Origin of the sequence: Shewanella psychropiezotolerans, from assembly GCF_007197555.1 — a bacterium.
Classification (GTDB): Bacteria; Pseudomonadota; Gammaproteobacteria; order Enterobacterales; family Shewanellaceae; genus Shewanella; species Shewanella psychropiezotolerans.
This window is the reverse complement of sequence record NZ_CP041614.1, coordinates 4,145,952-4,376,637: the sequence shown is the minus strand read 5'-3', so window position 1 is coordinate 4,376,637 and position 230,686 is coordinate 4,145,952. Positions and strand designations below refer to the sequence as shown.

163 protein-coding genes, 3 tRNA genes, 1 other RNA gene and 6 pseudogenes (2 of these 173 only partly in view) are annotated in these 230,686 nt (G+C 45.3%); 84 read left to right on the top strand and 89 right to left on the bottom strand.

What is annotated here, in order from left to right:
- The 3 genes from FM037_RS19250 to FM037_RS19240 all read right to left on the bottom strand — a co-directional run.
- Positions 1–435, bottom strand: the beginning of a protein-coding gene (locus tag FM037_RS19250) for a metal ABC transporter permease (protein ID WP_144047313.1). Its footprint begins 519 nt before the window's first position; 435 of the gene's 954 nt are visible here — the first part of the coding sequence; the start codon lies at positions 433–435; its stop codon lies off the left edge, out of view.
- A 63-nt stretch (positions 436–498) separates the two neighbouring features.
- Entirely contained in the window at positions 499–1,362 is an 864-nt protein-coding gene (locus FM037_RS19245) for a manganese/iron ABC transporter ATP-binding protein (RefSeq protein ID WP_144047312.1), read from the bottom strand.
- A 210-nt stretch (positions 1,363–1,572) separates the two neighbouring features.
- On the bottom strand, positions 1,573–2,466 hold the full coding sequence (locus FM037_RS19240) for a metal ABC transporter substrate-binding protein (protein WP_144047311.1): 894 nt from the start codon (positions 2,464–2,466) through the stop codon (positions 1,573–1,575).
- A 234-nt stretch (positions 2,467–2,700) separates the two neighbouring features.
- On the opposite strand from FM037_RS19240, the gene FM037_RS19235 reads away from it, so the two are divergent.
- Positions 2,701–2,916 carry a ParD-like family protein gene (locus FM037_RS19235; RefSeq protein ID WP_144047310.1) on the top strand — a complete coding sequence of 72 codons (216 nt, stop codon included), beginning with the start codon at positions 2,701–2,703 and terminating at the stop codon, positions 2,914–2,916.
- Positions 2,913–3,686: a type I methionyl aminopeptidase gene (map, locus tag FM037_RS19230; protein WP_144047309.1), complete on the top strand. Its 774-nt coding sequence runs from the start codon at positions 2,913–2,915 to the stop codon at positions 3,684–3,686. Before FM037_RS19235 ends, map begins: the two co-directional genes overlap by 4 nt.
- A gap of 31 nt (positions 3,687–3,717) precedes the next feature.
- Here map and panP read toward each other — a convergent pair whose 3' ends face one another.
- From panP to FM037_RS19210, 4 genes are all read right to left on the bottom strand, one after another.
- On the bottom strand, positions 3,718–5,376 hold the full coding sequence (panP, locus tag FM037_RS19225) for a pyridoxal-dependent aspartate 1-decarboxylase PanP (RefSeq protein ID WP_407695608.1): 1,659 nt from the start codon (positions 5,374–5,376) through the stop codon (positions 3,718–3,720).
- A 223-nt stretch (positions 5,377–5,599) separates the two neighbouring features.
- A complete protein-coding gene (locus FM037_RS19220) occupies positions 5,600–6,781 on the bottom strand; it encodes a glycerate kinase (RefSeq protein WP_144047308.1) in 1,182 nt (393 codons plus the stop codon).
- Positions 6,782–6,876: 95 nt separating this feature from the next.
- Positions 6,877–8,235, bottom strand: coding sequence for a GntP family permease (locus FM037_RS19215; protein ID WP_144047307.1), 1,359 nt, complete (start codon positions 8,233–8,235; stop codon positions 6,877–6,879).
- 266 nt (positions 8,236–8,501) lie between these two features.
- Positions 8,502–9,401, bottom strand: coding sequence for a LysR family transcriptional regulator (locus FM037_RS19210; RefSeq protein WP_144047306.1), 900 nt, complete (start codon positions 9,399–9,401; stop codon positions 8,502–8,504).
- 160 nt (positions 9,402–9,561) lie between these two features.
- On the opposite strand from FM037_RS19210, the gene FM037_RS19205 reads away from it, so the two are divergent.
- From FM037_RS19205 to FM037_RS19195, 3 genes are all read left to right on the top strand, one after another.
- Positions 9,562–10,107: a carboxymuconolactone decarboxylase family protein gene (locus FM037_RS19205; RefSeq protein ID WP_144047305.1), complete on the top strand. Its 546-nt coding sequence runs from the start codon at positions 9,562–9,564 to the stop codon at positions 10,105–10,107.
- Positions 10,108–10,307: 200 nt separating this feature from the next.
- The gene (locus tag FM037_RS19200) at positions 10,308–11,969 is read left to right on the top strand and encodes a 2Fe-2S iron-sulfur cluster-binding protein (RefSeq protein WP_144047304.1); all 1,662 of its coding nucleotides are present in this window, start codon (positions 10,308–10,310) and stop codon (positions 11,967–11,969) included.
- Positions 11,970–12,010: 41 nt separating this feature from the next.
- Positions 12,011–12,493, top strand: a complete 483-nt coding sequence (locus tag FM037_RS19195; protein ID WP_185976856.1) for a nuclear transport factor 2 family protein — start codon at positions 12,011–12,013, stop codon at positions 12,491–12,493.
- Positions 12,494–12,600: 107 nt separating this feature from the next.
- On the opposite strand, the gene FM037_RS19190 is transcribed toward FM037_RS19195, so the two are convergent.
- The 5 genes from FM037_RS19190 to FM037_RS19170 form a co-directional block, all read right to left on the bottom strand.
- Positions 12,601–13,824, bottom strand: a complete 1,224-nt coding sequence (locus FM037_RS19190) for a glycosyltransferase (protein ID WP_144049048.1) — start codon at positions 13,822–13,824, stop codon at positions 12,601–12,603.
- 585 nt (positions 13,825–14,409) lie between these two features.
- On the bottom strand, positions 14,410–15,441 hold the full coding sequence (locus FM037_RS19185; RefSeq protein WP_144049047.1) for a transposase: 1,032 nt from the start codon (positions 15,439–15,441) through the stop codon (positions 14,410–14,412).
- Positions 15,442–15,613: 172 nt separating this feature from the next.
- Positions 15,614–16,021, bottom strand: a complete 408-nt coding sequence (locus tag FM037_RS19180) for a hypothetical protein (protein ID WP_144047303.1) — start codon at positions 16,019–16,021, stop codon at positions 15,614–15,616.
- Positions 16,018–18,324: a hypothetical protein gene (locus FM037_RS19175; protein ID WP_144047302.1), complete on the bottom strand. Its 2,307-nt coding sequence runs from the start codon at positions 18,322–18,324 to the stop codon at positions 16,018–16,020. Before FM037_RS19175 ends, FM037_RS19180 begins: the two co-directional genes overlap by 4 nt.
- Positions 18,325–19,868: 1,544 nt before the next feature.
- Positions 19,869–20,594, bottom strand: a complete 726-nt coding sequence (locus tag FM037_RS19170) for a TetR/AcrR family transcriptional regulator (RefSeq protein ID WP_144047301.1) — start codon at positions 20,592–20,594, stop codon at positions 19,869–19,871.
- A 291-nt stretch (positions 20,595–20,885) separates the two neighbouring features.
- Between FM037_RS19170 and FM037_RS19165 the strand changes: the two genes are divergently transcribed.
- Both FM037_RS19165 and FM037_RS19160 read left to right on the top strand, forming a co-directional pair.
- Complete coding sequence (locus FM037_RS19165; protein ID WP_221937431.1) at positions 20,886–22,034, top strand: efflux RND transporter periplasmic adaptor subunit; 1,149 nt, start codon at positions 20,886–20,888, stop codon at positions 22,032–22,034.
- A 2-nt stretch (positions 22,035–22,036) separates the two neighbouring features.
- Entirely contained in the window at positions 22,037–25,096 is a 3,060-nt protein-coding gene (locus FM037_RS19160) for an efflux RND transporter permease subunit (protein ID WP_144047300.1), read from the top strand.
- Between the two features lie 847 nt (positions 25,097–25,943).
- Here the strand turns inward: FM037_RS19160 and FM037_RS19155 are convergent.
- The 13 genes from FM037_RS19155 to FM037_RS19095 all read right to left on the bottom strand — a co-directional run bounded on the left by FM037_RS19155 (position 25,944) and on the right by FM037_RS19095 (position 46,305).
- Positions 25,944–27,092: a sugar diacid recognition domain-containing protein gene (locus FM037_RS19155; protein ID WP_144047299.1), complete on the bottom strand. Its 1,149-nt coding sequence runs from the start codon at positions 27,090–27,092 to the stop codon at positions 25,944–25,946.
- Between the two features lie 154 nt (positions 27,093–27,246).
- On the bottom strand, positions 27,247–28,041 hold the full coding sequence (locus tag FM037_RS19150; protein WP_144047298.1) for a hypothetical protein: 795 nt from the start codon (positions 28,039–28,041) through the stop codon (positions 27,247–27,249).
- A gap of 143 nt (positions 28,042–28,184) precedes the next feature.
- Positions 28,185–29,165, bottom strand: a complete 981-nt coding sequence (locus FM037_RS19145; protein WP_144049045.1) for a sensor domain-containing diguanylate cyclase — start codon at positions 29,163–29,165, stop codon at positions 28,185–28,187.
- Positions 29,166–29,322: 157 nt separating this feature from the next.
- Positions 29,323–29,946, bottom strand: coding sequence for a uracil-DNA glycosylase family protein (locus FM037_RS19140; protein WP_144047297.1), 624 nt, complete (start codon positions 29,944–29,946; stop codon positions 29,323–29,325).
- 587 nt (positions 29,947–30,533) lie between these two features.
- On the bottom strand, positions 30,534–32,645 hold the full coding sequence (locus FM037_RS19135) for an MtrB/PioB family decaheme-associated outer membrane protein (RefSeq protein ID WP_144047296.1): 2,112 nt from the start codon (positions 32,643–32,645) through the stop codon (positions 30,534–30,536).
- A 14-nt stretch (positions 32,646–32,659) separates the two neighbouring features.
- Positions 32,660–33,661, bottom strand: a complete 1,002-nt coding sequence (locus FM037_RS19130; protein ID WP_144047295.1) for a DmsE family decaheme c-type cytochrome — start codon at positions 33,659–33,661, stop codon at positions 32,660–32,662.
- A gap of 93 nt (positions 33,662–33,754) precedes the next feature.
- A complete protein-coding gene (locus FM037_RS19125) occupies positions 33,755–35,764 on the bottom strand; it encodes an OmcA/MtrC family decaheme c-type cytochrome (protein WP_144047294.1) in 2,010 nt (669 codons plus the stop codon).
- A gap of 432 nt (positions 35,765–36,196) precedes the next feature.
- The gene (locus tag FM037_RS19120; RefSeq protein ID WP_144047293.1) at positions 36,197–38,416 is read right to left on the bottom strand and encodes an OmcA/MtrC family decaheme c-type cytochrome; all 2,220 of its coding nucleotides are present in this window, start codon (positions 38,414–38,416) and stop codon (positions 36,197–36,199) included.
- A 508-nt stretch (positions 38,417–38,924) separates the two neighbouring features.
- Positions 38,925–40,256: an OmcA/MtrC family decaheme c-type cytochrome gene (locus FM037_RS19115; RefSeq protein ID WP_144047292.1), complete on the bottom strand. Its 1,332-nt coding sequence runs from the start codon at positions 40,254–40,256 to the stop codon at positions 38,925–38,927.
- The gene (locus FM037_RS19110; RefSeq protein WP_144047291.1) at positions 40,244–41,083 is read right to left on the bottom strand and encodes a hypothetical protein; all 840 of its coding nucleotides are present in this window, start codon (positions 41,081–41,083) and stop codon (positions 40,244–40,246) included. Before FM037_RS19110 ends, FM037_RS19115 begins: the two co-directional genes overlap by 13 nt.
- Positions 41,084–41,186: 103 nt before the next feature.
- Positions 41,187–43,112, bottom strand: a complete 1,926-nt coding sequence (locus tag FM037_RS19105) for an OmcA/MtrC family decaheme c-type cytochrome (RefSeq protein ID WP_144049044.1) — start codon at positions 43,110–43,112, stop codon at positions 41,187–41,189.
- Positions 43,113–43,202: 90 nt separating this feature from the next.
- The gene (locus tag FM037_RS19100) at positions 43,203–45,329 is read right to left on the bottom strand and encodes an MtrB/PioB family decaheme-associated outer membrane protein (protein WP_144047290.1); all 2,127 of its coding nucleotides are present in this window, start codon (positions 45,327–45,329) and stop codon (positions 43,203–43,205) included.
- A 13-nt stretch (positions 45,330–45,342) separates the two neighbouring features.
- The gene (locus tag FM037_RS19095; RefSeq protein ID WP_407695668.1) at positions 45,343–46,305 is read right to left on the bottom strand and encodes a DmsE family decaheme c-type cytochrome; all 963 of its coding nucleotides are present in this window, start codon (positions 46,303–46,305) and stop codon (positions 45,343–45,345) included.
- Positions 46,306–46,727: 422 nt separating this feature from the next.
- On the opposite strand from FM037_RS19095, the gene FM037_RS19090 reads away from it, so the two are divergent.
- From FM037_RS19090 to glnS, 3 genes are all read left to right on the top strand, one after another.
- Positions 46,728–46,997: a FeoA family protein gene (locus FM037_RS19090; RefSeq protein WP_144047288.1), complete on the top strand. Its 270-nt coding sequence runs from the start codon at positions 46,728–46,730 to the stop codon at positions 46,995–46,997.
- Complete coding sequence (feoB, locus tag FM037_RS19085) at positions 46,990–49,281, top strand: Fe(2+) transporter permease subunit FeoB (protein WP_144047287.1); 2,292 nt, start codon at positions 46,990–46,992, stop codon at positions 49,279–49,281. Before FM037_RS19090 ends, feoB begins: the two co-directional genes overlap by 8 nt.
- A 215-nt stretch (positions 49,282–49,496) precedes the next feature.
- The gene (gene glnS / locus FM037_RS19080) at positions 49,497–51,167 is read left to right on the top strand and encodes a glutamine--tRNA ligase (protein ID WP_144047286.1); all 1,671 of its coding nucleotides are present in this window, start codon (positions 49,497–49,499) and stop codon (positions 51,165–51,167) included.
- A 154-nt stretch (positions 51,168–51,321) separates the two neighbouring features.
- Here the strand turns inward: glnS and FM037_RS19075 are convergent, their stop codons facing one another.
- Entirely contained in the window at positions 51,322–51,918 is a 597-nt protein-coding gene (locus FM037_RS19075; protein WP_144047285.1) for a Yip1 family protein, read from the bottom strand.
- Positions 51,919–52,305: 387 nt separating this feature from the next.
- On the opposite strand from FM037_RS19075, the gene miaE reads away from it, so the two are divergent.
- The gene (miaE, locus tag FM037_RS19070) at positions 52,306–53,094 is read left to right on the top strand and encodes a tRNA isopentenyl-2-thiomethyl-A-37 hydroxylase MiaE (RefSeq protein ID WP_144047284.1); all 789 of its coding nucleotides are present in this window, start codon (positions 52,306–52,308) and stop codon (positions 53,092–53,094) included.
- A gap of 76 nt (positions 53,095–53,170) precedes the next feature.
- Here the strand turns inward: miaE and FM037_RS19065 are convergent, their stop codons facing one another.
- Both FM037_RS19065 and FM037_RS19060 read right to left on the bottom strand, forming a co-directional pair.
- Positions 53,171–53,905 (bottom strand): UDP-2,3-diacylglucosamine diphosphatase, encoded by a 735-nt coding sequence (locus FM037_RS19065; RefSeq protein ID WP_144047283.1) that lies wholly within the window; start codon positions 53,903–53,905, stop codon positions 53,171–53,173.
- Positions 53,906–53,914: 9 nt separating this feature from the next.
- Positions 53,915–54,409, bottom strand: a complete 495-nt coding sequence (locus FM037_RS19060) for a peptidylprolyl isomerase (protein ID WP_144047282.1) — start codon at positions 54,407–54,409, stop codon at positions 53,915–53,917.
- A 263-nt stretch (positions 54,410–54,672) separates the two neighbouring features.
- Here FM037_RS19060 and cysS point away from each other — a divergent pair, with 263 nt between their 5' ends.
- The gene (gene cysS, locus FM037_RS19055; RefSeq protein WP_144047281.1) at positions 54,673–56,052 is read left to right on the top strand and encodes a cysteine--tRNA ligase; all 1,380 of its coding nucleotides are present in this window, start codon (positions 54,673–54,675) and stop codon (positions 56,050–56,052) included.
- Between the two features lie 280 nt (positions 56,053–56,332).
- Here the strand turns inward: cysS and folD are convergent, their stop codons facing one another.
- On the bottom strand, positions 56,333–57,193 hold the full coding sequence (gene folD / locus FM037_RS19050) for a bifunctional methylenetetrahydrofolate dehydrogenase/methenyltetrahydrofolate cyclohydrolase FolD (protein WP_144047280.1): 861 nt from the start codon (positions 57,191–57,193) through the stop codon (positions 56,333–56,335).
- A gap of 411 nt (positions 57,194–57,604) precedes the next feature.
- Between folD and FM037_RS19045 the strand changes: the two genes are divergently transcribed.
- The 9 genes from FM037_RS19045 (at position 57,605) to FM037_RS19005 (ending at position 66,744) form a co-directional block, all read left to right on the top strand.
- Positions 57,605–57,681 (top strand) — tRNA-Pro (locus FM037_RS19045).
- 190 nt (positions 57,682–57,871) lie between these two features.
- Positions 57,872–57,948 (top strand) — tRNA-Arg (locus tag FM037_RS19040).
- Positions 57,949–57,956: 8 nt separating this feature from the next.
- Positions 57,957–58,032, top strand: a tRNA-His gene (locus tag FM037_RS19035).
- Positions 58,033–58,285: 253 nt separating this feature from the next.
- Complete coding sequence (gene tig, locus FM037_RS19030) at positions 58,286–59,590, top strand: trigger factor (RefSeq protein WP_144047279.1); 1,305 nt, start codon at positions 58,286–58,288, stop codon at positions 59,588–59,590.
- 90 nt (positions 59,591–59,680) lie between these two features.
- The gene (gene clpP, locus FM037_RS19025) at positions 59,681–60,292 is read left to right on the top strand and encodes an ATP-dependent Clp endopeptidase proteolytic subunit ClpP (RefSeq protein ID WP_144047278.1); all 612 of its coding nucleotides are present in this window, start codon (positions 59,681–59,683) and stop codon (positions 60,290–60,292) included.
- Positions 60,293–60,373: 81 nt separating this feature from the next.
- On the top strand, positions 60,374–61,651 hold the full coding sequence (gene clpX / locus FM037_RS19020) for an ATP-dependent protease ATP-binding subunit ClpX (protein WP_144047277.1): 1,278 nt from the start codon (positions 60,374–60,376) through the stop codon (positions 61,649–61,651).
- 149 nt (positions 61,652–61,800) lie between these two features.
- Positions 61,801–64,158, top strand: coding sequence for an endopeptidase La (gene lon / locus FM037_RS19015; RefSeq protein ID WP_144047276.1), 2,358 nt, complete (start codon positions 61,801–61,803; stop codon positions 64,156–64,158).
- Positions 64,159–64,416: 258 nt separating this feature from the next.
- Positions 64,417–64,689 carry an HU family DNA-binding protein gene (locus tag FM037_RS19010; RefSeq protein WP_013052264.1) on the top strand — a complete coding sequence of 91 codons (273 nt, stop codon included), beginning with the start codon at positions 64,417–64,419 and terminating at the stop codon, positions 64,687–64,689.
- Between the two features lie 189 nt (positions 64,690–64,878).
- On the top strand, positions 64,879–66,744 hold the full coding sequence (locus FM037_RS19005) for a SurA N-terminal domain-containing protein (RefSeq protein WP_144047275.1): 1,866 nt from the start codon (positions 64,879–64,881) through the stop codon (positions 66,742–66,744).
- A gap of 333 nt (positions 66,745–67,077) precedes the next feature.
- Here the strand turns inward: FM037_RS19005 and fabV are convergent, their stop codons facing one another.
- The 7 genes from fabV to pspF all read right to left on the bottom strand — a co-directional run bounded on the left by fabV (position 67,078) and on the right by pspF (position 74,977).
- Complete coding sequence (gene fabV / locus FM037_RS19000; protein WP_144047274.1) at positions 67,078–68,280, bottom strand: enoyl-ACP reductase FabV; 1,203 nt, start codon at positions 68,278–68,280, stop codon at positions 67,078–67,080.
- Between the two features lie 179 nt (positions 68,281–68,459).
- Positions 68,460–69,272, bottom strand: coding sequence for a peptide ABC transporter ATP-binding protein (locus FM037_RS18995; protein ID WP_144047273.1), 813 nt, complete (start codon positions 69,270–69,272; stop codon positions 68,460–68,462).
- The gene (locus tag FM037_RS18990; RefSeq protein WP_144047272.1) at positions 69,247–70,260 is read right to left on the bottom strand and encodes a peptide ABC transporter ATP-binding protein; all 1,014 of its coding nucleotides are present in this window, start codon (positions 70,258–70,260) and stop codon (positions 69,247–69,249) included. Before FM037_RS18990 ends, FM037_RS18995 begins: the two co-directional genes overlap by 26 nt.
- A gap of 15 nt (positions 70,261–70,275) precedes the next feature.
- Complete coding sequence (locus tag FM037_RS18985; RefSeq protein ID WP_144047271.1) at positions 70,276–71,166, bottom strand: ABC transporter permease subunit; 891 nt, start codon at positions 71,164–71,166, stop codon at positions 70,276–70,278.
- Complete coding sequence (locus FM037_RS18980) at positions 71,153–72,184, bottom strand: ABC transporter permease (RefSeq protein ID WP_144047270.1); 1,032 nt, start codon at positions 72,182–72,184, stop codon at positions 71,153–71,155. Before FM037_RS18980 ends, FM037_RS18985 begins: the two co-directional genes overlap by 14 nt.
- The gene (locus FM037_RS18975; protein ID WP_144047269.1) at positions 72,184–73,821 is read right to left on the bottom strand and encodes an ABC transporter substrate-binding protein; all 1,638 of its coding nucleotides are present in this window, start codon (positions 73,819–73,821) and stop codon (positions 72,184–72,186) included. Before FM037_RS18975 ends, FM037_RS18980 begins: the two co-directional genes overlap by 1 nt.
- An 85-nt stretch (positions 73,822–73,906) precedes the next feature.
- Positions 73,907–74,977, bottom strand: a complete 1,071-nt coding sequence (gene pspF, locus FM037_RS18970; RefSeq protein WP_144047268.1) for a phage shock protein operon transcriptional activator — start codon at positions 74,975–74,977, stop codon at positions 73,907–73,909.
- 177 nt (positions 74,978–75,154) lie between these two features.
- Between pspF and pspA the strand changes: the two genes are divergently transcribed.
- From pspA to FM037_RS18940, 6 genes and pseudogenes are all read left to right on the top strand, one after another.
- The gene (gene pspA, locus FM037_RS18965) at positions 75,155–75,838 is read left to right on the top strand and encodes a phage shock protein PspA (protein ID WP_144047267.1); all 684 of its coding nucleotides are present in this window, start codon (positions 75,155–75,157) and stop codon (positions 75,836–75,838) included.
- Positions 75,839–75,858: 20 nt separating this feature from the next.
- A complete protein-coding gene (gene pspB, locus FM037_RS18960) occupies positions 75,859–76,092 on the top strand; it encodes an envelope stress response membrane protein PspB (RefSeq protein ID WP_005502001.1) in 234 nt (77 codons plus the stop codon).
- A gap of 137 nt (positions 76,093–76,229) precedes the next feature.
- Entirely contained in the window at positions 76,230–76,625 is a 396-nt protein-coding gene (gene pspC, locus FM037_RS18955) for an envelope stress response membrane protein PspC (protein ID WP_144047266.1), read from the top strand.
- A 48-nt stretch (positions 76,626–76,673) separates the two neighbouring features.
- Positions 76,674–78,127 (top strand): annotated as a pseudogene (locus tag FM037_RS18950) (YcjX family protein).
- A 22-nt stretch (positions 78,128–78,149) separates the two neighbouring features.
- Positions 78,150–79,325, top strand: coding sequence for a TIGR01620 family protein (locus FM037_RS18945; protein ID WP_144047265.1), 1,176 nt, complete (start codon positions 78,150–78,152; stop codon positions 79,323–79,325).
- A gap of 129 nt (positions 79,326–79,454) precedes the next feature.
- Positions 79,455–80,633 carry a trans-sulfuration enzyme family protein gene (locus tag FM037_RS18940; protein WP_144047264.1) on the top strand — a complete coding sequence of 393 codons (1,179 nt, stop codon included), beginning with the start codon at positions 79,455–79,457 and terminating at the stop codon, positions 80,631–80,633.
- A gap of 98 nt (positions 80,634–80,731) precedes the next feature.
- On the opposite strand, the gene FM037_RS18935 is transcribed toward FM037_RS18940, so the two are convergent.
- A complete protein-coding gene (locus FM037_RS18935) occupies positions 80,732–82,102 on the bottom strand; it encodes an SLC13 family permease (RefSeq protein WP_144047263.1) in 1,371 nt (456 codons plus the stop codon).
- Between the two features lie 398 nt (positions 82,103–82,500).
- Between FM037_RS18935 and FM037_RS18930 the strand changes: the two genes are divergently transcribed.
- The 3 genes from FM037_RS18930 (at position 82,501) to FM037_RS30480 (ending at position 83,417) form a co-directional block, all read left to right on the top strand.
- On the top strand, positions 82,501–82,818 hold the full coding sequence (locus FM037_RS18930) for a ComEA family DNA-binding protein (protein WP_144047262.1): 318 nt from the start codon (positions 82,501–82,503) through the stop codon (positions 82,816–82,818).
- A 149-nt stretch (positions 82,819–82,967) separates the two neighbouring features.
- Positions 82,968–83,064, top strand: an RNA gene (ffs, locus tag FM037_RS18925) — signal recognition particle sRNA small type.
- Positions 83,065–83,315: 251 nt separating this feature from the next.
- On the top strand, positions 83,316–83,417 hold the full coding sequence (locus FM037_RS30480; RefSeq protein WP_407695667.1) for a DUF6538 domain-containing protein: 102 nt from the start codon (positions 83,316–83,318) through the stop codon (positions 83,415–83,417).
- A gap of 172 nt (positions 83,418–83,589) precedes the next feature.
- On the opposite strand, the gene FM037_RS18920 is transcribed toward FM037_RS30480, so the two are convergent.
- From FM037_RS18920 to dinG, 5 genes and pseudogenes are all read right to left on the bottom strand, one after another.
- Positions 83,590–83,859, bottom strand: coding sequence for a late competence development ComFB family protein (locus tag FM037_RS18920; RefSeq protein ID WP_144047261.1), 270 nt, complete (start codon positions 83,857–83,859; stop codon positions 83,590–83,592).
- 209 nt (positions 83,860–84,068) lie between these two features.
- Positions 84,069–84,767 carry a DUF2057 domain-containing protein gene (locus tag FM037_RS18915; RefSeq protein ID WP_144047260.1) on the bottom strand — a complete coding sequence of 233 codons (699 nt, stop codon included), beginning with the start codon at positions 84,765–84,767 and terminating at the stop codon, positions 84,069–84,071.
- 9 nt (positions 84,768–84,776) lie between these two features.
- A complete protein-coding gene (locus FM037_RS18910) occupies positions 84,777–85,451 on the bottom strand; it encodes a primosomal replication protein (RefSeq protein ID WP_144047259.1) in 675 nt (224 codons plus the stop codon).
- A 2-nt stretch (positions 85,452–85,453) separates the two neighbouring features.
- Positions 85,454–86,227, bottom strand: a complete 774-nt coding sequence (locus FM037_RS18905; protein WP_144047258.1) for a sulfite exporter TauE/SafE family protein — start codon at positions 86,225–86,227, stop codon at positions 85,454–85,456.
- 9 nt (positions 86,228–86,236) lie between these two features.
- Positions 86,237–88,308 (bottom strand): annotated as a pseudogene (dinG, locus tag FM037_RS18900) (ATP-dependent DNA helicase DinG).
- Positions 88,309–88,439: 131 nt separating this feature from the next.
- Here dinG and FM037_RS18895 point away from each other — a divergent pair.
- The 9 genes and pseudogenes from FM037_RS18895 (at position 88,440) to FM037_RS18855 (ending at position 101,979) form a co-directional block, all read left to right on the top strand.
- A pseudogene (locus FM037_RS18895) lies at positions 88,440–90,874 on the top strand (DNA polymerase II).
- 229 nt (positions 90,875–91,103) lie between these two features.
- The gene (locus FM037_RS18890) at positions 91,104–92,303 is read left to right on the top strand and encodes a porin (RefSeq protein ID WP_144047257.1); all 1,200 of its coding nucleotides are present in this window, start codon (positions 91,104–91,106) and stop codon (positions 92,301–92,303) included.
- Positions 92,304–92,924: 621 nt separating this feature from the next.
- Complete coding sequence (locus FM037_RS18885) at positions 92,925–95,744, top strand: TonB-dependent receptor domain-containing protein (RefSeq protein ID WP_185976855.1); 2,820 nt, start codon at positions 92,925–92,927, stop codon at positions 95,742–95,744.
- A gap of 1,271 nt (positions 95,745–97,015) precedes the next feature.
- Positions 97,016–97,798, top strand: a complete 783-nt coding sequence (locus FM037_RS18880; RefSeq protein WP_144047255.1) for a DUF3450 domain-containing protein — start codon at positions 97,016–97,018, stop codon at positions 97,796–97,798.
- Positions 97,798–99,153 carry a MotA/TolQ/ExbB proton channel family protein gene (locus FM037_RS18875; RefSeq protein ID WP_144047254.1) on the top strand — a complete coding sequence of 452 codons (1,356 nt, stop codon included), beginning with the start codon at positions 97,798–97,800 and terminating at the stop codon, positions 99,151–99,153. The genes FM037_RS18880 and FM037_RS18875 overlap by 1 nt, the downstream gene beginning before the upstream one ends.
- Positions 99,153–99,677 carry a MotA/TolQ/ExbB proton channel family protein gene (locus FM037_RS18870; protein WP_144047253.1) on the top strand — a complete coding sequence of 175 codons (525 nt, stop codon included), beginning with the start codon at positions 99,153–99,155 and terminating at the stop codon, positions 99,675–99,677. The genes FM037_RS18875 and FM037_RS18870 overlap by 1 nt, the downstream gene beginning before the upstream one ends.
- A 13-nt stretch (positions 99,678–99,690) precedes the next feature.
- Positions 99,691–100,095, top strand: a complete 405-nt coding sequence (locus tag FM037_RS18865; RefSeq protein WP_041419965.1) for an ExbD/TolR family protein — start codon at positions 99,691–99,693, stop codon at positions 100,093–100,095.
- A gap of 1 nt (position 100,096) precedes the next feature.
- A complete protein-coding gene (locus tag FM037_RS18860) occupies positions 100,097–100,717 on the top strand; it encodes an energy transducer TonB (RefSeq protein ID WP_144047252.1) in 621 nt (206 codons plus the stop codon).
- Between the two features lie 2 nt (positions 100,718–100,719).
- Complete coding sequence (locus FM037_RS18855; RefSeq protein WP_144047251.1) at positions 100,720–101,979, top strand: tetratricopeptide repeat protein; 1,260 nt, start codon at positions 100,720–100,722, stop codon at positions 101,977–101,979.
- Between the two features lie 102 nt (positions 101,980–102,081).
- On the opposite strand, the gene FM037_RS18850 is transcribed toward FM037_RS18855, so the two are convergent.
- A complete protein-coding gene (locus FM037_RS18850; protein ID WP_144047250.1) occupies positions 102,082–102,591 on the bottom strand; it encodes a diguanylate cyclase domain-containing protein in 510 nt (169 codons plus the stop codon).
- Between the two features lie 135 nt (positions 102,592–102,726).
- On the opposite strand from FM037_RS18850, the gene FM037_RS18845 reads away from it, so the two are divergent.
- The 6 genes from FM037_RS18845 to FM037_RS18820 all read left to right on the top strand — a co-directional run bounded on the left by FM037_RS18845 (position 102,727) and on the right by FM037_RS18820 (position 108,467).
- Complete coding sequence (locus FM037_RS18845) at positions 102,727–104,574, top strand: DUF885 domain-containing protein (protein ID WP_144047249.1); 1,848 nt, start codon at positions 102,727–102,729, stop codon at positions 104,572–104,574.
- Between the two features lie 158 nt (positions 104,575–104,732).
- Positions 104,733–105,011, top strand: a complete 279-nt coding sequence (locus FM037_RS18840; protein WP_144047248.1) for a peptidylprolyl isomerase — start codon at positions 104,733–104,735, stop codon at positions 105,009–105,011.
- A gap of 20 nt (positions 105,012–105,031) precedes the next feature.
- Positions 105,032–105,568, top strand: coding sequence for a GNAT family N-acetyltransferase (locus FM037_RS18835; RefSeq protein ID WP_144047247.1), 537 nt, complete (start codon positions 105,032–105,034; stop codon positions 105,566–105,568).
- A 63-nt stretch (positions 105,569–105,631) separates the two neighbouring features.
- On the top strand, positions 105,632–105,865 hold the full coding sequence (locus FM037_RS18830; protein WP_144047246.1) for an RNA-binding S4 domain-containing protein: 234 nt from the start codon (positions 105,632–105,634) through the stop codon (positions 105,863–105,865).
- A 34-nt stretch (positions 105,866–105,899) separates the two neighbouring features.
- The gene (locus FM037_RS18825) at positions 105,900–106,286 is read left to right on the top strand and encodes a ribonuclease E inhibitor RraB (protein WP_144047245.1); all 387 of its coding nucleotides are present in this window, start codon (positions 105,900–105,902) and stop codon (positions 106,284–106,286) included.
- A gap of 210 nt (positions 106,287–106,496) precedes the next feature.
- Positions 106,497–108,467 (top strand): NERD domain-containing protein kinase family protein, encoded by a 1,971-nt coding sequence (locus FM037_RS18820; protein WP_144047244.1) that lies wholly within the window; start codon positions 106,497–106,499, stop codon positions 108,465–108,467.
- Positions 108,468–108,566: 99 nt separating this feature from the next.
- Here the strand turns inward: FM037_RS18820 and gcvA are convergent, their stop codons facing one another.
- Positions 108,567–109,454: a transcriptional regulator GcvA gene (gene gcvA / locus FM037_RS18815; protein WP_144049042.1), complete on the bottom strand. Its 888-nt coding sequence runs from the start codon at positions 109,452–109,454 to the stop codon at positions 108,567–108,569.
- Between the two features lie 127 nt (positions 109,455–109,581).
- Here gcvA and FM037_RS18810 point away from each other — a divergent pair, with 127 nt between their 5' ends.
- On the top strand, positions 109,582–110,361 hold the full coding sequence (locus tag FM037_RS18810; protein ID WP_144047243.1) for a TSUP family transporter: 780 nt from the start codon (positions 109,582–109,584) through the stop codon (positions 110,359–110,361).
- 427 nt (positions 110,362–110,788) lie between these two features.
- Positions 110,789–110,995 carry a cold-shock protein gene (locus FM037_RS18805; RefSeq protein ID WP_144047242.1) on the top strand — a complete coding sequence of 69 codons (207 nt, stop codon included), beginning with the start codon at positions 110,789–110,791 and terminating at the stop codon, positions 110,993–110,995.
- A gap of 290 nt (positions 110,996–111,285) precedes the next feature.
- Here the strand turns inward: FM037_RS18805 and FM037_RS18800 are convergent, their stop codons facing one another.
- From FM037_RS18800 to FM037_RS18785, 4 genes are all read right to left on the bottom strand, one after another.
- Positions 111,286–112,548, bottom strand: coding sequence for a valine--pyruvate transaminase (locus tag FM037_RS18800; RefSeq protein ID WP_144047241.1), 1,263 nt, complete (start codon positions 112,546–112,548; stop codon positions 111,286–111,288).
- A 364-nt stretch (positions 112,549–112,912) separates the two neighbouring features.
- Positions 112,913–114,304, bottom strand: coding sequence for a HAMP domain-containing sensor histidine kinase (locus tag FM037_RS18795; RefSeq protein WP_144047240.1), 1,392 nt, complete (start codon positions 114,302–114,304; stop codon positions 112,913–112,915).
- A complete protein-coding gene (locus FM037_RS18790; protein WP_144047239.1) occupies positions 114,240–114,923 on the bottom strand; it encodes a winged helix-turn-helix domain-containing protein in 684 nt (227 codons plus the stop codon). The genes FM037_RS18795 and FM037_RS18790 overlap by 65 nt, the downstream gene beginning before the upstream one ends.
- A gap of 46 nt (positions 114,924–114,969) precedes the next feature.
- Positions 114,970–115,509: a PepSY domain-containing protein gene (locus FM037_RS18785; protein ID WP_144047238.1), complete on the bottom strand. Its 540-nt coding sequence runs from the start codon at positions 115,507–115,509 to the stop codon at positions 114,970–114,972.
- 291 nt (positions 115,510–115,800) lie between these two features.
- Between FM037_RS18785 and FM037_RS18780 the strand changes: the two genes are divergently transcribed.
- The 3 genes from FM037_RS18780 to FM037_RS18770 all read left to right on the top strand — a co-directional run bounded on the left by FM037_RS18780 (position 115,801) and on the right by FM037_RS18770 (position 121,641).
- A complete protein-coding gene (locus FM037_RS18780; protein WP_144047237.1) occupies positions 115,801–116,946 on the top strand; it encodes an exonuclease SbcCD subunit D in 1,146 nt (381 codons plus the stop codon).
- Positions 116,943–119,999 (top strand): SbcC/MukB-like Walker B domain-containing protein, encoded by a 3,057-nt coding sequence (locus tag FM037_RS18775; RefSeq protein WP_144047236.1) that lies wholly within the window; start codon positions 116,943–116,945, stop codon positions 119,997–119,999. Before FM037_RS18780 ends, FM037_RS18775 begins: the two co-directional genes overlap by 4 nt.
- A gap of 325 nt (positions 120,000–120,324) precedes the next feature.
- Positions 120,325–121,641 carry a peptidoglycan DD-metalloendopeptidase family protein gene (locus FM037_RS18770; protein ID WP_407695607.1) on the top strand — a complete coding sequence of 439 codons (1,317 nt, stop codon included), beginning with the start codon at positions 120,325–120,327 and terminating at the stop codon, positions 121,639–121,641.
- A gap of 91 nt (positions 121,642–121,732) precedes the next feature.
- Here the strand turns inward: FM037_RS18770 and FM037_RS18765 are convergent, their stop codons facing one another.
- The 3 genes from FM037_RS18765 to FM037_RS18755 all read right to left on the bottom strand — a co-directional run bounded on the left by FM037_RS18765 (position 121,733) and on the right by FM037_RS18755 (position 124,410).
- The gene (locus FM037_RS18765) at positions 121,733–122,242 is read right to left on the bottom strand and encodes a M48 family metallopeptidase (protein WP_144047235.1); all 510 of its coding nucleotides are present in this window, start codon (positions 122,240–122,242) and stop codon (positions 121,733–121,735) included.
- Between the two features lie 89 nt (positions 122,243–122,331).
- Positions 122,332–122,790 (bottom strand): DUF3010 family protein, encoded by a 459-nt coding sequence (locus tag FM037_RS18760; protein WP_144047234.1) that lies wholly within the window; start codon positions 122,788–122,790, stop codon positions 122,332–122,334.
- A gap of 282 nt (positions 122,791–123,072) precedes the next feature.
- Positions 123,073–124,410 carry a DEAD/DEAH box helicase gene (locus FM037_RS18755; RefSeq protein WP_144047233.1) on the bottom strand — a complete coding sequence of 446 codons (1,338 nt, stop codon included), beginning with the start codon at positions 124,408–124,410 and terminating at the stop codon, positions 123,073–123,075.
- 328 nt (positions 124,411–124,738) lie between these two features.
- On the opposite strand from FM037_RS18755, the gene FM037_RS18750 reads away from it, so the two are divergent.
- On the top strand, positions 124,739–125,836 hold the full coding sequence (locus tag FM037_RS18750) for an OmpA family protein (protein WP_144047232.1): 1,098 nt from the start codon (positions 124,739–124,741) through the stop codon (positions 125,834–125,836).
- A gap of 151 nt (positions 125,837–125,987) precedes the next feature.
- Positions 125,988–126,923 (top strand): patatin-like phospholipase RssA, encoded by a 936-nt coding sequence (gene rssA, locus FM037_RS18745; protein ID WP_144047231.1) that lies wholly within the window; start codon positions 125,988–125,990, stop codon positions 126,921–126,923.
- Between the two features lie 158 nt (positions 126,924–127,081).
- On the opposite strand, the gene FM037_RS18740 is transcribed toward rssA, so the two are convergent.
- A complete protein-coding gene (locus FM037_RS18740; protein WP_144047230.1) occupies positions 127,082–128,080 on the bottom strand; it encodes an NADP-dependent oxidoreductase in 999 nt (332 codons plus the stop codon).
- A gap of 225 nt (positions 128,081–128,305) precedes the next feature.
- Here FM037_RS18740 and FM037_RS18735 point away from each other — a divergent pair, with 225 nt between their 5' ends.
- From FM037_RS18735 to FM037_RS18705, 7 genes are all read left to right on the top strand, one after another.
- The gene (locus FM037_RS18735; protein WP_144049040.1) at positions 128,306–128,752 is read left to right on the top strand and encodes a MarR family winged helix-turn-helix transcriptional regulator; all 447 of its coding nucleotides are present in this window, start codon (positions 128,306–128,308) and stop codon (positions 128,750–128,752) included.
- A 116-nt stretch (positions 128,753–128,868) separates the two neighbouring features.
- Positions 128,869–129,615 carry a hypothetical protein gene (locus tag FM037_RS18730; protein ID WP_144047229.1) on the top strand — a complete coding sequence of 249 codons (747 nt, stop codon included), beginning with the start codon at positions 128,869–128,871 and terminating at the stop codon, positions 129,613–129,615.
- 303 nt (positions 129,616–129,918) lie between these two features.
- The gene (nrdD, locus tag FM037_RS18725; protein WP_144047228.1) at positions 129,919–132,036 is read left to right on the top strand and encodes an anaerobic ribonucleoside-triphosphate reductase; all 2,118 of its coding nucleotides are present in this window, start codon (positions 129,919–129,921) and stop codon (positions 132,034–132,036) included.
- A gap of 94 nt (positions 132,037–132,130) precedes the next feature.
- Positions 132,131–132,604, top strand: coding sequence for an anaerobic ribonucleoside-triphosphate reductase-activating protein (gene nrdG, locus FM037_RS18720; protein ID WP_144047227.1), 474 nt, complete (start codon positions 132,131–132,133; stop codon positions 132,602–132,604).
- 113 nt (positions 132,605–132,717) lie between these two features.
- Complete coding sequence (locus FM037_RS18715) at positions 132,718–133,074, top strand: YibL family ribosome-associated protein (protein ID WP_144047226.1); 357 nt, start codon at positions 132,718–132,720, stop codon at positions 133,072–133,074.
- Between the two features lie 341 nt (positions 133,075–133,415).
- Positions 133,416–134,033 carry a GTP cyclohydrolase II gene (ribA, locus tag FM037_RS18710; protein WP_144047225.1) on the top strand — a complete coding sequence of 206 codons (618 nt, stop codon included), beginning with the start codon at positions 133,416–133,418 and terminating at the stop codon, positions 134,031–134,033.
- A 76-nt stretch (positions 134,034–134,109) separates the two neighbouring features.
- Positions 134,110–134,922 (top strand): hypothetical protein, encoded by an 813-nt coding sequence (locus tag FM037_RS18705; protein WP_144047224.1) that lies wholly within the window; start codon positions 134,110–134,112, stop codon positions 134,920–134,922.
- A 27-nt stretch (positions 134,923–134,949) separates the two neighbouring features.
- Here the strand turns inward: FM037_RS18705 and FM037_RS30475 are convergent, their stop codons facing one another.
- The gene (locus FM037_RS30475; RefSeq protein ID WP_407695606.1) at positions 134,950–135,219 is read right to left on the bottom strand and encodes a LysR substrate-binding domain-containing protein; all 270 of its coding nucleotides are present in this window, start codon (positions 135,217–135,219) and stop codon (positions 134,950–134,952) included.
- Positions 135,216–135,857, bottom strand: coding sequence for a LysR family transcriptional regulator (locus tag FM037_RS18700; RefSeq protein WP_407695605.1), 642 nt, complete (start codon positions 135,855–135,857; stop codon positions 135,216–135,218). The genes FM037_RS30475 and FM037_RS18700 overlap by 4 nt, the downstream gene beginning before the upstream one ends.
- A 155-nt stretch (positions 135,858–136,012) precedes the next feature.
- On the opposite strand from FM037_RS18700, the gene FM037_RS18695 reads away from it, so the two are divergent.
- From FM037_RS18695 to FM037_RS18685, 3 genes are all read left to right on the top strand, one after another.
- Positions 136,013–136,990 (top strand): zinc-dependent alcohol dehydrogenase family protein, encoded by a 978-nt coding sequence (locus FM037_RS18695; RefSeq protein WP_144047223.1) that lies wholly within the window; start codon positions 136,013–136,015, stop codon positions 136,988–136,990.
- Between the two features lie 287 nt (positions 136,991–137,277).
- Positions 137,278–138,012 (top strand): c-type heme family protein, encoded by a 735-nt coding sequence (locus tag FM037_RS18690; protein WP_144047222.1) that lies wholly within the window; start codon positions 137,278–137,280, stop codon positions 138,010–138,012.
- Positions 138,013–138,025: 13 nt separating this feature from the next.
- Positions 138,026–139,744: a methyl-accepting chemotaxis protein gene (locus FM037_RS18685; protein ID WP_144047221.1), complete on the top strand. Its 1,719-nt coding sequence runs from the start codon at positions 138,026–138,028 to the stop codon at positions 139,742–139,744.
- Positions 139,745–139,829: 85 nt separating this feature from the next.
- Here the strand turns inward: FM037_RS18685 and FM037_RS18680 are convergent, their stop codons facing one another.
- Positions 139,830–141,359, bottom strand: a complete 1,530-nt coding sequence (locus tag FM037_RS18680) for a DUF3612 domain-containing protein (protein WP_144047220.1) — start codon at positions 141,357–141,359, stop codon at positions 139,830–139,832.
- A 205-nt stretch (positions 141,360–141,564) separates the two neighbouring features.
- Here FM037_RS18680 and FM037_RS18675 point away from each other — a divergent pair, with 205 nt between their 5' ends.
- Positions 141,565–142,080, top strand: a complete 516-nt coding sequence (locus tag FM037_RS18675) for an aldolase/citrate lyase/malate synthase family protein (RefSeq protein ID WP_144047219.1) — start codon at positions 141,565–141,567, stop codon at positions 142,078–142,080.
- A gap of 98 nt (positions 142,081–142,178) precedes the next feature.
- Here the strand turns inward: FM037_RS18675 and FM037_RS18670 are convergent, their stop codons facing one another.
- From FM037_RS18670 to FM037_RS18605, 14 genes and pseudogenes are all read right to left on the bottom strand, one after another.
- Positions 142,179–142,535, bottom strand: coding sequence for a VF530 family protein (locus tag FM037_RS18670; protein ID WP_144047218.1), 357 nt, complete (start codon positions 142,533–142,535; stop codon positions 142,179–142,181).
- Positions 142,536–142,665: 130 nt separating this feature from the next.
- On the bottom strand, positions 142,666–145,089 hold the full coding sequence (locus tag FM037_RS18665) for a S8 family serine peptidase (RefSeq protein ID WP_144047217.1): 2,424 nt from the start codon (positions 145,087–145,089) through the stop codon (positions 142,666–142,668).
- Between the two features lie 706 nt (positions 145,090–145,795).
- Positions 145,796–146,170, bottom strand: coding sequence for a rhodanese-like domain-containing protein (locus tag FM037_RS18660; protein WP_144049039.1), 375 nt, complete (start codon positions 146,168–146,170; stop codon positions 145,796–145,798).
- 255 nt (positions 146,171–146,425) lie between these two features.
- On the bottom strand, positions 146,426–147,142 hold the full coding sequence (locus FM037_RS18655; RefSeq protein ID WP_144047216.1) for an SIMPL domain-containing protein: 717 nt from the start codon (positions 147,140–147,142) through the stop codon (positions 146,426–146,428).
- A gap of 167 nt (positions 147,143–147,309) precedes the next feature.
- Positions 147,310–148,569: an OmpP1/FadL family transporter gene (locus tag FM037_RS18650; protein ID WP_144049038.1), complete on the bottom strand. Its 1,260-nt coding sequence runs from the start codon at positions 148,567–148,569 to the stop codon at positions 147,310–147,312.
- A 367-nt stretch (positions 148,570–148,936) separates the two neighbouring features.
- A complete protein-coding gene (gene putP, locus FM037_RS18645; RefSeq protein ID WP_144047215.1) occupies positions 148,937–150,388 on the bottom strand; it encodes a sodium/proline symporter PutP in 1,452 nt (483 codons plus the stop codon).
- 135 nt (positions 150,389–150,523) lie between these two features.
- Positions 150,524–151,228, bottom strand: coding sequence for a DUF3379 domain-containing protein (locus tag FM037_RS18640; protein WP_144047214.1), 705 nt, complete (start codon positions 151,226–151,228; stop codon positions 150,524–150,526).
- The gene (locus FM037_RS18635; RefSeq protein WP_144047213.1) at positions 151,221–151,784 is read right to left on the bottom strand and encodes a sigma-70 family RNA polymerase sigma factor; all 564 of its coding nucleotides are present in this window, start codon (positions 151,782–151,784) and stop codon (positions 151,221–151,223) included. Before FM037_RS18635 ends, FM037_RS18640 begins: the two co-directional genes overlap by 8 nt.
- Positions 151,785–151,890: 106 nt before the next feature.
- A pseudogene (locus FM037_RS18630) lies at positions 151,891–153,587 on the bottom strand (BatD family protein).
- The gene (locus FM037_RS18625) at positions 153,581–155,500 is read right to left on the bottom strand and encodes a vWA domain-containing protein (protein WP_144047212.1); all 1,920 of its coding nucleotides are present in this window, start codon (positions 155,498–155,500) and stop codon (positions 153,581–153,583) included. Before FM037_RS18625 ends, FM037_RS18630 begins: the two are co-directional and overlap by 7 nt.
- A gap of 2 nt (positions 155,501–155,502) precedes the next feature.
- Entirely contained in the window at positions 155,503–156,507 is a 1,005-nt protein-coding gene (locus tag FM037_RS18620; protein ID WP_144047211.1) for a vWA domain-containing protein, read from the bottom strand.
- Positions 156,501–157,025 carry a DUF4381 domain-containing protein gene (locus FM037_RS18615; protein WP_144047210.1) on the bottom strand — a complete coding sequence of 175 codons (525 nt, stop codon included), beginning with the start codon at positions 157,023–157,025 and terminating at the stop codon, positions 156,501–156,503. Before FM037_RS18615 ends, FM037_RS18620 begins: the two co-directional genes overlap by 7 nt.
- Positions 157,025–157,954 carry a DUF58 domain-containing protein gene (locus FM037_RS18610; protein ID WP_144047209.1) on the bottom strand — a complete coding sequence of 310 codons (930 nt, stop codon included), beginning with the start codon at positions 157,952–157,954 and terminating at the stop codon, positions 157,025–157,027. Before FM037_RS18610 ends, FM037_RS18615 begins: the two co-directional genes overlap by 1 nt.
- A complete protein-coding gene (locus tag FM037_RS18605; protein ID WP_144049037.1) occupies positions 157,955–158,911 on the bottom strand; it encodes an AAA family ATPase in 957 nt (318 codons plus the stop codon).
- Positions 158,912–159,330: 419 nt separating this feature from the next.
- Between FM037_RS18605 and fadI the strand changes: the two genes are divergently transcribed.
- The 3 genes from fadI (at position 159,331) to FM037_RS18590 (ending at position 163,207) form a co-directional block, all read left to right on the top strand.
- A complete protein-coding gene (gene fadI, locus FM037_RS18600) occupies positions 159,331–160,641 on the top strand; it encodes an acetyl-CoA C-acyltransferase FadI (RefSeq protein ID WP_144047208.1) in 1,311 nt (436 codons plus the stop codon).
- 5 nt (positions 160,642–160,646) lie between these two features.
- On the top strand, positions 160,647–162,773 hold the full coding sequence (gene fadJ / locus FM037_RS18595) for a fatty acid oxidation complex subunit alpha FadJ (RefSeq protein WP_144047207.1): 2,127 nt from the start codon (positions 160,647–160,649) through the stop codon (positions 162,771–162,773).
- A gap of 209 nt (positions 162,774–162,982) precedes the next feature.
- Positions 162,983–163,207: a hypothetical protein gene (locus tag FM037_RS18590; protein ID WP_144047206.1), complete on the top strand. Its 225-nt coding sequence runs from the start codon at positions 162,983–162,985 to the stop codon at positions 163,205–163,207.
- 294 nt (positions 163,208–163,501) lie between these two features.
- On the opposite strand, the gene FM037_RS18580 is transcribed toward FM037_RS18590, so the two are convergent.
- From FM037_RS18580 to FM037_RS18570, 3 genes are all read right to left on the bottom strand, one after another.
- Positions 163,502–164,188 carry a hypothetical protein gene (locus FM037_RS18580; RefSeq protein ID WP_144047205.1) on the bottom strand — a complete coding sequence of 229 codons (687 nt, stop codon included), beginning with the start codon at positions 164,186–164,188 and terminating at the stop codon, positions 163,502–163,504.
- A gap of 151 nt (positions 164,189–164,339) precedes the next feature.
- Positions 164,340–168,647: an EAL domain-containing protein gene (locus FM037_RS18575; protein WP_407695604.1), complete on the bottom strand. Its 4,308-nt coding sequence runs from the start codon at positions 168,645–168,647 to the stop codon at positions 164,340–164,342.
- Positions 168,648–169,082: 435 nt separating this feature from the next.
- A complete protein-coding gene (locus FM037_RS18570) occupies positions 169,083–171,872 on the bottom strand; it encodes an insulinase family protein (protein ID WP_144047204.1) in 2,790 nt (929 codons plus the stop codon).
- Positions 171,873–172,169: 297 nt separating this feature from the next.
- Here FM037_RS18570 and sixA point away from each other — a divergent pair, with 297 nt between their 5' ends.
- Complete coding sequence (gene sixA / locus FM037_RS18565) at positions 172,170–172,640, top strand: phosphohistidine phosphatase SixA (RefSeq protein ID WP_144047203.1); 471 nt, start codon at positions 172,170–172,172, stop codon at positions 172,638–172,640.
- A gap of 118 nt (positions 172,641–172,758) precedes the next feature.
- On the opposite strand, the gene smrB is transcribed toward sixA, so the two are convergent.
- Positions 172,759–173,289, bottom strand: a complete 531-nt coding sequence (gene smrB / locus FM037_RS18560) for an endonuclease SmrB (protein WP_144047202.1) — start codon at positions 173,287–173,289, stop codon at positions 172,759–172,761.
- A 176-nt stretch (positions 173,290–173,465) separates the two neighbouring features.
- On the opposite strand from smrB, the gene prmB reads away from it, so the two are divergent.
- From prmB to FM037_RS18525, 7 genes and pseudogenes are all read left to right on the top strand, one after another.
- Positions 173,466–174,407 carry a 50S ribosomal protein L3 N(5)-glutamine methyltransferase gene (gene prmB, locus FM037_RS18555; protein WP_144047201.1) on the top strand — a complete coding sequence of 314 codons (942 nt, stop codon included), beginning with the start codon at positions 173,466–173,468 and terminating at the stop codon, positions 174,405–174,407.
- 158 nt (positions 174,408–174,565) lie between these two features.
- Positions 174,566–175,659 (top strand): annotated as a pseudogene (gene aroC, locus FM037_RS18550) (chorismate synthase).
- Between the two features lie 135 nt (positions 175,660–175,794).
- On the top strand, positions 175,795–176,967 hold the full coding sequence (locus tag FM037_RS18545) for an MFS transporter (RefSeq protein ID WP_144047200.1): 1,173 nt from the start codon (positions 175,795–175,797) through the stop codon (positions 176,965–176,967).
- A gap of 117 nt (positions 176,968–177,084) precedes the next feature.
- Positions 177,085–178,209, top strand: a complete 1,125-nt coding sequence (locus tag FM037_RS18540; protein ID WP_144047199.1) for an ATP-NAD kinase family protein — start codon at positions 177,085–177,087, stop codon at positions 178,207–178,209.
- A 74-nt stretch (positions 178,210–178,283) separates the two neighbouring features.
- A complete protein-coding gene (locus FM037_RS18535; RefSeq protein ID WP_144047198.1) occupies positions 178,284–178,553 on the top strand; it encodes a YfcL family protein in 270 nt (89 codons plus the stop codon).
- Positions 178,550–179,101 (top strand): RNA methyltransferase, encoded by a 552-nt coding sequence (locus FM037_RS18530; protein WP_144047197.1) that lies wholly within the window; start codon positions 178,550–178,552, stop codon positions 179,099–179,101. Before FM037_RS18535 ends, FM037_RS18530 begins: the two co-directional genes overlap by 4 nt.
- A gap of 87 nt (positions 179,102–179,188) precedes the next feature.
- Complete coding sequence (locus FM037_RS18525) at positions 179,189–179,887, top strand: DUF3313 family protein (RefSeq protein ID WP_227992514.1); 699 nt, start codon at positions 179,189–179,191, stop codon at positions 179,885–179,887.
- 80 nt (positions 179,888–179,967) lie between these two features.
- Here the strand turns inward: FM037_RS18525 and mnmC are convergent.
- Positions 179,968–182,015 (bottom strand): annotated as a pseudogene (gene mnmC / locus FM037_RS30560) (FAD-dependent 5-carboxymethylaminomethyl-2-thiouridine(34) oxidoreductase MnmC).
- Between the two features lie 222 nt (positions 182,016–182,237).
- Between mnmC and fabB the strand changes: the two are divergent.
- Both fabB and FM037_RS18510 read left to right on the top strand, forming a co-directional pair.
- Positions 182,238–183,449 carry a beta-ketoacyl-ACP synthase I gene (gene fabB / locus FM037_RS18515; RefSeq protein WP_144047196.1) on the top strand — a complete coding sequence of 404 codons (1,212 nt, stop codon included), beginning with the start codon at positions 182,238–182,240 and terminating at the stop codon, positions 183,447–183,449.
- A 287-nt stretch (positions 183,450–183,736) separates the two neighbouring features.
- A complete protein-coding gene (locus tag FM037_RS18510) occupies positions 183,737–186,028 on the top strand; it encodes a peptidase U32 family protein (protein ID WP_144047195.1) in 2,292 nt (763 codons plus the stop codon).
- An 806-nt stretch (positions 186,029–186,834) separates the two neighbouring features.
- Here the strand turns inward: FM037_RS18510 and FM037_RS18505 are convergent.
- The gene (locus tag FM037_RS18505; RefSeq protein WP_229380941.1) at positions 186,835–187,836 is read right to left on the bottom strand and encodes an L-lactate MFS transporter; all 1,002 of its coding nucleotides are present in this window, start codon (positions 187,834–187,836) and stop codon (positions 186,835–186,837) included.
- A gap of 62 nt (positions 187,837–187,898) precedes the next feature.
- Positions 187,899–188,942, bottom strand: a complete 1,044-nt coding sequence (locus FM037_RS18500; RefSeq protein ID WP_144047194.1) for an alcohol dehydrogenase catalytic domain-containing protein — start codon at positions 188,940–188,942, stop codon at positions 187,899–187,901.
- A 939-nt stretch (positions 188,943–189,881) separates the two neighbouring features.
- Here FM037_RS18500 and FM037_RS18495 point away from each other — a divergent pair.
- Together FM037_RS18495 and FM037_RS18490 are read left to right on the top strand one after the other, a co-directional pair.
- Positions 189,882–191,534, top strand: coding sequence for an ATP-binding cassette domain-containing protein (locus FM037_RS18495; protein WP_144047193.1), 1,653 nt, complete (start codon positions 189,882–189,884; stop codon positions 191,532–191,534).
- Between the two features lies 1 nt (position 191,535).
- Positions 191,536–193,215, top strand: a complete 1,680-nt coding sequence (locus tag FM037_RS18490; protein WP_229381242.1) for an ABC transporter ATP-binding protein — start codon at positions 191,536–191,538, stop codon at positions 193,213–193,215.
- Between the two features lie 111 nt (positions 193,216–193,326).
- Here the strand turns inward: FM037_RS18490 and FM037_RS18485 are convergent, their stop codons facing one another.
- The 13 genes from FM037_RS18485 to FM037_RS18440 form a co-directional block, all read right to left on the bottom strand.
- Positions 193,327–194,985, bottom strand: a complete 1,659-nt coding sequence (locus tag FM037_RS18485) for a (2,3-dihydroxybenzoyl)adenylate synthase (protein ID WP_144047191.1) — start codon at positions 194,983–194,985, stop codon at positions 193,327–193,329.
- Positions 194,982–196,400: a salicylate synthase gene (locus FM037_RS18480; RefSeq protein WP_144047190.1), complete on the bottom strand. Its 1,419-nt coding sequence runs from the start codon at positions 196,398–196,400 to the stop codon at positions 194,982–194,984. Before FM037_RS18480 ends, FM037_RS18485 begins: the two co-directional genes overlap by 4 nt.
- On the bottom strand, positions 196,393–197,259 hold the full coding sequence (locus FM037_RS18475; RefSeq protein ID WP_144047189.1) for a thioesterase II family protein: 867 nt from the start codon (positions 197,257–197,259) through the stop codon (positions 196,393–196,395). Before FM037_RS18475 ends, FM037_RS18480 begins: the two co-directional genes overlap by 8 nt.
- On the bottom strand, positions 197,259–198,353 hold the full coding sequence (locus FM037_RS18470; RefSeq protein WP_144047188.1) for a Gfo/Idh/MocA family oxidoreductase: 1,095 nt from the start codon (positions 198,351–198,353) through the stop codon (positions 197,259–197,261). The genes FM037_RS18475 and FM037_RS18470 overlap by 1 nt, the downstream gene beginning before the upstream one ends.
- Complete coding sequence (locus FM037_RS28865) at positions 198,346–198,621, bottom strand: thioesterase domain-containing protein (RefSeq protein WP_221937430.1); 276 nt, start codon at positions 198,619–198,621, stop codon at positions 198,346–198,348. Before FM037_RS28865 ends, FM037_RS18470 begins: the two co-directional genes overlap by 8 nt.
- Positions 198,621–210,269 carry a non-ribosomal peptide synthetase/type I polyketide synthase gene (locus FM037_RS18465; protein ID WP_221937429.1) on the bottom strand — a complete coding sequence of 3,883 codons (11,649 nt, stop codon included), beginning with the start codon at positions 210,267–210,269 and terminating at the stop codon, positions 198,621–198,623. Before FM037_RS18465 ends, FM037_RS28865 begins: the two co-directional genes overlap by 1 nt.
- Positions 210,270–210,331: 62 nt before the next feature.
- On the bottom strand, positions 210,332–212,287 hold the full coding sequence (locus FM037_RS28860; RefSeq protein WP_407695666.1) for a condensation domain-containing protein: 1,956 nt from the start codon (positions 212,285–212,287) through the stop codon (positions 210,332–210,334).
- Positions 212,260–216,501: a non-ribosomal peptide synthetase gene (locus FM037_RS18460; RefSeq protein ID WP_221937427.1), complete on the bottom strand. Its 4,242-nt coding sequence runs from the start codon at positions 216,499–216,501 to the stop codon at positions 212,260–212,262. Before FM037_RS18460 ends, FM037_RS28860 begins: the two co-directional genes overlap by 28 nt.
- A 112-nt stretch (positions 216,502–216,613) precedes the next feature.
- A complete protein-coding gene (locus FM037_RS28855) occupies positions 216,614–217,366 on the bottom strand; it encodes an MFS transporter (protein ID WP_221937426.1) in 753 nt (250 codons plus the stop codon).
- Between the two features lie 8 nt (positions 217,367–217,374).
- Positions 217,375–217,887 carry an MFS transporter gene (locus tag FM037_RS28850; RefSeq protein WP_221937425.1) on the bottom strand — a complete coding sequence of 171 codons (513 nt, stop codon included), beginning with the start codon at positions 217,885–217,887 and terminating at the stop codon, positions 217,375–217,377.
- A 4-nt stretch (positions 217,888–217,891) separates the two neighbouring features.
- Positions 217,892–219,859: a TonB-dependent receptor gene (locus tag FM037_RS18450; RefSeq protein ID WP_144047187.1), complete on the bottom strand. Its 1,968-nt coding sequence runs from the start codon at positions 219,857–219,859 to the stop codon at positions 217,892–217,894.
- A 271-nt stretch (positions 219,860–220,130) separates the two neighbouring features.
- Complete coding sequence (locus tag FM037_RS18445; RefSeq protein ID WP_221937424.1) at positions 220,131–221,117, bottom strand: helix-turn-helix transcriptional regulator; 987 nt, start codon at positions 221,115–221,117, stop codon at positions 220,131–220,133.
- A 239-nt stretch (positions 221,118–221,356) separates the two neighbouring features.
- Positions 221,357–222,328 (bottom strand): helix-turn-helix transcriptional regulator, encoded by a 972-nt coding sequence (locus FM037_RS18440; protein ID WP_144047186.1) that lies wholly within the window; start codon positions 222,326–222,328, stop codon positions 221,357–221,359.
- Between the two features lie 523 nt (positions 222,329–222,851).
- Here FM037_RS18440 and FM037_RS18435 point away from each other — a divergent pair.
- The 6 genes from FM037_RS18435 to folC form a co-directional block, all read left to right on the top strand.
- Positions 222,852–223,541 (top strand): 4'-phosphopantetheinyl transferase family protein, encoded by a 690-nt coding sequence (locus FM037_RS18435; protein ID WP_144047185.1) that lies wholly within the window; start codon positions 222,852–222,854, stop codon positions 223,539–223,541.
- Between the two features lie 240 nt (positions 223,542–223,781).
- A complete protein-coding gene (locus FM037_RS18430) occupies positions 223,782–224,945 on the top strand; it encodes a 4-phosphoerythronate dehydrogenase (protein WP_144047184.1) in 1,164 nt (387 codons plus the stop codon).
- A gap of 2 nt (positions 224,946–224,947) precedes the next feature.
- Positions 224,948–225,964 (top strand): aspartate-semialdehyde dehydrogenase, encoded by a 1,017-nt coding sequence (locus tag FM037_RS18425; RefSeq protein WP_144047183.1) that lies wholly within the window; start codon positions 224,948–224,950, stop codon positions 225,962–225,964.
- 202 nt (positions 225,965–226,166) lie between these two features.
- Positions 226,167–229,133, top strand: a complete 2,967-nt coding sequence (locus tag FM037_RS18420) for a FimV/HubP family polar landmark protein (RefSeq protein ID WP_144047182.1) — start codon at positions 226,167–226,169, stop codon at positions 229,131–229,133.
- A 180-nt stretch (positions 229,134–229,313) separates the two neighbouring features.
- Positions 229,314–230,099 carry a tRNA pseudouridine(38-40) synthase TruA gene (truA, locus tag FM037_RS18415; protein WP_144047181.1) on the top strand — a complete coding sequence of 262 codons (786 nt, stop codon included), beginning with the start codon at positions 229,314–229,316 and terminating at the stop codon, positions 230,097–230,099.
- 338 nt (positions 230,100–230,437) lie between these two features.
- Positions 230,438–230,686 carry the 5' portion of a bifunctional tetrahydrofolate synthase/dihydrofolate synthase gene (gene folC / locus FM037_RS18410; protein ID WP_144047180.1) on the top strand. The gene runs 1,035 nt beyond the window's last position, so 249 of the gene's 1,284 nt are visible here — the first part of the coding sequence; it begins with the start codon at positions 230,438–230,440; its stop codon lies beyond the right edge, outside the window.

The following is a 230,686-nucleotide window of genomic DNA, read 5'->3' as shown; positions in this document are numbered from 1 at the left end:
AGATATACCGGAAATCAACAGGAGTTGTAGGGTATCTTCCGGGGTGATTGCCAAAATATTCCCCAGTACTATGGTTTGAATGTTCACCGAAGTGGGGGAGAGGGAGATCATAAACAGGCCGAGGCCGAAGAAGGAGGTGAAGATTAGGCCTATGATGGCATCTTCTTTAAGCTTAGAGCGTTGACTGAGAAACAGCATGGTCGTTGCCGCGAGTCCTCCGGAAAAGAAGGCGCCCAGGGCGAAGGGCAAACCTAACATATAGGCGCCAGCGACACCGGGAACGATGGAGTGTGACAGGGCGTCGCCGATAAGAGACCAGCCCTTGAGCATCAGATAGGCTGATAGGAAGGCGCATACGCCACCGACCAGGGCACTGATAAAGATGGCATTTACCATGTAGCCATATTCGAATGGCTGTAATAGAGTTTCAATCATAGGGTTCACTTTTTAAGCTGGTACTTTAATCAAGAATTCACTTCTATCGCTATTTTCCAAATACTATTCACTGCTAACAACCTGAGTCTTGCTGTCATCACCGTATAACACCACAGGCCGCTCATGATCCGTCAGTAAGGTTACCTGCCTGGCATCATCATCTTCATGGAGGTCTTTACCTCCTAATACGAAGTGACGCAGCACGCCGCCAAATGCCAGTTGCAGATTTTCCTGAGTGAATACCGATTTGGTGGGGCCTGCGGCGAGTACGGTGCGGTTGATGAGTACCGTTCTGTCACAAAACTCGGGTACACTGCCCAGGTTATGGGTCGATACTAAGATAACCTTGCCCTCGGCGCGTAGCTCACGCAGTAGTGCCATGATTTGATCTTCGGTCTTCACATCCACACCGGTGAAAGGCTCATCGAGTAAGATGACTTGCCCCTCTTGGGCCAGAGCTCTGGCAAGAAAGATACGCTTCTTCTGCCCGCCGGAAAGCTCCCCTATCTGACGCTTGCGAAACTCCCTCATATTGACCCTGTCCAGGGCGATATTCACCATCTGTTCATCATGCTTGCTAGCGATGCGAAACATGTTCATATGGCCATATCGACCCATCATGACCACATCTTCTACTAGCACAGGAAAATTCCAATCTATCTCTTCGCTCTGGGGAACATAGGCCACCAGGTTGCTCTTTAGGGCCTGTTTAACCGAAAGACCCAAGATCTCAACTTTGCCCTTAGCCAGAGTGACGAAGCCCATGATGGATTTAAATAGGGTGGACTTGCCGCTGCCATTGACGCCGACCAGGGCTGTGATTGACCCCTTAGGCAGGTCAAAGCTGGCATCATGAATTGCAGTATGACCGTTGCGGTAGGTGACTGTGATGTCGTTAACTGTGAGTCCGCTAGTGAGTGCAGTCATTAGTCGTTGGTCCTTAAGCTGCTTGTCAGCTGGCCGTTGCGATAGGGGACAGTGATGTCGTTAACTGTGAGACTCGTAATAAGTGCTGTCATTAGTCGTTTAGTCCTCTGCCTATGGTCTTTAAAGTGCTTATCTTCAGGTTGTTGCTAGAGGGGAATGTGATGTCGTTAACTGTGAGACTAGCTATAAATTCAGTTGTGAGTACTGTCATTAGTCGTTTAATCCTCTGGCTATGGTACTCAAGGTTGTCGTTAGCAGCTCGATATAGGTCGGCACTGGGCCAGAAGTGCTGCTCAGAGAGTCGACATAGAGCATGCCTCCGTATTTGGCTCCGGTTTCTCGTGCCACCTGCTGAGCGGGTTTGGCCGATACCGTGCTCTCACTGAAGATGACTGGGATTTTATGCTGCCTCATCTGATCGATAACCTTTCTCACCTGCTGAGGTGTGCCTTGGGCATCGGCATTGATGGGCCAGAGGTAGAGCTCCTTCAGATCATAGTCTCGAGTCAGGTAGCTAAACGCTCCCTCACTGGTTACCAGCCAACGTTTCTCCTCCGGCACCGCATCTAATAGCGCCTTGAATGGCGCGACTGCGGCGAGGATCTGCGCCGAATAACGTTTGGCGTTGGTGTTATAGCTTGCGGCATTGCCGCTGTCATACTTGACCAAGGCTTGGCGGATATTTTCCACATAGATCAGCGCATTGGGGGCGGACATCCAGGCGTGGGGATTAGGCTTACCGGAATAGGGGCCCTGAGAAATTCCCATAGGCTCTATGCCTTTGGTGACTATGGTGCGGGGGACTTCACTGAGATTGTAAAAAAACTTATCGAACCAGAGTTCCAGATTTAGGCCGTTATACAGGATAAGATCGGCCCCCTGTGCACGACGAATGTCGCCCGGCGTCGCCTGATAGTTATGAATTTCGGCATCTGGTTTGGTGATGGACTCGACAATAGCGGCGTCGCCTGCCACGTTTCTCGCCATGTCGGCGATAACGGTGAAGGTGGTGATGATCTTAAACTTATCACTCTGGCTGGCAAGCAGGTCTTGCGACCAGAAGGAGAGGGTGATAGCGAGCAGCAAACCAAATGTACGAAACATATTTTTTCCTTGTTATGTGCGGTTACGTGGTGGACCGACTCAATGCTAGCAGGGAATAAGTGCTTTCTCAATGCAAATGATAATTATTATCAATTAAGTCGTAAAGTGTGAAGGGGAAAGGGAAGGTGTTGATCTGGGCTATTGATATTGGTATCTGAGTCAGGGCTTGATGGGTATATACGTTTTATATATAATACATATATGTTTTATATATAAACCATATAAAGGTGCATTTTGGGACTGGTTAAAATTTCAGATGAACTCCATGAAGAGATCAGAAAGTCGAGCAATGTGATGTCGAGATCGATCAACTCCCAAGTGGAGTTTTGGATCAAGACCGGCATGCTAGCCGAGTTGAATCCGACGTTAACCTTCAATGAGATATTGCAGCAACGCCTCAGGGATGAAAACGTATCTTTAGAAGGCATTCTTCATGAAGGTAAGTCATGAGTGACATTCAGATCAAGTCAGCCGTTGAAGCTGAGTTAATGAGGCAATCGGGCAAGCTACTGGCCCGGGTGTTTAAGATGCTAGATGAGTATATTCGGGTGGGAATCACCACCATGGAGATCAACAATAAGGTCGAAGACTTCATCGTTAACGAGCTTGACGCTCGTCCCGCCAGCAAAGGTCAATACGGTTATCAATATTCGCTCAATACCTCGGTCAATGAGGTGGTCTGCCACGGCATACCTTCTGCAACTTATAGGTTGAAGAGCACCGATATCGTCAATGTCGATATCACCTTGGAAAAGCATGACTTCATTGCGGACTCGAGTAAGACTTATCTGTTACCCGATGCCAGCCCACTGGCTAAGAGATTGGTGCAGACCACCTATGAAGCCATGTGGCTGGGGATAAATGTGGTTAAACCCGGCGCCACACTGGGAGATGTAGGCCATGCCATACAGAAACATGTCGAGAAATCGGGTTACAGCGTAGTGAAGGAGTATTGCGGCCACGGTATAGGGCGTGAAATGCATGAAGAGCCACAAGTATTGCATTACGGTCGGCCAGGTTTGGGCTTAACATTGAAACCTGGAATGACTTTTACCATTGAGCCTATGATCAATCAGGGAAATGCCAAAATAAAAACCAAGAAAGATGGCTGGACCGTGGTGACCCGGGATAAGAAGCTATCGGCTCAGTGGGAACACACTATCTTAGTAACCCAAACGGGTTTCGAGGTGTTGACCTTAAGGGAAACTGAAGCCGTTTGATAAACGGCTTCTTTATGGTTTTGTCACATGGTTAAGACGAGTGAGAGGCGAGTGCTAACAGTTGCGGCAAGAATTTATTATCTTGTTTGGCTATCTCTATCTGCTCGGCTAAGACCTGCTGCAATATCTCACGGGTGGTGAGGGGATTAGCCAAAACCACACGAAAAACCACAGATTGAATATTGAGTCCGCTGCTACTTTCGGGATTAATACGGGTACGAGACACAAATGAGGTGCCTTGTTCTCGTTGACGTTTCTGGACAAACTTAGTCAGACCGTCGAGTAAGCCGTTAAATTCGATTAACTTCTCAGTGTTGCCGCTCTCTCTTGTCTCTTGCATCGCCAGCTGTACCGATTTTGGCACATAGCGATAGGTGAGCAGACAGAGCTCAGGTTCTGATACCAGTTGGAAATCTTCTTGCTGCTGGATAAGCTCGGCGAAATAACGCGCCTTCTCTAAACTGTTGTTGATTAATATCTCGTAACCATCCCGGCCAATGACTTGCAGGCAGGCATGGACCAACATGGCCATTCCCGGGCGTGAACCTTCCAGAGTTTGACTGCCTAAATCTTTAGAGCCTTTTCGTAAAATATATTCTGCATGATGCTTAATGGCGTTGGCAAAACTTGGGTCTTTGAAGATAACCATACCTGCGCCCATGGGCACATACATCTGTTTATGCGCATCGATTGTCACTGAGTCCGCACGCTCTATGCCTTTAAGCAGATGGCGATACTTGTTCGATAACAGCGATGCTCCGCCCCAAGCCGCATCAACATGGAAATGACACTTAAGCTCGCTTGCCAATGTTGCAAGCTCATCTAAGGGGTCGATATTGCCTGTCTCTGTGGTGCCCGCGACGCCGACGATGGCCATGACCTTGATGTTGTCATGCTTAAGCTGTTTCGCCATTGCGCGCATCTTATCCACATCGACCTTGTTATCACTCGATGTGGGGACTTTAATGATGTTCTCACGGCCTATGCCAAGCAAGTCTGCCGTTTTTGCTAACGAGTAGTGACCACGCTCGGAGACTAAGATGGCCAGATCATCATAGCCATAATGACGGAGACCTTTCATCAGGCCTTGAGCCGAAACCCCTTTGAAGTCACCGTCGGCCTTGAGTAACTGATTACGAGCTATCCACAAAGCTGTGATGTTGGCGACCGTGCCGCCTGAACAAAATGCCCCGAGGGAGTAGTTAGCGCTGTGCATCCAGCTTTTGTAAAACTTATCATCTTCACTGTAGATCAGGTGATGCATCATACCTAAGACCTGACGTTCCAGTGGCGTAAAGGCCTTAGAGGTCTCAATTTTTACCAGATTCTGGTTGAGGCCAACCATCATCTTAGACAGAGGCAAGACGAAGTAAGGTAGAGCCGAGGTCATGTGACCGATAAAGCTAGGCGATGACGTATGAACCGAATGCGCTACTAAGGTTTTCATCATCTCATCGGCATAGTCTGAAACAAACTGAGGCGCAGAGGGGATCTGATGCTGTTGGAAGTCTAGCTCTATCTCAGACAGAGGCTTCTCGATGGCAACCACACTTTCTTGCAGGAAGCCCATCAAGTTTTGCGATATGTTTTGCTCGATGACGCTTAATGTTGAATCAGGGGCTTCCGGTACGGTGAAGATGCGCAGTAATGCCTCTTCAGAAGCTGTGGCTCGTCTGGGTGTCATCGACATGGTTATCTCTTAGCTATCACACTATTCAACAGGAACTGCTATTTGTTGCAGTTTTCCAAAGGGGAGTCACTTTACTTTATGCGCTTTGGTGCATCAAGTGGAAAAGTTAAAACGATTCATGGGGAATGTAAAGCGGTGGCGATTGTTTGGGCTGAGTGCCATTGAGGTTATCTGAAGACGATAAAGAGAGGATAGCCTCATTTTATCGTCTTCGAGGACGGCATTACGCCTTTATCTTCATGGCATAGAGAGCTGCGATATTCTGCGACGCGGTAAATAAGTTGTGTTTAGCATTGGCAAGCACATCCTCCAGTGGCAGCGCCCTGGGAGTGATGGAGAAGATGGCAGATAGGCCATGTTCGAGTAGCATATTGGCATCATCACTGACGCAGCCTGCTATGGCGATAACAGGAATACCCTGTGAGTTGGCGACGCGCGTGACGCCCATTGGGGTCTTACCGTGCAGGGTTTGGCTGTCGAGTCTGCCTTCTCCTGTGATCACCAGATCTGCGCCTGCAATTTTTTCGTCGAGTTTTACGGTTTCCATGACGATATCTATGCCGGGTTTGAGTGTGGCGTTTAGGAATGCCATGACACCCAGCCCCATTCCGCCGGCGGCGCCTGCACCTGGTGTATTGCGCTTGTCTTCAATTTTAGTGTCATTGATCTGTTTGTTAGCAATAGTCTTGGCGATAATGTCGGCGTATCGAGTCAAGGCCGCATCCAGGCTGGTTACCATTTCGGGTGTAGCGCCTTTTTGTGGACCAAAAATTACCGACGCGCCTTTCTCACCACACAAAGGGTTATCTACGTCACAGGCGACGATAAATTCACAGCGCTGGATAAGGGGATGGAGATCTTTCATGTCTATGGTGTGAAGCTCGTTTAATGCCGAACCGCCCACACTCAGGGCTTTGCCTGACTCATCGAGCAGATGAATACCAAGTGCCTGTGCCATACCTGCGCCGCCATCGTTGGTGGCACTGCCACCTAGGCCAATTATGATGTGTTTGATGCCGCGGTTGAGCGCATCACAGATAAGCTGGCCTGTGCCATAGCTGGTGGTGATACGAGGGTCGCGTTTCTCGACTGAGACATGATGTAGGCCCGAGGCCGACGCCATCTCTATGATGGCTGTCTTACTGTCACCAATAAACTCATTTCCTAAGATCCCGTAATGAGCACTGACTCGTTTTCCCAGGGGGCCGATAACATCGAGCTCGATAATGGAACCGTTTGTCGCATCGACCATAGACTGCACAGTGCCTTCACCGCCGTCGGCAACAGGCAACTTTAGATACTCAGTGTCGGGCAGGACAGATTTAAAGCCGCGTTCGATTTCGTTGGCTACTTCCATCGCACTCAGGCTTTCTTTGAATGAATCGGGAGCGATAACTATTTTCATTGGTGGGGATCCTAAAGCAGTCAGAAGAACTGGGTACTAAAAACAATAAAATGTCAGTGGCTGCTGTGACAGCCACTGAACTCTGGGCCTGGCGTTTAAAGCAGAATGAGACTCAAGATATACACTAAGGTCATTGCGGTTATGCCTTGCACTAGCGTCGCCATAGTTTGTGCTTTATAGGCTTGCTTAACACTCATGCGGCTAAATTGAGTCACGACCCAGAAGAAGCTGTCATTGGCATGAGAAACCGTCATAGCGCCGGCTCCGATGGCCATCACAGTCAGTACTCGTCCCATTTCACTGGCAAGACCGATATCACCCAGCATAGGTGCCACTAAGGCCGATGTGGTCACTAATGCCACTGTCGATGAACCTTGGGCCGATTTAAGGGCTGCGGCGACGATAAATGGCATGAAGATGCCTATGCCTAATGCTGAAAGTGATGTCCCAAGGAAGGTGCCAATCTCTGTCGCTTTAAGCACGGCGCCGAATGCACCGCCTGCACCTGTGATTAGCAGAATGGGGGCGGCAACCACTAGACCTTGAGTGATGCGCTCGCTGAACTCTTTAATCTTTTCACTGCTTTTAAGCAGTGAAATAGACAGGAACAGACCAATCATAAGGGCGTTTACTGGCTGACCCAGGAAGGCGAGCACATCAAATAACAGACCATTGCCAAGCGGCGCTGAAGGGAAGTTAGCGACTGAGCCAAAGCAGATGAGTAAGATGGGCACGAAGATAGGGGCAAAGGCGCGAGTCGGGCTTGGCAGTGTGCCATAGGCTTCTTTTAGCGTGTCGAAGTCTTCTACATTCTTGTTAAGTTCTTCCGCACCTTCACCGTCCGGCTCAACATTGGCAAAACGGTTAGCCCACAGCGTGCCTGCAAGTGCGGCAACGGCCGCGACAAACACACCGACAAAGATGACTAAGCCGAGATTCGATTCCAGACCTAAGTTACCCGCAGCGGCAATAGGGCCGGGTGTTGGCGGCACGAACGTGTGAGTCGCATACAGACCCGTGGCTAAGGCGACACTCATGGAGACACTCGAGACCTTCATGCGATTGGCCATAGATTGTTTCAAGGAGTTAAGGATCACGAAACCTGAGTCACAAAAGACAGGAATTGAGACCAGGTAGCCGATAATCGACATGGTCAGGGTAGGAAAACGTTTCCCCAGCACCTTGATGACTACATCTGCCATGGTGATGGCCGCGCCGCTCTTCTCCAATATGGTACCGATAATAGTACCGAGTACGATAACCAGGCCAATATAGCCAAGAATACCACCGAATCCGCTAGTGATGGTCTTGGCAATATCTGCGCTGGGTAATCCGTAGGCAAATGCGGTAAGGAATGAGGCTAAAATCAGCGTTAAAAATGGATGTAGTTTGAATTTTGAGGTGGCAATAACAATGAAAAATATCACTGCCAACAAGATCATGACTTGGCTCATAGGGTGTCCCTGTTTGGGTATTATTAGCTTACTTTTTTATTTGACCCGGTTCACTCGCCGTTTTTGAAGGTCGACGGCTAAGGTATTTCAGGCTTTGGCTATTATCCTGTGCTGAGTACAATCTGACATCGTGTCTAGTGACTGATTTATCACCTTTATCGGTAATATATTTGTGCGTTTGCACAAATATATTTAGTGGTCAGATGAGGCTCAGCGATAATTTGAGCGTTTAACCACACCTATTGAGGAGAGGTAGCGTTGTTTGTTTAATTGAGCGCCGGATGTTGGCTAAGCTGTTTCGCTAACAGGTCAACTAAACTGCGCACCTTGGCCGAGCCATTGGGGCCCTCTCGATGAATGATATGCACAGGCCGGGGTTCGGGCTCGAAGCCCTCCAGTAAAATTTTAAGTTCACCCGAGGCGAGTTGCGGGGCGATTTGATATGAGAGTAAGCGGGTGATACCCAAGCCTTCGACGGCTGAAGAGATGGCGGCGTCGTTAGTGGTGACCGTCAGTCGAGGTTTGACCTTGATTGACTTGATACTCTTACCATCGGGAAAGCGCCAATCCAGACCATTATTGCCGGCCTTTGAGGCGATAACGGTATGTTGGTCTAGTTCGTCGGGATGCAGGGGAATGCCGTATTCCTGGATATATTGTGGTGATGCACAAAGCACCAGTCTGACAGAGCCTACATGCCTGGCACGCATGCTGGAATCTGGGAGTTGACCTATTCGCACCCCGACATCTATGCCTTCTTCAAGCATATTGACCACTCGGTCGAGAAAGATGGCCGAGACCTCCATTTTTGGGTGCTGCTGCAGGTATTTGACTATGGTCGGCATTACGAACAGGCTGCCGAACATCACAGGTGCCGTGATGGCAAGATGTCCCTGGGGCTCTGCATTTATTCCCGTTACCGCTTCATCGGCAGCGCTCAATTCAGCCAAGATGCGTCTGGCATCATCTAAATAGCGCAGCCCTACATCGGTCGCTCTGACATAACGAGTGGTGCGATTAAGTAGTTTTACATTCAGTTGCTCCTCCAGCCCTGCTATCGCTCGGGTGACCGCTGGTGGTGACATGTTCAGTCTTCTTGCCGCGGCAGCGAACCCTTGCTCTTCAGCTACAGCAATAAATACTCTGAGAAGATGAAATCTATCCATTGTTATTCCACTTTTTTGGTTGTTCCATTTATTGGAATTATTAAATGTAATATACGGGTATTCTTCTTTAAAGTGAAATTTGGCAATCTAGTTACCAAGCAAGCAGAGAAGGGCTTGTTACCGATAAACCAACGAGCAATTCATATAATGGAGAACGACCATGAGCCGCATTAATTTAATCGAAAACGACACAGCCACTAACGAACAAAAAGCACTTTTAGAAGCGATTCAGTCTCAGCTGGGTATGGTGCCAAATTTCTTGAAAGTGTTCGCCAATTCACCAGCCGCACTTCGTGCTTTCTTAGGTTTACACGGCATAGCTGGGGAAGGTAGCTTAACGCCGCTGACACGTGAGCGTATTGCATTAGCCTTGGCTGAACAAAACAGCTGTGAGTATTGCCTATCAGCTCACACTGCACTGGGTCGAAAAGCGGGTCTCAATGGTGATGAAATAGCGGCTAATCGCGCTGGCACCAGCCAAGATGCAAAGGCTGCTGCGGCGGTTAAATTTGCTACATCTCTCGCCGAACATAAGGGTGATGTGACCAATGCCGAGTTAACTGAAGTGCGCGCTGCGGGCTACACCGAGGCAGATATAGTCGAAATTATTACTCATGTTGGCATGAACGTGATGACCAATATTCTCGGAAAGGCGAGTCAATTAGATATCGACTTTCCAAAAATGTCACTGAACAAAGTGGCTTAATTGCTGTGAGTTGAAACGGTAAAACTTGACACTTGTGTCAGATAATTGTTTCACTTGTCTTAGAGCGCTATTCTCACCTGTCTTAGAGGGCTATTTTCAACTCTGTCAGGTGAGATACGCTGCTGTCACTCTTTAGCTGGAATATCAGCTAAAAAGTTGTAGCAGTCGGATAAGTTTATCGAGTTATTGGAGATAAAGTCATGGGTCATAAATTTGCTGAGATAGGCTTCACACTTGCCGTGAAAGAGGTCCAGGCGAGGCTTGGCAGCCGTAAAGGTTATGAGCGGATGGAAGGTGGCGAGGACTTTAATGATCACCTTGGCATTGCTGAAACAGAATTTATTCAGGCTCGTGACAGTTTCTATATGGCCAGTGTGAGTGAAACCGACTGGCCTTACATTCAACATCGAGGTGGGCCGAAGGGCTTTATGAAAGTGCTCGATGAGAAGACCATTGGCTTTGCCGATTATAATGGTAACCGCCAGTATATCAGCACAGGTAATTTCGCTAACAATGACAAGGTGTCACTGTTTTTTATGGATTATCCCAACAAGACCCGACTTAAGTTGCTAGGTAGGGTAAAGCTTGTGGATGTAAATGACTCAGAAATGCTGGGTCTGCTGCAGGATGATGATTACCGGGCCAGAGTCGAGCGTGCTTTCGTTATCCAAGTTGAAGCCTTCGATTGGAACTGCCCTAAACATATCACGCCCAGGTATAGTGAAGCTGAGGTGGAGGACATTGTAGCGGCAAGACTCGCCGAAGCTAAGCGATTAGAAGCTAAACAGCTTGAGCAACCTGAAAATAAGCCAATGGAAAAGGCCGAAAACGTTGGCAGACCGGGCCCTGCCACTTTAGGCGAGGGGCCACTGAGTCTGGTTATCAGCGGCATACGTCAATTGACACCTGAAATACGTGCCTTTGAATTTAAAGCCGCTGGTGGAGGAGAGTTGCCTTTAGTGACTGCAGGTTCTCATATTCGAGTGCCGGTTCTGCTCAATGATGGCACGCTGGTGCAGCGCTCCTATTCTATCTGCTCTAATCCCTCGCGCCGAAACTTCTATGAGATAGCGGTACTCGCTAAACGCTTAAGTAGCGAGACTGGCCAAGGTCGGGAGCATGATCTCCACAAGAGTGCATCCCATTCGATCCACCATAACTTTCAAATTGGAATGGTGATTAACTGTGATTTACCAAGCAACCACTTCGATGTGCACTCAGGGTCTGAGCCTGCAATCTTGATTGCCGGAGGGGTTGGGATCACTGTGATAAAGCCGCTGTCGCAATACTTAAAGTCGAGAGGCGTAACGCTTTCACTGCACTATTGTGGCCGAAGTATTAAGGATATGGCTTTTAGGGACCGACTAGAGCGAGAGTTTGGTGAGTCGATATCAATTTATCCCAGTGACGAAAATAGGCGAATGAATTTACGTCATGTGTTATCGAGGGCACCCAAAAATACCATCTTCTATATCTGTGGCCCACAAAAGATGCTCAGTGAGATGAAGTTTATGGCCAACGAGCAGGGTATAGATAGCGACCGGATCAGAAGCGAAGGCTTCGGTGGCAGCGGAGAAGAAACCTCTGTTGAGGATAAGGCATTCACGGTGAAGCTAGTTAAATCGAAACTGAAACTTAAGGTTGCTGCCGATGAGTCGGTTCTCGATGCCTTACTCGCTGCCGATATTGATACACCTTTTAGCTGTCAGTCTGGAAGCTGTAAACAGTGCGCGATACCTGTGATAGAGGGAAAACCTGACCATAGAGACAGTGTACTGACCGATATTGAAAAAGAGCAACTACAGTTGTTCTGCCCCTGTGTTTCCCGAGCAAAGACACAAGTGCTGACTCTGGATCTTTAATCCATTACTGGTGCAAGCAAGACATACAGTGAGAAATTGATATGAATAACATAAGTAATGACAAAAAAGCACCACTGCCGCCCTATGATCAAGCCAGTGCAGTGATTAAAGCAAGAATGGCCGAAGATGCCTGGAATGGACAGCAACCGGAAAAAATAGCGAAGGCATACAGTGAAAACTCAATTTGGCGTAATCGTGATCAATTTGTGCAGGGACGAGATGAAATTATCCAGCTGCTCACAGCCAAATGGCAGCAAGAGACTGAATATAGATTGATTAAAGAGGTATGGGCGGTGGATAGCCATCGCATTGCGGTACGTTTTGCCTATGAATATTGCGATGCTAGTGGTCAATGGTATCGAGCCTATGGTAACGAGAATTGGCAATTTGATGAAAACGGCTTGATGGAGCAGCGCCACGCCAGTATCAATGATCTGAAGATTGAAGAGATTGAACGTAAATTTTATTGGCCCATAGGACGCCGGCCAGATGAACATCCTGGGCTGACTGAACTAGGGCTTTAGGGGTCTGTGGTTTAGGAAACGGTTGTTTCAGTGCTTTATGGCTTTGTTGTGATGGAAGTTGATGAGTAGCTCTGGTAAATCAGTCTGCAGAGCTACTGGTTGAGTCATTACTTGGCATTCTTAGCCGCTATCCACTGAGACATATACTTAGTGCTCGCCATCGAGTGATGCTTAAGCATGGCGCCGGTAAAGTTATTCAGCCTATGTTGGTCAATATTTTCTATTGTATGAGCCAACTTTTTCATCCAATTCTGCCCTAACATCTCACCATCGTATCGCGCCGTTAATAGACTCGAGGCGTGGCTTTGAGCCTCTGTCCAGAGTGATTCTTGAGTGTATAAATCAACCGCAGCTTGGGCAAAGTCATCGATAATATCTGTAATGCAACCAGGCCACTGCTCATCTTGAATCATGCCTTCACTGCCAACACTTGTGGTGACGCTTGGGGTCTGCATTATCATGGCATCGAGTAGCTTACCCTTGATACCGGCACCAAAACGAATGGGTGCTAAGCAGACACGAGACTGCTCCATTACCTGATAGGCATCTTCCGCCCAACCCTTAATGATAAAGCCAGTTTTGGGGTTATTGAGTGCGGTGGCTTTCGGTGGCGGGTAGGAGCCATAGATATGTAGCTCTGCCTGGGGTAGCTGTTTTCTGATCAAGGGCCAGATTTTTTGCAGATATAGCACGGCGTCCCAGTTAGGGGCATGACGAAAGTTGCCTATGGTCATAAAGTGCTGACGCTCAGCATAGGTTTTTGTCTGAGACGGGCGCTTGTTCAAGTCCACCATAAACGGCAAGTGATGCAAGAGGCTTGGGTCAAGCTTAAACTGGTTTTGTAGCAGCTCCATCTCGAAACTTGAGATGATAAGTGAGATGTCACAGCGAAGAATCGCGGCTATTTCACGTTTTGCTATATCGCTGAACAGGTCGGCTTGAGTGAGTGCTCGCTCACTCTTAACGGCTTGATGGCGTGCATTACGCAAGCATTGTAGGTCTTCGGTATCGAGTATTTTTATGGCATCGGGGCAGTGTTTTTCCACGCGCCAGCCAAACTGCTCTTCCATCATGAAACGGTCGAACATGACGATATCTGGTTGAAAATCCATGATATAAGTATCGAAGCTATCGCAGTTCAAGCTGATATTTTTACTGGATATACCTTCTAGGCTTAGGTCTATCATGTGATCCGATGGCTGCGCCGGGGTGGCGAACTCGACCTGCCAGCCTTGTTGCCTGTAAAGCCTTAACAGCGACAACATATGTGTACCTGCCGCCGATGAGTTGGGCTCTGGCCACACATAGCCGATCACTAATACTTTCTTCATCATTTCTCACATAATAGGTACTTTAATGGGAGGGTATTGTATACCAGATGAAGGTTCAAGCTTGTCGGATAACAAGTTGGTTAAATATCTATTGTGGGTTCATTGGACTGGTTTTGTTATTTGGTTAGTTTGCTGATCACCAAAGCTTCATTGGTGTTTATTGCCTGCAGCAGGTGCTGTAAATGGATTTACGAATGTCACAATCACAAGGATGTGAATGAGTGACCTCATGTGCAAACACTTCTGCGAGTCGCCATTCAAATTTTTTGTCTGATAATAAGTTGTAAGTATCTTTTTGGGTTTCATTAGGCTGAATTAGTATTTGGTTTTATGTCGAATACCAAAACCTTATAGTTATCTATCACCTGCCGTGGGCTCTGCCAAAACGTCCTTGTTTCGGAAGCTCTCAGCCGCGTTCACACCTGAGTGTTTGTCTCTTCGATTGTAACTATACTGGCTAGTAATAAAGTTTACTCTGACCCCGGAGATCAGAGTCTAATTAAACTGACATTGATTAGAAAAAGTATCTTGGTTTATTCGAAATCCCTAATTATCACCAAGCCTTTGTAGATAATTTATATACGACTAAGGCGAGGGGTGAAGTGCATTACTGCTGGCTTTACCTTTACACCATAGCCCACAGTTATGTTGCTTTTTGAAAGCACACATAGCATCCCAACGACCACTAATACCACTGTATTGGCGGCGAAACTCTTTCGCTGAGGTAATCCAGGCATCGGGTGCAATGCCAAGTTCATTGAGTAATTTAGGCTGGCTTGAATCAATAAAACCTTTCTTATCAGGCCTAATGGCTCTGCCAGTCCAATCAATCAGTTGTAAATAATCACAGAAATGAAATGGGATGCCTGATTGAGTCGCTAGATGGGCTGCACCATCGAATTGGGCAAGTGGTTTGAGTGGCTCGCTCGAGGTTGATGCTGATTTATCATCATTAGGTTTAGTGTTTTTATCAGAGGTATTTAGCTCGGTAATACGCTCCTGAATAGATGTATAATCAGATGCTTGGAGTGTGTTAGCAATCCCAGCTCTGATAGGGTTTAAATCGACATACATCATGCATGCTAGCAGTGCTTGTTCATCGAGTAAGGCTTGGCTCTTAAAACGACCCTCCCAAAAGGCCCCTTTACATCCATCCTCACGATTGGCCCTACGCGCTATCTCTTCATTGAGGCACCTCATAAACCAAGAGATACTGGATAGACGTTCGTGCCACTCAGCCAATAACCCATCAAGTAGTAAACGCTCCCCCTCGATTAAGGTCTCTCCATTCATAAATTTAGTCGCTACATCATGCCCTTTTGTCACCTTACACCATCGACTAATAACCTGACGGTTACTCAATGACTTGGCTTTGTCGGTATCGATTTTAAGGACTAAATGATAGTGATTATTCATCACCGCATAGGCACAAACATCAATACAAAAAATAGCAGATAGAGCCTTAACTTTATCGACAATCCAGCCGCGTCTATGCTCATAGCTTTTACCTGTGAGTTCATCCTCTCCGCACAAAAAAGCCCTTCTAACACAACGATTTATTATGTGGTAAAACGGAGTCGATTCTGCATCGATAAGAATTCTTCGAGCTGAAGTCATCATCGTTATCCTGAACAAAACTAAGTTGAGGTAACTTAAAGGTTAGTAGAGGATGTGCTAAAGCACAAAAGATATGGCTGTCCCGTCTTTTTCTGCTCTTAAACAAATAAAAGTGATGATTTCAATTTTATTTGTTCAGGATTTGTTATCTGCCGATATTTAGATCTAGACGCTATTTATTATAAATATAAAAAGGCAGGAAAAGTACAAAGCCGAAAGCAGCTAAATTTCCTCCAATTGCTGATATAAAACCTAGATAAAAATAGCGACCAAATGCTCGCTTGATCGCTAGGTGCCATGCCTTAAATTCGGCTTGAGTGACATGGTGTCCGTAACGAAAAAGTAAATAAGAAAACCAAATATATACTGAATATGCAGCAAATACCCAAGACATGTTTGCATTTACACCAAAAGAAACCCTGAATTTAAGCCGATCAGGTACTCCGCTGGTTATATTGTCCATGATTAGTTGTTTCTTTTTCCTTAATTTTATTGTTAGAAACATATTTAATGGAAACAATAATATTAATCCAGTAACCGTGATCATAATCACGATATCCTCGGCGCTAGTTATATTCATATATCCCCTTCATCAAATACAATACTCTCAGCCCCTCTACCCATATAATCAGATACATCGCCACCAAAAGCCCCCCACGTAAGAGTACCTGCACTAACCAGTAAAATAGATAAGCCTCCAGTAACTGGGGCTGCCATTAGTGCGATACCGAGTGCATATCCTATATAAATATTAAGTCCTCCAGATACTGCATTTCTAACTACAGACCGCCCGCAGGCTTCATTAATAGCTCCATTCATGTCACAAGTTTGATAGATATCAGCCGCATTGCCGTATACACCTAAACCAGTGATCATCCAACCACCGGCTTTGATCTGCTTACTGAACGACATCGCTTGCTTGTAAAGCCGCGTCATGTCGATACCGCCTACTGCTTTGGCGAAGTCTTTTGAGCGATAGATTTGTCTTTTATTGATGTTTAGCAGATGGCCAATGTTTTTCGCTTGCAAGCCTTTGATGTATCCGGGCTTACCCATCTGTCCCAATAATGATTTCATCTCAGTGCGAAATGCACGTTCTCGCTTTCGCCAAGCTTTATAATCAGAATTGGAGTAGAGGGCTTGTCCCTTTAAGCCTTCAGTTTTTGAAGAGATGTAATTGGAGTAATCCGCAAACGCTTTCATTTTCTGGCTGATATGGCCACCTTGAGTGCCTGCACCGGCTATCACGGCCCCTGTGCTGGATATCATGGCGTTGAGGCTAATGTCTGTGGTTTCACCTGTGTCGGCATTGACTTGCAGGCTGCCCATGCCGCCTTCAGCTGCAGTCGCCAATACTTCGGTAACTACATCATGGTTATCAGCAAACCATTGTCGCTCATCTGCGCTCAGTGTTAGATATTGAGTCATTAGATCTTCCGCTTGCGTGATAGCGTTGCCTTCTTCCTCATGCTTTGTTTTCCAGGGTGATACCACTAATGGCATCCCTTCATGAATTTGACTGAAGCTCTTCTTCAGTTGAGGGTTGCTATACATTATATGGTCAATAATCGTTTTATCACGGCTGCCATAAACTTCATCAGCAAATTCGTATAAGTCCATTTTCTTATCTGAGAAAAACAGGTATACATCATCGATATCTAACGCAGCTTCTACCTGACCTAAGTTAAGTACCGCTACATCTTTCAGTACCGATTGCTTAGTGATGCCGATAACGCCTGGTGCTAGCTGTGGTGTCGAAGATTGGTAGTAGATATTGTCTGCTCGGCTCACCGCTTGCGGGGCTTGGGACGGCTGACCTTTTTGCTCTTCAGTTCTGGCGAGTAGCGCTTGCTGGTTGGCAGCTAAAATAGCTCCAAGGTCAAGGGTGACAGCATTAGTGTTTAGCCAAGCTGCATCGATGCCTTGGAACGTCTCAGCGGTTAACTTTTGCTTGCTGTAGTAAATATGCTGAGGGGCGGCGAGTTGGCCATTGATTTTCCAGGGCAGAAAGATACATCCTCTTAATGCAGGTATGTTTACCTCATCGGATAATGCGTTCGCTGTCGAGTGAGTGATATTAAAATATCCTTTGGCACCCTCGACGATAGCGTATTCGTGTACCAGTTGGCCTTGCTTGAAATGATAGAAGTACCCTTGAGTCGGGTAGCCCAGTCTTTCGCTCACCTGCACCGTAAGCTGCACCGGCACAAAGGACTCATAGACCTGTTGAGAGCCTAAGGGCACCATCTTTACCGGTTTAACGGATAACTGGCTGCTCTTGCCTGTGGTCAGCATGTGGAGAAGTTGTTTAGGCTCTTCAAACTTACCTAGCGCAGTGAGCAGAGAATGCTTGCCTAGCGGTTTGACCGTAGACAATGTCAGGCTAGGTTCATTCTTGGTTTTAGCCAGCATGAAATAGCCATAGTTCAAAGTGTCTAAATATTGAGGAGTACAGGCTATCTCTACATTGTACTGGCAGGAGATAGGGAGCACTTGCTCCTTCACTGTAGAAGTATCGGGCGTGTAATCTAATTGCGGTGAAGGTGATAGCGACTCACCGGGCGAACGCTCAAATGCAATACTACTTCCGGCGGCATTAAAACGTTGGGTGATGGCGGTAACAGCACAACTTGGAAAAGCCGAGCTTGCACTCACCGATGTTATCCAATCCCCTTGGGATAAGGTAAATAATGGACTTCTGGGGCTGTCACTCAATACAACTGATTCGCCAGATTCAAGCTGACTTTCAATTTGGCTTAAAGAACTACCAGTAGGCAACATCTCCTTCCAATCATCATCGCTTATCCAGGAAGTATCCGATTCGATGCAACTTGCATCAGTTAACATCAGTGTATTGATATCAACTATTTTAGTTGAGCGCATATATTCATCCATTGAATGTATGGGGGTTAACCCAAAAGTGTTCCATTACTTATTTGCTAGATTGAGTCGTAACTTTCGATAAACGAGGATAATACCACCTATCTAGCTGGTATTAAACGCTGAGCTTGCAACATTATGTAGCCACTATATTCTTGCTGGTTTTAATTTTTCGAGAAAACAAGAATACCCTTTATACCGCTAAAATAGTTATTTAGCCTTTCATAAAAAGGGGTAAACCTCTTCGATCAGCTAAATAATCACAGCTTTTTTACGGGAAAATGTTTCCACAAGGTATATGTGAGCCAGAAGGGTTGAGTAACTATGGAAGCCTAGCTAATCAGGCTTCAAAATACAGTTTAATTAATAATAAAGCTGCAATCGAAGAGAAACCTTACTTGTGAATAACCCTGTGTAGATGGGCTGCGAGCTTCCATAGATGGACTCTTTTGAAATCAAGAGCCAGCGTCTCGCAGAAGTATCTGCACATAAGGTCGTTCTTAGGCATCCTGCCTTCACGACATTGGTATATCCCTATACTGCACCGCCGCAGGTTATAAGTGACATTGAAGGTACGACCTTCAAACACACTACCCAACATACAAGACTGGATTCCGGCCCAAAAGAGCTACCGGAATAACGGTTATACAAACAACAAGAAAATGTAATCAGCCTTCATTCGAAGGCTAGCTAACCTTGGGGCAGTGGTGAGTTACAAATTCGGGCATCGAATTATCAATAAACCTAAACTGAAGAGATAGGTTGCTTGTGAAAACCTCAGTGCAGATACGGCTGAGAGCTTACAAAACAGGGATGTTTTGGTAGAGCCCACACGGATGTGTTCACGGCGTCTCGCAGAAGTAGCTGCATAAAAGCCCGCTGCAAGCGATAAGTAGCTATGAAGGTACAACCTTCAAACACACTACCCAACATACAAGACTGGATTCCGGCCCCAAATAGCTACCGGAATGACGGTTATACTAACAACAAGAAAATGCAATAAGCCTGCATTCGAAGGCTAGCTAACTTTGGGCAAAAGCAATTCACCACGGAGTACACAGAGGACACGAAGAAGAGCATAAAGAGCTAAATCGAAGAGATAAAATAACTCAGTGTAATGCGGCTGCGAGCTTCCAAAACATGGCCAAAAATGTTCCCTACATTTTCTGGCATTCCCCACATCCATGTGGGTCAGATGTTTTGGTAGAGCCCACAGGGCCAATTTTGTTCCATACAAAATTTGGCATTTCCTCCATCCCTGGAGGTCAGAAGTGCTTGCGGCGTTTCGCAGAAGTGTCTACATAACCCCCGCTGGGAAGCGTTAGATCACAATGAAGGTACAAGCTTCAATAACATATCTCAAAGTCATCTCTTCGTTTGAGATTTTTTGGCTTGTGATTACCAGTGATCAAACTCATAACTGGATATTTCTGAGTTACAATCGCAAATCTACTCGCTGTATTATTGTGAGTATCTAAAACGAACAATTAAATAATTGACTACAAAATATCGATGTAGAATCAGTCAAATTAAGAAATAATCTAAATCTATCGTAAATCATTTTTGATGAGCACTTGCTCAATTTCAGATAGCTCTTTTCGTGTCACTGGGTATTTCCAAGGGTAGCAATTTGTCATACGGATAGTCGCTCTCATTAATGGGTGATCCAATGTCAGCGGTACATTAACGTTTACCTTAGCTTCATTTATATGAGTCTCATGCGGGTGGTTAAGGATTTGAGGGGAGCCTATATTTACGGCCCAATGTAGCAGCATAAACTCTTCAATCAGAGCTTCTTTTTCTTCCTCTTCACAAAGTAATTCTTCTGAACCTACGGCCTCTCGTAACGCATCTTGAAACTGAAACCTAATTTCTGTAGACACTAAAGATAATTTAGCTAGCCATTTATCAGAGGCTTTGGCTAGCAAATCTCTACTACTTATCATCGTAAGTAGCTGATAAGAAAAAGAATAAATATACATTGATTCTTGTGACACAAGATTAATTGCCACGATCTTCGCTGGAAGTGAATAGGGTAGAGCAAGAATGAATCGAATAACATTGGATGCTTGACTATCAAGACGTACAGACAGGGCAACCAATACATCTTCTTTAGATTGGATGTGCTTATAAACTGAGCCCATTGATAAACCAGCTTTTTTAGCAATCGCCGACATCTTAAAATCGATCAACGAAGTATCGAGAATACATTGTGCAGCAGCATCTAATATTAGCTTCTCTTGTTCAGCGATAGTGTGTTTAGGGGCTGGCATAGTGAACCTTCATTCGAATAATATTCGGGTGAATGCTAATAAATCTCCCTACCTGAGTCAATCTTTATGGATAAGCTGCTATGAATACGAAAAGGTTGTCAATGAATATAATTTCAACACAAGTATGCTGTCTTAAAGTGATTGATATTTAAAGAGTAAAGTTACCTTCCTGCTCTCACCATTGCTTGAAACTTAAACCTTTCAGTTTGACAAAAAATTCCAACAATCCATAATCCGAATACTATTCGAATGTCATTCGAATGCGATTATTTAAACTTTTGTGGTGATTATATGAAAAAGAAAAGGTCTTCATTCGTAGGTTGGCTATGGGTGCTATCAAGCTTAGCCTTGATTATAGGTGGTTTAGGGTATTACAAATACAATCAAATAAAAGTCGCAATAGATATAGCGTCCTCCTTCCCTGAGCACTACGAAGTCGTCGATGCCACCTACGTAAAAGTTTCGGAGCATACACCGACTGTCAGCGTACTTGGCAGTGCGGCATCGCCACTGCAATCTAATTTATCACTGGAGCTGTCGGGGAAAGTTGCCTCTGTTGGTTTCCAAGCTGGTGGAAAGGCTAATGGAGGAGATCTATTATTTCAGGTCGATATTTCTGAAGAACGCGCGAGAATAAAATCGGCACAAGCACGCAAAAAACATGCTCAATCAGTACTTCAACGTTATCTAACTTTGCTAGAAAAAAAATCGATTAGCCAAGAGCAATATGATCAAGCTTACGCTGACCTTATCGTGATTCAATCTGAAATTGAGGTACTACAAGTCACAATCAAACAAAAGACCGTTATTGCGCCATTTGATGGGGTAATAGGACTTCATGATATCAAGTTAGGCGACTATGTCTCTGCTAACCAAGTACTTTCAACGTTTATTGGAGACAGTGACAAAGTCTGGGTAGATTTTAGCGTTCCACAATTCTACCCAGAGCTCGACATAAGCTCTCAGATACGAGCAAGAAACATTGATTCTCTTGGTACATCGCCTTTCCAGCAGGCAACAGTCATAGCAAAAGACACACAAATATCGGAGACAACTCGTAGCCTGAGATATCGCGCAGAGATTAGCCGAACCCTCGCCCCCTACACACCAAACATGCCATTGGAAGTGCTCATTCCGATAAGTGAAAACAAGACGGTATATCAAGTCCCTGTTATTTCTGTTAATCAGGATCTTTATGGCTCATATGTCATGAAGCTAATCGCACTCGACAATGAGCCCGGAGCTTACCGGGCAAAACGCGTTCCCGTACAGGTTATCTCAGAGATTAATGGATCGAAACTAATCACTGAAGGCGTACATGAAGGTGAAAAAATTGCGGCGGCTGGCGCATTCAAACTTTATGAAGGCTTGTTGGTTCGCTCAAGGGAAGGAGCTTTACCACAAGAGCCGCCACTCGTTGCAGCTATTGTTGGAGAATAACAGTGGATATCTTTGTTAAAAAGCCAGTTATAGCAATCGTCATTTCTTTGATCATTATCATTGCCGGTTTGATGGCATCACAACGACTATCGATTTCGCAGTTCCCCCAGATCGAAAGTTCGTCTCTTATCATCACCACTGAGTATGTTGGTGTCTCTGCTGATGTCGTAAAAGGTTTCGTTACAGAACCAATCGAAAGAGTTGCAATGAGTGTTCCGGGCGTCGACTACGTCGATTCATCAACAACAGCAGGACTGAGTAAGGTAACGGTATGGCTCAAGCTCAACGAAAATAGCACCAATGCGCTTGCTGAACTTAACTCACGGCTCAGCCAGATCTCTTATGAACTGCCAGATGGCGTGCAAGACCCAAGCGTTTCTGTTACCCGTGTCGACAGGCCAGGAGCCACTTTTTATCTGAATGTTTCTAGCACTACAATGGACAGAGCAGAGCTCACCGACTTTTTAGAACGCGACGTAACACCTTGGTTTGCGTCTGTGCCTGGCGTTCAAAGTGCGGATGTACTTGGTGGACGCAAGCCGGCTATGCGTGTATGGCTCGATCCTCTGAAAATGGCAAGTTTGAATATTGGTGCCGATCAAGTTCATCAGGCTTTAATCGATAACAATGTTATCGCTTCTTTAGGTCATGTAGAAAGCGCTAGCCAAAACATAAGTATCATGAGTAATGCACTGTACCAAAGTGCCGATGATTTTCGCCAAATGATCGTGAAAAAGAGTGGTGATACTTTTATTTACCTTAGCGATTTCGCTCGTATAGAGCTTGGAGAGGATCGCGGTACCGACTCTGCACGCCTAAATCTTAGTGAGTCGGTTTTTATCGGCATAGTAACGTCACCGGGTTCGAACGAAATTTCAATTGGTGATGCATTATACGAGCAACTTGTGGTCACTAATTCACGCTTACCAGAAGGAACAAGTATCACCATTGGCTATGATGGCACTCAATATATGCGAGACGCACTCAAGGAAATTTTCACCACTCTTGTCGAAACTGTGTTGCTGGTAGGCGTAGTGATTCTGTTGCTAATGGGATCATTTCGAACGGCGTTGGTGCCTTTGGTGACGATTCCTATTTCAATTTTAGGCAGTATCGCAGCGATGCTACTAGCGGGTTTCTCACTTAATTTACTGACCATTTTGGCAATCGTTTTATCTGTAGGACTGGTTGTCGATGATGCGATTGTCGTCGTAGAAAATGTCGCACGTCATATGCGAAATGGTAAAGGCCGAATTGAAGCTGCATTAATAAGCTCAAGAGAGCTGCTGCGCCCTATTTTCTCTATGACAATCACCTTGGCTTTAGTATTTGTCCCCATTGGTTTTGTCGGCGGTTTGTCTGGTGCTCTATTTAAAGAGTTCGCGTTTACGTTAGCCATTGCTGTTCTTGTTTCCGGTATAGTTGCTATTACTTTATCGCCAATCATGAGCGCCTACGTCTCTCAAGAAAAGGGGAAAGAAAGTCGCCTAACGCACAAGGTCAACCTGATATTCGATCGATTGTCAGCGCGTTATGAGAATGGACTATATCGTGTTTTCTCTCATGACCGAGCCCTATTGACTGGAGCATTTGTTCTTTCGCTTTTGATCGTTCCTTTCTATCTATTTTCACAGCAAGAGCTTGCTCCTGTTGAAGACCAAAGTTCGCTATTTGTTATTTCTGAAGCCCCTTCAGGTGGTTCTTTAGACTATAGCAATCAATTTATGCAAAAGGCGGTCAGCTCTATTGAGAAAATGGAAGGCATAGACATGGTATGGCAGACCCTTACTGAGTCAGGCGGTTTCAGTGGCATTAACTTCGTTCCATACGACCAACGCTCATACTCAACCTCAGATGTTGTACAAAATATTTATTTTTCACTCAAAGAAATCACTGGCTTGAGAATTTACCCAACGTCACCGATGCCACTGCCGACGGCTGGGCAATTTGATGTAGAAATGGTCATTCAATCGCAAGATAGTCACAGCGATATGCTTAGGTATTCATATGCACTGCTAGAGGCCGCGCAAAAAAGTGGCAAATTCATGTTTGTTGATACGGACCTGAAGCTAGATATGCCTCATGCACGACTTGAGTTTGACAGTACAAAAATGATGGACTTGGGGTTAACAACCAAAGCGGTAACAGACCAAATATCATTGATGGTGTCAGAGCAAGACGTGACACGTTTTGATAGTGATGGTAGAGCCTATCGTGTGATCCCCATGATTGAGGAGCAACAGCTAAATAGCAGTGAAACATTACTCACCCTACAAATAAAAACACCGAATGGCGATTTTGTACCCTTAAGTAGTATCGCAAACTTAGAGCAAACCGCTAGCGTACGCAGCGCGAACCGATTTAATCAACTCAACTCGTTTCGTGTTTTAGGTGGATTGGTGCCAGGGACAACACCTGATCAAGCGCTGAGTATTCTGGAACAAAAGGCAGAGGAGATATTACCGCCAGGATACCAAGTGAATTATGCGGGCAGCTCTCGTCAACTACGCCAAGAAGGAAACAGTTTATTCTCTGTGCTTGCCATCTCTTTATTCATGGTTTACATGGTTCTAGCTATACAGTTCAACAGCTTTCGTTCGCCATTAGTGGTATTACTCGGATCCGTACCTTTGGCTCTTGCTAGCGGTATGTCGTTTTCGTTTCTTGGTATGACAACGATGAATATCTACGCCCAAATCGGTTTTATTACTCTCGTGGGCTTAGTCGCTAAAAATGGAATACTAATTACAGAGTTTGCGAATGAGCTTCAACAAAAAGGGTATCGAAAATTGGACGCTGTCGTATATAGCGCAAAGTTAAGGTTACGACCTATTTTGATGACAACAGCTGCGACAGTACTTGGTCACTTTCCTTTAGTTTTAGTGACAGGACCAGGCGCAGAAGCCAGGAATAGTATTGGTATTATTTTGGTAGCAGGCATGTTTATTGGCACAATCTTTACCCTATTTGTGTTACCAGCAGTCTATTTGGCTCTAGCAGAAAATCTCAATAAATCTACAGACGCCTTGTTTGATGAGAGGCAAGCCGTGTTAACTAAGTAAACATTGAAAATGGTGAGTGTAGTAACTCACCATTTCAAGAAACAAAGGGGGCGTATCAAATAAGGTCAAATATTCTTGTAAACCACCAAGTTGTAGATACGGCTGCGAGCTTACAAAACATGGCCAAAAATGTTCCCTACATTTTCTGGCATTCCCCACATCCATGTGGGTCAGATGTTTTGGTAGAGCCCACAGGGCCAATTTTGTTCCATACAAAATTTGGCATTTCCTCCATCCCTGGAGGTCAGAAGTGCTTGCGGCGTTTCGCAGAACTTTCTCAAAACAAGAGTACATCCCCCCGCTGGGAAGCGATAGATTGCAATGAAGGGTCGACCTTCAAATACACTACCCAACAACTGCTGGTCGAAAATGTTCCAGACATCATTCGACATTTCCTCCATCCATGGAGGTCAGATTCCGGCCCAAAAGAGCTACCGGAATGACGGTTATACAAACAACAAGAAAATGTAATCAGCCTTCATTCGAAGGCTAGCTAACCTTGGGCAAAAGCAATTCACCACGAAGCACACAGAGGACACGAAGAAGAACATAAAAAGCTCAATCGAAGAGATAACTTTCTTGTAATCACCCAGTGTAGATACGGCTGAGAGCTTCCAAAACATGGCCAAAAATGTTCCCTACATTTTCTGGCATTCCCCACATCCATGTGGGTCAGATGTTTTGGCAGAGCCCACACGGCCAATTTTGTTCCATACAAAATTTGGCATTTCCTCCATCCATGGAGGTCAGATTCCGGCTCAAAAGCTCTACCGGAATGATGAGAAGGAACAAGCAAAACAAAATGAACTAAACAAAAAATGTAATCAGCCTTCATTCGAAGGCCAAATTACTGTTTACTCAATACCTGCCCCAGATATAGCTGAAGCAGGCCATCGAGTGTTTGAATATCGACGCCAGTGAGTTGTTGGATCTTATCCAGGCGATATCTTAAGGTATTTCTATGGATAAAGAGTTCATTAGCACACTGCTGTAGATCACCAAAGTGTTGCAAATAAGCGGTTAAGGTCTTACTGAGTTGACCATTCTTATCCCCGTTAACGAGCGTCTGATAGGGTGTTGTTAGTTCTTGTCCCCGCCAATCTCCCCTGAGTCCGGAGAGTAATACAAGTAGCGAGAAGTCTTCATAGAGATATTTGCTTTCATTGGGCCTAAGTTGTTGACCTAAGGCTAAGGTTTCTCGTGCTGTTATGTAGGAGCGACTGATATCGGCAGGGACTGGAAAGAAGTGTCCCAGGGCTATTTTTAATCGGATATTCAACTCTTCAGGAATGCGAGTGAGAAGCTGGTCGATACGTTGACTCTCAAGGTGTGGATCCCATTTGTTTCCATCCAAAAACGCGGGTTTTAAGATAACCAATTCAGTCATAGAGGTCATGGCGACTAAGTTACCACGTGAGGGACTTTCTAGCAGGTTGAGCACTTTTTTCAGCAGCGAGTTTGCCGAGGTTTGCTCTTCATCCCCTTGGACTTGAATTACTGCGACGACACGAGGGGCGTCTATTTCGATATTGAGCTGCAGTGCCCAGTCTTTGAGCTGAGGTGAAAACTCAGCGTCTGATTTAATCAGCTGCAGAATAAACTCTTCTTTCTGGCGATATTGCCATTGAGCCTGCTCTATGGAATTGGCTTGCTCGACGATCATCTCGGCGGTCATTTTTAATAACTCGCCATAGTTGTGCAAGGTTTCAGGTTCACCTGTGATGCCGATAACCCCGATGATCTCACCTTTATAATGCAGGGGTAAGTTAATACCGGCTTTTACCCCATGAAGATTGGCGGCGGTAGCCGAATTGATCTCTACTGTACGGTTTTGGCTTATCGCTAACAGCGCCCCTTCATGAGTCGAGCCAATACGATGGGGATCGCCAGAGCCTAAAATCACGCCGCGATTATTCATCACATTGATGTTGTGGCCAATGATCTTCATTGTGCGATCAACAATCTGTTGGGCCAGGCTAGGATCTAGAAAATACACATTGACTGTCTCGAAGGAGTTTTCATTAGCTTAAGGTATTTTGGCTGGGCTAACTATGAGATATGGCAAACTTTTATGGCGACGCTCTTGTTTGTCCAAAGGCAGTGGGGCAAACAAGAGCTGGGGATTTTATGGCTCGATGGTATAAATAACGCTATTCAGAATAGTGATTTATTTGCCAGCTAGATGTTGTTCCAGGTTTAGCGACTAATACACTGAGAGTGTCATTCGACTCTTGTGTGATAACGGCCTGTAGCAGGTAGTTACTGGTGTTGCTGTAATCCGGGCTTGTGCCAGAGGGAATAGCGAAGACATTAACTTCAGCCAGATTTTGATCATATTTAATAGGCGCAGACACTTGGTTAAAGGCCAAGTTGAGGGCAATAGCGGTTTGTGCATCAGCATTATAGATATCGATACTGCGGGGCTCTAAGGCGTTAGCGTGAAACAAGCGATAGCTGGCTTGCTCACCTTCGAGCTTGTTGATGCGGATAAGTGACACGGCTTGAGTCGTAGGTTTCTCACCTGTAGCAAGTAGGAACAGGTCTTGTTGAGTATTGCTATAACTCATGGTGCTTGTGCTGAGCAAAGACTGATTATTGAGTGCGTCTTTTACTGTGAAGCTTAGATTGGCTTGAGGTAAACCAGTCCAACCGAATTTAGATGTTCTTTGTTGCTCTAAATAATCGATATTTGAGGCTATTTCAACTTCATCTATGCCGATATGCTCATAGAAGAGATCGACTTTAGTGGCTAATTGAGTATTAGGAATAAGGTTAATGAAGTCAGCATTGAATTGATACGTGCTGCTGTTGCCTGAATTTCCATTCGTCTCTGCTGTGGAGTTTGCGCCGCCACCGCTACATGCCGTGAGCACACTGATTGATAATAGGGTGAATAACCGAGGTAAGTGAAATTGTGCCAGGCGAGAAGATACTACTGATGCCATAAACTTAAGTTCCGTCTAAACTAATCCATATGCAGTAATTTTATATGTGTTACAGGTATTACATCAAGGTATATATCTTGTTGAATCTAACATTTATGGTATTTACCGATGTAATCAATATTATGGGTCTTCTGAATCTCGAGTTAAGACTGAGATTTCTTAGCAAGTTTATTTTGGTACATGTATTCGTCGGCAATTTTTAACAATGATTCGAGATCGGTTTCTTCACCAGGTTTGAGCACGGCATAACCGAATGAGTATTCTATCTCAGTTTTTAAGGAGCAAGCCGATAAATGCTCAGCCATTCTGTGATTGAACAGTTCGACACAGTGCTCGTTTTCAGCATGAATCAATACCAGAAACTCATCGCCGCCCCACCTGGCGACTAAGTCACAGCTTCGACTGTTCACTTTCAGTGTTTTTGCGAAGACTTTTAAGATGTCATCTCCAATTTCATGGCCAAAAATGTCATTGGCTTCTTTAAAATGATCCAGGTCGAAATAAAGCAAAATAAGTTGCCGGTTGAGTCTCTGGGCTAAGTCTTGAGTGCTGAGAAGCAGGTCTTCGAAGCCACGTCGATTATAGATTTGTGTTAATGGGTCGGTATAGCTGAGTGTCAGCAGTTGATTCTCTTTATACAGATGACGAAGGTCACTATCGATCACCTCTTTAATGACTCCAAGCGCATTGATATAGGTTTCAGGGTAATCGGTGGCCTTAGTGTCTAACACACACAGGGTGCCGAAAATGCTGCCATCGGGCCAGGAGATAGGTAAGCCTAAGTAAGAGACATAGTTATCTTCGGTGTATTCTGGGTTATTGCTCCATTGGGGATCGAGCTTGGCGTCTTTAACATAGAGCTCGATCGAGTTTTTGACTACGTGATGACAATAGATATTAGTGTCTAAATCGACACTGCCTGGTTGATAATGTGTCTCTGGTTTTTGTGACGCTATGATGACTTCGATGCCCTTGAGATTAGCTTGATTGATGAAAGTAGCCGGAGCATGGAACATGTCGGCGACAGTGTTTACCAGCCGCTGCCATCTTTGCCAGTCGATCTCCTCTATCTCTAGCTCTAAAATAGATGAGTAAGGGTAAGGAGCACGTGTTGGACTTAGCATGTCACTCACAAATTGACCTCAGATCTTGTGTTATTAAAATTAAGTTTAGCTAAGGCCTAGAGGTTTTGTTGGGTGAGTGGATGTTTATTACTCATTTAAGATAATAGTATGAGGGGCCTAGTCTGTGGAGTGATTCGTTTCAAGTTAAGCATTTAGCTCAACCCTGAACTGTTAATATATCTTTCACCTTGTTTCTGAGTCTTGGAATGACCTCTGCCTCAAACTCTGGATGGCGTTTAAGCCAGATATTATTCCTCGGGCTTGGATGAGGCAGGGCGATGCTTGCTGGCCAATACTCCTGCCAGTTCATCACAGCCTGAGTCACTGACAGCTTATTTTTTCCTTGTTTACTATTCAGGTGATAGTCGATGGCATATTGGCCTAGAATGATAGTCAGCTCGATATGGGCTAACTCTTCAAACAAGGTTTGACGCCAGATCGGCGCACATAATGGCATGGGCGGTTTGTCGCCGGATTTTTTACCATTTCTGATTATGGTGCCGGGAAAACAAAATCCCATAGGTACTATGGCAAACAGGTTTGCATCGTAAAACTGTTCCTCTGTTACACCTAACCAGTCTCTGAGTCGTTTACCACTGGGGTCGTGAAAGGGCGCTCCTTTCTCGTGGGCTTTTATGCCTGGTGCTTGGCCAGCAATTAATATTTTGGCATTTTGCGAGATTTGGATGATAGGCTTTGCAGGCAAAGGCAGCTCAGCCTGACATAAGTTACAGGCTGAGATTTTTGCTTTGAGCTGCAGGAACTTATCAGATGGTTTCATTCATTATATGAGGTCATTGTTTATCGAATCATTATGACTCATCTATTGCGTGAATACTTGCAAGGTTTGTAAGCCAGTTTTTCGAGCTAGAGACAGTGACGCTAATGTCGATGTGAGACAGTTTTAAAAAATAAAAATGCCAGCGACTAATAAGATAGCAGCTGGCATTTATGTTTTAGCTAGGCCCTAGGCCCTAGGCCCTCGGAACTTCTTACAACCTATAGCTCATACTCAACATGATTAAGTGGGCTGTGGTAGGTCATAGAGTTGGCTGTTTGAGCTTCATCTATAATCTACCCGAGTTTTTACAACCTATAACTCATACTCAACATTATGAGGTGGGCTGTGGTAGGTCATAGAGTTGGCTGTTTGAGCTTCATCTATAATTTACCCGAGTTTTTACAACCTATAACTCATACTCAACATTATGAGGTGGGCTGTGGTAGGTCATAGAGTTGGCTGTTTGAGCTTCATCTATAATCTACCCGAGTTTTTACAACCTATAACTCATACTCAACATTATGAGGTGGGCTGTGGTAGGTCATAGAGTTGGCTGTTTGAGCTTCATCTATAATTTACCCGAGTTTTTACAACCTATAACTCATACTCAACATTATGAGGTGGGCAGTGTAATCGTGGCTGTTTGAACCAAAACTCACTACATTCCAGATACCGTCAGGTGCTATCTCATTGCCAGCATCATTATCTTGGTATTTCTCCATCTTATAATCTAAGCGAAGCGCCATTTTTTCGGTGGCTTGATACTGACCATAGATGTTGATGTTATGGGACTTGGCATAGTAGTCGCCGTAATCTCCGGTGACACCTTGGGTGACCTGAGTATTACTGTCTGAATTTGAATAAGTGTAATCTACGCCTAAACGTAACTTTTTCTCCATCAGGTTGTTATAACTCCAGCCTGCACCGATCACATCGACCTGATCTTCAACCACACCAAACCAGTTTGGCGTGCTGAAGTTAGTGCTACCTGATTGATCTGATTCTATGTTCTGACGGTTATAAAATGCCGTCAATGTCATATCATCGTTGATCAGGTAACTTGCACTGACATCATAACTAAGATCTCTAGATTCAGTTAAACCAATCTGGGTGTCGTTATAGTCATCCAGTGCGTATCGCGTACCTAAGTCGATAGTCAACGCCTCGGTAGGGCTGTGAGTGATACGAGCCTCAACCATGGTGCGTTTGCGATCTGCTAGGTTGTACTTACGTAGCAGGTCGTTAGACTCGTTTGAAGTCCACTCTGATGCTTGGTATTCAGAACCGTCACGCTCGCCATAGCTACCCTTGATCCACATATCCCAGTTTTCGAACTTACTCAGACGGAACTTGCTCCAGAGTGTGTGTTCGTTGGTGGTTTCTCTATCTTGATAGCTGCGGTCATCCTGGCGGTAATCATAACCCGCTTCGAGTCGCATACCGCGAGTGATGCGATAGTTGGCACTTAATTTAGCCCTTTGTGTGGTGATGTCATAGGGCGTGTTATAGGCAGCTTGCCCTGTTGTTGAGTCTATGCTTATCTGCGTCCATTCTTCAACGTTAGTCTTGTTGTCACGATCGCTATAATCATAGCTTGCCTTAATACTCACGCTGCGATTTAAGCGAGAGACTAGCTTCAAGTTCACACCTGTCATGTCGACGCGACCATCGAGGGATTCTGCTGGCATCTGGTAACCGTACCCAGAGGTGACAAACGCTTGATCTTGGGTCATTTGTCCGTAATGAACGCGGCCACTCAAGATAGTCTTATCGGCAGTGACTCGGCCCATCAATGAAACCGTATGAGCTTCATTGTCAGGATCTAATGCCATGGTGCCTTGAGTTTGCGCGCCGAACGTTGGGTTAAAGGCGTTATCAAACGTTAGCTGACTATACTGGTTTTTAAAGCTCGAACCTGAGTAGTTAAGTGCTGTGAACCAGTTGTCACCTTTAAGCTTTATACCTGCTTCTACCGTATCTGTGGTGTAATCGACGGGTTCAGCTAACATCATAGACTGGTTATAGAAACTACCAGAAGCTTGCTTAAGTCCGGTCTTATTTTCACGTTGATAATTTAGATAAGTGGTCCATAGCTCCTCACCCGGCTCAGCATCAAACGTATAGTCGAAACCAAGTCCGGCTCGTTTACGCTTAAGTGATAACTCCATAGGGTTCAGGCTGCTGTATAGCTGAGTCATATCTTGACTCGAACCTGCCGTCTGCCAGTTATCTGGCAGGGTTAGATGGTCTCCACCAACGCCCTGATAAGGTGACATGGCGCTGTCTGTTTTATAGGTGGCAATCTGACGATAGTTAAGGTTCAGGTTGTACTGACCGGATTTACCGGCATTAATATCTAAACGGCCATTTTCCATGCCGAGGTTATCGGCCTCTATGGTGGCGCGGTAACCTGATTCGCTAACATATTTCAGATCTGCATCTAGCTTAGCCGCTAACTCGTTTTCGGCTGCGAAGGCGTTGGCAGAGCGAATATCATCGCTATTGTTATAGCCCATGCCGACACCGACAGTGCCGTTAACGCCAGTTTCGACAACGCAGCGTTTACACGCCCACTTGTCGAACTTAACCTTGTCGGTATTCGCATCTTGAATACCATAGCCGCCAGCTGCCATTGCCGTGCTGACAAAGCCAGCATTAGCAAGTAGGGCGAGGGTGACTAAATTTAATTTGAATTTCATCTTCTCGACTCCGTTTAGCGCTGAAATAGCTTGCCAGATGGGTGGTTAGAACCATGGATCTGGCTATGGCAGTTCAAACAGCTGCGACCACCAGTGAATGCATTGCCACCTACGGTTGAGCCTTGATCTGTGTTGCCCATGTAGGCACTACTGGAATGACCGTCACTGGCATGACATTGCTGACAAAGCTGAGGAGCACGAGTCTTCAGCATCCCTTCGTTCACCGAACCGTGTGGATTGTGACAAGCGACACAATCTTCAGTTACGGGTGCATGCTCCCACAGTTTTGGGCCGCGCTTCTCGGCGTGACAGGAGTAACATGTCTCGTTAACCGTAGGTTTTACAAGATCTGAGTCGCTCAAAGTGCCATGTGGATTATGACAATCGCTACACACCATTTGGGCCCACTTCATCGGGTGGCTTGAGCGCTTGTTCATGTCAGCTTTTTGCTTGGTGTGACAACTAGTACAGACTTCCATCTCGGTGTTTTTAGACAAAACAGGGTCTTTATCTGTGTGTATGGAGTGACAAGAAGCACAAGCAACGTCGGCATTGTCATGGTGTCCACCATTCCAATCCATACGCTTATCATCTAAGTGACAGCTCATACAGACACTGTTTTGTTTTTCGGCTGACAGAGTCGAGTCTGGACCGAAGGCGATCATTGGCTCGTTACCGCCGCGGTTATGCTTACCAAGAGGGCCGTGACAGGCTTCACATTGAAGACCAGCCATAGGGCTCTTACTTGAATCGATTGAGCCATGGACACCTTTAAACAGATCCATCACTTTTTCAGATTTACGGTGACACATTAAGCAAGAATCGGCGCCTTTAGGGGAGTATTTACCTTCGGCAAACTTCTTATCTAATGTGGCTTCGACTTCATCGGGAGTCATCTTGGCATCCCACTTTGACGCGTGAGCGACAGAAGTCATACCGAGAGACAAGACTGCTGACACTAGCAGTACGGGGAGCACTGACAGTGAAACAGATTTTAGTGTATTAATGATTTTCATATTTGGCTTCCTAATCTGCACAAATTCGCTTGAAAGCAGGGGGAGAGGACTCCCCCTTTCAAACTCTCTATTTATCGTTAAGAGTTGAGCAAATTACATCTTCACCGAAGTGTGATCATTGATGCTTGGGTTGTGACACAAGAAACAGGTTTCAAGTTGGGCTGCATCGTTGGCGGCTTCATAGGAACCGTCGATGATGGCACCTTGACCTTCAGCGTGTGGCTTGAAGCTATCGCTATGACTATGACAAGAGCTACATGTTGCCGCGATAGGTGTGCTGTATTTGCCTGATGAGGTTGCTAACGCACCTTTCACCTTGAAAGCATCAAGGTTGAAGTCGTTATGACACTGACTACAGGTCATGCCTGAAATAATGCCGTAATCACCAGAACTATGTACTGAGTGAAGTTTCATCTCGAGTGCACCTTTGTTGCCGCCACTCATGTAAGTACCATCTGGAGTGTGACAAGCGACACAGCCATTAACACCAACAATCATCTCACCCGCTTCGTTGATGCGGCCTAGCTGCTCTGTCATCACGAAACCTGCATGGTACTCTTGATGTAGCTCCCACTCGGTGCCATGACAGCTTTCACAAGCTGCAAAGTTAACTGAATCTGTGTGACGTACACTCGGTGCTTCACCAGAAAGTGTGCCGTGGGCAAGCTCTGCTTTCATTGATGTGCTATCAACGCCTTCACCACAGGCAAGCAGATCAGTACCGTCGTTGCATAAGGTCAGGCCGATAAAGCTAAATGCTGTATCAGTATCTGCGCCGACTTCACCGTAAGGAAGGTTAGCGATTGTGGTGACAAATTTACCATCAACAATAGAGGCTGCTTCATCGAGGGTGCCATCTTTAACTAGATTAATAAGCACTTTATGCTCACCATTACCAGGGCTTGGGTTGTAGCCCATTATCGGGAAGTTAGGACCCACGTTAGTGATAGATTCCAGTTGCTCAATATTAGTCAATAATGTTGCAGCATCTATTGCGGCGCCGTCAGCACCAGTAATGGTAATGCTGAGTGTGGTATCGCTACCTGAGTCTGTGGCTATCGCAGTAAGGCTTGCTTCCATACCATATTGGTCGATAAGTGCTTTCTTCTCAACGAAGCCACCCATATGAAGCTCTTCTGTCCAACTTGCGTTATGACAAGCGATACAGTTGCTGTTGTCATTTTGCTGAGAGTGACCTTCACCGGCTTTAAAGTCGATGTTAACGTGACAACTTGTACAGGTTTCCATGGTTGGAACGCGCGTCCAGTTGCCCCATTCACTTAGCTCATTGCTACCTTCTTCAGGTGCAATGTGACAGGTTTGACACTTGTCTTGCAGCAAAGCGTGCGCTTTTTCTGCATCTTTAGTGAATTCACCAGTATCTTTGTCAGCTTTATAGCCTTTGGCTGAGTTGTGTACGTTGTGAACCAGGTGAGTGAAGGCCACTTCTGGCTTACCGCGCCCTTCGGCCCACTCTTGGGTATGACAAGATGCACAGGTTTCTGCTGAAGTGTAGCTGTGATAAATTGCTTCTCCTGCAGCATGGCAAGAAGCACAGGTTTCAGTTGAAACTATGTCTTTGGTATAAAGCGCTTGGTAGCCGTCACCTGAGAAATCTTCTGAAAGCTCGGTACGTGGTACAGAAGTTACGCCATCTTGCAGTGTCGATGCACTGGCGATAACGTTGTATCTTTGAGTTAGCTCTGAATTATAGCCTTCAACCTCAATGGTGAAGCTATAGTTGCCATTCTTGTGGTCGGTAAAGGTTTTCTCAGAACCAATTTTCTGCCACTGAGCGCTGTCACCAGCGCTGGTAGAACCTTGTGGGAGAAGCTGGGCAACGGCTTTAACTTCCAAGTCTTTTAAACCTACAACCGGAAGGTCTTCTTCGTTAGTGGCGAAGACTTCAATGGTTGGCATGCCGTCTTGGTAAGTCACCTTAGTCACATCTAAGTTGAGTACATTAACTACATCGGCAGCTGGACCGCCTGGGTTGCCGTCATCACCATTATTACCGTCACTGCCACCACAACCAGTTAAGGCTAGAGATACAGCACTTGCTGCCAATAGCAGCACAAACTTATTATTTATCACGTTCATCATTTTTTCCCTGCATAGGTTTGACATTGGCTCAAGTGCTTGGTCAGCTAAGCTAACCGATTATCATTTAGATGATTTCATTATTAGTGCTACTTAAGTCGATGCTGGAAATATAATTCCCTAGGGGAAGGCTAACGTAATAGGGGGGTGAAATCTGCAAAGCAGGTGTTAATGTGTGACCAAGATCCGCCTATTTATAAAGTGGTAGTTTAGACAGAGGGGAAACGCTATTCCAGATCAATAAATGAGCGGGTTAGTTGATAACTATTCTCAGTTAAGTTGATGTTATGTATGGTAAGTGTTTAATATTTTCTTTTTTTACTTACGCAGATAAAATAAAGGGAGGCTAAGCCTCCCTTTGGGTATAAATAATGATGGTTTAACGGCTAGAGAGCGAGTGCTAATTCATCATATTTAGTTAGTGCTTGCCGCTGATTAGTTACCGTGAAGTTCCATTAACTTCTCTGGAGAGTGACAAGTTGAACAGGTCTCTTTCGCACGATTTTGAACGTCTTCAGCGCTGATACCATCTAAGATACCGCCGTTTGTTTCGATGTGAGATTTACCAGAATCACTGAGGTATTTCTGGTGGCAGCTCATACATGAACCCGCATCAGAAGAGACCCACATGTCTTCTCCAGTCAACATGTCACCGTAGCGCCATGTACGCTCTGGAGCTCGGCCAAGTTGAATACCGTCATCAGTATGACAGGTCATACAATCGGTTTTTATTACAGTACTCGAACCAACACCTGCATACTTGAGGTAATGTCCTTCAGCTTCATGTGCTTTGTAAGCGAAACTGGTTGGCTTCTTAGCATTAGGGTACTGCTCACTCGCATTACTTTTAGTGGTCTTGTCTGATGTATGACATGTCTGGCAATTCACACCATTGTTGTAGTGATAAATCTCCTGATTGTGGCAACCTGCACACTTAGTTTGGTCGATAATGTCACGACGCGCCATAGGAGCTGTGTCTAAGTCTGCACCTGTGTCACTCCAAATAAAATGGAACGGCTCATCTTTCACTTCAACTTTGCGAACACCTTCAGTTGTACAATCTGTCATTTCCACGACAGGGCGGCCATAACCACCATTGTTGTAACAAATTTTAAGTGCAGACCAAAGCTCAAACGTTTTTCCGCTTGCATCGGCAGGAAGGTCGATACCAGCATAAGTCATCACCCATGCATTAGCTGCAGCGTCATAGATGCCTTCGCTAAGTTTCATACGACGTTTGCTATATGAAGCTTCAGAGTATGAAGGGAAGTCTTTATCGCTGTCCCAAGCCATTACAATACGAGAACCAGTATCGACAAACTCTGCAGCTAATGGCAGGCCATCAGTACCCAGCACTTGAACTGTGGTTGTGAACTTACCATCGCTATCAACACCAATTTCAGAGAATTGTACACTCATCTCTTGGGTTTCATTGTAGGCTTTCATGATATCGCCGTGAGCTTCTTTAGCACTACGTGCATAGCCTTCTTCGATATGACAAGACATACAGTTTTCGTTGCTTGGATCGTGATATGCCTTAGGCATAGTCGTGTGACAGGCAATACAAGCTTGGTTGCTTTGATTGGCTTCGAATAAGTCCGCATTAACTGGCGCATTTTCGCCTGTGACGTGACATGAGGTACAGTCAGCAGCGGGTCCCTGAGGGAACATCACTTTACCGTAATCGTGAACGCCACCACCGTATCCTATAACCTTGTAAGGTGCTGGAATATTGCCATTCTCATCAGCATCAGGTGAGTCAGGGCTATAAGTTGTTCTGCTATTTCCTTTATGGATAGCGTGGATCATATAGGTGAAGTCGACACTGTTACCACTTTCAGGATCGCCTGAAGTCGCAGTATGACAAGATACACAGTTTTCAAGATTGATTCGACGCCCACCGTGGAACTCTAGGCTATCTGGTTGGTGACAGGTGTAACAGGTTTCGATAGAAACGACTTCACGAGTTTGAATGCCGTCAGTGGTGCCAGTAGATGGCTGCCAATCATAATTTGCATTTGCAGCAAAGCTAGGTAACTCAAGTTCCAATGTGGCACGTTGAGTGTAGTCTGCGTTGTAAATGACTTCAACAGGCGTTGTGACGTTGCCAATATTTTGTTGGAAGGAATAAGTATATGTCCCATCGTTATTATCAACAAAACAGGTTTCGCAATCACTGGCTTTTTCTACATTAGCCTGGAACTGATTCGTTGGGTTAATATCTGATTCACCTTCAGGAACCCAGTCCGGGTTAGGTGATTTTTCAGCATTGATATAGGCTTGCCATTGGTAACCACGGTCGTATTCTGTGGGTACGCCATCTTTGTCGTTCATGGTTTCGGTAACATGTGCAAGCTGAGCGATACCAAAACGCAGATCGTGATCTTTAGTCAGGCCGAGAACGGCAACACCATTATCATTTTCAAGAGTGAAGTCGACGGTGACTATGCCCGCTTCGACAGCAGCATTAGTAAATATCGCATTGACACTCTTAGCCGAGTCTATATTTACGCCAATAGGACCAGGCTTGCCATCTTCACCATCACTACCGTCGCTGCCGCAACCAGCAAGTGCAAGAGAGAGTATCCCAGCACTGAGTACAGCTTTGGCTGCTGCACTTTTTTTTAGATTAAAAGAGTTGAACTTTTTCATCATGATTATTCCCTGCAATAGTTTTAATCATCACTGAGTCACTATTTAAGCGTTTGCTTTATAAGCTTTGCGATATATAAGAGTAATTCTCATTATCAACTTGTTGTTAAACAGCAACTTAGTGTGTGGAATTTATTTCCCTTGGTAAGGCTAACTAAGCAGCGAATTTTTAGCAGTTGTTTTAGCTAGTTTATGTGAACTATGTCTGACTATTTCTTTAGGGGTAGGTGAAAGGGGGGTTTTCAGCCGTTCTTAAGGATCGGATAAGCTAAACACTCGTGGAAGAGGCTAAATATTTATCAGAGGTTTAGTGTGGGTTATTTGATATTTCGTTGCTATTGGGTGGTGTTCTTAGCCTGAGATGTCAGGTATCTAAATAGTGAATGTTAGAGTATTACTTTTTAGATATAAAAAGCAGGAAGGTTTACTTCCTGCTTCAGATTGCTCAATTAAACTATTTTCGTAGCTCGTAGCTCGTAGCTCGTAGCTCGTAGCTCGTAGCTAAATGTATCTAATACTGAGTTGGATGAACCGCATCGACGCCATTAGTTTTACCTTCGGCGTGACAAGTTGCGCAGCTTTCACTGCCAGGCACATAACTCCCTCTGGTGTCGTTAGCTGCGCCGCCATTAGCCCGTATATGCGCCACTAAAGAGTCTTTTACGCCGTGACAACTGACACAGGTTGCCGCGATAGGTGAGAATTCAACAGCTCCAAGTACTGAGTCCGTTGAAGGTGTCGCGACCATAGCGCTCAAGCCATCCATCTTTAGCTGGCCCTTATCATGACAGACTGCACAGTTGCCATAATGCTCAGGGAAGGTCACAGGATCTTGAGTCGATCGCTTGCTGGCATGGTGTGCATGAATGCGGACTTTAAAGTCGATATGATCGATAATCGATTTCGAGTCAGCGCCTGAACGAGTGGGGTTATGACACATCTGACACTCACCCTCGAAGTTGCTGTAACTGCCGCTGTGTTTGAAGCCGATGCCAAACTTACCGATAAACTTCTCATCATGGCAATTGGCACAGGTGTCGTTACTGACAACCACTCTTTTGGCCATCACGCTAGTATCACCATTGAGATTGAACGCGACAAGCTCACCGGTGATCACTGCTGGGTTTATAGACTCATGGGTTCCTGTGCCGCAATTTACCCCCATTAGACTGTCTCTATCGACGCACATCTTAGTAGAGACAACACCAGTGGCTGCTTGGCTTTCATCAGGCGTTAACGAGGTTGCACTTGTATATCGATATACCCCATTACTGACCGATGTCGGAGTCATTGAGCGTAAGTCTATTTTTTGTGTTCCTGAGCCAAAGTCTATGTCATTACCAAAGCCAAAATAGAGATTGCTCAATGAGATACGGGCATCGGCATCGGGACTCATTACGGTGGTCGTTAGTGAGCTATCTTTGAATTCTACATCGAAGCTAATCATATCCGTTGCTATCGACACTGACCCTGGCACTAAGCTAGCCGAGTAGCTGTTTTTGGCATTATCTTTTGCTATCGCATCGGTCATATGATGGCCTGCACCTTCCTGGCCTTGCTCGGCATGACAGGTGCTACAAGCATAGTCGGGTTGATACTTATCATGCATTTCAGATTTTATTACTGCGGGATCGCTTGAATCGGAATGACATGAACCACAAGCGAGTGCTCTGTGATGTTTAAAGTTTGCAGCATCGGCTGGCGCCGTTTCGCCTTCGATATGGCAAGTGCGGCAATCGTATATATCGGCAGGGAAGGTGACATCTTGGTAGTCATGGACACTACCGCCATAGCCCACCATAAAATACTCGGACTTGTGGATCTTATGAATCATGTAGCCCATATCGATAGGGGCCCCGTTTCTGGATCGCCCGCGTAGCTGGTATGGCACATTTGACAATTTTCGATGGCGTAACGTTTTGAACCATGCATGATGAGCTTTGGTGCCCAGGCGTGACCATAATTATCACTGTGACAGCGCAAACAGGAGTCTTCTAAAAACTCGACCGTGCGCGTGTCCTCTGCACTGACCATCTCACCCGATGAAGGTAAAAAGTCATAATGGGTATTAACCAGCTTCTTGATGTCGCCATCGGCGCGCATCTCCATGGTGACCCTATGAGTTAGGCTAGTATCAAACGTCAGGTCTAAATCACCTACAGATTCAACTGCACTGAGGTTGAGCTGGAAGGTATAGGTATATTCACCCGCAGAAATCTTCTCGACACACTCTTGTTTACAACTTCCCTCAAGAGATGGCTGGATCTGAGGCCCTGCCATCTCTTCATATCCGGCGGGAATATTCTCGGAAACCGGTTCGACCATATTATTGATATAGTTGATCCACTGGGGTGTTTTATAACCTTTGCCGCTTTGAGGAAGCAGCTTGGCTATCCCCATGCCTAATGTGTCGACGCCTTCATAGGTATCAAAGTCTGTGATGGCGACACCATTGGCATTTTCAACACTGAAGCTGACTGTCACTACACCATCCACAATGTCGACTGCACTAATGTTAGTGACTAGCTCATTGGCTTGGCTAACTGAGAAGCCGACTTCTCCGTCTTGTCCATCTTCACCGTCTTTACCATCACTTCCACAGCCTAGTAGTAGGGCAGAGCAGGTCAGTGCGATAACGCTTAGCTTCGAACCTTTTCTTTTGATATCCATAAGTTGCGTTCCATTATCTATACATCATCTCGGGTTGAGGCACTCACTCTTTTATCTGACAGAGTTTATTGAGTGCCTCACTCTTTGTATTCATTCTGTATTGCTACTTTATTGGATGGACTGTCAGTACGTCCGCTGTAGCCCCTTGTCCATGACAGGTTGCACAGCTCTCTGTACCAGAAGTTGCATCTTCCTCGGTCCCCATAAATACAGCGCCTTGCTGAGTCATATGATTTGCGGCATTTGTACTGGAGTGACAGTCGCTACATATTGCAGCGGTAGCACTGGTGAATGTGCCATTGTCAATTGAAAGGGGTTGTACAGCGTTACTCAGCGGCAGTGCTGCAGTTAGGGTTCCTGTATCGTTACTGGTATGGCATTGAGCACAATCACCTATTTGACCTGGATAATTAAGATCTTCAAAACCTTCACGTTGTGAGCTATGTAAACCGTGAATAAGATGCTTAAAGTCTGCGGTTGCAATCGAGGGATTAACAGCACTGGCATCAGCCATCATATTATTGTTATGACATAACTGACATTGTTGCTCCAGGTCGTTACGAGAACCATGAAAATTGAGGGCTTGATCGCCATGACAGCTTCCGCAGGTAGTATTAGTGACAACAATTCGTCTGCCTTCATCCGATATAGAAGCGATTGAGAAGAATTGATGGCTGGATTTTATATTAACGCTTGAAAATTGTTCATTGGCGCAATCACCAAGCATTCCTTCTGAGCTACAAAGTTTACCTTGAATAGCTAAGGTTCCGTGGTCTGATTCGCTTCCCGATGGAACTGTTAGGTCAGTAATGTCATAAGTGTAGATACCTGCACTGCCTGACTTTGGCGGTATTTCTTGTAACTTGATTGATTTTGCCGAACGAGTGGCATAATCAAAGCTTGTTCCCCAGTTAGCTACTACGCGTAAATCAGCCACAAAGTTAAGTTTATCAGCGCTATCTGTGTAAACCTCCCCAGTGACAGGGTTAGAGAGTCTTAGTGAAAAAGTGACAGTCGTGCCTGAGAGGCTAGCAACGGTTATTTGGGCATTAAATTGTGCTAATGCCTCATCGTTACCACCATCATTATGTACACTCATGGTCCAATCGGGATTATGACAAGCCACACAATTGCTGTTATCGACTTGGGCTGGATGCCCTTCACCTGCAGGAAAGTTGATATCGGTATGACATGAACCACATGCCTCCATACCTGGCACACGGGCCCAGTTCATATTTTCAGTCAATGTTTCATCATTGGCATGACAAGTCTGACAATCTGCCAAGGAGCCTGGGAAGCCGGTTAAATGTTTACCGTGTATCATCTGCGGGAAGATATTGTCATTGCTACTCACTTTTCCTTCACTATGACAGGTCACGCAAGTTTCGACTTCGTTGTACTTACTACCGTGAAAAGCGAGATCCTTGTGACAGGTGTTACACGTCTCCATGGTGATCAAATTACGAGTGTAGGCGGCTTCACCTGAATCTTGCCAATCGAAATTTTGGTTAGTTGTTGGTAATGCTGTTCCGTCAGGTAAGCTATCTCCGCCAATCTTAATGACTATGCGTTGGGTGGCTCCTGGCAAATAGCTCATCTCATTCATGCCATCGAAAGCAGCACTGAAAGTATAGGAATACTTTCCATTCTTGTGATCGACAAACTCGCCTGTACAGCTGCTTGTGCAGCTCTCAGAGGTAAAGTATTGCCACTGACTGCTGTTTCCGGCATTGGTAAAACCTTGGGGAAGAAGCTGAGCTGCAATATACGTTGAGCTAGGTATGCCGACGATGGGCTCATCGTCTTGGTTGTTGACGCTGTAATTCACCGTGGCTACGCCATGAGTAAAAATGACTTCATTAACCTCGACGTTAAGTGAAGATATATCGGTAGCAGGAGGACCGCCGGGTTCTCCTGGGTTACCGGGCTCACCGTCATCACCACCACAAGCCGTTAACAGTAAAGCAAGGATAAGCGGTGCTGCATTTTTCATGTCAAATACACATATTAGATTTGTAATTAGTTTCATCATCTCTTCCTTGGAACATGCTCACACACTGACTTTCCCAAAAAACGTGCTATTAATAAGTCGTTTAAATCTGATGTTTATCGCTAATGTTTATAGCTGGTAGCTCAATGTCACCCCGAAGTAATGCGCATTGTAGTCATGGCTGAGATCACCAAATATCAATACATTTGGGATGGAGTCGACGCTTATCCCTTGGTTACTCCAATCGGCATCTTGGTACTGTTCAAAAATCCAGTCAAAGCGTATACCTATTGATTCACTCATTTGGTAATCGGCGAATGCATTCACATTATGGCTGGTGGAGAAGTATGCGCCGTAAGGGGTTGCCAAGCCTTGGGTGACCTCGGTATCGCTTTGGCCATCTGAATAGTTGTAGTCGACCCCCAGAGATAACTGCTTATCCAATAGGTTTTGATACAGCATCCCAAGGCCTACGATAGTGGATTGCTCATCAGCAGTTGCGTACCAGTTAGGAGCACTGAAATTGCTGCTGCCGGCTTGCTCGCTATCACGCCAGTCCTGATTGAGAAAAACGTTGAAACTGAGGTCTTCATCGATCAGGTATTGGCCAGAAATGTCATAACCGGAAGTGTCGACATCGGTTAAGCCTATCTGGGTATCGGTATAATCTTGTTGGCTTAAATGTAGATTCGCTGAGGCAGAGAAAGATGCAGAGCCAGTGTAATTTGCCGAGAGTTTATATTCCTGATGTTCTCTATCTGCAAGGTAGGTTTTTCTCAGTAATGGATTGCTGGGACTATCAGTTCTACTGACCGGCTTGTATTCACTACCGCTTCTATCTTGCGCTTTTGCTTTAAACCCAAATGACCAAGCGTGAGAAGGTCGGTAGCTCAAGCGTCCATATAGGCTGGACTCGTGTATGGTTTCTCTGTCCAAATCACTATAATTGTTATGATCATATTCATAACCCACATCGAGATAGACATTACGGCTAAATCTGTATTTAGCGGCAAGCTTGGCCTTTTGACGTGTGCGATCATATTCAGGATTTGTTGCTGCCCCGCTAAAATAACTGTCGGTGATCACCTGAGGGTAGTCATTCACTTCAGTTTTATTATCCCTGTCTTTGTAGTCGTAACTGGCACGTAAGCTTAATTCACGGGTTATGCGCCCCGAATACTTAATGGTCATCTCAATCATATCGACTTGACCATTTAAATTCGCTGAAGGTAAGTCAGGAGAAGGGCCGTTAATTGTAGCGGGTAGGAATGTTTGTTCTTGGGTGAAGCGACTGAAACCTGTGTGCATTAAAATTTGTTGGCCATTGTCGCTAAATTGCGCATTGCCCGCTATTCGGTAGGCCTTGTTATCTGGTGTCGTAGCACTTTGACCCGAATAAGCCGCACCAAAGGTTGGGCTAAATGCTGAATCCCAGCTTATTGCATCATGATCGTTATTATAGCGGCTAAGCATGGTATCTATGCCCGCAAGCCAACCATCGCCATTGAAGTAGATTTTTGCGCCTAGATTATCGATGGAGTCATCGATAGGTTGTGCCAACATGGCACTGTTTGTTAATAAGTTACCACTAAAGGCACCTTGTCCTGAGCGCTCTTGGTGCTGGTAATCCAGCTCAGCTTTATAGAAATCACCTTTATAATGTGCATCTAGGGTCAGGCTATCACGCTGGGTCATAAGCTCAGCTTGCCTGACGCTATCGATTAGCGAAATCATTTGTCCAGTAGTGGCACCAGTTTGCCAGTCTTCGGGGAGAAGCATGGCATCACTGTTAACCATATAAGGTGTCAGAGCCCTGTTAGTATCGTAATTAGCGATACCTTGATATCCGAAAGCGACTTCATATTGCCCGGGCTTGCCGGTGGTCAGCGTTGCACTGCCGTTGTCATAACCTAGCTTGTTCGCTGCAATTTCGGTGCGATAGCCTGATTCGCCTTTTAACGTCACATCGGCATCTAAGTGGCCGACGAGTCCGTCTTTGTCTGTTCCAGAAGTATTACCGAACCGAGGATCTGAGCCATCATTATAGGCAAGTCCTACGCCGATACTCCCTTGGGTGTCAGTTGAAACCTTGCAACGCTTACATTGCCACTTCTCAAGTTTTAAACTGGTACGATTAACTTGTGCTAGGCCGTACCCATCGGCTATTGCGGGGGAAAAAACACTCGTCATGGCGATGGCAACTAAGCTCATTTTTATCGTGTGTTGCGCTAGGGTATTCATAATATGTGTTTTCATTATCTATTCCCTCTTAACGCTGCAGTAGCTTACCGGATGGATGATTAGAGCCGTGTACTTGGCTATGGCAGTTCATACAGGATTGCCCCGCATTGAAGGCATTCTTCTGATTAGCGAAAACAGCGTTCGATGTGTGTCCATCAGAAGCGTGGCAACTCTGACAGAGCTGAGGTGGCTTACTGATAAGCATGGCTTCATTCACGCTGCCATGAGGGTTATGGCAATTGGCGCAGTTATCCGTGACAGGTGAATGTTCCCACAGCTTTGGACCGCGTTTCTCTGCATGACATGAATAGCAGTTTTCATTCACACTCATCTGCTTGAGGCTAGAGTCACTTAAACTTCCATGGGGGTTATGACAATCACTACACACCATCTGTTGCCATTTCAGCGGGTGAGAAGAGCGCTTATGGATGTCGGCTTTCTGTTGGGTGTGACATGAAGTACAAACTTCGACTTCTGTTTTACGATCACTGATTGGGTCGTGTCCGGTGTGGATCGAGTGACAACTGGCACAACTGACATCGGCGTTGTCGTGGTGATTACCACTCCAAGCCATACGCTTGTCATCATTATGACAGCTCATGCAGACACTATTTTGTTTTTGGGCCGGAACTGGTGAGTTAGCACCGAAGGTGATCATTGGCTCTTTGCCGCCTCGGTTGTGTTTGCCTAATGGACCATGGCAGGCTTCGCACTGCAGATCGGCCATCGGAGAGCCCTTGACGCTGGTATTACCGTGTACACCGTCAAACAGCGCCATCACCTTGGCACTCTTTCTGTGACACATTAGGCAAGTATCAGCGCCTTTTGAGGAGTATTTACCTTCGGCAAATTTTTGGTCGAGAATCGTTTCTACTTCGGCAGGGTCTTTATCATCCCAAGGAGCAGCCGCTAGATGTAAACTAAATACTGTTAATAAAAATAACAGGCAAGGTAAGGCCTTGCTTTTTGTCCAAGCAGATCCCATGTTCATCATCACACATCCTGAGCGCTATTTTGCTAATAATTGTTATATTAGTAATTATCTAATTTACTAATACATAACTATAGAGCATGTCCATTACATTTGAGTCACATTCGCGGTGATTTCGTCCGGTAAAGAGTGATGATTATGAAGGGAAAATCTAAAATGTGATCTCGATCACTGTAGGGTGCGATTAATAAGCTCAATAACTAAGTAATTGATAATTATTCGTATTAGCTTGTAGTTGGATTTATTTGATTACAATCATTTATTAGTTGGGACTTTTGTCACATAATATAGAATACAATTGAAAACTATTATCGTTCCCAATGCGAAAAGTTGATCTAGGTAAAGTTATTCTTCTTGTTCCTCCGTTAAAATTAGTTCGAGTTTAAGAATTATTGAGACCTGTTAAAAGGTATAAAAGCATAATGAAATTAAGCGATTTAAACCCTGGCGATCACGCCACGATTTCAGAGGTTGGCCAGTTGAGTTTGCCATCTGTGGTTAAACGAAAATTACTTTCCATGGGGATCACCCCAAACACGTCATTCTTCATGATCCGTAAGGCTCCGATGGGATCTGGGCTTTTGCTCGATATTCGAGGCAGTCGATTATGTATGCGTCGTGACCTTGCCGACATTATTGATGTAGAGATAGTTAGAGCAGATACAGTTAAGGCGGTACTAACGAATGGCTAAGCAGTTTCATTGTGTGACTGTCGGTAATCCTAACGCGGGTAAATCGACACTTTTTAATGCACTCACGGGTGCCAATCAACAGGTTGGTAACTGGTCTGGGGTCACAGTAGAGAAGAAAACAGGCTTATTTACCCTAAATGGTACCGATGTTTCTCTAACCGACCTTCCTGGTATCTATGATCTACTGCCTGCCGGTAAAAGCTGTGATTGCTCGTTAGATGAGCAGATAGCACAGCAGTTTCTTGCCGAGCAACAGATAGACGGTATTATCAATCTCGTCGATGCGACCAATATTGAGCGACATCTGTATCTAACGATTCAGCTGCGTGAGCTTGGCATACCTATGATTGTCGTGCTCAACAAGATAGATGCGGCCAAGAGCCACGGCATCGAAGTCGATGTTGAGCAGATGAGCAAAACCTTAGGTTGTCCGGTTGTGGGTGTTTGCTCACGGGATGAGGCCGATATCGAGAAAGTGAAGGCGCAAGTTGTGATTTTGTTCGAGGGCAAGGTGTCCGAGAAAGCCTTGATTCTCAATTATGACGCTCGAATTGAGACAGGCGTCACCAGTTTATTGTCCAGTGATACAAGCCTAAGCCGTGGCCGCGCGCTCGCCATGTTGGCCAATGGAATAGGGTGTGGTCAGTGCAAGAATGGCCAGATGCACGATGAGGTTAATGAGTGCTCTGAATCGATTTCCAGGCAGGGCCAAGATATAGAAGTTATGGTGGCCACCACACGTTTCGACTTTGTCCAAAGTGTCTATGACTCTTCTGTATCATCGGATGGCAGTGAAACCCTGAGTGACAAACTAGATAAGGTGATTCTTCACCCGGTGGCCGGCGTGCCAGTATTTCTGTTTGTTATGTATCTGATGTTCATGTTCAGTATCAATGTGGGTAGCGCGTTTATCGATTTTTTCGATATTACCGCTGGCGCTATCTTCGTCGATCACTTAGGTGCATTGATGGCGAGTCTTGGTTCGCCGGCTTGGTTAGTTACTATCATTGCTGGTGGTATTGGACAAGGTATTCAGACGGTAGCGACCTTTATTCCTGTCATCGCCGCGCTGTTTTTAGCGCTGTCAGTGCTCGAAGGCTCGGGCTATATGGCTCGTGCGGCGTTTGTTGTCGATGGCCTTATGCGTCGCATCGGTCTGCCGGGTAAAGCTTTCGTGCCTATGATAGTGGGCTTTGGCTGTTCGGTACCCGCTATCATGGCCACACGTACCTTAGGCAGTGAACGTGAGCGCATAGTAACAGGTATGATGGCGCCGTTTATGTCCTGCGGTGCACGGCTTCCTGTGTATGCGCTGTTTGCCGCCGCCTTTTTTCCTGAGTCGGGACAGAACCTGGTGTTTTTACTCTATATCATAGGAATATTAGCCGCGGTAGGGACTGGTTTACTCTTGCGCTCGACCTTGCTTCCTGGCAGCAGCAGTGCTGTGGTGATGGAGTTACCGAGTTACGAGAAACCCAAATTTAAGACGGTAATGAACCGTACAGGTAAACGCACCAAGAGTTTCATTCTTGGTGCGGGCAAGACTATCGTTATCGTGGTGACCTTGCTTAACTTCGTCAACGCCATAGGCGTAGATGGTACCTTTGGCCATGAAGATAGCTCAGAGTCCGTGCTCAGCGTTGCCAGCCAGAAAGTGACGCCATTTTTCGGCCCAATGGGAGTGGAGCAAGATAACTGGCCTGCCACTGTGGGGATTATCACCGGGATATTTGCCAAAGAAGCGGTAGTCGGGACTCTTAACAGCTTGTATAGCACAGCTGGCTCGGGTGACAAAGAGCTTGCACCGTTCTCTGAAACACTCAAACAAGCCTTGAGTACTATTCCGGAAAACTTGTTCGGTATCGCACTCGATGATCCCTTGTCGATCTCTGTGGGTGATGTGTCTTCGGTGGAAGCTGCATCGGAAGAGTTAGAGGTGGATACTTCGACCTTCACCGCGCTTCAGGCGGGTTTCTCTGGGATCACGGCAGCCTTTGCCTATTTGTTGTTTATCTTACTCTATACACCCTGTGTCGCGGCGATGGGCGCGTTAGTGGGAGAGTTTGGTGGGCGTTGGGCTGCATTTGCCGGGGTTTGGACTTTTGCCTTAGCTTACGGCACGGCGACTGTCTTCTATCAGGCGGCGACGTTCGGGGAGCACCCGCTTTCATCGAGTCTGTGGATTGGTTTCTTTATCAGTGCGCTGGCTATTTTCTATATTTGGTTGAAGGTGAAAGCCAAACGGACTGAGATGGTCACATTAGATGTAAAAGTGATCACATAACAAGCAAGTCGTAGTCGAATATAATAAAAAAGCAGCGTTTATTCGCTGCTTTTTTATTATATGGTTTTTTGTTGCTGTTTTTTGCTATCAGGCGTTGTATCTGGCACTGAGATAGTAGATTATCTTTCCAATTACATCAAAATATGCCATCCCATAAAGCTAATTGTATATACAAGCAGGCTAATGGTTGGCCAGCGTTCTCTAAGAGGAATCACATGAGCCATGTGGACAGCGAAGTTCGTCCCAGTAACTTCATTCGTAACATCATAGATGAAGACCTTGAAAGCGGTAAGCACACCAGCGTGCATACACGTTTTCCACCTGAGCCTAATGGCTTTCTTCATATTGGTCATGCTAAATCTATCTGCTTAAACTTCGGTATAGCAAAGGATTACAAGGGCCAATGTAACTTACGTTTTGATGATACCAATCCTGAAAAAGAAGATATCGATTATGTTCATTCGATTCAGGACGATGTGAAGTGGTTGGGTTTCGAGTGGTCTGGAGATATTCGCTACTCGTCTAATTACTTCGATCAGCTACACGGCTATGCTGTTGAGCTGATCACTAAGGGCTTAGCTTATGTCTGCTTCCTAAACAGTGAAGAGACTCGTGAGTATCGCGGTACATTGAAAGCACCGGGTAAGAACAGTCCTTATCGTGAGTCTTCAGCGGCTGAGAACCTTGAGTTGTTTGAGAAGATGCGTAGGGGTGAGTTCAAAGAGGGTGAATGTTCACTCAGAGCTAAGATAGATATGGCATCGTCTTTCATGTGTATGCGCGACCCTATCATCTACCGCATTCGTTTCGCTCATCACCATCAAACGGGTGATAAGTGGTGCATCTACCCTATGTACGATTTTACCCACTGTATCTCGGATGCCATCGAGAACATCAGTCACTCTTTATGTACATTAGAGTTTCAAGACAACCGTCGTCTGTACGACTGGGTACTGGATCATTTAGATGATTTTCAGGCGCCTAACAGAACTCGTCAATATGAGTTCTCCAGACTTAATCTTGAATACACCTTGATGTCTAAGCGTAAGCTAAATGACTTGGTTACCCGTGAGCTGGTACATGGCTGGGACGACCCCCGCATGCCTACTCTCGCAGGACTTCGCCGTCGTGGTTATACCGCCGCCTCTATTCGTGAGTTTTGTCTGCGCATTGGCGTGACTAAGCAAGATAATATGGTTGAAGTGGCCATGTTAGATGCCTGTATTCGTGAAGAGTTAAACGATAATGCTCCCCGCGCCATGGCGGTGATCAATCCGGTTAAGGTGATTATCGAAAACTATCCGCAAGGGCAAGTTGAGACTCTTCATGCACCCATTCATCCGAGTAAAGATGAGTTTGGTAAGCGTGAGATAACATTTGGCCGCGAGCTGTTTATCGATGCCGATGATTTTCGTGAAGAAGCCAATAAGAAGTATAAGCGTCTTGTACAAGGTAAAGAAGTGCGCCTTCGTAACGCATATGTCATTAAAGCTGAGCGCTGTGACAAGGATGCAGAAGGTAACATCACCACTATCTACTGTACCTATGATGATGAGACATTAGGTGTAAACCCATCTGATGGCCGTAAAGTGAAAGGTGTTATTCACTGGGTTGAAGCGAGCAGTGCTAAGCCTGCCGAGTTCCGTCTCTACAATCGATTATTTATCGATGCTAACCCTGCAGGGGCTGAAACAGTAGAGGATGTATTAAATCCTGATTCTCTTGTGGTGAAGCAAGGTCTAGTCGAAGCGGGTCTTGTGAATGCTGCAGCGGAAAAAGCCTATCAGTTTGAGCGTGAAGGATATTTCTGTGCAGATAGCAAAGATTCAACGCCAGACAGCTTAGTCTTCAACCTGACGGTAGCGCTGCGAGATTCTTCACAGTAGTTAGTTGATATAAAAATTGATGTATTAAAAAGGCTTTAGGGGAAACCCTAAAGCCTTTTTTGTTGTCCTAGATTCCTAGATTCCTAGATTCCTAGATTCCTAGATTCCTAGATTCCTAGATTCCTAGATTCCTAGATTCCTAGATTCCTAGATTCTATTGATACATAGGGCCAAAACCCATACTCCAGAGGATAACGCTCGATGCCATCAAGGCGACCAGCAGTACCAGGCCAGCAGTGACCACTGAGCTGGCATAGATGAAGCCTTTTTCTTCAGGAATATTCATGATAATAGGGACACCGGTATAGAGCAGATAAACTGAGTAGGCGAGTCCGAAGAAGCCGACGACCATCACAAACCAAATAGCGGGATACAATGCGGCGAGCCCCACCATAAATAATGGGGTTGCCGTGTAAGATGCGAGTTCCAGTGCTTGAGTATAGCTAGGATCTGCATCGAACGTCTTTGCCATCCAAAAAGCCAGATAAGCGAGTGCAAACACACCGGCAATGAGTCCAAAATACATGCCTCCGGACATCAATAGTGCACTTTCTTGTGTTAGAAAGAGTCGATCGCCAACACCTAAGTCCCATCCCAGTTCAGTAGCTGCGATGAAGGTACAGATCACTGGAATGAGTGCAATGAGCAATATGTGGCTCAGACTGCTCTTGAGTGCTTCATGATTCTGCTCAATTGTGTGCCATTCTTCTTTTGGATGTGTGTAGAGTCCCATTAAGTGATTCAATATCATTATAATTATCCTTGTTTAGCTTTAACTTTTGCTCGCCAAACTTCAGACGAGCCTACATGCCTATTGGTCTAATTCCCAAAGACCTTACGGCTCACGATACCCAATGCCAATCAATGCTCTCACTAATGTCTAGCTCATATTTCCAATAATTGCATGGTGTAAGTTTATTTATTGAACAAAACAGGCTCTTAGTCAAGCTGAACTTACCTCATTTGTTAATTATTTGTTTCTAAGTTTGTATTCCTGTTTGTTTGATCGAGTTCAAACTTCTGGATTAATAATTCAGGATAAGAAATAACGATTAAATTGATCCCTCTGCCTACCCGAGTCGATGCTAGAATAATGCACCCATAAAGATGACATTTATTTACTTCGAGAACAGAGTCCATGCAGCAATTGTTAGCCCCGATCCATGATTTTTTAGGATGTGAAACACCAGATGCCTGGATTGAAGTGGCTAAAAAGCCGGAAAGTCTACCTGAGTTACTTATCGATCACTGTAACTGTGAATTAAAAGCGGCGCAGACGGCCATGTTTCTTATTCGGAAATATGCAATCGATAAAGACAGTGGCAAATTGTTACTTCAATGGGCAAAACCCTATGAAGAATTTATCTATCAAAAAGACAGAGACATAGACGCCTTTTTATCTCGTGACAGTAAAAAAAATGATTTTTCCGGGGAGCTAGTCGCTAAACCCGGCTTCGATCATGGCTCCGAACTGATAAGTAAGATGGTTCGTCTTATCAAAGAGGAGTTTCATCATTTCGAGCAGGTGTTAGAGATTATGCAAGCACGAAATATCCCTTACCAGAACATGACAGCGGGTCGTTATGCCAAAGGCATGATGAAGCAAGTCAGGACACATGAGCCAGCAGCCTTAGTCGATAAGCTCATCATAGGCGCCTTTATTGAGGCTAGATCCTGTGAGCGCTTCGCAAAACTGGCGCCCTTTTTAGACGATGAACTCAACCGGTTCTATGTTTCTCTGTTACGCTCAGAAGCGAGACATTATCAAGATTACCTGGTGCTAGCGGAACTGATTCAGGCCAATGCTATGACTAAGAAGAGTGTGCCTGTGAGTGAGCGAATAGCCGTTATCCGCCAGACTGAAGCTGAGCTAATTTTATCTGTCGATCCTGAGTTTAAATTTCACTCTGGCGCACCAGTGACCTAATACCTTTTGAATCTGTTTCGAACTATTGGGGGCGGTTTTTGTAGGGGAGAGAGCCAGTAAAGACTTAACGAAGTCATTACTGGGCTTGAAAGGGCAGGCTGGTTAAGGCTAGATTATCTTTCGACACGCTAAGCACGCTGCCTTGTTCGTACCAGTCACCGACCACAATTCGAAGATTCTCAATTCCAGCCTGATTTTTACCTAAATAATGAATATCGGGTCTATGGGTATGGCCATGGATCATCTGTGTTGCGCCGCAACTATTCATTAGTTGAGTAACGGCATCTTTCTCTACATCCATGATGGTGTAGCTTTTATTCATATTACTCGCCTGACTCTTTGCACGTATCTTGGTTGCAATATTTTGGCGAGTGCGCTTAGGAAGGCGTGAATAGATCCACTTAACCACTGAGTTATTTCTGAAGCGTCTGAATCTTTGGTAGCCCTTATCGAGTGTGCATAGGCTATCGCCATGAAGGAGCACAGTAGCAATGCCATATAGATTAAGGCTATGGAGTTCTGGCAATAAGGTTATGCCAGATCGTGTTGCAAATTGATTACCAATCAGAAAATCTCGATTTCCATGGATATAATAGATAGGCAGGTTTTGTGAGATGCCATGGAGTTTATCGGCTAACTCATTAGCGAAGGGCTCGGCAATATCATCGCCTGTCCAGACTTCAAATAGGTCGCCAAGTATATAGAGCGCTTCGGCATCATCGAGTTGGGTATCGAGAAACTGATTGAAGGCGAGTGTAATATCAGGGCGATCTGCAGATAGATGCAGATCGCCTATAAAAAGTGTGCGCATTAAGCTGATTTATTCGGCAATGGTCACTTTCTCGATAATTACAGCTTCTAGAGGCACATCTTGATGCATGCCCTTGTTACCTGTGTTTACCGCTTTAATCTTGTTGACCACGTCCATGCCGGCACTGATCTTGGCAAATACGCAGTAACCCCAGCCCTGTGCTGTCTCTGATTTGAAATCCAGGAAGGTATTGTCATTGATGTTGATGAAGAACTGAGCCGTTGCCGAATGGGGATCCGATGTTCTGGCCATAGCCACAGTGCCTATCACGTTCGACAAACCATTGTTTGCTTCGTTCTGGATGGTTTCACCGCAAGGCTTCTGCTCCATATCTTCAGTGAAGCCACCACCTTGAACCATGAAACCATCGATAACGCGGTGGAATACCGTACCGTCATAGAAGCCATCTTTAGCATACTTGATAAAGTTTTCGGCAGTTAACTGTGCTTTTTCTGTCTCTAGTTCCAGGGTGATTTCACCATGGTTGGTATGAAGAGTGATCATGATTTGATTCTCACTAAATTTAGCAATAAGAAATTGTGGCAGGATTCTATCGTAATTGCCATTTCGCATAAAGAGCTAGTCGCTAATTTGCTTAAGAGAATAAAAATTTGATTGTCAGAGCGTGTGAGGATAAAACTCGTCCATATACTTGATAAAAAGCCGGGTTTCATGGTGAGAGTCACGTAAAACTGATGGAAGCAACATGGGGGCGATGTTAAACTGTCTAGCTAATTTTTATTGTTTTTTCGTTGAAGAGAGTAGCGATGTTGAAGTTATACAATAGTCTGACCCGCCAAAAAGAGGAATTCAAACCATTACAGCCAGGAAAAATTGGCATGTATGTGTGTGGGATCACCATCTATGACTTATGTCATATCGGTCACGGTCGAACTTTTGTCTCTTTCGATATGATTGTCAGGTATCTGAGATACTCAGGCTATGAGGTGAATTTTCAGCGAAACATTACCGATGTAGATGACAAGATCATCAAGCGCGCGGCTGAGAATAACGAAAGTTGTGAATCTTTGACTGAGCGTTTAATTGGTGAAATGCATCGTGATTTCGATGCGTTAAACATGAAACGCCCAGATTTTGAGCCTAGAGCCACACTACATATGCCTGAAATTATCGATATGGTTGAAAAACTTATCGAGAAGGAACATGCTTATGTATCCGATAATGGCGATGTGCTCTTTAGCGTGTCATCTTTCCCTGAATATGGCCGCCTGTCGGGGCAAAATATTGAGCAGTTGCAAGCCGGTGCTCGCGTCGAAGTCGAAGACACTAAACGCGATCCTATGGATTTTGTGTTGTGGAAGATGTCTAAACCCGGAGAACCGACCTGGGAATCTCCTTGGGGGGCCGGTCGTCCAGGATGGCATATAGAATGTTCGGCAATGAACAGTAAGCACTTAGGTCAACACTTCGATATCCATGGTGGTGGTTCAGATCTTCAGTTTCCACACCATGAGAATGAAATTGCTCAATCTTGCTGTGCCCATGACACACCTTATGTGAATTACTGGATGCACACTGGCATGGTAATGATCGACAAGGAGAAGATGTCTAAGTCATTGAACAACTTCTTCACCATACGTGATGTGCTTAAGCACTATGATGCTGCGACGATTCGCTACTTCCTGTTATCGGGTCATTACCGTAGCCAGCTTAATTATTCGGAAGATAACCTCAAGCAAGCTAAATCTGCACTCGAGCGTTTGTATACTTCACTTAAAGGTTTAGATCTTAGCGTTGAGCCTGCAGATGCCTCCGAATTTGTCGCTAAGTTTAAGGCAGCGATGGATGACGATTTTAATACGCCTGAAGCTTATTCGGTGCTGTTTGAGATGGTGCGTGAGATTAACCGTCTCAAAGGCAGTGACATCGCACAAGCGTCGGCATTGGGGGTTAAGTTAAAAGAGCTGGCCGAGGTATTAGGTCTACTGGAACAAGATGTCGATACCTTCTTCAAGGGGGAGGGCAGTGATGATGAAGTGGCTCAAATAGAGGCCTTGATCGTCGAGCGTAATCGCGCCAGAGCCGAGAAAGATTGGCCTGCTGCCGATGTGGCTCGTGATGGTTTAAATGCTTTAGGCGTTATCTTAGAAGATGGCCCTAGTGGCACCACCTGGCGTAAGAAGTGAAATTACTCTTTCCCATTAAAAAGCCTGCAGATGCAGGCTTTTTTGTGTCTGGAACACTTATGCCACGCCCCATGGATGGAAAGGTGTGGTATTTATGTCTGGAACATTTATGAAGATTTACCAAGGACGGGTATAAACCTTCGCTGTGCCTGGCCATAAATGTTCCATTCATTTATTGGCATTTCCGCTATCCGTGGCAGTCAGAACATTTATGCTTTTTAGAACCTAGAACCTAGAACCTAGAACCTAGAACCTAATAATATCCAAGCCTATAATCTATCTAGACTTTATCGTGATAAGTCTCGGCGGCATATAAAGTGTTCTCCAGCAGGCTGGCTATGGTCATTGGACCGACGCCACCGGGAACCGGGGTGATGAAAGCGGCATTTTCCGCCGCAACGTCATATTGAACATCACCCACTAAGCTGCCATCTTCAAGACGGTTAATCCCCACATCGATAACCAAGGCGCCGGGCTTGATCCAATCTCCAGGAATAAACCCCGGCTTGCCTACTGCGACCACAACCAGATCCGCTTGTCTGACTTTTTGTTCAAGATTGCGGGTGAATCTATGACAGGTGGTGGTAGTACAACCCGCGAGTAACAATTCAAGTGTCATAGGGCGACCCACTATGTTCGAGGCTCCCACTACGATAGCGTCTAAACCGAAGGTATCAACGCCAGTAGACTTAATCAGTGTCATGATCCCCATAGGTGTACATGAACGCAATACCGGAATGCGCTGAGCCAGACGGCCAACGTTATAGGGATGGAAACCATCAACATCTTTATCGGGTCTGATACGCTCGATGACCTTCGACTCTTCGATATGCTTAGGCAGAGGCAGTTGCACTAATATACCATCGATAGATGAATCGTTATTACACTCATCAATTAGCGCCAACAACTCCTCTTCAGACGTGCTGCTGTCTAAGTCATATGAGCGGGAAAGAAATCCGACCTCTTCGCAGGCGCGTCTCTTGCTGCCAACATAAACTTGAGACGCTGGATCTGCGCCGACTAAGATCACCGCTAAACCTGGAGCTCTCTGTCCTGCCTCTTTACGGGCGGTTACTTTTTCTTTTAGCTGTGTTCGAATGGATTGAGCGATCGCTTTGCCATCGATTCTTTGAGCTGTCATTGGGGTTGGATATCCTTTAATGGAGCGCGATAATGAAAACGGCGCCATTTTAACAGGACAAGGCTTGAGTGTCATTTATTAAGCTGTACAACAATCAGTTCTAAAATACGGATAATTTGAGTGGTTTTAGACCCGATAGTTTGTAAAGTAACCAAGCTCACTTTCTTTATAAAAAAACCGTTGACGCATGTCAGGCTAGGGGCTAAGATGCGCTCCGTTCTCAACGAGAAGCTAGATTGTTCTCGAGGTTAGCAGAAGATTGAATGTTTCTCCCAATTATAAACATTCTTTAAAATTTTCAAATGATAGACCTTCGGTGATTAGCGCAGCCGCTTTAGCATCCTTGTTTAGGATAAGAAGTGGAACAGAGGAACTCTGGTGTTGATTGCAGATAAAGTAAAAGTTGATTTTCGGTGATTAGCGCAGCCCGGTAGCGCATCTGGTTTGGGACCAGAGGGTCAGAGGTTCGAATCCTCTATCACCGACCAAATTTATTAAAGTAGGTTGTTAACCTTCTTGCTTTAAGGTCGAATAGGAACAGAGGCTAAGAGCTTCGAATCCTCACTCTTTATGAAAGAGAGTGGCCGACCAATTATATATTTATCTGAACACCAAGCAGATAAATGAAAGATACGTCTTTCAACGCTTATTCAGGATGTGAGAATTATCACTTTCGAAGCGCCCGTAGCTCAGTTGGATAGAGCACCCGCCTTCTAAGCGGGTGGCCGCAGGTTCGAATCCTGCCGGGCGCACCATATCAGTGGTGATTGTAGCTCAGTTGGTAGAGCCCCGGATTGTGATTCCGGTTGTCGTGGGTTCGAGCCCCATCAGTCACCCCATTTCTTTCAGAAGAAAGTAGAAAAGCGACCTTAGGTCGCTTTTTTTACGCCTGTAATTCGTGTTTTAAGGTCGACTCTGGGATAAAGCGTGGCTATAATGTCGCGTCTTGATAATTCTCAACTATGAGTGATTAGAGCCGGAATTCAGTTGTGATGGGCTTTCTAGTCAAATTTTAAGATCAAGAAACGAATACTTTAATAGTTGATCATTCGACTATTACAAAGGATGTAAGACTTATTTCGAGGTAAAACAATGCAAGTTTCTGTTGAAACAACTCAAGGCCTAGAGCGTCGCCTAACTATTTCTGTTCCTGCTGAGCAGATTGAAAAAACCGTTAATGAAGCATTAAAGAGCGAAGCAAAGCGTGCTCGTCTTCCTGGTTTCCGTCCAGGTAAGGTGCCAGTTAGTGTCATTAACAAGCGTTATGGCAAGGCTATCCGTCAAGATATCACCGGTGAAGTGATGCAGCGTAATTTCGTTGAAGCTATTGTTGCTGAGAAATTAAACCCAGCTGGCGCACCGACTTTCATACCTGGTGAGTCAGATACCGATAACTTCCAGTTTGTAGCGACTTTCGAGATCTACCCAGAAGTAGAACTAAAGGGTCTTGATGCAATCGTAGTTGAGCAACCAACTGCTGAAGTCACAGATACTGATGTTGACGCTATGATTGAAACATTGCGTAAGCAACACGCTACTTTTGAAGCTGTAGAGCGTGAAGCTGCTGATGGCGACAAGGCGATGATCAACTTCGTGGGTTCAGTTGACGGTGAAGAGTTTGAAGGCGGTAAAGCCGAAAACTTCGAACTACAACTTGGTAGCGGCCGCATGATCCCTGGCTTCGAGTCTGGTGTTGAAGGTCATAAAGCGGGTGAAGAGTTCGATATCGATGTCACTTTCCCTGAAGATTACCATGCTGAAAACTTGAAAGGTAAAGTTGCTAAGTTCATTATCACATTGAACGAAGTTCAAGCGGCTAACCTTCCTGAAGTTAACGATGAGTTTGCTAAGCTATTCGGTGTGACCGAAGGTGGTCTGGAAGCGCTTAAAGCTGAGATCAGCAAGAACATGGGTCGTGAACTTGAGCAAGCACTTAAAGCCAGTGTTAAAGAGCAAGTACTTAAAGGTCTACTTGAGCAGAATGAAATCGGCCTGCCTAAGTCGCTTATCGATGGCGAAGTTGAAGTATTGCGTAAGCAAGCGATGCAGCGTTTCGGTGATCAAGCTGCTAACATGCCTGAGCTACCTGCAGACCTATTCACTGAGCAAGCAGAACGTCGCGTAAAAGTTGGCTTACTACTTGGTGAAGTGATCAAGACTAACGAGCTTAAAGCTGAAGACGAACGTGTTCAGGCGCTTATTGCTTCTATGGCTTCAGCTTACGAAGATCCAAGTGAAGTTGTTGAATATTACAAGGCTAATCAAGAGATGATGCAGAACATGCGTAATGTCGCTCTTGAAGAGCAAGCGGTTGAAGCTTTGTTAAAAACTGCCAAAGTGACTGAAAAAGCAGTTAACTTTGAAGAATTTATGAACAAGGCTACACAACAAGGCTAAGCTTAGCTTGACTTAAATGGTGATTAACCATTTATAATGGCTCGTATGAGGTTCCTCATGCGAGCCGTTTTTATTTAGGGATTATAAATAATGCAAAATGCACCAGAATCAGTATTAAATGCACTAGTGCCTATGGTAGTTGAACAAACTGCCAAGGGTGAACGCTCGTACGATATCTATTCTCGCCTATTAAAAGAGCGTATCATCTTCCTGGTTGGTCCAGTTGAAGAGCATATGGCTAATCTTGTCGTCGCACAATTACTGTTTTTGGAGTCAGAGAGCCCTGATAAGGATATTTTCCTGTATATTAACTCTCCAGGCGGCTCTGTTACTGCCGGAATGGCGATCTACGATACTATGCAATTCATCAAGCCGGATGTCAGTACAGTCTGTATTGGACAAGCTGCTAGCATGGGGGCGTTTCTTCTTGCTGGGGGCGCTGCAGGTAAGCGTCATTGTTTGCCAAACTCCAGAGTGATGATCCATCAGCCATTGGGTGGCTTTCAGGGGCAAGCCTCTGATATCGCCATTCATGCTCAGGAGATATTGGGCATTAAGGATAAGTTAAACCAGATGCTGGCTGAGCACACGGGCCAACCACTGGAAGTGATTGAACGTGATACGGATCGTGATAACTTCATGAGTGCCAATCAAGCGGCAGAATATGGAATCGTCGATTCAGTGATGAGTAAACAGGGCTGATTTTTGTCTTTGGCTGAGCTATGCTGAGTAGTAAGGCGATAAGTAGATTTAAGTAGTGCAGACTGCGCAAGAGGTAGTGTAATGAGCGACAACAAAAGTACCGGTGACAGTGGGAAACTACTGTACTGCTCTTTTTGTGGAAAGAGTCAACATGAGGTTCGTAAACTCATCGCTGGCCCTTCAGTATATGTTTGTGATGAGTGTGTTGAGCTCTGCAACGATATTATTAGGGAAGAGATCAAAGAGATTTCACCGAAGCAAGATCAGGACAAATTACCGACACCACATGAGTTAAGAGCTCATCTGGATGATTATGTGATTGGGCAAGATAAGGCGAAGAAGGTCCTGTCTGTCGCGGTATATAACCACTATAAGCGATTAAAAAATTCGAGTCCTAAAGATGGTGTCGAACTCGGCAAGAGTAATATCTTGCTGATTGGCCCAACGGGTAGCGGTAAGACATTACTCGCCGAGACATTTGCGCGTTTTCTGGATGTGCCATTTACCATGGCCGATGCAACCACATTAACCGAGGCTGGTTATGTAGGTGAAGATGTCGAGAATATCATTCAGAAGCTGCTACAAAAATGTGATTACGACGTCGAGAAGGCGCAGCGCGGTATTGTCTACATCGATGAGATAGATAAGATCAGTCGTAAGTCTGATAACCCATCGATCACTCGCGATGTGTCCGGTGAAGGTGTTCAACAGGCACTGCTCAAGCTGATAGAAGGCACCGTTGCTTCTGTACCACCTCAGGGAGGACGTAAGCATCCTCAGCAAGAATTCTTACAGGTCGACACCTCTAAGATTCTGTTCATTTGTGGTGGCGCCTTTTCTGGTCTCGAGAAAGTTATCGAGCAGCGTAGCCATAAAGGCAGTGGTATTGGCTTTGGCGCTCAAATTAAGGGCGAAGATGATAAAGCCACTATCTCTGAGATCCTGATGCAGGTTGAGCCGGAAGATCTGGTCAAATATGGTCTGATCCCTGAGTTTATCGGCCGTCTTCCTGTTCTGTCGACATTGGCAGAGCTCGATGAAGAGGCCTTGGTGCAAATTTTGTCTGAACCTAAGAACGCCTTGACTAAACAGTTTGCAGCACTGTTTGAGATGGAAGGCGTAGAGCTTGAGTTCAGAGCTGATGCACTCAAAGCCATTGCAGCTAAGGCGATGACCCGTAAGACTGGTGCTCGTGGATTACGCTCAATCGTTGAAGGTATCTTACTCGATATCATGTATGACCTACCTTCCTCAGATGATGTTGCTAAAGTTGTGATAGATGAATCTGTCGTTAAAGGTGAATCTAGCCCTATACTCATCTATGAGAATAGTGAGCCTAAGGCTGCAGGCGCAGAGTAAGTTTCTCAGAAACAGACTCATCAGAATTGAAAGGGAGCCCATATGGCTCCTTTTTTATTCGCTCAGTTTATATATTTGTTGTTAGCCATTGAAACCAATCAATTCATCCCAATATAATCATTAGTATTATCATCAAACGGAATCGAGCTATGACACAAGAGAGTGAAGCGCGAATCGAACTACCCGTACTACCACTAAGAGATGTGGTGGTTTATCCCCATATGGTAATTCCGTTATTCGTAGGACGGGAAAAATCTATTCGTTGCCTGGAATCGGCGATGGAGCAAAACAAACAAATTATTCTGGTTGCCCAGCGCGATGCTGAGCTCGATGACCCAAGCATTGATGACATTTTTGAAGTGGGTACAGTCGCTTCAATTTTACAGTTGTTGAAGTTACCCGATGGCACAGTAAAAGTACTGGTTGAAGGTGGTAAGCGCGCGCGCATCGAGAAATATTCAGACGAGGAATCTTTCTTTGTCGCCACGGCTCAATACCTGGAATCTGAGCCAATGGTTGAGAAAGAGGAAGAGGTGTTGGTTCGTTCTGCCGTTGGCCAGTTTGAGGGCTACATCAAGCTGAATAAGAAGATCCCACCTGAGGTGTTAACGTCACTGTCGGGGATCGAAGAAGCCGCACGTCTTGCCGATACCATGGCGGCCCATATGCCACTTAAGCTCGAAGATAAGCAATCTGTGCTTGAGATGGTCGATGTTGCCGAACGTCTCGAGTATTTGATGGCCATGATGGAGTCCGAAATTGATCTGTTACAGGTTGAGAAGCGGATCCGTTCTCGAGTCAAGAAGCAGATGGAGAAGAGTCAGCGCGAGTATTACCTCAACGAGCAGATGAAGGCGATTCAAAAAGAGTTGGGGGACATCGATGAGTCTCACGATGAATTTGAAACCTTAGCCAAGAAGATTGAAGAAGCTAAGATGCCGGAGGAAGCCAAAGAGAAGGCGATCGCTGAGCTCAATAAATTGAAGATGATGTCGCCCATGTCGGCTGAAGCTACGGTTGTTCGTAGCTATGTCGATTGGATGATCTCGGTTCCTTGGCGTCAACGTTCTAAAATTAAACGTGACTTGGCCAAGGCACAAGATGTGTTAGACGCTGATCATTTTGGTTTGGAAAAAGTCAAAGAACGCATTTTAGAGTACTTGGCGGTTCAGAGCCGAGTCAAGCAGCTTAAAGGTCCAATTCTTTGTTTAGTGGGACCTCCAGGCGTGGGTAAAACCTCATTAGGACAGTCGATTGCTAGGGCAACCGGGCGCAAGTATATTCGTGTCGCCTTGGGTGGCGTACGTGATGAGGCCGAGATCCGCGGTCATCGTCGTACTTATATTGGCTCTATGCCGGGCAAAGTCATCCAGAAAATGTCTAAAGTAGGGGTTAAAAATCCGCTGTTCCTGCTCGATGAGATAGATAAGATGAGCAGCGATATGCGTGGCGATCCAGCGTCGGCTCTGTTAGAGGTGCTAGATCCTGAGCAGAATTCGACCTTTAGTGATCACTATTTAGAAGTGGATTACGATCTGTCCGATGTGATGTTCGTTGCGACCTCGAATTCGATGAATATCCCTGGCCCACTACTTGACCGTATGGAAGTCATTCGTCTATCGGGTTACACCGAAGATGAGAAACTTAATATTGCTAAGCAACACTTGTTGCCTAAGCAAATCGAACGTAACGGCCTCAAAATCAAAGAAGTGACAGTTCATGATAGTGCCATCATAGGTATCATTCGTTATTACACACGTGAAGCGGGTGTGAGATCGCTTGAACGTGAACTATCAAAAATCTGTCGTAAAGTGGTTAAGCGTATCTTGCTCGACAAGACGCTTAAGCATGTTGACGTGGATCAGGATAACCTAAAATCATTTTTGGGTGTGCAGCGTTGTGACTATGGTAAAGCAGAGTCCAATAACCAGATCGGTCAAGTGACTGGGTTGGCATGGACTGAAGTCGGTGGTGATTTGCTCACTATTGAGGCCACCTCGGTACCGGGTAAAGGTAAGCTAAGTTACACAGGCTCACTCGGTGATGTTATGCAGGAGTCAATTCAGGCTGCGATGACAGTGGTCAGAGCTCGTGCAGAACAGTTAGGCATCAATCCTGATTTCTATGAGAAACGTGATATCCATGTTCATGTGCCAGAAGGGGCAACACCGAAAGATGGGCCTTCTGCTGGTGCGGCTATGTGTACCGCATTGGTTTCTAGCCTAACGGGGAACCCTGTACGTGCCGATGTCGCCATGACAGGTGAAATCACCCTACGTGGTGAGGTATTGCCTATCGGTGGATTGAAGGAAAAGTTGCTTGCTGCCCACCGAGGTGGAACTAAAGTCGTGTTGATTCCAAAGGAAAATGAACGAGATTTGGAAGAGATCCCTGCAAACGTAGTCGCCGACTTGAAAATTTATCCGGTGCGCTGGATCGATGAAGTGTTAAAATTGGCGCTAGAGCGACCAATTGAAGGCTTCGAAGTCGTTAAAAACACGGGTTAACGCAAAAATTGCCCCTTTGTAGTAAAAAAATTGCAAAAAGGGGCTTTTTAAACTCGCTAGCTGTGGTAGCCTAGGTTGGTGGATAGCCCATTCTTCTCAAGCCCTTATGGCTACTGGTTTTGAGCTATTTCCAATTATATTTATCTTGCTTTTCCTACTGAGCTTGAGTTTTAAATTCAAGCTTGTTATAAAAGCCACCGCAGACCGCTCTAGCAAAGGATTTGGTTGCGGTGCAAAAATTACATTCAAGGGGATGACATGAACAAATCTGAACTAATCGAGAAAATCGCTTCTGGTGCTGACATTTCTAAAGCGGCTGCTGGCCGTGCATTAGATTCTTTCATCGGCGCAGTCACTGACGGCCTTAAAGATGGCGATAAGATTTCTCTTGTTGGTTTTGGTACTTTTGAAGTGCGTCAACGTGCTGAGCGTACTGGTCGCAACCCACAGACGGGTGCAGAGATCAAGATTGCTGCAGCAAACATTCCTGCATTCAAAGCAGGTAAAGCTCTAAAAGACGCTGTAAACTAAGATCCGTTTTACCACTCTTTTTAAAAGAGTTTCGTAAGATACAAGCACTGCTTTAGCGGTGCTTTTACGAATAATGAGTATGACAGGCATTCAGTAGCATAAGTTGCTAATGACCTCAAGTTTACGAAAAGGCGCATCTCAAACGTGATGCGCCTTTTTATTTTTTAATCGCAACGAGCGAGAGAACAGATGTTAGAGAAGATTCGCGAAGGCTCACAGGGCGTGATTGCAAAAAGCATTCTGGTTCTAGTAATACTTTCCTTTGCATTTACTGGTGTAAGTAGTTACTTAGGATCATCGACAGAGGCAGCAGCTGCCACTGTTAATGGTGAAGATATCAGTGAGTCAGCCTTGGAACAAGCCTACCAAAGTGAACGTGCTCGATTAGAGCAGCAACTGGGTGAAATGTTCCAAGCGCTAGCCGCAGATGATACTTATCTGGCAAGTGTAAAGCAAAGCGTGTTAGAACGTTTGGTCGCAGAAAAGTTACTCGATCAAACCGCCACTGAACTTGGTTTGCGAGTATCAGATCAGCAGATTAAGAATGCCATCATGACTGAGCCTGCATTTCAGACCGATGGTCAATTCGATAACGACCGTTATCTGGCCATTTTGCGTCAGTTAGGCTATCAGGCGAATACGTTCAGGAATATGATGCGGACCGATATGACCCGCCGTCAACTTGTTGCTTCTCTGGTCGGTTCTGAATTTGTGCTTCCTGGTGAAACCAGTTATTTGGCAGGTATTCAGGGGCAGACCCGCGATATTCGTTATCATATTGTAGATGCAAGCCCATTTGTAGCTGATGCTGAAGTGACTGATGAACAGGCGCAAGCATTTTTTGATGCGAATCTTGCACAATTCATGAGTCCTGAGACTATGAGTCTCGAATACATTGAGCTTAATGCTACTGATATGGCTAACGATGTGGCAGTGACCGATGCAGAGGCTCAAGCCTATTATGATGAGAATAAGCAGCAGTATCTAAAGGCTGAGAAACGCCTTGCTGCACATATTCTCGTTAACCTTGGCGATGATGAGTCAGCATCAAAAGCTAAGGCCGAAGCTATCTATTCCAAGCTCCAAGCTGGTGAAGATTTTGCTGAGCTTGCCAAAACTGAGTCTGAAGACACTTTCAGTGGCGAGCAGGGTGGTCAATTAGATTGGTTTGAACAAGGCGTCATGGAGCCAGCTTTCGATGATGTGCTTTATTCACTGTCAAAAGGTTCATATTCGACTGTGGTGAAGACAAGCTTTGGTTATCATATCATCAAGCTACTCGACGTCCAGCCAGGGGCCGAAGCACCTTTTGCTGATGTTAAAGATAAGATTATTGCTCAGCTGAAAGATAAGGCAGCGGTCGACACTTATTATGGTTTGCAGCAGACACTTGCCGATGTGACCTATGAAGTGCCTGATACCTTGAGTGAAGCAGCGAGTGAGCTTGGAGTTGAAGTCATGACTTCACCCGTGTTTACTCGCTCTAATGCACCGGCACCGTTCGATAACCCAGATGTGTTGAAGGCGGCTTTTTCTACCAACGTATTGCTAGATGGAATGAACAGCGATGTGATTGAGATAGACGCTAACCATGCCATGGTTATCCGCATCAAGTCTCACACTACTGCGGGTACTGTCGATTTCGCTAAGGTAAAAGCCGGTATTGTTGAGCGTTTGAAGCAGGAGCAAGCTAATGAAGTGGCTCGTGAGAAGGCTCAAACCTTAATGAGTGCTTTCCCTGACGCCGAGTCGAGCACTGAGTTTGTAACTAAGGCAAAACTTGGACGTTTCGAACAAGGTATCGATGCCTCTATCACCAGCAAAGCATTCCAGATGGCTCAACCTGCTGATTCAGCCGTTGTCGATACAGTGGCGCTTGCCAATGGTTATGCCGTTATCGTGCTAGACAAGGTTAATCTTGCTGAAGGTATCGATGACAACTTACTGGGTGCTCTTGAACAACGTCTGAGCGCACAATACAGTGAAGGTGATTACCGCGCACTGATTGCGACATTAAAAGCCAAAGGCGATGTGGTATACAGCTCTACGCAGTAATGAACGCATTGTGAGTTTACTCACTTAAATTAAAGGTCAGCATCAGCTGACCTTTTTTATGTCCGGAACACTTATGAAGATTTACCAGGGATGGGTATAAATCTTCGTTATGTCTGGAAGATTTATGCCAACCCCCATGGATGGAATAGGGCTGGTATTTATGTCTGGCCATAAATGTTCCATTCATTCATGGCAGTCAGAAAATTTATGCTTTTTAGAACCTAGAACCTATAGGCACAGCCAATTTAAGTAAAAAAAATGCATCACTTCAAAGTGATGCATTTTTTAAAGACTTAACTTATTTGGGATGACAAACACCCCATAAGTATTTGTCTAAATCTGTTCGACGTCGAAGTTAACTTCTGGATTAACATCTAGTTCATAATCCACAGACTCAATACCGAAGCCGAATAGCTTGAGGAATTCATCCTTATACTCACGGTAATCGGTAAGCTCAGCCAAGTTTTCAGTGGTGACTAATGGCCATTGTTCGCGACAATGCTGCTGGATCTCTTCTCTTAGCTCCCAGTCATCGAGACGTAAGCGGTTAGCGTCATCAACTTGTGGCGCCTCACCATCTTCACGATACAGACGCTCAGTGAACATGCGGTTGATCTGTTCCATACAGCCTTCATGTAGGCCTTCTTCGCGCATCTTTTTAAATACCATGGCGATATATAGAGGCATGACCGGAATAGCCGAGCTGGCTTGAGTGACTACGCTCTTAAGTACGGCGACATTTGCGCTACCACCTGTGATAGATAATTTCTCATCTAATGCTTTAGCCGCGCGGTCAAGATCCATTTTGGCTTTACCCAGGGCGCCATGCCAGTAGATAGGCCAAGTCAATTCTGTGCCGATATAGCTATAGGCGACGGTCTTGCAACCATCGGCCAGTACCCCAGCCTCAGATAACGCTGCTAGCCACAGCTCCCAGTCTTCACCACCCATGACTGTCACTGTGTCTTGGATCTCTTGCTCGCTGGCAGGCTCTACACTGGTCTCGATAATAAGATCTTTATTAGTGTCTACTGCGGTAGCGGTATACGTCTCGCCAATAGGCTTGAGCGCTGAGCGGATAAGCTCACCCGAATCGGGTAATTTACGCACTGGAGAGGCTAAAGAGTAGACCACCATATCGACTTGGCCCAAGTCGGCTTTAATAATGTCGATGGCTTTTTGTTTAGCTTCATGACTGAATGCATCACCATTGAGGCTCTTAGAGTACAAACCATCGGCTTTGGCAAACCTATCGAAGGCTGCAGAGTTATACCAGCCGGCAGTGCCTGACTTTCTTTCAGTCCCTGGTTTTTCGAAGAAGATACCTAGAGTGGCTGCGCCACTGCCGAAGGCGGCAGCAATACGAGAAGATAGACCATATCCACTTGAAGAGCCGATAACTAAAACTTTCTTAGGGCCGTTTTTTAAGCTTCCCTTTGCCTTAGTGATATTGATCTGTTCGAGTACATTAGCTTCACAACCAACAGGATGAGTAGTGGTGCATATAAAGCCACGTGTTTTAGGTTTGATTATCATGTTTCAGCTTCTCTTTAAAAAGTGACGATAGGATAATTAATCAAGAGCCAAATGGCACTGATTATTCCTGATTTTCTTTAAAAATGGCCAGTGGTAAGAGCAGTTTACTGGATTTAAATATCGTTTAAGACGGTTAATCTTGATGGTTAAGCATGGATGAACTGACTATACCCTATGGGTTAACCATGCTTCTTGAGTGTCCTGTTGTGTCGTTTCTGACTAAACAGAGTTAGCTCCTGGATCAGACGTTGAGTATATTCATGTTTTGGTGCATTGAATAATTCTTCTGTTGTCGCTTTCTCAACCATCTCCCCATGATGAAGCACCATCACCTTATCGCTAAAGTGACGAATGATGCTGAGGTTATGCGACACGAAAATATAAGACAATCCCATCTCTTTTTGAAGTTTTAACAGTAAGTTGAGAATTTGCGATCGGACCGAAAGGTCAAGAGCGGTGAGCGCTTCATCCGCTATGATTATTTTGGGGTCCAACATCAGCGCACGGGCAACGGCAACGCGTTGCTTCATCCCCTCTGAAATCATGTGAGGATAGAAATCCGCGTGTTCGGGTAACAGACCCACCTTTCTGAGTTTATCAACGACTTGTGCTCTACGCTGTCTGGCATCGAGTTTGGTATTAAACTTGAGTGGTTCATCGAGTAAATCCCCGATTGTCAATTTAGGATTCAGTGATGTGTTGGGGTCTTGAAAAATCATCCTGATGAGTTTACATCTCTGCTTTAGGTTTCTTTTTTCCAGCGCTTCACCTTCGAAATAAATCTCGCCACTACTGCGGACTTCGGCGCCAACGAGTATCCTTGCCAGGGTGCTCTTTCCCGAACCAGCTTCGCCAACAATCGCTAAGGTTTCACCAGTATTGAGCTCAAAGGAGACCGGAGACAAAGCTTGATTATACTCACGTTTAAACCCTTTGTAGCCTGCATAGAAACGCTTACTTAGGTTGTTAACTTGAAGCAGTGGTGTCTTCATTACATGTTTCTTCTTGGTAAGGGAAATGACAGGCAAAATAGCGATTTTTTTTATGACTTAAATTAGGACGGATCACGCATTTCTTTTCGGCGCGTGGGCACCTTGGACCGAGTCGGCAACCTATGGGAAGATGTTGCAGTGCAGGTGCTGAGCCTGGTAGTGTGCGCATGATCGATTTGTGAGCGATTTGTCCCGTGTGGTCCGGAATATTATTAAGCAGTGTTTTAGTGTATGGATGATAAGGATGGGCTAAAATTTCAGCCGTAGGGCCTGACTCCATGATTTGTCCACAATACATTACCGACAGTTGATCACACCAGATTGATAAGGTCTCGAGCTCATGACTGATCAACAGAATGGATACATCCTGTAGCTGGTTTAATTTAGTCAGCAGGCGAAAGATCTGCGCCTGTGTGTCCATCTCCATGGAATTGGTTGGCTCATCGGCTATTAATAGCCTAGGTTGGTTGGCAATAGCCATGGCTATCATCACCTTTTGACACTCGCCTTCGGATAGCTCCCAGGCATAACTGGCCATGACTTTTTGTGTGTCCTTGATGCCAACCTTATGCAGCCATTTTTTGGCGGTCTTCCTTTTATCTGCGTTGCGTCGCCAGAAAGGCAGTTTTTTATTTTCTGGCATAGCTTCAACAAGCTGAGTGCCGACACAAATAACAGGATCTAGGCTGCTGGATGGGTCTTGAAATATCATGGCCATTTCGCTTCCCATCAGGTTGCGTCGCTGCTTCGAACTCATCTCTAACAGATTGTGTCCATCCCACAACATGCGATCGGCCTTGATCGTCCAGTTATGGCCTGGAATCCCTAAGATAGCTCGAGCTAATAAGCTGCGGCCAGAACCGGACTCTCCAACTAAGCCGTGAATTTCAGCCGGGTTGATGGTTAAGCTGACTCTATCCAGTGCCTTGACGCGCCCGTGAGGGGTGTCTAGTTCAATGGTGAGGTTACGAATATCGAGTAAAGGCATAATCAGGTATCAACATTAATTATTGATCGGCGACAGTGCAGATCGTAAGCCGTCACCGACTAAGTTAATGGCTAGGACACAGCACAAGATGGCAATGCCGGGTATCGTCACAGTCCATGGGGCGGTTAACAGGTTATCCATTCCCTGGGATACCATGGCGCCCCATTCAGGGCTCGGGGCTTGTGCGCCTAAGTTTAAGAAGCCCAGCGCGGCGATATCTAAAATGGCTGCCGAGATCCCTAAGGTGGTTTGTATGATTAATGTGTCCCATATATTTGGCATGATGACATACCAGAAAATTTGAAACTGATTCGCACCATCGAGTTTTGCCGCTGTGACATACTCTTTTTGCAACTCTTCATGAATGGCTTGATGAATGGCACGGACAAACTGAGGCGTAAGCGCAATGCCCACGGCCCAAAAAACGTTTTCTAATCCCGGTCCCATCACTGCGACTACTAATATCGCCATTAGCAGAGAGGGGATTGACAACAAGGCATCGAGCAGGTGACTGAGAATACTTGATTTTAGCCCTTTCATCATGCCTGAGATTGAACCGATAATAAAACCGAGAATCAATGATGCGAGGACTATGCCTAAGGCCATACCGAAGGTTAAGTGAGCGCCATGGAGCAGGCGACTGAAAATATCGCGACCTAAATCGTCGGTACCAAGGAAGTGCTCTACTGTTCCGGCTGCATCCCAGGATGGTGCCAACAAGAGTGCGTGTGGATCTTGCTGCTCCGGAGCATAGGGGGCGATAAGCGGACCAAATAGGGCCAGCAATAAGAAACAAATCACAGTCCATAATCCAGCAAAAGCGAACGGATTATCTGAAAAAGCATGCCAGAATCTGCGCATTGGAGAGGGTATCTCATCTTCCTGATAGATCTTAATTTGCGGCATAAAGCTCTTTCCTGCTTAGGGGGTTGATTGCCGTATGAAGGACTTCAATCATGATACTTAAAAATATGATGATCAAGGCAACTGCTAACACACCGCCTTGGATTACTGTGTAATCCCTTTGATAGATGCCCGAGACTAACCAGGCTCCTACACCTGGCCATGAGAAGATGACTTCAACAACCATGGCATAGCTGGCGAATGTGCCTAACATGAGACCTAGATTTTTCAGCACAGGTATCAAGGCGTTGGGAAGGGCATGACGTAACACTATGTGACTGGTATGTAGGCCTCTGGCCTCTGCCGCCTTAATGTAGGTCTTATCCATGATGGATATGATCGCCGAGCGTGTGCTTCTCAGCACCACAGTGAATGGGAGTACGGCCAGTGTAACAGCGGGCAATATGATGTGCTGCAGGGCATCGATAAAGGCTGAGTCTGCATAGGGTGAATCTGAAACAAGCGTGTCAATCAGCACAAATCCTGTGACAGGGGCAATTTCATAGAGCAAGTTTAGCTGACCAGAGATGGGCAACCAGCCCAGTTGTACACCAAACCAGAGTGATAAGGTTAAACCCAGCCAAAAAACAGGAATAGAATATCCAGTTAAGGTGATGGTCATTATGGTGTGTTGGGTGATCTTGTTTTTACTCATCGACGCCAAAACGCCAAGGGGTATACCGAAAAGCAGTGCTAACATTGCAGCGACAATAGCCAGTTCGAATGAGGCGGGTAATACTGCCGCTAGCTCATCTGTCACTGGTTGCTGTGATGTAGCTGAAATCCCCAAATTACCCGTTAACCTTTGCTGAAGATATCCAATAAATTGGCCGAATTGGTTGCTCTCGAGTCGATAATCTTGATCGATTTGTGCGATCTGTTCGACTGTTGGCGCATGTATGCCGGTCAGCGAAAACCGTATCTCGACTGGGAAGTGGTGTGTGGCGATAAACAGCACCGCGAGTAGTACCAAGGATGTGGCCACAAACAGATTCATTCTACGTAACAGATATCGAGCCATTATCTTACCTCCTCAATAGTCATCATATCCCTATGGCGATCGGCATTAAAGGATATTCCACCAAATGGAGTGAGCTGGCTATTATCTATTCCTTTTTTCTTCAAAATAAGTCGGGTCGCATGGGCAAAGGGCAGCATAGGTAGCTCTTGTGCAAATAGAGCCTCGGCCTCTTGGTAGAGGGCTTTACGTTCTTTTTTTGAAGTGATTGATTTTGCTTTAAAGAGAATCTCATCGAATTTTGGGTTACACCAACGGGAGCGATTACTGTTCGACAGTACGGATGCGCAGCTGAGGATCGGAGTAAAGAAGTTGTCTGGATCGCTGTTATCGGCATTCCAACCTATAAGCACAGAGTCGTAGCTCCTTTGACTTAATTTCTGGTTGAATACACTCCAATCATAGCTAACGATATTGACCTTAACGCCGATGTCAGCCAGGTCCGCCTGAATGAGTTCAGCCGTTTTATGAGCGTTAGGGTTGTATATACGCGCGACGGGCATGGCCCAGATATCGATAGCGAGATTTTTTATGCCTGCTTCTCTTAAGAGTTGTCTGGCTTTCTCGGGATTATAATCTACCAGGCTTTGATTTTTCGAATATGCCCAGGACATTGGCGGGAGCATGCCCGTGGAGCCAACAGCTGTCTTCTGGTAAACCGCTCTGAGAATATTATCCCTGTCTACGGCGTGGGCTAGGGCTCTGCGTACTCTGACATCATTAAAGGGGGCTTTTTGAGTATTAAACGCCCAAAATGCGACATTAAATCCAGGCAGTGAATCTACTTCTAGTTCATCATGTTCGAAAACAACCGAGAGCTCACCAGCCTTTGGGAGGGCGGAGACACTGCAATCTCCTGTGATGAGTTTAGCCAGTCTGGTGGTACTCTTAGGAGTGATATCAAACACTAACAGTTCTGCGCTGGGTAAGCGTCGCCAATAATCCTCATTACGATGGTAGCGTATATAGTCGTTTTTGACATATTTCACCAGCTGAAAAGGTCCAGTGCCGACGGGCTCTCGGTCAATTTTTTCTGATTCACCTTTTTCAACCAAGGTATCTGCATATTCGGCCGACAAGATAACGGCAAACCCAGATGCTAAGTTGGCGAGAAAAGAGGCATCTTTATGCTTTAGATGGAAGGCGACTTCATAGTCAGACAGTTTTTCAATTGATTCGATCTGTTTATCGAAGCCTATGCTCTGAAAAAACGGGTATCCCGTCTTGGAGATATGATGAAATGGGTGGGATGAATCGATAACCCTGTTGAATGAGAACAACACATCGTCAGCATTGAAATGACGTGTCGGTGCAAATTTTGAGGTGTGATGAAAATTAACTTCTCTTCGTAATTGAAAGGTGTAAGTTAATTCATCGTCACTGAGTTGCCAATGTGTGGCTAAGGAGGGTTCTATCTGGCCGGATCTTATATCGTAATCCACTAGCCCATTGTAGATCTGCTGTGAAGTTGCATCCACCGTCGTTCCTGAAGTGACCAGTTGAGGATTGAAAGATTCAGGGTTCCCCTCGGAGCAATAGACTATCCCAGGTGGGACTAGCTTGGGGCCACAACCTGCAAGCAAAACACAGATGCAGGATATGGTAGGGTATAAAGATAGACGCTTAAGCAGCACTCTCATCGACAGATCAATTTTTCAGGGCTTTGGTGGCCATTTTAGCAGTGCTGATCGTCGATGAGCAATGAACATATGTTATTAAGGCGTATTAAGTTTTATCGAGTAAGTTGTATTTTTTTAAAATGCCGCGTAATTGGTGATAACTTAAGTTTAAAAGTTCGGCGGTTTTCTTTTGATTAAATTGACCCGCCTCTAATGCTTGTTTTAGAAGTGAGACTTCCAAACTTTCACAATGTTCTTTAAAATCAATGGGGAAGGTTATTTGGTCACAGCTGAGTTCAGCTGAGTCCGATGACACTGCATCGCTGCTCGCAACCGGAGCTTGGTTGCTAGCCAGATGTTGTCTCTCGCGTGTCTTCACTCTTGTTGTAGGGCGATAGGGGGAGGCAAAAGGGTCGACCACGATATTGGTAATAGGCGTTTCGGTGTCAGGGTTTCGATAGACGCTTCTCTCCACCACGTTTTTAAGCTCTCGTATGTTACCCGGCCAGTTATGATCCATCAGTTGTTGTATCGCTCTGGGGTTGAAGCCGGGAAATAGCTCATGCTTTAGTTGCCTTGCCATTCCTATGGCAAAGTATTCGGCTAAGGTCATGATATCTTCCTGCCTGTGACGCAGAGGAGGCAAGGTGATCACATCAAAGGCCAATCTGTCGAGTAAATCGGCTCTAAATTCACCGGCTTCGGCTAAGGTGGGAAGATCTTCGTTAGCCGCGCAGATTAACCTGACATCTGTTCGTACTGTTTTACTGCCACCTACTCGCTCAAATTCACCGTACTCTATTACGCGAAGCAATTTTTCCTGGATCAGCCCAGAAGTATTAGCGAGTTCATCGAGAAACAAGCTACCGCCATCGGCGCGCTCAAATCGACCCTCATGCTTTTTATTTGCGCCAGTAAAAGCACCGGCATCATGGCCAAAGAGCTCACTTTCGAGTAAGTTTTCACTCAGTGAAGAACAATTAAGTTTAATAAAGCTTTGATCCCAACGTGTGGACAGGAAATGGAGGCGTTCTGCAATGAGCTCCTTACCTGTACCACGTTCGCCAATAATAAGGACGGGCTTAGACAGAGGTGCGATCTGTGAAACATGCTCCAATACTTCGAGGAGCGCATTTGATTGACCGATAAGATTATCTTGCTGAAATTGATTTGCCACAGTAAGTTTTAGTCTTTAACGCTAATAGTTGGTGAAAATAATAATAAGACCCTCTGTTATTAAAAGAAAGAAAAAGTTAATATATTGGTTAAGTTACTGTATTTTATGAAATATGAAAAGTTGGCACAGAAAGTGGATTAATATCTACGAAACCAACGTTAATTTAAGGACAGCATTATGGGAATTTTCTCTCGCTTCGCAGATATCATTAATTCAAATATCTCTTCATTACTGGATAAAGCCGAAGATCCAGAAAAAATGGTTCGCTTGATTATTCAAGAGATGGAAGACACCTTAGTAGAGGTTCGTTCTACATCGGCCAAAGTATTAGCAGAGAAGAAGGAGATAATCCGTCGCATCACTAAGGTGCAGGAGCAGGTCCACGACTGGGAAGGAAAAGCCGAGCTTGCATTGTCGAAAGACCGTGAAGACCTTGCTAAAGCTGCTCTGGTTGAAAAACAGAAGGCGAGTGAGCTTGCCGATACCTTGACTCATGAACTTGTGGTTGTTGAAGAGCAGATTACTCGCTTAAAAGAGGAGGTTAACTTGCTGCAGCAGAAGCTGGCCGATGCCAAGGCTCGTCAAAAGACCATCATTATGCGTAAGCAAACAGCATCTTCACGTTTAGAAGTGAAGAAGCAACTTGATTCTAGCAAGATAGATAACGCTATGAGTAAGTTTGAGCAGTATGAGCGTCGTGTAGAGGGACTCGAGTCACAAGTCGATGCCTATGACCTGGGCAATAAGAAAAGTTTAAGTGATGAGTTTGCAGCACTGGAAGCTGAAGACTCTGTCAATGCCGAGCTTGAGGCATTAAAAGCCAAAATAAAGAGCAGCAAGGCAAAGACTAAAGCCAAATAATTACAATTCAGAGGTGAGTTATGAACATGGATATTTTAATGGCCCCAATTATTATTTTTCTGATAATCGTGGCTCCCATTTGGCTGATACTTCACTACCGCAGTAAGCGTCAGGTGAGCCAGGGACTTACTGAAGAAGAGTATTCACAGCTTAATGAGCTCATTGGCAGAGCCGATAAAATGGCTCAACGTATCGATACATTGGAAGCGATTTTAGACAGCGAATCACCACAATGGAGGGGACGCAATGAGTAACAGTGACATCAGACTTTGGGCGGTTTCAACCGGCGGGGCAGACTCTTTAAATCGGGGAGTAGCAGTAAGCTATAGTGGCAACAGACTTAGGGTGGTTACAATCGGCGAGGCAGGCCTTTTAACGCGGAGGAATTGAAATGAGTGACACTAGAGGACGTACCTTATATCGCATTCCTCAATCAGGTAAAATAGCTGGGGTTTGTTCTGGAATCGCAGACTATTTCGGCTTTGAAACCTGGCTAGTAAGAGTCGTCGCCGCTTCAATATTTCTTTTAGGTGGCTCGGGAATTGTGTTGATCATCTATGTATTACTTTGGATGATTTTAGATATTAAACCCGGGACCGACAAAAATAAAAAAGCGCATAAGGATATAGAAATAAAGAAAAAGGTTTGGCAATCGGGTGAGCCTCCGAAGATGGCTCTGCGTGATGTAAACTCTCAATTTAGAAGTTTGGAAATCAGGCTTCAAAAATTGGAACGTCATGTCACCTCGGACAGTTTCGACTTGAAACAAGAGATCAATAACCTTTAATCCTTCCAATGGGCGGCCCTGTCGCCCACATAACTTTAAGTGCAGGCTATGGGTCGTATCAACCGCTCTTTATCTAAGTTTGGCAAAACAGTCAGTAATAAAACCCAATCATTCGCCCATAGGGCTTCAGATCGAAATATCAGATTAGCAGTCACTGGACTCTCAGGTTCAGGAAAAACAGCCTTCATCACAGGCCTTGTTAATCAACTTCTTAACGCGGGTCTCTCAGGAAAGAGTAATAACCTTCCTTTATGGCAAGTCACCAGAGATGAGCGTTTGTATGGCGTAAAGCGTGCGCTTCAGCCTGACTTGACCGTGGCAAGTTTCGACTATGATTTAGGCATGAATGCCTTAAAGCAAGCCGTTCCGCAATGGCCTGCATCGACACGCAATATTAGTGAAATTAGATTAACCCTCAAATATCAACCTAGCCAAGGAATATTGGCTAAATTCACCGATAGCGCCAGCCTGTATCTGGACATTATCGACTATCCCGGAGAATGGCTACTCGACCTGCCTATGCTCAAACAAAGCTATGAGCACTGGTCCATGGCGCAGGAGCTGCGTAAGCCGATATTGGCTAAGTCACAATATTATCCGGATTTTGTTACGGCCTTGGACTCGCTGGAATTAGGGTCTAATGCCGACGAAGCAGAGTTAAAGCACATCGCCGAGTTATACCGACAGGTATTGGTAGATTGCGTGCATCAACATGGTTTTTATTATGCTCAGCCGGGTCGATTACTCCTTCCCGGTGAGTTTGCCGGCTCCCCAGTATTGGCTTTTTTTCCTTTGCTAAATACATCCGAAGATGCGCGGGAAAGTCTTGAAAACACCCATGCTAACTCGGCCTATCAAGTATTGAAAACCCGATACAAAGAGTATCAGGACAAGGTGATAAGGCCTTTCTATAAAGACTATTTTTCTACCTTTGACCGTCAGTTGCTACTGGTCGATTGTTTTACGCCGCTAAACAGAGGCAAGGAGCAGTTCGATGATATGACACAAGCGCTTAATGGCATCATGGAGAGTTTTAAATTTGGACAATCTAACCTATTAAAACGCCTGTTTTCCCCCGAATCGATAAACTGCTCTTCGCGGCGAGTAAGGTAGATCATATCACCCGGGATCAACAAGGTAATGTGTTGTCATTACTGACCCAACTGGTTAAACAGAGTCAGAGACAGGCGAAGTTTGAAGGCTGTGAGGTCGAGACCATGGCCATCAGTGCCATCAAGGCTACCCAGCACGGAATGATCAGATCGGGTAAGGGCGAAATAGAAGTCGTCAAAGGTGTCAGTTTGAATGAGAGAGAGCCAATTACCCTGTTTCCGGGGGAAGTGCCAAAATCATTGCCTGGGGCTAACTTTTGGGGCTCTCAGGGGTTTGAGTTTACCAGCTTCGCGCCACCTAATTATGCTCCTCAATCAGATGAAGCCGATTTTGAACATATACGACTAGACCACTTGCTGCAATTTTTGCTCGGTGACAAGCTTAAATAGTTGGCCGTGTTGAGAGAATCATATGAAAGATAGAGAAGCTGCCTCTTCGCAAGAGAATAAGAAAGATAGTGAAAAAGAGGCTGAGCATACGATAAAACAGAAGCAGGTATTTGAATCCAGAGCGGGTGAAGTAGCGCCAAGCTTTCGGGAAGCTGAGCGATTCGAAGAGCAAGCTCAATTTATTGAGACCCCTCATGATAAAGAGGAGGAGGTCTTGACCGATGAGGTCATAGATAATGAAGTCGCCTCCAGCTTATCCGAACGTTCTGGATTATTTGAAAATAGTTCCAAACGTACAGTCAAACCTCGATGGTCTGTGCTTGCCAAACTTATCATCATGGGACTCATCGGCCTGGTTATCACAGAGACGACTCTGGGACTGAGGGACGCTTGGTTACAGAGCCCTTGGTTATTCGGTTTGTACTCCAGTGTGACTTTATTGATCACGTTATGGGCGGGGAAACTCATATTTCGTGAATGGCGTCATTTACTCAGGCTAAAGTCGGTGGAAGAGGCGCAACAAACCGGGGATAGACTCGCTCAAAGTATGCAGCAGGGTGAAGCCGATAAATTTATCGGTAATATCATCACTAATCTACCTGAAGGCATTGACTTTAATAAGTATCATGACGCCAGCCGAGATGGGCATAATGATGCTGAAAAGTTGATTTTATTCGATGAGATCATATTGAGTGATAGAGATAAAGTGGCAAAGAAAATTGTTCGCCGCTTCGCTCAAGAGTCGGCGCTGTTATTAGCGGCAAGCCCTCTGGCAGTGCTCGATATGGCCATTATTCTCTGGCGAAATCAACGTATGATAGTCAAGATTGCCCACTGCTATGGTATTGAATTGGGTTATTGGAGCCGTATCAAGTTGATAAGAGGTGTTATCACTAACATCATCTATGCTGGCACCAGTGAAATTGTCACAGATCTTGGCACTCAATTGCTTTCAGTTGAGATGTCCGGTAAGTTGTCCGCCCGTCTTGGACAAGGACTCGGTGGCGGCCTACTGACGGCACGTCTAGGTTATCAAGCGATGGGACTGTGTAGACCACTCTCCTTTAAAGAGTCTTCCAGGCCAAGGCTTTCAGGAATACATAAAGAGTTATTGTTAGATCTTAAGGAGTTATCTTCTTCGGTATTTAATGGCAAGGTCAAAGAAAAAGTCAAATGTAATAAAGACTTTACATCTTGAACTTGATTATTTCTCATCCGCTGTTTACTCCGGATAGTGTCTGGGTACATGGTTAAATAACTATCGGTATTTACGTATAATAAAATTAACCGCCGGTGGATACTCAAGTGCAGACCTCGGAGAAATTTTATGCAAGAAAAGTGGAAGCAGGCCACGCAAGTCATACACGCTGGACGTATCAAAGACAGTTCAGGGGCACTCGTTACCCCCTTGTGCCAGAGTGCGACTTTTGTATTTGATAATGCACAACAGGGAGGTGCCAGGTTTTCCGGCGATGAAGCTGGCTATATCTATACTCGACTGGGTAATCCGACCACAGCTGAGTTAGAGCGCAAAATGGCTCGACTCGAAGGTGCCGCAGCGGCAGCGGCTACGGCCTCTGGCATGGCGGCGGTTTCTTCGGCGCTGCTGGCTAACCTTTCACAAGGCGATCATCTGGTTGCTTCCAAGGCCGTATACGGCTGTACCTTTTCACTCATGAGTACTCAGTTAAACAAGTTTGGTATCGACGTCTCATTGGTTGATTTTAAGGATCTCGATGCGATTTCTGCAGCGATAACCGATAAGACCAGAGTGCTTTTTTGTGAGACACCAGTTAATCCTCACCTTGATGTTTTTGACTTGGATGCACTGGCGTCTATTGCAAAAAAGCATGGTTTGATAAGCGTCATAGACAATACTTTTATGACTCCCTTACTACAGCAACCTCTGGCTCACGGGATCGATCTGGTTGTTCATAGTGCGACTAAGTATCTCAACGGACACGGTGATGTCATTGCCGGAATCATCTGTGGCAGTGATGAGCAGATAGAGAAGATAAAATTTGAGACCATGAAAGATTTAGGTGGAGTCTTGTCTCCCCATGATGCCTGGTTGATCTTGCGGGGGCTCAAAACCTTAGATGTTAGAATGGAACGGCATTGTGATAATGCCGACAGAGTGGTCGAATATCTGTTATCTCATCCGAAAGTACTTAAAGTGTATTACCCGGGAATCGAGGGGAGCTATGGTCAGTATCTTCTTGGTAAACAGATGCGCAGGGGTGGTGGAGTGATTGCCTTCGAGCTCAATGCAGACTTAGACAAGTCCATCGAGTTTATCAATAGTCTGCAACTATTTTCTATCGCGGTGAGTTTAGGTGATGCCGAATCTCTCATACAACATCCAGCTTCTATGACCCATGCTACCTATGAGAAAGAGCAACGGGAAGCCGCTGGCATAGGAGAAAATTTATTACGTATATCTGTGGGGCTAGAATCAGTTGAAGATCTTATTGTCGATCTGGAACAAGGCTTAGCTAACATATAACTCAATACCAATCGACATTTGTCCAATTTCATTATGGAGCCTATATAAAAAAGCCGCATCATGTCATTCATGAAGTGGCTTTTTTATAAGGATAATGCCTAGAAACTCCAGAAAGTATGAGCAACAACGTATAGGACTAACATACTGATAAAGTTGATTATCACACCCGCACGCATCATCTCTGACTGCTTGATAAAACCTGAGCCGTAAACAATGGCGTTGGGAGGAGTCGCCACTGGCAACATAAAGGCGCAAGAGGCTGCAATACCAATAAGCACAGATATCATGATAGGGGATAACCCCAGTGGTTCGGCAATTGCTGCAAATACAGGTACTAGTAATGCGGCACTGGCTGTATTACTTGCAAACTCGGTGAGCATCACTACAAAGAAGATGACAGCTAAAGTAAATAATGCCATATGTGTGTTACCGAAAATATCAGTAACCCAGTGTGCCAGAAACACACTAGTGCCAGTGGCTTTTAAAATTGCACTTAATGTTAAACCACCACCAAACAAGATCAAGACCCCCCAGTCTGTGGTTCGCTCAATCTTCTTCCATTCAACCAGACCAAGACCCGCTAACGTGACGACTGCGCCGAGTGCAACCACAGTATCAAACTGGGCAATGCCTCCAAGTGCTTGAGCGATAGGCTTACTAAATATCCAGCAGCAAACTGTGATAATAAAAACCAGGAGAGTTAATTTACCCTGAAAATTCAGCTTAGTATCAGAAGTCGGTATTTTACATATCACCGAAAGATCGGGCTTAAGGAACAGATACAAAGCAATAAGCATACTTGGTAGCATCAAGGCGACGGTGATCAAGCCAAATTCTAGCCAATCACTGAAACTTAAACCAACTTGTGCAGCGGCAATGGCATTAGGAGGACTGCCGACTAGAGTCCCTATACCGCCGATATTGGCCGAGTAAGCAATACCAAGAAGCATAAACAGATAAGTGTTCTTATGCTCTTTGAAATCAAGCTGCTGTAGAATTCCCAGTGCCAGAGGCAACATCATGGCTGCGGTTGCAGTATTGCTTATCCACATAGAGAGTAAAGCCGTTATGCCAAAAAGTAACATACAAGCAATGCTAAGTTTTCCTTTCGAGGCGGTTAGCACCTTTTGTGCTATGAGTTTATCTATTCCTTGATGGTTCAGGGCCGCTGCTAGTACAAACCCACCGAAGAAAAGGTATATGATTGGGTTAGCGAAGTTACTCATCGCCACTTTGGTTTCAAAGACGCCGAGAACAACAGCAAGAATAGGGATTAATATTGCTGTAATACTGATATGAATCGCTTCAGTTAACCACAAGATGGCAGCGAAGATCAGAATTGATAAACCAGTATTAATGCCTTCTTCGAAGGGAAGAAAGTTATACAGCATGATAAAAAGGACAATATCGGTGAATAATATGACCAGTTTTTTCTGTGGGGCACCGGCATTTTTTTTGATCTGTTCCATCTAAGTTCGACCTTCTTTCTCATTATTATATTTAGCACACACTAACCTAGACGAGGACTTCGGCATAATAATTTGAGGTGTATCTTTGTTACATTCAAGTAGAAATGATTGAGTGACAGGTATGGTGTTTTAGCCATTTGTGTGACAAGTCTTACGGCGCTCTGATCGAAAAAATATGTGATTGAATTTCAAATTTGCACTCACCTTCTTAAAAGCTTGTCAAAATGAAAATTTCCAAAACTAAAAACTGTGACACCCGTCCGGTTTAACTTCTTTTGGGTTGCCGTTAGATCTAAAAATGGCAAGAAGTGAGGGCTTGATCTACATTTAATGAGTGGCTAGGGATAAATGGATTAACGGCTGCATATTAACGGAATAATACTCAACATGGAGTTACTATGAAAAGCACACTCGTATCTGCGACACTTATGGCTGCAATTTTTTCACTCAGCGTCTACGCTGGTGAGGTTTCTAGCCAATCGAAAACGACCCATCAAAATGAAAATGCACGCCAAGTTCAACAGCTTAATGTCAATATCAACACATCTTCAATAGAGGAATTGGTTTTACTTAAGGGAATAGGTGAATCAAAAGCGAAAGCGATTGTCGAATATAGAGAGACTAACGGCAAGTTTAAGGTGATCGGTGATCTTTCAAATGTGAAGGGTATCGGGCCTAAGCTTGTTGAGAAAAATAGGGTATTTCTAAGCTTATAGCTCAGATCTATAGACTATCTGTTTATAGAAACAGCAGTCAGCAGTCAACAAGACGATAGTTGCTGTTTAGGACTTGATTGCTCGGCGGGCTTAGTAGATAATGCTCGCCGTTCTCTGAGGTATTTTACTCAAAGAAAGCAATGGTGACCTTAGGGTCCCCTCGCAATGATAACTTGTGAACTCGGCCAGGCCTGGAAGGGAGCAACCGCAGCAAGTGACTCATGTGCCGGGGTGTGGCTCTAGGGGAACCTCCAATCTCTTAGTACATCAATATCCTATACATCAATATTCTATACATCAATATTCTATACATCAATATTCTATACATCAATATTCTATACATCAATATCCTATACATCAATATCCTATACATCAATATCCTATACATCAATATCCTATACATCAATATCCTATACATCAATAACTTACGTCATAATCACCTCTGGTGGTACATTTCGTGAGAATCAGTTCAGTACAAACTCTCCTTATTTGCTCCAATCTGGTTATGGTATGCGCGTATAGTCGTACCTGAAATTCTGCGTTCTAGTATTGGCAAGCGCGAGCTGAGAAAGTCATTAGCCACCAAAGACAGATTTTAAGCTGCTCGTAAGTCACTGCAAGTATTGGTCAACTTTATAAGAAGATGCAAGGGAGCACTGCAAGTGACTCATGTGGCTAATGTACTGATGTGTGGCTCTAGGGGAACCTCCAATCTCCCCTAGTTCATCCTTTTCTATTTCAAAATACTTCTTCAGTGACTAACCATTATTTTCAGCTGTTTTTCTTATGCAAGTTAGCCTTGAGAAATGCTCTCGATTTCTCCAATGCGGTTTGGATTTCAGATCTCATTTCGGACAGCTCACTGTAATCCTCAAAAAAATAGGTATCGACCAGATGCCGTATATAGCGAACCGGGAGCTGGTTTAGAGTGACACAACAAAGATCTGCCAGGTAGTCTTCCGGTAATTCATCGAGTAATCCTTCATCGGACAAGAGTTCCATAAGAAGGACTTCGTAATAGTTTCGAATTTCTAATTGCATACAGATGCTCCGTGACAGTTAGTGTCTAATAAGAAAGATAGTTCAGTTTGCAATCATATTTATATAGCGGCAATAGAAAAGTGCAATATCTTCAAAGATAACTTTAGCGCTAATTCGGCATTAATGCCTCTCACCTCTACTAAATCCGGATACAAAAACGCCAGCAAGTTATGCTGGCGTTTGGCTTTTAAGCGAGATGGAGGCTGTATTTATAGCTGCTGAATGGCCCAACCCATAAACTCTTTACGGGTCTTATCATCGGCATGAAGCCACCAGTACTGCAACATCTGTTGGGCATGCTCGCCTTTATCGGCTTTATTCCCTGCAGCCGGAACCATTGGCATAGCATCAATTGGGGCCGGGATACTGACTGGAGCCGTCGGTGTCGAACTTGCCGAGGCTGCAATCACAGCTCCACCAGTAGCAGCAGTCGTTATCGCTGCAATGTCTTGTTTATTTCCGCCACCAAATAGGCTAGTCACGAAGGAGTCTTCGGTGAAGTCTGTTTGAAGGACCTTATAATTTACAGTCCCCTTGTCAGTGCGGGTGATCACCACCTGCGGAGATTTAGCGAAAGACTTAGGTTGTTTTACGATGTCGCCATCGGCGGGCTTCAATGTGTACTCATAGTCGCCATCAACTGCAAGGGTAACGATGAAGGGAGATGACTTGATAAAGCTTTCACTGTCACTGAAATCATCTTGAACCATATCATGGTAACGGATCGCAATCTTGTGTGTGCCCTGGCCTAATTCAAGATCTGATTTATGGCTGAATAAACTGCTTTCGACTTTCTTACCGTCGATGGCCAGATATTCAAATGACATTGGGATATTCAAATTAGCTGCCAGGGCCGAAGATGAACCCAGCAGAGCCAAGATTGCGGTGATAGACATGAGTGACTTCATTGTTGCTCCTTAACGATTAAAAGGCTTATAGTTTTGAGAGAATGGACGCTCAAACGCTTGAATGCGATCTTCTATATAGCTGATGGCTTGTCGACACTTTCCTAGTCGTCGATGAACCAACAGGATCTCATTTTGCATCTGGATTTTGTCAGCACTATGACAGTTATTCAGTTGTGATTGCAAAATGAGGATTTTCTGTTCAAATTTACTCACCCAATTGAGATGTTTGTTGAGCTCTGCATACAGTTGGTGACTATTATGCATGACTCCGGCGGCGATCCAATTGAAGCCGCTCTCATCGTGGGACTTATTTCTACGCCTCTTTGCTTGGGCGACTCGAAAAGCTCTTTGCTGCGATGCCGAATTGGCCCCTAATGAGGTGGTATTTAGCGCTCTTCTTACGGCGGTAAACCTATCTTGGATACGTTCACAGCTCAAGGCTATGGTATGGGTAGATATGTTACCTTTTATCAGCTGACCTAGCTGCTTAATACTCTTGTTTATCTGTTCTATACAGGGCGCAAGCTTAGCGCCGGATTGGATAAAGAGTTGGTCGTTAAATCTGTCGGTATCTCTAAGCAGTTTCTGCTCTCTCTTGGGCAAATTAGCATCGTGTTGAAGCACGTCCTGCTCTAGCTGCTTCAATTGGACTGATAACTGCCTTAGGAGTTCATTCGTATTCATAGTTAGACCCATGCATCCCAAGCTAACTTTGCCGCGATCAACAATACCAGAGTGATAAATGCGGGTCTGATAAACTGGACGCCGAATTTTATCGCCGTTCTTGCACCGATAAAGGAACCTAGCATCATACATAGACCCATTGAAAGACCGATAATGACATTCACTTGCCCAAGTGTGAGAAAGATCACTAAAGAGGTGAGATTACTGGTGAATGTCATTGCCCTGGCTAAGCCACAGCTGTGAAGAAGCGGCAGCTTATGGTAAGTGGTACTGGTTATAGTCCAGAATGCGCCTGTACCAGGCCCGGCGAAGCCATCATAAAATCCAAGTGGAAAGCCTTGGAGCCATTGCTTAATTTTAGACGCTGGTTGCTTAAGTGGTGTGAATGTATTGCAGCCCATGGCATTGGGTTTGAGTAGCGTGTAAATCGCAATAATCATGATCATCAGTGGTAGCAGTTTTTCTAACCAACGGCTATCGATAAGAGAGACGATGAAGGTGCCAGCTATCGCGCCGAAAAAAGTGGCTATAAAGGTGTAGTACCACAACTGAGGCGTGAATAGGTTTTGTTTATAATAGGTATAGGCAGCCGTAGAAGACCCAAAGCATGCGGCTAATTTATTGGTGCCCAGTGCCGTATGAGGATTGATGCCCAAAGCGAGAAGGGCCGGAATAGAGAGTAAACCTCCACCTCCCGCGATGGCGTCGATAAAACCTGCGAGTAAACCGATCCCGGCTAGAATGGCCCAAGTGCTGGGTTCAAACAGTAAATCCAAAAAAAAATCCTACTCAATTACGCGTCTGAAGGGGGGAGTGCATCGAGCAGTGATTTTCCATACCGTTTAGTGACTAAACGTCGATCTAAAATCGTGATACGTCCATAGTCTTGCTCGTTGCGTAGTAATCTACCACAACTCTGTATTAATTTGCGCGAAGCATCGGGGATTGTCAGCTGCATGAAGGGATTTCCGCCTTTTATCTTGATATATTCCGCGTGAGCCTGTTCGACGGGAGAGGTGGGCACCGCAAAAGGCAGTTTTGTGATGATCAAGTTAGTCAGGTAATCGCCCGGTAGATCTAATCCTTCAGAGAAGCTACCTGTACCGAATATGATACTAGGTTCATCGTTATCGCATCGTTTCTTATGGGCCGATAAAATTTCTTGTCTGGAAATAGTGCCTTGGATCAGTAAGCCTGTTTTGATCTTACTCTCGACCATATCGACGACCTTCTCCATCTGCCAATAAGATGCGAATAAGACTAAGGTGGCCATCTCACCTTCAATCAGGGCTAAGATCTGCTGGGCGAGTTCTTCGGTGAATTTTTCGTCCGTAGGCTCATTGTTCATCTGAGGCAGAAACAGGGTAGCATTCTGTTCAAAGTCGAAGGGCGAGTCCATGGCTAGAAAGCGGCTACCGTCGTTGAGTGACAGGCCAACTTGATGGGTGAAATGATTAAAATTATTTAAGGCTCGTAAAGTCGCGCTGCAAAGCACCACACCTGCGGCCTTATCCCAAAGTAGCTTTTCTAACATGAAGCCGACTTCTATGGGGGATGCACTGAACAGGTAATCTGTCTGTTTACCGGTTAATATTTCAATCCAGCGTGCCATAGGAGCCCCTTTGGGGTGATCTTCCTTCGCCATCATCTTCCACAGCTTCTGGAGATTTTCCAGCTTCTGCAACATGAAGCCCGTTTCTGTGAGCAGCTGTTCGGCTTGATGTTTTGGAATATCGCCATCTTTTATGGCTTCACTGAGCAAGGCTAACATCTTATTGAACTGCTTGAGGGCCGTAGTCGATACCGTGGCTAAGTTCTCTGCCTGGATAAGCAGCGCCTGGGGTAGCTTGCCATGCTCGAAGCGTAAACGATTCTCAGGATTGTCGAACCTGTGTGTTTGACTATCACAAAAATGAGCTATCTGAGTGAGTTGACCCGTAAGATCGGTAATATGGTCCTGCATTGCCTGCGCCGGGCCTATGATGTGGTTACTCTTTATTTGGTTTTGTAACTTGCTACAGGTCTTCTCTATTTTCTCCAGCCAGTCGACTGCGCCCCTGAGTGTGGTTTGTGCGCTGGAGAAGTCTCTGGCAACCATTGGCAGGTGGTGAGCTTCATCTATGATGTAATACACGTCTTCGGGATCGGGCAGAATGACTCCACCACCTAGTTCCAGATCGGCAAACAAGAGGCTGTGGTTAGCGATCAACACATCCCAGTTATCGATATCTTCACGTGCTTTATGGAAAGGACAATTCCTGTGGCTGGCGAGTTGTCTGTGACAGCTGTGTTTATCACAAGCTATCTGCTGCCATAGGTGGTCGGGGAGCTGTTTGACTAAGGTGTCACGCTCGCCGTTCCATTTACCTTCATGGTACTGCTTCAATAATGTCTGCAGCAGCTTTATCTGGCTGTTGTCGGGTTTGGTCTGCCACATCGCCATCTGAGTGCTGTTATCGGATCCGATTAACATCTCTAATTTAGATAGGCAAACATAGCGTTGCCGACCTTTGACTAAACCGAAGGTAAAGTTTAGCTCAGATTGCTGTAAAAAGAAGGGCAGGTCCTTGTGCAACAGCTGCTCTTGCAGGGCTACGGTCGCAGTGGCGATACAGACTTTTTTCTTACTGGCCAGTGCCAATGGAATAGAGCCTAATATGTAGGCTAATGATTTACCTATCCCTGTGCCAGCTTCGACCACGATAATTCGCCTGCTTTTATCGTATTCACCGGCTAAGGTCTTAGATATTTCGGCGACTATGTAGTTTTGCTCACGCCTTGGACGAAAGTCAGGCAAGGAGTTTGCAATACCTTTATATATGGAGCGGATCTGTGTTTTTACGTCGGCCGATAGCATAGGTATATATGGAAGAGAAATAGAGCTGTACATAATAACAGTGATTGCATAGCCTTAACTACTCTAATTTTATATTATTGAGTTAAATGTGATCCCATTTTCATCGAGTCCTTGTTTTGGATAGACAAATTATGTCAGTAAAGCCCTCTTTAGAGCTCAGTGGAACCTCATCGGTTAAGGGGCGGATTCTTTCTCGCCATACGGTGCAGCATTCGGGTATGGCTTGGCTGCATTATTATATTAAAACCACCGATGGCCCCGTTTTAGTCAAAGTTCCTCATGCTGAATATATGTGTTTCTGTGCAACATCTGCTGTGCCCAGTCTGCAAGCATTGCCGCAGTCAGCAAAACTAAGACTGGTGGATCTGCCGCTTAATAACTTTAATAGCGACCCTGTCACCGCCATTTATGCGAGCTCATCACAAGTATTCAGACAGGTGATCAGAGGCGCTGTCGATCTCGGCATTCCTCTGTTTGAAACTGATATTCGTCCAGAACACAGATACTTGATAGAGAGATACATAGCGCTGGATGTAGAGTTTATCGGTCAATTCGATCCTCAAAAGCAGGGAGGACTGGCCAGTTTTACTGCCACTCGAGCAAGAAAAAACTCTGTTGATATCCAACTTCAAGCCATATCTCTCGATTTTGAATGCAGTATGTCGGGCGAGCTTTACTCGGTCGGCCTCTACGGCAAGACATCAAATGACGAGTATAAGAAAGTGATCATGGTGGGCTCACCTTGTGAGATAAGCAGCGATACATCGGCAATATCTGATGACCAAGCTGATTATATAGAGTGGGTAGCTGATGAGAGAGGACTTATCCTCAGTTTAATTGATTGGTTTGCAGAGTATGATCCTGACATCATCATAGGTTGGGCCGTGGTGACGTTCGATCTGGCGCTTGTTTATAGAAGAGCAAAACTACATGGGATCAAGCTTGCAATCGGCAGGGGAGGCGCTGAACTGAGCTGGAAAATTCCGGATAAGTACCGTCCTGAGACTCTTTCTCTGCCCGGCAGAGTTGTGTTAGACGGCATTGATTGGTTAAAGGCGGCATTCTATCGATTCGATAGTTTCTCATTAGAGTCTGTTGCACGTGCCTTGCTCGAGGAGGGCAAAGCATTGCCCAGCGGTAAGAAGGGGGTTGAGAATCGAGGAGAGGAGATAACCGAGCTATTTCATCATAATAAAGCAGCGCTCGCCCACTATAATTTAACCGATAGCCGCTTGGTGTGGGATGTGTTCAAGAAAACCCAGTTGTTTGAGTTTGCTTTAGAGCGTTCTAGGCTGACCGGGTTAGAGCTCGGCAGAGTCGGCGCCTCGGTAGCGGCATTCAATAACTTATACTTGCCTCACCTGCACAGGGCGGGTTTCGTTGCCCCCGCAATGGCGACTAGCCAAGGATTAGAGAGTCCGGGTGGCTATGTGATGGATTCTATCCCCGGCCTTTATAAGCATATCTTAGTGCTCGACTTTAAGAGCCTTTATCCTTCCATCATCAGAACCTTCTTAATCGATCCTAAAGGACTTATCAAGGGACTGTCGGAACCTGAAGCAGATAATGTTGAGGGTTTCTTGGGAGCAAAATTTAGCCGGGATTCTCCCATATTACCAGAGCTGATTAAAACACTCTCGGAGCATAGGGAAGAGGCGAAGAGCGAAAAGAATGCGCCGCTGTCACAGGCCATAAAGATAATTATGAACTCTCTCTATGGCGTATTAGGCTCCCGTGGTTGTGTATTCCATGATGCCAGGCTTGCTAGCTCTATTACCCTAAGGGGTCATCAGATAATGAAACAGACACGAGCCTGGATTGAGGAACTTGGCTACCAGGTCATCTACGGCGATACCGATTCAACCTTTGTCTGGCTGGGGAAAGATCCGACGGATATCGATGTCGATAAGATAGGTAAGGGCTTAGTTGAAACGATTAACACTAGATGGAAACATAAGTTAGATAAAGAGATGAATTTAGCGTGTCATCTAGAGTTGGAATTTGAATGTCATTATGAGCAGTTTTTTATGCCAACTCTGAGAGGTTCTACTGAAGGGTCTAAGAAACGATACGTAGGTGCTTTTACTAATCATGAAGGAGAATTGCAGCTCGTCTTTAAAGGAATGGAGCAAGTGCGCAGTGACTGGAGTCCGCTTGCCAGACGTATACAAGAGGCACTCTATTACCGGCTATTTTCTAAAGAAGATGTGATGGCCTTCTTACAAGAGGTGGTCAATGACCTGATGCAAGGCAAGTTGGATGAAGAACTCGTCTTTAGTAAGCGCCTGCGTAGAGATATTGCCGATTATACGGCTAAGTCATCTCCTCATGTTAAGGCGGCGAAAATGATGTGCGACTTTTCAGGCTCTGAGCGTTTCTCAAAGAGGGGGACTAAAATTGAGTACCTTATGACACTCAACGGCGCCGAACCGGTTAAGTATCGTCAATCTATTATTGATTATCATTACTATTTAACAAGGCAGCTTGCCCCATCGCCGAACCTGTTCTAGGTTTGCTCGATAAACGCTTCTCGGACATCAGCTCTAAGCAGATGTCGTTAATTTAGTGAGTACTTTCTTAAGATTGTTCTGCTTTTATGTTAACAAATGGTTTATCGTCTGCTATAAAAAGGTTTTCTTGGTTAAAATGATGAAAAAACAGGTGGTTTTTGTGACTTTCGTCTTTGAGCGATAACTAATCTTTTGCTAACCTCAGCTGCAACTAGGAAGACAAAGAACAATGGAATGACAAAAAATAGAACCAAGCAGACTGAAAACATAAAGGTTAGACATCACATGAAAAGAACTTTAGTAGCATCGGCATTGGCAGCCGTCATATTTGTCCCGTCAGTATCGGCAATTGAAATCTATAAAGATGACAAAAACTCAGTAGAGATCGGCGGTTGGATGGATGCCCGCATCATCAACACTCAAGGTGCTACAGAGGTGGTAAATGGTTCATCACGTATCAACTTTGGTTTTACCCGTGACATGGATAATGACTGGAAAACATTTGTAAAACTTGAGTGGGGTGTAAACCCATTTGGTACTAGTGACATTGTTTACAGTAGCGAGAGTAACTTCGAATCTCAAAGTGGTGACTTCCTTACCAACCGTCTCGGTTATGCAGGTCTTGCACACGATAAGTATGGTTCACTCTCTATCGGTAAGCAGTGGGGCGTTTGGTACGACGTAGTCTATAACACCAACCTGGTAAACACTTGGGATGGTAATGCGTCGGGTACTTACACTTACAACAAGGCCGATGGTGCAGTAAACGGTACTGGTCGTGGTGATAACACAGTTCAATACCGTAATGCATTCGGTGATGTCAGCTTCGGCCTGCAAGTGCAGCTAAAGCAAGATAGTTTTGATCTGATTGAAGATAATTCTTTAATGTTCCCGACAGCTGATAATAGCGTCATGATCGGTAGCCCAATGGCTATTACGGGTGACTCTTTAGGTACAATTGAATACAACAATACTGTTGGTGGCTCTATCACTTATGCTGCCACAGATATGCTAACGCTTACTGCTGGTTTTAACTTAGGTGAGTTTGACGGTACTTTGGAGTCTGGTGAAGGTATCTCTGAAACAGACTACATCTATGGTGCTGGTTTGACTTGGGGCGGGTTTGAACAACCTGGTTTCTATGCGGCGATTAACATCAACAAGAACGAATTCCATGATACAGATAACATTGGTCGTTTAATGCCTGATGCTGTAGGTCTTGAATCACTGTTCAGCTACAAGTTTGATAATGGTCTTAAGCCTATCTTTGCTTATAACTACCTAAAGGCTGGCGACGCTTATGAAGCACTTTATAATGATGGCGAGTTTAAGCGTCAGTTTATTGTAGCGGGTCTTCACTATGTGTGGGATGAGCAGACAATGCTTTACATCGAAGCCCGTAAAGACATGAGTGACTTCAATGTTGCAAACCAGACTCCAGATGAGAGTGATGGCGTGGCAATCGGCATTAGATACTACATGTAATAAGCTGGCTACTTAGCTTGTTGTAAACGCCCTATACGGGCGTTTTTTTATGTGCGAAGAATACTTCATATGGGTAAATATTCTTGTGTAATTAACCAACCCATCAAATATATATGACTACTATCTCCTAGACTCTATTTTCCAGATTGAAAAACAAAAACTGACAAACCGTACATTAAAGTTTACGTAAACGAGAACTGTGGTAGAGAGCTAGAGTCGACATATACAAGTTTAATTATGTCAAAACACTCTTAATTTAATCTTGTTATGAGGGGAATGAAAAATTCAAAAGCGATATCCATGTTTTCTCGTGACTCTAATGTGCTGTTTTTAAATCGATAATTAATAATGTCGAAAGTTAATCCCTTCTTCTTGTTCATTCCTTCTCTTACCGCTGAGCATTTTACTACAACTCTTGTGAGGATTTAAATCAGCTTATAAATCTTTATTGTATACAAAATAATCAATAAACTGGAACGTCTGTGAAAGTTAGCGTGTACTTGTTGATTAAATGTTTCATGTGTGGTCTTATTTGTTTGCGAATGTATTCCAATGTAACGATTTGTGTTCATTCTAATGCATTTAAAAAATATAAAAAATAAGAGTCCAGGGAGAAACAACATGTACAAAAATAGCTTATTAGCTAATTCAGTGCGTTTCGCACTAATTAGTGGTGCTGCAGCAACAGCAGCAATTACAGCTCCAACAGCTTTTGCGGCTGATGAGTCTGCAAACGTAGAGAGAATTTCAGTAACGGGTTCACGTATCAAACGAGTAGATATTGAAGGTGCCAACCCAGTTACAGTAATTGAAAGAAGTCAGCTTGAAGATCTCGGTATCACTGATATCGGTCAGCTAATTCAAAAACTTCCAGCAATGAACGGTGGTGTGGTTACTTCGACGACAAACAATGGCGGTTCGGGGGCTGTAACTGTAAACTTACGTGGTTTGGGATCAATTAGAACTCTAGTCCTTATTAATGGTAAACGTACGGTTGATGGTGGTGACTTTCAAACTATTCCAGCATCTATGATTAAGCGTGTTGAAATTCTTAAAGATGGTGCTTCTGCTATTTACGGTGCAGATGCCGTTGCTGGTGTTGTAAACATCATTACTCGCAATGATTTCGAAGGTGTTGAAATTAGTGTTCAGCGAAAAGAGTGGACAGAAATCACTGATGGGGCCGCTAACGATTCTGTTTCATTAATCGCGGGTAAAGCTTTTGACGGTGGTAATATCGTTTTCGGTGCAGAGTACAACAAGCAAGAAGGCGCTGTACAGGGACAGTACGAAGGTGTTAAGCATTTCCAAGAGCCTCTGCACGTAGGGGATGTTGAAGATTTTGAAAAGAATGGCCTAACTGATGATAACTCTGTTTTTTGGGGGTCTTCACGTATTCCAAATGGTCGATTCTTACCTAATGGTGCTACTGGCGGACAAGTTTTTGATCCTAGTCTAGCTGGATGTAGTGGTAGTGTCCCTGCATCAACGAGTTGTTTCCGTGATGCAAATAATGATTTTTATAATTATTCTCCAGTAAACTACCTACAAACCCCGTTTGAACGCATCAACGTCTTTACTGAAGGGAATTTCGAAATCTCTGATTCTGTGAGATTTGAAAGTGCAATTCGTTTGAGTAATCGTAAATCTATTCAGCGTTTAGCTCCAATGCCTTATGATTCTCGATTTGATCCAGGTGCAAATGTGAGAGATGCTGACGGTAATGCTGCTCAAGGTATTTCAGCCGACAGTTATTACAACCCATTCGGTGTCGATGTAACAGATGTTAGACGTCGTGTTACTGAAAGTAACCGAGAGTTCTCACAAGATGTAACTAACGTTCAAGCTGTTGCAGGTTTCTCTGGTGAGTTCGCTGAGGTTTGGGAATGGAATGCCACTTATAATTGGGGCTACCGTACACGTACAGATATAGATAAAGGTCAGTTTGTTGCTGCAAACATTGCTAATGCATTAGGTGCTTCTTTTATGGACACGGATGGTGTCGTAAAGTGTGGTGAAGCTGGTGCGATTATCGAAGGTTGTACTCCAATGAACATGTTTGGGGAAGGAAATATTTCTCAAGAAGCATTGGACTATGTTGAAGCCGACCTCACAGATACATACAATACTCGTCAAGATGTATTAACTCTTAACCTTACTAATTCAGAACTGTTTGAATTACCTGCAGGTTATGTTGGAATGAGTGTAGGTTATGAATATCGTGATGAACAGTACACTTATTCACCTGACTCGGGTAAAGCGAAAGGTGCAGTTTCAGGTAACAAAGGAGCGGGTACTGAAGGCGGTTACCGTGTAAACAGTCTCTTTGGTGAGTTTGTTGTTCCTATTTTAGCTGGTGTTCCGGGTGCTGAACTCTTAGAAGCTAATGTCGGTGTTCGTTATGATAACTTTAGTTCATTTGGTGGTAATACTTCGGTACAAGGTTCACTGAAGTATATGCCGATTTCTAGTTTACTTGTTCGTGCTACAGCGGGTAATGTTTTCCGAGCTCCATCTGTAGATGAGCTGTTCAGCTCGCCAGCCGATGATTTCGACCAAGCTGTCGATCCATGTAGTACGATTAACTACGGTGGCTTAAGTGCTGATGGACAAGCACGTTGTATGGCATCTGGTGTAGCTGCTGGTGGATATGAGCAAACCGATACTCAGGTTCGTGGTCGTTCTGGTGGTAACCCAGAATTGCAACCTGAAGAAGGTGATACATTTACGGTTGGTTTGGCATGGTCTCCAGAGTTTATTGATGGTTTTAGCTTAACCGTTGATTACTGGGATATAGAGTTAACTAAAGGCATCGATGGTTTAGGTGCTCAAGCGACTATGGATCTGTGTTATGAAGAAGGAATTGATGAAGCTTGTGGTCAGATAAATCGTATGCCAAGTGGTAATATCGATACAATCAATACTACCAACCTTAACCTTGCAGACGAAAAAGCGACGGGTTTAGATACTGAGATTACTTACAGTTTTTCTACTAGTATTGGTGATTGGCGTACAAGCTTAAACTGGACGCATTTAATTGAGCGTGAGAAAACTGCATATGAAGGTGCTGATGTAATTGAATTGAATGGGCGAATCGATACTTCTACTGCAAGAGATGTTTATCCAACTGATAAAGCTAATTTCTTTCTCAATTGGGGTTTAGAAGATATTTCGATTACTTATAGTGCTGAATATATATCTTCAATTGAGTCTCCATATTTCTTCTTCGATGAACAAGACCAACATATTGAGTCGCAGTTGTATCATGATATTACGGGTTCATATATTTTCCCAACTAATACAAAGATAACTCTTGGTGTAACTAACATTACCGATGAAAAAGCTCCATATCTTGATCAAGGATTTAACGCTAGCACAATCCCTGAAACTTATAGAGTTAATGGTCGTGGTGCATTTGTAAGAATATCGCAAAAGTTTTAAATAATTAAGATATAGATTTTAATTTTGTAATGCCTATCGGTGATCACTGATAGGCATTTTTTATATTAAAATGTCTCTAGAATTACTTCAGTATCTCTTTGTCAGATGTGTAACCGATATTTTGGTTATGCACCACTAGTTAGCCATTAAACAGGCCTACAAACTATTCTCATGAACAAAAACAACAATTGAATGCAAGGTTAAAGCAAATGGTGGCGATTAATAGGCAACGTTCTCCAGTAATACATCAAAGAAGAGTTTAATCTCGGTAGTTTTTGGTTTCAAAATAAGATGCTGATTCTTCTACTTCAGGAGTACAGTAATGAGACAATATTTAAAATCGCTCTTCTAAATAGCTGAGCCTGCTAGTCGTGCAGTCATATGTATGGATAGTAAATTTGGACATAGATCTGCCATGGATGATTTTAAACCTCTCTATTTTACCACTTCCCATTCTGACCTATCTTTCTACACTGTTTAACCAGAGAATATTTTGGAGTGTAGATAAAAAGAGAGACAATATTGAGTTCGCGAAGCAGTAGACCCTAACTCTATAGAAATAGTATTGAAGACTTGATTTTTTACCGCTAAAACGCAACAGAATAGATCGCGCGTTTTTGTGAATATTTCATAGCATCACATTTGGGTTCAGTGAAAACGCTCTACATTGAAAATGATGGAATTATCACCTAATATCCTGTTCTGTCGAAATTAAGTCACTCACCAGAGAATTGTCATTGTGATCTGCGTCACGCCAAACCTTGTCGTGCGCTCGGTGTGAATCTTGGATGTAATTGAATCTACACATTAGCATTTAGCAAAGAAATGGATTGCTTTTAAAGGAGAATATATAATTAGTTTACTGGTAAAATCAGCAACTGTTGCGAGATTGTGAATAATATTGCCAACTTGTTGCTGTGTTATTGTTAATTAAAACCAAAGTCTTACAGCGTTTTTTTTGTCTTTAAGCCCTGACTCCTGTTAATCATATGATATATGACTTGTTCGAAAACCTGCCTTTTGTAGCTTTTCCCCCCTCTAATGCCTTTTTTCACTAGTTTTAGGTCGTTTCAATTGTTGACACAGGTCAACAATTTGTGAAATGATGCCAGCGGTGCTACACCTTATTCGGTGTAGAAAAATAAGATAATAATTAACAATCACAAGAGAAAGACATACTTATAAGCAGGAAATTATCGCAAATATAAGCGGAATTCCATGTTGTTAATAAGTTAAACCTTTTTAATTTTACTTCAAATTGGTTGGGAACTATGTCCAAGGTAAGCAATAAAACAAAAATCGCTACAGCGCTCGTAGGCGCACTAGCCTTAGCTGGCTCAAACTTAGTGATTGCAGATCCTCTTTCTGACGTTCAGAAGGCTGACAGCAAAATTCACGCTGAAGCAGCAACATCTCAAAAGAAAGTAGATAAGTACTTTGACCAAGCTCAGGACATGGTGTTCGAGTATGGTTCAGTTGCAGATGAGCGCGAATCACTAAAATCTTACAACGATTACGTTGCTGGTCTGGTAGCAGACCAAGAAGCAACAATGAAATTAATTCAAGATGACATCAATGGCGTTGATACACTTCGTCAAGGTGTTGTTCCTCTTATGTTTAAGATGGTTGACGCACTGGAGCAGTTTATTGCTCTGGATCTTCCTTTCAATCAAGAAACTCGTATTGAGCGCGTAAACAATCTTAAGGCACTATTGAACAGTGCAGAAGTGACACTTGCCGAGAAGTTTCGTCTGATCCTTGATGCATACAGCATCGAGCGTGAATACGGCAGTTTCGTTGCCGTTAAAACCGGTCAGCTTGAACTCAATGGTAAAGAGGTCTTGGTTGATTTCTTCAACTTAGGCCGAGTAGCCCTTTATGCACAGAGCTTAGACCAGAAGTCAGCTTGGATGTTTAACGATGAAACTAAGGCATGGGATGAGCTAGATGAAAGCTATCTTCGTGAACTGACTAAAGGCATCCGCATTGCACGTAAACAGGGTGCTCCGGATCTATTCTCGTTACCAATCCCTGCTGCGGAGGCTGCACAATAATGAAGAAGTTAATAACTACAGCAATCGTTGCTGCAACCCTGGTTTTATCTTCAGGTATTGCGAGTGCAGCAGATGCGCCTAAAACGATCGACCAGCTGCTTAAGCAGGTTCAAACAGATCGTGCTAATGCTTCGAAGACAAACAAGAAGCGTGAGCAAGAGTTCAGAAATGAACGTGGCGATAAGGCCGCTCTACTTAAACGTGAAAAGAATGCTTTAGCTACCGAGCGTCAACGCGGTAAAGATTTAAGCCAAGCTTTCTTGGATAACGAGCGCAAAATTGGCGAGTTGGAAGAGAACCTAAAAACGGCTCAAGGTGACTTGGGTGAGATGTTCGGTGTCGTTAAAGGTGATGCCGGTGATTTCTCCGGTAAACTGGTAGCGTCTAACATCAGTGCTCAATATCCTGGACGTGATGTCTTCATCGCAGAACTTGGTGCGCGTAAGCAACTGCCAAAGATCGACGAACTGGAGCGTTTCTGGGAAGAGCAGTTATTTGAAATGGCGCAGTCTGGCAAGGTTGTCAACTTCGAAGGTGCTGTTACCGATATCGACGGTAATATCCGTAATACGACCATCACACGAGTGGGTGCCTTTAACTTACTTGCCGATGGTAAATATGTTGTTTATAACGCCGACCTTGGTCTGATTCAGGAGCTATCGCAGCAACCATCCGGTTACCAAGTCAAAGCTGTGTCTAAGTTTCAGGATATCACTTCTGGTATCGCTCCTCTCTACATAGATCCTATTAAGGGTGTGTTGTTGAGCATCTTCACGCAGAAGCCGACTATTGAAGATCGTATCGAAGCGGGTGGAACTATCGGTTACATCATTATTGGCCTGCTTATTATCGGTGCCATCATCTCTATCGAGCGTATAGTCACGCTTACTCTTGTAGGCGCTAAAGTTAAAGCCCAACGCAAAAATCTGGATAACCCAGGTGACAATGCCTTAGGTCGTATTCTTAAGGCTTTCCACGACAACAAAGATGTCGATGTTGAAACGCTGGAACTTAAGCTTGATGAAGCCATTCTGAAAGAGACACCGGCACTAGAGGCTCGTATCTCGATCATTAAGGTACTCGCTGCAATCGCACCTATGATGGGTCTACTCGGTACAGTAACCGGTATGATTGCTACCTTCCAAAGCATCCAGTTGTTTGGTACTAGCGATCCTAAGCTTATGGCTGGCGGTATCTCGATGGCATTGATGACTACTGTACAGGGTCTGGTCGCTGCTCTACCTCTGATGCTTATGCACGCAATTGTTATTGCTCGCAGTAAGTCAATCGTACAGGTACTTGAAGAACAGAGTGCAGGCATGGTTGCGACTCACGCTGAGAAGAGGAACGCCTAATGTTATTCCTGATGGATATCTGGGATTCCGTCAGGGGCTTTATGGCCGCCGGAGGCGATGTTCTCTGGTTGGTCGCGGCAGTGTTGTTTGTCATGTGGGTATTGATGCTTGAACGTTACTGGTATCTCAATTGGATATCACCAAACGAACATAAGGCAATCATAACCTCATGGGATGCCCGAGAGGATTCTACCTCTTGGTATGCACACCGCATCCGTGAAGCCTGGCTTTCCCAAGCGAAACAAAATTTGAATGCACGTATGCTGTTTATTAAAACCTTAGTTGCCATCTGCCCTATGATAGGTCTTTTAGGCACAGTGACAGGTATGATTTCGGTATTCGATGTGATGGCAGTTCATGGGACGAGTAATGCTCGTATGATGGCAGCTGGTATTTCAATGGCGACCATGCCGACAATGGCGGGAATGGTAGCGGCGTTATCGGGGGTATTCTTTAGTACTCGTCTGGACGCTAAGATGAAAATCAGTTTAGAAAAGCTAAAAGACAGCATGCGTCACCACTAGAGAGAGATTGAACATGGCACGTAGAAAGCATTCCAGCGTGGAAGAGGAAGCTCAAATTGATATGACACCGATGCTAGACATCGTGTTTATCATGTTGATCTTCTTCATTGTAACAACTTCGTTTGTTAAACCTTCAGGCCTTGATTATACCAAGCCAGAAGCGTCTACAGCGACTAAGAAGCCCTCTGCTAACATCTTCATCGGTGTGAGCAAGACAGGAACCATTATGATGGAGAACCGTCTGGTCGATATCGAGCGTGTAACTGCAAACGTAGAGCGTATGCTTGCAGAGGCTCCAGAAGCGGCCGTGCTAATCCAAGCCGATAAAGATGCCAAGCATGGTCTGGTTATCAAGGTAATGGATAGTGTGAAGAAGGCGGGCGTAGATAAGATATCTGTATCGGCGGGGAAAGACTAATATGCTTAGAGGAATAGTATCATTACTACTTGGTGGTGCTGTGACTTATGCCTTATTTGTCTTCATGGCATTTTTGATAGGTGGCGGTCCAACCCGCCACGATGCTTCAACAGAATCACCTATCATCGAAATAACCATGAGCAAAGAGGATGCATCAGCACAGAAGAAACCTAGGGTTAAACCTAAGCCTCCTGCGCCACCTGAGCAGCCACCTAAGCCGGATACAACTCCGCCTGACAGTTCATCTGACATAGATACAAACATGTCATTTAACATGGGTGGTGTTGAAACTGGTGGTGCAAACACAGGCTTTAAACTGGGTAACATGATGACGCGCGATGGTGATGCTACGCCTATCGTTCGCATCGAGCCTCAGTATCCGATAGCCGCAGCACGCGATGGTAAAGAAGGCTGGGTACAGCTTAGCTTTACCATTAACGAACTCGGTGGTGTTGAAGACGTTAAAATTATTAAGGCTGAACCTAAGCGATTGTTTAACAAAGAAGCTAGGCGCGCACTTAAAAAGTGGAAATATAAGCCGAAGATTGTTGACGGTAAGGCACTTAGACAAACTGGTATGAAAGTTCAGTTGGACTTCACCTTAGACAAAGGAGGCAGATAACGATGCGTAAACTTAGTTTAAGAACGACTAGTATAGCTGCCGCTTTATTACTTTCTTTTGGTGGTAGTTTAGCACTAGTTCCGGCAGCATCGGCTGTCGAGAAGTGTCCTATCGAGAGTCGTAAGTCTAAAGCCGTTGGTCAAAGTGCAGCGAAGAAAGTGCAAAAATCTTTCAAAGCTTATACTGAAGGCGACGTTGACGGAGCCATCGCGATATTACTCGAGGCCAACCCTAAGAGTGATTTCGATAAAGCATATATTGACCGCATGTTGGGTAATTTCTACGCCGAAAAGTCTCAGATGGGTACAGCAATTAAGTATCTTAAGACTGCTGTCGATGCCGATATCTTAGGTGGCGGTGACCATGCTGCGACGCTGAGACTTTATGCCGACCTCTTGATTCAAGAGAAGAAGTTTAAAGAATCGATCACTTATTACTACAAGTGGATGGAGTTTACCTGTAAAGAGGATGCTCAAGTCTACCGTCGTATAGGTATTGGTTACTCAGAGCAGAAGAACTGGAACAAGGTTCTTGAGGCCGCTAACAAGGGACTATCACTGTCTGATAAGCCTGATAAAGGTTTGTATCAGATGAAGCTAACGGCTTACTTCAATCAGAAGAAGTATCCGGAAGCGGTAAAAGTGCTAGAAACCATGGTGCCACTTTTCCAGGATGATAAACGTCTTTGGGTTCAGTTAGCTCAGTTTTATTTGATGACTGAAAAGTACACTAAGTCGTTAGCCACTTATGATCTTGCTTATAAAAATGGTTTTCTTGAGACTGCGGGTAACATTACTCGTTTAACTCAGCTACTTGCACAGAATGGTTCGCCATACCGTGCAGCCAAAATATATGAGAAGCACATGAAGTCGGGCATGATCAAAGAGGAAGAGAAAACTCTTGGGATTTTGGCTGGTTTCTATCACAACGCGAAAGAGTTGAAAGAAGCTGCTTCATATTATGGTAAGGCTGCAGATGCGGGCAACAATGGCAAATATTATCTAAGACAGGGTCGAATCCTGTCTCTGGATGGTAAGTCTAAAGCCGCTGTTTCCGCGTTTAAGAAGTCACTCGACGCGGGCATTGATAATCCGGGTGAGGCTCAATTTGAGCTAGCACTTGCTTATTTAAACCTTAAGCAATATAAGTCTGCTTATTCGCGTGCTAAGTTAGCGGCGAAGGATAAGAAGACGGCTCGTTCAGCGAAGAGTTATATCTCTTATATCAAAGAGAAGGCACGTGTTCATAACGTAACACTGTAACTTTAACTTGATTAAATGAGTTTTTAAAAGCCCCGAAAGGGGCTTTTTTATTGCTGTGAATTCCTAGAAAACTGCAATCTTACTAGAACTTAGAACCTTCATTTACTGCATCTGCCTCAACTCAATATGTCGATGTTTTTCCATCTCTAATTCATGAGTTAAATTCTCTACGTCTTGAAAAATCAACTCTATGCTTAGGTTACGCGCCGGCGTGCAAGTATAGCCAGCGAGTTCGTAATCGATGTGACTCGTGTGTTTTTTGCCGTATTCTATATTGAAGTTTTCAATTTTCTTTTCAATTCTATGCAACACAATCTGAGTCCCAGCCTCATCAATGTTGAATAACCCTAATGCAAAGCTGTTATTGTTGAGTCTCGCTACCAGGTCTGTTGTTCTTAAGATGGCTTCTTGTACCTGTTTCATAAAGAATTCGAGCAGATGAGGTTGCTTAACTGTTTCATGTATGTGCGGGCACAGATACAATAGAGCCAGACTTTGGTGATCTCTGATATGGCGATGCCATTCGCGGTTGAAAACCTCCATAAAGTAGGTTTGATTATAGACGCCAGTTTCTGGATCTCTGAAACCTGAGTTGCGAAATGAATAGATCATAGACTGGCTCCTTTCGGTCCTACAAAGAAGAAGATTGAGATAGCTGTATAAATATAGCAGTACAAATAATTTTGTACGTTTGCAATAAGTATAGAAAATAACAAGCAATTGCACCGAATATAGGGAAAGAAACAGATGAGAAGAGCTTTTTTGGCCGTATCAATAGGGTTAGTACTGGGGATCACAGGCTGTTCAGATAATGAAAATAAAGTAAGCAAAGACGCAGGTTCAACCGCAATCAGTACCTCTTCTGAAGTCGTACAAACCAGCCAGAAAAAAGAAGCATCTGTAGAGCAGGCTTACCTGACATTGGTGGACGAATTCTTTAAGGACTATCTTAAGCTTGAGCCTATCTATGCCACATTTGTTGGGGTCAATGATTATAACGATCAGTTTGGCGGTGATCTTACCAATGAGTATTTGAAGACGCGTCATGATTTAAATACCAGTTATTTGGCAAGAGTCAAGATGATAGACAGAAGTGCTTTATCTCCTGAGCTACAGCTAAGTTATGACATGTTTACCTATGATAGAAATGTCGCTCTGGTAGATGAAACATTCCCAGCTCGTTTCATGCCAATGAATCAGTTCTACAGCACAGTTATCAGTATGGTACAACTGGGCAGTGGTGAAAGTGCTCAACCATTTAATACCGTCGAAGATTACCATAACTGGGCATCTCGTTTATCTGGGTTCATCGCCTGGACTAAGCTTGCACAAGAGCGCATGGACGAGGGAGCAAGAAGCAAGGTCGTTCTGCCTCGGGTGTTAGTCGAGCGCATTATCCCTCAGCTTAAGGCTCAGCTTGTCGATGATGCCAGTAAGAGCTTATTCTACGCGCCAATAAATAATCTGCCGCAGAGCTTTTCTGATACAGATAAAGCTGAACTCACCGCGAGTTACACTCAACTTATCAATCAAGAGTTAATCCCGGCACTAGCCTCATTAACTGAGTATTTCGAGACTAAATATCTCTCTGTTGCCCGCGCTAGCGATGGTTGGTGGGACTTACCTAACGGTAAAGTTTGGTATCAGCATCTGGCTAATTCCCACACGACTACCCTGATGCCAGTGGATGAAATCCATCAGATTGGTCTGAGTGAAGTGGCTCGTATCTTGTCTGAGATGGATAAGGTACGTGAGCAGGTTAAATTTAAGGGAGATTTGAAGGCTTTCTTCGCATCTCTGTCATCTGAGCCAGAATATTTCTTCACTGATCGCCAGGGCCTTATCGATGGTTATATGAGCCTTAAAGAGCAGATAAATGCTGAGCTACCTGAGTATTTCAATATAATGCCAAAGGCCGATTATGTGGTTAAGCCAGTGGAAAGCTTCCGTGAGCAGTCTGCGGCTGGTGCATCATATGAATCTCCAGCCGTTGATGGCTCTCGTCCTGGTGTGTTCTATATCAACACCTTTAACTTAAAAGCGCAGCCTAAGTGGGGGATGACGACCCTGTCTCTGCATGAGGCTGCCCCTGGACATCACTTCCAAATAGCCATAAAGCAAGAGTTAACTGGAGTGCCAGAGTTTCAACGTTTTGGCAATTACACTGCGTTCGAAGAGGGCTGGGCCCTGTATGCCGAATATTTAGGGGTTGAGATGGGGCTGTTCAATGACCCTTATCAGTATTTTGGTAAGCTGTCTGATGAGATGCTACGCGCTATGCGCCTAGTGGTTGATACCGGCCTTCACGCTAAAGGCTGGACACGTGAACAAGCGATTCAATACATGAAAGATAACTCGCCCATGGCTGAGTCGGACATCGTCGCCGAAGTTGAGCGCTATATGGCTATACCTGGACAGGCACTGTCCTATAAAGTGGGTCAACTCAAGATTCTTTCTCTTAGAGCTGAAGCGGAAGCTGAATTAGGCGATAAGTTCGACCTAAAAGTCTTCCATGATCAGATCTTAACCTCAGGCTCTTTGCCTATGGCGGTGATGGAGTTGAAGATCCATCATTGGATAGAAACTCAGAAGTAATTGAATACGAGATTAGTTAAACACAGTTTCATCAGCTAAAGCTTTTTAAACCCGGCTTTTATCAATATACTGGCTGGGTTTATTTTTTCTAAAATTTGTCATCGCTAAGGTATCTAGATACTGGCAGGCAAATTCATCACAACGTTAGGAGTTACACCATGGTACAAGCCACAGCAAGACATCTACTAGTTAGCAGCGAAGATAAATGTGAAGCACTTAAGCAGGAAATCTTAGCCGGTGCAGATTTTGGTGATGTGGCAAAGGCTAACTCATCTTGTCCGTCGAGTGCTCAAGGTGGTGACCTTGGTTCTTTCGGCCCAGGCATGATGGTTAAAGAGTTTGATGAAGTCGTGTTCAATGCGCCTCTGAATGAAGTTCAAGGCCCTGTTAAGACACAATTTGGTTATCACCTGCTTGAAGTGACAAGCCGCGGATAATTAGCAAAAGGTCATACTCTATGCTCGAACTCTATACCGATCGGCTCAGGCTTCGCAGTCTCAGAGCCGATGATTGGGATAATTTCTTGATGCTTCATCAAGATCCTATCATCAATCAATTTGTCAGACAGCCGGTCGTGGCGTCTGTGATTCTGGAAAAGTTCGAGCATAGGTTAGTACCCTGGCAATATGAATCCGGTGACTGGTTGACTCTGGTCATAGAGGAGATTGGAACCGATAAATTTATTGGCTATACCGGATTATATTGCGTTAATCACGATTGTGACCGCGCCGAAGTGGGTTATATGTTAGCCAACGAAGGTCAAGGTAAGGGTTATGCTACTGAGGGTCTTAAGGCGGTCATTGACTGGGCTTGCTTAAGTTTTCAGGTGCACAAGTTTATCGGCCTGTGTGCGAAACAGAATATCGCATCGGTAAAAGTGTTGGAGAAAAATGGCTTCCAACTGGAAGGCGTGCTGAGAGACAACTATAAAATCGATGATATCTGGATTGATGATTGTACTTATGGCCTATTGAGCCATGAAAGAGGCGAATAGGTATTATCCTTGTCTAAGCTCGGTGCTATAATCTCATAAGAATTTTGATTAAAGGTAATACGTGTGACAGCACAAATAGAAACCTTGGCCCTATTGCCAGGTGAAGAGTACATAGAGTTATATAAAATTTTAAAAGTCCAGGCCATGATTGGCGGGGGCGGTGAAGCTAAATTCGTTATTAGTGAAGGCAAGGTAACCGTTGACGGTGAAGTTGAGACCCGTAAGCGTAAAAAAGTCCGGGCTGGTGAAGTGGTTTCTTTCAATGGCGAGTCAGTACAGATAGTCATTGCACCTTAATTGGTGATTGAATAACAATTAAGTGGAGTAATAAATGCAATTTCCAGATGATGACAATGGCAAGATGCTCGCAGCGATGGCCGATGCGGGTATTGATCTGACCAAGCAACTTGATGTCGACTTCTTCCTTGTTTTTGATGACCAAAGAGATGCCGAGTATGCCAGTGAAGAGCTGGCAAAGTCTGAGCTTGAAGGTGAATTTGAGCTTCATCTCAACGACGAGCTTGGCCAGTGGGAGCTGATTGTTTGTATTCCCATGGTTCCTGAGTATCAAGCCATAGTCGATCGAGAAGTTGAGCTCAATACATTTGCCCAAGAGTTCGGCGGCGTGACCGATGGTTGGGGCGTGATGCAGCATCAAGAGGGCGACGATGAGTTTGCCGATGACGAGCACGAATGTAGTGACGAGTGTAAGCACTAATCAGTCTGCTACGCATCTCGATTGATGCCACTTGGTGGCGTTTTTATTGGGTTTACATCGCTAAGCGATGAGATGACAGATATTTTGTATTAAGCCACCATTTGAGTGGCTTTTTTTATGCCTCTAATTCATGATGTAGCATCAAATGGTTTACCATACTCACACCTAGATTTAACAAGTTGGGTAATAGCCACAGAAGGACCAGAGAGAATGGCAAAGCAGATAAGTTTTGGAACTCCAGTCAATGATGCCGAACGTTGGGCTTTTTCCTTGTTGGCGGATGAGCTACCCGATAATTACATATTACTCACCAATGTGGAGATCCCAACTAAATCCGGGCAAGCCATGGAAGTTGATGCGCTGGTTATCGGCGAATGGGGTGTGTATGTCGTCGATGTCAAAGGCTATATAGGACGCTTAGATGCCGGACTTCATGCCTGGTCCTTAGATGGCAGGCAGGTGGATAACAGTCTGGCCAAGGCCAACTATGTTGCCCGCGTTCTGGCGGGTAACGTCAAGCATAAGATCCCTGTTGGTGTCTATGCGCCCTGGTGTCAGGGAATGGTATTTGTGACCGGACGCAGGGGTGAGGAGATTGAGCTGGAGAAGCAACAAGGGTCTTTGAGTATCTATACGCCGCAACAGATCGTTGCCGCTCTGACCAAGGAGTGGGGGCTTACAGCGCCTCGCAGCCATCAGGTGACTGATGAGCAAAAAGAGATGGTGCTTAAAACCATAGGTCAGGTCGCCCTTGTTGAGCAACGTAATAATAAGATCCAGGATTTCACTAAGCTCAAGTGTCTGTTCATTCAAAGTGGCTTAGAGGTCTGGCAGGCAGAGTACAATCCTGGTGGGTGGACGGCTCCCTGGTTACTGAAAATTCTGATACCGACTCAGTTTGTCGATAAAGAGCAGTCAGAGGAACATGAGAGTCGTTTGCGATCTGAGTTTAAGCGTCTGCAAGCGCTCACTGGCTGTAGTGGCGTTCCCTATTGCGCACCGCTTATACAGGATGGTGAGCAGCTAGTACTTCCAATAAGGATGCCAAGAGGCTTACCATTAAACATACTTGAAGCTGAATCATTAACGACCTATCAACTGCTTGAGATCTTAAGGCGCTCAGTCTCTGGTCTGCAGCAGATCCACCGCAGAGGATATACTGTTGGTGGCTGGACAGGGAACTGTATTTTTGTATCTGATCTGGGGGATGTCGAGTTTATTGATATCAAAGATAACCTCAATAGCAGTGAAGATATTCAAGCTTATGCAGCAGGATTCCAGGCTCTAGCTGAGCAGACTAAACAACCGCGTGTATACCAATGGTATCGTTTGGCGGCTAAAGGCGGCACAGTCGATCTTGATGCCCTTAGATGTGATCTGTCGGCACTGATAGATAATGGCGTTTGCGATACCTTGCCGGAGCGAGTAGAAATCACCACTGGGGCGATAATCGATCACCACTATAAGCTGGAGCAATTTATCGCGGCAACGCCTAATAGCCAGTTCTGGCGTGCAACCCACATCCAGGGGCAATATCAGTGTGGTGTTTCAATTTATACTAAGGTAGAGGCCAAATGGCCCACCTTGAGTAACTTATATCGTAGCCTGTCTAAATTACATCACCCCCATGTCGAAAAGGTGTTGGGTTTTGGCCAGTTGCCCCTGAGTGACGAGCTCTTTATCGCACGAGCATGGGAGTATGGCGTATCTCTGGATGAGCTGCCTGAAATTCAATTGGGTCAGCCTGTGATGTGGTTTACGCAGCTGCTAAGCGGATTGCAATATATGCATCAGATGGATATTTATCATGGTGCCATTTGTCCTAAAAATATTATCTGTAACCAAGAGAAAGCTATCTTAGTCAACTTTGGCATCGGCTTAGACATTGCGACTAGTCACTACGCCAGTCGCTATGCCGACCCTAAACTCTGGGCCGCAGAAGGTGATGCTGAGAGAGATCTTTATGGTTTAGTGGCCGGCTTTATCTCCACTTTGGCACCTATGTCATTGCAGGGAGACGGAGGACGTGAGGGGATTATTCAAGCGCTTAATTCTTTCGATAAGCAGTGGTTTGGTGAGAAGACCTTCGATACCTGCATGAAGGTATTAAATTTTGAATTCGAGGCTACGCCGGGAATGAATTATCTTCAAGCCTTCGATGTGGTAGATAGTTTAGTTTAAGGGGTATTTTCACCCTCAAACATAAAAAGAGAAGCTCTATTTGGGCTTCTTTTTTATGTTTGATACTCTGTGACGCTAGGGTTTAGGAGCTAGGAGTTGCTAGTTACGGTAGGGGGCGAATATCTCTAATAACCAATCGATAAAGGCTTGGGCTTTGAGTGACAGGTTACTGGATTTTGGGGTCAACACGTAGTAGATGTAAGGACTGGTGAAACCTGTATCGAAGGGGATAACTAAACTTCCATCAGCCAGTTGCTCTTCGATAAAAAATCTTGGAATAAGTGCGACTCCCATGTCACCAGCTGCTGCCTGGCTGAGCATATAGAAATGTTCCATGCCAAACTTCTTATCTGTGGTCAAAGCCAGTCCAACCTGCTGTGACCAGTAGGGCCAAAGCTCTGGCCTGGTCGTGTGTTTAAGCAAGGTCATCTTGTTGATGTCTTCGACGGTGTTAAGTTGTTCGGCTAACAGAGGGGAACATACCAAGCAGAGATCTTCATCCATTAGCTTGATAAAGTTGGCATCTGTCGGCTCATTCTGAGCACTTCTGATGGCGATGTCACAACGGCTCTTATCGAAATCTACCGCAAAATCGCCAATGGAGAGATCCACATACAGATGAGGGTGTCGCCGCTTAAATTCCTCCATCCGGGGGATAAGCCAATTGATGGTGAGGCTAGGCAAGACGTTGATAGAGAGCGTCTGAGTTCGCATCTGTTGTGACTTTATCTCATCTGTCGCATTATTTATGGTCTGCAGCGCCGACTGCACCTGAACGAGGTAACGTTGGGCATCATCAGTGAGCAATAATTTTCTATGTTGGCGAATGAATAAGGGGACGCCTACAAATGACTCCAATCCCTTGATCTGTTTGCTGATGGCCCCATGAGTAACGAAGAGTTCGTTGGCCGCTTTGCTAAAACTCAAGTGTCTCGCGGCAGATTCAAAAGCCAGGAGTGAATTGAGTGGTGGAAGAGGTGAATGCATCATGTGCCCGCTGATTATTTGTGTGAGAATATCTCACTCTAAGTGGACGATAACTCCTTTGCACATCTTGTGCAAATATCGTCTAATAATACCATTCTACGCGTGTAAACTATTTTGAGACTTATCTATGCCATTGGAACTATCCTATGAACTTATCGCACTCCTGTTTGGCGTGGCTATGTTGGCAGGCTTTATCGACGCGATTGCGGGAGGCGGTGGTTTAATCACTATTCCAGCACTTATGTGGGCAGGTCTTCCGCCTACAGCAGCACTGGCGACCAACAAGCTGCAAGCCTGTGGTGGCAGTTTCTTTGCCAGCCTATACTTTGTGCGTAAAGGCATGGTGAAACTCGGTGAGATGAAGTTGGCTATCGCTTGTGCCTTTGTCGGTGCCGCTATTGGTACCATAGCCGTACAGATGGTCGACACAGCTTTCTTAGAGACATTATTACCCTTCTTAATTCTAGGTATAGGTGGCTACTTTCTGTTTTCAAAGAAGATCAGCGAAGAGGACAAACATCAAGTCTTTACACCTGTTATGTTTGGTTTTACAGCAGCATTCGGCGTTGGGTTATATGATGGATTCTTTGGCCCGGGAACAGGCAGTTTCTTCGCATTAGCCTTCGTGTCTCTTGCTGGTTTTGGCCTCGCCAAAGCCACAGCTCATGCCAAAGTGCTCAACTTCTCGACCAATATTGCCTCACTCATTTTTTTTGCCATCGGTGGCAAAGTATTTTGGTTGCTCGGAGGTGTCATGCTCGTTGGTCAGGCAATCGGAGCCACTCTGGGCTCCAGACTCGTCCTGACTAAGGGGACAAAAATAATCAAGCCATTGGTCGTCACTATGTCTATCGCCATGAGTGTAAAGCTACTGTCGACACAATATGATCTTTTTGCTTGGGTTTAACTGAGCTTGAGAGTGTGGATTTTGCCAAAACTTCTACCTTAATATGGTATAAAGTGTTCCTGACATTTCCCATATTTATATGGGGCAGATGATGGGACTCCCGAAAATGTGGGATCATCTTTGACCCTGCTTTGAAGCTAGCAGCATCTACATAAGTTGATCTATAAGACCATTCGACATTATCCTGTCTGACCTTTTTATCGTATAAGCTTAAAAACGACTACCGTAAAAAAGAAAACTCCTATAGCATACCCCATAATGTAGATGTGGCAGCAGCCAAGTTTACCAAGCAATTTATGCTTGGTAACCAGCGCAACGCATAAATACTAAGCTTTTATGTGTTTTGTCGTATACTTTTACATTTATATTCGAACGGTGAATTCGGATATAAACTTTTGTTTTTCACCAACAATTATGAGTAAATATAATGGCTAAAGGTACAGTTAAGTGGTTCAACGCAGATAAAGGTTTCGGCTTTATTACACCTGAAGATGGCAGCAAAGATCTGTTTGTTCATCATTCAGAAATTCAAGCTGGTGGCGGATACGCAACTTTGAGTGATGGCCAGGCTGTTGAATTCGAAGTTGGCCAAGGTCAAAAAGGTCCTTGTGCAAATAAAGTAGTTCCTGTTTAGATAGGTAGCTGCACATAAAATGCAAAGGCAGTCGGACACGTTAATGCGTGCCGACTGCTTTGGGCATTATGTGCCAATAAGTTTTTAGTGGGTGATGTCTAAATGGACAATGCATCAATTTTTATTAACATTTAAGATTCGCCACTCTTAACCTACTTTCATCTCTCAACATTTTCGCAAGTTATTTGAGGCTATGGTATTTAGCCAATTGACCAAATACCAAACCAGCTCAATGAAACAAACCTAAGAAGATATTTGACACTTGTTATCTGACAAGTAAGCACGGCAGCCTAAGAGTTTGCATAAGCCTTCTCAACTACTTCTGCGATAATCGCAATTCCTTCACGCATCTTGGCTTGATCTTGCACATAGTTCATTCGTAAGCATTGGTGGGCATGCTCCCACTTTTCCTCCGATTGTTCTTTCTGTCCAAAGAAGAAATATTCTCCCGGTACTATCAATACTCCACGAGCCTTTAATCTGGCATAGAGCTCCATAGTGGTGATAGGCAATTCATCGAACCAGAGCCAGAGGAACATGGCACCTTCTGGTTTATGAATTTTGAACCTGCTGTCTGTGATGGATTGCTGTAACAAAGACAGTGCAAACTCTGATTTTTCTTTATAAAAAGGTTTGATCACCGATTCGCTTAAACGTAATAGATCGCCTGATTCAATCATGTGCTTGGCAATGGCTGGGCCGAATCCTCCGGGGGCTAGGCTGATAATGCCATTAAGATTCGTCAGCGCCTGAGTGATCTCCTCATTGGCTATCACGATGCCGCAGCGCACGCCGGGTAAACCCAATTTGGATAAACTCATACACAGTATGGTGTTGCTGTTCCAAAATGGTGTCACTTCTTCGAAGATGATATTCGGGAAAGGGGTGCCGTAAGCGTTATCTATGATAAGAGGAATGTCATTTTTGCGTGCTAAGAGGTCTAATTTGGATATCTCAATATCGGTCAACACGTTGCCCGTGGGATTGGTGGGGCGAGACACACATATTGCTGCTACCGAGTCATCCACTTTTAGCTGCTCAAAATCCACATGATACTTAAACATGCGGTTATCTAGCATCTCGATTTCGGGGCGGTAAGAGACAAATATATCATCGTCCAGTCCGGCATCACTGTAACCTATATATTCAGGTGCCAGAGGTAAGAGTATTTTCTTGTGGCTGCCATCAACTTGCTTGCCAGCAAGCAGATTAAACAGGTAGAAGAAGGCACTTTGGCTGCCGTTGGTCAGGCTGATATTTTTCTCGCTGATATCCCAGCCATAAGTCTCCCGTAACAAGCCCGCTAAGGCTGTTAGAAAGGTATCTTTACCCTGAGGACCATCATAGTTACCTAATGCCGCTATCAACTCACCGTTTGCCAGCATCTCGCTTGCTGCTTGGTGAAAATAATCCTGCATCGCAGGAATAGTGGCAGGGTTGCCACCGCCCAACATAATGGCGCCTGGTGTGCGTAGCCCATCATTGAGATCATTCATCAACTGATTAATGCCGGAGTTACGATTAAATTTTTCACCAAACTTTGAATACTGCATGAGCCTAATACCTAAAAATCGTAATTTCTTATGAATACCTGTAGTAACAATATTCAGTAAGAAACGCACTCATTATTTCATTTTTAAGTGCCTAATTTTGCAATCCATCATGTTTTGCGAAATAAATCGCAATTTATTTGTTCAGTTTAGGCTTATGGGAATAGGGGGAAGATATGAGTTGATGTAGTGCCTTTTATGGTGAACACTAAAAGCTAGGAATTCCGTTTCCCAATACAGTGTAGATGCGGCTTTGAGAGTTCAGGGATGGGCTATCAAGCTTTGACTCATTGTGTGTTACGGCACTGTTTTCTTATCACTCGCTTATAATTGTCTCATAGATATGCTTTACCAGTAATCGTATTTTTTAGTTCGAAAATTCGACTTGTACAATTAAGCCTGGTTGGTTATCCAGTAACTCTATTTTCCCGTTATGCAGTTGTATAATGGCTTTGACTAAGGTTAAGCCTAAGCCAAAACCAGCCACACCACGGCTTTTTTCAATGCGATATAAGCGCTGAAATACTTTTTCCTTTTCGATATCACAAATACCAGGTCCATTATCGCTAACAGTAAAACCACGGGGTGTTAACTGAACGCTGATTTGTGCTTTATTTCCGGCGTACTTACTGGCGTTTTCTAGCAGATTATATATGGCTCGAAACAATAGCGTTGCATCACCTTGAATAGAGAAGGGCTCAGCGCTTTCTATACTGACAACTTGCTGTTTCTCTTCTGCAAGCGGCTCTACTAAATCCACAGCATCGATAATGACTTGCTGTAAATCAACCGTTTTAAAGTGTTTGGTGTTGCTCTCTTTCTGTTGCTGGAGCCTAGTCAATTCAAGCATTGCACTAAAGGTAAATAATATCTCGTCGAGCTTATCTAGCATAGATTCTAGCTGCTCACTGGGGTGATTCAGTTGCTGTTTAGTTAATATCTCCGATTCAATTTGCTGCCTTAAATGGCTCAGTGGCGTGCGTAAATCATGAGCAATCGCATCAGTGATCCCGGAAACCGTTTCAAAGGAGTGTTGCAATTGATTGAGCATGGTATTGATATGTAAGGCCATATGATCATATTCATCATTATGGTCCGATACTGCGACACGTGCGTTCAATTGACCTGATTCAACCCGTAAGGCGACTTGATTAAAGCTGTTAATGCGTTTTAACACCCGCATTGAGAAAACTAAGCCCGTTATTATGCCGAGCAATACGGCCAGTAATAATGCAACGGCTGAGGCACTGATAAATTGTGCTTTAAGTTCATATAATGATTCATCGTCGACAGCCACTATGAGCGTTCCAGAGGCCATAGGCTGAGCACAACCGGAAACCAGCCTGATCTCATCAAATTGGTCTAACCAAATCGGGAAACGCGATAAGCTCGGGCATTGCGATAAAGTCGTAGGGGGGGCGCTAAGTCTACCAATGAGCTGTTGCTCTATTTGATAACTCAGAATGTATTGACGTGAACTTTGAGCCTGTAGCTTAAATTGTTCAATAAACTGCTCTGTACTTAATTGCTCAGCAAGTGATGTTTGCTGAGCAATAATATTAGCCATTTGTAACCCTTGTTGGCGGTTCATTTGACCAATGCTCAATTGATACAAGACTACCAGTAAGATGGTCACCACCGATAATAACAAGCCAGTATACAAACGAGTTAAACGCCACACCGAGTGGGCGGTTTTAACGCTGCTCCACCATTCTGTAACCGACGCCACGTACTGTTTCCAGTAAAGGGGTAAGACCATCAAATTCTACCTTTTTACGCAATCTTGCCATATGAACATCAATAACATTCGTTTGTGGATCAAATTGATAGTCCCAAACTGCTTCAAACAATAACGAGCGAGATACCACCTGTCCGCTATGCTCCATCAAATAACGTAACAGCTTAAACTCTTTTGGCAGCAGGGAGATTTCAGTTGACCCTCGGAACACCTTATGAGAAAGCAGATCCATTTTTAGATCGGCAACGTGCAAAACGCTGGTTAGCTTTTCGCTGTGAGTACCTTTGCGCTGAATTAAGATCTCAATACGCACGAGCAACTCAGAAAGCGCAAAAGGTTTGATTAGGTAATCATCACCGCCTTCACGCAGCCCTCTTACACGTTCAGAGACGCTATCTAAGGCACTTAAAATAAGTACTGGTGTTTGTTTGCCTGCATTTCTTAACGTCGATAATACCGTTAAGCCATCTAATTTAGGTAGCATCCGGTCAAGCACGATTAATTGGTAGTCGCCTTCAAGCGCTAAGAATAAACCATCTTGGCCATTATCCGCTAGATCAATCTCGTAGCCCTGTTCTTTAAGGGCTTTTTGTAGGTATTGACGAGTCGTCTGGTTATCTTCAATAACAAGAATTCGCAAAAAGTTTCCCTAGGGGAGTGCTACTCCCCTATAAATGTTGACTGAATTAGCGCTTCATTACTGGAATGGCTTTGCCAGTAGTTACATCTACAATGACACGTGTAAGGCCTTGCTCGCCCATGAGTTTAAATTTGTAGAATGTAATGCCTTTTTTGTTCTCTAATTCAAACTCAAAAACATCAGCACTGTATTTAAGCTGTAATTGGGCAATGGTCGCGCCTAAGTTAAATTTTGACGCTTGTAACTCCTGTAACGCTAACAGGTCATCATTATCTAATCGACTTAAGCTATTTTTAGTTTTATGTTTTAACACCGCACCATCTGCAAGGCTTAATTCAATGTCATGCTTTTCTTTTGTTTCAAGATTGACAGCTTCAATATCATAGGTTGCTTGATTATGATGATCATCAATTTCAAATTCGACAATGTGCTTAGCGTAATCTGTACTTACCTTCTCAATCGCCTGCTCTAAAGTGAAATTAGCGCGTTGTAATGCTAGTGCGGACAGTGCATCGTCTTCACGACCCGCAAATGCTGATAGTGATGTGAAGGCCAGCGCTGCACAGATTAATTTAGTATATTTCATTTTGTTATCCTAGTGGGTTGTTGGTTGAGAACTGAATTGTACGTGTTGTCCCTTGCACCAACGTGGATGAATCATTACAAAAAGTTAATCCTTAAACTAGGTATTTATTGCATCAGAATCTAGTCATCACGGGGAGCAGTTAAATGAGCTTAACTCAAAAAAGACTAACACATCTTTAGCTGCAAAAGTGATTGTCACAGGGTTATCATGCTTGTGAAACGGCGATAGTTTTCTTACTATAGCTAAATCAAAAAACAGGTTCTCCATCTTCCTCATTTTAATCGAGAATGCATGAAATTTATCCACACTTCTGACTGGCATATTGGCAGGCAGCTACATAACCAGAATCTGCTCGAAGATCAGCGCTTCGTGTTAAATCAGATCGTTGAATTCGCCGTCGAACATGATGTCGATGCCGTGATTATTGCCGGTGACATCTATGACAGATCTATTCCACCAGCTAATGCCGTGGCGCTGCTCGATGAGGTGGTGAATCGTCTCGTTAATGAACTTAAGATACCCGTAGTCATGATCGCGGGTAATCATGATGGCCATGAACGTCTTGGCTTTGCCTCGAGACAGATGACAGATAGTGGCTTGTATATCATAGGTCCGCTGACCAAAAACGTTGCGGCGATAGAGCTTAAAGGCAAGCAGGGCAGTGCCGTTTTTTATGGCTTGCCTTACGCCGATCCTGCCACTGTGCGTCATGTGTTTGAGTGTGAAGTGACGAGTCATGAAGAGGCTATGGTTAAATTGCTTGAGCAAGTGCATATTCATGACAGCCAAGATTTACCCAAAGTGGTGATTAGCCACTGTTTCCTCGATGGCGGCAGCGAGTCTGAGTCTGAGCGTCCGCTGAGTATAGGCGGCGCGGATAGAATCTCTCCAAGTTTATTTACTCCGTTTAATTATACGGCGCTGGGTCATCTCCATGGGCCGCAGTATAAGGGGGCTGAGCATGTCAGGTATTCCGGCTCCATGCTTAAGTACTCTTTCAGTGAGCAGCATCAAAATAAATCAGTCACCTTGGTCGAGTTAGATAATCAAGGTAAAGCTAACGTAGAGCTATTGCCACTGGCTGCGATGAGGGATGTGCGCATCATCGAAGGGGAGTTGGCTGAGTTACTCGAGCAAGGAAAAACAGACGTCAATCGTGAAGATTACCTGATGGTGAGACTGTTAGATAAAACCGCCATTTTAGATGCCATGGGTAAGTTGAGAAGCGTATACCCTAATGTGCTGCACTTGGAGCGCACGGGCTTGATGGCGGATAATGGCAGAGTAGAGCTTAGCCGGGATCACATCAAGAAGGGCGAGTTGGATATGTTCAGTGATTTCTTCTCTCAGGTATCCGGAGAGCCAATGACAGAGGCACAGCAACAGGCGATGACAGCGGCAATCGATGAGTTACACAAAGTGGAGAGTGCATCATGAGGCCATTAAAACTGGTGATGTCGGCCTTTGGCCCCTTCGCGTCGACCCAGGAAACCGATTTTTCGGCGCTGGGCACCAATCCATTATTTTTGATCAACGGACCAACTGGCGCGGGTAAAACCACGCTTTTAGATGCCATCTGTTTCGCTCTATACGGTAAGACCACAGGTGATGAGCGTGAAGGCAGTCAGATGCGCTGCGACTTAGCCGTTGACAGTCTACTCACCGAGGTGACTTTTAGTTTTGCCCTGAGTGATATTCAATACCGCATCCGCCGTGTACCCGAACAGCAACGCGCCAAGAAAAATGGTGATGGTTACACGGTGCAGAAACCTGAGGCTCAGCTTTACCGTATCGATAGTGACTGTAGCGAGCATCTGTTGGTGGCGAGTAAGGTCTCTGAGGCTACCGCTGAAATTGAGCAACTCACAGGTCTGGATGCCGACCAGTTCCGTCAAGTCATGGTGCTGCCCCAGGGTAAGTTCCGCGAACTCCTGATGGCAGACTCTAAAGACAGAGAGAAGATATTCAGTCAGCTGTTTCAGACTCAAATTTATCGTAAGATTGAAGATAAACTCAAGTTTCAGGCTTCTGCAATTAAAGCTGAGGTTCGGGATCACCGCAACAGACGCGATGGGATCTTACACAATATCGAGCTTGAGTCAGATGAAGCGTTAAACGCTGAGCTTGCCGAGTTTTCACCTAAACTAACTCAAGCCGTTGAGAGTAAAGAGAAGGCGAGCCTTGTCTTTATTGATGCCAATAAGCAGTTTGAGTCTGCCAAGTTACTGACCAATGATTTCGATGCTCTGGAAAAATTGCAACAGTCAGCTGCAGTATTAGATGAGCAAAATCAGGCGATAGAGCAAGACAGAGCAAGGCTAGAAAGCGGTCAAAAGGCGCAGCAATTAAAACCAGTGTTAGATGTTTCACTGTCTCGTGAAAAAGAAGTCGCTCAAGCTCAAGATAGCCTGGCTCGAATTCAATCTGCTAAGCAGAGCAGTGAGCAGGCACTGGCCTTAAGCAAAACCAAGTTTGACTCATTGGCTGAGTTGGATGTGGAACTGCAACGAGCACAGAATGAAGCGCAAAAGTTAATTCAATTGGAGCCTCAGCTTCAAGGATTAGATGGTCTACAAAAATCGTTCAGTCAGGCAACAGGTGAACGTGATCAAGCCAAAGAAAAAGGTATTAAAGAGAAGGGAGTATTAGAAGTTCTAGCAGCTGAAAAATATGCCGCAGAGCAACGAATCTCTCAGTTAGAGCAAGGTGCTAGTGAGCAGGTTAATGCCCAGCAAGCTGTCACTGTTCAAAACGACTTGATTGAGCGTTATCTGCAGTGGCAAAAGGCGAGTATCGAATCTAGTCATACTGAACAGGCCTTGAAACAGGCAAAAGAGAAAGGTCAACAACTCAAGTCTCGTTTTAGCGAAGCGCAAACGAGCCACCGACAACTGCAGCTGATTTGGCATCGTGGGCAAGCAGCAAGTTTAGCATTGCAGCTTAGTCCTGGGCTGCCGTGTCTGGTATGTGGTAGCGTTGAACATCCCAATCCCGCTCAAAGTGAGGAGCAACTGCCAACTGAAGAGGAGCTGCAACAGGCTCAGCGAATTGAAGAATTGGCAAATGAAGCCCTTAACCAAGCTAGAGCCGATTACTCAGGCTTAAACACTCAATATCAAGTGCAGTTGAAGCAATTAGATGAACTTCAGCAAAGAATTGGCGACAGCTGTACTCAACCCATTGAAAGTTTGCAGTCACAATTGCAGGAGTTACAGCAGCAGCTTACTAAAGCCAATACTGCCGCTCAGCAATTAATTCAGCTAAGGAAGCAAATACAAAACTGGCAATCGAAGGAGAGGGATCTGCAAACGGAGCTCGATGCTGAACGAGAGCATTTTCAAAAGCTGCAGAATCTCGTATCGAGTCTTAAAGGACAAGTGGAGCAAGCATCAGCCGCTATACCTGATCAATATCGTAGCCTAGATGTACTCAAAAATGCGATTCGCCAAGCTAATGCCCATGTTACGGCGCTACACCAAAGCATAAACACCATACGCCAGTCTCATACACAAGCACTGGAGCAAGATGCGGCACAGTCTGCAGCTTTAGCCAGTGCTCTGTCGAACAGTGCTCAGGCAAGGGAGTTAAGTCATGAGGCTCATGCGGAGCTAAGTAGCCAATTATCGAGTTCAGGTTTTAGTGATAAGCAGGCATTGACCCATGCTTTGTTATCCAGTGAAGTCCTTAAAGATATAGCCGATGGAATCGCTAACTATCAGCAGGCTTGTATTGCCAATCAGACGACCCTAACTCAGTTCAGTGAGAAGCTTGACGGGCAAGTAAGGCCTCAATTAATCGATGTTGAGGAGCGGGTGGCGACGAGTCAGGCAGAGCTGCAAGCGGCTGAGCATAGTTGGCAACTCATTCAGAGCAGAGTCACACAATTGGTTCAGACTCAAAAGCAGCTAAACGACGCCGATTCTCAGGCCAAGAAACTTGAGGATGAGTATGCCGTTATCGGTACCTTATCTGAAGTGGCTAATGGACAGACAGGCAATAAGATAAGTTTACAGCGCTTCGTCTTGAGTGTGCTGCTCGATGATGTGCTGCTCGAGGCGAGTCATAGATTACAGATGATGAGCAAGGGGCGTTACCGACTGATACGTAAAGAGGAGAGGGCGAAGGGCAATAAGGCCTCAGGACTCGAGCTGGAGGTGGAAGATGCTTACACCTCTAAGGTGCGCCCCGTGGCGACCCTGAGTGGCGGAGAGAGCTTTATGGCAGCGCTTTCTATGGCGCTGGGGTTATCAGAAGTCGTACAGGCCTATGCCGGTGGGATTAAACTCGATACCCTGTTTATCGATGAGGGTTTCGGCAGCTTAGATCAAGACTCACTGGATTTAGCTATTCGTACCTTGATGGATCTGCAATCTTCTGGCCGCATGATAGGGGTTATCTCTCATGTCTCCGAGATGAAGGAGCAGATAGGCACCCGCATCGATATCATCAAAACAGCCCAAGGCAGTGAAACGGTTATCGTTCTGCCTTAAACGAGTGCTTGCTCAAAGTCAGTTAATTAATACATTGGTTCTGTTCAAATAGAGGGTTCCAATGCAAGTTAAATCACATTAAGAATAATTATTCAAAATTCTCTAGTCGATCAGTTTGTACTTTGTCTTAATTTTGGTATAAGTTATCTCGATTGTTTATCCCTATGGATGAACAAGCCAAATTTATACAAATGTAACAAAACCGTGTGTCATGCCTTGATATAACACCACTTATATCACTCACTCCAAGAATGGATGACACTTTGTTGACAGGATAGCTCCGGTTTTTTGTACTAAAACAAAATAAGTTAGATGGGGCTACAAGTTGCGAACGGGTAAATTTTCATTTCTTAAGGTTTCTTTTTTAAAGTCACCTCTATCGACTATTCAGGCACTCTTGTCTTTACAAGAGTCTAATTTTAACAAAAAAGTCATGCTGGGCGGGGGACTAATCATCGCTGCAGCCATTCTATGGCCGACGAATAACGAATCAATGCCCCAGCGCATTCCGATCGATTTAGATATCGAGACCTTGATTGCTCAGCTTAAACCTACTACTCAAACAGAAAATATCATCACAAGGCCAGGTTTTATTCATAAGATCACCAGTGGCGATACTCTGAGTGGACTCTTCATGCAGGCTAGCGTGGATCAACAAACCATGTACCGGGTATTAGAGGCCGACTTAAATGTGTTGGCATTAGATACGTTAAAGCCGGGTAACCAGATAAAATTCTGGCTCGATGACAAGGGAGAACTTGAAAAATTAGAGCTCTATTTCTCTGCGGCACATCAAGTGGTGTTTACTCGCTTCGATGACGGCAGTTTTAATGTCGATGATATCAATATCGAAGGGATCTGGCGTAATCGCAGTGTCTCTGGCGAGATCCATGGGTCTTTCTATGTTTCGGCCAAGAAGATAGGTTTGAATGCTGGAGAGATTCAACGCATCGAGTCTCTGCTAAAAGAGAAGCTCAATTTCGCTCGAGATCTTCGTGCGGGTGACCGATTCTCGGTATTGATGAACGATCAGTTTATCGATGGCACAGCAACGGGTGTCAGTGATATTTTAGGTATTACTATTCATCGTGGCCGCAGTGACATTACCGCCTTTCAAAATAGTGATGGTAATTTTTACGATGATCAGGGCCGCAGCCTGTCACGTGCATTTCAGCGTATTCCGCTGCTGAAGAACTACCGTATAAGCTCACGTTTTAATCGTCATCGCCATCACCCAGTGACAGGGCGGACGTCCCCTCATAATGGTACAGATTTCGCCACGCCAATCGGTACTAAGGTCATTGCTCCCGGTGATGGTATTGTCACTCTGGTGACTAACCATAGGTATGCCGGTAAATATGTGGTGATACAGCATGGTAATAAGTACCGAACTCGCTATCTGCACTTGTCGAAAGCCTTAGTTCATAAAGGACAACGTGTTACTCGTGGTCAGGTAATAGCTCTCTCGGGTAATACCGGGCGCATAACTGGCCCGCATCTTCATTATGAGTTTCATGTTAATGGTCGTCCAGTGAACCCAATGACAGCCAATATTCCTATGTCCAGTAAGTTGTCTAAAAAGCAGATGGATGAGTTCGAGCAACTGGTCAAGGTACGTAAGATGATGATGGGTCAGGTTTAAGCTTATTATTTGATTCACGCCTTTCAATAAGATGAATGATTAAAAATATCAGCCTATGGCTGATATTTTTTTGTCCTATGTTTGATGTCTATTAGGTATAGGGATTCTGATCGTGTTCGACTAAGGTCAGTAGCAGCCTAAGATCAAACTCCAACTGATGGTAATCTCCTTCCATATGACAACAGAGTTGATAGAAAGCCTTGTTGTGATCTTTCTCTTTCAGGTGCGCCAATTCGTGCACCACTACCATTCTTAGCAGAGATTCTGGGACACGTTTTAACCGGGATGAAATGCGAATTTCATTCTTTGCCTTAGTCTTACGGCCTTGAGCTCGGGACACAAAGGAGTGTAATCCCAATGCCTGATGACTGAGGGATATTTTATCGTCATATTGGACTTTCGACAGGGGCTGAGACTTACGCAGGTAGCGGTTCTTTATTGCTATGGTGTAATCGTATAGGGCCTTGTCGGTGCGAATATTGTGGATATCCCCATGACGGTTCAACAGCACAGACTGAAGTTTGCCATTTTCAAGTAAGCTAGCCACTTGATCTTTTATTTCTTGGCGGTAACCGTTGAGGTATTTAAGCTGATTTTCCATGAGTTAATCTGATATAGGTTGTTTTTTAAAGGCATAAAAAAGAGGGCGTTTAGCCCTCATATTTACTTAGCAGCTTAAGTCATAAAAACTTAGCTGTCTGATTGGTCATCACCCCAAACATTAAAAATATGCTGATTATGGTAAGCATATGCCGCATCAAATGCAGGCTTTTGGAATCGTTTAAGCCCCAGACCTTCGAAATCTACCTGAGGTGGGTTTCGCTTCAGGCGCTCTTTGACTGTCACTGGCGAAATCAAGATAACTGGCAAGTCGAGCAGCTGAATGGCGGCTTCGGCCTTGAAGCTAGTGGCACTACCAGCCAGTTTACCTTTCTGCTCACGTGAAATGATCACGATTTTATCGACATGGTAATCTTCCATTAGCTTCTTAAAAGTGAATTGAAAATCACGAATCGATTCGGTAGCTTCCGAATGTGAAATGATGAATGATTGCTGACGACAATCTGGTATATTAAATGTCTCACCTTCATAGCTCAGCAGGCTAATTACCGCTTCACCGCCTTTTAACTCTACGCCACAAACTCTCATGTTAACCCTTAAAAATATTCTTGATCACGCTATGTTACGTTAGCTGATAATCGTAAATTGATACTCAGCCGCCAAACGCATCTAGCGACTATTTAATACCATTCCATATAAGTATCTGCTCAGTTCAGAGACTCACGCAGTGCGGGTTTCAAAGCCCTTTATGCTACGTTTAATTTTCTCGATATAGAATAACTATTAGCCTCAAACATTCACCTTGCCTACAGTGCTTTGAATTCCCGCTGAATTATCAGATACTTACTCGGAATGGTATAACTGTTTAGTTTACTCTGGTGTTTCCTGAAGCTTTGATTTTGGCTTTCTTAGCATAGGAGCATCACCGACATCAATACCTGTGATGAAGCGCTTATCTTGCTTCTTAGGTTTAGTCTTTGCCTTACGCTTGGCCTTGTTTTCCGTGGCTTTCTTGCTTGTTGCCTTAGTTCTCTTGTTGGTTTTTGGCTTATCTTTCAAACCAGAGAATTTAGCGGCTAAACCATCGATAACCGTGAGTTTGAATGTCTTACGCAGGAATACCTGTACTTGCTTGAAGCTGAGCCAATCTTTAGGTCCGACGAAAGAGATGGCATCACCCTTAGCCCCGGCACGACCCGTACGACCAATTCTGTGGACATACTCTTCGGCAAACTTTGGCATGTCGAAGTTAATCACCAGAGAGACATTGAGAAGATCTAGCCCTCGTGATGCAATATCTGTGGTGACTAATATTTTCTGCAGGCCGCGGCTAAATTGATCCATTATCTGATTGCGGTCATTCTGCTTTAAGTTACCGCTCAGAGATGCGGTCTTATGCCCGGATGCGGCTAATTTAGTCGCCAATCTGTCGGTATCTTCACGAGTCGCGGTGAAGATGATGATCTGCTTATGAGTCTCATTGTTTAAGATACTGTCGAGCAAGGCTTCTTTATGATCTAAGTGATCCGCAAGATAGATACGTTGGGTAATATCTAGGTTTTCGATATTACCTGCACCGACATCCACATGCTCAGGAGACTTAAGTAATTCGGCGGCAATATCATTAATCTGACCATGATCTAAGGTGGCCGAAAACATCAAGGTTTGGCGACGTTTATGATCGGCGGCCTTGTTAATCGCTTTTAGCTGTTCGGCAAAACCAAGATCTAACATACGGTCGGCTTCATCTAAGATAAGCAGTTCGAGACCATTTAGATGTAAATGGTGCTGGGCGAGATGATCCGCCAAGCGACCCGGAGTCGCCACCACGAAGTGTGGGTCACGAGCGAGTAACTTTGCCTGGTCGTTAAAGTTCTCACCGCCCAATATCTTCATCGCCTTGTATTGCGTGTTGGCGACTAACAAACGAAGCTGGCCATAAACCTGGTTAGCAAGTTCTCGTGTTGGCAATAAAATCAACACTCTAGGATCTCTTTTACTCAATGCCCTAGTCGAAATTATCCTCTGCATCGCCGGTAACAAAAACGCTAAGGTTTTACCTGAGCCTGTTTTTGATGACGCCATCAGGTCTTTTCCTGACAGACCTACTGGTATAGCCTGCTGCTGGATCTCTGTAGGCGTTTCAATGCCCATATGATCGAGCGTATCTAACAGACGTTTATCCAGTGAAAAATCGGTAAATTGCAAAGGTGTACTCCAAGTTTGATTCGACTGCGTATTATAACCTGACTTTAGTTGCTGGGGCCATAAACATCACGAAATCGTGATCGGTTTGCATGCTCTTTAAGCGAAGCGAAGCGCATATCTCAAGGTAATCAATGTTTATTTTTGCTTGGCTTTTACTCATCAGATAAAAATAATGAGTGGCCAAACTGGCTTGATGATTATAATTTCTTTGTCTTTTTGATGGCTTACGCTTAAAATCTCCTAGTGTTCTCATACTCAGGTACGTATTGAGTAACGCTTTGTCCGCTGGTAGAGGGACCAGATAAAAGATTAGATAAAGGATTAGATAATGTATTCGTTGAAGCGCACTTCCTCTCTTGTTCAAATATCGGCCTTGTCACTTCTGGCAAGCAGTTCATTTTTTGTCATGGCAGACGACATGACTCAAGCTAACGAGGTTAAAAGCAACGACCCCCTAACAGTACAGGATGACAGCTTCTTCTATCTTGGTGCCAAAGGCGGCTGGGTTAATTATCAAAATGCCTGCGAAGCTCAAGCTGTCGATTGCGATGCCAACGATTCTGCCTGGGGCGGGTTTGCGGGTTATCAATTTCACCGCAATTGGGGCGTTGAAACCGGTTACAATGATTTTGGTCAAGCGTCGGCAGTTTACCCTGAGAGTGGACTGTTTAACGAGTATATAGGCACCATGAAAGGCTGGGAGTTTTCATTGAAGGGCAATCTGCCACTCACCGAAAACCTGGACCTGTTTGGCAAAGCGGGTACATTGAGATGGGATGGTAACAACACAGGCCCATTTTCATATAACAGTGACAATGGCTGGTCTCCCATGGTCGGCATCGGTTTGGAATACAAGTTCACCCCGTCTTGGGTTGCGCGTGTTGAGTATCAATATTTCGACTCGGTTGGCAGCGATCTGCTTGGGGGGAGTAATATCCACTTCACCAGTTTAGGGCTCAGCTATCGTTTCGGTCAGACTAAGTCAATGGCTAAGCCTGTGACTCAGCCTGCGCCAGTTGCAGTGGAGCAAGTTGTCATAGCACCAAGCCCAATTGTCATCGCCGCAGTGATTCAAGCGGTACATTTCGATTTCGATAGTCAAGTGCCTTTGCAGACGCATATCTTGGTTGAAGTTGCCGAGCATTTGAATCAATACCCAAGCTCGTCTGTGGTGCTTCAAGGCTACACCGATGCTGTTGGCACTTCAGACTATAACCTTAAGCTATCAAAACGACGTGCCGAGTCCGTCGCCAGTTACCTCAAAGAGCTAGGGGTGAGAGATATACAGATTAGCATCGAGGCTTTAGGTGAGACCCATCCCGAGATCGATAACATGACCGAAGCGCACAGAGCCAATAACCGCCGGGTATATATCACCATCCCGGAGATAACAGTGAGCCAGGACAGCGATGAGTCGGCTCTATGATAGCGTGTTAATTATTCTTCATGCTTGCCTATCCTATTATGGATAAGCGCGTTTAGTGTGTAATATTAGCCGATGGTGATGCATCGGCTTTTTTATATCGTTTTTGATATCAGCTTTTTTATATCCAGAAGAATTGGCTTGGAGAGAATGAATGGCAACAGTTGGAATTGCACTGGGCAGTGGTGCGGCTAAGGGGTGGGCTCATATTGGCGTGCTCAATGGACTCGCCGAGATGGGGATCTATCCCGATAAGGTGTCAGGCTGCTCAATCGGTGCGCTTGTCGGTGCTGCTTATGCCAATGAACAGCTAGAGGAACTTGAACACTGGGTGAGAAGCTTCTCCAGCTGGGACGTCTTAGGCCTGATGGATCTGACTTGGCGAAAAGGGGGGCTTATCGGAGGCGATAAGGTCTTCGATGTGATTCAGAGCCGTATCGGCGATCTACAGATAGAAGATCTCAATAAGCCCATGATCGCCGTAGCTACCGATCTCTATTCGGGCCAGGAGATTTGGTTTAGGGAAGGAGACCTTCGTCATGCCATTCGCGCTTCCTGCTCTATGCCTGGCATATTACCGCCGGTGAAAGTCGGTGAACGTTGGCTGGTGGATGGCGCCGTGGTCAATCCGGTTCCCGTATCTGTCAGCAGAGCCATGGGCGTCGATGTGGTCATCGCGGTGGATCTTAACGGTCAGCGTCGTGGTCGTATGCAGGTCTTACCTGTGGACATGACCTGTAATAAGCCATCACTTGAGGAGAGTGTCAGAGCACAGGAGCATCAAGATACTGGCTTTATGGATCTGCTTGCTCGTGGCCGGGAATATGTCAGCCACCTTAGCGAAAAATTTACCAAGGGTAGCCGCTCAGATCCTGGCATGTTGGCGGTGATGTCACAATCTATGGATATTCTCGAGCAGCGTCATAAACGCGCCAGACTCATGGGCGATCCACCGGATATCTGCCTGATCCCGGATCTCGGTGATATAGGCACCATGGAATTTCATCGTGCAGGAGAAGCCATAGCGGCGGGAGAGTTGGCGGTTAAACATGCCAGACATCAGATAGAAGCAGTACTAAGCAAGTACTAAATATGTACTTGATTAGTACTAAGAGAAAACCATTAATATGCTGGACATTAATCTCTTTTTAGGCCTTCTCTGGCCTCCAGAGATAAGTACATCCATATACAGAAAGGGCCTATTCGGGCCCTTTCAATTTATCATCTTCTCAAATAAGCGAAATGCTATCAGCTTAGTTTTACTACCATCTTACCGCGGTTCTTCCCTTCGAATAAGCCGATAAAGGCTGCGGGTGCCTGCTCGAGTCCTTGGTAGATAGTCTGCTCGGCCTTGACAGCTCCCGTCGCTAACCATTGACCCATCTGTTTGGCAAACTCAGGGTAATGATCCCAGTGTTCGAATACGATGAAGCCTTCAATTTTAAGCTTCTTGATGATGATCATGGCAAGGTTATTCGGGCCTGGAGTCGGCGTCGTATCATTGTATTGAGAGATCATGCCGCACACGGCGATTCTGCCGTGGTCATTCATGTTGTTCAGTGCGGCGGTGAGATGTTCGCCACCGACATTTTCAAAATAGACATCTATACCATGGGGGGCAGCCTGTTTCAGTGCAGTGCTAAGATCCTTTGTCGTCTTGTAGTTAATCACAGCATCGACGCCTAAGTCGCGCAGATGAGCGGCCTTCTCGTCGCTACCAACGGAAGCCACCACCTTGGCTCCCATTAATATACCGAGCTGGCACACGACGCTGCCTACTGCACCCGCTGCACCAGAAACAAATAGGGTGTCTCCCTCTTTTAAGGCGGCGATTCGGGTCAAGCCTGTCCATGCCGTCATGCCTGGCATACCTAAGACACCGAGGAAGTGAGATTCACTCATTGGGGTATTTGGGAGCCTAGTATGATCGCTGCCATCGGTGACATAATGACTACGCCAGCCGTGCATGGCACTGACTTTGCTGCCGATTGGGAACTCGGGATTGTTGGACTCTATCACTTCGCCTATCGAACCGCCTTCCAGTACCTGGCCTATCTGAAATGGTGTAATATAGCTCTCTCTATCGATCATGCGACCACGCATATAAGGGTCTACCGACATCCACAGGTTTTTAACCAGAAATTCACCGTTGGTGATAGTCGGCAACTCCACCGATGTCTGTTTGAAATTATCTGCTGTAGGCATACCCTCTGGGCGAGAGTCTAATAGGATCTGATTGGCGTTCATAAAACCTCTTTGCTTTGCGCGCTAATTAATTGTGGTAAACTCTACACTTAAACTTTTTACCGCGCAACTAGTTTGCGCGCAAATTAAAAGTTCAATGTGTAGATTCGTTAAGATATAGAGTGTAGATGCGGGTACAATGACTGCCAGCGATCTTGTAAACTTAATCAAGCAAAATGCTGAATAACGCCTAAGGTATGAATAGTGACCGATAATCTTCATTTAAAAATGAACACAAACGATACACAAGCAAGCAGTTGCCTGTCGGACAACGTCTGTTTTGCCCTGTATACCGCAGGTAATGCCCTAGTGCGTGCCTATCGTCCCTTACTGGATGAATGTGGCTTAACCTATCCACAATACCTGGTGATGCAGGCGCTCTGGTTAAATGATGGTGTCAGTTTGACTCACCTGTCTCAGGCGACACGTCTGGATTTAGGCACCTTGACGCCCATAGTCAAGCGGTTAGAGAACAAAGACTTGTTGATCCGTGCCATCGACGCCGAGGATGAGCGCAAGAAGGTCATCAGAACCACTCATGAGGGGCTCTCGTTGAAACAAGAGGCATTAGCACTCAAGCAAGTCTTGCTCGATAAAGTCACCCTCTCTGAGCCTGAAATAGAGTCTCTGAGGAAGATGTGCATGACCTTAACTCAAGACTTAAATAGGAAATAATGAGATAGATTCAGCATGTTTATGGTTTTCTCTTCATTATTTGTCATTTAATTTATTTTACGGCATGTTTCCTGCTTAATAGTTGCATATTTCTTTTTTATGTCGGTATTTTGACAATGAATCCAATCACTAGCCTTGCCAGCCAAATTAACTCAGGGACTATCGCCGGAGGTAATGCCAATTCTGCCGGGGCGAAGAGTACCAGCCTGGCCGACAGTTATGGTGTTAACAGTCATCAGACTGAAGCTGGCTCGAGCAGTGATAAGGTCAGCCTGAGTCAATCGAAAGAGGCGGCGACTGGGCTCAATAGGGATGGGATTAAAGACGAATCGGTGTCTCTGTCACCTAGGGCTGCCAGGGCACAAAAAATTGAAGCCATGGCGAAAGACTTTTTCTCTAAGGGGGACTTCTCTGCTGCCGATCTGCCAAAACTTATCCAACGCTTGCATCAAGACGGGATCTTGTCAGATACCCAGCTGAATCGTCTGTCAGAAGGCGGCTTCGACTTACCAAAAGTTCAAGGTCAGCCCGATGATTTTAAAGCATTTATTCAAGATAAGCGTGAAGAGTTAACCGCCAATGGCGACACCCAAGGTATGACAGGTGTCCTGATTAGCCTACTCGATGATGCCGAGAGCGTGCTTAATCAAATGGATAATGCACAGAGTAAAGAGGTGGGTCAGCAAGCGACTCGGGTATCGGCTCAATTGAATATTTATCTTAAGAGTGATACCCAGATGTCATCGAGCGATCGTGAGCAGTGGCAGGGGCTTAAATCTGTGATGCAGCTTGCATCCTCCATGGGAGAAAATCAACAAGCGGTCGGCATGGTAAATAGTTACCTGAGTCTCGGCAGATTTTAGTACTCTTACCATGTAAGTTTTTCAGTGTTATCCACTTTTTCGAATACTTTTGTTTCGTTTTCTCATTTGTTCTATCTGCCAGTCCATCTAGCTTGCTTCATTCCTAAGGTCAAGGCCACTCTTATCAATAAGTGGTCTTGTTGGCAGGAATAATTTCTTGTTAAAACCTATCCCCAAAATCATGATCTCGATCAATGTTCTTTCTATGACTTTGTAGCTTAATACACAGCATATTGTGTTATACGGTTAATTTAGCACTATATATGGTGTTATTTTCGACGTCACTTGAGGAGAGATTGAACAATGCCAGTGGTTATTAAGCGGGATGGTTACCGCACGCCTTTTGACGAAACAAGGATTAGAGACGCTGTGGTGGCTGCAGCGAACTCGGCAGGTATTGAAGACAAGAGTTACGCCGTGAGTGTTGCCTCCTCTGTCGCTAAATGTGTGGCAGAACATGCTGAGATAGATATTCACGAGCTACAGGACTTGGTCGAGAATCACTTGATGGAAGGCCCTTATAAGTCCCTCGCTCGCGTCTATATCGAGTATCGTCATGATAGAGATCTGCACCGTGAAACAAGCAGTCGATTGAACCAGGAGATCCGCGGTTTAGTCGATCAGACCAATGCGGCTCTGATGAATGAAAATGCCAATAAAGACGCTAAAGTGATCCCGACTCAGCGCGACTTGTTAGCGGGTATCGTGGCTAAACATTATGCTACCCGACATATTTTACCCAAAGATGTGGTTGCCGCTCATGAGTCCGGTGAGATCCATTATCACGATCTCGATTATGCGCCTTTCTTCCCCATGTTTAACTGCATGCTGATCGATCTCAGTGGCATGTTGACTAAGGGCTTCAAGATGGGTAACGCCGAGATTGAGACGCCTAAATCTATCTCTACAGCAACGGCCGTGACGGCGCAGATCATCGCCCAGGTAGCCAGTCATATCTATGGTGGTACCACGATTAATCGTATCGATGAAGTCCTGGCTCCTTTTGTTGCTAAGAGTTACGACAAGCAGTATCAGCTGGCGTTGGACTGGGGGATCACAGATGCGAAAGCCTTCGCTACCGCGCAGACTACAAAAGAGTGCCATGATGCGTTCCAGTCTCTTGAGTATGAGGTCAATACCTTACATACGGCCAATGGACAGACACCCTTTGTCACCTTTGGTTTCGGTTTAGGCACCTCCTGGGAGTCTCGCCTCATTCAGTCATCTATGATGAAGGTTCGTATTGCGGGTCTGGGTAAGAATCGTAAGACGGCAGTATTCCCTAAGCTAGTCTTTGCCATTCGCGATGGTATTAATCACAAGGCGGGTGACTGTAACTATGATATCAAGCAACTTGCGCTTAAATGCGCCACGACCCGCATGTATCCGGATATCCTCAACTATGAGCAAGTAGAGAAAGTGACCGGCTCTTTTAAGACCCCTATGGGGTGCCGCAGCTTCCTTGGGACCTATGAAGAAGATGGTGAGCTGATCCACGAAGGTCGTAATAACTTAGGTGTGGTGAGTCTGAACCTACCAAGGATTGCGCTGGAAGCCAAAGGCGATGAAGCGGAATTTTATCGCATCTTAGATCTGCGTCTCGCCATCGCCCGTAAGGCTCTGGATACCAGAATTGAGCGTTTAGAAGGCGTGAAAGCGCGTGTGGCGCCAATCCTGTATATGGAAGGGGCTTGTGGAGTCAGGCTTAGAGCCGATGATGATATCTCAAGTATCTTCAAAAATGGTCGCGCCTCGATTTCTCTGGGCTATATCGGATTACATGAGACGATCAATGCCCTCTACGGCACAGATAAGCATGTTTATGATTGTGAAACCTTGCGTCAAAAAGCCATTGAAGTCATCGAGTATATGAAAGCGGCGACCAACAAGTGGCGAGAGGAGACCAGCTATGCCTTCAGTCTCTACAGCACACCTAGTGAAAACCTCTGCAGCCGTTTCTGTAAGCTCGACACTCAGGTCTTTGGCGTGATCGAAGGAGTGACGCAGAAGGGCTATTACACCAATAGCTTTCATCTCGATGTTGAAAAGCAAGTTAATCCATACGACAAGTTGGATTTTGAGCAGCCTTACCCTGCATTAACTAATGGCGGTTTCATCTGTTACGGCGAATATCCGAATATGCAGAATAATCTCGAGGCATTGGAAGATGTGTGGGATTACAGTTATAGCCGAGTGCCATATTACGGTACCAATACGCCTATCGATGAGTGTTATGACTGTGGCTTTACTGGCGAGTTTGAATGTACCAGCAAGGGCTTCACCTGCCCTAAGTGTGGTAATCATGAACCGAGTCGGGTCTCTGTGACTCGTAGAGTCTGTGGCTACTTAGGCAGTCCCGATGCGAGGCCCTTCAACTTTGGTAAGCAAGAAGAAGTGAAGCGCCGGGTAAAGCACCTTTAATAAATCTGCTTCGCTTATTTATATGTAATAAAAAGCAAGGTGTTACAGAGTCAGTAGCGCCTTCTCTATTTACTCGGCAGGTTGGAATTGTGCTATGAACTACCATCAATATTATCCTGTAGATGTTATCAATGGCCCTGGAACGAGGGCGACTCTATTTGTCACCGGCTGTGAGCATCAATGCCGTGGCTGCTATAATCAAAGCACATGGAACCCCGATCATGGCCATCGATTTGACTTACAGATGCAGCAGCGAGTCATTAACGATCTGAAAGATAGCCGGATTAAGCGCAGAGGCTTATCACTCTCAGGTGGAGATCCTCTCTACCCTGAGAACATCTCAGAGATACTCGCCCTGGTTAAGCGAGTTAAAAGTGAGTGTCCCGGTAAAGATATTTGGTTGTGGACCGGATACAAGTTAGCAGAGTTATCCGCCGAGCAAAAGAGGGTGCTAGATTATGTCGATGTGCTGGTGGATGGCAAGTTTGAGCAGGAGAATGCAGATGTCAGTCTGGTTTTTCGTGGTAGCAGCAATCAGGTAATTCACAATCTGGTAGAAAAGCGATAACTGTATTCATTCAGTTACTGTTATAATGGCGGCCATAGGTTTCAAATCATTTAAAAAACAGCCGCGCATTGAGGCTGTTTTTGCATTTTACAGAATATTTTTAAGGCACGAGCATGAATTTAAAAGAAGAGCTTCATGGACTTAACGACAAGCTAGAACAGTTTCGTCGTAAATTAGCCGCTGCAGAAAAGCGCGGAGATAAAGGCATCATGTTGCAATTTAGACAGGAAATAAACGCAGTGAATAAGCGTATTGCCAGCGCTAAGACTCAACAGACCCGCGAGTTGAGTAAGCAAGGCGGCTCAGTAGTTAGCTTAAAATTCAAGCGTCCTCTGACGAAAGCTGAGCAGGCTGACATGGGTAAACTTAAGAAATCCGTAAAAGGGCTGGTCGTGGTTCATCCTATGACGGCACTCGGGCGTGAAATGGGTATCAAGGTGGTCACAGGCTTCGCACCAAAAGAGTTTTAATTATCTAATTTATTCCGGTTAGACGGTTATTCTTTAGTGAGCGATATCATGTTTTTCTATCGTCGTCAGGCGTATCATTCCTACCTAATGTAGGTGGAGTGCTAGTATTAGGCGTATCATTCCTATCTGAAGAGAGAGGAGTGCTAGTATTAGGTGAATCAATAGCCGATTAAAATGCTAGGGTATTTCACTTACTGGTAAAACCAGATAATATTCCTCCCTTCACTGCAAGATAGAGTGGAAGGGTGGGTTATAAAACCGTCGTTTTTAGACATAGGTCATTCTCGTTGTTTTTTCTGATTATAGTCATCTCAGGGAAAGAGAGTCTTTAAGGTTATTTCATGTCGATCAAGTATATCGCTTCTTCAAAACTCCCGACGCCTTGGGGCGTATTTGCTATGCACGGTTTTGAAGATACAGAGACTGGAAAAGAGCATGTTGCGCTGACATTGGGCGAACTGGACAGCCAGAGCCCGATCCTTGGACGTATTCATTCAGAATGCTTAACGGGTGATGCTCTATTCAGCCTACGCTGTGATTGTGGCTTTCAGCTGCAGACTGCGATGCAAAATATTGCCGATGCGGGTCAAGGTTTTCTCCTTTACCTTCGTCAAGAGGGGCGTGGCATAGGTCTGCTCAATAAGATCAGAGCTTATGAGCTACAAGATCAGGGTGCCAATACCGTCGAAGCCAATGAAAAACTGGGTTTCGCCGCCGATATGCGTAAGTACGATATGATCTTGCCCATGATGGAGAAGATTGGCGTCCAGAAAGTCAGATTAATGACTAACAATCCTCGCAAAGTAAAAGCGATGAAAGAGTTAGGCATAGAGGTCGTCGAGCGTATTCCGCTACAAGTGGGCAAGAATCGCTATAACGAGTCCTATTTGAAGACCAAGTCAACGGAACTTGGCCATCTGATGTCTGAATATCATTTTGCTGATGAAGGCAAAGAATAACGTCAGTTGTAGATTTTCCTTCATTCTGTCGCTATATTCAGAGCCATACTAATAATATAGTTTCTATATCTTATATATGGTTCTGAAATCAGTTCTTATCGCGCTAACACTGCTTGGATCTTTTTCTGTCTATGCTGAAGAAGATTTTACCCATTACGCGTTTGCAAATTATCTAGGCAGTGGTATCTATAAAACCTCAGGGCAGAATGCTACTGTGGTTAACATACCCATCAGTTTCGAACTCTATAAGAATGATACTGAATCTCTCACCCTGCGCACCCCTATATCGCTGGGCTTCTTCAATTTTAAATGGAGCGATCTTCCTGAGGCTGACCTGCCCTCCAGCGTCGGCACCATGACGATAACCCCTGGCATTGAATATCGTGTCCGTACCTCAGAGGATCATGAATTTCAAACCTATGTAGATCTTGGCTACGGTAATAATTTTACCTCAGGTACCAATGTCGCTATCTATTCAGCAGGTGTCTCCAGTTTACTGGATCTTGAATTAAGGCAGTCAGCACCAGTCTGGGTTAACCGACTGTTTTTCGCTGGCTATGCCAGCTTCGATGGGACTCAGAGTGAGACCTATTCTGCACTTCAATCTGGTATCGATATAGGGACAAATATTCATTGGCGCTGGGATTGGTTAGGCGTCGATGTCGAGCCCAGGGTGTTTGCTGCTGGTTATTGGTACTTCGATAAACTCAGGTTCGCTACGCCATTTGGTGAAGATGTTTTGGTGTCGAATAGTTTAGAAGTGGGCGCAACCTTAGCGTTTTCTAAGCCAATCCTTTGGGATTGGATGGGAATTGACCGCTTGGGTCTCAGTGTCCGGGCCGGTGATGGCGTCAAGGTATGGCGTTTGATCTTTGAGTTTCCTATCTAGGCTCTATCTTACACTTAGTTTCAGTATTTAGATTTCTGAGTCTAGCTTATCTCTGAGAAAATCCAGAAATACCCGAATTTTTGGTGAAATTAATTCCCGCTTTAGGTAGAGCGCATAGGTCGAGCTCAAAGGAGCACAGGGGCTAAATAGATCCTGTTCCAGTATTCGGACTAAGCTGCCATTTTTCAACTCATCTTTCACTGCCCACAGTGGAATTAAGGCAAAACCTGCATCGTTCAATAATAGTTGTTTCTGACCATTGACAGAATTGACCGTGAGCCCTTCAGAAATGGTCAATTTTTTAAAAGTATGGGGGGCTTAGTTTTCATAACGAACCATTCACGCCAGCCGGCATAGCCATATCTTATACAATCAAATTTATGTAAGTCGTTTGTTGATAGTGGCAGTCCATTATTGGTAATGTATTGAGGGCTCGAGCAGAGCAAGAAGTTATTATCGGTCAGTTTGCGGGCGATCAAGTTAGAGTCCGGCAGGTGACCGCTGCGTATGGCGATATCGACATTCTCCTCCACCATATCTATGACACGCTCGGTTAATTCCAGCTCAATTTTCACCTCCGGATATTGGTGTATAAACGCTGGGATCAATGGCAGCACACAACTTTCACCGAAGCCAACTGTCATGCTGACTTTCAAGTGACCCTTAGGGTTTTGCTGTAACTCATTTACCGCCCTGTGAGCCTCATCGAGCTCGGAGACGATACGCTGAGAATACTGATAATAGGTTAAGCCTGCTTCGGTTAAGCCTATATTACGGGTATTTCGATTGAGTAGGCGAATGCCAAGTTCTTTCTCCAATGCCACCAACTGGCGGGAGATGGAGGAGGGCTGAATATCGAAGATTCGACTCGCTTTCGAGATGCTGCCGGTTTCTACGACACAGTTAAAATAGTGCAACCGAGTGAATATGCTCATGAGTGTATCTCCATTTTGGTGTGATAAAGCTAGAATAGCATTATTGTCTAAAAGACAAAAATGCTTTGCTTTATGGTGCCTTGATGGTTTGTTAGGCAATAACTAAAATAGCTTCATTAACATTAACTAGCCATTCAATGATAGAGACGATAAATATGAAAGCCATGATCATAAAACAACTGGGTTCCAGCGATGTGTTCCAACTGGCCGAAAAAGCCAAGCCGGTATTGAAGTCAGGCCACATGCTGGTGGAAGTGAAAGCTTCGAGTGTGAATCCGTTAGATACTATGTTGCGCTCAAGCGACACTCCTTGGTCTGCTAATTTACCTGAAATACTCCACGGTGATGTTGCCGGTGTGGTGACTGAAGTGGCCGATGACGTGAGTCACTTCAAGGTTGGCGATGAGGTTTATGGCTGTGCGGGGGGAATTGCGGGTATCGATGGGGCATTAGCGGAATTTATGTTGGTCGATGCCGATTTAATGGCTCTTAAGCCTAAAACCTTGACCATGAGACAGGCTGCCGTGCTGCCTTTGGTGTCTATTACGGCATGGGAAGGCTTATGTCATAAACTCAAGGTAAAGCAAGGCGATAAGGTGCTGATCCATGGCGCAACGGGTGGGGTTGGCCATGTGGCAATTCAGTTAGCCAAACATCTTGGCGCCGAGGTCACCGCAACATCGACGCCGCGTAATATGAAGCTTGCCGCGAGTATAGGCGCCGATCACTTAGTCGATATCAAGGTGCAGTCTGTGTCCGACTATGTTCAACAGTACACCAAGGGCGTGGGGTTCGATGCCATATTCGATCCCGTGGCCGGTGACAATATTCAACTCAGCTTCGAAGCCGCTCGATTTAATGGTGCTGTTGCCACCACTTTACCCATCGATAATGTATTACAGGTGGCATTGAAGAGTTTGAGTTTTCACAGCGTGCTTATGCTTATCCCTATGGTCGAAGGCATTAATCGACAATCCCACGGTGAGATCTTAACTAAGATAGCCGAGTTGGTGGACTCTGGTATTATCAAACCTCTGCTCGATGAGTCTGACTTCACTATCTGGCAAGTCGCCGATGCACATGCTCGTTTAGAATCCGGCGCAGCAGTTGGAAAAATAGCATTAAGGGTGTAGTCACCACCTAGCTAGGCTGAATGTAGACAAGAATATTCATCACTTAGTCACCGATGTTTGCTATAAGAGGTAGCCCCCATATATGGTGCTACCTCTTTTTTGTTCAATCAGCCAGAGTAAATCAGTTTACTTTGGTATTTCTGTTACTTTTTAGATAAGCATGAGTCGCTCGAAAACTAATCACCTGAGTGAATGGTTACTATAATTAAAAGATGTTTAGTCAGCTGCCCTGAACAGAGTTAGGTATTTTTAACTTGTTTGGTAGCTCTTTTAACAGGACGGTCGCCATGTTCACATCACGTGTATTGGGGTCATTAATCTGTGTTCTCCTACTTTTATTTACTGACGTCGAAGTCGCAGTAGCAAACTCAAATGCCGAAATAAGCCAAGAACTCACCACGCTCTATCGCGCTGCCAGGAAAGTCATCTCAGTCAATCAACAACATATCAACGATGCTTCTATAGGTGATAAAGGGTTGTCGGGTGAATCTGTAAAAGAGCAGGCTCTGGTCAATTATGCACAGGCCAGTGGTATTCCCTTAGATACAGACCAACTCACCGATGCCCAGACTGCCATGTTGATTGCGGTCGTGGCTGTCATGGATGAAAATCAGGATTTAATCAATGAACAAGGTGTGGGATTTAAAGGTTTCTTACCCGCAATTTTTGCCCGGCAGGTGGCTAATAAGTTCAGTTCCAGTATGGCTGGAAAGATGAAAATCAAGTTAACGGCACCTAAGACTTATGTGAGAAATCGTGCTAACAGGCCTGATAAATGGGAGAACAATGTTATCGAAACCCTGTTTAAGAGTGCAGACTATATGAAGGGAGAGCCATTTTCTGAGGAATCTAAGGTCAAGGGCAAAGATGCCTTTAGATTTATCTTACCTGAATACTATGGTAAGTCATGTTTAGGCTGCCATGGCATGCCAAAAGGAGAGAGGGACATTACCGGTGGCAAGAAAGAGGGAGGTGTATTAGGTGAGTTAGGTGGAGCGATCAGCTTAATCATCTACCAGTAGAGGTAGTAGTGGTATGTTTAAAAATATGACTATATCGACCAAACTGGTTGCAGGCAGCTTTGGTTTCTCGGCTGTAATGGCATTTGCATTGATCTATGTGCTGACAACGGTTGAAAGTATCTCTTCGATTAGTGTTGAACAACAAGTGTTAGTCGAGCAGCAGATTAACGCGATTAGGCACCAGGAAGAGATGCAGCTTCTGCAGCGAGTAGAGCGTAATAAATACTTACTGGCGAGTGAGATCGATAAAGAGTTTCGGGAGCTCAGGGCCTGGCTGTTGGATCTGTCGGTTAGCTGGTTAAACGAAGCGGAAGATCAGGCAAATATCACCCAGGAACACCTTAATAGTAAGCTTGCGGAGCTGGCGACTCAAGACGGGGATTTAGCTAGGACACTCACAGATAAAACTCAGGCGTTTTATGATGTGATGCTTGAGGCTGTGGATGCTTATGTCGATGATAATCGAGTTAAAGGTAACTCATTGATTGCCGGCAGCAGACAGCAGGCTGAGGATATTGAGTTGTTGATTTTGCACTTTCAACAAGCCGCGGATAAAAACTTCGAACAGGTCAGCCTACAAGCGAAATCGGCGAGTGTGGACGTCACTCGTTCCGGAAATTTGGTGAGGGAGGCGGCTGACAGGATAGTTAACAAGACCGCTGAATTGTTCACCCTGTCACTCATATTACTTATCGTTATCATTCTATTGAGTATTATCTATACCTATGTGATGCGTAGAGAGATCTGTACCCCCATAGAACGGCTTCGCAGCACAGTTGAGTGTATCGAGAAACAGTCGGATCTGACTAGCCGCTTCGAAGTCAGGAGTATGGATGAAATTGGTGTCACAGGTGTCGCTTTCAACCGTATGATGGAGCAGTTTGGCACTATCGTGAGTAAGGTGACCGATGCTTGCCAGCAGCTCGATGCAGCGGTTTCCGATCTGGTGAATATTATGCAGGAGACCAAGCAGGGAGTCGTGCTACAGCAGCAATCTACTGAGCAAGTCGCTGCGGCAATCAATCAGATGGCCACTACGGTACAAGAAGTGGCCCAACATACCGAGCATGCAAAACAGGCAACACTTAATGCCACCGATGCAGCGAGTCATGGCCGTCAAATGGTAGAGAGTTCGGTTGAGCAAACTTTAGGCCTCTCAAAAATGATTTCAGATGCTAATCAGGCTATTGCTCGAGTTGAGAAAGATAGCAGCGTCATCGGGACTGTACTGGATGTGATTCGAGGCATATCCGAGCAGACCAACCTTCTGGCGCTCAATGCGGCGATCGAAGCGGCGAGGGCGGGTGAAGCGGGTCGAGGTTTTGCGGTTGTTGCAGATGAGGTACGTACATTGGCCCAGAGGACTCAAGATGCAACGGAAGAGATAAATAAGATTATCAGTAACCTGCAGTCGGGTACGCAACATGCGGTAAGTGTCATGTCCCAAGGTGATGACGATGCTAAATCTGTCGTTGACCAAGCAGAAAAAGCCGGTGCTGCGCTGAAGATTATCGAAGAGCAAATCACCGAAATTAATCAACTTAATGCCATGATTGATTCTTCTGCAGAGCAGCAAGCCTTGGTTGCCGCTGAGATTAATCAAAATATAGTGTCTATCAGTGATGGGTCAATTTCAACGACTCAGGCCGTAGAAAAAACCGTATCGGCCAGTGAAAACTTGTTGCAACTGTCACGACATTTAGCCAGCTTAGTCCAGCAATTTAAGGTCTAAGCCAACTCAATTCTATTAGCTTGGTTTATTACCACAAAGAGCCGCAATCGTGTCCAGCGGCTCTTTTTTTCAGCAATCCAATTACCTAGTTACACTGAGACTTACCTGCTTCATAACAAGTTGGCTGACGTGGACAAACAGCCCCTCTGGAGCAGATGAGTCTGGCTTGAGTATCTATGCCTCGCTCGACCCAGTTGATATTGAGAATTTTAGCCACACTGGTTAAGTCCTTCTTTATGGCCTTGGGGATCTCGGCTTCGCCGCCATGCTTAACGCAAGCTTGTTTTAATTCTGAGGCCATCGCATTAGCGTCTCCTCCCTGAGCTTCGATAGCGGGGTTGAGATCTATGCCGGCACAGAGTACGTGATTGTTGCCCGCCATATCTTTTACTCTTATTGACTCACAGCTGTAAATCCTAGGCTCATTGTCGACATCGAGTATCGACAGTTGTGCAGATGAGCCAGTACTGGTTTCATTGATTTTTCTAAATACAGCCCAATGCTGACAGGGGTCTTGAACTAAGCGCATATTGCCCCAGGGAAGTGGAATACCGTTGCCGCGATAGACGGCTTTTAATTTCCCTGGCGCATAGGCATCGAAATAATGCCAGTGGGGATAGGGAGAGACAACCGTCATGCGGCGCATGGCAACCGATGCGGACACCCCCACTTTTTCATGAACATTTATCTCATAGCCATGACGATCTAACATCTGCCTGAAAGGGACTTTGGGGCAAAGCAGGGCGCCGGCAAAGAAACTGGACTCAAAATCACGCCAGGCGTGGAGAATGTCCTGTGCATTGACCGTCGAAGACTGTGGTGTGCCATTGTCCATCTCGGTACTGACCTGACTTCGTCCAGTGGTGAGTACAGATTTCAATCCATCCTTGTTGTGCAATACACAGTGGCCTATGTGCACCGCCAGATCATACTTGAGTCGAGTCGGGTTCGATTTCAGGTGTTTATTGATATAGATGGTCGAAGGCGGTTCAAAAAATGAAGTCACTAGTTGAGTGGAGGTGGCCCCCATCTCATCAATAACATCTTTGGGGGCACGGTCGACCCATTTTATCTTGAGGCCCATACCCTTAGCGATATCCATGATATCTTCCTGGGCGAGTGGCAGGCGTTTCTGTCCTATCTCTTCGGCCGCACGTTCAAGATCCGGGAAGTGATTCTGATGATGTTCCTGATGGGCGCGGATCAAAAGATGAGCAAACTGTCGTCCGGTGACCCCTGTTTGTGACAACATCTCAGGTATGGCAATCTGTAATATATCTTTGGAAAACAAAAAACTTGGCTCCAGCGCCATGCCGTTTATGCCACCACGGCGGCCTTTATCTGGCGTGATAGCTTGATCTTCAGGTACATCATCTAAAAACCAATCGACCTCTTTCTGAAATACTGCCGCGATGACGGCTAACATGCCTGCACTGGGCACTCGTTTACCGCGCTCTATCATAGACAGGTATGACACTGAGGGGGCGGTTTCCGGGTCGACCCGAACACAACGAGCAGAAAGATCTTCCATGGTGAGATGGTTTCTTTTTCTTAGGTTACGAATTTTAGTACCAAGAAAATGTGATTTTCGCATTAAGCTTTTTGTTGTTCTCATTTTGTAAAATTCACACTGTATAATTTTAATTGTGAAATTGTAGTCAAAAATTAGCTAGACTACAAATCAAGCAATCGAGAAAGAATGAATATGAGTGACTCACTTGAAGTAAAAATGAAAAGCTAGGTGATAATTCAATTATAAAAATACTAGTCGTTTGTTAATAATGGAAAATAACCCGAGATTGATTTGAGAGGATAAGGCTATGGATATATCAACTATCAGCAGTGAATATGGCGAGCAAAACTTTACAAACCTTATCAATGCCGGAATTGTCAATGTGAAAACTGCAGAAGCAGTCACTGATACTGACATTATGGCTAATGCCAAACAGTTTCTGGATAACACCTTTCCATTAGCTAAAGGTTCTCATAAAGAGGTGCGTAGTTACGTGGTTTACTATCAACAGCTGTTGATGTTTTTTGCCGACGGAACCCATACGGGGCTGAAGAATTCAGGGCAATTTGTTGCGCTAAACGGCCATAAGAGTGAACCTGAAGCTATCTTGCTTAACAGTAACGGTACCCATGTGGAACTGAGTTTCGATCGCGGCGGCAAGACAGGTATTAAAGACCAGGCCCACATAGATGATGTCAGGCTGGAAGGCCATGAATATTGGATTAGCTTACTCAATATTGAAGAGAAGCGAATCATTGAAAACTCACAAGCTTCGCAAATCTTCACGGCAAAAGATGGCAGCGAGTATCCGCTTAAAGGCTAATACCAATTGATACTATAAATATAGAAAAGCCGGACAGACGCTAAGGTCTATCCGGCTTTTTGATGTTTGATTCAAGTCGCTAGGTTTTATCCAAGCAGCTAGTTGCCCCAGATATTGGTATTGAGCTGATTGTCATCATCGCTATTGTTATCAGAGTTAGCATTTGACCTGTTACTCGCCTCTCGTAGGCTCTTATCACTGGCCTGATAGTGATCATCTCTTGGCTTTCTTGCCGGTAAAGGTAATTTATTCATCTTCAAATAAAGATATTCAACCTTCTCTCTTGCCCAGAGGGTCTTACGCAGGAAGCGCAAGCTGGATTTAATACTTGGATCATGATTAAAGCAACGAACATCGATGCGAGCGCCTAGCTCTTCCCAGCCATAATGTTCGACTAAGTCGGTGAGTAGGTCTTCTAGCTTGATACCATGTAGTGGATTGTTTACTTGGGTCATGAGTTCATTAGATTAATTGATATTGAGTTAATTATATCAGTTAACCAGCAAGATTGAACAGGGGAGGTTTTAGCATAGGAGGAAAAGAGGGCGCATGCGCCCTCAACAAAATGTATAAAGCTGAATAGGTTTACTGGAAAGTAAGCTCCCAATTGTTGATGGTGCCAGTATCACGTCGAGCACTGTCTACCGCTTTTAGTGTCCAGTCACCTGCAGATTCAACACCTGTCATATCGACGGTGTAGCTTTGGACTATGTTGTTTGTGCTGCCGCCAGCGTTATCATGCAAGATAGCAAATTGACCCGATGGGCTATGCAGCTCGACTTGTAGATCACCAATATAAGTGTGGCTGATATTCACTTTCACTGTCACGGTTCCAGAGTCACCGGTTCGAGTGGCAGATATCGGGCTAGTAACGCCGACTGAGCTGTTATCAGGAATGGAGTAACCGTTAGTGTTGGTGTAGGTTGCCGGGCCACCTGTATTTCCGCCACCGCCAGTAGATTCCGTGAAATTAGCGACTAAGCTGACTCCGCTAAAGGCAGTGTAACCTTGAACCATCACGTAGTAAGTGCCGGCTTGCGCATTACTGATAGGACAAGACTCACTGTTGCCGCCTTCCCATGAGCGACAATCATAGCTGCCAGTGGTTGGCGCCGCTGCGTACTGCACATACATATCCGCATCGCCACTGCCGCCACTCATGGTAAAGCTCAAATCAGTTGCGTTAGCCGGGACATCGACAGAGAAATGAAGCTCGTCATTCTTAGCGCCTGCCAAGCTGTTTTTCGCTACACCGTTTTCAAGCACAAACTCTCCTGGACCTGTGCCCGGATCGGTAGGGCCATCACAAGAGGCATCGAGATAAGCCTTAGCGGCTACCGCATCGATAAGACCATAACCTGTTTGATTATCACGTCCAGCAGTACCAAGATCTTCCGCCGTTGCATTTAATGCTGAGCGGATTTGCATGGCGCTACACTCTGTATGATGACTCCATACTAATGTTGCCACACCCGATACATGAGGGGTCGCCATCGAGGTGCCGTTGTAGTATTCGTAATCTTCGTTTGCCGTGTTAGCGACAGTGATCGTTGAGCCTAACCGTGCTTGTAAGGCCTGACCCGTTGCGCGATCGACTGAGACAGAAACCAGTGGAGCTTCGTTGTTGGTATCGACGAGGAAGGGATTTTGTAGGCCCGGAAGTTCGGTATTACCATAGACGATAACTGCACTTGCTCCTGCCGAGTTACAGGCTTTAACTGCATCTATCTCGGGGTAGCTAGCGCCCTGATTACCGACGCGCTCAACTAAACAAACCTTAGCGTTCATATCGTCACAGTTAAAACTGCTACCAGAAACCGAACACTCTGCTAATTCTCCGGTGACACTGTCATTAACTGGAGTTCCAATATGGTCGGTGCCAGACTTTACATAACGATTATGTGGGACGATACCATTATCGAAGTAGGACTGGCCGTCGATGGTTATGTCGGCTAAACGTCCTTCACCCAATGTCACTGTCGATAGAATCGCTTCACCTGGACCTGAGATCTCAACCTGATTAGTGTATTGGGAAAATGCAGCATGATCTTTGTTGTTATCAACGGCTGCCACAGACATTACCGCATCGTAAGAAGCCGGATAGCTGTGAGTACTATCACCAGCGTTACCTGCCGCGGCAATTAATAGCACGCCATTATTCGCGTGAGCCGTCATGGCGTTCTTTTCTGTGGTGCTGGAATTGCCACCACCCAGAGACATAGTGACTACGTTAGCGCCGTTACTGACGCAAGTATCTATGGCCGAAACTAGAGATGAAGAGTACCCCCAACCAGCTTCGTTAAATACCTTGATCACATGAATGTTGGCTGTTTGGTTTGGCATCACACCAACAACCCCTGAGTTGTTGGCGATGGCTGCAATGGTGCCTGCCACATGAGTACCGTGAGCATTATTGTTACCTGGATCGAACCAGTTTCCAGTACCTGAATTATTGGTGCCCGTGACATTATTGCCACTCAAGTCACCATGGTCGCGATCGTAACCCGAATCGATAATACAGATGGTGCGATTACCAGCCATGGAGTCACTCAAGCTGGTAGCGCCCACATAGGTTTGACCCCATGGAGTTGTTTCACTCAGCAGGTGTCTGGGCATGTCTTCTTCAACATAATCAACATCTGAACGAAGACGAAGGGATTGAATACTCTTTGAGTCGAGTTTGGCTGTATAGCTATTACTGCGACCAATGCGCTTCATCTCTCTTGCAGAAACACTATTGAGTGCTCTGTGATGAGAGAAGACTTCGTTAGTTCTTGGCACATAGCTCATCACACTCATTTCATCAGACGCTGATTGGAAACTTGAAGCGGCTTGAGCATTTTTAAATTTTACAATATAGCGCTTAGGCAGCGGAGATGTTTGTTCAAAACCTGTAGCACTCGATTGAAGCCCCGGGGTAAAGGTCGGCGCAGCTTGCACATTAGCTGAAATGGCGATTGCCAAGGCAGATAAGCTGAGTGCAACAGATGTTGTTTTGCTTATTGTCATAGTTGTCTTCCATGTTAATTAGAATTAATCATTATTATTAGGTCTATTTTTAGTGGAAACTAAAATAAACTGGTTACTCGTCAGTGAATGTAACTGCATGTAATTGAATTGTAAAATTAACGTTAACGCTTTGGTGTTATTTTGCTGGAGGGGTAATTAAATCTTTACTGCATAGTTATTGCGTTTAAAACGCATTAATTCGCGGGTTTGGTAGGTAATTGTGAGTTGGTATGCGGATAGTGATGAAATCAATACATTTAGAATTCAATATCCTAAATGATTTTCATTGTGGTTTTTTAATGTTTTATTCTTGTAAGGTATTGAAAATATAGGTTAATAGCATTAGTTGATATTGGTTATAATATATTCTTAAAAGTAATATTGATGAGTGGGAACAACGCCAATTACTAAGGTTTGTCATAGGGTTAAGGTAAACTTTTGCCAAATTGAAGCTAATGCTGAGCCTCTAAAGCTTTAACTTTATCTAGCATGAGAAAGGGGGATTTGGACGAGTAATACCAATCGGTATTAAGAAGTGCTAAATACTCGCTGAGTGACCATACCTTTATACTGATTGGTATAAAGGTGCATAAAAAGTATGAATCTGAGGAGTCAGTGATCTAGACCAGGTGTATTATTAAGGTGTCGATAACTCTTCACAAGGTTTAGTGAGTTATCGACAAATCATGCTGAGCTAGTTGCTTAATTATTGTTTGTCATCTTGCTTAAACTGATTCAAAGTTTCAAAACCACCGCCATTATAGCTCTGAGTGAAACCTTCCGAGACTAAGGTATCGAAAGCGATACCGCTGCGTCGGCCACTGCGACAATAGAGTACAATTTGAGCGTCTTTGGCGATGTCGAGCATTTTTATTTCAGCGGCTATCTCTTCGAAAGGGATATTGATCGCGTTATCTAAATGTCCCGCCGCGAACTCCTCTGCCGTTCTGACATCGATCACTGTGGCCCCCGCATCTATCTTATCCCATGCGACTCTCGGGTCTTTATCAGCCGCCAAGGCGAATTGACTCATCAAGAGGCTAAGTAACGCGAAAATGACCATAAAGCTGTAATTTTGCATACTTCTATGGGCGATATTTATCTGATTCTTCACTTTATTTTCCTTATATTTATGAATGAATATGACGAGTTAGTTTAGATGCTTTTAATCTCTATACTTTTAACTTATAAACATTGGGCGCTTGCTAATGCATTAAGCAGAGCAAGCGTCGGCAACAATCTAAGGTTTCACTATTCAGTATAACGTTCGGAAGGCATAGGGTAAATGTGTACCCAAGTATCCTTACACAGGGGGAATCAATGCTACTTAAGCTAACTAATCTTTGAGATAATAAGTTAAGGTTGAGACGACTCTCACACGCTTGATATAAGGGGTATTGCTGTCCCTATCGGATATACTAAATTGGCCCTGAGAGGCATTTTTTATCTTACCGAGTACCGAATCTGAGTCCTGGGCAAACTTATCGGCTATTTGTCTGGCATTGGTCGTAGCGGCTTGCACCATAGCGGGCTTGACAGAGTTGAGCTCTGTGAACAGAAACTCAGTCCTACTGTTGTAATCTTGATTTGAGATAGCAATGCCTTCTTTGGCCAGCTCGAGCATATTTTGTCTGCTTTCTAAGAGAAGGTCGACTCTCTGGGTATAGATAGAGATGGTCACTTTGGCCGCGTAGCGGTATTTCACATTGGGGTCCACATATCCCTGTGCCTGCCTGTCTTCGATTGAGGGCTGAGAGCTGGATATCTCATCGATGGTAAAGCCTTGTTTAAGCAAGAAAGAGATCACCTTGTCTGTCTGAGTTTGTACCGTCTGATATAAGGTTGTGAGGTCATTGTCGACTTCGGTGAAGCGGATTGGCCAAATAGCGACATTGGCTTTAACTTCCTGTTCGGCAAGCCCCTTGACGGTAACCGTTCTATCCATGGACTTCATCTCGATTAGGCTATGTCCAATGCCATAGCCCAGCAGTGCCAGACCAAAACAGAGTAAGGAGCCTAATATAAGTGCACTTATCGCGTTGTTTTTATTCATTCTAATCCAATTCCTTGAGTGGAAACCTGAATAAATAGTATAGATTTATTTTGCTATTGAAATCTAGCTAAGAAGTTTTTAATAAGCGCATATCCTGATATTTTCTTCAGGCAGCAAAAAGCCGCACTGAATGCGGCTTTTTCATGACTATCAGGGACTAAATAAATTTAGAACTTGTAGTTGTACTGCATAGAGTAGTAAGTCGCATCAGAGCGAGTGCTGGCATGAATATCACCTACAACTTCACTCATTTCTGTCAGTGACACATCTTCACCGCGGACGAAGGCTATGCCGAAGTCGAGACTGGTGTGTTTAGACAGGTTGTAAGTTGCACCTGCTGTATACCAGTTACGATTTGAGTCCGGGATTGAGATAGAGCTGACCTCGCCGACTACGCCTTGGTCATGCATGTAACCGGCACGAAGTGTCCAAGTGTCATTAAGTGTGTAAGTACCACCGACGCTGAATAACCAAGAGTCATCCCATGCGTAATGTTTAAGTTGAACATCACCTGGGTCCGAAACTGAAATCTCATCAAAATCGCCCCATGTGCTTAACTGAGCCGTGTAGTGAACGGCAAACTTGTCAGTCAGCTGATGAAAACCTGCAACCTGGAAGATATCAGGCATAGGGATATTGATCTCTTCAAAATCAACTCCACCGTAGTTCACGGTACCATCTGCACTCATTTCTGGACTGAAACGATAACTGATGCCGAAACGGTTATCAGCATTGATTTCATAAACTGCACCGACGATACCACCGAATGCGACGCCATCGGCATCAACATCAACTAGATCAACTGGTACGTATGAACCACCTTCACCTAATGGTAACTCTCCAGAACGAGTCAAGGTGCCTTGGCCATAGATAATATCGACACCAGCACCGACGCTGAAATGTTCGTTGATGCGGTAAGAGGCACTTAGATTGAAGTTAATGGTGGTGACTTCTGTTTTACCAAGTAAGTCTACAGGTGCGGGAACTTTTACACCGCCACCTACAGGAACAGGGTTCGATAACTCACTAGTATCGGTACCTGTACCGAAGTTACTGAACATAGCCACACCGTAAGCGAACTTGTCGTTTACCGGGTTAATATAGTAAAAGTTAGGGATGATCTTGGCTTCCGCCGCATCATCGACAGAACCATAGTTCAGACCTGTATCGCCATGAGTAACATCGCTAACCTGAACCTGTACATCGGCATAAGTCAGGCCCATAGAGAGTTGCTTCTCATCAAACAGCGCCATAGCTGCCGGGTTGCGAGATAGCACAGAAGCGTTATCTGCGATGACGGCGTCACCAGCGAAAGCACGGCCAATTCCGGTAGCCGATTGGCTGTTTAATTGAAAACCTGCGGCCATAGCTTGTGTACTTGCAAGCGTAACGGCGATAGCTAATAAAGTCTTGTTGAAGTTTTTCATCATTATCATCTCTGTAATTTTAGGACCGGAAATTCAAACTCAGCTTTTGTCCGCTTTTTTAAAGTTTGATGTGAGTCCACTTGTTAGACCAGTGCATCTTAGGGTTGGTTTTTCCCACCAACAACTCCGACCAGTTGCAAATGTCAGTTGCATTTTTGTTAATTAAATCATGAGTTTTGAGGTTATTGATGTGTGTGTATTTTAACCGTGAGCTGGAGCGCCTATCATGAGGCGTATCAAGGCTTTTACTGGGTTTGAATTTACGTTGCGGGCTTGTGAAAAATAGGGTTGAAAATAAATAAAAAAAATAGCGTACACGTGTACGCTATTTTGGGTTTTTGAGGGGCTAACGTCTTATTTTTAGTGCTTATAGTTTTGAAGTAAATACTCTAAACTGCTCTTTTACCTTATCGGAAGGGGCAGATATTTTACTCACAATCACACCTGATAGCGTTGCTAAAATGAAGCCTGGTAAGATTTCATAGATATCGAAGATGCCACCAGAAAGCTGTTTCCAGATCACAACTGTGAATGCACCGACTATGATAGTCGCCACCGCACCATTTCGACTGTAAGCACTCCAGAAGAGCGAGAGTAACACCACAGGACCAAATGCCGCGCCAAACCCTGCCCATGCATAACTCACTAGTCCAAGAACGCTGCTTTCTGGGTTGAGTGCAACGATACCGGCGATAATGGCAATCGCGAGTACGCCGATACGGCCCACTAACATCAGTTCTTTGCTGCTGGCTTCTGGGCGTAGCCACTTCTTATAGAAATCTTCGGTGATGACACTAGAGCAGACCAAGAGCTGTGAATCTATGGTGCTCATGATGGCCGATAAAATCGCGGCGATAAGCAGACCGCCGATCCATGGGTTAAATGCTGCATGTGCCAGGTGGATGAAAACGGTCTCAGGATTGGCCAATGGATCGTTGGCGAAGTACAGGCTACCGGCTATGCCCGTTGCTAATGCACCTATGAGGGCGATAACCATCCAGCTCATGGCGATACGACGCGATAGCGGAATATCATTGGCACTCTTGATGGCCATGAATCGAGACAGGATATGTGGTTGACCGAAATAACCTAAGCCCCATGCGAGAAGTGAGATTAAGCCGATGACAGTGGTGCCTTCATTGAACATGGAAAGCATGGCCGGGTCGATACTGTCTAGACCATTTTGGGTTTCAGGCTGACTGAAGATAGCCACCGGGACGATTAATAGGGCAACCAACATCAAACAACCCTGGAAGAAGTCGGTCCAACTGACGGCAAAGAATCCACCGACAAAGGTGTATGCGACAATAATGGTCGAGCCGATAATCAAGGCTAAGGTGTAATCTAGGCCGAAGACTTTTTCAAACAGTATCGCACCGCCTACCATGCCAGACGAAGCATAGAAGGTGAAGAAGACTAGAATAGTGACCGCTGAAACCAGCTTGAGTAAGCCTTTGCTGTCTTCGAAGCGTTTCTCGAAGAAGTCGGGTAGAGTGAGGGCGTTATCGGTAAATTCCGTGTATATACGAAGACGCTTGGCCACGAAGAGCCAGTTTAACCAGGCGCCAAAGACCAGACCTATACCAATCCAAGCTTCGCCTAATCCACCCAAATAAACTGCACCGGGTAATCCTAGTAATAGCCAGCCTGACATATCAGATGCACCAACACTCAATGCGGTGACGGCCGGGCCCATGCTTCTGCCACCTAAGATATAATCGTCAACTGAGTCTGTCGCTTTATAGGCCCATAGGCCGATCCCCATCATTAGGGCGAGATAGCCGATGAAGGTAACTAATATCGGTAATTCAATATCCATGCTTATGCCATTATTATTTATTTTAAAATGTGGGCGACATGCTAGCAGATGTTAGATGCGAAGCTCAATATTGATTGGAAATGTGAAGCTGGTAGGTCCTGTGGTGACCCGGTGTCACCACAGGTTGTTACGAGTTTAGATGAATATTTGTTGAATCTCTTCCTCTACGTAACTTATGTCTGCATCATTTTCACTAACGAGTAACATGTAGGCGTTGTCGGTTGTGAAACCTCTTCCCTTGTACTTGTCATCGGCAAAGGCTTGTTCGAGCACCATACGCTCCTCAATGGGGACGATAAAGAGGGTAACCTTGCTATGCTCTCCCTGCATAACCAGATGTAGGCTCTTCACGCCTTGAAAGTCACAAAAAGTGCTGTAATAGACTTTACCGGGTTGTTGAGTGAACTTGGCATTGCCTATTGTACCCATAGAAGCCAGCTGAAAATTAACATCCTTAAAGCTGACATTTTGATCTACGCTCAGTGCTTTAGTCTCATGATACACATGGGCGAGGGCATGTTGCCCTAGATCGACGGGAGCCATCCTTAATAGGGTGAAACTGATCCCTGCGATAAAAGCGATTGATGCGACAAGCGCCAACGTAAACCCGGACTTACGTCTCTGTCTCTGATGCTGATGCAGCTGTTGATTAAGCAGCAATTTGGCCACTAAATCTTCCGGTACATCAATTTTTAAGGCTCGCTCAAGTTTTTTATCGAGCTTCTTTAATTCATTGACGAAAGCTGCACGTTCAGGGGCAACTTGCATCGCCGCTAAAAAATCATCGTCCTGACAGTTTGGCTCTCCATAGGCTTGACGTCTAAACTTCAGCTCATCCATTGGATTGACCTCTTACTTGTGGTTGTTCTATTAAATCTTTTAACTGGTTTCTGGCACGAAACAGTCGAGTCATTACGGTATTACGGTTGAGATCTAATATTTTTGCAATCTCTTCGCCGCTAAAGCCACCAATAACTTGTAAAATTAAAGGTTCACGGTATTCGATCTCTAATTTTGAGATCTGTCTGCGGATCAGATGCTGCTCTGCATTATCTTCGGTGCTCGTGGAGATATGATCTTCCAGTTGCTCTTGCTCAATATCTGAGTAATCGAACTGTTTCCTCTCGAATCGACGGGCATTCTCTCTTCTCACTATGGTGATAAGCCAGGCTTTAGCCGCTTTATCATCCTTTAATGACTCGAGTGAGCGCCAGGCTCTGAGAAAAGTCTCCTGAGTGATATCTTCCGCAATATGCTTATCCCCGCATAACCAGTAGGCGTAGCGGAATATATCTGCATGGAGTGCCCTGACAAGGCTATCGTATCGTCTTTGTTTACTTAGCATGTCAGAATTGACCGAGGAATCGGGTTTTTTATTTCGCAGGCGATTAAACATTTTTAAATTAGTGCTCGATTAACTACCACAATAGTGGCTAGCTTAACCTGCTTGAAGGGAATGGCAAGAAGTTAACTATAACTTCTTGCCAAAGGCGTTGAGAGGTCTACTTAGGATTAAGATCCACCAGTGCAGAGGTCCGCTGCTGAACCTTCTTATTTTTCGATGATTTCACCGCTTCGATGATCATCTGATAATTCACTGGAGTTTGTTCCTTACTGAAGGCGCTGATCTGCAGCTGCGAAATGACCTGGTTCAGCTCGAGAGATAATCCGGCAATATCGGCAAGGCTCATGGAGCGAGAATGTTGCTTACTGTAATGAGTTTGAAGCGCCGTCAATACTTTTCCGGCGTTTTCCTCTTTACAGGCAGCTTCCAACGTCGATAAGTTAGTTCCTTGCTTAGCCGTTAGGACGGGGGAGGCTTGGCGTTGAACATTCTCATTGTTGCTTACTGCATCAGGTATGTTGTGGGTCGATGCCGAGTCACCCTGGTTAGTGGTGAGTTGTTTAATCTGACTGCGACTCTTTTGCCAGAGCGCTAAGGTGGCTAACCATAAGGCGGCAAAGATTAAGCTTAACCAAGGCCAGTAGTCCGATGTATCTGTAGCAGAAGTATTAGTTATCTGAGGTAAATTGATTTCTGCTACGTCGCTGCCTATCACTGTGATGGTTCTGGCGGGGAGCATCGCTTGCTCCTGACGTTTAGTGTGAGGATTCCACCAAGGCACTGTGACGGCCGGTAAGGTGTACTCTCCGGCTTTGGTTGGCACTATGGCTAAGGTTTGGGTCAGCTGTGACACCATCTGTTTATCTCGCAAGAACGTCTTGCGTACCGGCTTCTCCGGGTAGGTTTTAAGATCTTGGGGGACTGGTATTAGGATCTCCGGTAAGCTAGTGTCATCCGTATTCGATGCCAGTAAACTGATGGTACGTGTGATAGGGTTCCCGACTTGATATTCCTGAGTCTCTTCCGGCCAGTCTTCACTTAGCGCGACCAGATCTGATACTAACCATTCACCGTGATACTCATTGGGTATAGGGTTAATAAGTAAGATAGATTTCGCGGCTCTGGCTTCCATGGGGCGGCTTTCATTGAAAGAGAACATGCCGCCTCGACGAGAGCCTTGCACTAACACATCGCCCGAAAAACCTGTGCCGTCTATGGTCAGTTCTCCGGGTTGATCGGCAATGATGCCGTATGTGCGTTCGATGACTCGGTAGCGGCGGCCATTGAAAATTTCTGTCGTATCGACATCTTCACCCAGTTGCTTGATCTGTGCACCATCTAAGTTAGGGGCACTTAACAGCCCTCGCTGAAGATCCACCGCTAAGAAGAGTTTCACTTTATAGATGATGAGTTGTCCCACATAGGCTTCTTCAGTGGATAAGCTGGTACGTATAAACAGGTTCCTCATCTGCTGGGGTTGACTGCCTGCAGCGACGACACTGAGTTCGATAGGTGTAGATTCGACTCCGTCTATGCTCAAAGAGGGGATCAAGATAGTGCCGGCATGCTTAGGTGCCAAGAGGATTTGCCAACGAGTTTGCTTTCTCGAGTCGAAATTAACAATTTGTGTGCTGCGGCTGACACTGGTGCGTCCCACAATGAAGTCTTTGAGCAGGGGGATGTATCTAGATCCCCGGTTTTGACATCATCGTCGGCACTGATGGTCAGTACTAAATATTCCTTTTCAACGGCAGGGTTTCTATCGACAGTTGTTTCCAGCTGGCTAATGGCAAAAGTGGGAATGGAAAAAACTAGCGTCATTAAGGCTAGTAATAAACGTCTGGAAACTACCATTGCTGCTGATCCTTAGAGTTAGCATTTTGTCTTGCACGTTTTTGATATTCGAGTTGCATCTTATTTCTCAGTAAAACTTGCGGGTCGTCGACCAGAGATCTTAACGCACGCTCCATCTCAGGAGGAAGTGCTTCTGGTCCTTCATGCATTTGAGCCGCTTGGGCTTTTGCCTGAGCTTCTTCCTCTGGATTTTCATCGGCTGCTTGGGCGTTTTGCGAACGAGCCTGCTGCTCTTGCTCTTCTTGACTATCATGGCTGTTGGTTTGTTTGTCCTGCTCACTGTCTTGGTTATCTTTTTGAGACGGCAGTTTGTCCGGATCGGCCTGCATGTCGGCATCGTTATTCTTACTTTTTGAGTCTTGATTTTCTGAGCTCTTTTCTTCCGAGCTTTTATCTTCCGGGCTCTGATCTCCTGAATCCTCTTTATCTGAGGCACTGTCTTGCTGTGAGTCATTGGATTGTGATTGCTGCTCTTGATCAGATTTTTGCTGCTTATCTTTGTCTGAGTCTTTGTCGGCATTGTCCTCAGACTTTTCTTGTGAGTCTGACTTGTCTTGATCTGGGCTATCTTGCTTCTGTTGCGCTAATTTTTTGGCAAGTTCTAGGTTATCCTTTGCACCAGTCAATTCCGGGTTTTGTACTAATGCCTCTTGATAACGTTTTATCGCCTCATCATATTTATTCTGCTGCATCAAGCTGTTGCCTTGATTGAACAAGCCGCTAGCGGAGTTATCCTGTTCGAACAATGACAAAGCCTCATCATACTCTCCAGCCTTATAAAGGGCGCTGGCTTGCCATTGAGGAGATGTAAAGGAATCTGATGCCTGCTGATAATCCTCTGCCTGATAGGCTTGCATTCCTTGTTGATCTTGGGTTTGCCAGAGATTGTCCCAGGTCGATGCCTGAACCGGAGTTGGGATATAGACGATAAAGAGTGCAACGACCGCAACCAATCCATGCCTGAAACTAAGCAATACAGGCAGCAGGAGTAATAGCGCGATATAGGGGCCAGCATCTTGCCAGATCTCTCCATCGAGTTCGGTTGCCTTAGTATCGCCGGTTGTCGACAACCAGTTTTGCATCTGCTCGAGATCCCGCCCATCACTTCTATAGGGAATTAATACACCATCTGCAGCCTGTGTCAGCTCATTGAGCAACGAATAGTTCGTCTTAGCGACGACTACTTGGTCGGCATTATCCCTGAGTAGCTGTCCATCTGGCAGACGAATGGGTGAGCCTTGCTCACTGCCAAAAGCCATAATGGCTAAGCGGTATTGGGTGTCTTGTAAGACGGCTTTTGCTGCACGCATCTGTTGAGTCGATACGCCGTCTGTGAGCAATAAGATGTCACCGCGTATGTGTCCTCCTTGAGCGAGTAGGTTTTTCCCTTGTTCCAACGCTGCTACTAAGTTAGAGCCTCGAACCGGCATTATATCCGGTGATAAGGTTGGCAGTAGGTTGAGTAAGGTTGCTCTATCCCGCGTCAAGGGGCTGATGGTGAAAGCATCCCCTGCATAGGCGATGAGTCCGGTTTCACCCTCTTCAAGTGCGTCGATAAGGTCGGTAGCTTTAAATTTTGCTTGTGACAATCTATTGGGGGACAGATCGCTTGCGTACATAGACAGAGACATATCCATGACGATAACTCTGCCCTGAGCCGCTTCGTATACTGGCAGAGATTGCTTAGTGAACGCGGGTCCCGACAAGGCAAGCACGGCCACGAGCCAAGCTAATCCGAGATACCATAACTTGCTGCGCTTTATCTCGTTAGTCTGGGTGACTAACAGAGAGGCTAGATGGGGAGCAATGTAACGATTCCATGTCGAGTTTTTTCGTTCAATGCGCCACAGTAATAGGATGAGGATTATCAGAGGGATGAGTGCGAAAAACCACTCAGGTCGAAGAAAATGCATGTTTATCTGTCTCCTCGACGGGCCGTTAACCATTGCACGGGTCGATTAAATAAGGGGAGTTGAGATAGTGCCATTAAGATAGTGAGCAACAAGGCGGCAGTCAATGGCAGATAAAAAAGTTCCGATTGAGGTCGATAGCTGAGTTGATCTCGGCTAATGGGCTCGAGTTTATCAATTTCTTGATAGATCTGCTCCAGATCCTGAGAACTTCTGGCCCTGAAGTACAGGCCTCCTGTGGTTTTTGCCAGGGAGCTTAGTTGTGCTTCATCGAGATCCATCGACGGGTTGACCCTCTCTGTACCGAAGATAGAACGTCTCTCCATGACATCTGCGCCGACGCCGATTGCGTAGATCTTCACTCCACGCTTAGCGGCGATAGCGGCGGCTTGATCGGGAGAGATGGAACCTGAATTATTGGAGCCATCGGTGAGAAGCACTAAAATCCGATTACTCTTGTCGACCATGTCGAAACGTTTAACCCCTAAGGCTATCGCTTCGCCTATGGCGGTTTGTTTGCCGACTAGTCCTATTTGAGCTTCCTTTAGAAATTGCGCGACAGAGCGTCTATCCTGGGTCAGGGGGGCCTGCAGATAAGCATGATCGGCGAACAGAATAAGGCCTAATTTGTCTCCCTTACGACGTTCGATAAAGTCACTGACCACATCTTGTATCATGGTAAATCGATCCACAGTTTGTCCGTTGAGCACCATGTCTTCAATCTGCATACTGCCGGAAAGATCCACTGCCATCATAAGATCGCGGCCCTTACTTGGCAGCTCGATAGCATCACCCATCCACAAGGGGCGCGCAACGGCAATCACTAACAGCACCCAGACTAGCCAGTAGGCTTTACGGGAATGTGCTTGTTGCTGAATTTGCTCAGCCCCATTTTCACCTATGCCGGGCAGATGAAGATGACCGCTGATTTCGACTTCTTGTTGCTGTTTTCTGAAAATGAGTGGCAGTGGCAGAAGTAAGAGTAACCAGGCCCATGCGAGAGTCAGCATTGTGCCTCCTTGTTGTTGGTACCGATATTCTTAGCGTCTTCTTTCAATGGTAAGGCTTGCTTGAGCCAGTCGGTGGCTAACATCTTGAGCTCTTCGGCCTCTTTTTGAGTCAGGCCTTCTCTCTGGTAGCGCCTGTCGAGCAGGGCTTTCAAACGCGGATTAACAGTGTTAACTTGCTGCGTCATCCACTGGTGCCAACTGTCGCCTTGAAGACCAGCCACCTGTTCCCTTGAGAGGTAACTCATGGCTGCGCGTTTGATTAAGCTATTTATCTGAACTGGGATATCGGCGGCATGTTTATCGCTAGATGTGTCCAATGATGCGATGGCTGATAAGACTTCGCGTTTTGGCGCCCTGTGGCGCCTTGCTTGTTTGAGTTTGAACATGAGAGCTGTGACAGCTATCAATATCAGTGCTAGAACCAGCCAGTAACCTAAGGCCATTGGCATGTTACTGATGGCCTCGGGTGTATGAATGTCTTTCAATACGGTGAGGGCGGGATTGGCTGTGGGCTGCATTATCTTAACGCTCCAAGTTGATCGTTAAGGGTCATGCCCGCATCTAATGTGCGTGTGTGAACATTTAATTTTTGCATCATTTGAGTAAACTGGGCTTGGGTCTGAAGTTGTTTTTGCAGCCAGGTATCATAGCCGGCTCGATTGAGGGTTAGCTCCTTATTGCCATCTTTTACTGGCAGCTGGAACTGTTTGGGCAGTGTTAGCTTGCCTTGTCTCAGGGGGTCTGTGATTAAGAAGGCCCCCATATCGCAATGGCGTTTTAGATCTGACAGAGGCGCAAGACAAGACTCATTGAAATTGCTGCCATCGCTGATTATCCAGATCAATGAACCAGGCTTAGCTATGCGCCTGAGCCTTTGACATGCACGGAACATATGATCAGGCTCAGCCTGATGTGTAGCCAGCCGAGCCAGTTGTTGCTTATGCACTGATTCGATGGCTGAGATGAGTTGTAAGATGCCTTTCTGGCGGCTTCTGGGCTTGAGTTCAATATGCTCATCTTCTGTGGCAATCAATGCCCCTAATCTGTCGCTGTGTAGGATTGCACTCCAGCCAAGAGTGGTGGCCAGATGTGCAGCCTGTACCGATTGCAGCAATAAGCTGGAACCAAAATAGAGGCTGTGGCTGAGATCGAGTAAAATCAGTACTGGCCGCTCGCGCTCCTCAACGAAGAGCTTAGTATGAGCCTTACCCGTACGAGCCGTAACGCGCCAATCTATGGTTCTGACATCATCACCGGGTTGGTATTGCCGTACTTCGGCAAACTCCATGCCCCGGCCCTTAATCAGACTGGCCCTGTGTCCCGAGAGACTCGCACGGGCTTTAGAGCGTTTCTCGGGAAGCGCTCTGGCGATATTTTGGCATGCTAGCAGCTCTTTTTGATTCAGGTTTACCCCGTCGGCAAAAAGAGGGAGGACAATTTCAGACACTTAAGGCACCGCGACTTGAGACAAAATATAATCGATCACTTGGTCGCTACTCACGCCTTCGGCTTGTGCCTGATAACTCAGGAGTAACCTGTGTCTCAATACATTGGGTGCCACGGCTTGAATATCTTCCGGTGAAACAAAATCGCGCTCCAGTAACCAAGCTCGTGCTCGGGCACAGCGCTCCAATGCGAGTGTGGCTCGTGGGCTGACACCATACTCAAGCCAACTGGCCAGTTCATCGCTGTAGCGTTGCGGCTGTCTGGTCGCCATCACTATGTCGACGATGTATTTCTCTAACGGCTCGGCGAGATAGAGTTCCAGTGACTCTTCGCGGGCTTCGAAAATATCTTTCTGAATGATAGGTTCTACAGTGGGAGCCGCTTGCTTCAAGGCTTCTTTACGTGACATACGCATGATCTCGAACTCAGTTTCCGCACTGGGATAATCCAGCTTGAGATGCATCAAGAAGCGATCTAGTTGTGCTTCGGGTAGCGGATAAGTCCCTTCGTTCTCTAGGGGGTTTTGCGTCGCCATGACCAGAAACAGTTCAGGTAATTTATAGCTATTCTTACCTACGGTAACTTGACCTTCCCCCATTGCTTCGAGCAGAGCCGACTGAACCTTGGCTGGGGCTCGGTTGATCTCATCGGCTAAGATAAGATTGTGAAAAATAGGGCCAGCTTCAAATTCAAATGTCGCCGTTTGAGCACGATAGATGTCAGTTCCGGTTAAATCGGCTGGTAGTAAATCCGGGGTAAACTGAATTCGATGAAAATCCCCTTCGACGCCGTCACATAGGGCCTTTACCGCCCGGGTTTTCGCCAGACCAGGAGGTCCCTCGACGAGTAAATGTCCATCTGCGATCAAGGCTATTAATAAGTTTTCGGTTAGGACAGGTTGTCCCAAAATGACCTGATTAAGGTATTCGCGTAACGCGTGAAATCGACTCAAAGGCATGATGTTACTCGGCTTGTTTTTATTCGTTAAGTTATAGACCAACGACATGGTAAAAAATTCACATAGGGTTTGGCTAGTGCCAATTTACCTTTTGTGTATATAAAGTCATATTAATTGTACGACTTAGTTATATGCTGCATTGTCGCTTTAACTACATTTAGATATTTGTAATATGCATATATAGGACAAGATAAATCAAAATAAACTTCATTAAACATTGTTAATAAAGGTTTTTTTAATATTTTTCAGCCTAAAAACCAAACAGGTGTTTAAAACTTTCCTGTAAGAAGTTAGAATCAGATCACACTTTAATGGTCTGACCTGTTATATGCAGTACAGTCGGACAGATTAAAACGCGGCAAGGAAATAATAGCGTCAAGAGCTAAATATCGGCTAGGCGTATAAGAAGAGGGCGGCAAATGAGTCACAGACAACAGGTAACGAACGCCAAGGGCGATCGTATTGCAATAGTAATGGGTTTAAGAACCCCATTTGCTAAACAAGCTACGGCGTTTCACGGTGTTTCGGCACTGGACATGGGCAAGATGGTCGTCAACGAGATGTTGTCTCGTTCGGAGCTTGATCCTAAGGAAATAGAGCAGCTCGTATATGGACAGGTTGTTCAGATGCCTGCGGCGCCTAATATTGCCCGAGAAATTGTGTTGGGTACAGGTATGAATGTGAGTACCGATGCCTATAGTGTTAGCCGTGCATGTGCTACCAGTTTTCAGTCTACGGTCAATGTTGCCGAGTCAATTATGACGGGTAATATCGATATCGGTATCGCCGGTGGTGCCGATTCATCTTCGGTTCTGCCGATTGGTGTATCGAAGAAACTGGCTCATGCGTTAGTCGATCTGAACAAGGCCCGCTCTTTCAGCCAGAAGCTGGCTATCTTCAGACGTTTAGGAATAAAAGATTTGTTCCCTGTTCCACCAGCTGTTGCCGAATTTTCTACTGGCATCTCCATGGGCCAAACCGCAGAACAGATGGCTAAGACGTATAACATTAGCCGCGCCGATCAAGATGCTTTAGCACACCGCTCTCATACGCTTGCCACTGAGACATGGAATGCGGGTCATCTTAGAGATGAGGTCATGGCGGCTCATGTTCCTCCTTATAAGCGTTTTATCGACCGTGATAATAATATTCGTGAAAACTCTAGCCTGGAATCCTATGCCAAGCTAAGACCTGCATTCGATCGTAAGCATGGTACCGTTACCGCGGCCACCAGTACGCCATTAACCGATGGTGCTTCGGCGGTGTTAATGATGAGTGAGAGCCGTGCTAAAGCACTTGGCTATGATCCCATCGGCTATATCAAGAGTTATGCTTTTAGCGCCATCGATGTGTGGGAAGACATGTTGATGGGCCCATCTTATGCGACGCCTCTGGCATTGCAACGTGCGGGTATGGAACTCGAAGATCTGACGCTTATCGAGATGCATGAGGCCTTTGCGGCTCAAACACTTGCCAATATGCAGATGTTTGCCTCGAAAAAGTTCGCCGCAGAGAAACTCGGCAGAAACCGAGCCATAGGTGAGATAGATATGAGCAAATTTAATGTGTTAGGTGGCTCACTCGCTTATGGTCATCCTTTTGCCGCAACGGGCACTCGATTAATCACCCAAGTCTGTCGTGAGCTAAAACGTCGAGGCGGTGGTACAGGACTCACCACGGCCTGTGCGGCAGGTGGTTTAGGTGCAGCAATGATAGTAGAAGTGGAGTAATTCTTATGGAAAAGACATTTAATTTAGTTCGCCGTGAAGATGGCATCGCCGTACTGACGATAGATGTACCTGGCGAAACCATGAATACCTTGCGCACCGAATTTGGCCCTGAGATCACTGAAATATTGGCGGAAATTAAAGCCGATAAAAGTATCAAGGGCCTAGTGTTAGCTTCTGGAAAGAAAGATTGTTTCGTTGCCGGTGCTGATATCTCCATGTTGGATGCTTGTACTTCTGTAGAAGACGCTAAGGCGCTGTCACAGCAAGGACATATCGTATTTAACGAACTAGAAGCCATGTCTATCCCCGTGGTTGCGGCGATAGATGGTGTGTGTCTGGGCGGCGGTCTGGAGCTGGCATTGGCGTGTCATCAAAGAGTATGTAGCCAAAATGGCAAGACCATGATGGGCGTACCTGAGGTGCAGCTAGGCCTGTTACCCGGTGGTGGTGGAACCCAGAGATTACCTAGACTCGTTGGTATTACTACGGCATTAGATATGATGCTAACGGGTAAGCAGATCCGCCCTAAGCAAGCGTTGAAGATGGGCTTGGTCGACGATGTTGTCCCCGAGTCGATACTGTTAGCTACCGCGGTTGAAATGGCGCTTAAAGGTAAACGTGCGCCTAAGAAGGTGAACAAGTCTCTGGTCAACAAGTTGCTCGAAGGCACTCCAGTTGGCCGAAATATCATCTTCGATCAAGCCGGTAAGCAAGTTCAGAAGAAGACTCAAGGTAATTACCCAGCGCCTGCAAAGATTATCGATTGCGTGCGCCAAGGCATGGCTAAGGGAAAAGCCAAAGGACTCGAAGTGGAAGCCAGCCATTTCGCCGATCTGGTCATGTCGACAGAGTCGGCCGCATTAAGAAGCATCTTCTTTGCCACGACCGAGATGAAGAAAGAGACTGGCGCCGGCGATGTTGTGCCTCGAAAAGTCAACAAGGCAATGGTACTCGGTGGCGGCCTCATGGGCGGCGGTATTGCATCTGTGACGACCACCAAAGCTAAGATCCCGGCGCGAGTCAAAGATATCAGTGAGCAAGGACTTAGCAACGCACTCTCTTATGCCTATAAGCTTCTCGATAAAGGCGTAAAGCGTCGCCATATGACGCCATCGGCTAGAGATAATATCATGTCGCTGATGACCACAACCACTGAGTACAAAGGCATTAAAGATGCTGATATCGTGGTTGAAGCCGTATTTGAAGACTTGAAGCTTAAGCATCAGATGGTAAAAGATGTCGAACGTGAGTGTGGCGAGAACACCATTTTCGCTTCAAATACCTCTTCACTGCCAATCTCACAGATTGCCGAGGCGGCTGCTCGTCCCGAAAATGTCATCGGTTTGCATTATTTTTCTCCGGTTGAGAAAATGCCGCTGGTTGAAGTTATCGCCCATAAGAAAACCTCGCCCGAGACCATAGCAACCGTGGTTGCCTTTGCCCGTAAGCAAGGTAAAACGCCAATAGTGGTACAAGACGGTGCCGGTTTCTACGTGAATCGAATTTTAGCCTTGTACATGAACGAAGCTGCACAATTGCTGCTTGAAGGTCAAAGTGTTGAACATCTAGATAAGGCACTGGTTAAGTTTGGTTTCCCTGTCGGCCCTATGACATTACTCGATGAAGTTGGTATTGATGTAGGCGCGAAGATCTCTCCTATATTGGAAGCTGAATTAGGTGAACGATTCAAGGCGCCTGCAGCGTTCGATAAGCTACTGAGTGATGACAGAAAGGGTCGTAAGAACGGTAAAGGCTTCTATCTGTACGGTGGTAAGGCCAAGAAGAAAGGTAAGCAAGTCGATGAGAGTGTTTACCAAGTCCTAGGCTTGAAACCTGGCGTGAATGCTGAAGTTTCTGAAGTCGCGCAGCGATGCGTAGTTCAGATGCTCAATGAGGCTGTACGTTGTTTGGAAGAGGGGATTATCGCATCACCTCGTGACGGTGATATTGGTGCTATCTTTGGTATTGGCTTCCCGCCATTCCTGGGTGGACCATTCCACTATATCGATACACTAGGAGCTGGCGTCTTAGTTGCTAAGTTAGAGAAATACCAAGCTAAGCACGGCAACAGATTTGCACCTTGTGATAAGTTAAGGGAGATGGCTGAGACCAATCAGCGCTTCTTCGACTGACCTAAGTTCGATCGAGTTAGGTTCGAGGTGTAGCTAGCTAAGGGTAACTTTAACCTAAATCGAACTAGATTATTTAACAATGCGGCAACATAACGCCGCATTTTTTTGTTTCTAAGGAAAATCCCCGCCTAATTTATGTTCACTTTCTATGATGTTTTTTGTACAATCCCGCGGCTTATAGGGTCAGAATAGATTGAGGTGGTAGATTAGTGCTGGTATTTACAAATGTACAAAGTGTTGTAACCCTTATTTGTGTGCTTTTTCTATCGGGTATCGTCATGGGGAACTTAGCCTTTCGAGCTGGGTTGGGCGTCAAGCGCTGGATCTTGCTGGGACTGCTGATTGGTCCTGTAGCCTATCCGTTATTTAATACCCATAAACATTATGCTTGGCGACGTTCAGTCGGTAAGTCTTCAGGATCATTAAGGTTCTAGTTTTCTGTTTCTGTTCTGCTGCGTCAGTTTCGATGAGCAAGCTGTAGTTATTAAGTATAAATCCCTAAATAACGAAGTTAAAAAAGGAGCCCTAGGCTCCTTTTCTGTACTTGCTTCACGAGTTATCTAACATATCAGCTCACGGATAATATAAGTCTACTTCCACCACACTTTGGCAGGGATAACTTCTAAATGGTTCAGTCCTTCTGGAAGCTGTACTTTGATACGGGCTGGCTTGTGAGTTAGGCCTAGTGCTTTCTTAATTGAATCAAACATAATAATTCTCCTTAGACCTTAAGCAATTTCTTGGTTGATGAACTTAACGTGTGGAGCACCGGCGAGTTCAACAGGCTTGAATTTCACGTGTGGAGCACCAGCGAGTTCGATAGGCTTGAATTTCACGTGTGGAGCACCAGCGAGTTCGATAGGCTTGAATTTCACGTGTGGAGCACCAGCGAGTTCGATAGGCTTGAATTTCACGTGTGGAGCACCAGCGAGTTCGATAGGCTTGAATTTCACGTGTGGAGCACCAGCGAGTTCGATAGGCTTGAATTTCACGTGTGGAGCACCAGCGAGTTCGATAGGCTTGAACTTAACGTGTGGAGCACCAGCGAGTTCGATAGGCTTGAATTTCACGTGTGGAGCACCAGCTAGCTCGATAGGCTTGAATTTCACGTGTGGAGCACCAGCGAGTTCGATAGGCTTGAATTTTACGTGTGGAGCACCAGCTAGCTCGATAGGCTTGAATTTCACGTGTGGAGCACCAGCGAGTTCGATAGGCTTGAATTTTACGTGTGGAGCACCAGCTAGCTCGATAGGCTTGAATTTCACGTGTGGAGCACCGGCTAGCTCGATAGGCTTGAACTTCACGTGTGGAGCACCTGTAAGAAGGAGTTGATTAGAGCCGATTGCAGGAGTTTCAAATGCCATTGTAGAAGTTGATAACACAAGGGCGATAGTCGTTGCTAATACTTTAATCATAGTCTTCTTCTCTCAAGTTTTTGTACATCAGTTAGTGAGGTACATGGTCAGTAGGTAGGCCAATTATTATTTTTTGGCACTTGAGAGAATAGTTGCAGTTGTTATGCCATCTTTATCATTTCCTTAAAAGCAATCGATTGTTTTGTTGGGTTTATATGGCTTTTTTGCCATTTTGTACTAAGTCTGGTTCGATGAACTCCTTGTGGAGTAGTTTGGTAAATTCTGCTTCTGATACAGGCTTGCTGAATATAAATCCTTGAATTTCCTCACAGTTAAGCGCTTTTAAAATACTAAGCTGTGAGGCGTCTTCTACACCTTCTCCTACAACTGAGAGCCCCATGTTGTGGGCAATAGTAATAATCGAGTCAACCATCTTAAGATCACGATCGGACTTATCGATATCGTCCACAAAGGCTTTATCTATCTTCAGCGTATGAATAGGGAAACGTTTAAGGTAGGAAAGTGAAGAGTAACCCGTACCAAAATCGTCTAATGCTAGGGTTACTCCCATCTTAGATAGCTGTTGCATCACCTTTATTGCTTTCTCTGGCTCTTTAATGACAGTCCCTTCGGTGATTTCAAGCTCTAAATTCGCTGCCGGAAGCTGAGTTAGACGTAAAATTGACTCGATACGCTGCTGCAGATCGGGTAGAGCGAACTGATATGAAGATAAATTGACTGCCACACGTCCATTGAAGATTCCTTGACTCCGCCATTTTTGTGCCGCGAAGCAGGCTTTTTTCATGACTATGTCGCCAATTTCTACGATCAGGCCATTCTCTTCGGCTAATGGAATAAATTCACTAGGTGGGATCAGTCCTTGCTCTGGGTGATTGAGCCTGACTAGCGCTTCCATACCTGCCATTTTTCCACTTTTAAGATCAATCTTAGGTTGATAGTAAACTTCAAACAGGTCTTCCTTGATACCTTGTCTGATTAGGTTTTCCACTTCCAGTTGTCTAATTGCGTTACGGTTCAGTGATTCTGAGTAGAACTGATAGCGATTGCCACCCGCTGATTTGGCGTGGTACATGGCAATATCAGCTTTACGTAGTAGGGCTTGTTCATTTTGGTCATCTTCAGGGTAGAGGACTATACCAATACTCATGCCAACTACGACCTTGTCTGAGGTCAATTCGAACGGTGTGACGAAGGCTTCGATAACACTATTAGCAATAACCGCACTTGAGCCTATATCTGGATTATCGTCGACGAGGATGGCGAATTCATCACCTCCGAGGCGATAGATACTGGTGTGGTAGGGGACTGCAGTTTCGATGCGTCTAGCGACTTTTATCAATAATTCATCACCAACCTGATGTCCTAGAGAGTCGTTAATTTTTTTGAAGTTATCAAGATCGAGCACCATGAGTGTGTGATGAGAGTCGCGTTTAACCAGGTTACCTAAGGTGACCATCAAACTTGAGCGGTTGGGAAGATTAGTCAGTAGATCGTTGTTGGTTAGCTTTCTAAGCTCTTCCTCTTGCTGTTTACGACGAGAAATATCTGAGAACACGCCTACGTAATGAGATAGTTGCCCCAGTTCATCATAGATAGCATCGACAGTGAGTTCCATCAAGAAACTAGAACCATCCCCCTTAGCGGAATCGACATCGTTACTCCATCGACCTTGTTGATGCAATATAGTACGGATCTGTTCAGAATAGCTATCGGGGTAAAGGTCGAAGTTAAATTGCTCGCCAATAAACTTATCTCTGGGTTTTAAACACAGCTCACAACAGGCTTCATTTACTTCTACAAATCTAAATTCACTGTCTAGAATAAACATGCCTTCTGAAATGTTGGCGATAGCTCGTTCAAAGAGCCTCAACTGTTCTTCGGCATGTTTAAAGTTGTTGATGTTCTTGATGGTACCCGTCATTCGAAGCGGATTATCTTTCTCATCACGTTCGACAATTTTAGCCCGATCTAAAATCCAAACCCAGTCATCGGATTTTCCTTTTACACGATAGGCTGCTTCGAAGTGATCTGACTTGCCATAGAAATGATCATTAAGCGCCGTACTGACACGCTCCTGATCCATGGGGTGAATATTACTCTCTTCGCCTGTTTCACCTGATCTCTGCCCATCCCGAGGAAATTCGAGTGATCCCCAGATATTGGAGCGGTATATCTGTCCGGTTTCAATATCCCAATCCCACATCTCATCACCGCTCCCCCATAAAGAGAGCTTTAATCGTTCTTCAGATTTAGCTATTTGATTTTGAACTTCACGACGCCTGAGTATGGCTTTGACTATTATTGCTGAGGTAATCAATGAAAGCATAAAGTAGACAAATTTAGCTTGTTTTGATAGCCACCAGGGAGGCGTAATGATGACTTTAAGCCTTTTAATGTCGCCTTTTTTACTTAAAAATCGGTCAACAGCATAAATGTTAAAAGTATATTCACCTGGAGAAAGGTTAGTGTATGTTGCTGAATTTACCCCCTTTGACTCAATCCAAGAATCTGATAATCCTTCCATCTGGTATAAAAAATCTATTTCACCAAGATGGTTGCTTGGTGACCAAAATTTAAAAGTGAAAGGGTAATCTGAATACTTCAAGGAAACTTGTTCAGAAATTGAAATTGGTTTTGATAATATACCATCACCTGGAGTTTTTACTATATTGAACACTAGGAGGTCTTCTATTTTTACTTTCGGGGTCGATGTTTCTGATATATATGAATCAATATCTTTTGGTATCAAAATACTGACACCATTTATTCCTCCAAAAATAAATTTATTCTTCCAATATAATGATGATTGAGTATTGTACTCATCTTGACTTCCAATAGTATCATCAAGGATATAAAGGCTTTCTTTATTAATATAAATTACTTCGCCCATAGATGTCGCGATTAACTTATCATTTTCAGACGAGATAGAGAATACTGCAAGATTATTACTGTATATCACTTCGTGATGATTGTTTTCCTTGTTATATACCATTAGGGATTTGGTGGTACCAAAAAAAACTTTGTTAGATGTATTTTTAACGCTGAACACTATGTCATCAGTATAAACTGGTTTTGAATTATCTTTGTTAATCTCAAAAAGTCCACCTTGGCTTGAGACGAAAACTGAATCGTTATATGAAGATATATCAAATATAGGATTCCCTATGTCTACAGGCAATCTATTAATAATAGTGTTGGTTAATGGTTGAACAACTAGTAGTAACCCGTCGGTTGTTCCTGCAAGTATCGTGTTGTTAAATTCATTGAACTTTAAAGCTGAAACAGGATGGTTTGTTAAAATCTCTCTTTCATTGCTCAGTAAATCTATTGAAAATAATCCACTTGTACTGCCTACATAAAGTTTTCTTCTGTAAGTTATGGCAGTTTTTGCGCCAGTTATACTACTATCGTACTTTTTTATATTGTTCGAGCTGTCATAAACAGAAACAATATTTGAATCAGTTGCTATAGTCAGTTTTATATTTTTTTCTTTATTTATTGACCATATGTTATTTGTATTCTCTGAGCTTTTTTTTATTATATTTAACTTTTCTCTTATTTGTATGAAACCCATATTTTGAGTTGATACAAACAAACTATTTGTTTCGGGGAAAACTAGTGGTTTGTCAAGAGTGTAATCTAAATTTGTAATTATTCCTGAGAGTGACGGAGTGAAGTTATAATCGATAGAGTAAAGTTTGTTCCCGATCATTCCGTGAAGAGTCTTTTTTAGAATGAAAATCGTATCAAATTGCATTGGGTTAACTTGGATTATTTTATTTCCTTGGACTGTGGATAATCCGAATTCGCCATTCACGATGATTGTTTTATTGTACTTTAAAATGTTTTTGGAGTTTTTCACTATTATTTTGTTTTCGATTTCATCTATAATATCTCCATTGTAGTTTCTAACCAAATATGCGTTATTGTTTTTTATTATTGTTTTTATCCCATCGAATAAGTCGCTTTCAATAATCGAGTTTATAGAGAAATTATCTTTGTTTATATTTATAATTTTCTTATTTGTACCTACAACTATATTATTTCCAATAATCATTAATGACCATATTGGAAGTTTTTTTGATATTAACTCTTTTGATATAGGTACAAATTTGTCAATAGTTCTATCTAACATCACTAAACCTTTGTCCGTCCCCACCAAAAGGTTACCTTTATTATCAATAAGTAAGCTTCTAATAAATGAGCTGGGAAGACCAGAATAGCTATCATCTGCAAAATAATGTTTGAAATCTTTGCCATCAAAACGGTTTAGACCGTTAAGTGTCCCTATCCAGACATATCCATCTTTATCTTCTACTAGTGATGTCACAGTACTTTGTGATAAACCTTCAGGAACACTGTAAGTGTCTGCATTTAGGAGTATTGAAGCTTGCTTCAGTTCTAGAGGGATTTCATTGCTTGATTCAGATGGTTGATCAATAGCTTGCGCCTGGCCGAAAAGACAGAGGGCCAGTAGGAGGATGGTGATTGTTTTCATAATCGCGTTTGGCATCATTTTTAGTTTGATTATTAGCCAGTAATGCTTAGGCAACAGGGATTTAACCTCACTTTTTCAGAAAGTGAAGACTTTGTCAAAATTTGAAGGAAAATTGTTTAGTGATAATCATTATTGATTAATGCTTGGCTGTTGTTTTATGCCTAATAACCTTCTTAGTTTAACCATAACATCTAGAGTTTCCTTCAAGTTTAGGTGATTTGACTAAAATAGGAGTGTTTTTATGACTTCTCTAATTTGTTGAATAATCCAGCATCGTTTGTGGGAGAGGCGGGAATCTCTTAGGGCTCTGAATGTGAAAGATCAATTTCTATCACAAGTCAAAGCTGAGTCGAATTACTATTATGCTATAAGTTTAGCTTAAATTTGAGCTCATAATGCTCAACCGGCTAAATTTAAGTGACTAATTTTAAGAGATTAGTAGCTGAATTTATTTGCTTGAAACTTAAAACTACGCAGATCTGTGATCATGTTGTCCGAGCTTATGCGCTCCTCATGTCTGTGATTGTCGCCTGTGGTGAACAGCACTAACCGATCACAGAGTTTGTTACGCATTTTTTGCATCATAAACTTGATCACATCGGCGCGAGTCAGCTTTTCAATCTCCTTCACGACTAGCTCTCGTTGATTAAAGTCATAATCCTTATTGCCAATGCTAGACCAATAGCGCTGGCCTCGGGTCTTAAGGTTAGCATCGTGTTCCATCACTTGGTTGACAAGTCCTTGTTTAGTTAGCTCCCACTGCTGATTAGTGATCTGCATAACCGCGTAGTTAAAGTCGGCAATAAACTCGTCAATAGCTTCTAGGAGCTGCAAAGGGCTAGATGTTGGTGACTGGATATAAAATATGATACCTGGATAGCGATTAAGTGGTAAGTAGCCAGTACCTACCATATAGCCCAGCTGTCTCTTGGTTCTGAGTTCGTGAAAGAAAGTCGAAGACATGGTGTGGTTCAATAAACTGAACAGGGCCATGGTTTCAGGATTCGATTGAGAAGCTTGATAGTAGATGATGATGCTGCTGTCTTGGTGAGACGCGGTAATTTCACGTAGAACCGTTCCCTTACCCGAAAGGTTAACCAACTCACGGTCTGATTCCCCACTGGGTGATGAGACTAGGGAGAGGATATGATCTAATCGCTTGCCTAGTGCCTTAACTTCTTCGACCAACCAATCGCCGTAGACTAATCCTTCGAGGTGGATTTTTTCATAGAATTTTCTGACGTGTTCATGTAGATCTTCTAAAGTTATCTCTTCTAACTCTTCAGCCATGCGTGATGGCTCATAACTGCGCTTTTGAAGTGTCACCGTTAAACTGGTGAAGATCTGTGAGATTGGCTTAGCTCTGGTTTGGTTATACCAATTTCTCAAAATCTGACGTTTGATTGAATTAAATCGATTCTGAGTAAAATTGCGTTCTCTGGCTTTATTGATCAATAGCGATAACAGGGCTTCTTGTTTACCGGTAAAACCTGTCAGGTGTAAGGTGATACCGCCTTGGTGAGGATAGATGTTGTAACTTAAGCCTGCCACTTCGGCTTGATAGGTATATTCAACCAGATAGTCGAGCAACATCTCAACATAGAGCCTGGTTAGTGCGGCATTTCTGGGAGACGATGCGGCATGTTCAGAATCAAGAGATAGATACATATGGCCCTTAGGGACATTAAACTCATCATCCTTGCGGTGCCAGATCCGATAACCTTCCTCTTGAGAAACGATAATAGGGGTCTTATTCTGACTCTTTTCGGGGCGAGGAATTGAGTCAGATATGATAAATGGATTCGCGGTCGGTAGCTTGAGTTCGGGTCTGATCTGAATATGACTCCAGGACTTGAGCCTCTCATCTGCAATGGGCTTTATCTGATACGGCGTGTGGTACCAGGCAGCTTGCTGCTCCGTATCTAACTCGGGTGCTATGATCTGGATGCGCATATTCGATGGTGTCATCTGTTGCAGTAAGTCTAACGTTTCGCTAACGTTAAGACTGTCCATCTTATAGTCACCATAAACCAAATCTTCCACATCATAATGGTGCATATTGATGCTGAGGTGGCTGGCCAGATCTAATGTTCGAATCTGCTCTTGATACCTAAATGCCAAATTGAGCAGATTCGCCCGCTCTTGATAGCGCCAGTCTTCTAGACCTTGGGTTTTAATGAGCTCGATATATTCAAAAGCGCAGCGAATGACCGTATCCAGGTGAGCGAGTCCTTTCTCCGTAAGCTGAATACTGATGTTGTAATCTTTAAAGTTATAGCCATTGACTCCACCACCGGCAGATAGATTGATAGCAAAACCTTGTTCTTTCAGGTAAGACAGTAGGCTGCCATTACCTTCATAACCCAGTAAATGGCTGATAAAGGTCAGTGGCTTGTGTTTATAGAAAGGATCTATCGCTGGCAAGTTGAACGTGATCGCCACTCGCTTCTGTTCCTTGAGCGGGATGATATGCAGTTGGGTTGTAAGTTGTTCTTTCTGATAAATAGGTACCGCAGGATAGTGCTTCTCGAGTTGGTGATTATTTACTTTGCTGAAATATTGCTCTGCCAGTAATTTAAGTTCATCTAGCGGTCTGGGACCAACCAGGCACAGAGTCATTATATTCGCACTGTAATGGCTGCGATAAAACTCGACGAGCTCCTCTCTCAGAATTGATTCTTCGCCGCAGAGTGTTTTCAAATTTCCCACTGAAAACTTTGAGAAAGGATGCTCAGGGTTGACCGTCTCTTTCTGTACTTGATAGGTTCGACGAATGTCATCCTTAAGCTTTAAACTAAATTCAGACTCTATGGCATGTCGCTCACGATCGACGAGCTCTTCATTAAATAAGGGCGCGATAAAAAATTGGCTGAATCTATCTAACGATTCCTCAAAAACATCGGCATTAATACTGAAGAAAAAATTGGTGTGTTCAGTGCCTGTCCATGCGTTATTGTTACCGCCATGCTGATTAATAAATGCGTGATACTCGCCTGAGTCAGGGAATTTTTCTGTGCCCAAGAAAAGCATATGCTCGAGAAAATGTGCCATGCCGGCCCGCTCAACGGGATCATCGAAGTGACCCACATTGACTACCATAGAGGCTGCGGCTTGGCTCGCTTCCATATCTTCAACCAAGAGCACGGAGAGACCATTGTCGAGTACTAAATGTTGATATCGACGGAGATCATTGGGACTTTTGATTATTTGCAAGGATTCTGACAAGTAGAAGGCTCCGTCTGATATACCAATAGGCTCATATACACAAGTTAACTATGAGGTATCATTAAAAAAATACTAGCTATTTATCGGAAATAAAAAGCGAGTAATACATATTGGTCCCCTTAACCTGCTTTAGCAAGTCTCTATAGGGGCTAAATATTATCCATTTTTAGTCTCGAATTTGAAAGATAGAGAGATCCTAAGTCTATTCGACTAATTAATAACTTAAATAGGGTTTGTGCCGATGACTTTTGCGGCTACAATTGGCATATAACGAGAAAAATGAGTAGCGAGAGTGGTATGCAGCTATTTTTAATGCGTCATGGTGAAGCGAGTTATCAAGCTCACTCAGATAGAGAACGAACCCTAACCGATACGGGGCGATATCACACCTCTGTGATGAGTAACTGGTTGGCCAAAACTGTACTTGAGTTTGATCTGGTCCTTGTCAGCCCCTATTTGAGAGCACAGCAAAGTTGGCAAGAAGTCAGTAAACATTTCCCCGAACCCAGAAAGTGGTTAGTGCTCGATGAATTGGTTCCATCGGGAACCCCTAGCACTGCTGCGGAGCTCACCTTAGCGTATGCCGAGCAATATAAAGCCGACAAAGTGTTAGTGATTGCTCACATGCCTTTGTTGGGTTACATGGTGAGTGAACTGGTTGCCGGTATCGAGCCGCCTCTTTTTGCTACTTCAGGGGTAGCCTTGATAGATAAGCATAGCGAGTGTGCAACTCTGGTATGGCAACATGCGCCCCACACCATCAGTTAAATACTCTTTGTTACATGCTATTAATTAGCTATATTTAAAAACATTAGGTCTATCTTGTAAGAAAACAGTGGTTCGCTTGACTGTTTTCTTTGTTTGAATATCATACTGCTCGCACCTTTTACCTTCTATAGGGCTCATCGCCAATATCAATAAGCACGAGTAAGGCTGCATCACCTCCCCATTCTTTGGGCGCCTTATGGAAAGCCTTCACATGTGGATGCTGGGCTAGCCACATGGGTATATTCTGTTTGAGGATACCGGTGCCGTGGCCGTGCATGACACAGCAGCAATGAGACTGTTGCTTAATACAGGCTTGAATTAATGCCGCAAGCTCAAGTTTTGCTTCCGACTGACGCATACCATGCAGATCCAAGAGTAGGTCAGGTTGATAATCTCCCCGGCGAAGTCGTTTCAGCTCGAAGCTATCAATATCATTCCGTGACCAACGCATTGGGCCCTCACTGGGCAGGTGAGGTTGATAGGTATCAGAGAAATAGCTGTCGGCATGGAGCTGTTGGGTTTTCTCCTCGATCACTTTCTTATCTTTCTGCTCAGATCTGAAGTGACGCTTATCTTGCTTAAAAGGTTTGATCCCTTTAGTCATAGATGAAAATAGATCTTGCTCATCAGAGGTGTCTTTATTCTTCATGTGTCTATTTTGTAAACCTTAAAATCGTTTGAAGCCGCTGTAGATACTAATAAACCAGTACAAAAGCTAAATCATAGAGATGATCGGCGTTATTCATACTGCTATTTTATTGAATCCGATGCCTTATGAATAGAGTTCAGTTACAATGAAACGGAATAATTATGCTGGAGTGAGTTTTGGATAAGATTTTTGTAGATGAAGCCGTAACTGAGCTACGTACCATAGGTGATATGTTGCGTTGGGGCGTGAGCCGTTTTAATGATGCCAATATTTATTATGGTCACGGAACCGATAATGCCTGGGATGAAGCCATAGCCTTAGTTTTTCATGCCCTTCACCTGCCTGAAGAGCTAGGTCAGCAAGTTATCCACTCTAATCTCACCAGCAGTGAAAAGCATAAAATCGTCGAGCTCATTATTCGTCGCGTAAGAGAACGCCTACCGGTTCCTTATTTGACTAACAAGGCTATGTTTGCCGGGCTTGAGTTTTTTGTCGATGAACGTGTGCTGGTGCCGCGCTCTCCTATTGCCGAGATGATTGCTAACCGTTTCAGCCCTTGGCTCTATAATAAGCAAGTTAATCGCGTACTTGACCTATGTACAGGCAGCGCTTGTATTGCTATCGCATGTGCCTATGAATTTGACGAGGCAGAAGTGGATGCACTCGATATCAGTGCCGATGCACTCGATGTCGCCCAAATCAATATAGAGAGTCTAGGCGTGATGGATAGGGTTTTCCCTATCGAATCAGATATATTCTCTGCGATACCTAAAGGTCCACATTACGATCTTATCGTGTCTAACCCGCCTTATGTGGACGCCGAAGATATCGGTGATATGCCCGATGAATATCAGCACGAGCCTGAGATCGGCCTGGCATCGGGACGTGACGGACTCGATCTGACTAAACGTATTCTGGCAAATGCAGCAGACTACATGACGACAGATGGTTTACTGGTTGTCGAAGTGGGTAACTCTATGGTTCACCTGATGGAGCAGTTCCCCGATGTGCCGTTCACTTGGGTGACATTCGAAAATGGCGGTGACGGTGTGTTTGTTTTGACCCGTGAGCAGCTAGTCGAAAATGAATCATTGTTTGCCATTTTCAAAGACAAGTAATAATCGCGGCTCGACAAGTCTCAATGGGCGCTGGTGATAAAAAAGGCTAATGACGCATAAGTTTTATTTAAGCTTGTCACTTGTTGCTCATTTAAGCTAATCTCGGCTTGTGTACAAATTCAGAGTATTTTTAAACTAGTCAGAGGTTAATAGAGCGGATGTCGGGAAACAGTATTGGACAAAATTTTGTCGTGACAACATTTGGTGAGAGCCATGGTGTCGCATTAGGTTGCATTATCGATGGCGTCCCCCGGGACTCGAGCTCAATGAAGCAGATATGCAACATGACCTTGACCGACGTCGTCCAGGGACTTCTCGTTATACTACTGCAAGACGTGAAGCCGATGAGGTGCGTATCTTATCTGGTGTATTCGAGGGTAAAACCACAGGCACCTCGATCGGTCTTATGATTGAAAATACTGACCAGCGTAGTAAAGACTACTCCAATATTAAAGACTTGTTCCGTCCGGGACATGCCGATTATACCTACCAGCAGAAGTACGGTTTACGTGATTATCGCGGCGGTGGACGTGCATCAGCACGGGAAACTGCCATGCGTGTGGCTGCAGGTGCCGTGGCTAAAAAATATCTGAAACAAGTTCATGGTATCGAGATCAATGGTTACTTGTCTCAGCTTGGCCCCATCAAGGCCGAAACAATAGATTTTAGTCAGATTGAGCAAAATGCCTTCTTCTTCCCCGATGCGTCAAAACTCGACGCGCTCGATGAATACATGCGAGACCTGAAGAAGAGTGGCGATTCTATCGGTGCCAAGGTATCTGTGGTTGCTACAGGTGTACCCGTTGGTTTAGGTGAGCCAGTATTCGATAGACTCGATGCCGAGATTGCCCATGCATTAATGGGGATTAACGCGGTTAAAGGTGTCGAGATTGGCGATGGTTTCGAGGTGGTAAATCAGAAAGGCTCGGAGCACAGAGATTTGATGTCCCCCGAAGGCTTTGCTTCAAACCATGCAGGCGGCATTCTAGGTGGAATTTCATCGGGTCAACCGATTATCGCTCATATTGCCATGAAGCCGACGTCGAGCATCAGCATTCCGGGTGAGAGCATCAATGCTCAAGGTGAGAAGGCTGAAGTTGTGACTAAAGGCCGCCATGATCCTTGTGTAGGCATTCGCGCCGTTCCAATTGCCGAGGCTATGCTTGCCATCGTATTGATGGATCACCTGCTTAGGCACAGGGCGCAAAATATGGATGTGCACAGCAGCACACCCCAGATAGGTATGCGTTAATTAACATTGATGTGTGCTAAATGAATTCGGGGCGCCTCTGTTGTATTCGGAGGCGCCCCTTTTGTTTTCTCATAACTACTTATTTTGTTGTTAGCAGCTTAAAATCGATAGCTGCTTTATATAAGAAGCGACATCATGGATCAAACATCTCAAGTCAGTACACAACTACGTTGGATCAGCGCCTGTTATTTCTTCTTCTTTGCCATCTTAGGCGTGATGGTGCCATATCTCGGGGTCTTCTTCGAAAACCGGGGCTTTAATCCTCAGGAGATAGGCTTTCTTCTGGCCATTTTAATGGCCACCCGCATCATAGCACCCAATATTTGGGCCATGGTGGCCGATAGAACTGGCATGCGTGCCCAGCTCGTCAAGTGGGGAGCCGCCGCCGCATCGGTAAGCTATCTGACCTTCTTCTATGATGGCAGTTTTACCTATCTTGCCATCAGTCTGTGTGTCTATACCTTCTTCTGGAATGCTATCTTGGCACAGCTCGAGGTGATTACCTTAGAAACCTTAGGCGAGAATACCTCCCGTTACGGCGCCATTCGCAGCTTTGGCAGTCTGGGTTATTTGGTTTTTGTCGTGGGAGTGGGCTTTGGTATTTCCCTCTGGGGCACTGAGATCTTGCCCTATGTTGGCATGGTGTTATTTATCGGGTTACTGCTCTGTGCGCTGCCTCTCCCCTCGGACCGAGCCGTGGTGAAGAAGAAAAGCGATACGCCTAAGCTCACCTTAGATAAAGGGATTATCTGGTTTTTAATCTCGGCAATATTACTGCAGATGAGTGCGGGGCCATTTTATGGATTCTTCGTGCTCTATCTTAAGCAAGCTGGATACACAGAAGCGGTCGCGGGGATTTATGTGGCACTGGGTGTGCTGGCCGAAATATTGATGTTTATGATAGCGCCAAAGCTATTGGGGCGCTTTGGAGTCAAACCTCTGTTAGTGGTCAGTTTAGGTTTTACCGGGATCCGTTGGTTGTTAATGGCATACTTGGTTGATAGTGTTATCTGGCTTGGCCTGAGCCAACTGCTGCATGCCTTTACTTTTGGCTTAGTCCATGCAGCCTCGATACAATTCGTTCATCGCCGCTTCGATGCGAGTCACAGAAGTAAAGGCCAAGCCTTATATGCCAGTCTCAGCTTCGGCGTCGGCGGCGCACTGGGTACTTGGCTGTGCGGCATGATCTGGGGAGACGGCACGGGGGCTTATTTAGCCTGGCTTGCCGCGGCGATTTGTGCTTTTCTCGCGATGTTGACTGCTTATTTTATACCTAAGCAGATCAATAGCAATCAGCACACAGCTTAAAATAGGGTCGCTCTAAAAGAGTCGAAGGTGAGCTTTAAGGTCTAATTTGAGTTATTTCACTCTTATATGTGACCATTTATAGAGTGCATGTTTATCAGACAGAATAAAGGACAGTAAATGGCAATTCGATTTCGTCTGGGGTTAATCATCAACCCTTTCGCAGGTCTTGGGGGCAGCGTTGCACTCAAGGGTAGTGATGGTGTGGCTGAAGAGGCGTTGGCGCGCGGGGCTAAACCTAAGGCGCATTTGCGTATGCAACAGGCACTCGAGGTGATCTTACCCTACCAAGATAAGATTGAAGTGATCACCGCCTCCGGCGACATGGGTGAAGCCTTGGCTAAAGAGATGGGTTTTGATGTCCGTGTCGTGCATCAAGTTTCCGGCAAGAGTGAAGCTAGAGATACTCAGGCTGTGGTTAAACACCTGTTAGATGAAGAGTTAGATTTGCTGCTGTTTGCCGGTGGAGATGGCACTGCGCGGGACGTGTATTCAGTGGCCGATGAAAACATGCCGGTTCTCGGTGTACCAGCTGGGGTCAAGATCCACTCCGGCGTATACGGTATTACGCCCCATGCATCAGGCATGGTGGTTAAGATGTTACTCGATGGTGAGCTAGTTAGCCTGATGAGCGCCGATGTGATGGATATCGATGAGGTGGCTTTCAGAGAAGGCACTGTCAGAGCCAAGCGCTATGGTGAAATGCTGGTACCCGCCGAGCCAAGGTATATTCAAGCGGTAAAGATGGGCGGAATAGAAATCGATGAGTTGGTGCTTAGTGATATCGCCGCCGAAGTCATAGAGAACATGGAAGATGAGCTTTATATCATGGGCTCTGGTAGTACTGTCGCCGCCGTGATGTCTGAGTTGCAGCTTGAAAATACCTTGCTGGGTGTCGATTTGGTGCAGGACAGTCAAGTTATCGGTGCAGACTTAGGCGCCAGACAGTTATTGGATATGACTAAAGATCAGCCAGTTAAGTTAGTGATCACCCTGATAGGCGGGCAAGGGCATATTCTGGGTCGAGGTAACCAACAGTTGTCCAGTGAGCTGATTAAACGTGTTGGCAAGGACAATATCATCATACTAGCGACAAAAACTAAGTTAAAAGCACTTGAAGGACGCCCCTTAATTGTGGATAGTGGCGACCCTGAATTAGACAAAGACCTGTGTGGCTATTATCGAGTCATCACAGGTTACCATGATTACGTCATGTATCAGGTTGCTAATCCCGACCTGAATTGAGCTAGTCAACACATAAAGATTAAGCTTTGCTGCCAGTGAGCGGCATGTATTGATAAAGAAAGAGCGGAGTTACCATGTTAGAGCAGTATGAAACATCATTATATGAGTGGATAGACGATATCGTAGCGAAAGGGGATGAAGATGCCCTGTTTGCCAGTGGTTACCTTCAGGGGCACTTTGCGGTGGCTATCTCTCAGTTAGAAGTAGAAACTGTGCAAGGCATCGCGGCTCTCGGTGAAAAAATGGATGTGTGTCTGGAGCTGGCTAAGAAAGAGCTGGATGATACAGATTTTGCTTTGGTTGCCTCTGCATGGCAGCAACTGAATGATAAACTTAGCGCGTGACCTTAAGTGTTGACAGCGTAGACAGAACCAGCCTGGTTAAAATTGGTTTAGTGAATCCCAAAAGCCCGACCAACGTGGGTGGTGTGATGAGAGCCGCAGGTTGTTATCAGGCCAATGAGATCTTATACACGGGTAAACGTTATGCGCTCGCCGCTAAACACAGAGGCGAGCAGTACAATACCGATACTAAGAGGGCGGGGCAACATATTCCCCTGACTGCAACTGACGATCTTTTATCGGCCCGTACAGACGGTGTAAAGCTGGTGTGCGTCGATTTAGTCGAAGGCGCAATTCCCTTGCCTGAATTTGTTCACCCCGATAAAGCCATCTATGTGTTTGGCCCGGAAGACGGCACCATAGATCAAGCCCTCATCGATGAAGCCGATGCCGTGGTTTATGTTCCTACCATAGGCTGCATGAATCTGGCGTCGTCGGTCAATGTCTTACTCTATGACCGTTTAGCCAAGACCAATATGCAGATCGCCGATGATGCGCTTATCAGGCAAAGCCGTGATAACAATAATCGGGTTAGAGTCAGACAAAAATAACATCGACCAATGTAAACTTATTCATGATATACAATCCATTAGCTATGGATTATGTTGCTGAGACCCGCATTAGCAATGGATTGTATTATGAAACGTTTAATTTCCCCCATGTTTTTTCTTATATTGGCTACAGTCGCATGCAGTACTCAGCCACTCAAACTCAGTACCGATAGTGCAGATTTCAGAGATGATGGCCTGGTTAAAGTCGAAAACTCAAAGCTCGATATGTCCTTCGTCAGGCCAAACGTCAACTGGTCACAATACACTAAGCTCTATTTTGAACCAGTCAAAGTCACAAACGACCACGCCCCTGACTATAAACCTCCCAGAATCGATCGGATTAGCGATGGGATGAATGCGAGCTATGAGCTGCGAGAGCAAGATCTGCAGAAGATGGCCGATGAATTTCATCTAATGATTCAGAAAGTATTTAATAAGGAACAGCCTTATACGCTGGTCGATATGCCTGGGGAGGGAACGCTCGTGGTAGAGGCTGCGGTTACCGACATCAGGCTCAGTGCCCCTCGTGAAGACACGCGTAGAAGTTACAGTTCAATGGGTAAAACCTATAGTCAAAACTCAGGTTCTATGGTGCTATTGGCGAGTATAAAAGACGGTAAAACCGGTGAAGTGTTGGCAAAGGCTGCAGATAGAGGCCAGGGCTTCGATCAGTGGCGACAAAATACTTCGGTGTTTAACTGGGGGGATGTCAGAACCGTGTACCGCAGTTGGGCTAACTCTCTTAAAAATGCCCTAATACAGGCTGGAGCCGAAACGCAGAAATAGCAAGAATTGCATAATACATTCGCTAAATATAAACAAAGCCAGAGGCCTTAACGCCTCTGGCTTTGTTTATGGAAACTAGACTAAAGTGCCTTACCTTTAATCAGTTTACGCATCCACATTCGATTGGGGTTAAGCAGGGCTAGTGTCGCCATATCCAGTGGTATCATCTCTCCGCAAAGTTGAGAAGCTAGAGCCTCGGCAGCGAGTGGTCCTGTGGTTATTCCCCTCGAACCTAATCCACCCAAAATAAACAGGCCATCATGAATTGGGGCTGGATTATCCTTCCAGAACTTGATACTAGCCTTAGTATGTTGATGTAGCTGGTAATTTTCTAGCATTACATGGGTATCGGGGGCGCAGCCCAGCATGGGCGCATGATCCCGAGTGACCATACGCACGCCGACTCTGGCACTGTGTCCTGTGATATCTATATCGTCGACCCACGCCTTGTTTTCAAAGCTGTGCTGCATCTTTTTAAGATTATCCAACTGCTCGTGAGGACAGTAATCAAGGTGCTCTGGGTCTTTAACATAACTGGCACCTGTGCAATGAAGCTGGTCATTGCTCGGTGTCAGGTAGCCGTGGGAGCACAGAACCGTAGTGAGCTTTGCCAACTCATTGCGGGCAGGAATATGACTGACTTGACCTCTGAATCCGGTTGCTGGCAGGAGTTTACTCTGTTCAAACTGAGTTAACCCATGGCCATTAGCGAGTACTAAGGTGCTGAAGGGACCATGCTTAACTTTATTATCTTTACCTTCTTCTTTGCTATTTTCAGAGCCTGTCTCATTTCCTGAATTAGAGTCATTCCCTGAGCCAGAGCCCTGATACAGGTACCACTGACCTTGGCTTTGCTCGATACGGGTGATGTTACAGTTAAATAAGGCTCTGATATCGGCAATTTGGCTAGCCTTATCGAAAGCGGCTTGGGTAAAGTCTGGCGGACTTATCCAGCCACCTAATGGATAAAACACACCTTCCTGGTCTATATCTATGTCGGCGAGATTGGTGGCTTCTTGTGCGGATACCCTGTGGGCTATCTCTTTTGGCCAAGCTTGAGCCGAGATGATTCGGTTGATTCTGCCGCGGCTGCGTTCATCGTGGCCAGTATGTAATACACCACACAGTTCGTTGGCTATGTTAAAGCCTTCATCGACCAGGGTGGTTAATCTTCTTCGGGTAAACAGTAAACCTTGCTGGAAATATTGACTCAAGGTGCCATTATCCGGAGTGAGCAGGGGATAAATTGCGCCTTGCTTGTTGCCTGAAGCTTGTTGGCTAAAAGCCTCATCCTGACAAAAAATCCGTACGCTTTTATTTCGCTCCGCAAGGGATAGCGCAAGATGAGTACTGGCAATACCCCCCCTATAACAGCAATTGTGCCCTCTTTTGCCGGTAACTGAGGATAGTGCTGAAACCCATTGGCCTGAGCTTGCCTTAATGCCCGTCTCTCTTGTTGGGATATCTCGTCACTTAACTGGGCCGATGCCCGGGGGAGAGCGCTCTTTTCTGGTGTTGAGTCATTTAAAAAAGAGTTTGCTAACAGAAAGCCCGCTATTTTCGCCAAGTTAGTCTGTTGCTGGCTCATGTTCGAGCTTGATAGCAAGGCGGTATTACGGCTGAGTTTTGCCATCTGCCATATTGTTCGCTCATCCAGTGAGTGTTGATCTGAGGTGTGAAGCCAAGCATGGATATAAGAGGCTGGATCTGCAGGCGCTAAGGTGTCGCTTAAACTTGAGAGTATATCACCGATATATAGGTCGATGAGGCAACGCCCTTGATTCAAAATAAGTCTCTGGCAGCCAGGTATCGCCACTAGTTTGGCATCGATAATTTGTTTAATTGCAGCTTGCTTATCTACACATGAGCCAGACTCTAAATTAGAGTCGAAGCCAGAGCGAGAGCCTAAATCGGTATGGGCCGATTCTTGACACTCTTGGTTCTGAGTTTGAAGTGCGACGAGTTGCAGATTTATGCGCTCAACGGCTGAGCAATCAGATTCGAAAATTTTCACATAAAATCGAGTATCCGGTATGGACTTTTGTTGCAATAAGATGACAGATAGCAGTTGCTGAGCATCACAAAGTCCTATTTGGCCTAATGATAATTTTTTTTTGTCTGGATACATTTCAACTATTTGCTCATGAAATGAGTCGAAATGACTACAATTACGGCTATTTACCATCTTTTCTTCACGTTCTTGGCTCAAGGAATTTACTCTGTGTCTTACTTTAGGCATTATTTTACCCGTGTTTATGGAAAGCTGACCACTTAATTGCACTAAAAGCGATATTATTGCCGCAGCAAATTTAGTACTGAAAGTACTAAATGTACTAAATGGAAAGAAATAATGAAAAGAGTCGTGATCACCGGACTTGGCGTAGTTTCAAGTATTGGTAACAATAAGCAAGAAGTCACTGAGTCACTGAAAGCTGGCCGCAGTGGTATTACCCACTCAGCTCAGTTTGAAGAAATGAAACTTCGCAGCCGTGTTTGGGGCGATATCACGTTAGATCCGAAAGAACATATCGACCGTAAAGCACTTCGCTTTATGGGTAAAGCCGCAGCCTATGCCTATGTTGCCATGGCTGAAGCCATTAAAGATGCCGGTCTAACTGAAGAGCAGTATTCAGATCCTCGTGTGGGTATCATAGCCGGTACTGGTGGAGCTTCATCAGCTAATCAGGTACAAGCCGCGGATATATTACGTGAGAAGGGCGTTAAGCGTGTAGGCCCGTATATCGTGCCGCGTATCATGTCTAGTACTGCGAGTGCGTGCCTAGCCACCCCATTTAAGATTAAAGGCATGAACTATTCAATCAGTTCTGCTTGTGCAACCAGTGCTCACTGTATTGGCCATGCCGCTGAACTTATCCAGATGGGTAAGCAAGATATGGTCTTTGCCGGTGGCTCTGAAGAAGTTGATTGGACTTTGACTATGGGCTTCGATGCCATGGGCGCACTGTCTACTAAATATAATGACACGCCTGAAAAAGCGTCTCGTACCTATGATGCTGACCGTGATGGTTTCGTTATCTCAGGTGGCGGCGGAATCGTGGTTGTCGAAGAGCTTGAGCATGCGTTAGCACGTGGCGCGAAAATCTACGCCGAAATCGTCGGTTATGGCGCTTCATCAGATGGCTATGACATGGTTGCTCCGTCAGGAGAAGGTGCAGTACGTTGTATGCAGATGGCGCTTGCCGATGTGGATACGCCTATTGATTACATCAACACCCATGGTACATCTACGCCAGTCGGTGACATGCGTGAGCTTGAAGCTCTGCGTGAAACCTTCGGTGATAGCTTGCCACCGATCGCATCGACCAAGTCACTGACGGGTCATGCACTCGGCGCTGCTGGTGCTCACGAAGCTATCTATAGCCTGATCATGATGGAACATGGTTTCATTGCGCCGAGTATCAATATTGATAACCTAGACGAGAAAGCCGAAGGTATGCCAGTCGTGACTGAATATCGTGAAGCAGAACTCAACACTGTGATGAGTAACAGCTTCGGTTTCGGTGGCACTAATGCGACCTTGGTCATGAGAAAGTATAAGTAACCTTCAATCTGAACGTTACGTAAAGTGTGAGCTACTTTATCGCTAAAGTACCAAACACCGCGAAGGGAGCTTAGGCTCCCTTTTTTGTGTCTGGCATTCTCGTAGCGATAGTTATGTCAATTTTGCATGGATAGCTATAAATTGACTTTGTATCTTGACCCAGCGGGAGCGTCCTCATATGCCTATGTTATCGCTAACAATTGCGAATAATTTACTTTAACGATATTCATTAGCAAAATATATGGGTAACATCCCCTCCATTAAATTTCTAACAACAAGTTGTAATCATGGATCCAAAGATTGAATTATTAGCACCAGGCGGAGATGTTGATGCGATTAAAGCGGCGATTATTGCTGGAGCCGACGCCGTTTATTGTGGCTTAGATACCTTCAACGCTCGTAACCGTGCTGCTAATATTTCCTTTGAGGAACTTGTTGGGATCATTCGTCTAGCACACCAGTATCAATGTCAGATATTTCTTACATTGAATATTGTTATTTTAGAGAATGAGTTTAAGTCACTGGCCAAGCTGCTAAGTAAGTTGGTTAACACCACATTAGATGGTGTGATTGTGCAAGATATCGGCATGTTCTATTTACTTAAAAAGCATTTTCCGACATTAGACATTCACGCATCAACTCAGCTAACAACCCATAATGTTGGTCAAATCTCTTTTTTAAAGAAATTAGGCGCCTCACGGGTTAATTTGTCGAGAGAGCTTAATTTACGTGAGATCGCTGTATTAACCGCTACGGGTCTTGAAAACGATATCACCACTGAAGTGTTTGTGCATGGATCCTTATGTATAGCGTTCTCAGGGTTATGCTATTCCACATCAGCCAGTGTGGGTAACTCAGGTAACCGCGGCCGCTGTAGCCAAGCTTGCCGTGAAGAGTATGAAACCACTGAGACTGGTCATAATTTTCCGCTCAATATTAAAGATAATTCGGCGTTTTTCGACCTACCAGCATTGATAGAAGCAGGTGTTCACTCGTTTAAGGTGGAAGGTCGTATAAAGGGCGCAAGTTACGTCCATACAGTCATAGACAGCTTTCGTAAGCAGATAGATGGCTTCCTAGCTACTGGAGAGCTGCTTGAAGACGGTGAGCGCCTTTATAAGGTATTTAACCGCGATCTGACCAACTCTTTTCTAAAGGGGGACTTAAATCAGTCGATGTTTATCGATAACCCCCGTGATAACTCGAAAAACCACCTTAAAGATAAGCTCACTCACAATGGTTTGAAGTCTATTTCGGTAGTACAAATTCATGATGCAGAGCAAGAGTTACAGGTAGAAAAGAGCCAAATTCAAACATCTGTCGACGATAAAATTAAACATCTCAGCATAGAAAAACTGCCACTGACATTGTCTTTTTCGGGGCAATTGGGACAGCGGTTATCAATTACCGTGAGCACTCAAGACTTTATTATTGGCCAAACCCAGTTAGAGGATAAAACCTTTACTGTGCAGTCTCCTAGTCTGCTGACGATTAGTGATGATGCCAGCATTGATGCCAGTGCAATTGAGAAGCGATTTAAGAGTTTACATAATGCAGAGTTCGACTTGCAGCAGTTCGTCACTGATGATTTAGCCGCTGGCCTTAGCATTCCCTTTAAGGAGCTGACAAGCTTAAAGAAGCAAGTGCTATTGCAACTTAACCATGAAATTCCCGTGTTACCAGCCGTTGAGTTACCTAAATTGGCGAAGTATCTAAAGCCTGAAACACAAAGACCTAAATTGTCTATCTTGATCTGTGATGAGGCTGATATCGCCCTTGCCGATGTCACCGATGCTGATATTTACTTTAAGTTACCCGATGCCTATAAGCGCGGCTGTACTAAATATGTAGATTTCTTCAAACAAAACCCGCGTCTTATCCCTTGGTTCTCATCAGTGCTAATAGGTAAAGATTTTGATGCGGCGCTGAATATTTTAGAGCAAGTCCAACCAGCGCTTATTGTCACCAATAATACCGGTATCGCCAATCGCGCCTTTGAGCTTGGAATTAAATGGATCGCGGGTCCGTTTTTAAACACAACTAACTCTTATGCATTATTGGCCATACAAGAGCAGTTTGATTGTCACGGCGCCTTTATTTCTAACGAAATCAATCAGAATCAAATTAAACATATTGCACGGCCTGCAAACTTCAAAATGCTATACAGCATCTATCATCCTATTTTGCTTATGGCGAGCAGACAGTGCTTCTTCCAGCAAAGTGTAGGTTGTGAAAAGCCACGTATCGACAATGGTTGTATGTTGTCTTGCGATAAATCTACCAGCATCACCAACCTTAAAGGTGATGAGTTTGCTATCGATAAGCAAAAAGCAGGCTATCCAAGTATTTATAATCAAGACCAATTCTTAAATACTGAGATCATTGAGGATCTAGCACACCTCTTTGATGGCTTTATGATTGATTTAACCAATATTGGTGCCGGAAATAAGCCATCTCCTGACAAGGTGCAGCTAATCCAACAGTTTGAGAGACTCCTCAGTGGCCAATCTAATGTGGTTACAAGCCTAGGTAATATGGTGCCTAAATCGACGGTATTGCAGTACCACAATGGGTTGTAACTTGTGGGGTAACAGGCTGGGAAAAGTATCTATTGTGGTTTCATTGGGCTTTATTGTTATTTAATTGGCTTTTTGAATGGTGTGACTTCTATCTAATCCATCAATTACCGTGAGTGCTGCGTAAGGATATGCGAATGTCGTGATCACATGGATGTGAATGAACGACCTTAAAGTGCAAACACTTCAGTGACATGCAGCAAGCACTGGCCATCTTCTTTAGAATAAGAATGGATGTCTTGGTTGTCGTATGACCGTCTAGTTTGAAGATCGAATAGCAGACTATATATAAATTAGGTTGTTACACTGAATCTGATATAGGGCCTTTAAACTGTCAATGCTCGTCAAGCTCTCTATTACTCCAACTACGTCTATCTTCATAGGATTTACTACAAGTGGCCATCAACCCCTGTTATCTAGGTGTGTCTACGGCCTGCTGCAGCTCAATACTCATTTGAGCGCTTCTTGGGCAGGGTATAGCAAGCTCCTAATTTAAGCCAATAAAGAAGGGGAAAGTTTAGCTATGCCCCTGTTTATTCTTTAGCAGCATAGCTGTATCTGAGGAAGTCCGTTCCTTAATTTATAGCGGCGAGATCTCTATTTTCGACAGAATTTTAATTAAGCTTCAGCTAGTTTCAGTTTATTTACAGGCTTAGTGAAGTACCCCATTGCAGTCATCGTAGTTAAAAGTACAGCAAAGGCAAAGTACGAATTGTTCGCAGACCCCGAAATACTGGCTAAGATACCTCCAAAGAAACCTGATACTCCCCATGCAGAATAAAGAATACCAAAATTAGTTCCGTATGTTTTTAAACCGTAATCATCAGCAGTAATTGGGGGAATACACCGAATAATGCACCGTAAGACATCGCACCGATTGAGATCCCAACCATTAATGGAATTGGCGTTGTAATAGTGGTGAAAAATACCATATTAGCTGCTTGCAACATGAATATTAACGCCAGCGTATGAACACGCCCAATCCTATCAAAGATTAATCCGCCAATAACACGGCCAGAAGTATTAAAGATAGCGAGTAAAATGATACCAAATGCAATTTGTTCAGATGTTAAACCGATTGACTTACTTATTCTACCGACAGAACCAATAAGCATGATTCCTGCAGAAGATGAAACCATAAACATTAACCATAATTGATAAAATTGTGGTGTTTTTAACATTTTATGCCAACTAATATTAATGTCACTTCCTAATTTAAGTGCATTATCTTCTGGTTCATCTGTAACGTAATCAATAGGTGGGTCCACAAGCATTGATGCGATGGGGACCATAAATAGTAGACCAACCCCTAATATCTTAAAGGTGTCTAAGATACCATAATGTTCAATAAGGCTAGTAGATAATGGTGCTAAATATACTGCGGCCATTGCGAAACCACCTGCAGTTAAGCCACTAACTAAACCTTTTTTATTTTTTGGCCACCACTTCATAGTGCTCGGACCAATACATGCGTAAGCGAATCCCATACCAGCACCGACCATACAACCAAAAGTGAACTGAAGTTCAGCTAAAGTAGTAGCGTAGCCAGAAGCAATAAGACCTAGACCAACAAGAGAGATGCCAAGCATTGTCACTTTTTTAGGGCCCACCTTATCTTGCCATACACCAGCAACAAGTAAACAAACAGCAAATGTGAAAACAGAGGTTTGGTATGGACCGTCAATATTTTCAGGGGCTACATTTAATACTTCAGCCAAAGGCTCACTAAAAACACCCCATACATATAGAATACCTATTGATAAATTAATCAGAAGACCAATCAATAGGATTTTAAGTGGTTTATTAATCATTTTTATTCTCAATAAAATGTAGCTATTTATGAATAGCTACATTTTATTATTTGTAAAGGCTATTAGAACTCGTTACTTATAATAACTTTGAGTGCTTTATGATCAGAAGCATGTATAAAAGTACTGTATGCTTGTTCGCATTCAGATAAGTTAAATTGATGACTAATTAGCTTCTTAGGTTTCAAGTGACCGACCCTAATTTGCTTGATTAGCATGGGGATAGTATTGGTATGAACCATGCCCGCAGTCATAGTAAAGTTACGTTTCCACATATCTTCAAGGTTAATAATTGCTGATTTTCCATGCACACCTAATACAGCTATATTTCCGCCAGGGCATACAAGTTTCTGAGACATATCCCAGGCAACTGGTATTCCAATGGCTTCAATAACCACATCAACCCCGACCCCATCTGTGACGTCTAAAATTTGTTGAACTGCAGTGCCATCTGAGTTATCGATTGCATGTGTAGCGCCTAACTCTGTCGCAACTTGGAGTCTGTGGTTGTTTGTATCGATGGCGTAAATTTCACTTGGAGAAAAGAATTTTGATGTCATTAATGCTGAAAGTCCAACAGGACCACAACCAATAATGGCAACAGAGCACCCTGGTTTCACTTGACCATCTAGAACACCAACTTCATACCCTGTTGGGAAAATATCACTTAATAACACAAGGGAATCAGTATCAATATCAAGAGGTACAAGGTGCAGACTGGTATCACCAAAAGGTACTCGAACATATTCAGCTTGGCAGCCATCAATTTCATTTCCTAATAACCAGCCGCCCTGTAAGCACTGACCGAATTTTGAAACTTGGCACATTTTGCACCTACCGCAAGATGTAATGCATGAAATTATTACGCGATCACCAGGCTTGAATCTGCTAACCAACTCTCCACATGACTCTATAATTCCGACGCCTTCATGACCCATAATTGTACCTGGGTTAAATGTCGCGACATTATTTCTCAAAATATGTAAGTCAGTGCCACAAATAGTTGTCTTTTCGACCCTTACGATAACATCAGTCTGCTTTATAATTGTTGGTTTTGGTCTTTCTTCTAGTTTGGAACTTTCTTTACCGTCGAATACGTACGCCTTCATAATTTAACCTTTAATTAATGTTGGTATGTGATCTGAATTTGTTTTTATATACGCAGTCGTGATACTAACAAAATTTATATAACAGTGCTCCCAATAATATTATTTTAACCTAATTTAGCTTCAGCTTAACTATTTTATAGGGGTCCCTATATATCAACTGTACAGTTGGGCAGGTTATCAGATGTGTAATATTATTATTTTAAATGACGAACTCATCCTGATTGACATTGTTGTGAGTTTATTTTTTGGTATGTAACAACTTATCAATCGATGGGCGAAACTCAACTTAGTTCAGTGGTGCGTCTTCTTTATTAAATTGGTTATTGCGTTTGTATTTATATGTGTCACTTAAAGTGGTTGATTTGTTCTGTCAATCCATCTGTTGGCGGTTTACTTATTATGGTTCTACGACAAAATGATTTCAGGTAAGATTTTTATATGTTTTATAATGTACGGCAGATTATTAATGCTATTTGTGGTCTATTGTTTTATTGTATTTTTAATTATTTTTATAATGATTGTGTTAAACAATTAACCATAACAGTTTATGAGTCATCCTAAGTTTAGGATATTAATTTAGGTTTTTTATGCTGTATATATGAGCGTAGTTTTAATCGGTATAGTCGACTGGCGATACCGGGGAAAGGTTTATCTGAGGTTCCTTGAACATCCTTTTACGCAGCTCGATAGCGGCTCCTCCCTCTGCATACCAAGTCTGCACACAAAGGATAATGCCATAGGAAAAGGGCTGGTATTTAACGAGTGCCACCAGATTGTAGATCTAAAATCTGGTGGCACTTAGCTGAAAGCCTATCTTTGTAACCTGAGCTCAATAAACGAGTTCGGTAAATAATGCCCGATAGCGTTACATTAATGCCTGATCTCGTTAGTTACCCGTCACCAAGAAAGCGAAAATGATTCCTATTTTGTGGAGTATTTATGTTGCTTTCAAATGATATGAGTCGCATGACAGCATTCAAGGCTATGCTGTCATGCGAGCAGCGAAGAGTACGGATCTCAATCGGGTGTGCAGTCCTGTGCAGTATGGTCGAAATGGTGCCTTGGTTATGCCTATACTTTTTTGTTCAGGCTATCTATGACCAACAATCCCCCTATGAGTATCTAGTTGTCATGGTAGGGGCCTTGATGGCCCGTTATGCTTTGTATACGTTGGCTGTGTGGTATGCCCATTTGGCTGCCTATCACATTATTCAAAAAATAAGGCAACACATGGTGCTTGCTTTGGCGAATATGAAGATAGACAAGCTGCGAAGTCTGAAAAGGGGCGATATTGAAAAACGCATTTCAGATGATTGTCAGAGTTTAGAGCCGCTCATTGCCCATCATGGCACCGATATTATCAACGGGGTCTTGATGCCACTCTTTATGACAGTGTTCCTTTTTTATATTGATTGGCGGATAGCCCTTATTGCGCTGGCACCATTGCCTTTGGCGTTGAGTGCTCAGTTTTTGATGATGCGTGGCTTCGCAACACGCCAAGAGAAATATACCCAAATTGTGTCGAATATGCACCAAGCCCAATTAGAGTTTCTTCGTAGTATTGGCGTCATGAAATTGTTTGCCGTTGATGCGAACTCTTATCTCGAGCTCAGTCGCACAATCCAGTCACACAATACGATGGTATCGAGCTATACCAAGAAAATGGTGGGGGCATGGGTAACTTTTGTGACACTGGCTCAAATATCCTTGATCTTGGTGGTACCGGTTGCCATTGCGCTGAATAATATGGGGCAACTGACGCTGGTTGACCTCATGATGGTGGTTTGTATAAGCGCAGGTATTCTTAAGCCTTGGCTGGACCTGACTCAGGTGTTTTCACAAATTCAGCAATCAATTGTCTCTATCGATCGCATAATACCTTTTTGCCATGCCAAAGAGCAGAGTGAAGTGGTTTATGACCAAGCTTTACAACAACTATCTTGCGAAAATTTGACGGTCACTCGCGGCCCGTCACGAGTATTTGAAAACGTGAACCTCTCCTTTTTTCCAGGGCAAAGAGTGCTTATTGAGGGGGACTCAGGTGCCGGGAAAAGTACACTTTTATCGACACTTTCCGGCTCGCTAACTCCAGAACATGGCGGTTGGAAAATCAATAAAGGTTTCGTCACGGATTTAGATGACGAAAGCCGAAGCCGTTATATTGCAGTGGTGGATCAAGAGGTCACATTTTTCTCAGGGACGTTGCGTGATAATTTGGCACTTGCTAAACGGGTGATTAAAGATGATGAAATATGGTCTTTATTGGATTTATTGGGTCTTAAGGACTTGGTTGCTGATCTTCCGGAACAGCTGAGTTGTGATGTTGGAGAAGCGAGTCGATGCTTCAGTGGCGGCGAAATGCAACGTTTGGCTATCTTGAGAGCGGCGTTGGCCAAAACGCCCATTCTGATCTTAGATGAAGCGACTGCACACTTAGATCAATTATCGGAACAAACGGTACTAGCCGGGCTGCGCCAATATTCCCCTAATCAGATCCAGTTGATTATTAGTCATCGCCCTCGGCAAGTTAAGCAGGTTGATGTGCGTTTGAATATTATAGGAGGCAATGTTGAGGAGGTGTCCCTTGGATAAAATGAGACAGTTATTTGTTCATAGTGGCGCGCAAACTCGCCAATTTTGGTTTGGCTTATCAGGAAAAGTAGCCACTGAAATTATGCCTCTCGCGATTTGGTTGATGCTATTTGCTTTCATACTTTCCCTCTATACCTTGTCTGTTAGTCATATGCTTCTCTTGGCTTTCTCAGTTATTGTCCTGCAGTGGGGCTTAGGTCAAAGTGCTAAGCAAAGCTTTTTGGGCGCGTATGAGATCACTCATCATCTGCGCAGCCAACTGTTAACCGATATCCGTCGTCAACCACTTGCCTGTTTAAAAGGCAAAGGCTTGGGGGAGAAGATGAAGTTGCTCACATCAGATCTGAAGCAATTTGAAGACATTTTTAGTCACATACTGGCTGATTTTGTCGCGGCTTGGGTTATTCCTATCTCCATGATGACGATGTTGTTCTGGGTTCAACCTCAGATAGCGCTGGCGATGCTAGGTGTCTTTCTCCTGGCGATTGGAGCCTTAATTATGGCGGAGAAAAAATTTAGCCACCAAGCGGATCATTATCATCATTCTAATATGGAGAGTGCCAACCAGCTGCTTGAGTATATTGATTGCTTGCCTATGTTGCGTGGGTTTGCTCAAAGCCACCAATTGGCTAAGCCATTATGCGATAAAATTGAGCAACAAAGGCATGAAGGGCTGGGTTTAGAGTGGGCCGGCGGGATGGGGGTACTCATGGCGACGCTAATCCTAGAGCTTGCGTTAGTGCTTAATCTGGCGCTCTGTCTCTGGTTTATCAATGAAGGTTTGTTAAGTCTTCCCCAATTTCTCATCGTGATCATTGCGACAGTTGCTTGTATTCGGCCATTGGCACGAATGACCGTTTACGCGGCATTACTCAGGTATATGCTCAAAGCCGCTAGCCGTTTACAGCAGCTTGCTCAAATGCCTCAACAGCAGGAGGAAGGCACTAAGCCTTGTACATTTAACCTCTCTTTGACCAATGTTGACCTAACCATAGATAATACGATGGTGCTGAAGGGCATCAATCTTGATATTGCGCAGGGTGAGCATATTACACTGGTCGGTAAAAGTGGATCTGGAAAGTCAACCTTGTTGGATTTAATCGCCGCCTTTCATATACCCAGTGAAGGCAGGCTGTCGTTGGGCAAGAAATCCTTCGATGAAATAGGGACTCGGCAGTGGTATCGCCATATCTCTTACGTGACTCAAGATGTTCAGTTGCTTGGCGGCAGCCTGCGCGATAACTTACTATTAGCCAAGCCAGAAGCTGTGGAAAAAACGCTTTTTGAGGCTATTGAGGCGGCCGGATTAAGCCCTCTTATTGCCAAATTGCCAGAGGGTATAGACACATTGATTGGGGAGAACGGCAATCAACTATCTGGTGGAGAGCGTCAAAGGTTGTCTATTGCCCGCGCCTTACTTCATGATGCACCAGTGTTGTTATTGGATGAAATTACTTCAGCACTGGATTATCGTACACAAGCACAAGTGTTGGATTCGATTGAAAAGCTATCTAAAGGTAAAACGGTGATCTCTGTGGCGCATCGGTTAGATACCATTCGAGATACAGATAGGATTTACTTTATGGAGAGTGGGCAGATCATTGGAATGGGTTATCACCATGAATTGGTGATAACCCATTCTGGTTACCGTCAATTATGGCAAGCGGGTCAGGTGGCATAACAGGACTGGATATGTGGTTATATCAAACTTAAAGCATTTAGCTTGCTGTATATATCAATAAAAAGAGCCTAGCTTGCAAGCTAGGCTCTTTTTATTACCTAGGGCTATAGATTAACGATACGTGTTGAGCATCCAAGGTTTTCCATTAGGGCCCGGTACGCTTTTTTTGTCTATTTTCCCGACCGCGGTTTTAGGAAGGGAGTGCACAAGGTGCAATTCGTCTGGCATTTTAAATGCAGCGAGATTTTTAGATTTCAGAAAATGGCGAATGTTCTGCAGCGTCAAAGGCTCGCCTTTACAGACTAAAGCTACGCCGATACGTTCGCCTAAATGAGTATCGGCAACAGGAACGACGGCAACCTGAGCGATCTCTGGGTGGCTGAGTAGATGTGCTTCAATTTCATCGGTGGCAATGCTTTCCCCCGCACGGTTAATTACATCTTTGATTCGGCCAGTGACCGTGATATATCGATCTTCATTCATGCTCACTTTGTCTCCACTTCGATAAAAACCGTCATCGGTGAATGCAACTTGATTGTGTTTCGGTGCTCGATAATAGCCGCGAAGTGTATAAGGGCCACGGGTAAGCAGTTCGCCTTCTTCGCCGATGGCGACTGGATTTCCTGCGTTATCGACGATTCGAATTTCATCCCACTTGCTGACCGGGCGACCTTGTTTGGCCGCGATGATTGCCGGTGCGTCGCCTAATCGGGTGCAAGCGATTAAGCCTTCTGCCATGCCGAAAACTTGCTGCAATACCTTAGGAAAGGCGGTTTGAATCGCTAATGCGTCGCTATAAGCCAGCTTTGAACCACCGACTTGCATCAATCTGAGACTGGACAGGTTTGCCGTCTCCCATTCGCTCGCTTCTGTCCATAACTGAGCCAATGCAGGCACGAGCGCTGTCGCTGTGATCGAGTGGTTTTCAATTAAATCGAAACAATGATCAGGCCCCGCCTGGGTCGAAAAGATCACTCGTCCCCCTTTTGATAATGCGCCTAATAGGCCAGGGCAGCCCAGTGTAAAGTTGTGTGCGGCGGGTAAAACCGCGAGGTAGATGTCGCTTGCCGTGATATCGCTAACTTCGACGCAACTTTGAATGTTGAACAGATAATCGTTGTGCGTGCGTGGGATAAGTTTGGGGAGCCCTGTGGTTCCACCGGATACCAAAAATAATGCCGGATGTTCGGGGATTACCTTTGGCGGAGTGAAGCCGGGTTGAGATGAGGGATGAAAGTCGAGATATTTACCGTGATGCTTGATGGCATAAATATGGGTCAACGAATTGTCGCTCATGCTCAGTGCGTCCGCAATTGCCAAAGACTCAGGCGACCCTGGGATACGTTCACAGATGTATCCTTTGGCCTGAGATACTGCGACAAAATGGCTTATTTCTGCGAGCCCATGAGCGGGCAGTGCCATCACGGGGACCAGTCCTGCTCGCTGAGCGGCAAAAAAGGCGATGGCAAAGTAACAGGTGTTGCTCAGTTGAATGACCACGCGATCGCCCATGATCAATCCATCTTCTTGGAAGCGCTTGGCGATCCCATCGGCTTGCTCGAGTAACTGACGGTAGGTCAGCTCACGTACTGCATCTTTAATCGCCACTTTGTCAGCATGATGTTGTGCCCCTTGGCTTAATATTGTCCAAAGGGGGGCGTTGTCCCAAATCTGGGCTTCGGTGTAGCAGCGTGCCAGAGATGGGGGGTAAGGCTCAAATCCTTGAAGTAAATCATCCACTGCACTTAAGGTATCAGACATTGAGTTCATGACTTTTCCTCGCAAAGGATGCTATCAGCGGGCACGGTATCGGTGGCAAGGTGGTGCTTTTCTTGTCCTTTTTCAAATACTAAATGATCGAGTACACAGGCCATCTTTTCACCGGTTTCTTCCCATTCTCTTTCGGGGGTTGATAAACCTATAATACCAGCGCCAGCTTGTAATAAAGAAACTGACTGGTGCTTATAGGCCGTCCTCAGTACGAGTGCTGCGTCGAAGTAACCATTGTGATCGGTCACAAGAACGCTGCCGCTGTATAAGCCCCGGGGTAAAAGTTCGAACCTGGCAATCGCATCAATGGCTTCTCGCTTTGGGATCCCCGATGCAGTAATTGAGGGAAACAGTACATTGAAGGCATCCCAGGCGGATTTCCCCTCTGACAAGTTGCCAGTGACACGAGAAGCAAGGTGCTGAACGCTGCCTCGTTCTGATACTTGCATAAACTCTGCTACGTTCACTGTCGAAGAGGGACAAATCTGCGTTAACTCCTCGACCGCGAGTTTGACTGAGGCCGCATGTTCGGCAATCTCTTTCGGATCTGTCAGCAATTCGTTTCTAAGTAGAATGGCGGCTTGCGGATCATCAGGCAATGCGCGAGTGCCCGCAAGGGGCTGGGTGCTGAGATTGCCGTGTTCATCGACTTCTAATACTGTTTCAGGAGAAAAACCAAAGGCTTCAATTTCACCGAGTTTCAACATAAATGAACGAGCAGGTGTATTTTTCCTACGCCCTTCGATGAAGCTTTTTTTCGAGTCAACATTAGCTGGAAGTATTGCGACACGGGACAAAATAACCTTGTTGTATTTGTGTTCCTTTATCTCCTCGACAGCTGAGCGCACGCTTTCCTGAAAGTGCTGTTTGACTGCCTGAGCATGAAGAATATCGTCTTGGGTCAGAGCGGTGTGGCAGTGCTCTGTGGCGGTCATGTTATTGGTACAGTCAGCAATAATACTTTGGATCTGTGGCAGTACCGTATCGTCCATTGTGCGAATGACAATGCGCTTTTTTGTGATCCGTATATCCGTTTCCGGCACAAACAATTCCAGCAGTTCGCGGCTGGTTTCTTGCTGTTGTAGGTTGTGAGCAAAGCGGCAGAACTCGAAATCTGCGCGCCCAAACAACCGCCAATCTTTTATGTTTAACGTTTGGGTTGCTTGATGAATCGTCTGGCAAATTTTTGTGGGCTTGACCCTATGCTTGTAGCCATTAAAATCAGTAATTTCACCGCTGCTACTGACGGTCAGTTGGGTTAGTTTGTTGATGCCTATGGCCCATTCATCGTGGTGTTCATAGACGAGGTAATCCTTGCAAAATGCTAAGCTAGTCAGCTCAGTTGCCAGTAATATGGGTTGGCATTGGTGTGCTAGTGTGAATGTTTTGTAGGTTTGTTCGTGGTGATTAGCCATGTTGCTCTCCGGATCTGACAGGGTTTGCGCTGTTTGTTTGCTTTGGGGTGGAGCGAACTAAGGTGGTACTTTCCGTCTGTTCGATAACATGTCGAATAAACGTCGCGGGGGATGTGGTGATATAAAAATGGTCGCCGGGAATTCCGACTACCCGGGCATGTGTGCGTAAAGCAGGGTCAAGCCATTCACGCCACTCTTGTACCTCTGAATTCCAAGCTTCTGGATCGCTTTCTCCAAACACTAACGTGCATGGGGTGTATCGCAGTTCAGGGGCGTTTTCAAGTGCACTGTAATAGCTTTCGGTGGCAAGGAAATCGGCTCTTAACATGGGAAGAAACACCGGTAAAAGTTCGGGGTGTTGTTTGAGGACAGCGCTTCCGCTGCCGATTTCAATTAATTGATCGATGAAGTCGCCATTGTGTAAGTGGCTGAGTGTTCTTCGACTTTCTAGATGTGGGGCGTGGCACCCTGATAACACCAATTGGGTGATTGGGGTGGCAGAACCATAGTGCTCCTCCAATTGCTTGCAAACTTCAAAGGCGACCTGGGCGCCCATGCTATGACCACACAGGCGGAGAGTGGCATTGGCGGGTAAGTCGCTATGGGAAATCAGGTTAATTAACGCGTTAAACAGATTGTTGGCTAAATCCGAAATGTGTTGATGTGGCCGCTCGCGCATGCGGTTATCGCGACCTGGGTAGGTTGCGAGTAAAATAAGCGTATTGTTTGGCAGTAGGTCATCTCCCAGAGATGTCCAACTTTTGAATGCGCTCAGGCTGCCTCCGGCAAAGGGGAAAATCACCCAAATATGGTCTGGCCGATTGCTACTTTTATGTAAGGTTTTGAATACTTGCTCCATTATACTTGTCCTCTTATTGGCTCAGCCAATGGCATCTTGATGCGGATAGCGGGTGATATGGCTTGCTCTTGTGGTTGTCCTGAAAGTGCCAGAATGTGTTCCCAAAGTTGCGCGACGTTTAATTGGTGCGCGAGCGTGAATCCAGCCTCACACGCTTGGCCATCTATCACCCGAGAAAATTGCTCAAGGGTAAACAGCACACCGTCCGGGCCTAGGCTCTCAAAGGTATCTTTTACCTGACTTTGGTTGTCACATAGAGTTTGAGTTGTGCGTTGGTTAAGGTAATGACCTTCAGGCTTCGAAACGATTTGGTACAAGCTGTGGCTGTCGCTTTGGTGATTATCAGCATGCAGAACCGGCGTCCAAGTCACAGGACCATAACTGTCTGCGAGTGCCAGATAGCCATTGTTCCAACCCAGCATGATGCGGTGCATGGCTAAGCTGTGCATATCTGGATCTCGAGGGTCGAGATAGTTTTGCAATTGCAATAGATAATCACCTTGAGCTGAGTGTAGGTTAATGATGTCGAATTGTTTCTGTTTACCCAGCAAGGTGGGCTGTAATTTGGTACTTTCTCCCAGAGATTGCAGTAACAGATCCAATGTGGAATACAGGAGTTGACGACTGGTGGTGAGGTTGCCGTAACTCGCATCCTTTCGTGTTTGGCTACTGAGGTGTTGTGCGCCCGCGATCAGGGTTTTTCCTGCTGCAGATGAGGCATAAAAACTGTTTATTCGATAATGAACACCGTGCTGCTGAGCAAGGGATTGATGACGGTTCAGCTCATTGACAGAGACGGGATGTTCCTGAATGACGTGGATCTTACGTTGTAAAAGGTCTTCGACTAATAGGTTGCCAGCTCCGCCGATACTCGAGGCTCTGATGACGACGCAAGCAATATCGATATCCAGAGGCAATTCGCTGACATCCTGAAACAAAGGGACGCCAAAGGCGTTTGCCAATGTCTGTGAGCGTTGGCTACCTTGGGAAATGATACCCGCCAGCGCCAAATCTGGGTGAGGCTCGATAAAAGCATTGAGATAAAGCTCGCCAAATTTAGTGCCGGCGATGACGACTTTTTTAGGTTTATTCATTTTCAAACACTTCCTTGGATCTATTCTGAATTGAGTCAGTCTGTTGTTGAGGGCCCGTCAGCAACTGAGAGATTTCTTGGGCAAGTGACGCTACATTTGGATCTTGCAGCATGGTGTAGTGGTCTCCCGGTATAAAGTGCACCCGCGGCGCGCAGCAGTCCTGCCAGCCATGACAAGCTCGATTGGCTATCTCTGGGTGTTGATAGCTCATGAAGTCCAAATGGCTGGGTTGTTCTGCGGCAAAGAGCGTCACGGATAACTGGTTCATCACCGGGGGGAATAGCTGAGCATGGCACGCAGGTTTCGGCGGTAAACATTCAACAAACTGGCAATGGTGGCAATATCTAGCAGGCCAGAAGATGTTGTCGTGTCGAATGCGGTAGCCATTGAGGAGAAGAAAACGGCATCTTGGCTGAAATCTGGCACTTCAGCTTCGGCCAGCTCTGGAAATCTGCCGACACAATCGGCATAAAAGTGCTGACGAATCGCTGAATCGTTTAATGGTGAGGCTTCATTCATGCTCGGCTTGTAGCTGTCAATGAGTAGGCAGTTGGTTACCTCATGGCCCTGCGCGCTCATCTGATGCGCCAGTTCATAGGCCACCACACCACCAAATGACCAACCAGCAAGTTGATATGGACCTTGTGGCTGAATCGTTTGGATCATACGTAAATAGTCGTGCGCCAACGTCTGAATATCAGGCTCGTGATTCGTTAGCTTGTGTTCAGGATATTGAAGCCCATATAGCGTGACATTGTTAAGTTGGCTTGCGAGGCGCTGATAGCTCAGTAAGTGTCCCCCGATAGGGTGAATAATGAACAAGGTGTTGTGGTGTTTATCGCTGCAGTGTGGAGTGAGGAGGATGGGCACTTGCTCTGCCGTCGAATCTTGAGATTCGGTCAATGTGGCGAGGCGCTCAATGGTGTCGTTTGCTTGCAGTTGTCCTGCGGTGAGTGAGACATTGAGTTGGGTGTTGATCTGATTGATGAGATGCACCGCGATCAGGGAGTTGCCGCCGAGATCGAAGAAGCTTTGATTGGCCGGAATACTCTCTACGTTCAGGCATTCAGCCCATATCTGTGCCAGCCTAAGCTCGGTGTTCGAGGAAGGCTGACGCAATAAATGGGTCTTTGGGGTAAAGTGTGGGGATGGTAGGGCGTTACGGTCAACTTTACCGTTGGCCGTCAGCGGTAGGCTATCTAGTGTGACTATCTGCGAAGGGCACATGTATTGCGGTAAGACACCTCGCACATAATCAAGCAGATACTGGTTATTATCCGCGGCATTGTTCCCATACACCACATACGCAATCAACCTGATGCCACCACTGGGGTGAGCCATCGATTTGACCATAGCATCCTGCACGCGAGTTCCCAGGTTTTCGGCTGGACACTGACGCAACACCGTTTCGACCTCTCCGAGCTCAATACGATACCCATTTACCTTGACCTGTTGATCATTTCTGCCGAGAAACTCAATGTTGCCATCGGGTTGGTAACGGCCCCAATCCCCGGTTTTGTACAAACGAATACCGCTATGTGGATGTGTGATGAAGGCAGCATCTGTTTTGTCAGTATCTTGCCAGTAGCCTGTTGCCAGCCCATCACCGCCGATGTAAAGCTCGCCGGCAACCCAGTCTGGGCAGGAGGAAAATGACTTATCCAGAATATAAAATCTTTGGTTGGATAAGGGTTTGCCATAGGGAATGCTCGTGCAGTTGGCATAGCTTTTATTGATTGGGTAGCTGATGGACCAGATTGCTGCTTCTGTCGCACCACCAAGGCTGAGCTGTTGTGCGTTTGGGGTCACCTTGAATAAACGATCGGGTAAATTGACGGGGATCCAGTCTCCGCTCATCATGATGTAGCGTAGCTGTGGCAGCTTGGATTGGTTGCGCTCCAGGCAATCAGCAAGCAACTGCACAAAGGCTGGGACACTGTTCCAAACGGTGATCCCTGCGCTTGCTGCCAATCTAACCAGGGCTTCTGGATCTTGCGCCGGTGATATTTCAGGTATGACCAACCTTGCCCCTTGGCTCAGTGTCGAGAAGATATCGAAGACCGATAAATCGAAATTAAGCGCAGAGATAGCCAGGACCTTGTCGTGGTTATTGAGACCAATTCGAGCGTTGATATCCAGCAAAGAGTTGACGACGGCTTGATGATCCATGACGACCCCTTTAGGCCTGCCCGTCGATCCTGAGGTAAAGATGACGTAAGCTATATCACTTGGATCTATCGTTGGAGCAGTAAAGCCACTGGGGGCTTTTGCATCCAGACTGGGTACCAGAGTTTGGTAGCAAGCGGAGGGCGTGGGAACATGGTGTTGGGTGATCACAGTGCAGACATCACTCAGTGCCAATAATTCCGCAATTCGCTTGCTTGGATACGACGCATCCACAGGCATATAGGCTTTACCTGCCAGCAAAATGGCAATGGCAGAGATAATTTGTTCCCAGCCCTTATGCATCACGATGGCGATCAAAGGGCGGTCGTCTTCGCTGGCTAAGATCTGCGCTGCCAACGCGTTGGATGAACGCCAAACTTGCGCGTAAGTCAGTGCGACATCACCTTGTTGGATGGCGACATCATCAGGGTAATCTGTCACCCCATTTTGGATCATGTCGCACAGTGTCTGGACGGGTTTATCTCTGCCATTGTAGGTCTTCAAAGTCAGTGCTGCTTTGGTTGCATTCGCAAACTGGCGTGATGTAACTTGCGATGTTGACATGGGTGGGGATAGGGGACTACCCCAGTTAGCTGATGGCAATGAACGTACTGTTTGTACGTAAACCTCAAACATGGCATCGAATACACCGGGTTTCAGGTGATGCTCCTGAATCGTCCATTTGATGTCGATACCACCGCACACTGAGGCGATCAGCATGCAGTCCAGATAAACGTGTGGTGTCTGTGCGCCAAAACTCCTTAATTTACCGATAGTCAGTGGCTTGTTCTGACCTATTGATACCGTGTCGTTAAACACTATTGGCATGCCTGCGCTGAAGTTTCGATTTTGGCGGTTTTTTTCTGTTAGCACCTGCTGACCATCAAAACTGGCGTGGGCTAAGTCTTCTGTCATACGCTGTTGGAGCTGATGAGCGAAAGTGCTTAAGTCCATACCTCCCGTGGCATCGACTTCCAACATTGAGGTGGTTGACAGGTTACCTATTACCGTCTCTGACTGCATAGGCTGACGATTGCTGTGAAGAATGTTGATCGAGAAGTGTTTAGTCTCACTCCATGTTTTCAACACCAGACAGAATACCGTGAGCATGGCCATGGAGGGCAGGACATTATTGGCCAACGCAGTACTTTGGATCTGAGCCCATTCTTGTTGACTAATGCGATGAGTAAGCACGCATTGAGATAAGTCTTCATCTCGGCTGTCAGCAAGCGGAAGCGTGGGGGCTTCGGGCAAGGTCGGGATCCTTTGTGACCAATAATGCTGCGCGCGTTGATAGCCCTCAGAGGCTTTGGTGTTTTCCAATTCACGGAGATACGCGGCGGCGGTCATGTGAGGGACAGGTAAAGCTGAAGATGGGTCTTCATACAGAGACTGTAATTGTTGGAATAAGATGCCTAAGCTTTTGCCGTCTGCCACCACCAGATCCACAACCAAATGCACCAGTGAGGTGTCAATGTCGGTTTGCAATATGTTGATATCGAACAGCGGCCATTGGTCGGTAGGGACACCTTGAGCCGCGATCTGGTCTCTCGCTTCGCCGATAAAGCGATCTTTTCTGGCTTTATCCATGGCGGTGAGATCGACATATTGCGGCTGATAGTAAGGCACGTCTTTGCTGATGCAGTATTTCCCGTTATCAATGACACCACGTAACTGATCGTGGCATCGGATCAGCTGATTCCACGCCAGAGTCAATCGCTCACGATCAAGGTGTTTGACCTCCAGTTCCGCGTAAAAATGAGCAATGCCGTTTCCAAGTGAAAACAGATCACTCTCTCCAAGCCAGTAAGCATGTTGTAGTGGGGTTAATGCATATTCATTATCTTGATGAGTGCTTCCATCGTGTGGCTCTGTGTCAGCCGTAGAGCCGCCTTGCTCTGGCTCAATAGAGACTGATTCTGCTGTGGTCGGGTCGATAGCAAGACAGAAATCAGCCAACACAGGATGTTCGAATATCAGCTGCAAACTTGCGTGGATGAAACCTTGCTGATTCAGCTCGACAATCATCTTAGTGGCCATCAAGCTATCACCGCCAATCTGGAAAAAATCACATTGTTGCCCAACCTCACGGTCGAGCATCTTAGACCACACTTGCGCGACTGTTACTGCCGTGCCTGAATTGGTTTTTAGCGCCAGAGTTGGGCTTTGAATGTCATGTTCAAGGATATCAGCTGTGGCGGTAAACTCAGGCTGGATCACCGAGGTGTTGTTGGCTACGACCAAGTGTTGGCGTAGCACTGAATGCTCAGTGTTGGGGTAGACCAGTTGGGGGACGAATCCGTTTTCAGACAATAATGCTAACCAAGCTGGCAAGTCGAGCATCGCGCTTTTCTGCTGCTGCCTAAAATCACTGAAGGCATTAATCCCTTCAATAAAGCCCACCGTTGCCAACTGCATTGGGCTAAATTGCTCCGTGGCTTCAATAAAGATCAAATGCCCCCCGTGAGCCAGTAACCCACGCAGTTGCCTAAGCGCTTTAGGCAAATCTGTGGCATCGTGAAGCACATTGACAGCAATAATAACCTGATAGCCTGTTTCTACTTTCACACTTGCACTGGCGGGTAGGTTGATGTCGAACAACTCATAGTGGACTTGAGAATAGGCAGATAATGTCTGTTTAGCTTCTTGTAGGAACACTAATGATATATCGGTGAACTGGTAGTGTTTGATGGTATTTGAAGCTATTCTCAGTACCTCTTGTGATGTCGAGGCGGTACCAGCCCCCACTTCCAGTACATTTATTCCTTGTCGGTATTCGCCGCCAATCGCCTTAATGGCCTCGGCTGCACTTAAGTTCAGAATGTGCAGCGAAGGGTTGGAGCGATATAGGCAATCGGTGACTTCGTTGTCTTTGAACAAAATCTCTAATGCTGATTTACTGTCATCAAGCAATGCGGGGTGAGCCTGTATGCTTTCGCTTAAATACTGCGACAAACGCTGACACCAGTTAGCCGGTGGAATTGATGCTGTCGGTGGCGGGGGGAATTGGCCGCCAAATAGGTAGCCGTGACTATCTTGGGTTAGCATGCCTTCGCGGCTGAGTTGATCAAGCCAAAGAACAATCAGTTTGTGGTGTTTAGTCGCAACATTTAACTGTGCATAAATGTGTTCGAGTGAGTAGTGTTTGCCTGCTACTGTAAATAGCTGATGGTTTTGCAGTGTGTTCCAGATCCCTACCAGCGCTTGATGTTCGATATTCATCCACGCGTCGGTGACCTCCTTGGCTGTTTCTTCGGTGATCTCCGGTAGGGTAATTGCCTGTAAAAGGGGCGAGGGCAAAAGCAGGGGCGAGGGGCTTAGAGTCGTTCTAGTTTGTGGGGCTAAAACGATTTTTTCCATCGATAACGGATTTGCAGCCACGTCTGTCAGTTGTTGGTTATAGTCGGCGAACATGGTACGCAAGACATCATGTTCCAACACGTCTTCCATGCAGTACCAATTGAAGACGAGAGCGCCGTCGACCTCCATTATTTGGTGATCGAGCCAGACTTGTGGCGTCTGGCTCAGTACGTAAACGGGATCGCCAAGCAGACTGGTCATGGCTTGTTTTATGTCCATCCCATCCATAGACATGCCAAGCATGCTGGTGAATACCACTGGGGTCAGCGGCAAAGTCGCTTCTTGTTCGCTTATTTTGCCTGAGGCCTTAAGGTGTTTAGCCAGTTCGCGGATCACTTCTACGCCATTGACCTGGCTGTGTCCCAGCCTTTTCCAAAGCTTCTCCTGTGTTTCAGACATATATTGCTTCAAGCTGGACGGCGCTGACAGCATAAAGTCCATCAGCAGCACGGAGGTAAAATCACCTATGATGCCCTCAACATCTTCATGGAATGGCTGACGGTTGAAGAAGGTCATGTTTAAGGTAAAATCTGATGACGAGGTCCATTTAGCGAGTGTGTGTGCAAAGAGGGTCAGCAGACCGGCAGACGGGGTCACTCCCCACTGCTGCCACTGGGACTTGAGCCCTTGCCACTGAGCCGAATCCAGCTTGCCTCCAAGTGTGATGAATTGGGGGCTTTCGCTATCATAATTGGGGTTCAACGGCAACCTTGGGGCTGTTGGCAGGTTTGGAATAGTCTGTTGCCAATAATCCCATGAGGCTTGCCAGTCTGCTTGTTGCCTTAGCTTTTGTTCGTGCATCACGTAATCACGAAAAGTGAGTGGCATCTCAGGTAAAGCAAGGCCTTGATATGCGGTCGTTAGATCATCCATCATGATTTTGAAACTCTGAACATCAAACTGCAGCAGGTCAAGATTCATATGAAGTCTGATTTTGGTGTCTGACATACGGGTGAATCGTAAGTCAAACAATGGCCATACATCTGCGGGGCGAACGTCGTGGCTCATTGAATGTCGGATCGCATCGAGTGCATTGCGCTGTTCATTTTCCGGTAGCGAACTGACACTGGTTTCGGGGATGGTGAAATGCGGCACGTTAGCCTGGACGATTTGTTCACCGTTGGGTGTTATCGTCATTCTTAGCATATCGTGGCGTTCAATCAGCGCATTCCACGCATTCTCAAACTTCTCGGGATCGAATTGGTTAAGATTTTTGTCCCACTCAAATACTACGTGGCAGGCGATGCCGCCGTATTTAATCCAGGACTCTCTACCAATCCAATAGGCATGCTGTATTGGCGTCAGCGGGAATGGCAGATGCTTATCTTGCTTTTCTATCTTGAACGGTAAAACAGGTACAGATCCAGCGCCGTTTCGCACCCTTTCATTGATGAGTGAAACCAAGCCAGCAACGGATAGGTCTTGGTAAGCTTCATCAGCATTGATCTTAATGCCAAATTGCTTCTGAATTGCTGTGCTCAGCTCAATAAATTGTAACGAGTCCATGCCTAATTGCAGCAGATCCTGCGCGTCGCTGACTGCGGTCGATTCAGCAATACCGAGTTGGTAGCGCACTCTATCAGTCAGCCAAAGCGGTAGGTCTGATACCTCTGATTTTGCCGTGTTATTGTTTTTTTCAGCACCAGTAGAGGGGACTATCGATGTCGTGACTTGGATTGCGGGAGCTATACTGTCAGCGAAGTAGCGGCAGAAATTTGGATGCTGGTTTTCTATGTTCATCGCTAGCGAATTTGACTGGCCATTTAAGAAGCATTGACTCAGGTGCCATAACCCTTCTTGCGCGCTTATGGTGTGCATGCCGTCTTTACTCAGCTTGTCGAGCAGTCTCTGGCTGCTTGTCATGCCAATGTTGTCCCAGGCACCCCAGCTAATGCTCATGAGACGGCTGCGGCTTGTTGCTTTCTGACTGAGGGTATAACCCTCAAGATAAGCATTGGCAACCGCATAGGTACCTTGTCCCAGTGCGCCTAAAGAGGCGGCTGAAGAAAACCCAATAAGGTACTGAGCATCTTGTGCCTCTAACCATTGATGTAATGCCGTGAATGACATGGCTTTGGTTTGAAGCAATGCCTCTGTTGCAGACTGATCCCATGTCGCCAATAAACCGTGTGCCGATGTGCCAGCGGCATGAATAGCACCGATGATCGGCAGTTCGGTCTGCCAACGGCTTAGTGTCAGTTCGAGTTGGCCTTGTTTCGACATGTCACATACCAAGGTGTCGACAGTGCAGCCCAATGTCGCCATTTGTTGGCAAAACTCTGGCCAATCTGGGTGCTCACTTCGTCCCAAAACGGCGATATTTTTGGCCCCTGAACTTGCTAGCCATTTGACGACCAAGCGTCCTATCCCGCCCATTCCACCTGTGACTAAGTGCCACCCTTGGGTGGTAAACCATTGCTGAGGGATAATGCTGTCTGATGCCTGTACTGGCAGAATCTTGGGGCCGAAATAGCGGTCTTCTCTACACGCAAGCTCAGTACAAAGGCTAAAAGGAGCTTGCTTAATGGCGCGTGAGATATGCTCGGGATGGTGGTTATCGACGTCTAGCAAGTAGATTGTCTTTGTGGGGTATTCGGCCCGTGCAACTCTCAATAGTGACATCAAGGCAAATTTTTCTGGTTGAATATGATCGCCTGAATTAACAGGCATGGTGTTTGAGGTGAGTACATAAAGCGTGTCAAAGTCACGACTCAGTACTTTGGCCATTTGCGCCGTGACATGGCTTAAGTTGCCCTGTGGCAAGGTGACCAAGCTTTGATGTGAATTCAGACGGTGCACTTCGCCTGTGGTTAACAGCGCTTGTTCAATATCAAGTGGGCTTATCGTCAGTGATTGGCTGTCTGTGTAAGGGGCGATTCGTTGCCACTGCCACTCATAGTGATTGTGCGGAGAAGGCAACAACTTAAGGGCATCAGATGAATTAAAACCTTTAGTATAGGCGTCGCCCAGCCATTGCCAGACCCCTTTTGCTGATTTGGCTCGTAGGTCATATTTTGCCTGTCCCCACATGCCAGAGGTTCGGCTGACTGCGACTTGGGTGACTTTATTGGGTGAAAACGTACTCGAAACCGATATTTCCCACTCGGCGTTGTTTTCTTGCGTAAAGGCTGGGATCTGCTGGGATATTAGAGTGAACAAGTCTTGCTGGTGGGACAGAGATGACCAGTCTTGATAGGTAAGGCCACCATTTACAGTGTGCTGAGGTCCATGTTTTCGACCTTGCGTTTCGGCTACCCCCAGGCGATTGCGCAGCAGGATATTGACTTCTTCGACGCGGTTGTGACCATGAGCAGGGATATGTTCAAGACCGCTTAATTTATCTTTTAATGTGGTTGAGGCTTGAATGAGGCATTGGATTTCAGCCATTGAAATAGGGGTTTTATTCGGTGTTTTCAGTATCTGTTCTCTTAACCATTCGGCTGCGGTGTCTGTTGGGGGAAGTGGCTTCTTGGTGCGCACAAACCGCTTACCATTGCTGCTGTAGTAGCCGTTGTCGATAAGCACATCTAGCAACGCGAGTACTATTTGACGATAACGAGGCAGGAGTCTCCCCCCTAGAATTACCGCTTTGAGCGTAAAACGATGGCTTGAAATACAAGATTTAACAAAATTTTCAATCGCGCAGCAGCGCATTAATTCGTATCCAGCTGCGGCAGACTCCGGCTCATTCATTCGAGTGAGTTCGCTGTCTTTGTTGTGGTTAACGGGATTGATTGTCTCGGCTTGGTACCAATATTTTTGTTCGTCAAAGGCGTAGAGTGGCAGATCGCACTGATGGCCAATCGTGTTGAACTGTGATGGCCAGTCGGTATCCATCCCTGCGACGTACAATGTACTGAGCACGGCAGCCTTTGATTTCTCTGCGGTCATCTTGTGTTGGTGCGTGCCTTGCCAACGAATGTCCTGTTGCCAGTGTTCTCGTTGGCTGATGGCTGTGAGGTGGGGAGTGGGGCCCATTTCTAGGAATACGGTACAGCCTTGGGAAATCGCCGACTCTACCGTGCGTCTAAATTGTACGGGTTGGCGAACATGTTGTGCCCAGTAATGGCTGGTTAGTGCGTTTTCTGATGCAAGCAGTTCTCCAGTCAGTGATGAGATCAGCGGGATAGCGCCTGCCGAAGCCGAGATGCCTGCAGCAAAGTCTGAAAAGGGGCTCAGCATATCATCCAACAATCTGGAATGAGCCGCGCATGGCACATCAAGTGTTCTGAAATTGATGCCGCTGGCGTCAAGTGCTGTTGCTGCGCGTTCTACTGCAGCAGCGCTGCCAGAAAACACCCAATGTTGGCTGCCATTGTGGGCGGCGAGATCAAGTTCATCCAAGGCAGAGATGGATTGGGTTTCTATTTCGCTGGTGAAGACCGCCAGCATGACGCCTTTTTCTTGTTGGGCACATTCATGCATTAATCGCCCGCGCTCGGCGACTAATTCAATGGCTTGCTGGTGACTGAGATAACCGCCTACGACACATGCCGCGAATTCACCGACGGAATGCCCCATGACTATATCGGGCTCGAACCCTTTGGCTTGCCAATGAGCGGCCATAGCGATTTCGAATGCCACGATAGCCAGCTGAGCATGATCGGTACGGGTAAGAAGGTGCGTTTGTTCACCAAACATGACCTCTGTTAGCGGTGCCTCCCTAACGTGTTGGCAATAAGTCTGGCTGGTCTCTATGCTGGCTTTGAATGCTGGGCAAGCAAGGTAGAGTTCATGCCCCATCCCTGGGAATTGACTCCCTTGGCCGGTGAAACACCAGGTGACTTTGGTCGACTTTTGCTTCTGACTCCAGTCCAAATTGGGCGATGTTTGTCCTGATTTGGCAAACCGGATCAGTGCTTCTGCTGCTGATGCGCTGTTGTTTACGGCCAGTCGATAAGGCAAATCCGTGGACCGCGAGGTTAACGCTGAATAGGCAACATCATCAAAGTGCGCATTGTTTTTCAACAGGCTGCTGTAACCCTTAGCTATATCTCGTAATGAGGCTTCACTATTTGCTGATATAAATAAACTCAAATCTGAGGCCGAGGTCGTCCCGTTGATCACAGGTTGCGCTCGCTTGGGGACAGATTGCACCAGCATGTGGCAGTTTGTCCCGCCGATCCCGAATGAAGAGACTGCGGCGGTTCGTGTTTCGCTATGCCAATCGATCGTCTCCTTGGCCAGCTTGAAACCAGAGTCATCGAGCTGCAAGGCGGGGTTTGTTTGGGTGATATTGAGAGATGCAGGAATTTTCCCCCGAGATACAGCGAGCACGGTTTTGATTAGAGAGGCGATGCCAGCCGCGGTGTCCAGATGACCCAAGCTACTTTTAACTGAGCCCAAATAGCAGGTTTTTACCTGAGCATTACGCTGGTAAGCCTGTTTGATTGCCGTGACCTCTATTGGATCGCCAAGCTTAGTGCCTGTGCCATGTGCCTCGATCATTTCCACATCGTCTGCTTGAATATCAGCGAGATGGATGGCCTCTAAGAGTACTCGCGTCTGACCACTTACAGATGGTGCCGTGAATCCTACTTTGTCTTGACCATCGTTGTTGATGGCACTGCCACGCAGCACGGCAAGGACGTTGTCGCCATCTTGCAAAGCGTCTTCCAATCGCTTCAACACCACACTGCCGACACCGTGTCCGCCGAATGTGCCATCGGCATTAGCATCGAATGGGCGGCATAAACCATCGGATGAAAAGATCATTCCCGGTTGATACTCGTACCCTGATATTTGCGGGAATGACACCGCAACGCCGCCAGCGATGGCCATGTTGCATTCGCCGGAACGTAAGCTTTCGCACGCTAAGTGAACGGCAACCAGAGAGCTAGAGCACGCAGTCTGAACGGTGAATGCGGGGCCTGTCAGGTTGAATTTATGCGCGACCCGAGTGGCAAGATAATCTTTGTCGTTACCTATCAGCGCCTGCAAGCCTTTAACCTGACCAACTTGCGTGACATCGAAGTCGTTAAATGATGGGTAGGTACTGGTACGGATTGAACCAAATATGCCCGTTTTGACCTTGATCCCTGTGGGTGCATGGCCAGAATGTTCCAGCGCGTGCCAAACATTTTGTAAAAACAGCCTTTGCTGTGGGTCGATAGAACGCGCTTCTTTAGGCGAATAACCGAACAATCCTGCATCAAAGTACTCAGGTTTCTCTATCACAGCACCGCTTGGCACAAAATTTTTGCGCTGATAAACATTCGGTGAGATGCCCGAGGCATTGAGCTCTTGCTCTGAAAAGTATGACTGACCTGTGATGCCATTCATCAGATTGTGCCAGAACGTTTCCACATTGGGTGCTTTTGGAAATCGACACGCCAGTCCAATTACGGCAATTGGGTCACTGTGGCCGTACATGTTTGCTAAATCTTCCATTTTGAATCCTCTGGAACTCTGCGCCGATGAATAACAACTCCCTCGGCTTATGCTGTCTGTAATTACTTCACTCGTTGACGACGGCTTATTTTTCGATTGGCTTGTCGTTGCTGCCTTGCCTGTAACGCGTGATCAGGTTGTGACGTTTTGGCCGCTCCAGACACTGCTGCAGCAAGGGACTCCGGCGAGGGATAGGCGAATAAATCCGTGACTGAAATATTCATCCCTTTTTTATGCAGTGCCCCATGTAACTGAATAAGCTGTAATGAGCTGGCCCCAGCATCGAAGAAGTTTTCTTTTTCTCCAATGGGGGTGCTTAGGATTTGGCTAAATGTTTCGCGTATTTGGTTGACGGTTGCTGGGTCGCAATGAGTTCCTCCCGCCCACATTGGACTGAATGTTGGCTGAGTCGGCTCTGGGGTAAAACGGGTTAGGCTCTTGTCTGCCACAATCAGTTGTTCCATTGGCATTTGCCAGCATTCTGGATTGGCTGCCAGCATTTTTAGTAGCTGGATATATTGTCCGAACATCTGGTCCAATAGTGGTTTCGGTAGCAGTGTTTCAACGGCATCCCAGTTCAAGCAGAGATAGCCAGATGACTCGTAGACTTGATGGTCTAACCAAACCTGTGGCGTTTGCGAAATGCCCCAAGCGGGTTTAAGCCAAGCAGAATCGGCAATAAAATCGCCGTCGGAAGTACCGAGCGCACTGGTGAAGACCACGGGCATTGACGTGTTTGCTATGTTCTGTTGACGCGCCAGTTCGCGCATGACCCAAACCGCTGAGATGTCACGGTGTTTTAAGTCTTGCGCCAGCTGCCCTTGTAGACGCTTAAGGCTAGATAACCAGCTGTTTTCCGGGTGCCAAGCGAGCAGGAGCAAAGTGGTAAAATCCCCCATTACCTGATTGATCTGCGGGTGTAACTCTTGTCTATCGAATAAGGTGAGGTTGAGGGTTAGCGATTGATTGTCACTCCATGCTGACAGCGTGGAGGCATACGCGCACATCAATATAGCCGACGGAGTGATCTGATGCCTTGCAGCCATTTCTTTGAGCGCGCGCCACTGTGTTGGTGATAATGTGTCTGCCGAACGGATGAATTTCGGCTTGCTCAATCCGGTGGGGTCCGACTGGATGGGGAGATTGGGCGCTGGCGGTAGCGTGCTCAACTGGTTTTTCCAATATGTTTGCCCCTCTTCTTGTGCGTGTTTATTTGAGTGTTCATGGTCTTTTTGGTGCTTGATATAATCCCTGAAGCTGATGTCCAACTCAGGAAGTTGTGCCAGCGGATCTTGATAGAAGGTTTCCAGCTCAGACAAGAAAATTTGCATGCTGAGTCCGTCGAGCATCATATTGTCCAAGCTGACAAACAAGCGGGCTTCATGGGCCGTATCTTTAATGGCTTCGATACTGAATAGCGGCCAGTAAGCCGGGTTTTTAACCTGATGCGAGAGTTCGTTGCGAATGTCATCGGCTTTTGCACAATCGAGATCATCAAACATATGACAACGAAGCGAGAATGAAGGCACGTCTCTCAGGACCTGTTGTTGATGGTTACGAACCACTGCTCTTAGCATGTCATGACGTTCAATCAGCTTGTCCATTGCTTGATTGAAACGGTGCACGTCGAGCCCTTGCACGCGAAACTCAATAAAAAATTGAGAGCTGGTTTCACCCAGAGCAAAACCTTTCTGGCGCCCAATCCAATAGGCTTGTTGAACCTCGGTCATTGGAAATGGCAGGTAGCGATCTTCTGGTCGTGCAATGAGCGCCTTGTTATCAAGCTGATGGCTAGGATCTGCAGGCTTTAGGGTGGCGGCAAATTCGCCCAATGTTGTCTTGGTGAATAACTCAGTCAGGTCTCCCTGAAATCCTACTTTTTGTAGCTCGCCAATGCAGCGTGTTGCCAGTAGACTATCGCCTCCTAATAGGAAGAAATCACTGTTTTTGTCCAGCGCGGCTTGATTGAATAATGACTGCCATACTTGCCCTAATACGGTCTCTTTTTCGGATAACAGTGGCTTAGCTTCGGGTGGGTTGATTGAAGAGCCTGTATTGTGTTCGCTGAGGCATTTTCGATCGACTTTTCCATTGGGGTTAGCGGTAACGCCTCCATGAAAGTAAAGCGTTTGGGGATCATATATGCGGGCAAGAGTTCACTGAGTCTAGCCATTAACTTGCTGGTATCGGGCTTCATCACTGCATTGTTGTTCTTTAATACGTATAAAGCGTGATTGCCGACAATATCCTGATGCTCGAGGCTAAATCCCGCTTGTTCAAATGAAGCTTCAAGTATGGCACCTGACAGTCGCTGTGGTTGCACTGCCTCCAGTACTTGTGCGCTTATCAAAGCGCCTTCACCGAACTCTGTCACTTCAAACACCAGCATCATGCCGCCGGGAGCAAGCAAGGTTTTAACGTCATTGAGATAGTCGATAGGATCTTGTTGGCGGTGCAGTACATTGTTCAGCAGTAGTACGTCTGCTTTGTTAGCCATTATTGCTGTTAAGGCAGAATCATGATGCCGGGCTTTAGCATGTGTCAATCGCTGAAGGCGTGAGCTGGCTTGGTGGGTCATCGACAAGGATGGATCCACAGCGTGATATTGAATTTTATCGGGTCCTAACAGGGTGGCGAATTGACTTGCCAGTAAGCCGCTGCGTGATTCGGTTTCAACCACAGTGATCGGTTTACCCAGTTTGGCAGACAGCCTGGAAACCGCGCCGATGGCCTTAGTGAACAGCACTTTCAGAGAGGGGGAGCTCATGAGTAATGATTCTGGTGATAGGGGACTGTCGAGCAGCGCATACGCTGGGGTATTGCCCGTGATTATCTGCCTAAGAAGCTGGTTTAATTTAACTAAGTTAGCCGGTGAATGGTTTAGTAACCAAGAGCTTTTGGGTACTTCTGGGGCTAACTGATAGGTCGGATAACGACCATTTACGTGTTTTTCTGCCAGATTATGTTGGCAAAGAAGTGCTAACCATTGCTCGAATAACTCAGTGTAACGTTCAATGGGGCCGTAACTCTGGAGCCATTCCTTTAGCGATTTCGGCGAGAGACTGTCGGCCATACAAGTAGACAAATGCTGGTGCAAGAAGCCTCCAACATCGGCGTCTTGCTCAGCGGTTTTTGTATCCACACCTTGTCGGAATAGCGTTTGGTAGTTATTGGGTAGAGACGGGTGGGGCTCAACAATTGAAAGTAACTCTACTCCTTCCGTTACCACGAAGCCTTCCAGTTGTTTATCTTTGCTGGCTGCCAGGCTAAGTGCAAGCGTAATACCTTGGTTAATACCGTCGAGACGGTTGAGTGCGGCATCTATTTCGCCAAGTTCTATGCGGTAACCGCCAACTTTTACCTGGTTGTCTTTACGCCCTAAAAACTCTAACGTCCCGTCTGGCCAGTAACAGCCAGTATCTCCGGTGCGATACCAACGCTGGGTCGCACCTGTCTCAGAGCAAACCCGTTCGATGAACTGTTGTGACGTTCGTTGGTTGTCGTTCCAGTAGCCTTGAGCCACTCCGGCTCCGCCAATCCATAACTCTCCTTGAACCCAGTCTGGACAGTCCCGACCCGCATCATCGACCACTCTAAATGCCTGATTTTTTAGCGGGTAGCCATAAGGCACTGAGCGCCAGTGGGGATCGGTTTCATCGACAAGGTATTCATTCGACCATATGGCGGCTTCGGTTGCCCCACCCATGGCGCTGAAGGTGCCTTCAGGTTGAAAATGACGGTACCGTTCAGGTAGTGATAGATCGATCCAATCGCCAGATAACATCACAGTCCTAAGCAGAGACGGGGAGTTGAACTTCATTCCTTCGCAGAATGTGAGAAACATATTGAAAAGGGCTGGGACTGTGTTCCATAACGTGATCTGGTGTTCCGACACTAGGTTATCCCATGCCATTGGATCGCGAAGTTGGTTTTCTTGTGGCAAGACCAATGCGCCACCAGCTGCCAGCACACCAAAAATGTCGTAGACAGAGAGGTCAAAATGCAAAGCAGAAAGCGCGAGAACCCGGTCGTTTGGGGAGACCTTGTGGCGGTCATTGATGTCCACACATGTATTGAGTGCCGACTGGTGGGAGATCATCACCCCCTTGGGTGTGCCAGTTGAGCCTGACGTATAGATTATATATGCCGTATCTTCTGGCCTGCGTAGGGGGGCTGGCAATGGCAGAGTGGGCCCTTTTGCATCCTGCCAATTGATGTGGATTGAGTCAGTCCACTCAAATTGAGTTATCGCGGTTTTACAGCGTAAGACAATGCGGATGTTGGCATTGGCGACAATGGTTTTCCTGCGGCTGATGGGTTGATTTGGGGCAATAGGAACATACACACCACCGGCGTAAAGAATGGCGAGTACTGCGACGATTTGTCCTGTGCCTTTTTCCATACTGACAGCGACATGATCGCCACTTTGCATGCTGGCCTCTACCAGTAAATGGGCCAACTTTCTGGCTTTTATGGTGAGCGCATCATAACTCAGTTGCTCGTTAGAGCTGATGATCGCAATGCGGTCCGGGTGTAAGTTTGCTTGCTCAAATATGCGGTCGTGAAGCAGCCCAGGTGGTAATTCACCCTGAAGCTGATTCAGTTTACTGCGTATGCTTTTTTGTGTTTTAGGCTGTAAATCAGGGAGCGGAACATGCCAATGTTGATTCCCCTCCAGTAGGTGTTCTATCAGTTGAACGAAAGCATGAAACATGGTCTCCATAAGACCGTCAGGGAACAACTCATCAATGCCATCCCATTGCAGAATGATCCCATCACCCTGTTTAAATGCGACAAAGTCCAGCCATACCTGAGGCGTTTGGGATATGCCCCATCCCGGCTCACCGAGAGGTTCATCGGTGTCGTCACCAAATAGGGACTTATTGAGGTTGCTGGTAAATACAATGGGCGCACCATGGGGATGAGTGCCGTTCTTCTTCAGATCGCGAAGCACCTCGACCCCGGATATCATGCGGTGCTCATAAAGTTCCGCAAACCGGTTTTGGTGAGCTTTGATGAGGTCGATAACGTTGGCGCCATTAATTTCGCTATCTAATAGCAAAATATTGGTGAAGTCTGCCAGCATGGTATTGACGTGATCATTGAATGGGTGGCAATCAAACAGTGTTAAGTTCAGCAATAGCTTGCTCTGCCCGCTCCAACGAGACATTACTGCAGAGTAAAGCGTGGCGAGCACCATGGTTGGTGTTACCAGATTGCATGACGCCAGTGCTTGAAGCTGTCGCCATTGAATATGACTTAATGGGTGTCTGCGGCGACTAAATTGTGGTTTTTTTACTTGTGTAGGTTCTTTAGCCAGAGGCAAATTTGGGGCGGCAGGTAAGGTTTCCCATTGTGATTGCCAAAAGCTGGCTGTTCGTTTTTTTTGTGTTGCAAATTCGGTGGATTCTTGGTGCAGGTAGCTGCGAAAATCGTAATCTGGCGATCGGTTTTGCAGCGGTTCACCTTTAAGTAAAGCTGATAGCTCGTTGAAGAATAGGCTAAAGCTTGATGCGTCCATCACCAAAAGATCAATGCTGACATGCACGCGGGACTTGTGCTCATGCAGCAGCGAAATATGAATGTCGATGGTTTGGCCGTTTTGCACATCCAGTACTCGGTGACTTAGTCGATCACGGATGGACTTCATTTCATATTCAGCGTCACTTTCAGACAAGGCGGTGAAATCGTGTCGCGTTACCTGATACTTGCCAATAGGCGCTTTCCAGCGTTGCATCCCGTTATCTTGGAATGCGACACTGAGCATTGGGTGGCGGTTAATCAGTGTATTAACCGAGGTTTCAAGCTGTGCGGGGTTAAGATAATTGGCGTTAAACTCTTGATACAGGTGGCAGCTGTTCCCTCCTAAAGGTTGGCTTTCGTCGCGGCCAATGTAATACGCAAGCTGTACTGGTGTCATCGGGAAGGGGCTACCATCGGTCATGATGGGATAAGGTGTTTTTTCCGGCTTGACGTTATTGGCTTTAGGGCTTGATCTTAGCTTTAACTCTACCAGGGTTTGGATCTCCGCGAGAGTCGGGTTCTCGTACATCTCTTTTAATGTGATGTTACATCCAGCACGACGAAATTGGTTTACCATGCGCATGAGAAACATCGAATCGAGTCCAATTTCAAACAGGTTGTCGGAGTCGCTGAGTGCATTGCTGGAGATGGCAAACGAGTGGTAAATCGCCTCCCTAAATTTTGATACTATTTTTTTCGAATCTGACATATCGGCATCTTATCTTGGCAAATTTTAGGTAAAAGAAACCCAGCCGTTGACGTGTGCAACAGCTTAGACTGGGTAATTAACTGGGCAGCCCATGAAATGTGGGCTTTAGAATTTACTTATTTTTTTCTTGGGCATTGAAAATGCTCATATTAAAAGATCTTTGATCGTGGGTACGAGTGGATTGATGTAATGTAAACGCAGCTAAAAAAGTGGCTATGATGGCCATGGTGTAATGGACCTTGTATCCAAAGTTGGCAATAATCCAGCCGCACAATATGGCCATTACGATTGCTACTATCATGTCCATGGACTGGAAAAAGGAGAAATCAACACCTGCTTGTTTGCCGTACGACCATTCCATCATCAGCGTATACAAGGCAACGAACTTGGCCGCAAAGATGAAGGCATTAATGACAAAAAGGACCTCCAGTCCATACGGTAAGTGGATTAACTCGCTGGAGTAAAAAAAGAATCCAGTATAAACAATCATTTCTGCTAATAAGCAGTAAGTCACCATCTTGATCGCGCTGATATGTTTAATTATCCATCCGCTGAAGGCTATCCCGATAAATCCAGTGATGGCGCCACCGCCAGCAGTGAGTAACCCCAGGTTTTCCAGATTAATGCCTCTGTCGTACAGGAAAGGCATCATCATAGATAACACGCCGCGCGTACCCAATTGGCACAGGGCTATCAGTAGTAAACCTTGTCTTATTTTGGGGTTTAAAAAAGCACTTTTAAGAGAGGGTATGTGGCCATCACTTACGCCAGATTGTGTCGTGTTTTTGCTAAACAACTTAAAAGTAGGCAATGACATGATCACCACGAGTCCCATCAGAACAAATATGGCGATTTGCCAATTCATGGTTCCTGTTAGGTAGATGAACATCCCCCTCCAAAAATGGCACCCAAATAGGCGCCTCCCACTTGCATGACGTTACCGACTCTTCTTTGTGACTTGAGCAACTGATCCACTGCCAGTCCATCGGTGCTGATGTCAGCAAAGGTCGATAGCAGGGCTAGCACTAGCACGCAGGCAAAAATTAGCGTGAGCTGGTGCAGCGCAGAAGTGAGTGCCAAGATCCCAAGTACGACAAGCATCATCACTTGAGCAAACAGGATGAGGTAACCGTGATTTTTGAGTGTGCGACCTTGCTTCCTCAGTGACTCTATATAGGGTGACCAAAGAAACTTCAATGCCCACGGCAGCATGGCGATATAGAAAAGACCGATTTGGGAGGTAGAAACACCTTCTGATCGCAGTACTGCAGGGAGGCCTTGCAGTGTGAACATACCGATCAAGCTTTGGATGGTATAAACCCCTGCCATTACGCTCAGCAGTGATGTGAGTCCTAAGCCCGGAGCATTACGGATAGTGGACTCCATCAGGTTACCACTCCATCTTCACGTTCAGACCCACTTCTCTGCCGGTGCCATAGTTGCTTAACGCAGGTCCACCCATAGAGAAGGAGTAGGTTTTGTATTCTACATCCGTTAGATTATTGCTGAACAAACGGAAGGAGAGCTTGTCGTTGAACGCGTAATTAACGGCGAAGTCCACCAAGGTGTAGCCTGACTGGGACAAGGTGTTTCGCTCGTCGAAGAACAAGCTTGAAGTGTAACGTGCGTTGGTTATCAGCGACACTTCGCCATCAAGCAGTGATTGTGGCAAGAAGTACTCAATACCAGCGATTGCTGTCGTATCAGGCGCATATGGCAGTGTGTTGCCTTGAAGACCTGCATTACCTGACTCAAATGTCGACTTTCCTTGTGTGCCCCCCAGTGTCAGCGTCAGGTCTGTGGTTGGGTAGAAAGCCAGCTCAAGCTCTAGCCCATGGCTCTTGGCCTCACCCAAGTTTTTAAGTATTTGACTGCCTGGTACACCGGTATAAAGTTGCATATCTTTGGTTTCGATCCAATAAAGTGCGCCGCTCACAACTAGAGTGTTTTCGACCAAAGAAGTACGCCAACCTAGCTCTCCATTCAGTGATTTTTCAGCATCATAGCCGTCTTTATCACCATAACTTCGAGGGACGGGGCTAAATCCTCCTGGGCGGTAACCACTGGTTAAAGAAGCGAATATTCTGGAGTCTTCATTCACTTGCCAACCAATGGCGACTTTTGGAGAAAGCATACTTTCAGATTTCTCTTCATTGTAGCCAGCAATCATCCATACTGGATTACCATCAAAGTCAGAGCTGGTAGACAAATGAGAAGCGCGCAGGCCAAAGGTCAAATCCAGAGTGTCAGTTACCCCATAAGTGGTTTGACCGAACATCGCGTAAGTATCGCTCTTGATCGTGTTTTTGGCTCCAACTCCTGTACCTACATCTAACCGACGGCTTTCAAAGTAGCCGCCGAATAATGCTGACAGTGATTCATTAAAGCGGGTGTTTACCAGTAGCTCTTGACTCAATGTGTTTTGATCTTCTTCCCAACTCCCCCCAATAAATTGACGATCGACATCTCGGTTTTGGTATGCCGTAATACTGGTGAGTGTCACGTTGCCGAGGTCATAGCCAATGTTAATTGAATAGGTGTTTACTTGGCGTTCTAACTCAGGAATATTCTGGCTAGTTTTTTTGTTATCGAATTCAGTCTGAGTGAGGTACCATTCTTCATTACTGTCCAAGTAATCAGCCGAAACAGAAAGAGTCATGCTCAGAGGAGAATCTTCCGGTATGAAGTGAAGGCGAGCAACGCCACTGAGCTCTTTGGTTTCGTTTGCTTTTTCTGTGTTGGTTGGAACATGGGTGATGTTGCCTTCATCGGTTAAAGAGCGGATAACCAAATCTGCATAAGTGGAGTCGCTGAGCTCAATTGCTGTCGAGCCATTAAGCTGATGACTCTGGTTGCTGTAAGTCACGCCTGCCGACGCTTTGGCTTGGTCGGTTGCTTTTTTAGTGATGATATTAATGATACCACCTTGTGCATTACCGCCGTACAAGGTTCCCTGTGGGCCTTTGAGTAATTCAACATGCTCAACGTTTTGTAGTTGTTGTGTGAGAAAAGCACTGTCTTGCAAAATGCCATCTACATAGATGCTAACCGTAGGAGAATAGTAGTCTGGTGAACTTATGCCACGAATAGTGGTGTTGGCGTAGGTTCTGTTACCACGAGTTTGGATCACTAAACCTGGGAATACTTTCTCGAGATCTTTAACCTCAAAGATCCCGGATTTTTCAAGTTCTTCGCCTGTTTTAACGCTAACAGAATTGTCCACGTGCCTTAATGGAACATCTTGCTTGGTGGACTTAATTATAATCACTTCATGATAGTTATCTTCTGCAAGCGTACAGTAACTTATTGTTGCCAAAGTCATTCCAAAGGCGATGGGGTTGAAGTATTTCCTGTACATCTCAAGTATATCCTTTCATTTAATAACGCTGAGCATATAGTGCAAATTTGGGAGAGTATTCGCTAACTCAATAAGGTGAAAAAAAAGCGAGAACCGACGTTTTTCCGCTCTAACTGTATGACCTTATAGATCGTAATGGTTAATAATTGGTGAGGCTTTAAAAGGTGGGTTTATGTTTATATTGGTGTGTCCAAGGTATGACTTAACCGTTTTTACTGATTGTCTGAGAATCATTAAGCGCTACACGCCAGTCAAGTTAGTGTTGACGTTATCAGTAACATGTAAAGGTAGGGCGTGCTGGTTTTTGGTTTGAAGATAGAAAACAAGAAGGTTTGCATCCTAATTCTTTTTTGAATGCGGCAGCAAAATGACCAGGGTTTGAGTAACCGACTTCCTGAGCCACATGACAGATAGGGAATGCTCCTATCGATATAAGCTCGACCGCTTTGGTCATTCTTTGTTGGATAACGTACTGATGAATCGTGGTATTGAACTCTTTTCTGAACCATTGTTTTAAAGAGGTTTCGTTGGTGCCTACCCGACGTGATAATTGGGTTATTGTGGGCGGTAACATAAACTCTTCGTCTAAGATCGCGATCGCTTTTTCTAGACCTTCACTTTTGTCAATACGGTGACTTCTGCTATTGTTTTCAATCAAATAGCGTGTAACATCGCTGATGAAGGAATAAGCAAGGTGTTGATGTATTGAAGCGTTAGACTGGCTCATTGGCTCTGACAGCTTTGAGGCGATACGACAGAATTGTGCATTGGCGGGCTTCATTAAAATAAAGGGTTCTCGGCATTCCAGTAATCGCTTGGTTTTTTCTCCAATCTGCATAATGTCGATGTATTCTAGCAACAGACTTCTTGGGATCTGCAAAGCAAAAAGATGACTTGCTTGAGGTTGATATCTGCACAGTCCAGTCCGAGTATCTGAATAACATAGCGCGATAGAATGGCTCGGGAAAATTTTGGGCGAGTTCAAGCTGTCAATCTGGTAATAAACAGCGTTGCCCAAATTGAGCATGATGGTAATAGCGTCGTACTCGGTCTTGTCTAGGGTATCCAGTTGCGTCGGTGCGTAAAAGTTCCCTTTAAATAGGCTAAGGGTGACTTCTTTGTTAAGCCTATGGCACCGTAAAGAGAATTCGCAATGGGTATGCTTGAATACCATATTTCCGTTGGTTTGAATGGACTCTTCCATTAAGTCCAAATTAAAGGGCAGTGTATAGTAAGGCATATTTTCATTTGCAGTCATTAATGGTAATGAGAAACATTACCATTTGAGTTTGTTTGAGTCTATCATTACCTAAGTGAAAACGGCTAGGTTGGTAAATAAGTGAACCTTAGCTGGAATAGGGACACCTGGTTTTTTCCTTATCTTTTTTAGTTAAATAAATGTGATTGGGCTGCGCAGATTTTATCATGGCAGGGACACACTGCCATGTGAAATATGAATGCTGCTACCAGCAATGCATCACTCAGCCGCGAGCCTAACTAAGAGAGATGGCGATTTTTTCGGTATTGAAAAGGGGGTTGTCCAAAGTGCTGTTTAAACAGTTTAGTGAAATGCGACGGGCTGGAATATCCAACGTTGAAGACAATGTCAATGATTGGATGCTCTGTGGACTCCAGTTCCTTTGCCGCTACTTCCATGCGTATTTGTTGAAGAATTTTGGAGAAGGTATTGTTGAACAATAATTTGAAGCCTCGTTTGAAGCTGGTTTCATTGGTGCCTACTGCGTTGCATAGTTGTTTGATGCTCCAGTCTTCACCTGGCGTCGATGTGATCAAACCGTGAGCTTTGCGGATTTTATTTAGCGTGTGGTTAGACAGACAAGAATATTTATCATGTTTCTTGTTGGTCATGATCATCTCTAGCTGGTTGAGTAGCTTAGATAAGCATTGGTAAGCTTGTGACACTACAAATAGGTTACCCGTTGCATCCGATGCTTTATCGGCACTTTCGCTTTTCAGTTGGTTGATGAATTGTTGAGTTTCAATGCTCGTGTCGAAAACGAATGGACGATTTTCAGTGCGTGGGTTAATGCCATTATCCTCAAATTTCTCACTCATCTGTTGATAAATCGACATCAGGTATTGACAGTCAAACCGGATGTCAGTGATCTCTACGTAGCTTTCAACTTCGCTGATGAACACATCATTGAATGTGTTAGCAGAGAATATCAGCACGCTTTTTCCTTTCTGCAACAATAGTGGTTCGTCAGTGCCTTTGCTCCATCGAATGTTGTTGCCTTTGACGACAATAAGGAGCCGGAGGACAACATTTTTCTCTTCAGAACTGGCTTGATATGACGTACAGCCACCGTAGCCGGAAAGTGTGTGTATTTGGCACCCCAAACAGCCACCAAATGATTGACATGTTGGCGTTTCCAGATTGCCGTGGTCGATGTAGTGATTCGTTATTGGGATAGAATTTGAGTGAGTTTTTGTGAAAATGTTGTTCATATTAGTTACCGTTTAAAACTTCTTGGTCAGCTAGTACGCAAATATTTCAGTGGCATGAATGGACATGCGCTGCACGGAATGATCTGTAGTGATCGCTGGTATCTCATTGCTATTCCATTGACAGAGCAAATTTCATAGCAGAAACCAGAACGCTATTCTGTTGAGCATCTCACTTTCTGTCTACTCGAATTGGTAGTAATTTAAGGGCATTATTAACTCGAATTGAGTAAAAGACTTAGTGTCAAAACGGCTACCTAAGTTCGATCCCGGTGCTGAACTTAGGCAGAACCGCTAAATATAAGTGTTGTCCTAACCATTCCCTTCTCAATTTAATCTTTTCTGTAAGTCATCACCATGGCATCGACTTCACTGAAGAGACACTTATGACGGTCTATAAAGTCTGCCAGGGTGCTATTTGTAAAGTTCATAGGAATAAATTGCTAACAAATTTAGAAAAGATAACAATGATTATCATTATCTTTTCTTGGGGGCTGTTGCTATTGGGGTCTTGGTGTAAAAAAAGATGAATATTTTGAATTGGCCTTCAAACCTTCAGCTTAGCTATCTAGGTGTGAGGTATAAACCAGAATATGAACAACTGATGCTCAACGAAGGCGTCACGCTGCCACTCTCATTAGAGCGAGCTATGCTAAAGCGTCGTTGTGAGTTTTTGGCTGGTAGGATTTGTGCCAAACGTGTACTTACAAAATTACATATTAATACATCAGAAACCATCAAAATTGGTGCTGGTCGTCAACCCCTTTGGCCAGCAGGAGTCTCAGGGTCAATTTCGCATTGCGATGGTCATGCCGTTGCAGTGGTAGCCTGGCAGGAGGAAAATGTGATGGGGGTTGGTATTGATATTGAAAATATCGTTTCCTCTGAGTTGGCTCAAAGCATACATGAACAGATTATCTCTGAAACAGAGTGGGGTTATTCAAGGCTGTTTACTGATTTTCAATTGTTTTTGACCTTGATGTTTTCTGCAAAAGAATCCATTTATAAAGCAATTTACCCATTTATTAATCAAATTCTGGATTTCAATTCTGTGAGCCTTATTAATGTAGACTTGAACAGATGCGAACTTTTTTTTACTTATAATACCTATCTTCAATCCGTGTTTGGCAGGACAGAAGCTTTGGTGGTTAGATATCAAATCAATGATGGTTGCTTGCTTACTTGGTGTAGTGTTTCCCAAAAGCATCTATTTTAAATGGGATAGGTTCATATATGTAGGGAATGTCATCATGGTACCTGAGTATCATTGGCCCCTGCGATCAGAAGTGCTTCATAAGGGGATCTTTACCTAAAAGTCAGTTCAGTATCTTACTTCTCGCTCGCTTGAAGCTAAGGCGAGAACAAAGATAAAAATGTAACCAGCTTCATTCTCAAGCTGCCCCTACCTTGTTAGAATGTGCCATTCAACGCATTCACCTCACTTTTGGAAGTTAAAATGAAGATCCTTGCCGATGAAAACATGCCTTATGTACAAGAGTTATTTGGGGATTTGGGGACGATTGAAACCGTTAATGGCAGGGAGCTGACGCCAGAGCAGGTTAAAGATGCCGATGTGCTCTTGGTACGCTCTGTGACTCAGGTCAATGGGTCCTTGTTGTCGCTTAATAATCAGCTTAAGTTTGTCGGCAGTGCCACTATAGGTACAGATCATATCGATACCGATTATCTTGCGAGCCGTGACATTCCCTTCAGTAATGCGCCAGGCTGTAATGCTACGGCAGTGGGTGAGTTTGCCTTTATCGCCATGCTGGAGCTCACTCATCGTTTCGGCGGAAAACTTAAAGATAAGACTGTGGGTATCGTGGGGGCGGGTAACACGGGGTCGGCGGTGGCCAAGTGTCTTCAGGCCTATGGCGTGACTGTTTTGCTACATGATCCGGTTATTCAAGATAGCGATCCCCGTGACTTTGTCTCATTAGATGAACTGATAGCTCGCTGTGATGTGATAAGTCTTCATGTGCCTATCACTAAGACTGGTGAGCATAAGACCTGGTATTTGTTCGATGAAGCCAGACTCAATAGCTTAAAGCAGGGTACCTGGCTGCTTAATTGTTGCCGCGGTGAGGTGATTGATAATCGCGCGCTGATTAAGGTCAAGCAAGAAAGGCCGGATATCAAGCTGGTACTCGATGTGTGGGAAGATGAGCCAAATCCTATGCATGAGCTTATTCCTCTGGTCGAGTTGGCGACGCCTCATATTGCGGGTTACAGCCTGGAAGGTAAGGCTCGCGGCACTTATATGCTGTATCAGAAGCTGATGCAGGTACTGGGCAGAGATGCTGATAAATCCATGATGGCATTATTACCGTCTCTATGGAGCGCTCAATTGGATATCGAGTCGATACCCAATGAGAAGTCCCTGCTGCAACTCGCACGTTTTATCTATGATCTTCGTGATGACGATGAATTATTTAGAAAAACCATCCTTGATGATTCATCAAAAAATGCCCAAGTTAATTCTTCTAATAACAATGGGTTTGACTTTATGAGAAAAAATCACAAGCATAGGCGTGAATTTAGTGCCTTAAGGCTAGTAAACACTGGGCATTCTGATGTAAATTGGCTGACCAATTTAGGTTTTTCAGGAATCGGACAGTAATTATGTCGCAAGAATTCAATGTTGTCGTATTAGGTGCATCGGGCGCAGTGGGTCAAACCATGATAGAGATCCTCGAAGAGCGCAATTTTCCCGTTGCGAAATTATTTCCTCTAGCCAGTAGTCGTAGCGCTGGTGGTACGGTCAGCTTTCACGGTAAACAGGTAGAAATTCTTGACGTAGACGACTTCGATTGGTCTCAGGCGCAGATAGGCTTCTTCTCTGCCGGTGGTGATGTGTCTGAAAAGTGGGCGCCTATCGCAGCTGAGAACGGCTGTGTTGTCATCGATAACACCTCTCATTTCAGATACGATAACGATGTACCTCTAGTTATCCCTGAGGTTAACCCGGAAGCGATTGCCGATTTCCGTAACCGAAATATCATCGCTAACCCAAACTGCTCGACGATTCAGATGTTGGTTGCACTTAAACCTATCTATGATGCATTCGGTATTTCACGTATCAATGTCGCCACCTATCAGTCAGTGTCGGGCTCAGGCAAAGTGGCTATCGAAGAGCTTGCTGGCCAATGCTCTAAGCTACTTCAAGGTCTTCCTGTAGAGCCTAAGGTTTATCCAAAACAGATCGCCTTCAACGTGTTACCGCAAATCGATAAGTTTATGGAAAACGGTTATACCAAGGAAGAGATGAAGATGGTCTGGGAAACTCAGAAAATCTTCGGTGATGACAATATTGTCGTCAATCCGACTGCGGTTCGGGTGCCGGTATTTTATGGTCATTCGGAAGCGATACATCTGGAGACCATTCAACCTGCCGAAGCCGAAGATGTTAAAGCTGTGTTGCGTGAGGCTCCGGGGATTGAATTATTTGAATCCAATGAAGAGTATCCTACGGCAGTAACTGAATCTGCTGGCACGGATCCTGTTTACGTGGGACGTGTACGCAAAGACATTTCTCATTCACACGGTATAAACCTTTGGGTTGTATCTGATAATATTAGAAAAGGTGCGGCACTAAACAGTGTTCAAATAGCCGAGGTGTTGATTCGCGATTATTATTAATTTCGAATGTTATAATAGGTTAAACGCCTAATTTGATGAAAAAGTCTGCAATATGCAGGCTTTTTTTGTTTTAGCAGTTGTTTTTGAATTGTGAACAGTAGCAGACCTGTGATTTCTGGTTTATAGTAATCTCAATAAATACAATTGCCTAAAGCTTCGCTGCTGGAATTGCAGCATCACTGCGCTTGAAAGGGAAGAATTGATGAACTTTCGCACTTCGTATCTTGTCGGTCTGATGGCCTCAGCTCTACTCGTTTTTTCTGTTAGTCCTCTGGTCCAAACGGCTTTTGCTGCTGAGCCGCTGAAGATCACTGGCCCCGATGGTGAGATGAGGCAAACTAATCGTCAGTATGGCCCGACTCGGTCTTCCGATACTTTCTGGAGCATAGCTCAAAAAGTTCGCCCTGATAACAGTGTCAGTATCTATCAGGTCATGGCGGCTATCTATGATGCCAACCCTCATGCTTTTTCTAACGCCAACTTTAATAGTCTAGAAAAAGGCATGATACTGCTCATTCCGTCAAAAGACTTGATGTCGGCCATTCCTAAAAGTATGGCTAAATCGCGGGCTGAAAGAGATGATAAAGGCTGGAAGAAAACGACTCAGCCTAAAGTTGTGCAAGCAGCACCAACAACACAAGCCCCAACAAGTACGCCAGCCAGACCCGTCACCTTACCTATTGTCCCAGCCGACACGAGTGTGGCTCAGAAACCTGCAGCAAACCAGGTTTTGACCGAGCTAACGGCTAAGCTCGAAGCGGCGGAAGCTAAAAACCTGCAACTCACAGATGAGCTAGGCAGGGCTCAGGATCAGTTGGATTTAGGCGATTCAGATACAGATACATTGAAGAATAAGATTGGCGAACTCGATGAACAGGTTGCCATTTTAGAAGAGCAGCTGCAAGCGAGTAAGCTGCAAGGTGCCGGGCTCAGCGAAGAAGTTAAATCTTTACAAGAGCAGGTTAATGCGCTGCAAACTGCTGAGCCTGAGGAAGATACAGCACTGTGGCGTGATCTGATGAGCAACCCTCTGATGTTAATCGCGGCTATCTCTATTCCCGCATTACTGGTATTGGTGTTTTTGTGGTTATTCTTAAGACGTCGCCGTGATGAAGGCGCTGGTACAGAAGAGGAAACTGCTAAGGAAATTGATGTTGAGGATACACCCGTGCCGAGCGCCCCTGCTGAAGCAGAAGCTACATCGGCGCCAGCAGAAGATCTTGAAGCCATGGCAGTTCATCTAGATACCGAAGATGATGACTCTATCGATTCACTCATGAACATAGATACGGCCGAGTTGCAGCCGGAAGTGGATATGAGTAGTGATGACCAGGTGGATCTGGCCTCAGATATGTTTGTTGATACAGGTGAAACTCCGAGTGAGGAAGCTGTCGAAGAGGAAGGCCAGTCTTTGGATGACCTCTGGGCCGAGGCGATGGGGGAGCAAGATGAAGAGGAAGCTAAAGCGGGTGAAGACGATTTAGATTCTCTACTAGCGGGTTTCGATGAGCCTGCTAAGGATGAAGCCCCAGATGAAGAGGCTCCAGTAGAAGAAACCCCTGTTGAAACTGACACTGTAGAAGAGAGCACTGAACTTAGCAGCTCTGATGATTCAAGCAGTGAAATCGTCTCAGCGGATGACCTGGATTCTCTGTTAGCGGGTTTCGATGAGCCTGCCGATGCAGTAAGTACTCAGGTAGAGCCAGAGAGTGAGACCGAAACCGAAATTCAGAGTGAAGTTGTCGCAGAAGATGATTTAGATTCGCTTTTAGCGGGCTTCGATGAGCCTGCCGATGCAGCAAGTACTCAGGCAGAGGCTGAAACAGAAAGTGAGACCAAAACCCAGAATGACCTTGTCGCAGAAGATGATTTAGATTCTCTATTAGCGGGGTTCGATGAAGCTGTCGATACACCGAGTGATGATGCTGCTAATCTTTCAGAAGAGATCGCTGCCGAATTAGAGCAAGATGTCACTATGACCGCCGAGGAAGATACATCCGGTGAAGAGATTGTTGAAAAAGAAAGCGCTGACAAAGAGAGCGCAGACGATTTAGATGCCTTACTGGCAGGGTTCGATGCGCCTGCAGAGGATACCAGCGGCGAGACGATTGTTGACCCCGATCTTAGCGAGGCTATTTCTGCCGAGCTCGAAGGTGAAGTGGATGCAAATCAAGATGCCAGTGCTGAAGATCTTGATGCTCTGTTGGCGGGTTTTGATGAAAAGAATGATGCACCAAGCCAAGACTCTCCGGTAGAAGACGCTTTAGTAGAGGAAAGTCCTTCTGAAATAGCTGCCGAGCCTGAGGACGATCTTAGCGAGGCTATTTCTGCCGAACTCGAAGGCGAAGTAGAGACGACTGCAGATAGTGAAGATGATCTTGATTCATTACTTGCCGAGTTCGATATTGCCGATACCGGTATTGCCGACCAGCTCGATATACCTGAAACCTTGGATGACAGCCTGCTAGAGCCTAGCGCTGAACGTGAGCCTAGCAGCGACGATGCGCTGGACTCATTGTTAGCCGACCTTGAGGCTGTCGATCCTAAAGCTGGCCAAGACCCTGTGGCAAGTAAACCTGCTGGCGGCATGTTTGCCGATCTCAAAGGCGGTAAGAAAGCCGATGATAACAGCCTAGATTGGGAGTCGAGTGCCGATGTCCAAGAGCCAATCATTGTGCCTGCGAGTAATGATGAGCTGCTAAGTCCATCATCAGATGCTAGTGACAAAATTGCAGATAGCGAAATTTCTTTGAATCTGGATGAAGAAAAGCTAACTGTCGACGAAGCACTAGCCGCTCTCGATGCTAAAGAGTTGTCTAAATCTCCTGCGGTCGCAGTACCTGAACATGACCTTACCAGCTTCCAGAAGGACAATGGTTTTATCGATATCGATCGTCTACTCAATGAGGCTGATGAAGAGGTGGTGGACACGGATCAATATAAAGAGCTAGATGTCGACATGGGAGAGCTGGACAGCCTGATGGGTAATGCTGCCATGGTGGACGTTGATGATGAAGAGAATTCAGTCAATGCCAAGTTAGATCTCGCCAGGGCCTATATAGAGATTGATGATAACGACAGCGCGAAAGCCTTGCTTAAAGAGGTGCTGCTCGATGGTAATGACAGGCAAAAAGAGGAAGCGAATGGTTTAATCACTTCCTTAGATTAAATTTGTCCCACTTCTAAAAATAACGGCGCATCAAGCGCCGTTTTTCTTATCTGTAATTCAAGTGTGTGCTAAAATCCGCGCCCAAATAGGTTAAATAACTTCTCTGGGTTTTCTTCATAACGAGCTAACCCCCATGATTGATAGCATGAGTGGCGACAGAGACAGGTTCAAAGAGGGTGTATGCGAGTAGCGTTAGGTATCGAATATGATGGCAGCAAGTATTATGGCTGGCAGCGTCAGCTCGAAGTTGACACGGTCCAGGCTCAATTAGAGCGAGCCCTGTCAAAAGTAGCCAATCAACCCATTACCGTTCACTGCGCGGGTAGAACCGACTCAGGCGTTCATGGTACGGGACAAGTGGTTCACTTCGAGACTACGGCTATTCGTAAAGAGAGTGCCTGGACCTTAGGCGTGAATGTGAACTTGCCCGATGACATCGCGGTCAAATGGGTGAAGCTGGTCGATGAAGATTTTCATGCTCGCTTCTCCGCGACGGCCAGACGTTATCGTTACATCATCTATAACTATCATTTAAGACCCGGGATCTTACGTTCGGGTGTGAGTCATTATCGCGGTCAACTCGACGAGAACAAGATGCATCATGCGGCGCAGCATTTTGTCGGTGAGCATGACTTTACCAGTTTCAGAGCGCTGCACTGTCAGTCTAAAACCCCGTTTCGACATGTCCATGAGGTCAATGTGACCCGCCAGGGCATGTACTTATGTGTGGATATCAAGGCGAATGCCTTCTTGCATCATATGGTGCGAAATATCGTAGGTTCATTGATTGAAATTGGTTTAGGTCATCAGAATGAAGACTGGATTGTCGACCTGTTAGCGCTCAAGGACAGAAGCAAGGCGGCCCCCACGGCGAAGCCGAATGGGCTCTATATGGTTGATGTGACCTATCCGGTTAAATATGAACTGCCAAAATTAGCACTCGGTCCGCTATTTATGTTGGATTGATAGCGCTGCTAGGCATCTATACCCAAACTACTTCAAAATACAGGATTCAGCATGTCGAGAAGTGACAGAGTTCAAGGCATGAAAGAGTAGTACTAGTTATTCTAATTCAATATTTCATAACGCAGAAAAATGTTGCTTCTCGCCTTGCCCTGCGGGAGCTCCCGTAGAATAACTGCACTGCGTTAGTGCTATCGACAAGGGAGTAACCATTCTCTCAATCACTGCCTTGTTCAGCTATCCTACGGGGGCTCTGAAACGAGCACCTTGAGGTAGCTTGGGTATATATCGGCACCACTGTGTGGTGAAATTTCTAATTAATTATCAAGAGCAGAATAATCATGATTAACGCTCCCGCTCAAGATGCCAGTTTAGATATCTGGTTAGATTACTTGCTCGCCATACACCCAACTGAGATAGAGATGGGGCTTGGGCGAGTATCACAAGTGGCCGATCGACTCGGGCTTAGGGATCTCGGTACCACTAAGGTGATCACTGTTGCTGGTACCAATGGCAAGGGAACCACCTGTGCCATGGTCGAACAGGTGTTACTTCTGGCAGGGGAAAGCGTCGGCGTTTATAGCTCGCCC

What these genes read in the sequence shown, in the direction of transcription:
- FM037_RS18650 (WP_144049038.1), bottom strand. Translation starts at nt 148,569, where the DNA reads ATGAAAAACTTCAACAAGACTTTATTAGCTATCGCCGTTACGCTTGCA.
- FM037_RS18535 (WP_144047198.1), top strand. Translation starts at nt 178,284, where the DNA reads ATGTTAGAGCAGTATGAAACATCATTATATGAGTGGATAGACGATATC.
- FM037_RS19010 (WP_013052264.1), top strand. Translation starts at nt 64,417, where the DNA reads ATGAACAAATCTGAACTAATCGAGAAAATCGCTTCTGGTGCTGACATT.
- FM037_RS18855 (WP_144047251.1), top strand. Translation starts at nt 100,720, where the DNA reads ATGCGTAAACTTAGTTTAAGAACGACTAGTATAGCTGCCGCTTTATTA.
- FM037_RS18870 (WP_144047253.1), top strand. Translation starts at nt 99,153, where the DNA reads ATGTTATTCCTGATGGATATCTGGGATTCCGTCAGGGGCTTTATGGCC.
- FM037_RS18975 (WP_144047269.1), bottom strand. Translation starts at nt 73,821, where the DNA reads ATGAGAGTGCTGCTTAAGCGTCTATCTTTATACCCTACCATATCCTGC.
- rssA (WP_144047231.1), top strand. Translation starts at nt 125,988, where the DNA reads ATGGCAACAGTTGGAATTGCACTGGGCAGTGGTGCGGCTAAGGGGTGG.
- putP (WP_144047215.1), bottom strand. Translation starts at nt 150,388, where the DNA reads ATGGATATTGAATTACCGATATTAGTTACCTTCATCGGCTATCTCGCC.
- FM037_RS18500 (WP_144047194.1), bottom strand. Translation starts at nt 188,942, where the DNA reads ATGAAGGCGTACGTATTCGACGGTAAAGAAAGTTCCAAACTAGAAGAA.
- FM037_RS18765 (WP_144047235.1), bottom strand. Translation starts at nt 122,242, where the DNA reads ATGGAAAATCAGCTTAAATACCTCAACGGTTACCGCCAAGAAATAAAA.
- feoB (WP_144047287.1), top strand. Translation starts at nt 46,990, where the DNA reads ATGGCTAAGCAGTTTCATTGTGTGACTGTCGGTAATCCTAACGCGGGT.
- tig (WP_144047279.1), top strand. Translation starts at nt 58,286, where the DNA reads ATGCAAGTTTCTGTTGAAACAACTCAAGGCCTAGAGCGTCGCCTAACT.
- FM037_RS18795 (WP_144047240.1), bottom strand. Translation starts at nt 114,304, where the DNA reads ATGGTCTTACCCCTTTACTGGAAACAGTACGTGGCGTCGGTTACAGAA.
- FM037_RS18475 (WP_144047189.1), bottom strand. Translation starts at nt 197,259, where the DNA reads ATGGAGCAAGTATTCAAAACCTTACATAAAAGTAGCAATCGGCCAGAC.
- fadJ (WP_144047207.1), top strand. Translation starts at nt 160,647, where the DNA reads ATGGAAAAGACATTTAATTTAGTTCGCCGTGAAGATGGCATCGCCGTA.
- truA (WP_144047181.1), top strand. Translation starts at nt 229,314, where the DNA reads ATGCGAGTAGCGTTAGGTATCGAATATGATGGCAGCAAGTATTATGGC.
- fabB (WP_144047196.1), top strand. Translation starts at nt 182,238, where the DNA reads ATGAAAAGAGTCGTGATCACCGGACTTGGCGTAGTTTCAAGTATTGGT.
- FM037_RS18740 (WP_144047230.1), bottom strand. Translation starts at nt 128,080, where the DNA reads ATGAACGCCAATCAGATCCTATTAGACTCTCGCCCAGAGGGTATGCCT.
- FM037_RS18485 (WP_144047191.1), bottom strand. Translation starts at nt 194,985, where the DNA reads ATGAACTCAATGTCTGATACCTTAAGTGCAGTGGATGATTTACTTCAA.
- FM037_RS18435 (WP_144047185.1), top strand. Translation starts at nt 222,852, where the DNA reads ATGAATATTTTGAATTGGCCTTCAAACCTTCAGCTTAGCTATCTAGGT.
- FM037_RS18850 (WP_144047250.1), bottom strand. Translation starts at nt 102,591, where the DNA reads ATGATCTATTCATTTCGCAACTCAGGTTTCAGAGATCCAGAAACTGGC.
- FM037_RS18695 (WP_144047223.1), top strand. Translation starts at nt 136,013, where the DNA reads ATGAAAGCCATGATCATAAAACAACTGGGTTCCAGCGATGTGTTCCAA.
- FM037_RS18465 (WP_221937429.1), bottom strand. Translation starts at nt 210,269, where the DNA reads ATGGAAGATTTAGCAAACATGTACGGCCACAGTGACCCAATTGCCGTA.
- gcvA (WP_144049042.1), bottom strand. Translation starts at nt 109,454, where the DNA reads ATGCATTCACCTCTTCCACCACTCAATTCACTCCTGGCTTTTGAATCT.
- ribA (WP_144047225.1), top strand. Translation starts at nt 133,416, where the DNA reads ATGTCGATCAAGTATATCGCTTCTTCAAAACTCCCGACGCCTTGGGGC.
- FM037_RS18980 (WP_144047270.1), bottom strand. Translation starts at nt 72,184, where the DNA reads ATGGCTCGATATCTGTTACGTAGAATGAATCTGTTTGTGGCCACATCC.
- FM037_RS18440 (WP_144047186.1), bottom strand. Translation starts at nt 222,328, where the DNA reads ATGAACAACATTTTCACAAAAACTCACTCAAATTCTATCCCAATAACG.
- FM037_RS18620 (WP_144047211.1), bottom strand. Translation starts at nt 156,507, where the DNA reads ATGCTGACTCTCGCATGGGCCTGGTTACTCTTACTTCTGCCACTGCCA.
- FM037_RS18660 (WP_144049039.1), bottom strand. Translation starts at nt 146,170, where the DNA reads ATGCAAAATTACAGCTTTATGGTCATTTTCGCGTTACTTAGCCTCTTG.
- FM037_RS18835 (WP_144047247.1), top strand. Translation starts at nt 105,032, where the DNA reads ATGCTCGAACTCTATACCGATCGGCTCAGGCTTCGCAGTCTCAGAGCC.
- nrdD (WP_144047228.1), top strand. Translation starts at nt 129,919, where the DNA reads ATGCCAGTGGTTATTAAGCGGGATGGTTACCGCACGCCTTTTGACGAA.
- cysS (WP_144047281.1), top strand. Translation starts at nt 54,673, where the DNA reads ATGTTGAAGTTATACAATAGTCTGACCCGCCAAAAAGAGGAATTCAAA.
- FM037_RS18865 (WP_041419965.1), top strand. Translation starts at nt 99,691, where the DNA reads ATGGCACGTAGAAAGCATTCCAGCGTGGAAGAGGAAGCTCAAATTGAT.
- FM037_RS18495 (WP_144047193.1), top strand. Translation starts at nt 189,882, where the DNA reads ATGTTGCTTTCAAATGATATGAGTCGCATGACAGCATTCAAGGCTATG.
- FM037_RS18575 (WP_407695604.1), bottom strand. Translation starts at nt 168,647, where the DNA reads ATGAAAACAATCACCATCCTCCTACTGGCCCTCTGTCTTTTCGGCCAG.
- pspA (WP_144047267.1), top strand. Translation starts at nt 75,155, where the DNA reads ATGGGAATTTTCTCTCGCTTCGCAGATATCATTAATTCAAATATCTCT.
- map (WP_144047309.1), top strand. Translation starts at nt 2,913, where the DNA reads ATGAGTGACATTCAGATCAAGTCAGCCGTTGAAGCTGAGTTAATGAGG.
- FM037_RS18470 (WP_144047188.1), bottom strand. Translation starts at nt 198,353, where the DNA reads ATGAATAAACCTAAAAAAGTCGTCATCGCCGGCACTAAATTTGGCGAG.
- FM037_RS18540 (WP_144047199.1), top strand. Translation starts at nt 177,085, where the DNA reads ATGGCAATTCGATTTCGTCTGGGGTTAATCATCAACCCTTTCGCAGGT.
- FM037_RS19060 (WP_144047282.1), bottom strand. Translation starts at nt 54,409, where the DNA reads ATGATCACTCTTCATACCAACCATGGTGAAATCACCCTGGAACTAGAG.
- clpP (WP_144047278.1), top strand. Translation starts at nt 59,681, where the DNA reads ATGCAAAATGCACCAGAATCAGTATTAAATGCACTAGTGCCTATGGTA.
- FM037_RS18685 (WP_144047221.1), top strand. Translation starts at nt 138,026, where the DNA reads ATGTTTAAAAATATGACTATATCGACCAAACTGGTTGCAGGCAGCTTT.
- FM037_RS18640 (WP_144047214.1), bottom strand. Translation starts at nt 151,228, where the DNA reads ATGGATGAGCTGAAGTTTAGACGTCAAGCCTATGGAGAGCCAAACTGT.
- FM037_RS19190 (WP_144049048.1), bottom strand. Translation starts at nt 13,824, where the DNA reads ATGAAGAAAGTATTAGTGATCGGCTATGTGTGGCCAGAGCCCAACTCA.
- glnS (WP_144047286.1), top strand. Translation starts at nt 49,497, where the DNA reads ATGAGCCATGTGGACAGCGAAGTTCGTCCCAGTAACTTCATTCGTAAC.
- clpX (WP_144047277.1), top strand. Translation starts at nt 60,374, where the DNA reads ATGAGCGACAACAAAAGTACCGGTGACAGTGGGAAACTACTGTACTGC.
- FM037_RS19105 (WP_144049044.1), bottom strand. Translation starts at nt 43,112, where the DNA reads ATGAAACTAATTACAAATCTAATATGTGTATTTGACATGAAAAATGCA.
- FM037_RS19245 (WP_144047312.1), bottom strand. Translation starts at nt 1,362, where the DNA reads ATGACTGCACTCACTAGCGGACTCACAGTTAACGACATCACAGTCACC.
- FM037_RS18930 (WP_144047262.1), top strand. Translation starts at nt 82,501, where the DNA reads ATGAAAAGCACACTCGTATCTGCGACACTTATGGCTGCAATTTTTTCA.
- FM037_RS18625 (WP_144047212.1), bottom strand. Translation starts at nt 155,500, where the DNA reads ATGCATTTTCTTCGACCTGAGTGGTTTTTCGCACTCATCCCTCTGATA.
- FM037_RS18945 (WP_144047265.1), top strand. Translation starts at nt 78,150, where the DNA reads ATGAAAGATAGAGAAGCTGCCTCTTCGCAAGAGAATAAGAAAGATAGT.
- FM037_RS19180 (WP_144047303.1), bottom strand. Translation starts at nt 16,021, where the DNA reads ATGAATATAACTAGCGCCGAGGATATCGTGATTATGATCACGGTTACT.
- FM037_RS18920 (WP_144047261.1), bottom strand. Translation starts at nt 83,859, where the DNA reads ATGCAATTAGAAATTCGAAACTATTACGAAGTCCTTCTTATGGAACTC.
- pspB (WP_005502001.1), top strand. Translation starts at nt 75,859, where the DNA reads ATGAACATGGATATTTTAATGGCCCCAATTATTATTTTTCTGATAATC.
- FM037_RS19215 (WP_144047307.1), bottom strand. Translation starts at nt 8,235, where the DNA reads ATGAGCCAAGTCATGATCTTGTTGGCAGTGATATTTTTCATTGTTATT.
- FM037_RS19115 (WP_144047292.1), bottom strand. Translation starts at nt 40,256, where the DNA reads ATGGGCTACATGATTCATAAGATCCACAAGTCCGAGTATTTTATGGTG.
- FM037_RS18655 (WP_144047216.1), bottom strand. Translation starts at nt 147,142, where the DNA reads ATGAATAAAAACAACGCGATAAGTGCACTTATATTAGGCTCCTTACTC.
- FM037_RS18825 (WP_144047245.1), top strand. Translation starts at nt 105,900, where the DNA reads ATGCAATTTCCAGATGATGACAATGGCAAGATGCTCGCAGCGATGGCC.
- FM037_RS18885 (WP_185976855.1), top strand. Translation starts at nt 92,925, where the DNA reads ATGTACAAAAATAGCTTATTAGCTAATTCAGTGCGTTTCGCACTAATT.
- FM037_RS18690 (WP_144047222.1), top strand. Translation starts at nt 137,278, where the DNA reads ATGTTCACATCACGTGTATTGGGGTCATTAATCTGTGTTCTCCTACTT.
- FM037_RS18935 (WP_144047263.1), bottom strand. Translation starts at nt 82,102, where the DNA reads ATGGAACAGATCAAAAAAAATGCCGGTGCCCCACAGAAAAAACTGGTC.
- fabV (WP_144047274.1), bottom strand. Translation starts at nt 68,280, where the DNA reads ATGATAATCAAACCTAAAACACGTGGCTTTATATGCACCACTACTCAT.
- FM037_RS18730 (WP_144047229.1), top strand. Translation starts at nt 128,869, where the DNA reads ATGAATCCAATCACTAGCCTTGCCAGCCAAATTAACTCAGGGACTATC.
- FM037_RS18445 (WP_221937424.1), bottom strand. Translation starts at nt 221,117, where the DNA reads ATGACTGCAAATGAAAATATGCCTTACTATACACTGCCCTTTAATTTG.
- FM037_RS19005 (WP_144047275.1), top strand. Translation starts at nt 64,879, where the DNA reads ATGTTAGAGAAGATTCGCGAAGGCTCACAGGGCGTGATTGCAAAAAGC.
- FM037_RS19220 (WP_144047308.1), bottom strand. Translation starts at nt 6,781, where the DNA reads ATGAAAATAGTTATCGCTCCCGATTCATTCAAAGAAAGCCTGAGTGCG.
- FM037_RS18910 (WP_144047259.1), bottom strand. Translation starts at nt 85,451, where the DNA reads ATGAATACGAATGAACTCCTAAGGCAGTTATCAGTCCAATTGAAGCAG.
- FM037_RS18675 (WP_144047219.1), top strand. Translation starts at nt 141,565, where the DNA reads ATGGATATATCAACTATCAGCAGTGAATATGGCGAGCAAAACTTTACA.
- FM037_RS18670 (WP_144047218.1), bottom strand. Translation starts at nt 142,535, where the DNA reads ATGACCCAAGTAAACAATCCACTACATGGTATCAAGCTAGAAGACCTA.
- FM037_RS19095 (WP_407695668.1), bottom strand. Translation starts at nt 46,305, where the DNA reads ATGAACATGGGATCTGCTTGGACAAAAAGCAAGGCCTTACCTTGCCTG.
- nrdG (WP_144047227.1), top strand. Translation starts at nt 132,131, where the DNA reads ATGAACTACCATCAATATTATCCTGTAGATGTTATCAATGGCCCTGGA.
- lon (WP_144047276.1), top strand. Translation starts at nt 61,801, where the DNA reads ATGACACAAGAGAGTGAAGCGCGAATCGAACTACCCGTACTACCACTA.
- FM037_RS19090 (WP_144047288.1), top strand. Translation starts at nt 46,728, where the DNA reads ATGAAATTAAGCGATTTAAACCCTGGCGATCACGCCACGATTTCAGAG.
- FM037_RS18580 (WP_144047205.1), bottom strand. Translation starts at nt 164,188, where the DNA reads ATGATTAAAGTATTAGCAACGACTATCGCCCTTGTGTTATCAACTTCT.
- FM037_RS19200 (WP_144047304.1), top strand. Translation starts at nt 10,308, where the DNA reads ATGGGTCATAAATTTGCTGAGATAGGCTTCACACTTGCCGTGAAAGAG.
- FM037_RS19075 (WP_144047285.1), bottom strand. Translation starts at nt 51,918, where the DNA reads ATGATATTGAATCACTTAATGGGACTCTACACACATCCAAAAGAAGAA.
- FM037_RS18780 (WP_144047237.1), top strand. Translation starts at nt 115,801, where the DNA reads ATGAAATTTATCCACACTTCTGACTGGCATATTGGCAGGCAGCTACAT.
- FM037_RS19135 (WP_144047296.1), bottom strand. Translation starts at nt 32,645, where the DNA reads ATGAAATTCAAATTAAATTTAGTCACCCTCGCCCTACTTGCTAATGCT.
- FM037_RS28865 (WP_221937430.1), bottom strand. Translation starts at nt 198,621, where the DNA reads ATGAACCAGTTATCCGTGACGCTCTTTGCCGCAGAACAACCCAGCCAT.
- FM037_RS18460 (WP_221937427.1), bottom strand. Translation starts at nt 216,501, where the DNA reads ATGTCAGATTCGAAAAAAATAGTATCAAAATTTAGGGAGGCGATTTAC.
- panP (WP_407695608.1), bottom strand. Translation starts at nt 5,376, where the DNA reads ATGTCGATGACACCCAGACGAGCCACAGCTTCTGAAGAGGCATTACTG.
- FM037_RS18775 (WP_144047236.1), top strand. Translation starts at nt 116,943, where the DNA reads ATGAGGCCATTAAAACTGGTGATGTCGGCCTTTGGCCCCTTCGCGTCG.
- fadI (WP_144047208.1), top strand. Translation starts at nt 159,331, where the DNA reads ATGAGTCACAGACAACAGGTAACGAACGCCAAGGGCGATCGTATTGCA.
- FM037_RS18750 (WP_144047232.1), top strand. Translation starts at nt 124,739, where the DNA reads ATGTATTCGTTGAAGCGCACTTCCTCTCTTGTTCAAATATCGGCCTTG.
- FM037_RS19165 (WP_221937431.1), top strand. Translation starts at nt 20,886, where the DNA reads ATGAAAAAGAAAAGGTCTTCATTCGTAGGTTGGCTATGGGTGCTATCA.
- FM037_RS19205 (WP_144047305.1), top strand. Translation starts at nt 9,562, where the DNA reads ATGAGCCGCATTAATTTAATCGAAAACGACACAGCCACTAACGAACAA.
- FM037_RS19195 (WP_185976856.1), top strand. Translation starts at nt 12,011, where the DNA reads ATGAATAACATAAGTAATGACAAAAAAGCACCACTGCCGCCCTATGAT.
- FM037_RS18510 (WP_144047195.1), top strand. Translation starts at nt 183,737, where the DNA reads ATGGATCCAAAGATTGAATTATTAGCACCAGGCGGAGATGTTGATGCG.
- FM037_RS19120 (WP_144047293.1), bottom strand. Translation starts at nt 38,416, where the DNA reads ATGATGAAAAAGTTCAACTCTTTTAATCTAAAAAAAAGTGCAGCAGCC.
- FM037_RS18505 (WP_229380941.1), bottom strand. Translation starts at nt 187,836, where the DNA reads ATGATTAATAAACCACTTAAAATCCTATTGATTGGTCTTCTGATTAAT.
- FM037_RS18840 (WP_144047248.1), top strand. Translation starts at nt 104,733, where the DNA reads ATGGTACAAGCCACAGCAAGACATCTACTAGTTAGCAGCGAAGATAAA.
- FM037_RS18420 (WP_144047182.1), top strand. Translation starts at nt 226,167, where the DNA reads ATGAACTTTCGCACTTCGTATCTTGTCGGTCTGATGGCCTCAGCTCTA.
- FM037_RS19210 (WP_144047306.1), bottom strand. Translation starts at nt 9,401, where the DNA reads ATGGATAGATTTCATCTTCTCAGAGTATTTATTGCTGTAGCTGAAGAG.
- FM037_RS19130 (WP_144047295.1), bottom strand. Translation starts at nt 33,661, where the DNA reads ATGAAAATCATTAATACACTAAAATCTGTTTCACTGTCAGTGCTCCCC.
- FM037_RS18995 (WP_144047273.1), bottom strand. Translation starts at nt 69,272, where the DNA reads ATGAAGACACCACTGCTTCAAGTTAACAACCTAAGTAAGCGTTTCTAT.
- FM037_RS18990 (WP_144047272.1), bottom strand. Translation starts at nt 70,260, where the DNA reads ATGCCTTTACTCGATATTCGTAACCTCACCATTGAACTAGACACCCCT.
- FM037_RS18615 (WP_144047210.1), bottom strand. Translation starts at nt 157,025, where the DNA reads ATGCAGCCCACAGCCAATCCCGCCCTCACCGTATTGAAAGACATTCAT.
- FM037_RS18820 (WP_144047244.1), top strand. Translation starts at nt 106,497, where the DNA reads ATGGCAAAGCAGATAAGTTTTGGAACTCCAGTCAATGATGCCGAACGT.
- FM037_RS18480 (WP_144047190.1), bottom strand. Translation starts at nt 196,400, where the DNA reads ATGGCTAATCACCACGAACAAACCTACAAAACATTCACACTAGCACAC.
- FM037_RS19110 (WP_144047291.1), bottom strand. Translation starts at nt 41,083, where the DNA reads ATGGATATCAAAAGAAAAGGTTCGAAGCTAAGCGTTATCGCACTGACC.
- FM037_RS18880 (WP_144047255.1), top strand. Translation starts at nt 97,016, where the DNA reads ATGTCCAAGGTAAGCAATAAAACAAAAATCGCTACAGCGCTCGTAGGC.
- FM037_RS18605 (WP_144049037.1), bottom strand. Translation starts at nt 158,911, where the DNA reads ATGCCTTTGAGTCGATTTCACGCGTTACGCGAATACCTTAATCAGGTC.
- FM037_RS18860 (WP_144047252.1), top strand. Translation starts at nt 100,097, where the DNA reads ATGCTTAGAGGAATAGTATCATTACTACTTGGTGGTGCTGTGACTTAT.
- FM037_RS19175 (WP_144047302.1), bottom strand. Translation starts at nt 18,324, where the DNA reads ATGCGCTCAACTAAAATAGTTGATATCAATACACTGATGTTAACTGAT.
- FM037_RS19125 (WP_144047294.1), bottom strand. Translation starts at nt 35,764, where the DNA reads ATGATGAACGTGATAAATAATAAGTTTGTGCTGCTATTGGCAGCAAGT.
- FM037_RS19145 (WP_144049045.1), bottom strand. Translation starts at nt 29,165, where the DNA reads ATGCTAAGTCCAACACGTGCTCCTTACCCTTACTCATCTATTTTAGAG.
- FM037_RS18890 (WP_144047257.1), top strand. Translation starts at nt 91,104, where the DNA reads ATGAAAAGAACTTTAGTAGCATCGGCATTGGCAGCCGTCATATTTGTC.
- FM037_RS19185 (WP_144049047.1), bottom strand. Translation starts at nt 15,441, where the DNA reads ATGACTTCAGCTCGAAGAATTCTTATCGATGCAGAATCGACTCCGTTT.
- FM037_RS18800 (WP_144047241.1), bottom strand. Translation starts at nt 112,548, where the DNA reads ATGCAGTATTCAAAGTTTGGTGAAAAATTTAATCGTAACTCCGGCATT.
- FM037_RS18490 (WP_229381242.1), top strand. Translation starts at nt 191,536, where the DNA reads ATGAGACAGTTATTTGTTCATAGTGGCGCGCAAACTCGCCAATTTTGG.
- FM037_RS18810 (WP_144047243.1), top strand. Translation starts at nt 109,582, where the DNA reads ATGCCATTGGAACTATCCTATGAACTTATCGCACTCCTGTTTGGCGTG.
- FM037_RS18425 (WP_144047183.1), top strand. Translation starts at nt 224,948, where the DNA reads ATGTCGCAAGAATTCAATGTTGTCGTATTAGGTGCATCGGGCGCAGTG.
- FM037_RS18845 (WP_144047249.1), top strand. Translation starts at nt 102,727, where the DNA reads ATGAGAAGAGCTTTTTTGGCCGTATCAATAGGGTTAGTACTGGGGATC.
- FM037_RS19100 (WP_144047290.1), bottom strand. Translation starts at nt 45,329, where the DNA reads ATGAAAACACATATTATGAATACCCTAGCGCAACACACGATAAAAATG.
- FM037_RS18635 (WP_144047213.1), bottom strand. Translation starts at nt 151,784, where the DNA reads ATGTTTAATCGCCTGCGAAATAAAAAACCCGATTCCTCGGTCAATTCT.
- FM037_RS18705 (WP_144047224.1), top strand. Translation starts at nt 134,110, where the DNA reads ATGGTTCTGAAATCAGTTCTTATCGCGCTAACACTGCTTGGATCTTTT.
- FM037_RS19170 (WP_144047301.1), bottom strand. Translation starts at nt 20,594, where the DNA reads ATGCCAGCCCCTAAACACACTATCGCTGAACAAGAGAAGCTAATATTA.
- FM037_RS18450 (WP_144047187.1), bottom strand. Translation starts at nt 219,859, where the DNA reads ATGTACAGGAAATACTTCAACCCCATCGCCTTTGGAATGACTTTGGCA.
- FM037_RS18915 (WP_144047260.1), bottom strand. Translation starts at nt 84,767, where the DNA reads ATGAAGTCACTCATGTCTATCACCGCAATCTTGGCTCTGCTGGGTTCA.
- FM037_RS18875 (WP_144047254.1), top strand. Translation starts at nt 97,798, where the DNA reads ATGAAGAAGTTAATAACTACAGCAATCGTTGCTGCAACCCTGGTTTTA.
- FM037_RS18805 (WP_144047242.1), top strand. Translation starts at nt 110,789, where the DNA reads ATGGCTAAAGGTACAGTTAAGTGGTTCAACGCAGATAAAGGTTTCGGC.
- folD (WP_144047280.1), bottom strand. Translation starts at nt 57,193, where the DNA reads ATGACAGCTCAAAGAATCGATGGCAAAGCGATCGCTCAATCCATTCGA.
- FM037_RS18760 (WP_144047234.1), bottom strand. Translation starts at nt 122,790, where the DNA reads ATGAGAGTTTGTGGCGTAGAGTTAAAAGGCGGTGAAGCGGTAATTAGC.
- FM037_RS18430 (WP_144047184.1), top strand. Translation starts at nt 223,782, where the DNA reads ATGAAGATCCTTGCCGATGAAAACATGCCTTATGTACAAGAGTTATTT.
- FM037_RS18545 (WP_144047200.1), top strand. Translation starts at nt 175,795, where the DNA reads ATGGATCAAACATCTCAAGTCAGTACACAACTACGTTGGATCAGCGCC.
- pspC (WP_144047266.1), top strand. Translation starts at nt 76,230, where the DNA reads ATGAGTGACACTAGAGGACGTACCTTATATCGCATTCCTCAATCAGGT.
- FM037_RS28855 (WP_221937426.1), bottom strand. Translation starts at nt 217,366, where the DNA reads ATGAATTGGCAAATCGCCATATTTGTTCTGATGGGACTCGTGGTGATC.
- FM037_RS18735 (WP_144049040.1), top strand. Translation starts at nt 128,306, where the DNA reads ATGAACACAAACGATACACAAGCAAGCAGTTGCCTGTCGGACAACGTC.
- FM037_RS18680 (WP_144047220.1), bottom strand. Translation starts at nt 141,359, where the DNA reads ATGAGAACAACAAAAAGCTTAATGCGAAAATCACATTTTCTTGGTACT.
- FM037_RS18715 (WP_144047226.1), top strand. Translation starts at nt 132,718, where the DNA reads ATGAATTTAAAAGAAGAGCTTCATGGACTTAACGACAAGCTAGAACAG.
- smrB (WP_144047202.1), bottom strand. Translation starts at nt 173,289, where the DNA reads ATGAAGAATAAAGACACCTCTGATGAGCAAGATCTATTTTCATCTATG.
- FM037_RS18785 (WP_144047238.1), bottom strand. Translation starts at nt 115,509, where the DNA reads ATGAAATATACTAAATTAATCTGTGCAGCGCTGGCCTTCACATCACTA.
- miaE (WP_144047284.1), top strand. Translation starts at nt 52,306, where the DNA reads ATGCAGCAATTGTTAGCCCCGATCCATGATTTTTTAGGATGTGAAACA.
- sixA (WP_144047203.1), top strand. Translation starts at nt 172,170, where the DNA reads ATGCAGCTATTTTTAATGCGTCATGGTGAAGCGAGTTATCAAGCTCAC.
- FM037_RS18985 (WP_144047271.1), bottom strand. Translation starts at nt 71,166, where the DNA reads ATGCCGCAAATTAAGATCTATCAGGAAGATGAGATACCCTCTCCAATG.
- FM037_RS19140 (WP_144047297.1), bottom strand. Translation starts at nt 29,946, where the DNA reads ATGAAACCATCTGATAAGTTCCTGCAGCTCAAAGCAAAAATCTCAGCC.
- FM037_RS18525 (WP_227992514.1), top strand. Translation starts at nt 179,189, where the DNA reads ATGAAACGTTTAATTTCCCCCATGTTTTTTCTTATATTGGCTACAGTC.
- FM037_RS19240 (WP_144047311.1), bottom strand. Translation starts at nt 2,466, where the DNA reads ATGTTTCGTACATTTGGTTTGCTGCTCGCTATCACCCTCTCCTTCTGG.
- FM037_RS28850 (WP_221937425.1), bottom strand. Translation starts at nt 217,887, where the DNA reads ATGGAGTCCACTATCCGTAATGCTCCGGGCTTAGGACTCACATCACTG.
- FM037_RS19150 (WP_144047298.1), bottom strand. Translation starts at nt 28,041, where the DNA reads ATGGCATCAGTAGTATCTTCTCGCCTGGCACAATTTCACTTACCTCGG.
- FM037_RS18665 (WP_144047217.1), bottom strand. Translation starts at nt 145,089, where the DNA reads ATGACAATAAGCAAAACAACATCTGTTGCACTCAGCTTATCTGCCTTG.
- FM037_RS18700 (WP_407695605.1), bottom strand. Translation starts at nt 135,857, where the DNA reads ATGAGCATATTCACTCGGTTGCACTATTTTAACTGTGTCGTAGAAACC.
- FM037_RS19065 (WP_144047283.1), bottom strand. Translation starts at nt 53,905, where the DNA reads ATGCGCACACTTTTTATAGGCGATCTGCATCTATCTGCAGATCGCCCT.
- FM037_RS18940 (WP_144047264.1), top strand. Translation starts at nt 79,455, where the DNA reads ATGCAAGAAAAGTGGAAGCAGGCCACGCAAGTCATACACGCTGGACGT.